The 230,686-nt window shown below is 50.9% G+C and carries 168 protein-coding genes and 4 pseudogenes (1 of these 172 running past the window's edge); 91 read left to right on the top strand and 81 right to left on the bottom strand.

All coding sequences use genetic code 11. The features are described 5' to 3' along the window. Window positions 1-304: 304 nt before the first annotated feature. The 3 genes from GK091_RS25160 to GK091_RS25150 form a co-directional block, all read right to left on the bottom strand. Complete coding sequence (locus GK091_RS25160; RefSeq protein ID WP_164043473.1) at window positions 305-898, bottom strand: hypothetical protein; 594 nt, start codon at window positions 896-898, stop codon at window positions 305-307. Between the two features lie 28 nt (window positions 899-926). After that, entirely contained in the window at window positions 927-2,573 is a 1,647-nt protein-coding gene (locus GK091_RS25155; protein ID WP_164043471.1) for a SusD/RagB family nutrient-binding outer membrane lipoprotein, read from the bottom strand. A gap of 69 nt (window positions 2,574-2,642) precedes the next feature. Next, window positions 2,643-5,867 (bottom strand): SusC/RagA family TonB-linked outer membrane protein, encoded by a 3,225-nt coding sequence (locus GK091_RS25150; protein ID WP_164043462.1) that lies wholly within the window; start codon window positions 5,865-5,867, stop codon window positions 2,643-2,645. Between the two features lie 405 nt (window positions 5,868-6,272). Here GK091_RS25150 and GK091_RS25145 point away from each other — a divergent pair, with 405 nt between their 5' ends. Then, a complete protein-coding gene (locus GK091_RS25145; protein ID WP_164043457.1) occupies window positions 6,273-7,517 on the top strand; it encodes a sensor histidine kinase in 1,245 nt (414 codons plus the stop codon). A gap of 114 nt (window positions 7,518-7,631) precedes the next feature. Here GK091_RS25145 and GK091_RS25140 read toward each other — a convergent pair whose 3' ends face one another. The 6 genes from GK091_RS25140 to GK091_RS25115 all read right to left on the bottom strand — a co-directional run bounded on the left by GK091_RS25140 (window position 7,632) and on the right by GK091_RS25115 (window position 13,053). Next, complete coding sequence (locus GK091_RS25140; protein WP_164043446.1) at window positions 7,632-8,066, bottom strand: response regulator; 435 nt, start codon at window positions 8,064-8,066, stop codon at window positions 7,632-7,634. Between the two features lie 31 nt (window positions 8,067-8,097). Next, window positions 8,098-8,331 (bottom strand): hypothetical protein, encoded by a 234-nt coding sequence (locus tag GK091_RS25135; RefSeq protein WP_164043445.1) that lies wholly within the window; start codon window positions 8,329-8,331, stop codon window positions 8,098-8,100. Further along, window positions 8,328-9,971 carry a capsule assembly Wzi family protein gene (locus tag GK091_RS25130; protein ID WP_246202405.1) on the bottom strand — a complete coding sequence of 548 codons (1,644 nt, stop codon included), beginning with the start codon at window positions 9,969-9,971 and terminating at the stop codon, window positions 8,328-8,330. The genes GK091_RS25135 and GK091_RS25130 overlap by 4 nt, the downstream gene beginning before the upstream one ends. 252 nt (window positions 9,972-10,223) lie before the next feature. Beyond that, window positions 10,224-10,493 carry a hypothetical protein gene (locus tag GK091_RS25125; RefSeq protein WP_164043443.1) on the bottom strand — a complete coding sequence of 90 codons (270 nt, stop codon included), beginning with the start codon at window positions 10,491-10,493 and terminating at the stop codon, window positions 10,224-10,226. A 186-nt stretch (window positions 10,494-10,679) separates the two neighbouring features. Then, entirely contained in the window at window positions 10,680-11,036 is a 357-nt protein-coding gene (locus GK091_RS25120; RefSeq protein WP_164043441.1) for a LytTR family DNA-binding domain-containing protein, read from the bottom strand. Between the two features lie 538 nt (window positions 11,037-11,574). Next, window positions 11,575-13,053, bottom strand: a complete 1,479-nt coding sequence (locus GK091_RS25115) for a M48 family metalloprotease (RefSeq protein ID WP_164043439.1) — start codon at window positions 13,051-13,053, stop codon at window positions 11,575-11,577. Between the two features lie 520 nt (window positions 13,054-13,573). Here GK091_RS25115 and GK091_RS25110 point away from each other — a divergent pair. The 18 genes from GK091_RS25110 to GK091_RS25025 all read left to right on the top strand — a co-directional run bounded on the left by GK091_RS25110 (window position 13,574) and on the right by GK091_RS25025 (window position 42,696). After that, complete coding sequence (locus GK091_RS25110; RefSeq protein WP_164043437.1) at window positions 13,574-14,149, top strand: RNA polymerase sigma factor; 576 nt, start codon at window positions 13,574-13,576, stop codon at window positions 14,147-14,149. Window positions 14,150-14,222: 73 nt separating this feature from the next. Then, entirely contained in the window at window positions 14,223-15,308 is a 1,086-nt protein-coding gene (locus GK091_RS25105) for a FecR family protein (RefSeq protein ID WP_164043435.1), read from the top strand. A 199-nt stretch (window positions 15,309-15,507) separates the two neighbouring features. After that, window positions 15,508-18,960: a TonB-dependent receptor gene (locus GK091_RS25100; RefSeq protein WP_164043433.1), complete on the top strand. Its 3,453-nt coding sequence runs from the start codon at window positions 15,508-15,510 to the stop codon at window positions 18,958-18,960. 12 nt (window positions 18,961-18,972) lie between these two features. Next, window positions 18,973-20,787: a RagB/SusD family nutrient uptake outer membrane protein gene (locus GK091_RS25095; RefSeq protein ID WP_164043430.1), complete on the top strand. Its 1,815-nt coding sequence runs from the start codon at window positions 18,973-18,975 to the stop codon at window positions 20,785-20,787. 188 nt (window positions 20,788-20,975) lie between these two features. Continuing rightward, complete coding sequence (locus GK091_RS25090) at window positions 20,976-22,658, top strand: glycoside hydrolase family 43 protein (RefSeq protein ID WP_164043428.1); 1,683 nt, start codon at window positions 20,976-20,978, stop codon at window positions 22,656-22,658. Window positions 22,659-22,753: 95 nt separating this feature from the next. Further along, a complete protein-coding gene (locus tag GK091_RS25085; RefSeq protein ID WP_164043426.1) occupies window positions 22,754-25,030 on the top strand; it encodes a glycoside hydrolase family 127 protein in 2,277 nt (758 codons plus the stop codon). Between the two features lie 18 nt (window positions 25,031-25,048). Continuing rightward, window positions 25,049-25,582, top strand: a complete 534-nt coding sequence (locus GK091_RS25080; protein WP_164043423.1) for a VOC family protein — start codon at window positions 25,049-25,051, stop codon at window positions 25,580-25,582. Window positions 25,583-25,651: 69 nt separating this feature from the next. After that, complete coding sequence (locus GK091_RS25075) at window positions 25,652-27,196, top strand: glycoside hydrolase family 43 protein (RefSeq protein WP_394351897.1); 1,545 nt, start codon at window positions 25,652-25,654, stop codon at window positions 27,194-27,196. Between the two features lie 41 nt (window positions 27,197-27,237). Continuing rightward, window positions 27,238-28,095 carry a sialate O-acetylesterase gene (locus tag GK091_RS25070; RefSeq protein WP_164043419.1) on the top strand — a complete coding sequence of 286 codons (858 nt, stop codon included), beginning with the start codon at window positions 27,238-27,240 and terminating at the stop codon, window positions 28,093-28,095. 151 nt (window positions 28,096-28,246) lie between these two features. After that, window positions 28,247-29,110, top strand: coding sequence for an alpha/beta hydrolase (locus GK091_RS25065; protein ID WP_246202414.1), 864 nt, complete (start codon window positions 28,247-28,249; stop codon window positions 29,108-29,110). A gap of 65 nt (window positions 29,111-29,175) precedes the next feature. Beyond that, entirely contained in the window at window positions 29,176-31,263 is a 2,088-nt protein-coding gene (locus GK091_RS25060; protein WP_246202404.1) for an alpha-L-fucosidase, read from the top strand. Window positions 31,264-31,458: 195 nt separating this feature from the next. Next, complete coding sequence (locus GK091_RS25055; protein ID WP_394351896.1) at window positions 31,459-32,604, top strand: alpha/beta hydrolase-fold protein; 1,146 nt, start codon at window positions 31,459-31,461, stop codon at window positions 32,602-32,604. A 13-nt stretch (window positions 32,605-32,617) separates the two neighbouring features. Further along, window positions 32,618-33,697, top strand: a complete 1,080-nt coding sequence (locus tag GK091_RS25050; RefSeq protein WP_164043415.1) for an alpha/beta hydrolase — start codon at window positions 32,618-32,620, stop codon at window positions 33,695-33,697. Between the two features lie 127 nt (window positions 33,698-33,824). After that, on the top strand, window positions 33,825-34,943 hold the full coding sequence (locus GK091_RS25045) for an alpha/beta hydrolase-fold protein (RefSeq protein WP_164043413.1): 1,119 nt from the start codon (window positions 33,825-33,827) through the stop codon (window positions 34,941-34,943). A gap of 152 nt (window positions 34,944-35,095) precedes the next feature. Beyond that, window positions 35,096-36,988: an alpha/beta hydrolase-fold protein gene (locus tag GK091_RS25040; RefSeq protein ID WP_394351895.1), complete on the top strand. Its 1,893-nt coding sequence runs from the start codon at window positions 35,096-35,098 to the stop codon at window positions 36,986-36,988. A 123-nt stretch (window positions 36,989-37,111) separates the two neighbouring features. Beyond that, entirely contained in the window at window positions 37,112-38,173 is a 1,062-nt protein-coding gene (locus GK091_RS25035; protein WP_164043406.1) for an endo-1,4-beta-xylanase, read from the top strand. Between the two features lie 55 nt (window positions 38,174-38,228). Beyond that, entirely contained in the window at window positions 38,229-40,736 is a 2,508-nt protein-coding gene (locus GK091_RS25030) for a glycosyl hydrolase 115 family protein (protein ID WP_164043596.1), read from the top strand. Window positions 40,737-40,740: 4 nt separating this feature from the next. After that, on the top strand, window positions 40,741-42,696 hold the full coding sequence (locus GK091_RS25025; protein ID WP_164043405.1) for a sialate O-acetylesterase: 1,956 nt from the start codon (window positions 40,741-40,743) through the stop codon (window positions 42,694-42,696). A 108-nt stretch (window positions 42,697-42,804) separates the two neighbouring features. Here GK091_RS25025 and GK091_RS25020 read toward each other — a convergent pair whose 3' ends face one another. Beyond that, on the bottom strand, window positions 42,805-44,382 hold the full coding sequence (locus tag GK091_RS25020; RefSeq protein WP_164043402.1) for a hypothetical protein: 1,578 nt from the start codon (window positions 44,380-44,382) through the stop codon (window positions 42,805-42,807). Window positions 44,383-45,311: 929 nt separating this feature from the next. Here GK091_RS25020 and GK091_RS25015 point away from each other — a divergent pair. Then, window positions 45,312-46,841: a SulP family inorganic anion transporter gene (locus GK091_RS25015; protein WP_164043399.1), complete on the top strand. Its 1,530-nt coding sequence runs from the start codon at window positions 45,312-45,314 to the stop codon at window positions 46,839-46,841. Window positions 46,842-46,980: 139 nt separating this feature from the next. On the opposite strand, the gene hpf is transcribed toward GK091_RS25015, so the two are convergent. Continuing rightward, on the bottom strand, window positions 46,981-47,352 hold the full coding sequence (gene hpf, locus GK091_RS25010; RefSeq protein ID WP_164043396.1) for a ribosome hibernation-promoting factor, HPF/YfiA family: 372 nt from the start codon (window positions 47,350-47,352) through the stop codon (window positions 46,981-46,983). Between the two features lie 55 nt (window positions 47,353-47,407). Further along, window positions 47,408-47,641, bottom strand: coding sequence for a hypothetical protein (locus tag GK091_RS25005; RefSeq protein ID WP_164043395.1), 234 nt, complete (start codon window positions 47,639-47,641; stop codon window positions 47,408-47,410). Window positions 47,642-48,075: 434 nt separating this feature from the next. Here GK091_RS25005 and GK091_RS30125 point away from each other — a divergent pair, with 434 nt between their 5' ends. The 7 genes from GK091_RS30125 (at window position 48,076) to GK091_RS24970 (ending at window position 56,464) form a co-directional block, all read left to right on the top strand. Beyond that, complete coding sequence (locus GK091_RS30125; RefSeq protein WP_164043393.1) at window positions 48,076-48,318, top strand: TraR/DksA family transcriptional regulator; 243 nt, start codon at window positions 48,076-48,078, stop codon at window positions 48,316-48,318. A gap of 264 nt (window positions 48,319-48,582) precedes the next feature. Continuing rightward, complete coding sequence (locus GK091_RS24995; RefSeq protein WP_164043391.1) at window positions 48,583-49,842, top strand: putative DNA modification/repair radical SAM protein; 1,260 nt, start codon at window positions 48,583-48,585, stop codon at window positions 49,840-49,842. 4 nt (window positions 49,843-49,846) lie between these two features. Next, window positions 49,847-50,611 (top strand): TIGR03915 family putative DNA repair protein, encoded by a 765-nt coding sequence (locus tag GK091_RS24990; protein WP_164043389.1) that lies wholly within the window; start codon window positions 49,847-49,849, stop codon window positions 50,609-50,611. 291 nt (window positions 50,612-50,902) lie between these two features. Then, window positions 50,903-51,604, top strand: coding sequence for a hypothetical protein (locus GK091_RS24985; RefSeq protein ID WP_164043386.1), 702 nt, complete (start codon window positions 50,903-50,905; stop codon window positions 51,602-51,604). Between the two features lie 405 nt (window positions 51,605-52,009). Continuing rightward, complete coding sequence (locus tag GK091_RS24980; protein WP_164043383.1) at window positions 52,010-52,873, top strand: SMP-30/gluconolactonase/LRE family protein; 864 nt, start codon at window positions 52,010-52,012, stop codon at window positions 52,871-52,873. A 167-nt stretch (window positions 52,874-53,040) separates the two neighbouring features. Next, window positions 53,041-54,162, top strand: a complete 1,122-nt coding sequence (glf, locus tag GK091_RS24975; protein ID WP_164043380.1) for a UDP-galactopyranose mutase — start codon at window positions 53,041-53,043, stop codon at window positions 54,160-54,162. 403 nt (window positions 54,163-54,565) lie between these two features. Then, window positions 54,566-56,464 (top strand): AAA domain-containing protein, encoded by a 1,899-nt coding sequence (locus tag GK091_RS24970; RefSeq protein ID WP_164043378.1) that lies wholly within the window; start codon window positions 54,566-54,568, stop codon window positions 56,462-56,464. A 61-nt stretch (window positions 56,465-56,525) separates the two neighbouring features. On the opposite strand, the gene GK091_RS24965 is transcribed toward GK091_RS24970, so the two are convergent. Next, complete coding sequence (locus GK091_RS24965; RefSeq protein WP_164043376.1) at window positions 56,526-57,122, bottom strand: Crp/Fnr family transcriptional regulator; 597 nt, start codon at window positions 57,120-57,122, stop codon at window positions 56,526-56,528. A gap of 177 nt (window positions 57,123-57,299) precedes the next feature. Here GK091_RS24965 and GK091_RS24960 point away from each other — a divergent pair, with 177 nt between their 5' ends. Further along, the gene (locus tag GK091_RS24960; protein WP_164043374.1) at window positions 57,300-57,716 is read left to right on the top strand and encodes an OsmC family protein; all 417 of its coding nucleotides are present in this window, start codon (window positions 57,300-57,302) and stop codon (window positions 57,714-57,716) included. 90 nt (window positions 57,717-57,806) lie between these two features. Here GK091_RS24960 and GK091_RS24955 read toward each other — a convergent pair whose 3' ends face one another. Both GK091_RS24955 and GK091_RS24950 read right to left on the bottom strand, forming a co-directional pair. Next, on the bottom strand, window positions 57,807-58,922 hold the full coding sequence (locus GK091_RS24955) for an alpha/beta hydrolase (RefSeq protein ID WP_164043373.1): 1,116 nt from the start codon (window positions 58,920-58,922) through the stop codon (window positions 57,807-57,809). Between the two features lie 117 nt (window positions 58,923-59,039). Continuing rightward, on the bottom strand, window positions 59,040-60,527 hold the full coding sequence (locus GK091_RS24950; RefSeq protein ID WP_164043371.1) for a capsule assembly Wzi family protein: 1,488 nt from the start codon (window positions 60,525-60,527) through the stop codon (window positions 59,040-59,042). A 374-nt stretch (window positions 60,528-60,901) separates the two neighbouring features. Here GK091_RS24950 and GK091_RS24945 point away from each other — a divergent pair, with 374 nt between their 5' ends. Next, window positions 60,902-61,888, top strand: a complete 987-nt coding sequence (locus GK091_RS24945) for a glycoside hydrolase family 43 protein (RefSeq protein ID WP_246202402.1) — start codon at window positions 60,902-60,904, stop codon at window positions 61,886-61,888. An 84-nt stretch (window positions 61,889-61,972) separates the two neighbouring features. Here GK091_RS24945 and GK091_RS24940 read toward each other — a convergent pair whose 3' ends face one another. From GK091_RS24940 to GK091_RS24910, 7 genes are all read right to left on the bottom strand, one after another. Beyond that, on the bottom strand, window positions 61,973-63,220 hold the full coding sequence (locus GK091_RS24940) for an exo-beta-N-acetylmuramidase NamZ family protein (RefSeq protein ID WP_164043366.1): 1,248 nt from the start codon (window positions 63,218-63,220) through the stop codon (window positions 61,973-61,975). 122 nt (window positions 63,221-63,342) lie between these two features. Then, window positions 63,343-64,236, bottom strand: coding sequence for an FHA domain-containing protein (locus tag GK091_RS24935; protein WP_164043363.1), 894 nt, complete (start codon window positions 64,234-64,236; stop codon window positions 63,343-63,345). 34 nt (window positions 64,237-64,270) lie between these two features. Next, on the bottom strand, window positions 64,271-68,251 hold the full coding sequence (locus tag GK091_RS24930; RefSeq protein ID WP_164043361.1) for an FtsW/RodA/SpoVE family cell cycle protein: 3,981 nt from the start codon (window positions 68,249-68,251) through the stop codon (window positions 64,271-64,273). 28 nt (window positions 68,252-68,279) lie between these two features. Continuing rightward, window positions 68,280-69,572, bottom strand: a complete 1,293-nt coding sequence (locus GK091_RS24925; RefSeq protein WP_164043359.1) for a serine/threonine-protein kinase — start codon at window positions 69,570-69,572, stop codon at window positions 68,280-68,282. Between the two features lie 7 nt (window positions 69,573-69,579). Continuing rightward, entirely contained in the window at window positions 69,580-71,142 is a 1,563-nt protein-coding gene (locus GK091_RS24920) for a serine/threonine protein kinase (RefSeq protein WP_164043357.1), read from the bottom strand. Then, window positions 71,142-72,596, bottom strand: a complete 1,455-nt coding sequence (locus tag GK091_RS24915; protein ID WP_164043355.1) for a PP2C family protein-serine/threonine phosphatase — start codon at window positions 72,594-72,596, stop codon at window positions 71,142-71,144. The genes GK091_RS24920 and GK091_RS24915 overlap by 1 nt, the downstream gene beginning before the upstream one ends. 162 nt (window positions 72,597-72,758) lie before the next feature. Next, entirely contained in the window at window positions 72,759-73,763 is a 1,005-nt protein-coding gene (locus GK091_RS24910; protein WP_164043352.1) for an FHA domain-containing protein, read from the bottom strand. A 1,101-nt stretch (window positions 73,764-74,864) separates the two neighbouring features. Between GK091_RS24910 and GK091_RS24905 the strand changes: the two genes are divergently transcribed. From GK091_RS24905 to GK091_RS24870, 8 genes are all read left to right on the top strand, one after another. Then, window positions 74,865-76,244 carry a replication initiation protein gene (locus GK091_RS24905; protein WP_164043349.1) on the top strand — a complete coding sequence of 460 codons (1,380 nt, stop codon included), beginning with the start codon at window positions 74,865-74,867 and terminating at the stop codon, window positions 76,242-76,244. 152 nt (window positions 76,245-76,396) lie between these two features. Beyond that, entirely contained in the window at window positions 76,397-77,341 is a 945-nt protein-coding gene (locus tag GK091_RS24900; RefSeq protein ID WP_164043347.1) for a ParA family protein, read from the top strand. 1 nt (window position 77,342) lies between these two features. Continuing rightward, complete coding sequence (locus GK091_RS24895) at window positions 77,343-78,212, top strand: ParB N-terminal domain-containing protein (protein ID WP_164043345.1); 870 nt, start codon at window positions 77,343-77,345, stop codon at window positions 78,210-78,212. 418 nt (window positions 78,213-78,630) lie between these two features. Beyond that, window positions 78,631-79,041, top strand: coding sequence for a type II RES/Xre toxin-antitoxin system antitoxin (gene parS, locus GK091_RS24890; protein ID WP_164043344.1), 411 nt, complete (start codon window positions 78,631-78,633; stop codon window positions 79,039-79,041). 15 nt (window positions 79,042-79,056) lie between these two features. Next, entirely contained in the window at window positions 79,057-79,578 is a 522-nt protein-coding gene (locus GK091_RS24885; protein ID WP_317166348.1) for an RES family NAD+ phosphorylase, read from the top strand. 139 nt (window positions 79,579-79,717) lie between these two features. Then, window positions 79,718-79,909 carry a hypothetical protein gene (locus GK091_RS24880; RefSeq protein ID WP_164043342.1) on the top strand — a complete coding sequence of 64 codons (192 nt, stop codon included), beginning with the start codon at window positions 79,718-79,720 and terminating at the stop codon, window positions 79,907-79,909. 209 nt (window positions 79,910-80,118) lie between these two features. Continuing rightward, on the top strand, window positions 80,119-82,203 hold the full coding sequence (locus GK091_RS24875) for a PAS domain-containing sensor histidine kinase (protein WP_164043339.1): 2,085 nt from the start codon (window positions 80,119-80,121) through the stop codon (window positions 82,201-82,203). Window positions 82,204-82,280: 77 nt separating this feature from the next. Continuing rightward, on the top strand, window positions 82,281-82,715 hold the full coding sequence (locus GK091_RS24870; RefSeq protein WP_164043337.1) for a response regulator: 435 nt from the start codon (window positions 82,281-82,283) through the stop codon (window positions 82,713-82,715). A gap of 430 nt (window positions 82,716-83,145) precedes the next feature. Here GK091_RS24870 and GK091_RS24865 read toward each other — a convergent pair whose 3' ends face one another. After that, the gene (locus GK091_RS24865) at window positions 83,146-84,069 is read right to left on the bottom strand and encodes a molybdopterin-dependent oxidoreductase (RefSeq protein WP_164043335.1); all 924 of its coding nucleotides are present in this window, start codon (window positions 84,067-84,069) and stop codon (window positions 83,146-83,148) included. A gap of 6 nt (window positions 84,070-84,075) precedes the next feature. Here GK091_RS24865 and GK091_RS24860 point away from each other — a divergent pair, with 6 nt between their 5' ends. Then, window positions 84,076-84,324 (top strand): hypothetical protein, encoded by a 249-nt coding sequence (locus GK091_RS24860; protein WP_164043333.1) that lies wholly within the window; start codon window positions 84,076-84,078, stop codon window positions 84,322-84,324. Window positions 84,325-84,862: 538 nt separating this feature from the next. Here the strand turns inward: GK091_RS24860 and GK091_RS24855 are convergent. Continuing rightward, on the bottom strand, window positions 84,863-86,437 hold the full coding sequence (locus GK091_RS24855) for a PAS domain-containing protein (protein WP_164043331.1): 1,575 nt from the start codon (window positions 86,435-86,437) through the stop codon (window positions 84,863-84,865). A gap of 430 nt (window positions 86,438-86,867) precedes the next feature. On the opposite strand from GK091_RS24855, the gene GK091_RS24850 reads away from it, so the two are divergent. Together GK091_RS24850 and GK091_RS24845 are read left to right on the top strand one after the other, a co-directional pair. Continuing rightward, window positions 86,868-91,022 (top strand): PAS domain S-box protein, encoded by a 4,155-nt coding sequence (locus tag GK091_RS24850; protein WP_164043329.1) that lies wholly within the window; start codon window positions 86,868-86,870, stop codon window positions 91,020-91,022. 138 nt (window positions 91,023-91,160) lie between these two features. Beyond that, window positions 91,161-91,904 carry a response regulator gene (locus GK091_RS24845; RefSeq protein ID WP_164043327.1) on the top strand — a complete coding sequence of 248 codons (744 nt, stop codon included), beginning with the start codon at window positions 91,161-91,163 and terminating at the stop codon, window positions 91,902-91,904. Between the two features lie 138 nt (window positions 91,905-92,042). On the opposite strand, the gene GK091_RS24840 is transcribed toward GK091_RS24845, so the two are convergent. Next, window positions 92,043-92,354: a hypothetical protein gene (locus GK091_RS24840; RefSeq protein ID WP_164043325.1), complete on the bottom strand. Its 312-nt coding sequence runs from the start codon at window positions 92,352-92,354 to the stop codon at window positions 92,043-92,045. A 604-nt stretch (window positions 92,355-92,958) separates the two neighbouring features. Between GK091_RS24840 and GK091_RS24835 the strand changes: the two genes are divergently transcribed. Together GK091_RS24835 and GK091_RS24830 are read left to right on the top strand one after the other, a co-directional pair. Next, window positions 92,959-93,834, top strand: a complete 876-nt coding sequence (locus GK091_RS24835) for a UbiA prenyltransferase family protein (RefSeq protein WP_164043323.1) — start codon at window positions 92,959-92,961, stop codon at window positions 93,832-93,834. A 226-nt stretch (window positions 93,835-94,060) separates the two neighbouring features. Beyond that, window positions 94,061-94,462: a GlcG/HbpS family heme-binding protein gene (locus GK091_RS24830; RefSeq protein WP_164043321.1), complete on the top strand. Its 402-nt coding sequence runs from the start codon at window positions 94,061-94,063 to the stop codon at window positions 94,460-94,462. A gap of 204 nt (window positions 94,463-94,666) precedes the next feature. Here GK091_RS24830 and GK091_RS24825 read toward each other — a convergent pair whose 3' ends face one another. After that, on the bottom strand, window positions 94,667-95,185 hold the full coding sequence (locus tag GK091_RS24825) for a hypothetical protein (RefSeq protein ID WP_164043319.1): 519 nt from the start codon (window positions 95,183-95,185) through the stop codon (window positions 94,667-94,669). Between the two features lie 435 nt (window positions 95,186-95,620). Between GK091_RS24825 and GK091_RS24820 the strand changes: the two genes are divergently transcribed. Further along, window positions 95,621-96,223: a chemotaxis protein CheB gene (locus GK091_RS24820; protein WP_164043317.1), complete on the top strand. Its 603-nt coding sequence runs from the start codon at window positions 95,621-95,623 to the stop codon at window positions 96,221-96,223. 232 nt (window positions 96,224-96,455) lie between these two features. Here the strand turns inward: GK091_RS24820 and GK091_RS24815 are convergent, their stop codons facing one another. Both GK091_RS24815 and GK091_RS24810 read right to left on the bottom strand, forming a co-directional pair. Then, window positions 96,456-97,394 (bottom strand): YsnF/AvaK domain-containing protein, encoded by a 939-nt coding sequence (locus tag GK091_RS24815; RefSeq protein WP_164043314.1) that lies wholly within the window; start codon window positions 97,392-97,394, stop codon window positions 96,456-96,458. Between the two features lie 348 nt (window positions 97,395-97,742). Next, a complete protein-coding gene (locus GK091_RS24810) occupies window positions 97,743-98,057 on the bottom strand; it encodes a hypothetical protein (RefSeq protein WP_164043047.1) in 315 nt (104 codons plus the stop codon). A gap of 308 nt (window positions 98,058-98,365) precedes the next feature. Here GK091_RS24810 and GK091_RS24805 point away from each other — a divergent pair, with 308 nt between their 5' ends. From GK091_RS24805 to GK091_RS24780, 6 genes are all read left to right on the top strand, one after another. After that, entirely contained in the window at window positions 98,366-98,929 is a 564-nt protein-coding gene (locus GK091_RS24805) for a YsnF/AvaK domain-containing protein (protein WP_164043311.1), read from the top strand. Window positions 98,930-99,291: 362 nt separating this feature from the next. After that, a complete protein-coding gene (locus tag GK091_RS24800) occupies window positions 99,292-100,329 on the top strand; it encodes a YihY/virulence factor BrkB family protein (RefSeq protein WP_164043309.1) in 1,038 nt (345 codons plus the stop codon). A 463-nt stretch (window positions 100,330-100,792) separates the two neighbouring features. Continuing rightward, window positions 100,793-101,917 (top strand): DUF3500 domain-containing protein, encoded by a 1,125-nt coding sequence (locus tag GK091_RS24795; RefSeq protein ID WP_164043306.1) that lies wholly within the window; start codon window positions 100,793-100,795, stop codon window positions 101,915-101,917. Window positions 101,918-102,051: 134 nt separating this feature from the next. Then, window positions 102,052-103,149 carry a DUF3500 domain-containing protein gene (locus tag GK091_RS24790; RefSeq protein WP_164043304.1) on the top strand — a complete coding sequence of 366 codons (1,098 nt, stop codon included), beginning with the start codon at window positions 102,052-102,054 and terminating at the stop codon, window positions 103,147-103,149. 18 nt (window positions 103,150-103,167) lie between these two features. Continuing rightward, window positions 103,168-104,544, top strand: a complete 1,377-nt coding sequence (locus GK091_RS24785) for a HupE/UreJ family protein (RefSeq protein WP_317166347.1) — start codon at window positions 103,168-103,170, stop codon at window positions 104,542-104,544. A gap of 94 nt (window positions 104,545-104,638) precedes the next feature. Further along, window positions 104,639-105,805 carry a dipeptidase gene (locus tag GK091_RS24780; protein WP_164043302.1) on the top strand — a complete coding sequence of 389 codons (1,167 nt, stop codon included), beginning with the start codon at window positions 104,639-104,641 and terminating at the stop codon, window positions 105,803-105,805. A gap of 42 nt (window positions 105,806-105,847) precedes the next feature. Here the strand turns inward: GK091_RS24780 and GK091_RS24775 are convergent, their stop codons facing one another. The 9 genes from GK091_RS24775 to GK091_RS24735 all read right to left on the bottom strand — a co-directional run bounded on the left by GK091_RS24775 (window position 105,848) and on the right by GK091_RS24735 (window position 124,099). After that, window positions 105,848-106,786: a helix-turn-helix domain-containing protein gene (locus GK091_RS24775; protein ID WP_164043300.1), complete on the bottom strand. Its 939-nt coding sequence runs from the start codon at window positions 106,784-106,786 to the stop codon at window positions 105,848-105,850. A gap of 411 nt (window positions 106,787-107,197) precedes the next feature. Next, complete coding sequence (locus GK091_RS24770) at window positions 107,198-107,905, bottom strand: RNA polymerase sigma factor (RefSeq protein ID WP_164043298.1); 708 nt, start codon at window positions 107,903-107,905, stop codon at window positions 107,198-107,200. A 173-nt stretch (window positions 107,906-108,078) separates the two neighbouring features. Next, entirely contained in the window at window positions 108,079-111,741 is a 3,663-nt protein-coding gene (locus tag GK091_RS24765; protein WP_246202401.1) for a SusC/RagA family TonB-linked outer membrane protein, read from the bottom strand. A 15-nt stretch (window positions 111,742-111,756) separates the two neighbouring features. Beyond that, window positions 111,757-112,758, bottom strand: a complete 1,002-nt coding sequence (locus tag GK091_RS24760) for a FecR family protein (protein WP_164043296.1) — start codon at window positions 112,756-112,758, stop codon at window positions 111,757-111,759. 142 nt (window positions 112,759-112,900) lie between these two features. Beyond that, complete coding sequence (locus GK091_RS24755; RefSeq protein WP_164043294.1) at window positions 112,901-116,371, bottom strand: ThuA domain-containing protein; 3,471 nt, start codon at window positions 116,369-116,371, stop codon at window positions 112,901-112,903. Between the two features lie 38 nt (window positions 116,372-116,409). Further along, on the bottom strand, window positions 116,410-117,180 hold the full coding sequence (locus GK091_RS24750; RefSeq protein WP_164043292.1) for a ThuA domain-containing protein: 771 nt from the start codon (window positions 117,178-117,180) through the stop codon (window positions 116,410-116,412). A gap of 87 nt (window positions 117,181-117,267) precedes the next feature. Further along, window positions 117,268-118,941 (bottom strand): carboxylesterase/lipase family protein, encoded by a 1,674-nt coding sequence (locus GK091_RS24745; RefSeq protein ID WP_164043291.1) that lies wholly within the window; start codon window positions 118,939-118,941, stop codon window positions 117,268-117,270. 111 nt (window positions 118,942-119,052) lie between these two features. After that, window positions 119,053-120,795: a RagB/SusD family nutrient uptake outer membrane protein gene (locus tag GK091_RS24740; RefSeq protein WP_164043289.1), complete on the bottom strand. Its 1,743-nt coding sequence runs from the start codon at window positions 120,793-120,795 to the stop codon at window positions 119,053-119,055. Between the two features lie 16 nt (window positions 120,796-120,811). Next, complete coding sequence (locus GK091_RS24735) at window positions 120,812-124,099, bottom strand: SusC/RagA family TonB-linked outer membrane protein (RefSeq protein WP_164043287.1); 3,288 nt, start codon at window positions 124,097-124,099, stop codon at window positions 120,812-120,814. Between the two features lie 698 nt (window positions 124,100-124,797). On the opposite strand from GK091_RS24735, the gene GK091_RS24730 reads away from it, so the two are divergent. Next, the gene (locus GK091_RS24730; RefSeq protein ID WP_164043285.1) at window positions 124,798-125,142 is read left to right on the top strand and encodes a carboxymuconolactone decarboxylase family protein; all 345 of its coding nucleotides are present in this window, start codon (window positions 124,798-124,800) and stop codon (window positions 125,140-125,142) included. 127 nt (window positions 125,143-125,269) lie between these two features. Here the strand turns inward: GK091_RS24730 and GK091_RS24725 are convergent, their stop codons facing one another. Further along, entirely contained in the window at window positions 125,270-125,788 is a 519-nt protein-coding gene (locus tag GK091_RS24725) for a DinB family protein (protein ID WP_164043283.1), read from the bottom strand. Window positions 125,789-126,467: 679 nt separating this feature from the next. Between GK091_RS24725 and GK091_RS30120 the strand changes: the two genes are divergently transcribed. Further along, the gene (locus GK091_RS30120) at window positions 126,468-126,584 is read left to right on the top strand and encodes a hypothetical protein (RefSeq protein ID WP_164043281.1); all 117 of its coding nucleotides are present in this window, start codon (window positions 126,468-126,470) and stop codon (window positions 126,582-126,584) included. A 393-nt stretch (window positions 126,585-126,977) separates the two neighbouring features. Beyond that, complete coding sequence (locus tag GK091_RS24715) at window positions 126,978-127,187, top strand: transposase (RefSeq protein ID WP_164043279.1); 210 nt, start codon at window positions 126,978-126,980, stop codon at window positions 127,185-127,187. 299 nt (window positions 127,188-127,486) lie between these two features. Here GK091_RS24715 and GK091_RS24710 read toward each other — a convergent pair whose 3' ends face one another. From GK091_RS24710 to GK091_RS24675, 8 genes and pseudogenes are all read right to left on the bottom strand, one after another. After that, complete coding sequence (locus GK091_RS24710) at window positions 127,487-128,254, bottom strand: SDR family NAD(P)-dependent oxidoreductase (RefSeq protein WP_164043277.1); 768 nt, start codon at window positions 128,252-128,254, stop codon at window positions 127,487-127,489. A 90-nt stretch (window positions 128,255-128,344) separates the two neighbouring features. Beyond that, window positions 128,345-129,652: pseudogene (locus GK091_RS24705) on the bottom strand (MFS transporter). Beyond that, window positions 129,637-130,314 (bottom strand): beta/alpha barrel domain-containing protein, encoded by a 678-nt coding sequence (locus GK091_RS24700; RefSeq protein ID WP_164043275.1) that lies wholly within the window; start codon window positions 130,312-130,314, stop codon window positions 129,637-129,639. Before GK091_RS24700 ends, GK091_RS24705 begins: the two are co-directional and overlap by 16 nt. 5 nt (window positions 130,315-130,319) lie before the next feature. Beyond that, the gene (locus GK091_RS24695; RefSeq protein ID WP_164043272.1) at window positions 130,320-131,348 is read right to left on the bottom strand and encodes a sugar kinase; all 1,029 of its coding nucleotides are present in this window, start codon (window positions 131,346-131,348) and stop codon (window positions 130,320-130,322) included. A gap of 14 nt (window positions 131,349-131,362) precedes the next feature. Then, window positions 131,363-132,487 (bottom strand): DUF4861 family protein, encoded by a 1,125-nt coding sequence (locus GK091_RS24690; RefSeq protein WP_164043270.1) that lies wholly within the window; start codon window positions 132,485-132,487, stop codon window positions 131,363-131,365. Between the two features lie 20 nt (window positions 132,488-132,507). Next, a complete protein-coding gene (locus GK091_RS24685; RefSeq protein ID WP_246202400.1) occupies window positions 132,508-133,464 on the bottom strand; it encodes an ROK family protein in 957 nt (318 codons plus the stop codon). A gap of 63 nt (window positions 133,465-133,527) precedes the next feature. After that, the gene (kduI, locus tag GK091_RS24680) at window positions 133,528-134,412 is read right to left on the bottom strand and encodes a 5-dehydro-4-deoxy-D-glucuronate isomerase (RefSeq protein ID WP_164043268.1); all 885 of its coding nucleotides are present in this window, start codon (window positions 134,410-134,412) and stop codon (window positions 133,528-133,530) included. Window positions 134,413-135,341: 929 nt separating this feature from the next. Beyond that, window positions 135,342-136,184 (bottom strand): hydroxypyruvate isomerase family protein, encoded by an 843-nt coding sequence (locus GK091_RS24675; protein WP_164043266.1) that lies wholly within the window; start codon window positions 136,182-136,184, stop codon window positions 135,342-135,344. A 406-nt stretch (window positions 136,185-136,590) separates the two neighbouring features. Here GK091_RS24675 and GK091_RS30215 point away from each other — a divergent pair, with 406 nt between their 5' ends. Beyond that, entirely contained in the window at window positions 136,591-136,851 is a 261-nt protein-coding gene (locus tag GK091_RS30215; RefSeq protein WP_246202399.1) for a hypothetical protein, read from the top strand. Here the strand turns inward: GK091_RS30215 and GK091_RS30110 are convergent. The 17 genes from GK091_RS30110 to GK091_RS24585 all read right to left on the bottom strand — a co-directional run bounded on the left by GK091_RS30110 (window position 136,755) and on the right by GK091_RS24585 (window position 168,416). Further along, window positions 136,755-136,967, bottom strand: coding sequence for a beta-xylosidase family glycoside hydrolase (locus GK091_RS30110; RefSeq protein WP_164043590.1), 213 nt, complete (start codon window positions 136,965-136,967; stop codon window positions 136,755-136,757). The two genes, GK091_RS30215 and GK091_RS30110, sit on opposite strands and share 97 nt — an antisense overlap. Window positions 136,968-137,581: 614 nt before the next feature. Further along, window positions 137,582-138,658: a serine hydrolase domain-containing protein gene (locus tag GK091_RS24660; RefSeq protein ID WP_164043265.1), complete on the bottom strand. Its 1,077-nt coding sequence runs from the start codon at window positions 138,656-138,658 to the stop codon at window positions 137,582-137,584. A gap of 112 nt (window positions 138,659-138,770) precedes the next feature. Continuing rightward, on the bottom strand, window positions 138,771-139,988 hold the full coding sequence (locus GK091_RS24655; protein ID WP_164043263.1) for a glycoside hydrolase family 88 protein: 1,218 nt from the start codon (window positions 139,986-139,988) through the stop codon (window positions 138,771-138,773). Between the two features lie 160 nt (window positions 139,989-140,148). Then, entirely contained in the window at window positions 140,149-141,420 is a 1,272-nt protein-coding gene (locus GK091_RS24650) for an alpha/beta fold hydrolase (protein WP_246202398.1), read from the bottom strand. Window positions 141,421-141,503: 83 nt separating this feature from the next. After that, window positions 141,504-143,423, bottom strand: coding sequence for a glycoside hydrolase family 97 protein (locus GK091_RS24645; protein WP_164043258.1), 1,920 nt, complete (start codon window positions 143,421-143,423; stop codon window positions 141,504-141,506). 24 nt (window positions 143,424-143,447) lie between these two features. Beyond that, on the bottom strand, window positions 143,448-145,799 hold the full coding sequence (locus GK091_RS24640) for a heparinase II/III domain-containing protein (protein ID WP_164043255.1): 2,352 nt from the start codon (window positions 145,797-145,799) through the stop codon (window positions 143,448-143,450). Between the two features lie 72 nt (window positions 145,800-145,871). Next, window positions 145,872-147,020: a glycoside hydrolase family 43 protein gene (locus tag GK091_RS24635; protein ID WP_164043253.1), complete on the bottom strand. Its 1,149-nt coding sequence runs from the start codon at window positions 147,018-147,020 to the stop codon at window positions 145,872-145,874. A gap of 31 nt (window positions 147,021-147,051) precedes the next feature. Further along, window positions 147,052-148,809, bottom strand: coding sequence for a family 43 glycosylhydrolase (locus GK091_RS24630; RefSeq protein WP_164043251.1), 1,758 nt, complete (start codon window positions 148,807-148,809; stop codon window positions 147,052-147,054). After that, complete coding sequence (locus tag GK091_RS24625) at window positions 148,806-150,395, bottom strand: hypothetical protein (RefSeq protein ID WP_246202397.1); 1,590 nt, start codon at window positions 150,393-150,395, stop codon at window positions 148,806-148,808. Before GK091_RS24625 ends, GK091_RS24630 begins: the two co-directional genes overlap by 4 nt. Window positions 150,396-150,546: 151 nt before the next feature. Further along, complete coding sequence (locus GK091_RS24620; protein ID WP_164043249.1) at window positions 150,547-151,956, bottom strand: glycosyl hydrolase family 28 protein; 1,410 nt, start codon at window positions 151,954-151,956, stop codon at window positions 150,547-150,549. Between the two features lie 11 nt (window positions 151,957-151,967). Next, the gene (locus tag GK091_RS24615; protein WP_164043247.1) at window positions 151,968-153,818 is read right to left on the bottom strand and encodes a glycoside hydrolase family 97 protein; all 1,851 of its coding nucleotides are present in this window, start codon (window positions 153,816-153,818) and stop codon (window positions 151,968-151,970) included. 26 nt (window positions 153,819-153,844) lie between these two features. Beyond that, window positions 153,845-155,836: a glycoside hydrolase family 127 protein gene (locus tag GK091_RS24610; protein ID WP_212593004.1), complete on the bottom strand. Its 1,992-nt coding sequence runs from the start codon at window positions 155,834-155,836 to the stop codon at window positions 153,845-153,847. A gap of 147 nt (window positions 155,837-155,983) precedes the next feature. Next, window positions 155,984-160,762 (bottom strand): putative Ig domain-containing protein, encoded by a 4,779-nt coding sequence (locus GK091_RS24605; RefSeq protein WP_164043245.1) that lies wholly within the window; start codon window positions 160,760-160,762, stop codon window positions 155,984-155,986. 113 nt (window positions 160,763-160,875) lie between these two features. Continuing rightward, complete coding sequence (locus tag GK091_RS24600; RefSeq protein WP_164043243.1) at window positions 160,876-162,624, bottom strand: RagB/SusD family nutrient uptake outer membrane protein; 1,749 nt, start codon at window positions 162,622-162,624, stop codon at window positions 160,876-160,878. Window positions 162,625-162,693: 69 nt separating this feature from the next. Continuing rightward, complete coding sequence (locus GK091_RS24595; protein WP_164043241.1) at window positions 162,694-166,200, bottom strand: TonB-dependent receptor; 3,507 nt, start codon at window positions 166,198-166,200, stop codon at window positions 162,694-162,696. 296 nt (window positions 166,201-166,496) lie between these two features. Next, complete coding sequence (locus tag GK091_RS24590; protein WP_164043238.1) at window positions 166,497-167,621, bottom strand: FecR family protein; 1,125 nt, start codon at window positions 167,619-167,621, stop codon at window positions 166,497-166,499. 201 nt (window positions 167,622-167,822) lie between these two features. Then, complete coding sequence (locus GK091_RS24585; protein WP_164043237.1) at window positions 167,823-168,416, bottom strand: RNA polymerase sigma factor; 594 nt, start codon at window positions 168,414-168,416, stop codon at window positions 167,823-167,825. A gap of 420 nt (window positions 168,417-168,836) precedes the next feature. On the opposite strand from GK091_RS24585, the gene GK091_RS29685 reads away from it, so the two are divergent. The 3 genes from GK091_RS29685 to GK091_RS29675 all read left to right on the top strand — a co-directional run bounded on the left by GK091_RS29685 (window position 168,837) and on the right by GK091_RS29675 (window position 169,837). Further along, complete coding sequence (locus tag GK091_RS29685; protein WP_164043234.1) at window positions 168,837-169,013, top strand: helix-turn-helix domain-containing protein; 177 nt, start codon at window positions 168,837-168,839, stop codon at window positions 169,011-169,013. Window positions 169,014-169,070: 57 nt separating this feature from the next. After that, a complete protein-coding gene (locus GK091_RS29680) occupies window positions 169,071-169,313 on the top strand; it encodes a LacI family DNA-binding transcriptional regulator (protein WP_164043232.1) in 243 nt (80 codons plus the stop codon). Between the two features lie 287 nt (window positions 169,314-169,600). Continuing rightward, on the top strand, window positions 169,601-169,837 hold the full coding sequence (locus GK091_RS29675) for a substrate-binding domain-containing protein (RefSeq protein WP_164043230.1): 237 nt from the start codon (window positions 169,601-169,603) through the stop codon (window positions 169,835-169,837). 551 nt (window positions 169,838-170,388) lie between these two features. Here GK091_RS29675 and GK091_RS24565 read toward each other — a convergent pair. Both GK091_RS24565 and GK091_RS24560 read right to left on the bottom strand, forming a co-directional pair. Then, window positions 170,389-171,141, bottom strand: a complete 753-nt coding sequence (locus tag GK091_RS24565) for a hypothetical protein (RefSeq protein WP_164043228.1) — start codon at window positions 171,139-171,141, stop codon at window positions 170,389-170,391. 540 nt (window positions 171,142-171,681) lie between these two features. After that, window positions 171,682-172,095 carry a curlin repeat-containing protein gene (locus GK091_RS24560; RefSeq protein WP_164043226.1) on the bottom strand — a complete coding sequence of 138 codons (414 nt, stop codon included), beginning with the start codon at window positions 172,093-172,095 and terminating at the stop codon, window positions 171,682-171,684. Between the two features lie 1,302 nt (window positions 172,096-173,397). Between GK091_RS24560 and GK091_RS24555 the strand changes: the two genes are divergently transcribed. The 6 genes from GK091_RS24555 to GK091_RS24530 all read left to right on the top strand — a co-directional run bounded on the left by GK091_RS24555 (window position 173,398) and on the right by GK091_RS24530 (window position 176,367). Next, window positions 173,398-173,967, top strand: a complete 570-nt coding sequence (locus tag GK091_RS24555; protein ID WP_164043223.1) for a TlpA family protein disulfide reductase — start codon at window positions 173,398-173,400, stop codon at window positions 173,965-173,967. Between the two features lie 50 nt (window positions 173,968-174,017). Continuing rightward, window positions 174,018-174,275: a DUF7660 family protein gene (locus GK091_RS24550; protein WP_164043221.1), complete on the top strand. Its 258-nt coding sequence runs from the start codon at window positions 174,018-174,020 to the stop codon at window positions 174,273-174,275. A gap of 102 nt (window positions 174,276-174,377) precedes the next feature. After that, complete coding sequence (locus GK091_RS24545) at window positions 174,378-174,809, top strand: hypothetical protein (protein ID WP_164043219.1); 432 nt, start codon at window positions 174,378-174,380, stop codon at window positions 174,807-174,809. 95 nt (window positions 174,810-174,904) lie between these two features. Then, window positions 174,905-175,402 (top strand): hypothetical protein, encoded by a 498-nt coding sequence (locus GK091_RS24540; RefSeq protein WP_246202396.1) that lies wholly within the window; start codon window positions 174,905-174,907, stop codon window positions 175,400-175,402. Between the two features lie 164 nt (window positions 175,403-175,566). Then, complete coding sequence (locus GK091_RS24535) at window positions 175,567-176,010, top strand: hypothetical protein (protein ID WP_164043216.1); 444 nt, start codon at window positions 175,567-175,569, stop codon at window positions 176,008-176,010. 96 nt (window positions 176,011-176,106) lie between these two features. Further along, window positions 176,107-176,367 carry a hypothetical protein gene (locus GK091_RS24530; protein ID WP_164043213.1) on the top strand — a complete coding sequence of 87 codons (261 nt, stop codon included), beginning with the start codon at window positions 176,107-176,109 and terminating at the stop codon, window positions 176,365-176,367. 133 nt (window positions 176,368-176,500) lie between these two features. On the opposite strand, the gene GK091_RS24525 is transcribed toward GK091_RS24530, so the two are convergent. The 3 genes from GK091_RS24525 to GK091_RS24515 all read right to left on the bottom strand — a co-directional run bounded on the left by GK091_RS24525 (window position 176,501) and on the right by GK091_RS24515 (window position 179,347). Beyond that, the gene (locus tag GK091_RS24525; RefSeq protein WP_164043212.1) at window positions 176,501-177,766 is read right to left on the bottom strand and encodes a TlpA family protein disulfide reductase; all 1,266 of its coding nucleotides are present in this window, start codon (window positions 177,764-177,766) and stop codon (window positions 176,501-176,503) included. Between the two features lie 336 nt (window positions 177,767-178,102). Then, on the bottom strand, window positions 178,103-178,513 hold the full coding sequence (locus GK091_RS24520; protein ID WP_164043209.1) for a hypothetical protein: 411 nt from the start codon (window positions 178,511-178,513) through the stop codon (window positions 178,103-178,105). Window positions 178,514-178,582: 69 nt separating this feature from the next. Next, on the bottom strand, window positions 178,583-179,347 hold the full coding sequence (locus GK091_RS24515; protein ID WP_164043207.1) for a beta propeller repeat protein: 765 nt from the start codon (window positions 179,345-179,347) through the stop codon (window positions 178,583-178,585). 605 nt (window positions 179,348-179,952) lie between these two features. On the opposite strand from GK091_RS24515, the gene GK091_RS24510 reads away from it, so the two are divergent. From GK091_RS24510 to GK091_RS24475, 8 genes and pseudogenes are all read left to right on the top strand, one after another. Next, complete coding sequence (locus GK091_RS24510) at window positions 179,953-180,759, top strand: alpha/beta fold hydrolase (RefSeq protein ID WP_164043205.1); 807 nt, start codon at window positions 179,953-179,955, stop codon at window positions 180,757-180,759. Between the two features lie 216 nt (window positions 180,760-180,975). Then, a pseudogene (locus GK091_RS29910) lies at window positions 180,976-181,152 on the top strand (VIT1/CCC1 transporter family protein); the annotation flags it as partial. Between the two features lie 12 nt (window positions 181,153-181,164). Next, window positions 181,165-181,563 (top strand): hypothetical protein, encoded by a 399-nt coding sequence (locus GK091_RS24500; RefSeq protein WP_164043203.1) that lies wholly within the window; start codon window positions 181,165-181,167, stop codon window positions 181,561-181,563. A 168-nt stretch (window positions 181,564-181,731) separates the two neighbouring features. After that, window positions 181,732-182,268 carry a Rieske 2Fe-2S domain-containing protein gene (locus GK091_RS24495; protein ID WP_164043201.1) on the top strand — a complete coding sequence of 179 codons (537 nt, stop codon included), beginning with the start codon at window positions 181,732-181,734 and terminating at the stop codon, window positions 182,266-182,268. Window positions 182,269-182,300: 32 nt separating this feature from the next. After that, window positions 182,301-182,744 (top strand): thioredoxin family protein, encoded by a 444-nt coding sequence (locus tag GK091_RS24490; protein ID WP_164043199.1) that lies wholly within the window; start codon window positions 182,301-182,303, stop codon window positions 182,742-182,744. Continuing rightward, window positions 182,741-183,694, top strand: coding sequence for an FAD:protein FMN transferase (locus GK091_RS24485; RefSeq protein ID WP_164043197.1), 954 nt, complete (start codon window positions 182,741-182,743; stop codon window positions 183,692-183,694). Before GK091_RS24490 ends, GK091_RS24485 begins: the two co-directional genes overlap by 4 nt. Before the next feature lie 27 nt (window positions 183,695-183,721). Further along, entirely contained in the window at window positions 183,722-183,946 is a 225-nt protein-coding gene (locus GK091_RS24480; protein ID WP_164043195.1) for a DUF4266 domain-containing protein, read from the top strand. A 12-nt stretch (window positions 183,947-183,958) separates the two neighbouring features. Beyond that, complete coding sequence (locus GK091_RS24475) at window positions 183,959-185,164, top strand: DUF3570 domain-containing protein (protein ID WP_164043192.1); 1,206 nt, start codon at window positions 183,959-183,961, stop codon at window positions 185,162-185,164. A gap of 291 nt (window positions 185,165-185,455) precedes the next feature. On the opposite strand, the pseudogene GK091_RS24470 reads toward GK091_RS24475, so the two are convergent. The 3 genes and pseudogenes from GK091_RS24470 to GK091_RS24460 form a co-directional block, all read right to left on the bottom strand. After that, window positions 185,456-186,004, bottom strand: a pseudogene (locus GK091_RS24470) (recombinase family protein). A 317-nt stretch (window positions 186,005-186,321) separates the two neighbouring features. Continuing rightward, on the bottom strand, window positions 186,322-186,786 hold the full coding sequence (locus GK091_RS24465; protein WP_164043190.1) for an RES family NAD+ phosphorylase: 465 nt from the start codon (window positions 186,784-186,786) through the stop codon (window positions 186,322-186,324). Window positions 186,787-186,794: 8 nt separating this feature from the next. Continuing rightward, window positions 186,795-187,208, bottom strand: coding sequence for an antitoxin Xre/MbcA/ParS toxin-binding domain-containing protein (locus GK091_RS24460; protein ID WP_164043188.1), 414 nt, complete (start codon window positions 187,206-187,208; stop codon window positions 186,795-186,797). A gap of 545 nt (window positions 187,209-187,753) precedes the next feature. Here GK091_RS24460 and GK091_RS24455 point away from each other — a divergent pair. Next, window positions 187,754-190,807: an FG-GAP-like repeat-containing protein gene (locus GK091_RS24455; RefSeq protein WP_164043186.1), complete on the top strand. Its 3,054-nt coding sequence runs from the start codon at window positions 187,754-187,756 to the stop codon at window positions 190,805-190,807. A 435-nt stretch (window positions 190,808-191,242) separates the two neighbouring features. On the opposite strand, the gene GK091_RS24450 is transcribed toward GK091_RS24455, so the two are convergent. Together GK091_RS24450 and GK091_RS24445 are read right to left on the bottom strand one after the other, a co-directional pair. Further along, window positions 191,243-193,168 (bottom strand): glycoside hydrolase family 97 protein, encoded by a 1,926-nt coding sequence (locus GK091_RS24450; RefSeq protein WP_164043184.1) that lies wholly within the window; start codon window positions 193,166-193,168, stop codon window positions 191,243-191,245. Between the two features lie 422 nt (window positions 193,169-193,590). Further along, a complete protein-coding gene (locus tag GK091_RS24445; protein WP_164043182.1) occupies window positions 193,591-193,980 on the bottom strand; it encodes a T9SS type A sorting domain-containing protein in 390 nt (129 codons plus the stop codon). Between the two features lie 778 nt (window positions 193,981-194,758). Here GK091_RS24445 and GK091_RS24440 point away from each other — a divergent pair. The 3 genes from GK091_RS24440 to GK091_RS24430 all read left to right on the top strand — a co-directional run bounded on the left by GK091_RS24440 (window position 194,759) and on the right by GK091_RS24430 (window position 201,134). After that, window positions 194,759-196,471 carry a glycoside hydrolase family 2 protein gene (locus GK091_RS24440; RefSeq protein ID WP_212593003.1) on the top strand — a complete coding sequence of 571 codons (1,713 nt, stop codon included), beginning with the start codon at window positions 194,759-194,761 and terminating at the stop codon, window positions 196,469-196,471. A 333-nt stretch (window positions 196,472-196,804) separates the two neighbouring features. Beyond that, the gene (locus GK091_RS24435; protein ID WP_164043178.1) at window positions 196,805-199,447 is read left to right on the top strand and encodes a T9SS type A sorting domain-containing protein; all 2,643 of its coding nucleotides are present in this window, start codon (window positions 196,805-196,807) and stop codon (window positions 199,445-199,447) included. A 331-nt stretch (window positions 199,448-199,778) separates the two neighbouring features. Then, window positions 199,779-201,134, top strand: a complete 1,356-nt coding sequence (locus GK091_RS24430; RefSeq protein ID WP_164043176.1) for a S41 family peptidase — start codon at window positions 199,779-199,781, stop codon at window positions 201,132-201,134. A 773-nt stretch (window positions 201,135-201,907) separates the two neighbouring features. On the opposite strand, the gene GK091_RS24425 is transcribed toward GK091_RS24430, so the two are convergent. The 4 genes from GK091_RS24425 to GK091_RS30095 form a co-directional block, all read right to left on the bottom strand. Next, window positions 201,908-202,735: an MIP/aquaporin family protein gene (locus GK091_RS24425; RefSeq protein ID WP_164043174.1), complete on the bottom strand. Its 828-nt coding sequence runs from the start codon at window positions 202,733-202,735 to the stop codon at window positions 201,908-201,910. A 657-nt stretch (window positions 202,736-203,392) separates the two neighbouring features. Next, a complete protein-coding gene (locus GK091_RS30105; RefSeq protein WP_394351891.1) occupies window positions 203,393-203,536 on the bottom strand; it encodes a helix-turn-helix domain-containing protein in 144 nt (47 codons plus the stop codon). 2 nt (window positions 203,537-203,538) lie between these two features. After that, window positions 203,539-204,027 carry a helix-turn-helix domain-containing protein gene (locus GK091_RS30100; RefSeq protein ID WP_394351890.1) on the bottom strand — a complete coding sequence of 163 codons (489 nt, stop codon included), beginning with the start codon at window positions 204,025-204,027 and terminating at the stop codon, window positions 203,539-203,541. Between the two features lie 9 nt (window positions 204,028-204,036). Further along, window positions 204,037-204,279, bottom strand: a complete 243-nt coding sequence (locus GK091_RS30095; protein ID WP_394351889.1) for a hypothetical protein — start codon at window positions 204,277-204,279, stop codon at window positions 204,037-204,039. 209 nt (window positions 204,280-204,488) lie between these two features. Here GK091_RS30095 and GK091_RS24415 point away from each other — a divergent pair, with 209 nt between their 5' ends. The 4 genes from GK091_RS24415 to GK091_RS24400 all read left to right on the top strand — a co-directional run bounded on the left by GK091_RS24415 (window position 204,489) and on the right by GK091_RS24400 (window position 208,704). Then, window positions 204,489-205,250, top strand: coding sequence for an SDR family NAD(P)-dependent oxidoreductase (locus GK091_RS24415; RefSeq protein WP_164043172.1), 762 nt, complete (start codon window positions 204,489-204,491; stop codon window positions 205,248-205,250). Window positions 205,251-205,291: 41 nt separating this feature from the next. After that, the gene (locus GK091_RS24410; protein ID WP_246202395.1) at window positions 205,292-205,693 is read left to right on the top strand and encodes a cupin domain-containing protein; all 402 of its coding nucleotides are present in this window, start codon (window positions 205,292-205,294) and stop codon (window positions 205,691-205,693) included. A gap of 138 nt (window positions 205,694-205,831) precedes the next feature. Next, window positions 205,832-207,751 carry a pyrroloquinoline quinone-dependent dehydrogenase gene (locus GK091_RS24405; RefSeq protein ID WP_164043170.1) on the top strand — a complete coding sequence of 640 codons (1,920 nt, stop codon included), beginning with the start codon at window positions 205,832-205,834 and terminating at the stop codon, window positions 207,749-207,751. 101 nt (window positions 207,752-207,852) lie between these two features. Further along, on the top strand, window positions 207,853-208,704 hold the full coding sequence (locus GK091_RS24400; protein ID WP_164043167.1) for an SMP-30/gluconolactonase/LRE family protein: 852 nt from the start codon (window positions 207,853-207,855) through the stop codon (window positions 208,702-208,704). 154 nt (window positions 208,705-208,858) lie between these two features. On the opposite strand, the gene GK091_RS24395 is transcribed toward GK091_RS24400, so the two are convergent. Further along, complete coding sequence (locus tag GK091_RS24395) at window positions 208,859-211,114, bottom strand: ATP-binding protein (RefSeq protein WP_164043165.1); 2,256 nt, start codon at window positions 211,112-211,114, stop codon at window positions 208,859-208,861. Window positions 211,115-211,933: 819 nt separating this feature from the next. Here GK091_RS24395 and GK091_RS24390 point away from each other — a divergent pair. Together GK091_RS24390 and GK091_RS29670 are read left to right on the top strand one after the other, a co-directional pair. Next, window positions 211,934-213,160: a glycosyltransferase gene (locus GK091_RS24390; protein ID WP_164043163.1), complete on the top strand. Its 1,227-nt coding sequence runs from the start codon at window positions 211,934-211,936 to the stop codon at window positions 213,158-213,160. A gap of 12 nt (window positions 213,161-213,172) precedes the next feature. Beyond that, window positions 213,173-213,736, top strand: a pseudogene (locus GK091_RS29670) (glycosyltransferase family 2 protein); the annotation flags it as partial. 406 nt (window positions 213,737-214,142) lie between these two features. On the opposite strand, the gene GK091_RS29665 reads toward GK091_RS29670, so the two are convergent. Then, window positions 214,143-215,186, bottom strand: a complete 1,044-nt coding sequence (locus GK091_RS29665; RefSeq protein ID WP_164043158.1) for a UbiA family prenyltransferase — start codon at window positions 215,184-215,186, stop codon at window positions 214,143-214,145. Between the two features lie 66 nt (window positions 215,187-215,252). Here GK091_RS29665 and GK091_RS24375 point away from each other — a divergent pair, with 66 nt between their 5' ends. From GK091_RS24375 to GK091_RS24360, 4 genes are all read left to right on the top strand, one after another. Next, entirely contained in the window at window positions 215,253-216,083 is an 831-nt protein-coding gene (locus tag GK091_RS24375; RefSeq protein ID WP_164043156.1) for an ABC transporter permease, read from the top strand. Window positions 216,084-216,146: 63 nt separating this feature from the next. Then, entirely contained in the window at window positions 216,147-217,409 is a 1,263-nt protein-coding gene (locus GK091_RS24370) for an ABC transporter ATP-binding protein (protein WP_164043154.1), read from the top strand. Next, window positions 217,391-218,524, top strand: coding sequence for a prenyltransferase/squalene oxidase repeat-containing protein (locus GK091_RS24365; RefSeq protein ID WP_164043152.1), 1,134 nt, complete (start codon window positions 217,391-217,393; stop codon window positions 218,522-218,524). Before GK091_RS24370 ends, GK091_RS24365 begins: the two co-directional genes overlap by 19 nt. Further along, window positions 218,508-219,590, top strand: a complete 1,083-nt coding sequence (locus GK091_RS24360) for a prenyltransferase/squalene oxidase repeat-containing protein (protein ID WP_164043150.1) — start codon at window positions 218,508-218,510, stop codon at window positions 219,588-219,590. Before GK091_RS24365 ends, GK091_RS24360 begins: the two co-directional genes overlap by 17 nt. Before the next feature lie 369 nt (window positions 219,591-219,959). Here GK091_RS24360 and GK091_RS24355 read toward each other — a convergent pair whose 3' ends face one another. Continuing rightward, a complete protein-coding gene (locus tag GK091_RS24355; RefSeq protein ID WP_164043147.1) occupies window positions 219,960-221,384 on the bottom strand; it encodes a carboxylesterase family protein in 1,425 nt (474 codons plus the stop codon). Window positions 221,385-221,948: 564 nt separating this feature from the next. Further along, entirely contained in the window at window positions 221,949-222,338 is a 390-nt protein-coding gene (locus GK091_RS24350) for a hypothetical protein (protein WP_164043145.1), read from the bottom strand. Window positions 222,339-222,916: 578 nt separating this feature from the next. Between GK091_RS24350 and GK091_RS24345 the strand changes: the two genes are divergently transcribed. The 7 genes from GK091_RS24345 to GK091_RS24320 form a co-directional block, all read left to right on the top strand. After that, the gene (locus tag GK091_RS24345; protein WP_164043143.1) at window positions 222,917-224,821 is read left to right on the top strand and encodes an ATP-binding protein; all 1,905 of its coding nucleotides are present in this window, start codon (window positions 222,917-222,919) and stop codon (window positions 224,819-224,821) included. A 305-nt stretch (window positions 224,822-225,126) separates the two neighbouring features. Beyond that, window positions 225,127-227,109: a 7TM-DISM domain-containing protein gene (locus GK091_RS24340; RefSeq protein ID WP_164043141.1), complete on the top strand. Its 1,983-nt coding sequence runs from the start codon at window positions 225,127-225,129 to the stop codon at window positions 227,107-227,109. After that, entirely contained in the window at window positions 227,084-227,701 is a 618-nt protein-coding gene (locus GK091_RS24335; protein WP_164043139.1) for a response regulator, read from the top strand. The genes GK091_RS24340 and GK091_RS24335 overlap by 26 nt, the downstream gene beginning before the upstream one ends. Window positions 227,702-227,707: 6 nt before the next feature. Continuing rightward, on the top strand, window positions 227,708-227,842 hold the full coding sequence (locus tag GK091_RS29905; RefSeq protein WP_262889222.1) for a hypothetical protein: 135 nt from the start codon (window positions 227,708-227,710) through the stop codon (window positions 227,840-227,842). Between the two features lie 423 nt (window positions 227,843-228,265). Next, a complete protein-coding gene (locus GK091_RS24330; protein ID WP_164043137.1) occupies window positions 228,266-228,784 on the top strand; it encodes a hypothetical protein in 519 nt (172 codons plus the stop codon). Between the two features lie 294 nt (window positions 228,785-229,078). Beyond that, window positions 229,079-230,206 (top strand): hypothetical protein, encoded by a 1,128-nt coding sequence (locus GK091_RS24325; protein WP_164043135.1) that lies wholly within the window; start codon window positions 229,079-229,081, stop codon window positions 230,204-230,206. Window positions 230,207-230,293: 87 nt separating this feature from the next. Then, window positions 230,294-230,686: the 5' portion of a hypothetical protein gene (locus GK091_RS24320; RefSeq protein WP_164043133.1), read on the top strand. The gene runs 390 nt beyond the window's last position; 393 of the gene's 783 nt are visible here — the first part of the coding sequence; the start codon lies at window positions 230,294-230,296; the stop codon falls past the right edge of the window.

Here is a 230,686-nt window from a genome sequence, read left to right as displayed (position 1 = left end):
AGACACTTGTACGTGACTAACCAGGTCGATCATCTGTCGGGGATCGACAGCCTTCCTCCGAGATCATTCAGAAGGAACCGTTGCGCTACTAATTTTCTTATCAATAAATGGCCGCTAGGGACTGGGCCCGACCAGTTTAATTTGAAACACGCCAGGTGCGTCGGAGCCGGTCCGGTACAATGGCCAATTAATTCTCAACAGGCAATGATAGGTTAGGAACAGACTGAAAAAACCGTGGCCGAGTGCTAGCAACGCTGGTACTCGGCTACGGTTTCACTGGGTTACTCTGACAACAGACTGGTTACTAATTCACGACGTTCAGCCGGTAAAAGAAGGGGGAACTGAAGAAGGCTCCTCCTGTAATGTTTGCTCCCGTGTTACTGGCTGCAAACGATTTTCCATCCGTCAACTTCATAACGGCATTAATTTCGAAACGATCGCCGGCCGTAATGTCAGCTGCCGTTAGTTTCGTCGCCGTCAGTGCTTCCGTACCCGTAACGGAGATGATTGCTCTTGGATAACCCGTGTTGGCATCTTTCGTAAATGCCGACGCAGCTATCGATTTTAACGCCACATCGGTCGTCGTTTTCGTGCCATTGGCGGGCGTGGTATCCACAAATTTGATGGTCAGATCATACGAAGCCAGCAATGCGCCCTGGTTGGGCGTAACTGCTTCGCCGACAAATTCCATTTTTGTACCGCTCATATTGGCTTTGCTCACACTGAAGGTTGTCGAGCCGACCGGGTAGGGGGAAACCGTTCGCACATACCCGCCGTTGGGAATTTCCGATTCAGTAAGCCGATTGATCATGTCGGTCTTACAGGCCAGTGTACACAAGCTCACGCACGCCAGAGCCAGATAAGTTAGGGTTCGTAACTGATTGTTGAAACAGGTCATTTATCTCGAAAGTCTAAGAAGTTAAACGTCATTTTAGCAGCCCGCTGGCGTTATTATCCCAGAAAATGGGCGTCGTCAGATTCGCCTTTTGCTTGGCACTGGCGTTCCGGGTAATGTAGGTCGATGGGTAGTAATACGACCGGGGGAACGCCCCCGGATTGGCATCGAGTGCTGGCTGCTGATTGGACGGTTTGCCCGTACGACGATATAGATTATACGACTCGATACCGTTTCCATGCAACGACAGCCAGTATTCGGTAGCGATAATGTTCAGCTTAGCGTCGCTGCTTGCGGCTGCGTCATAGTCAGCCAGCACTTTGGTCACGTACCGGGTTACCTGATCGGCCCAGACGATGTTGTTAGCCGCTTCGAACGTACTGATCTTACTGCCTTCGGTGGTGCCCAGAACAAACGTTCTGACATCAGCCATCGACTTTTCGATAGCCGATTTGAGTAAGTCTTTCGCCGTGCCCGTTGTTCCCAGCGTTAGCGCCGATTCGGCCAGCATGAAATCGACGAACGAACGCATAATAATGGGGTGAATGCCAGCCCCACCAGCCCCAGCGCCCAGCGATACGGGTACACTGGCATCGTTGTCGTACAAACCACCCGCCGGGTAAAGTCCCCAGGCTGTCCGCAGCAAGCCATCCGGTGGAATACCTTCGTTGCTCAGGTGATCGCGACCCCAGTAACCCACACCCGACGGCAGGCAATACACATCCGAGTCTGAATAATGCGACGGTTTGGTGTTGGTGATACAACGCAGCACGTTCACGTCCGTTGGGTTCCTGACGGTCTGCCGATAAAAGTAGAACCGCATCCGGGGGTCCGGAAACCCTTTCGATGAGTATAGCGTACCCATGTAGGAATTGGACTGATAATCGCCACCACCCGTTGGCGAATACTGATTTTGGTAGCGGGGGTGCCGCGTGTCGGGGTTGGTCAGGTTCGAGCCAAACTTAAACGAGAAGTTCTGCGCAGCCGTCGTAATAAGTTTCCCCCCCGAAATCAGGGCATTGATGGCTGAAGTCGATCCTGATTTATCGATAAGGCGTCGATTCAGGTATATTTTCAATTTCAGCGAGTTCGCTGTCCGTGTCCAGCTATCAACGTTGCCACCATAGATCAAATCGCTGGTTGGACCGGCTTTCGACGTAGCCGCAAAATTGGCAATGGCTTTGTCCAGTTCGGCCAGTGCTGCGGTATAAATGCTTTCGCCCGTGTCCGTACCCGGATTGAAGTTAGCGGCATCGATAGCCTGCGTGTAAGGAATATCGCCAAAAGCATCGACCATGTTGATCAGGGTGGAAGCGCGCAGGGTACGGGCAATACCCGCATGAACGAATAACTCGTTGGCTTCGGCCAGGGGAAGAATGGCTTTTACGTCGGTCATCAGGCCGGCATAGGCATTGTTCCACGCGTTGTCGAAGTTACCGGGCGAAACCGCATTGTCATAAATAGCGGAGCCCTGGTTCAGCATACGCGTCAGGCGCATACCCGGATCACTCAGTTGGTTGAAATGATCTTTGTAGCTCAGCTCAATGGAATTGAGCAGGTAATTTATGTCGGTGTTATTTGTCGTCACTGCATTCGGATTGTCCAGCAAATCCAGCTTACAGGAACTGACCACAACGACACACAAGGTCAGTAGAATTGTGCTTAGTATCTTGATCATCTTGAAAAAATTGATGTAACGAACAAAGAGTATACGCCTGTAAAACAGGCCATTGTCTTCGCCTTATGGTTAGAAAGTAATCTTCAGTGTTCCACCCAGTCGGCGCGTGCTGGGGCCTGTCAGAAACTCGAAGCCCAAGCCATTGCCAACGCCCAGTCCTAAATTGTCGGTATCGAAATTCAGGCCTTTGGGGAAGTGGATGGCCCGATACCAGAGGTTGTTGCCGGTCAGTGAGATCGATGCTCCCTTGATAGACAGTTTGCTCAGGAATTTCTTGGGCAGCTGATAGCCTAGCGACACTTCCTGAAGGCGAACCGTCGATCCGTCGTAGATACGACCTTCATCACCAAAGAAGTAGTAGTTGTTGAAATAGAAATCAGACGAGGTGATTTGAATATCGTTTGGCGTTCCATCCGAATTTTTGACACCCGGAATAATCATGGATTGCGACCGGTCAAAGCCTGCCGCCAGACTATTATCGGTCGTTAAGCCCCGACCCAGTAAGGCTCCGGCGGATGACGAATACATAGCACCCCCGTGGCGGTAAGCGATCATGAAGCTCAGCGATACGCCCTTGTAGTTGAACTCGTTGATCAGGCTCGAGGTGAATGCCGGGTTCGGATTGCCGAGTACAATCGGTGAGGTTGTTGCCAACAGGTAACCACCGCCGTCGATTAGGTATTGCCCCTGTTCATTGCGCCGGAATCCCGTGCCTTTGATGACATTAAACGGTTGCCCGACAACGGCGTAGTTACCCAACGAACCGCCAAAACCGGAAATCTGTACTTCCTGAAGCGTACCTCCTAAATCAAGTACTTTCGGTATGTTCCGGGAGAAGACGCCGGTAACACCCCACGAGAATGAACCGGTTTTGACGGGGGTACCCGACAGACTGATTTCAATCCCTTCGTTCCGTATTTTGCCGATGTTGATTGTTGTCGCCGTGTAACCGGTCGATGCATCCAGCGGTGTGTTCGTGATCAGGTCGCGGGTGGTGCGCTGATAGGCCGTAATGTCGAAGTTCAGTTTGTTGTTGAACAGGCGTCCTTCCAGACCAAGCTCTATTTCGGTGTGCAATTCAGGCTTCAGGTTCGGGTTACCCAGTACGTTATCGACCGAGTGCGTCTGAACCGTTGTTCCCGCTGAATTCAACCAGGCTCTGGCGTTTTGATTCAATACGCTTCGGGTGCTGTAGGGGTTTGGAAAACCAGCCGATGTACCAATGCCCGCTCTGACTTTCAGGAAATTCAGGACATTGCTCGTCTGCAAACCACCGAAGGCCGACGTCGGAACGAAGGAGAGACTGGCCGATGGATATAAAATCTCGCGGTTAGCGACCTCTACCGTAGATGTCCAGTCATTCCGGGCGGCCAGGTTCAGGAACAGATAATCATTGATATCAGCGGTCACTTCGCCGAAAACCCCGATCCGGGTCTGCTCAATTTCGCCGTTTATCGCGACGTTATCGATAAAGTTGTTGTGCCGGAACAGGTTTCTGGCCAACTGATTCTGACTCACGACATACTGGTAGTTCGTTTTGTCGTTACGCATGTTTCCGCCGAGCCGGGCCGATAGCGTGAAGCGCTGCGTCACGGGCTTGGTGTAGGATAAAATCATGCTGTTATCCCAGATCGTATTCCGAACGTCGTAGGTGTTGTAAAAACCGTTCACGAAGTCAACCCCGCCTTTGTTGAATTTATATTCCTGGTTTTCGGTGTACGTATCCAGACCAACTTTGTAAAGCAGCACAAGATTCTTGGCGATGTCGTACGTCAGGTTAGTGGTCGTGAAGAAGCGGTTTACCAAACCCGTCGTTTTATAATTCTTCAGGATCCAGCGTGGGTTAGGAATGTCGTTTCCCGACCGGAAGTAAACCGTACCACCATCTACCGGACTCTCGAAGGGCCAGCCCATCAGATCGACCTGACGAGGGGTGTACATAACGTTTGCTAATACCGACGGGAACCCGTTCAGTGTATTGTTACCGGTTCCGGCGCTGAGTGGAGGAGAGTATTGATCTGTGTTGGCGTAGTTGAAGGACGTGTTGATGCTCACTTTTTTGCTCAGCTGTGCCCGAATACCGGCTCCAATGTTCAACCGGGTCAACCCATTTTCCGGAATGTAACCCTGCTCTTTATTGTAGCCCACCGACAGATTGTACCCAACTTTTTCGCTGCCTCCCGATACATTCAGCGATGTATTGGAGATGATGCCCGTCCGGAAGAAATCCTTCACGTTGTCGGGGTAGATCTGCATTTGGTAAGGGCTTACCGATGCAACATAAGGAGCCATCGCCGATCGAAGCGCCGTGTTGGTAAAAAACGAGTACGGATGATTCGTCAGTGCTGTGTTTGTATTCTGGGATGGGTAAGCGGCCGCTTCGGCTAGTGTAGGGCCCCAGTTACTGAAGAAATAACCCAGGTTCTGCTGAAAACCACCAACGTAGTCGTTTTGGTACGTGGGTAAATTAGCCGTATTGGTAAAGATGGACTGAGACAGGGTAACTTCCGTTGGCCGCGCCTTCTGGCTGCCGTTCTTGGTCGTTACCAGAATTACGCCATTCCGGCCCTGGTCACCATACGTAACCGTTGCCGCCAGACCTTTGAGCACACTGATGTTTTCGATGTTATTGGGGTCCAGATCAAGAAACCGACTGGAAGCCGACTGGCCACCGCCCTGAAAACCACCTTGGCCGGCCAGTCCACCCCGCGAGTTCGTGTTTGAGTTGAAAGGAACGCCGTCAACCACGAAAAGCGGTTGCGTTGACCCCGTAATGGATGAAAATCCCCGAATGTTGATGCTCGTACCTGTTCCGGACACCCCTGATGTCGCGGTAATGTTGACACCCGGAATCTTGCCCTGTAATATACGGCCAACATCGGCCTGGGGGCGGTCTTCAATTAATTTGTTCGCGATCGTTGTAACGGCATAGCCCAGCGCTTTTTTCTCCCGGACAATCCCCTGCGCGGTCACGACAACTTCCTGCAAACTTTTGGCATCGGCCTTCAGGCTAACGTTTATCTGGGAACGATTACCAATTTCCAGTTCCTGCGTAGCCGTACCCACAAAACTAAAGATCAGGACACTATTTGAACCCGAGACAATAATTGAATACGCGCCGTTTGCATCTGTATTGGCCCCTCGGGTCGTGCCTTTCAACAGGACTGACGCTCCCGGGATCGGCGTGCCATCTTCGGCATCTGTCACCTTACCCGTGATCGTTCGTTCCTGCGCCCAACATGGAACCCAGAGTGAAGCTAACAATAGCAGAGTCAGTACAAGATTTTTCCTCATGGTTAAGATTAAAATTAGATTAAGCACTAAGTATTAACTGCAAATGTATAAAAACACACTAACAATTCAACTAGTACACCTAATTTCCATAAGCCATATTATATATCAGCTTATAACTTAAATATAAAATATTATTCTCTTTTATGTAAGATTTTGCCAGTATTAATTTTATGCTATTTTATATTAAAATTAGATTAACGAGAGTGAATGGCTAAGTAGTTGCCGCAGTTGTAAAACAGGACTATATCCCCTAGTAAGGTGCGATCGGACAACTTGTGTGCCACACGAAACGGCCACGCTCTCATTAACCGGTGAGTAAACCAACCGTTCGTGAAGCGGTGTACCATCCGTTTGTATAGTAACCCGATGGAATGCGTATCTTTGAACAGTAACAAAGCGAAGCAGATGAACTTTTTAGACGAGTCGTTGGCCAAGGATATTGAGCGAGTACAGCAAATTCCGATTATCGCCACTATACTGAATGTCATCTGCCAGACCACCGGAATGGGCTTTGCCGCCGTGGCTCGTGTTACGCAGGATCGCTGGATTGCTTGTAGCGTACGTGATGATATTCATTTCGGGTTGGTGGCGGGTAGCGAGTTAAAACTTGAAACGACCATTTGTAACGAGATTCGGTACGACCACAAACCCGTTGTTATCGATCACGTGCAGGAAAATGAAACCTTCCGCAACCACCCAACGCCTGCTTTGTATGGATTTCAAAGCTACGTTTCATATCCTATTTTCCTCAAAACGGGTGAATTCTTCGGTACCCTTTGTGCCATTGATCCCGATCCAGCCCAACTTGACAATGAGCGGATAAAGGGGATGTTCGGGTTGTTCACTGATTTGATCGCCTTCCATTTGCAGCAAATTGAGTTACTTGAACAGAGTGATCAGGCCGTTCGTAACCTGAGCCGACAACTTACTCATTCCAATGATGAAAATCGACAGTATCGCCACATCTCCAATCATAGTTTACAGGAACCCCTGCGTAAGCTCCAGCTCTTCAGCAGTATGCTCGTTGATGCGGCTCAGCGGAAAGATGTCGACAAAACCCAGGAGTTAGCCGCCAAGATCGTGTTGGGTGCCCAAAAGTTTTCGACGATGATTAAAGATTTGACCCACTTTTCGGGCTTAAGCCAGACGAACGAAGGGGTTGAAGTAATTGATCTGAACCAGTTAATGATGGGCGTATGGAATGAGTTGAACCTGCTGGTGCAAGCCAAGAAAGCCACGCTCCAGCTAACGCCTTTACCAGCCATTCGGGCAATTCGGCTGCACATAGAGGAGTTGTTTTACCACCTGCTTCACAATGCCCTTAAGTTTTCCCGAAAAGAGGTAGACCCTATAATTAGCATCGCCGGTCGGGAGTTAGCCGCTGGCGAGCTCATCCGGCAGGGAACAACCAACACGGCATCTACTTACCTACAGGTCCAGATTGCCGACAATGGAATTGGCATCGAAGCCTCGCAGCTGGAGAAAGTATTCGACATGTTTGCCCAGGTGCCTTATGATCAGGGACGACAAGGTGAGGGGTTTGGGTTGACCTATTGCCGTAAGATTGTTCGGCAACACGGTGGTTTGATCAACGCTCAATCCGTGTTTGGTCAGGGCACTACCGTTTTTGTCAGCTTGCCTATTTCGTGAGTAGATTAGACACAATCTGCCAACGCCGATCAAGCAAATTTACGCCAGGTTTGTCTACCTGATTCCTGCTCAGTAAGCAGAAGAAACTACTAAGCAGGAATCAGGTAGACACCTTTACTCTAATGAAGGCCAGGCCGCGATGCCGAACCAAAAACTCTCGATCTGCTGAAACAGGGCTTCCCAGGCGGGAAGTGTAGTTGGTTTAAGCAGCACGGAGTTTGCCCCCAGCCGATACGCCTGACGAACCTGCTCCACGTTCTCGAACGTATCAAGAACGATCAGGGGCAAATGAGGGTGTTGTTTTCGCAGCTCGGTCAGCAAAAAGTCACTTGGCTGGGGTAGGTTGCTACCCAACAGAACCAGATGGGGAAATTGCTTCCGATCATCAGTGCATTGCTTCAGATAGAGCAACGCTTCATCGGCAGTTTTACTGAAGATGGGCAATGCCTGAGGAATCTTTTCCCATAGGCAGTAAGCAATAATGAGTTGATGGTCCTCGTGGGCCTCAACCACCAAAATGGGTATTTTAAGTGGTTTGATTTTGTTCATCGATAAAGAGGAGTTGATAGGGAGAAGCGATTCACTTGTCCCGGATTAAATTAGGTCGATCACGCAGAAAATAAATAGCGGCTACAAGCCAGCTATACAGTACCAGGGACTTACTCCAGAAACGACCGCCTGAAAGCAGATCGCTGGTCAGACCGCCCCAGTCCTGGAAACAAGTCATAACCAGCGTGTAGCCCAGCCAGGCGGTTGTCAGACTGCCACCGAGTATACGCAACCAGAGCAGTTTGCGTCGCATAAAATAGGTCATAGCGGATGGCCCCACTGTTTACGCAATCCAACGTAGCCTCCAACCTGCTGCGGGCTGGCCAACAGCCGCCCCTGATCATACGCCAGCGAGACGATCACCTGAGTTCCTGTGGGTCCGGCGTGGATCAGTGAACCCAGCGCCGACCACTGATTGGTACCGGCTGGAAACGGAGCGGTGAACGTGCCGTAGTTGCGGCTGAAGGAAACTTTGGATTCAACCCGCCAGTGCGCCCCCAGTCTACCCGCCAATCCACCATACAAGGCCCAGACCCGGTTATTATTGATTCCATGAACGCCCTCGATGAGTTGGTTGGACGTTGTATACCCCGAAAACGGCAGCCGGGGCAACTCAGCCGATGCATCGCTGCTCTGGGTCATGAAAGGCGTACCAATCGTCCGGCCCCGGTAGGACCAGCTGGCCGGATACTGGCCATTCAAAAAATAGTTTTCCGGTTCTCCGCCCAGGCTGCGGCCAAACTGAAGCACGCCCTGATTACCCGAATTAAACAATTCAAGCACCACTTCCCGCAGGAATCCCCGTCGTTCATTCCGCACATACCGAAGGCCGTATAAGCCATCTTCGATGTTGCGCAAGTTGTAGAGTTTACGGCCCACATCATAAAAGTGCTGCTGGTAAAGGCGAATAGTTCCCTGAGCCAGTCTGACGTCAACGGCTACTTCGGCCGTGCCCCGGTGGTCGCCGACCCGGTTCTGATCGAAGGTAGTGAACTTGGTGCGGTCTTTCAGCGCATCGGTTTTCAGGGGTAGGAGCACATTGACAAAGGCGTCCCAGCTGGTAGCCAGTTGCCCCTTGAATGAACTGGTGGGGTCCTGTTCCAGAAAAGGCGCATACCCGCCCCATTGAGCAACGTGGGTGAACGCGCTGTAGAATTGGACCCGTGCCTGTGGTCGGCCCAGCCGGAGATAAATGGCTTTCTGATGGAGATAAGACCCTTGCACATACCCGTCATTGCCAAACCAGCCGTGGGCAATAAACCCTTTCAACGCGACCCATCCGTTAGTAAAGCCAATCGGTACGTAGTTGGGCAGCCCAATCTGGACCTGAGGCAAAGGCAGGGTATTACCCGACCAGATGTAGGAACCCGACGAGAGCGCACTCTCCGCCAGACCCACCCGCTGACGTCGTCGACCCGCGAATAACTCAACGACGCCCCACCTGGCTTTGAGGTAGGCCTCGACCACCAGCAGATGGTTTACCTGGCCGACCTGGCCAGCCAGCTCTACGCCGTAGCCAAGATCGGTTTTTCGTCGTTTCTCCAGCGAATCAATTCGGTATGTTCGACTGGCGTTTAGTCGGATGAGCCCCGTTGGCGTTTCTTTGGGGACGACCCCGTACTGATTGGTCTGTAGCCAAAAGGGCGTCAGACCGGATGAAGAGGCCAAACCGCCCAATTCAACGAATCCGGCCCATCTGGGGAATGTACGGGAATTGGCCACCGATGGAGTCGGGGAAGCAGGCCAGTGCCGATGTCGATTAACTGACAGAGGAAGGTTGCGGGACGATTTCAGGGAATCCGTTGGGGAGGCCCCTACCGGAAGTATGGTTACGCCAAGGAACATACTTAACAAAACGTGTCGGCGGTAGTCCGGCAAATGGTATTTAGTTCGATTAGGTGTCATAAGGCAAATGGTTAACTAAGTCACCCGTTGGATTAGCCAGTCATCACCCGGAATAGGCTATGATGTTGGCGGCCAGTCAGGAGCAAAGCCTACCGGTAGTCGTTGTGTGAGGATGGGGGGGAGTGATACACCTGCTGGTTGCCGTCAAAAAAAGGCATAGTCGTGATCGCCAAGTTAGTTTGGAGACAACGCAGTACCACCAAGGGGGCAGGCATGATTTGATCGAACAAAAGCGATCAAGGCACTAGCGGCTCAAATCTGCCAGACCGCGAGCAGCAGGTGCCGTCGTTGTCGTCCGGTAAAAGGAGAGGGGGCCGGAGTCGTATTAGCCAGCTTTGGGGCATATACGTAACCGGTAGTGAGGGGTAAAAACGAATAAGGCTCGACCAGTAGATCCGTGTTGGCTAGCAGGCAGGGCGCATGCGCGGACGGTCCGTGGAGAGGTTGGCTATGCAGATACGTATCGAACGTATCACCGAAGCTATCGCCCGTTTCTCCCGGATCAACTTCCAGAACGGCCATGGCATAGAACAAGCCAACCAGCAGGAGCAGAAGAAGTCGGATGAGCGACAGATGAATAGAACCCGTAGCGGAATGGACACGCTCCGCCGTTTGTCGGGAGACAGGCGATAATACCCTGTTGATCAGGCCGGAAAGGCAATTTGACGAACCGCAGAAATTGATTTTGTCGGATACGCTGGGTTCCAGCTAATGCGTACCGGGCGTAATTAACTGGGTACGGATGTGCTCGACCCGTCGCCGGGCAACCAGTACAGATGCCTGATTGTCAAGGGTTAACTCCAGCGTCCGACCGTCCTGGCGATCTAAAGCGGTAATGTGTAGGGGATTAACCAAATACGATTTACTGACCCGCAGGAAGCCGGGAAGTTGCAGTTCGAACAGTTTAAGCGTTTGGCTTGCTACGATGGGCCTCGTTTTTCCGACAAAAAACAACCGGGAATAGTTACCGAAGCCTTCAAAATGAGAAATTGACTCGACGGGGATAGGAGTAGCTATCCCCGGAATCTTGACAAACTGGGATAATGGATGGGAGGGTGCATTCATGGCCGCCTGGGATTTAAGGTAATTACTAAGAAACGAGCGAAGCAAATCAAGACCGGCAGAATCGTTACAGAGATAACAACTGTTGTTCTATGGCTAGCCTGCAAGCTAGCTCCAGTTTTTGTTGCCGGTCGAATTAGTAGGCAGTGCGCCGAGCCTCAAAACAGATAGTTTGTTTTTTGGCACAAATCAATTACCAAACCCTTTGAGAATAGTTCTAAATTAAAAAACAGCCGTTTCCTCTCTGTCCAGCAGGCTATCAGCAAAAAAGGGGACCTACGTTTATCGTAAGGTCCCCACAAAATAGGGTTGGTAATATAGTAAAATGTAGACTATTTTCTACACATATGTGCAGTTAATTCCACATGGTATTGTGTTGACAGCGTATGCGTCAGCTGCATGATAAGGTATTTTTTCATTCGAATGAACTTAAGACGATGAGGTACTTACCAAACATTACCCGAAAAAACTGTTCAGACTAGTGGAACGCCAGCTTGTTACCCGTCTGAACAGTTTCAGCTCATTAACAGGCATCAGGAGTTTATTTACTGATAATTTTGACCAGCGTACCCCTCGTTATACGATCATCCGCTTTAAACCCGTTCAATACCCCGGCTTCTTCTACCCGGTTAGCCGGCATTCCCAACGCGGTTACCACCTCCCGGAATGAACCATCACGGGGAGACGATTTAACGAGTACTCGCTCTGATTTTCGATTGAGTTTATCCGGATCGGAAAGCGAACGAAAGTTCTCGGCAACCTGCTTGAATGTGCCAAAGCTGGTCGTAAAATCGGCAGCAGCCGACAAGCCATGCAGCGCATAAACAGCATTGTTGTACTGAATCAGCCAGGTTCCAATCTGGAGTGCTGTTTTAGGGTCTTGCTGTTGTTGTTGCTGACCCTGCTGCTGTTGTTGCTGCTGCCGTGAAATGAGCACGTAGGCCGGATTGCCGTTAATGGTGGTTTTGCTGTTCTCCAGTACGTTCAGACTTAGCTCTTTCACCAGATTCTGGGCGGCCTCGTCCAGCGAATTTCCCTTCGCCAGCATCAGAATCATGGCGGACTTACCGTCTTTAGCGGCCATTTGAAACTGACTCGGAGAGTTCTGGGACTGCCAGCTGTTTGGAACCGGGAATTGAAAACGTAGCTCAGGATGATAAAAATAGCCGTTTTCAACAAAGCCTTGCTTGGGATCTTCGCCGTACGTGATGCCGTCGATTAGCCGCAGGTATTGGTCGCGATCCACCTGATACGAAGCTGGATTCTTGGCTTGGTAGTCTTTCGCCAGTTCATGGACGCGCGTGAAACGATTACCGGGATCGGGATGCGTCGACATAAATTGCGGCACGGCCTGTCCGGAGTTATCGGAAAGACGTTTCAGTGTTCCAAAGAAATCGGCCATCTGATGCGCATCATAGCCAATCTTACTCGAGTATTCTACGCCGAGCTTGTCAGACTCTGATTCGTGATCCCGGCTGTATTTTAGCGACAGAAGACCAATTCCCTGCTGAAGCGCTTCCATATTCTGACCAACGACCTGAGGAGCCAGTACCGCTCCGCCAATGAGCGCAATTGTACTGAGCAGCTGGCTTTTCTGCGAGCGAGCCGCGTGCTTGGCCGTGATATGACCGATTTCGTGACCCAGCACCCCGGCAAATTCGGCTTCGTTATTGAAGTGAGCCAAAATACCGCGCGTGAAATAAACATAGCCGCCTGGCACGGCAAAGGCATTGACAATCGGCGAATCAACGATGTAAAACTGGTAAGGAAGATCAGGCCGGTGGGAAACGCTGGCCATCGCTTTTCCTTTTTCGTTCATGAATGCCTGAATGTTTTTGTTTTCGTACAACCCCATCGTGGCAACAACCGAGGGGTGGGATTCTTTGCCCATCGCGATTTCCTGCTCGGTCGACATCAGGCTTATTTCACGTTTCCCGGTTACCGGATTGCGGGCGCAGGCAGAAACAGCTAACAGCGAAACGGCAATAATAACTTGTTTGTAGTACGTGCTTGTACACATGGTAGGAGAAATCAAGACGTGTAGTGTGTGAGTCGACCTAAAAATTATCTAGATCAGTACTAAATCCAGCTTAAACACGAAATCACCCGCTATTTGTTTAATGTATTTTTAATAAGGCATTTATTTCATTCACATTGAAAACCCCCGGAGCTCTGTAATTTCCAAGCTTTATCCACTGCTTCATCTGACTCAGCTTGTCGACGTATATAGGGAAAGGTTATCGCCTGTGATGCGAAAAACCGTGGATCGTCAGTTCATGGAATAAGACTCCATAAAGCACTCTCAATGCATCGAGTCGCGTATCCGTTTTAGACCGGACAAATGGCTTACCAGACGCTACCGTCGATGAGGTTCGATACTGAATACGGCATTCATCTGTACCATAGGAAAGGGGGTAGTGTCGTAATAATGGAACACGTATCTTACAGACGTACTTGCGGTTGTAGAAAACATATTGGATAATTTAGCAGATAATTATAATTTTTCATACCTTCGCTAATAGCATAGATACTTACGCTTCATGACCCATCAAGACCACCTACTATGGCGACTTTATCGTGAGGGCGATAAACAGGCACTGGGTCAATTGGCCGAGCGCTATTATCGCGCCCTAAAACATTATGGGTTAAAATTTATGGTGGACGAGGCTGTCGTTGAAGATTGCATACAGGAGCTGTTTTTACAACTCTGGCAAAATCGCTTGCAGATCAACGAAACTGAATCCGTGAAGCATTATCTAGTCAAAGGACTGCGCAATCACATTCTTCAGCACTTACGTTGTCAAAAAAGGGTAGCCATTGACGAGATCGATTGGGAAAATTCGGTGGCGGAACGGGAAGATGCCGAAACACTGCTAATTGAGCAGGAGTCGTTCGACGTGTTGACCCGTAACATCCAGACCCAACTGGCTGCTTTGCCCGCTCGGGAACGGGAAGCACTTTATCTGCGGTACTACGAAAATCTATCCGTTTCCGAGATTGCCGAAATCATGAATGTGAATCCGCAATCCGTTTCCAACTTCCTGCAAAAAGCGCTGAGTAAGCTTCGTAGCCGGTGGTTCACGCACGTACTGTGGGTGATTTGCATTTTTTTCTAAAAAAATTCGCTTTAAGTAGGGTATATAGGAGCAGGTTCTTCATACTATCAATAAAAATAGTGTAAAAGTGCCAATGCGTGTTCCTGCTGAAAATTTTTCGACCGTAGAAGATTTCCTGAACAGTGACGTTTTCCGGACCTGGATTCTGGAAAGACGCCCCGAGGATCAGGTTTACTGGCAGGAATGGCTGGCGCTCCATCCTGACAAGAGAGATCTCTATGAGCAGGCCGTTGCTACGCTCTTAGTCTTGCAGGGAAAGCGAGTTACGTTGTCGAACCAACAGGTTAAAAATAAAGCAGGAGCTATCGTTGATCGATTACCTGATTCGATGGTCGTTACCAGGCCCCTGCCGAGTTGGCAGTGGGGGCGGTGGGTGGCCGCAGCAACAGTAGTTGGCTTTCTCGTTTTGTGGCTGGTTAACAAACCCGCTATTCGCGAAGTAGCCTCTGCCATCATAGGCAACCAGCAGTCACAACCAACATCCACGCAGGCAGAAGACTGGAAAATTGTTAAAAACTATACCGGTGTGCCTTTGATCGTACTACTGCCGGATCAATCATCCGTGCTGCTCTCAACGAACAGTCAACTGCGTTATCGCAAACAAAATCAGGCTCCCCTCCGAGAGGTATTTCTTCAGGGAGAAGGCTTTTTTGAAGTGACAAAAAATCCGGCCAGACCTTTTATTGTTTACACTACCAATCTAACCACTAAAGTGCTGGGTACCAGCTTCCAGGTTCGTTCGTTTGCCAAGGAACTAGACGCTTCCGTAAAAGTAAAAACAGGCAAGGTTTCCGTTATTCCGGTCGATACACCCAGCGAACCAATCCTGCTAACCGTTAACCAACAACTCCGTATCGAGACAAAGACCGATAAAGTGGTGAAACAGGACAGAAAGGCGATAAGTGAGCAACCCTCTGCCTTGCTGGATCAACAATTTGCGTTTAGCTATACGCCCATCCCTGAGGTGTTCGATCAGCTGGAGGGAAGTTATCACATGCCCATCAAATACAACCGGGAATTGCTCAAACGCTGCACATTCACTGGTCAACTTATTGATGCCCCGTTTCTTGAAAAAATCAAGATTATCTGTCTGGCTATTGATTCTACTTATGAAATCGTTGATAATCAACTGATTATTCGTAGTCGCGGCTGTAGTTAATTATTCCGTCAATTTAAAACAAACCCGCACCCTATGCTGAAAACGTAGCCTTATCCTTTTAAACGTCCCGAAATGTGTCGAAAATACACATTCTCCTCATTAACAGGGGCGGGTCACTACTATCTTTTCTCCCAAAAACTAACAACCTACTAACCCTATGCAACACTGTTTAACAAACCGCAACGTTTGGATCAGGATCATGAAGATTTCAAGCCTGCAACTCCTGCTTGCGTTCGCCCTGGTCAACGTAAGCTTAGCCCTGGATGGTCACGCCCAGGAACTGTTGAGTCGCCGTGTCAGCATTTCCGCCCAAAATGAAGAGGTGGAAGTGACGATAAAGCGAATCGAGAAACAGACGAATGTTCAATTCCTGTACAGCCGGGAAATCATCCATTCGAAGCGAAAAGTGAATTATCAGGTCAAAAACGAACAACTCTCGCAGGTGCTGGATCAAATTCTGACGCCACTCAAACTGAGTTATGAGGTTGTTGGTCAGCAGATCGTCATCAAACGGGAAGACGCTCCGGCTGCAACTCCGCAGGAAAAGACCTCCGGCGAGATCAACGTAGAGCAGGGGCAGGAAATTCAGGTAGCCGGTCGGGTTACGGGCGAAAACGGCGAAGGATTGCCCGGTGTCAATATTCAGATTAAGTCAACCCAGCGCGGCACAACGACAGACGGCAACGGGGCCTACCGGATCAGCGTGCCTGATCGAAACGCCGTATTGGTTTTTTCGTTCATTGGTTACGTGACGCAGGAGGCCGCCGTTGGTTCACAATCGACCGTTAATGTTACGCTGGCTACGGACGACAAAACGCTCAATGAGGTAGTGGTTGTGGGATACGGCACCCAGCGTAAGCGCGACATTACCGGCTCTGTGGTTTCGGTTAATGAAACGGCGTTGAAAGAAGTGCCAGCCCCGAACCTGGTCAACCAGTTGAAAGGCCGGGCTGCCGGGGTTTCCATTGTCAGCAACGGCTCGACACCGGGCTCACAGGGGCAAATTCGTATTCGGGGAAACCGAACCCTCACCACCAACCAGCAAGGCAGTGATGGTCTGGACGGTCCGCTGGTCGTTGTGGACGGTATACCTTACGGTGGGCTGAATGACATCAATCCGGACGACATCGTTAACCTGGAAATCCTGAAAGATGCGTCGGCAACGGCCATCTATGGATCGCGGGGCTCGGGTGGTGTTATTCTGGTCACCACCAAACGGGGGAAAGTGGGCAAACCGGTATTCAGTTACGACGGCTATCATGGCGTAACCAGCATTATGGGTAAGTACAACGTCTTCAACGGACCGGAGTACGCTCAGTTCAAAGCCGATGCTACCAAATATAACCGGGCGTCCCCCGGTACAACGGCCTATCCGCTCACCCAGGCCGAACAGGCTGCTCTCGCGGCTGGGGTTTCGACCGACTGGCAGGATTTGATTTACAAATCCGGTTTCATGACCAACCACCAGTTGGGAATGACGGGGGGCGTCGAAAATACGCAGTATTCGCTGGGTCTGGGCTATTTCAATGAGACGGGTATCATTCCCGGCCAGAATTTTACCCGGGTGAACATCCGGGCAACCATCGATCAGCGCATTGGCAAACGGATTAAGGTTGGGCTCAACACGCTCAATACGTTAACCTACACCAATACGCCCGGCGGTGACGGCATTCCGGGTGGGCTGGTCAGTTTAACGCCATTGGCATCGCCCTACAATGACGATGGCTCGGTAAACCTGTTACCGGCCGTTGGTTCGATCGATGCCGCCCGGATCAGCCCGCTGACGATTATCACGAAAAAAGATTCGTATTTCAATCGGTCGCGTTCGTTGCGGACGTTCAATAGCTTGTACGCAGAGGTGAACCTGCTGCCCGGTTTGCGCTACCGATTCAATGCCGGTCTGAATTTCAGCCAATCGAACTTTAATGGCTATAACGGGCCATTGACTTATTTCAACAGCGCTACGGTTCAGTCGTCATCCAACGCCGAAATCAGCAACACGGAATATTGGGATGTCAATCTCCAGCATTTACTGTATTACGACAAAACGTTTGGCAAACATAAGCTGGGGGCTACCGCGCTGTATGAATATACCAAAAACCACTCGCTGGGTAGCAGGTTCACGATAACGGGGGTTCCCGCCGATTACATCAAAACGTCGAACTTCTCGCTGGCGTCCGGTACGCCAGTGGCCGCTTCCGACTACGGGAACTCGTTTTCGGAAACCGGCCTGCTTTCCTACATGGGTCGGGTCAACTATAGCTATAACGACCGCTACCTGCTGACCTTAACCCTGCGCCGGGATGGTTCGTCTACGCTCTCACCCGCAAACCGGTATTTTAACTACCCGGCCATTGGCACGGGCTGGAACATTATTGATGAACCGTTTATGAAAAGCGTTCCGGCCATCTCGAATCTGAAACTACGGGGTAGCTGGGGCTTGTCGGGCAACCGAAACGTCGGGGCGTATTCTACCCTCGGAGCCTTGTCGGCGGGGTACTATAATTTCGGGACCGGTACCGCCGGGCAACAGCTGGCTTATACTGTCACCAGCCTTCCGGCGACCAATTTAGGCTGGCAGTCGACGGCACAGCTGGATATTGGCCTTGACTTTGGTTTCCTGAATAACCGCATTACGGGTTCGGTGGATTACTACCACCAGAAAACGAAGGACATTCTGTTGTCGGTTCCTCTGCCAGCCAGTAACGGGGCCGGTTCGACGCTGAAAAACCTGGGAGCCACCGAAGGCAAGGGGTTGGAAACCACACTGACCGTTGACATCTTCAGAAAGCCGCAGGGATTCAACTGGAGTGTGGACGCCGTTTACTATTTCAACCGCGAAAAAATTACGCAGCTCACGACGCCCACCGAACTGTCCAATGTGGGCGCGGGCTGGTTCGTGGGGCAACCCCTTTCGGTTATCTACGATTACAAAAAGATTGGTATCTGGCAAACATCCGACAAGGAAAATGGTACGCTGGCTAAACAAACCTCACCGGTTCAGCAGCCTGGTCAAATCCGGGTAGAGGATGTCAACGGCGATGGCAAGATCGATCCGTCTGACCGGCAGATTCTGGGCAATTTTCAGCCCCAGTTTGAAGCAGGTCTGACCAACCGGTTCAACTTCAAAAACTTCGATCTGTCGATTGTTACGTTTGCCCGGATGGGCATGAAAGTGGTTGTGCCGTACCTCACCGGTAATTCGGGTGGCGGTGGCGGCTTTGCCTTCTTCAACCAGGCGCGCTCCAATCAGGTAAAAGTTGATTACTGGACCGAAACCAACCCAACCAATGCGTTTCCGGCACCCGACGCGGGGAATGCGGTCCAGTATTATGCCTCGACCCTAGGCTATTACGACGGCTCGTTCGTTAAAATCAGGAGCATCAATCTGGGGTATACGGTTTCGGGCCAGTTTCTCAAAAAGGTGGGCATGAGTTCGGCCCGGCTGTACCTAAACGTCACCAATCCGCTGATTCTGTATTCGCCCCTGGTGCGCGATAAACTGGCGGTTGATCCGGAAGGCAATGGCTACGCAGGTTCGACCGTAAGTGCTCAGGGAGCGGATACGGCCACACCGACGCGTCAGATTGCCATAAACCTCAACAATCCGCCCGTTCGGCAATTTACGTTCGGCGTCAATCTTAAATTCTAATTCGTAGGGAAGATGAAAAAACTGACTATATCGCTGGCTATCGCGTGTCTCGCTCTTTTTAATACCGGCTGCGAAAAAATATTGGACGAATACCCGCAATCCCAGGTTGTGCCATCGTACTTCAACAGCTCGTCTGGGGTGTTGGGCGGCATCGCCGGTGTATACAATGATATCCGCTCTCAATGGGGAACGGAGGGGTTTACTATTGAAATGCAGGTCGGTACGGATGAGTTTCTCCGGGGGGCCAGCGCCGGCAGTTCGACGTCGTATGACTACAACGGCCTGAATGGGAGCAACTTCGGCTCGGCCTGGGGAACGGCTTTTCAGGATATCAACACCCTGAATGGTGTACTGCAATACGGCCAGACGGTCGATCTACCCGATGCCACCCGGAAACAATACCTGGCCCAGGCCAAGTTTTTACGGGGGTTCTGGTATTTCTATCTGGTGCAGACCTGGGGCGATGTGCCGCTCAATACAACCTTTATTACAGTTCCCTCGCAGGCCGCTTCCCGTCAGCCGGTGGCGCAGGTGTATGAGCAGATTATCAAGGATCTGACCGAAGCCGCTGCTGATCTGCCGAACACACCAACGGCACCGTTTCTGGGAAAAGCCGCTACTAAACCCGTGGCTCAGCTGCTGTTGGCAAAAGCGTATCTGACCCGTGGCTGGCTGAACAATACGGCCGCTGATTTTACGCAGGCAGCCTCCATCTGTGCCGACATTATTGCCAATAAGTCCTCCTATGGCCTGGATCTATGGCAGGATTATGGCGATGCCTTTGTGCCCGCTAACGACTACGGCAAAGAAACCATGTTTGTCAGCGATCACGTGCTTGATCCCAAGTATGGTTACTATACGGTAGGTGGGGCCGCCGGTGGGGGTGCTGCCCAGAACCTGAGTCCCTGGTTTACCAACTGGAATTATCCCAATACCAGCGGCATCAATTCGTACAAAAACGCGTCAGGCGTACTGGTCAACAATGGCACATCGGGCATGATTCGGGACTCGCAATATGGACGGCCTTACGTTCGAATGCGGCCCAACAGCGACAAACTGAAAAGTGGCGATAACGCGGGTAAAAATTACTTTCTGGATCAGGCCTTTACCAAACGTGATGTCGACTCCCGGTTCATGAATTCGTTCTACACGGTGTATATCGCCAATACGTCGGTGACCAACACCGCCACAGCGGCCAATAACATGCGCGGCATTGGTTACACAACCGTAGTGGGTGCCGATACCGCCGTTTGGTTGCCGGATTACGAAGTAACGGGTGCGCCCCAGTTCGTTGGTACCCGTCCCTTCAAAGGGATTGTGGTGCCGCCCAGTCTGTGGAACAACGGTATTTTCCCAGCCCTGAAGAAATTCATGGACCCCAGCCGGGGCGCCAACTTCAACGACCCCTCGACTCGTCCCTGCGTTTTGTACCGCTTTGCCGATGTGTATATGACTGCCGCCGAAGCCAACTTCAAGGCTGGCGATGCCACGAAAGCAGCCGCGATGCTCAACGTTGTCCGGCAACGGGCGGCTTACCGGAAAACCAACACGGCGGCTCAGAACGCGGCTGCGGTGACGGCCATCACCATTCAGCCATCGGACGTTACGCTGGACTTTATTCTGGATGAACGCAGCCGGGAATTCTTCGGTGAGTGGCAGCGCTGGCACGATCTGGTACGGACCCGCTCACTGGTACGACGCGTAAAAGCCTGGAACCAGGAGGCTGCGCCCTATATTCAGGATTTCAACATGCTACGGCCTATTCCGCAATCACAAATTGACCGGGTGGTTGACGGACCTAAGTTTCCGCAGAATCCAGGCTATTAATAATCAACTGATTCATACACAGAAGCAGTAAGAGGATGAGAATTATTCCTCTTACTGCTTCTGCGTATGAATCAGTTCTACTCCGTTTCTTGTCATCCTAACAGTAAGACTGGGCCGTCGGGATGACAGAAAACGGATGGATGATAAAGACAGACGAAAAAAAGGAAAAGTATTTAGCACAAATATCTATGAAAAATCGCCTTTACTGGGCTTTATGGGCAGCACTCGGTCTTGTTGTGAGCCAGCCAATCGCTGCGCAAACCACTCTGGTCAACCCGATCCTGACCGGCTTTTATCCCGATCCGAGCATCGTGAAGGCTGGAACGGATTACTACTTGGTCAATTCCACGTTTTCGTACTTCCCCGGTCTTCCGATCATGCATAGCAAAGATCTGAAAAACTGGAAGCAGATCGGTAATGTGATTGATCGCCCCGAACAAATGGATTTTATGGGCGAGCGGTTGACCCGAGGATTGTTTGCTCCCGGCATCAGTTATCACAAGGGGACATTCTACGTTACCTGCACCGACATTGACCATGACGGTAATTTCGTCGTAACGGCCAAAAATCCGGCGGGGCCGTGGAGCAATCCGGTAAAGATTCCGCAGGTGAAAGGTATCGACCCATCCATCTATTTTGATGAAAGTACCGACAAAGCCTACATTATTTACAACAGCGACGCGCCCGACCGGAAGCCCCTGTATCCGGGCCACCGAACCATTCGGATGTACGAGTTTGACCCGATCAAACTAACCGTGATCGGCGAAGAAAAACAGCTGGTCAACGGGGGGGTGGATCTGTCTAAAAAACCAGTCTGGATTGAAGGTCCGCATATTCTGAAACGGAACGGCTGGTATTATCTCTACGCGGCTGAGGGTGGCACGTCGGTCAACCATTCCGAGGTGGTGCTACGTAGTAAAGATGTTTGGGGACCGTATGTACCGTTTGAGGGTAATCCGATTCTGACGCAGCGCGAGCTGCCAGCCGACCGCAAAAATGCTATTACGTCGGCGGGACATGCGCAATTTGTGGAAGGCCCGGACGGAAAATGGTATTCGATTTTTCTGGCGGTACGTCCTTACGAAGGCGATTACTACAACACGGGCCGCGAAACCTTTATTGCCCCCTTAACGTGGACAAACGACTGGCCGATGATCGAACATGGCGAAAAGGCTATTTCATTCAGCTATCCCGTTGATTATAAGGAAGTCAAGCAAAAAGGCGCGTTACCACAATCAGGTAATTTCGCCTACACCTTGACCTTCGACAAGGCCCTTGACCCGGCACTGCTGTTCATGCGTACTCACGATAAAAATTCGTATTCGCTGTCGAAGAAGGAGGGACTTACGCTGAAACTCAAACCCGAAACGGTGATGGATCTGGGTAATCCTGCCTTTGTCGGCAAACGTCAGCAACACCTCAATAGCACCGCTGAAACAGAATTGACGTTTTCGCCAAAATCGGACAAGGAAAAAGCCGGTTTGGTAATTTTACAGGACGAGGGTCATTTCTATTTCCTGTGTAAATCGAAAGCGCAGGATAAAGACGTGCTGCAGCTTTACAAAAGCGTTCCTAAAGAGAAAACAATGGAATTGCTGACCGAAGTGCCGCTGGAAGCCAACGCTGGCAAACTTGGCTTGCGAATTACATCGCAGGGAGATAGCTACGGATTTCAGTATTCCACCGATTCGAAAAACTGGGCATTACTGAAAGACAAGCTGGACGGTAAATTCCTGAGTACTAAAGTATCGGGTGGCTTTATCGGCTGCGTGTATGGCTTGTATGCTACGTCGTCAGGGGAAGCCAGTACGAATTCGGCTTCGTTCCAGTACCTGAAATACGCAGGTGATGATCCGATGTTGAAGAAATAGAACGTTTTTTTGTCATTCCGAAAATACCCGCACCGGCGGACTGGTCGTTCCTCGGGATGACAAAAAGATGAGAAAACTAAGCTTTTCCAGTGAAAATGAACGCACTCCGTATCATAACCCTACTCTTGCTCAGCGTCCCGGCGTTGGCTCAAATGCAGCCGTTTTCCTTGCAGGAGGTGAAGCTGACCGGTGGGCCGTTTAAGAACGCGCAGGATGTCGACCTCAAGTATATACTGGCGCTGAATCCGGATAAACTGCTGGCTCCGTACCTGATCGATGCCGGGTTGCCCCTAAAGGCTCCCCGCTACGGCAACTGGGAAAGCTCGGGTCTGGACGGGCATATCGGCGGGCATTACCTGTCGGCGCTGGCCATGATGTATGCCTCGACCGGAAATGCCGAACTGAAAAAACGGCTCGACTACATGGTCGATCAACTGGCCCGTTGTCAGGCCAAAAACGGCAATGGATACGTGGGCGGCATTCCGCAGGGTAAGGTGTTCTGGGACCGTATTCATAAAGGCGATATCGATGGCAGCAGTTTCGGGCTGAACAATACGTGGGTGCCGCTGTACAACATTCACAAACTGTTTGCCGGGTTGCGCGATGCGTACGACTATGCTGGTAACAAACAGGCTAAACAAGTGCTGGTTGGCTTAGGCGATTGGTTTGTTGAGTTGATTAAACCTCTGTCTGACGAACAGATTCAGCAGGTATTGCGCACCGAGCACGGCGGCATCAATGAGACGTTTGCCGATCTGTACATCCTGACCAAAGACAAAAAATACCTCGAAACGGCGCAGCGGATTTCGCACTGGGCGATTCTGAATCCGTTGATCGACAAACAGGATAAACTGACGGGATTACATGCCAACACGCAGATTCCGAAAGTGATTGGTTTTGAGAAAATCGCTACGTTAACGGGGAAAACCGATTGGTCGGAGGCCGCTCAGTATTTCTGGCAAAACGTATCGCAGACGCGCAGTGTCGCGTTTGGCGGCAACAGCGTTCGCGAGCATTTCAACCCGACAACTGATTTTAGTCAGGTAATCCAATCCAATCAGGGGCCGGAGACCTGTAATTCGTTCAACATGCTGCGCCTGAGCAAAGCCCTGTTTCTGGATAAGAACGACGTCAGTTATCTGGATTTCTACGAGCGGTCACTGTACAACCACATCCTGTCGAGCCAGCATCCCGAAAAAGGTGGATTTGTCTATTTTACCCCTATCCGACCCAACCACTACCGGGTGTACTCACAGCCGGAAACCAGCATGTGGTGCTGCGTGGGGTCGGGCCTGGAAAACCACACCAAATACGGCGAACTGATCTACAGCCATTCGGACAACGACCTGTTCGTCAACCTGTTCATCCCATCGACGGTCAACTGGACTGCTAAACAGATGAAGCTCACTCAGCGCACTGAATTCCCGTACCAAAATGAGTCTGAACTAGTTGTCGAGATAGCAAAACCACAGGCTTTTTCTGTACAGATCCGCTATCCGAAATGGGCTGAAAACTTCGACGTTTTAGTGAACGGAAAGGCTCAATCTGTCACGGGGAAGCCAGCCAGCTATGTAGCCATCCATCGCACATGGAAACGGGGTGATAAAATAACCGTTCGCTTTAAAACCTCAACGCAGCTGGAGTATCTGCCCGACGGTTCGAACTGGGCGGCCTTCGTCAACGGCCCCATCGTGCTGGCGGCCAAGACCTCGACGGAAGACATAGCTGGGCTTTTTGCCGACGATAGTCGGATGGGACACGAAACAAAAGGCAAGCTGTACCCAATTACGAACGCCTACGCACTCGTGGGTGACCCGGCAACGTACCTGAGTGGGCTTAAACCAGTTGATAAACTGCGATTTAGCCTGGACTCGCTGACGCTGCAACCGTTCTACGAAGTGCATGACGCCCGCTATCAGATGTACTTCCAGACTTTTTCCAAAGCAGCCTTCAACGAGCAGAAAGCCCGGTTGAAGCAGCAGGAAGCAGAAGCAGTGGCCCTTGACGCCAACACGGTCGATAAGGTGAATTGTGGTGAACAGCAGCCCGAAGTTGATCACGATTACAAAGGCGAAAAGAGCGATTCCGGCTACGATGATGAACAATTCTGGCGACGTACCCGCTCGTTTATCACTTACCAGTTACAAAACAAAAACCGGACGGGTAAGTACATCGATGTTCGCGCTTTAGATACTATCAAGCCGGACCAGGTGCGTTTCCTGATCAACGATCAACCGGCCGAGATTCTTTCTACCGATGAAAAAAGACTCCGGTTGAAAGCGGACGGTAACGAGGTGATAACGTTGAAAATCGTAGCCCAGGATGGAAAGAACAGCCCTCGCTTTAATCAGATCAGACTCATAACGCAATAACGACTAAATCCCCGTGGCATGAATAAGCAAATAATGGCTGTCTATAAATGTGTCAGCCTAACACTATTAATGGTTGGTTGCATGCTGAACGCGCGGGCCCAATCCAATTTTACTAGCAACGTTATCAGCGTTGGCGTTGTCGTCGCTGACCTCGAACGCTCACTGGATTTTTACGTGAAGGGCATCGGTATGGTCAAAACGGGCAGTTTTACGATCAATGAAGACTTTGGCAAACGCTCCGGTCTGACAAACGGAGTAGCCACCAACGTGACCATTCTGAAGCTCGAAAACAGCCCCAACGCCACCGACTGGAAGTTGATGAGCTTTGGCAAAAAAGCTGCTCATCCAAAGTCAACTGTTATTCAGGATGATACGGGTGTGCAGTATATCACTATTCAGGTAAAAGCTTTGCAGCCCATCATTAACCGGCTAACCCAGCTAAAGGTGCCGTTTCTGGGCAGCACGCCAACGCCACTGAATGCGAAAGATCATTTTGTGTTTGTGCAGGACCCCGATGGGACGTTTATTGAACTGATTGGCCCACTCCAATAACCGCAGAAAATCCGTCACGCATTGTCTACCATGAAAAAGACTATTTGTCAATCGGGTTTGATCGGGTTTATGTTCCTGCTGATGCAAGTCACGGCAATGGCACAAACCGCACACAACCCGATCATTTTTGCCGATGTGCCCGATATGGCCATGATCCGGGTGGGTACTACCTATTACATGAGCAGCACGACCATGCACATGAGTCCGGGTCTTCCCATTATGAAGTCGAAAGATCTGGTAAACTGGCAGTTGGTGGGATACGCCTACGATACGCTGGCCAATGTGGATGCATTGACCCTCAGCAATGGCAAAAGCACGTACGGCCGCGGTTCATGGGCCAGCAGTCTACGGTATCATAACGGCACCTACTACGTAACGACTTTTGCCCAGACAACCGGCAAAACGTATGTCTACACCACCAAAGACATCGAAAAAGGTCCCTGGAAAGTAGCCTCATTCAGCCCCTCCTACCATGATCACAGCCTGTTTTTTGACGACGATGGTCGGGTGTATATGGTTTACGGCGCGGGCAAACTTCGCCTGATCGAACTGACCGCCGATGCTTCGGGCGTGAAGCCCGGCACGACGGAACAGGTGTTAATCGAGAACGCCAGTACACCGTCGGGCACGGGTGGTGGATTACCCGCCGAAGGGTCACAACTGTTCAAGGTGAAGGGTAAATACTACCTCTTTAACATTACCTGGCCACGGGGAGGGATGCGGACGGTCGTGATTCACCGCGCCGATAAGATTACGGGTCCCTGGGAGGGCCGGATCGGCTTTCAGGATCTGGGTATAGCGCAGGGCGGTTTGATCGATACACCAGATGGGAAATGGTACGCCTATCTGTTCCGTGATTTTGGCGGAGTCGGGCGTACTCCGTATTTGGTGCCGGTCAACTGGGAGGATGGCTGGCCGGTGCTGGGTGTCAATGGAAAGGCACCCGAAACGCTCGATCTGCCTGCCAATAAAAGTCTGATTCCGGGCATCGTAGCCTCCGACGAATTTACCCGGAAGAAAGGCGAACCCGTGTTGCCGCTGGTCTGGCAGTGGAATCATAATCCAGATAACAAACTTTGGTCGGTCTCTGATCGAAAGGGCTACTTACGACTGAAAACCGGACGTACCGATACGTCGTTCGTCATGGCCCGGAACACCCTAACGCAGCGTACCATCGGTCCGGAATGTTCAGGCTCGACAGCGCTGGATGTATCGAACCTGAAGGATGGGGATTTTGCGGGACTGAGTCTTATTCAGAAAAACTACGGCCTGGTCGGCGTCAAGGTAGCGAATGGCAAACCGTTCATCGTTATGGTTAGCGCGGCATCGGGCAAACCAGTTGAGGTACAGCGTGTTCCACTTGCTCAAAAAACGGTTTACGTCAAAGCTGAATGCGATTTCAGGGATCGTAAAGATACGGCCCATTTCTACTACAGCCTCGACGGTAAAGCATGGCAGCCCATTGGTGAACCGCTGAAAATGCCGTATACCATCCCGCATTTCATGGGCTACCGATTCGGCCTGTTTACCTACGCCACCCAGCAAACGGGCGGTTTTGCTGACTTCGATTACTTTCGAATTACCAACACCCGTTCAGAATCAGCCAAAAATTAACGCCTAGATCAATAGTTTCGACACCCTATTCCTTACCCCTCATGAACAAGCGTTTTTCTACCGCTACGCTTCTTTTTGGCTTACTGCTTTGGAGTCTGAGCGCTTCGGCACAGGACAAGAACTTTTACATTTTCCTCTGTTTCGGGCAGTCCAACATGGAGGGAAACGCCAAAATTGAACCGCAGGATACGGTCAATGTGAACAGCCGGTTTCAGGTGATGGAAGCCGTAAACTGCCCGGACTTAGGCCGAACGATGGGTAAATGGTACACCGCCGTTCCGCCCTTGTGCCGCTGCCGGACGGGTCTGACGCCCGCCGATTATTTTGGCCGCGAATTGGTGGCAAATCTCCCCGAAAAGGTCCGGATCGGCGTCATTAACGTAGCTATTGGTGGCTGTAAAATTGAGTTGTTCGATAAAGACCATTACGAGTCGTACACCGCTACTGTACCGGGCTGGATGAAGAATTTCATCAAAGACTACGACGGAAATCCCTACGCCCGACTGGTCGAAATGGCGAAGCTGGCACAGAAAGACGGGGTTATCAAGGGTATTCTGTTGCATCAGGGCGAGTCGAATACCAACGATACGCTATGGACGAAAAAAGTGAAAGTCGTCTACGATAACCTGCTGCATGACCTGGATCTAAAACCCAAAAAAGTACCACTGCTGGCTGGTGAAACGGTCAACGCGGATCAGGGGGGCGTTTGTGCGAGCATGAACAACATCATTGCGACGCTCCCACAAACGATCAAAAATGCGCACGTCATTTCATCGGCGGGTTGTCCCGACGCGGCTGACAATCTGCACTTCAGTGCTGCCGGCTATCGGGAGTTAGGCAAACGATATGCCATTCAGATGCTATCGCTGTTAGGCTATAAACCAACCGCGACGGAGTGATGCGCCGGTCTTTTGTTTGTAAGCTGCCTATCGCCCACAAAAACTTAGTCAACAGGAGATGATGAACTTGCTTCAATCAATTAAAGGGGTCAATACCCATCTGGCAACATTCCGAAAGAACGTGAACGTGGCTGCGTTGTCTGGTTGGTTAATGGTTTCGCTGACTGCGAACGCGCAGGAAATCATTCCTTTGTATTCGGGTGTGGTTCCCAACGCAAAAGCGTCGGACATACGGGAATCGGGTGCCGAATCGGGCGTGTTGAAGGGCATTACCAAACCCACGCTGGCCTATTTCAAACCGGCCCCCGACAAAGCGTCCGGGGCGGCAGTGATCATTGTTCCCGGTGGCGGCTACGGCGTAGTCGTATACCAGGGCGAGGGCATCAATATAGCCAAAGCGCTGGCTGAAAAAGGTGTAGCCGCCTTCGTGCTGAAATACCGCCTGCCAAGCGATGCCATCATGGTCGATAAGAAAATAGGGCCGTTACAGGATGCCCAGCAAGCCCTAAAGCTAGTGCGCGACAATGCCACCAAATGGGGCATCGACGCCGGTAAAGTAGGGATTATGGGATTTTCGGCGGGTGGACACCTGGCCTCGACGGCAGCTACTCATTTTGAAAAAGCATACGTCGATAACGCCGGTAACACGAATCTGCGTCCTGATTTTCAGATCCTGATTTACCCAGTCATCAGTATGAGCGATAGCCTGGCGCATGGCGGTTCGCGGGATAATCTACTGGGTAAATCTCCATTGCGGCCCGACATCGAACTTTTTTCCAATGAGCTACAGGTGCGTGCCAACACGCCCCCAACGTACCTGACCCACGCAGCCGATGATAAACTAGTTGATGTTGACAACAGCATCGTCTATTTCGAAACCTTACGACGCCAAAAGGTGCCCGTCGAAATGCACATCTATCCCAAAGGTGACCACGGATTCATTTTCCGACACCCCGGCTGGATGGAGCCCCTGTTTGCGTGGATGAAGCAAAATACCTGGCTTAAAAACGAATGAGTTGTCCATCTGCTCCGGCAGGGTACATCGTGGACTGACCTGATGATTTCTAATTTCTGTAACTGATGCCTAAATTCTCGTTTTACAATCTGCTGCTTCTTTTGCTGACAGGTCTTTCCGGACTTTCTCAATCAACCCCTCCGCAACCCGTTGGCCCGCTTCCCAGCGCAAACCAACTGCGTTGGCAAAAAATGGAATACTATGCTTTCATCCACTTTTCGATAAACACCTATACCGATATGGCCTGGGGTTTGGGCAACGAAGATCCCAAGCTGTTTGATCCGACCAAACTGGATTGCCGGCAATGGGCTCGTATCTGTAAAGAAGCCGGTATGAAAGGCATCATTTTTACCGCCAAACACCACAGTGGTTTCTGCCTATGGCCCTCGAAATACACTGAATACTCTGTAAAAAATATACCCTGGCGGAATGGGAAAGCCGATATCGTGCGGGAAATGGCCGATGCCTGCAAAGAATATGGCCTGAAATTCGGCGTATACCTGTCGCCCTGGGACCGGAACCACGCCGATTATGGCAAGCCCGAATATATCACCTATTTCCGTAATCAATTGACGGAGTTGTTGACCAACTACGGCGATATTTTCGAAGTCTGGTTCGATGGAGCCAATGGTGGGTCAGGCTATTATGGCGGGGCCAACGAAACCCGCAAAATCGACGCCAAGACGTATTACGACTGGCCCAATACGTACAAACTCGTGCGTAAACTCCAGCCAAAGATTGTGATCTGGAATGACGGGGGTGATCGGGCCGACCTACGCTGGGTGGGTACCGAAGCCGGGTATGTGGGCGAAACGAACTGGAGTTTATTGAACGCCACCGGCGACGTGCCGGAGAAAATGCTGCGCTACGGCGTCAAGAATGGTAATGCCTGGGTGCCGGGTGAAGTAAACACCTCGATTCGGCCCGAATGGTTTTATCACGAGCGGGAAGACCGTAAAGTAAAAACGTTGCCCCAACTGATGGATATTTATTACAATTCCATTGGTCGAAACGCGACGCTGCTGCTCAATTTCCCGATCATGCCCAATGGGTTAATTCACGAGAAAGACGAAAAAGCGGTACAGGCCTTTGCCAAAGCGACCAAAGAAGCCTTTGCCGTGAATCTGGCCAAAAATGCCCGCGCTACAGCCTCGCAGGTACGAGGTAAAAGCTCGGCTTACGAGGCCAGCAAAGCCATTGATGCCGATAAAGAAAGCTACTGGGCTACGGATGACGCCGTGCGTAACGCATCGGTAACGCTTGATTTTAAAAAGTCTACGTCTTTCAATCGGTTTCTAGTGCAGGAACCCATCCGCTTGGGTCAGCGAGTCAAAGCGTTTACCGTGGAGGCTTTTGTCGACGGGAACTGGAAAGAAATTGCCAAAGAAACGACCATTGGATACAAACGTATTCTGCGGTTCCCGACCGTCGAAGCCACGCAACTGCGGCTGACGATTCTGGATGCCAAAGGCGCTCCCTTGATTTCAAATGTGGAAGTTTACAAAGCCCCGCTGATTCTGACGCCCCCGCTGATTACCCGCAATCAGGCTGGGGAGATTCACATCAAACCCGGCGATACCGAATCGGAAGTGTACTACACCCTCGACGGGCGTGCGCCAACCGCAACGACTAGCAAGTATACGGCTCCCGTGAGAACAAGTGCTGGCAAAGTGGACATAAAGGCGATCGCTTACAACCCATTCACGAAGCAGAGCAGCATCGTCAGCGAAGAGAAATTCGACATCGCCCGCACGAACTGGAAAATCGTGAATACGGACGCCAAGTCAGCGGATCAGGTTATCGATGGTAATCCGGCTACGTCATGGCATCAACCCAAAAGCCAAGCGATGCCCGCGGACTTGATCATTGATTTAGGAAAAGAGGAAAATCTGGTTGGGTTCCGGTATTTACCGGCTCAAAACTGGTGGGAAGAGGCCAGTATTATCACGCAGTATCAATTTGAAGTGTCGACGGATAACGTAACCTGGAAACGGGTCAGCGAAGGTGAGTTTTCAAACATCAAAAATAGCCCGGTCTGGCAAACCAAACCGTTTGAGCCTGCCAAAGCCCGGTACATCAAATTACGGGCTCTGAAAAATACGCAGGACGGTTCGGCATCGGGCTACGCTGAAGTTGACATTATTACCCAGTGAAAGCAGTAGATGTAGGCTGTTTGTCATCCCGAGGAACGACCGGGCCGCCGATGCGGGGATCTTCGGGTAAATGCGTTTTTTAGTATTCTCCGAAGATCCCCGCATCGGCGGCCCGGTCGTTCCTCGGGATGACAAAAACACCTAGTTGATAACTTAATTACTCCTAAACCTTAATGAACTATGAATCAGTACGTAATGAAGCGAATATGGCTTATGTGGGCCGTACTCTGTTTGTACCACGGTGCAGCAGGTCAGCCGCCACGTGGGCCGCTGGTGGTATCGCCCCAGGTGAACGCCGACAAATCTATCACGTTCCGGTATCTGGCTCCGGCTGCCAGCGACGTAAAGCTGAGCGCTCAGTTTGAAAAAGCGCCCCTGCCTATGACCAAAGAAGCACAGGGTATCTGGAGCGTGACGACAAAACCCGTCAAACCGGACATCTACCCCTACAGCTTTCAGGTCGATGGTATTACGGTGATGGACCCTGCCAACGTAGCGTTTTTTCCAAACGAGCGGTTCAAAGCCAGCCTGGTCGATGTGCCCGGTGAAACGCCGTTGGTTCATGCCATGAAAGACGTACCGCACGGCTCGGTCAACTACGAGTACTATCCATCGCTGGAAGGAACAACTGGTTCGCTGGTGGTTTATACGCCACCGGGTTACGATAAAAATCCGTCTCAGAATTACCCAGTTTATTACCTCATCAGCGGCACGACGGATACTGAAGAGACCTTCTTTAAAGTCGGCAAAACGAACCTGATTCTGGACAATTTGATTGCCGAAGGCAAGGCCAAATCCATGATCATTGTCATGCCCTATGGCAATATCGCAGCCCGCTTCGCCGAACAGAAAGGAGGACCTAAACCTGCCGACCCGACTGTCCGCGATGGGGACGATGCGGTCAAACGCGCCAATGATTTCGGGAATGACCTGATTAGCAAGGTTATCCCGTACGTGGAAAAGAACTACCGCGCCATCGCTAACAAAAACAACCGGGCTATCGGCGGGTTCTCGCGCGGAGGTGGGCAAACGCTCCGGGCGGCTTTTGGCAACCTGGACAAGTTTGCGTGGGTATGCAGCTACAGTTCATACCTGTCGCCCGCTGAAATGGATAAGAATTTTCCGCAAATAGGCAGTAATCCGGACAATACAAACAAGCAGCTTAAACTCCTGTGGGTGAGCGTGGGAAGCGACGATTTTCTCTACAAGGGGACGGTCGAATTTATGGATTACCTGAAGGCGAAAAAGGTGGCTTACAAAAGCCTGATTACCGACGGCGGTCATACTTGGATGAACGTCAAACAGTACGTTGCCGCCACTACGCCACTACTCTTCCGCTAACTCGCCTATCCCCATGAAACCTAGCTCATACCTGCTTTCGGCTCTTCTACTTTGTTCGATGACGGTGATCGCCCAGCAACGGCCACCGTCCATCAGCTCGCCCGAGGTACACCCCGACCATAGCATTACGTTCAAGTACTTTTCGCGCAAAGCCCAGAAAGTGACCCTGAACGGCGAGTTTCTGAAAGCCCCTGTTGCGTTGACGAAAGATACGTCCGGCATCTGGAGCGTGACAGTACCGCCCGTTAAGCCCGACATTTACCCGTACAGCTTTCGGGTGGATAGTGTGGAAGTTGCCGACCCGAACAATACGTACATTTTCGCCAACGAACGGTTTAAGCGGAGCATCGTCGATGTGCCGGGCGATCAGCCGCTGGTTCATTCGCTCCAGAACGTACCGCACGGAAAAATCAGCTATCGGTACTATAAATCCGCTACGTTAGGGGCGACCCGGCAGCTGTTGGTCTACACGCCACCCGGCTTTAATCCGAACGGCAAGACGAAGTACCCAGTGCTGTACCTGATCCACGGTGGCTCCGACACGGAAGAAACCTGGACCAAAGTAGGCCGCGCCAACCTAATTGCCGACAATTTGATCGCGCAGGGTAAGGCCAAACCTATGCTCATCGTCATGCCCTACGGCAACGTTCGTCCAGCACCGATGCCCGACTTTACCAAAGATATGGTAGCCGATATTGTGCCGTTTATCGAATCGAACTACCCGGTGATTACGGAAAGCAAAGGCCGGGCCGTAGCGGGTTTTTCGGTGGGGGGCGGACAAACGCTAAACATCGGCCTGACTAATCCCTCTACCTTCGCCTACATCTGTTCGTATGCGCCCTACACCGCTACCGAGGAGTTTCAGAAGAACTTTGCCAACTGGTCACCGGACGCGAACAAGATCAACAGTCAATTAAAATTATTCACGATCAGCGTAGGCACCGACGATTTTCTGTACGAACCGGTGAAAAAGAACATCGCTATGTTCGAAGATAAAAAGATCAAGCTGAAGAGCTACATCGTGCCGGGTGGACATACCTGGATGAACTGCAAACAGTATCTGGCAACTACGTTGCCGGAGCTATTTAGTTGATTGTCATTCCGACGAAGGAAGGATCTTCTCTAGCCGGAGGTATTCTCTGCCTCATCCGAAGATTCCTCCTGCGTCGGAATGACAAAAAAAGCTTTAAGATAATTTTCACTCCTAAACCAATAACCAGATGACACGTAAAACTTTAGTTGCATTCGTTGCAGCCGCTTTGACAAGCGCAACCTGTTTTTCGCAGGCAAGCCAACCCGCGATGCTGGAGGATTTTAAACCCTCTGCGTTGAACCAGCCGGGGCAGGAATACCCGCAGGTAAACTCACAGGGCTATGCTCGATTCCGGATCAAGGCACCTAAGGCCGATAGTGTCCGGGTGAGCCTAGGACTGGGCGGAAAAGGAGGTACCATTCTCACCAAAGGGGACGATGGCTTCTGGACCGGTACGACAGGAGGGCCCATGGATGAAGGCTTCCATTATTACAACGTAACGATTGACGGCGGCAAGTTCAACGATCCCGGCGCTCTGAATTACTACGGCTCCGTTCGCTGGGAAAGCGGCATCGAAATACCCGCTCACGATCAAGATTTCTACGCCTTGAAAGAGGTACCGCACGGCAACGTGCAGCAGGTGTTGTTCCCATCCAAAAGCACCGGCACATCCCGTCGGGCTTTTGTGTATACGCCAGCGGGCTACGAAAAAGATAAATCGAAAAAGTATCCGGTGCTATACCTGCAACACGGCTGGGGCGAAGACGAAACGGCCTGGAGTAACCAGGGGCACGCTAACCTGATTATGGACAACCTGATTGCGGAAGGCAAAACCAAGCCCTTCATCATTGTGATGACCTACGGCATGACTAATGAGGTAAAATTCGGTAAGATAAGAGAGTTCAAAATTGATCCGTTCCAGACTGTCCTCACGGATGAGCTGATTCCGTATGTGGATGCCAATTTTCGCACAATGGCCAACCGGGATAATCGGGCGATGGCGGGACTGTCGATGGGGGGCATGGAAACCAAAATGGTCACCCTCAATAAGCCGGATATGTTCGGCTACTACGGGCTGCTCAGCGGTGGTCTTTACACGCCGGACGATCTTAAGGACAAGTCGAAAGCAAAGCTCATTTTTATCAGCTGTGGCAGTAAGGAACGGCCTGATGGCGTAACGAAAGCGGTGGCCGACCTGAAAGGGGCCGGATACAACGCCGTCTCGTATGTGTCCGATAAAACAGGACACGAATTTCAGACCTGGCGTCGCAGTCTGCACGAGCTGGCTCCGTTGCTGTTCAAGTAGAAAACCGATTTTTCCGACGGGATGAACCGGCTTTTTGTACGCACAAAAAGCCGGTTTATCCCGTCGGAAAATAGACAATCCCGGTAACCCAAACCTTTACCTAACACAGGATGAAACGTTTAGTACTAAAAAGGTTGTATGTCGCTCTGGCCATGTTGGTAAGTGCAGCGGCTTATTCGCAACCCGTCGAAAAAGAAATGCCCAAAGGTTTTGAGCAGGTGCGCACGGGCATTGCAACGGGTAAACTGGATTCCGTCCAGTATGCATCCAAAACCGTGGGCACAACGCGCAAAGCATTGGTATACACGCCACCGGGCTATTCCAAAAAGAAAAAGTATCCGGTGCTGTATCTGCTGCATGGCATTGGTGGCGATGAAAAGGAATGGCTTCGGGGCGGCAGTCCGCAGGTGATTCTGGATAATCTGTACGCCGAGAAAAAACTGGAACCCATGATCGTGGTCATGCCGAATGGGCGGGCCATGAAAGACGACCGGGCCGTGGGCAATGTCTTTGACAAAGACAAAGTGGAAGCCTTTGCTACGTTCGAGAAAGATTTATTGACGGACCTGATCCCATTCATCGAGAAGAAATACTCGACCCTTACCGACCGCGAGCACCGCGCCATTGCGGGTCTGTCGATGGGGGGCGGTCAGTCGTTGAATTTTGGACTGGGCAATCTCGATAAATTCGCCTGGGTCGGTGGGTTTTCGTCGGCCCCCAATACCAAAAAGCCCGAAGAGTTGGTGCCGAATCCGGAAGACGCCAAAAAGAAGCTGAAACTGCTCTGGATCTCGTGTGGGGACAACGACGGGCTGATTACGTTCAGCAAGCGAACCCACGATTATCTGTATCAGCACAACGTACCGCACATCTATTACGTTGAGCCGGGCGTACACGATTTTAAAGTCTGGAAGAACGGCCTGTATATGTTCTCTCAGTTTCTGTTTAAGCCGGTTGACGTAGCGTCTCTGACCAAATACACGCTGTTGGGTTCACCAGCGGCTACCAACATACGTAATGCCAGATACCCGCAGATATTGCCGGACAATCGCGTGGTGTTTCGGGTGAAAGCGCCGGACGCGCAGAAAGTACAGATGGATCTGGGCAAGAAATACGATATGGTGAAAGATACCGCCGGATTCTGGACCGTAACGACCGATTCCATCAGCCGAGGCTTTCATTATTACTCCTTGCTAATCGATGGTGTAGCGGTTGCCGATCCCGCCAGCGAATCGTTTTACGGGATGAGTCGTATGGCCAGCGGTATTGAAATTCCGGATCGCGACGAAGGCTATTACGCGCTGAAAGACGTACCGCATGGCGACATTCGGATTAAACATTACCTATCGAAAGCGTCGAATACCTGGCGCGACATGTACGTCTACACACCACCCGGCTACGAGAAATCAACCGAAAAATACCCGGTGCTATACCTCCTGCATGGCGGGGGCGAAGATCAGCGCGGGTGGGCCACGCAGGGGCGTACCGACCTGATTCTGGACAATCTGATTGCCGACAAGAAAGCCAAACCCATGCTGGTAGTGATGCTCGATGGTAACATTGGCATGGGTGGCGGTGTGGCAGGTTTCAACGAAAACGCCCTACGCGCTTTTGAGAACGAGTTGAAGCAGGGAGCCATTCCGTTTGTAGAAAGTAACTTCCGGGTCGAGACCGACGCCAAAAATCGGGCACTCGCCGGTCTATCGATGGGCGGGTTACAGACGCTGCATGCTGGAGTGAAGAATACCAACCTATTCTCAGCGCTGGGTGTGTTCAGTTCGGGCTGGTGGGCCAACAATACCAAGCTGTCTGATCCGCAATATGCTTTTATGAAAGAGAACGCCAGTACGATCAACAGTAATCTCAAACAGTTCTGGATTTCGCAGGGCGGCAAGGAAGACATCGCGCACCAGAACTGCCAGATCATGATGAAGAAGTTCGATGAGATGGGCATCAAATACCAATACAGCGAGTACGCGGGTGGGCACAGCTGGCCGGTCTGGCGACACGACCTGTTCGGATTTTCACAGTTGCTGTTCAAGTGATTTATCTTGGATAGACAAGCCACTGGCGGCTGCTTTTTCAGTTGCCAAATACAGGTAGTGGATACCCACCATTTTGTTTTAACTACCCATTCGACGCTTAAATAAACTAAACTCTTTCTGATCATGCGTAAAATAAGTATCTGTGCCTTTATTGCCCTGTCGGTTGCCTTTATCGCACCCGAAAAAGGACTGAAAGACTACTACAAAAACTATTTTCCTATTGGCGTGGCCGTTAACCCACGGATGGTGCAGCCTGGCTCCGATGCCGACCTGATCAAGACCCAGTTCAACAGCATGACCCCCGAAAATGCGATGAAAATGGGCCCCATTCATCCGGAAGAGAATCGCTATAACTGGAAAGATGCCGATGCCATTGCCGATTTTGCGCAGCAGAATAGCATCAAGTTGCGGGGGCATACGCTTTGCTGGCACAACCAGACACCCCGCTGGTTATTTACTGACTCGACCGGTAAGACCGTGAGTCGGGACGTGTTGCTCGCTCGCATGAAACGCCATATTACCGACGTAGTGGGTCGGTACAAAGGGAAAGTTTACGCGTGGGACGTGGTGAACGAAGCGGTACCCGATACGGGGAACAGCCTGTATCGCAAATCAAAATTCTACGAAATCATTGGGGAAGACTACATCGAAAAGATGTTTCAGTATGCTCACGAAGCCGACCCGTCTGCCCAGCTGTTTTACAACGATTATAATACGGAAAATGCCTCAAAGCGGGAACGTATCTATCAGCTGTTGAAGAAGTTGAAAGAAAAGAAGGTGCCCATCAACGGCGTAGGGTTGCAGGCGCACTGGTCTATTTTCGAACCGTCCAGACAAGAGTTGGAGGAGTCCATTACCAAATTTGCCAGCCTGGGTCTGAAAATACAGTTTACGGAAGTCGACGTATCGGTGTATCCAAAAGAACACGAACGTCGGGAACGCCGGGATACGGACAAAAGCGAGTTTACACCGGAAATGGATAACAAGCAGGCCGCTCAGTACAACATGCTGTTCGACGTATTTCGTAAACACCGTGATAAAATTACCGGCGTAACCTTCTGGAACTTGAGTGACAAATACTCCTGGCTGGATAACTTCCCCGTTCCGGGCCGCAAGGACTATCCGCTGTTGTTCGACCAGAACGGTAAGCCCAAAAAAGCCTACGAAAGCGTCGTGAAGTTTTAAGTAACCTCCACCAATGAGTAAAGGAATAGTTGGCGGCTCAACGTCAATCGGAAAAATGAAATCCAACCTACTTGCTGTCTTTTTAACGCTCTGCTTATCCGGCACTGGTTGGGCGCAAGGCATCCTTGCCGATAAGTCTTCCTTTGCCATTACGTCGGCTGTGATTTACGTAGATACCAGTGAAACCGAACTCGTAAAGACCGCAGCAATGCTGTTGCAACAGGATATTGAACTGGTAATCGGCAAAAAAATACCCATCGTTACGGCTATCAGTCAGGTTCGAAAAAACGTCATTGCCATTGGGACCATACAGCAGTCGTCTTTTTTAAAACAACTGGTTTCGCAGAAGCGGCTAGACCCGAATGCCATCGACGGAAAATGGGAAGCCTCGCTGATTCAAACCCTCAATAAACCGGCGCCGGGTATTTCTCAGGCGTTGATCGTTGCGGGGAATGACCGGCGGGGAGCCGCTTATGGCGTATTCGACTTGTCGAAACAGTTCGGGGTTTCGCCCTGGTACTGGTGGGCTGACGTGCCTGTCGCGAAGCAAAACGAGATTTACATCAAAAGCGATGTTCGGATTGCCGATGCGCCGAAAGTGAAATACCGGGGTCTGTTTATCAACGACGAAGCACCGGCGCTATCCGGCTGGACCAAAGAAAAGTTCGGTGGTTTCAATCATAACTTCTACGAGAAATTTTTTGAGTTGGTGCTCCGGTTGAAAGGCAACTACATCTGGCCCGCCATGTGGGGGAACGCTTTTTACGCGGATGACTCCCTGAACATAAAAGCTGCCGACAAATACGGCATTGTCATCGGCACGTCGCACCACGAACCCCTGATGCGGGCGCACGACGAATGGCGACGGTACGGCAGCGGCCCCTGGAATTATGAAACAAATAAGAATAAGCTGCAACAATTCTGGCGGGATGGCATCAGGAGAGCGACCAACGAGAAAATCGTGAGCGTGGGCATGCGGGGCGACGGCGATGCGCCCATGTCCAGAGAAACGGCTACCGCGTTACTTGAACAAATTGTTGCTGATCAGCGCACCATTATCAGCGACGTAACGGGTAAACCAGCGGCTGAAACTCCGCAACTGTGGGCACTTTACAAAGAAGTACAGGATTATTACGATCAGGGAATACGAGTGCCGGATGACGTGACTCTGCTGCTGTCTGACGATAACTGGGGAAATCTCCGCAAACTGCCAGGGCTTAACGAAAAGCCACGGAAAGGAGGCTACGGCATCTATTATCATTTCGACTATGTCGGCGGTCCTCGTAATTACAAATGGCTGAACACCAATCCACTCCCTCGCATCTGGGAGCAGATGCACCTGGCCTGGGAGTATAAAGTACGGGACATCTGGATTGTCAACGTGGGCGATATCAAGCCGATGGAATTTCCGATTTCTTTCTTCCTGGACTATGCCTGGGATCCCGAAAAAATCGATGCTGATCAACTTCAGCACTATACTGAGAACTGGGCGGCTAACCAGTTTGGCAAACAGTATGCGAAGGAAATTGCCTTTTTACTCGCCAAATACGCTAAATACAATTCCAGACGAAAGCCTGAGCTGCTTGACGCCAATACCTACACCCTGCGCACGGGTGAGTGGAAAATGGTTGTTGACGAGTATACGGACCTGCTAAAAAAAGCAGAGAACATAAATAACGTACTGCCCGCTGCGTACAAAGACGCTTATTTTCAGTTGGTATTGCATCCGATCAAAGCCTGTGCGAATCTGAATGCCATGTATTACCATGTCGCGCTGAACAAAGATGCTTACCTGTCTGGACGGAAAGAAACGAATATGTACGCTGATCAGGTAAAAGAACTGTATGCCAACGACTCGCTGATCACACGACAATACCATCAACTGAATAGTGGCAAGTGGAATCATCTGATGAGTCAGACGCATATTGGCTACACGTATTGGCAACAGCCTAACCAGCAAAAAATGCCGGTGGTGCAGTATATTCCGTCAGATTCAATCCTCTCTACTACATCAACTCCCGTTCGGGATACCAAGCGAAGTGTGGCCATTTCTGCCGATCAGTATGCCCAAGCGATAAACAATAATGGCATCACCTGGAAAATTCTGCCTGATCATGGCAGAACCGGATCGGCCATTACGCCTTTTCCGGTTACGGCCAGCGAGCAGAAACCGGGTGGCAATTCACCTCGGCTACAATACGATATCGTTACCGACCAGGAGGGAACGTGCACGATCAATGCTTATTTTTCACCCACGTTGAATTTGTTCAGGGATGAAAACGGACTGCAATATGCCATTTCGGTAGACGATGAACTGCCACAAATCATCAGCCTGAACAAGGAGGATAAAACCAGCGACAAAGGCATCTGGAATAAATGGGTGGCGGAAAATATTATTATTAAATCCACTACGCACGAAATCGCCAAAGCGGGGAAACATACGGTAAAATTCTGGATGGTGAATCCCGGTGTGGTTCTCCAAAAACTGGTACTAGATTTTGGCGGATCGGAGCAACGTTATCTTGGTCCGGAAGAAACGGCCGCCAAAAACGCAAAGAACTAATCAAATGCAAGCTAGACTTATTTCCGCCCTTGGGTTGTTCGTTACCAGCCTGTTTCTATCGGTAGGCGTACAGGCTCAACTTCGCTTACCCAAATTGATCAGCGATGGCATGGTATTGCAACGGGACGCCACACTTAAGATTTGGGGGTGGGCCAGTTCGGGGGAGAAAATCACGGTACGGTTCAAGGGGAAGACCTACAAAACGGTGACCGAGGACAACGGGGAGTGGCTGGTGAAGTTGCCTCCTACGCCATCGGGAGGGCCGTTTACGATGGAAATTTCCGGCAAATCACGCATCGATCTAAACGACATTCTGATCGGTGATGTCTGGTTTTGCAGTGGGCAGAGCAACATGGTTCACCAGCTCAATATTCACGATGTTACGTACGCGAAAGAGATCGCAGAGGCCAATTACCCGCAAATCCGGCAATTCTGGGTGCCGACCCTGACGAATCTGCAAAAGCCCCAAAGCGATCTTCCGAATGGGCAATGGAGCGCGGCTGTTGGGGAGGCTGTTCGCCCATTTTCGGCGGTAGCGTATTTTTTCGCGAAGAAACTGTACGAAAAGTACCACGTACCGATCGGCATCATCAATGCTAGTGTTGGGGGAACGCCCATTGAGGCTTGGACGAGTGAAGCCGGCCTGACTGATTTTCCGACCCTGAAAGCCGTCATCGAAAAGAACAATGACACGTCTTATATCAACACCCTTACCCGCAGACAAGTCAGCGCGGCAGCCAGCCGACCGAACCCGCCTGTCGATTTAGGATTGACGGGAAGCACAAAGTGGTTCGACGCTTCGTATACGCCAAAGGGCTGGCGGTCAATTAACGTGCCGGGGTACTGGGAAGATCAGGGACTCAAAGAGCTGAACGGCGTGGTGTGGTATCGAAAAGAAATCAACATACCCACTTCCATGACGGGCAAGCCCGCAAAGGTTTTTCTGGGCCGAATCGTCGACGCCGATGAGCTTTATATCAACGGTAAATCGGTTGGCAAAACCACCTATCTGTATCCCCAACGGAGGTATTCGGTGCCTGCTGGTGTGCTGAGAGCGGGTAAAAACGTGATTGTCGTACGGGTTACCAACAACGGGGGCAAAGGTGGCTTTGTGCCCGATAAGCCGTATTGTTTATTCGCCGGAGCCGATACGGTCGATCTGAAAGGCACCTGGCAGTATAAAGTGGGAGTCGCCTATAAACCAGTTACAGGTTCTGGCGGTGGTAATTCAGCCGGGGGAATCAACCCCCAAAACCAGCCGACAGCACTGTACAATGCGATGGTAGCGCCAGCAATTAATTATGCGATCAGAGGCTTTTGCTGGTACCAGGGCGAAAGCAATGCCGGTGAGCCTCAGACCTACGAAAAGTTACAGCGGGTGTTGGTTGCTGACTGGCGAAATCGGTGGGGGCAGGGGCCGCTGCCGTTCCTGTATGTTCAGCTTCCCGGCTTCATGGACTACAATTACCAGCCATCGGAAAGTAACTGGGCCGTGTTGAGAGAAGCGCAACTGAAGGCATTATCGGTCCCCAATACGGCTATGGTCGTAGCCATTGACCTGGGCGAGTGGAACGATATTCATCCCGACAACAAAAAAGACGTGGGCGAACGATTGGCCTTGGCGGCAATGAAAACGGCTTACAACGAAGATCTGGTTTCGTCAGGTCCACTCTATCAGTCTGCTACAATTCAAGGTAATAAAGTCGTTCTCAGTTTTACCAATAGTGGCCGTGGTTTGATTACCAGAGATGGCGAAGAACCGGGTGAATTTGCCATTGCGGGTGCCGATAAAAAATTCAGCTGGGCAAAGGCTAAAATCGACGGAAACAACGTGATTGTGTGGAGCGATGATGTGCCCAATCCGCAGTACGTCCGGTACGCCTGGGCCGATAATCCGGTTAACCCAAACCTGTACAATAAGGATGGCTTACCTGCATCGCCATTCCGAACCGATCAATAACAAGGCGTTGAAACCCCCAACGGCCAGCTTCTCGTGAGGCCAGCCGTTGGGGGGATGTTTCCCGGACGTCAGAAATGGAGTGGGCGTACGGTCTACGCAGCAACTAAATTAGTCATTACTGTACGGGTAATCCGTCGAACACTCCCGGAAATACGGGCCAACGAGCTGGGTCCAGTTATTGCCACTCCCCCACAAACCTATAATGTATTTTTCAGACCCTTCTTTGGCACTCCCGGTCAAAATCGTAGCCGGAGGGATTGGCGGAGCGGGCGAACCATACGTTTTTCCGGAAAGCGACGTGAACTGGATGCTTCTAACACTTGGGTAGCCTTCCCGATCCATAGTCCAGCCTTGCATAGAAACCAGCAAGTCCTGCTCCATATTGACGCGTGTGTGATTACCTATCTGCTGCGCATAATCTCGGTTTAGCCGTTCTCTGGAACCAAACTGGTCGAAGGAAACCTTGAATCCCTGAAGGCCAACATCCGTGATAACGTCCATGTTGGCGAAGTACTTCACGTGTTCCATTTCATCACCGAAATGCGGCATACCTGAGCCCGCAAATCCGCAGGCGTCCCCTTTGCCCAGATCCTGGTAACCGAAAACCGGGGTATTCCGGCGAATCTTGTTGTAATTGTCTCTCACCTGCTTGTCCAGAACGAATACGGCTGTGGCAGCGGTATTGAACAGACGATTGCGCTCATCGATTAGCTTTGCTTTGAGTTCATGACTCTGGTCAATGAGTTCACTGACCCGCAGAATCGTCGGAAGCTTCAGGTCTCTTCTGGACCTCTGATACTGCGCGGCCAAGGTTTTACTGTCAACCACGTTTAGGAGCATGCCGTTAAGTTCATCAGCGATCGCCTGATTCTTATTCACCATCTCGCTGACGTCCGTGAACCCATCACCGAGGATTTTCAGATCACTACATTCGAATTCAAGCGTAGCCGGATTGGTCTTGAGCGAAGTGAGCCAGTCCTCAATGGCTGCCTGCACGGTTGCCGGATTAGTCAGCTTACCCGCGTTCAGATTTCCCCCCATCGACTTTGCATCGATCGAACAGGTAATCTCTTGATTGACCTCGCTTCGCAAGTGATTAAGCTGCGTATGAAAGTCTACCTCGCTGACAAAAATGTTGGTGTTCACATCCAGTATTGCCTTAATCTTCGTTGATTCTTCTTTAGATCGTGACGAGAACTTAGCGTACAAGACCACTTCCCCCCCGTTCGATATCTCGGTAATTACCTTGTTGCCCAGGTTTTTGTAGATCGTCTCCCGATCTGCTTTGTCCTTGCTATAGGCGGCTACCCGTTCGGAAAGCACAGCGTCCCTGAATGTGACCCGTTCCGTAATGCTACGCTGGTACCAGAACACGAATACGGACATTTCTTCCGAATCCAAGACGTCACTCATGTCCACCGATACATCGACGGTAGTAGCCCCCGTGTCAACATTCACGGTCGACTTGACACCGAACGTGCTCCGAATCTTTTTGTAATCGAATTCAACCAGGTAGTGGGTTTCTGAAGATCCGGCTGATACTAATTTGGTAAATGTCTTGTAGGCATCGAATGTCGTTTCCCTTTTGAGCGAATCATAACCTTTGCCCAGGTCGGAAGGCAATAGCCCATAATTTAGTAAATCATCTGCCTCCAGTACCGATTCGCTTCCATTGTCCGTGTTCATAAAAAAGTAAGAGTTAAGTGAAAAAATTGATTATTGTATTGACCTTCAATTGCTCGATGCCCTGACAGAGCGTTCCAATGAATTCGCTGGTGCCTGTCGATTTCGTCATCGTACCGGATTGATCCCATCTTTTACGCGTGACAAAACCTGTATGCACGTCTTGAACTTGACTTGTTTTACACGGGCAGAACTCCTGTGCCTACGTGTAGTACGGTGATCCAGTAATCGAGCGAACGCATCCGCCAATGTCAGGACTTTGGTTACTGAGTGGAAGTGACTACGGCGTACCGGTGCGTGTGACAGCCATAACCAGGAGCAAAGGAGCGAGTAAATTCTGTTAATAGTATAATATGTTATGTAGACAAAGTGTGTACACCTGATGTAAGTAATTGATTAATAGTATATATAATCTAATAATTAGTGTCTACAGTAAATTAGTTGCTACTTGTAAAAACGCGTATGCTGTTCAATAAGCGGACTATCATTAGTTAATTGTCGTCGATATGATTTAGGGGGAGAACGCAGTTAGAGCGCGCCCAGGTGGTTGACGTTGCCCCAACCCAATTTTTAGATCGTCCTATCGATCAGATATCCGCAAAATAGTGTTTGTTAGTGCTAGGGAATCTAAGCCAAAATGCGCTTCTTGCGGCCAATTATGACAGTCAACACCTGCCCATACGCTCCTGTCTTCCCTTCGTCTGTAGGGAGTCCGCCCTGACGAGGTACATCCGTCTTTTTTAAATTCTGTTAAAGAGACGTTCTCTTTCCAATCTGGCTTTACGCTAAGTTGATTCCTACTGTCCGAATGCCTGGCAGTACAATGGTTCCGTTGGGACCATCCAACCGATTCGTTAACAAGCCGAATAAGTTAACTTTTTAGGGCCGATAGAGGCCATCTTTCCGGCCCTGTCATCAATAATTGCATATCCATGAAGGGTTATATCAACCTATTTGATTTTACGCAGAAAGTAGATTATAAAACGGAGATTCTGGCTGGCCTCACCGTCGCCATGACAATGATGCCGGAATCTCTCTCATTTGCTATCCTGGCGGGTTTCCCTCCGCTGGTTGGCCTTTATGCCGCCTTTATTATGGGACTTGTTACCTCCATTTTTGGGGGTAGGCCCGCACTCATCTCCGGAGGAGCCGGTGCCACGGTCATTGTTCTGATTGCCTTAATGAAATCGCATGGCATTGACTACGTGTTTGCTGCAGTCGCCCTGGCGGGTGTGTTACAGATTCTGGTGGGCGTGTTTAAATTTGGTAAATTCATCCGGCTGGTGCCCCAACCCGTTATGTATGGCTTTGTCAACGGGCTGGCCGTTATCATCTTCATGGCCCAGCTCGAACAGTTCAAAACGGTAGTGAACGGGGAATCGACCTGGCTTAGCGGAACACCATTGGCAGTTATGGCCGGTTTGGTTTTGTTGACCATCGCCATTATTATCCTGTTACCAAAAGTCACCAAAGCAGTCCCGCCTTCGCTGGTTGCTATCGTCGTTGTGTTCCTGATTGTGCTGGGATTCAATATCGATACCAAAACAGTTCGCGACATAGCCTCAGTAAGCGGTGGTTTTCCGCCTTTTCACATTCCGCAGGTTCCGCTCGATCTGTCTACGCTGACGATTATTTTTCCCTATGCCCTGATCATGGCCAGCGTCGGGCTTACCGAAGGATTGTTAACGCTGAATTTGGTCGATGAGTTGACCGCGACCAAGGGAAATGGCGACAGAGAATGCATTGCTCAGGGCAGTGCGAACATCCTGAACGGGTTTTTCTTCGGCATGGGTGGTTGCCCGATGATTGCCCAAACGTTAGTGAATCTGTCGGCCGGTGCACGAGCCCGACTGTCCGGGATCATTGCCTCCCTGACCATTTTGCTGATCGTTCTGGTTGGCGCTCCCGTCATTGAACGGGTTCCGATGGCGGCCTTGACCGGCGTGATGATCATGGTCGCCATAGGCACCTTCGAGTGGGTGAGTTTCCGGATCATCAATAAAATGCCCAAGCAAGATGTGTTTGTCGGTATGCTGGTCGCGGTGATCACGATCTATCTACACAATCTTGCCTTGGCGGTGCTGATTGGCGTACTCATTTCCGCCCTGGTTTTTGCCTGGGAAAGTGCCAAGCGCATCCGTGTTCTGCCATCAATCGATGCGCAGGGAGTGAAGCAGTACAAGGTTTATGGTCCGCTATTCTTTGGCTCGGTAACCGCGTTCAACGACGCGTTTGACATCTTAACTGATCCTCATGAAGTGATCATCGATTTCTCTGAAAGCCGGGTGGCCGACATGTCAGGCATTGAGGCTCTTAACAAGCTTACGGAACGCTACCATAAAGGGGGTAAAAAGATACACTTAAAGTACCTCAGCCCGGATTGCCGGAAATTGCTGACTAAAGCAACTGATGTTATCGATGTCAATATCATCGACGACCCCACGTATCAGGTGGCTGTTTAGCCAACCTCCACCAGTGATGAAAATAGGCTGATTAAGGGTAGTCCAAAAATGGTTGGTCCACCTGTCTACGATCGCCCAGTACTGCAATCGCCCGGCCTTATCTACAAAGCCGGGCGATTGATTATATATTCACTTGAGTTTACGCTAAACTGGCAGGGTCGATCTCATCGATGTTAGCCCGGTTTGCGTTTGTGTGGTTACCGAAGCGCTTTTCCAACTGACGCTGTAACTTGGCTTCCACACTGTTGATCAATTCGTACCAATTGTCGCCCGAATCGTCAGCATATACATCATTGCCGGGTACACCATATTTGATGCCCACATGCTTGTCATTCGTGCGCTGGTTGGGTTCTACTTTTAAGTACACTTCAGCCGTAATGACGTCACCTTTATAAAAACGCTGGAGCTTGGAAAGCGTCTCCAATACGAATGCCCGAAGGCCATCGTCCAACGTGAATCCCACCGCTTCAATGTCGAGTCGTATCGTATCTAAATTCGGATCTTGCTGCATAACACGTTTAATTGACGTTGAGAACGTTATTGGTCAGGTACATCAGGTCAATGCCCTACTTTGTGTTCTTTTTGGCCTGTTTCTCTGCTCGTTTGGCTGCATCCAGCGTCTTATCGGCATCTTTCTTATCCGACGTACTACCTGTTTGCTTGGCCTCCTTCTGGAGTTGCTTGGCGTTTTTCTGGGCAATTTTAGTCGTTTTAATGGCCTCTTTCTTGGTAACCTCCTGTGCACAAACCGTACCCACTACCAGTAGGCAGAAAGCGGCTGTTTGAAGTAACTTTTTCATAAGGTGTTCATTCGTATATTGACTAAACACGACTACCCGGGAAAAGTTAATTCCGTTGGCAACCACAACCTGTTTCGGACGTGTTTCTGTCATAAAGGGCTGACGGGTTAGGCAAGTGGCTGATCGGGTTGCGTGGGCTGCCAGTCACGTATCGACGCGACCAGTTTGTAGTCAGAAACGCAAGTACAGCCAGCGTGAGCAGCCTTGCCAAACCGTGTTTTTGGGCAACGGCTCATATCCGCTTTTGGTCAAAATTCTGCTATAATCAACTGAACTGGACGATACTATCAATTTCTTTTGGATGCGTGCTTTATGTTAGATTAACTATCTGTAAATCAATAACTTATTCACTATAGGTGACCTGTCTTATTTCCCCATGTGGGGCACTATCTGGCCTGATTTTGGGTTATATTAGTAGCTAGATACTCAACCTTATGTATTGTAGTAAGTGTGGTCAATTGATTCCTGACGCCCGGTTAAAGGCGCTACCCACCGCCAAAACGTGTGTTTATTGTTCGCAAGCTCCGCGTGTTGCGGGCTTCCCACTTATTACCGGTAAAACTGAGTATTCAGCTCTTCAGATCATATCACAGGCTGACGCCCAACAGCTACATAAAATGGGAGCCAGACGAGGCACTGGGGCCTCTACTTATATGAAGCGTGAGAAGCGGAATTAGTATCGACCATCCCAGTGTAGGTACTTTTTCCTGACTTTTTTGCCGGCTAACTCCTGAACGGGTTGGCCTTTTTTATTGGGTATGAATCATCCGTCAGGCAATGGTCTCCTACACACTGGTTCTTTGCCCAGCAAAATCCGCTATTCTTTGTATAGAGAACGTACTGGCGAAATGGGACTATAATACAATTATATTATTATAGCTTTTACTTTTGATAGTACATCGATACTTAGTACTTTTATCATCAATCAACAAGGGAATTGGATGGTGAATGATCGAGTGATGGAGAAGCTGGAAATCCTTTCCGATGCGGCAAAATACGATGTGTCCTGTGCTTCCGGTCAGAGTAAACGAGCTAATAAAGACAAAGGACTGGGGGATTCGAAAGGCTACGGCATTTGTCATGCGTTCACTGAAGACGGGCGGTGCGTATCCCTGCTGAAAATTCTGCTGACCAATCATTGTATCTTCGATTGCGCCTATTGCGTGAGCCGCAGGAGCAACGATGTGAAACGGGCCGCCTTCACGGTCGACGAGGTCGTGGACCTGACCATCAATTTCTACCGCCGAAACTACATCGAGGGCTTATTTTTGAGTTCGGGGATTTTTGACAGCCCTGATTACACGATGGAGCGTTTGGTTCGAATTGCCAAAAAGTTGCGCATCGAACAAAATTTCAACGGCTACATCCATCTGAAGGCCATTCCTGGAGCCAGTGAAGAGCTGATGAAAGAAGCGGGTCTGTATGCGGACCGCTTAAGCGTCAATGTCGAAATGCCTACCGAACAAAGTCTGAAGCTGCTCGCGCCGGAAAAAAATCACCTGGATGTGATCCGGCCAATGACGTACCTGAAAACCGAGATTGCCGGTCACCGGGAAGAAAAACTGCGCAATAGCAAAGCGCCCGTCTTTGCTCCAGCCGGCCAGAGTACCCAAATGGTGATCGGTGCGACGAAAGAGAGCGATCTGGACATACTGGGCATGACCAATCATTTCTATAACCAGCTGAACCTGAAGCGGGTCTATTACTCGGGCTACGTTCCCATAAGTGATGATAACCGATTGCCATCCATGGGCACCCCCGTTCCGATCATTCGGGAAAACCGACTATACCAGGCCGATTGGCTGCTTCGATTCTATGGTTTTGCCTTCGATGAACTGGTCGGGGCCAATCAGCCTAATCTTGACCTGGATGTGGACCCCAAGCTGGGTTGGGCCTTACGCAACCTGGACCAATTTCCGGTAGACATCAATACCGCCGACATCGAACTCATCAAACGCATACCCGGCATCGGCTTTCAAAGCGCCCAGAAAATTGTCGCTGCGCGTCGGTTCAGGCGGCTCCAAGCGGAGCACCTGAAAAAGATGGGCATTGCCTACAATCGGGCCCAATACTTTCTGGCTTTCAGTCGCCCCTTTGCCAGGCAACACGATTACACGCCTTTGCAGCTCAAGCAACTGATTCTGACTTTGCAAAAAAGTAAGTACAAACCCAATTTTTCGGCCCAGTTAAGTTTATTCTGATCGGATGACGAGCGTAGTGTATGATGGAACGTATGAAGGCTGGTTAACGGCCATCTTTGACATATATGCCTACAAACTGGTCGACGTTGTGTTTACTCGAGACGAAGCGTGTACCGGGTGTTTGTTTGGCGAAACGCACACGGTTATCACCGATGAACGGAAATCGGAACGGGTGTTGATGGGCCTGCGAAAGCGATTATCCGCCGAAGGCTTGACGCGATTACACAAAACCTACCTTTCTGAGGTCGATAAGTCTGATGAGGTCATGTGGCATTTTGTGTGTCATGTCTTCAATAGTCCGCACAACGTGGAAGAAGACTATGGGCACCCGGCGGTCTGGGCCGTAAAGCAGGCGGCAAAACGGGTGAAGCGGGAAGCGCATCGTATGGAAGCCTTTGTTCGATTCAAGCTCACCACCGACCAGTTGTATTATGCCATCATTGAACCGGACTGCGACGTTTTGCCCCTCATTTCTTCTCACTTCGAAAGTCGGTATGCCGATCAGCGTTGGCTCATCTACGATGCTAAACGCCGGTATGGTATTTATTATGATCTGGAGACGGTGACTACCGTGGCAATCGAATTTCAGTATGGACGGGCTACTTCTCAGCTCATTGCCGAGATCAGTGATGAGAGCGAAGAATTCTACCAGGAGCTATGGCGTCGTTATTTCAAGAGCGTGACCATTGACGCTCGTAAAAACAAGCGGTTACAGCTACAACACATGCCTAAACGCTACTGGAAACATCTGACGGAAAAGAATGGATAAAGCAAGCAATCCAGGATTATCTACGTTAAAAAGTAGCGGGCCGGAGCGATGTGAACAGCGTGTCTTGCAAAAGAAAGGGTAGACCAGCCACAGTCGCAGGATTGCCAACCGCGATAGCTGCATGACTGTTAAGTGACCATTCGCTCATTGATGAATCTCTAAACGTGTGTTAATTGGCTACTATTAGCACGACTGAGTTGACTAAGGATCGCTGTGGAAACAGATAATGGCAGCCGTCATCGGGCTGCTCACTATTTCTCCAGACTGGTGGCTAATCAACTCGTTCGCCTAATGACTATTAAAAAGCTGGTAGAATCGATTACACAGGAAGTGAAGGCACTGCAAGGGGATCACACCAAAGACAAACGTTACGAAAGCAGTTACACATATCCCGATGAAATTGCGGCTCGTCAAGGGTTTGCGGAGGCTCGGCAGAAGCTCCTTGCCGTCAATACCTGGTCGGATCTGCCGGGTCTGACAGCTACGTTTACGGTGCATGACCCACAGGGCAAGCCTATCACCAATGCTCCGCTCGTCGTAGGTAACTATATCCGTATTGACTTACCGGGTCCATTACCCCACAACTGGGTCCGGGTGGTAAAACTGGATGAAGCCGATGAATCTGCCGAGTTTACCGTCGTACCCAGCGAGAAACCGCAGTCACAAGGAGTAGAGGAAGGGGCACCCGTTGAGCACTTTTTTACCGACGAAGCCAGCAGCACATTCCGGGTAGAACGGGTAGGTACTACGCTGCTAGCCGCTGAGATTGGCCGGAACGAACGCGTCAATAACGATGAAGCGACGGCTGGTCAGCGGTCGGTAGTCAACACATTGATGGCCGCGGGTGGCTGGGCTATGTTTCAGGAAACCCAGTGGAAAAAGCTCATGGATTATTTGGTACAACCTTATCGGATAGATTCCCTGAAACCGGTAATTACCCATTATTCTCTAAAAGCAAGTAGCCAAGCCAAGTCCTGGATACTGTTGCTGTAAACGACTGCTACCGGGAGACTAATCCGCCCGATGCCGAATCCCCACATAGGAGTATATCGCGTTATTTTTAACTGCCTGTCTGCTAGTATAGTAATGTACTGTCGTCTGGATGGTGATAAACTATATCCGTTTGCCAGTAGTTCGATGATACGTCGGGTTCTTCTGAAAAGACTCCAAAGCTATAGTTTTTCGGGCCTGTATTTTCGGCTTCACAGAATCGTTCGGTGGTTAGCCAATGGGCTTTGCTCAGCTAACGGCCGGGTTGTGTGTACCGAAAAACCCGATGAAATCCGTGGTTCAGTTTAGGTGTGCTGTAAGACACGTAATTGGTTAAGGTGCTATACATCAGCGGACAATCTTTTTAACGGGTAAAACTTAGTGTTCTAAGCTATGTCTGAAAACAACATGCAAATAAGCTGCTTTGTGGAAGCTCAGTGCTCTTTAGGAGAAGGGCCGATCTGGGATGCGAACCGAGATGGACTCTGGTGGGTAGATATTCTTGAGCAGCGGGTTTATTTTGCTCCCGCCAAGGGTAACCCGGTTCAACAATGGACCATGCCAGAACTGGTTGGGTTTGTTTTGCCACGGGCTGATGGCCGGCTATGGGCTGGTTTCAAATCAGGTCTACACCTGCTAGACATAACAGACCCCGCGTCGTTTTTCATCGAGCGACTGAATCGCATCGACACCGATCAACCCTCAATTCGCTTTAACGACGCTGCGACGGATGCAACAGGTGCTCTCTACGCAGCCACAATGGATATGGAGGAGCAACAACCCCTGGGCACGATTACACGCTATGAACTTACCAAAGATGGGGAGCTTTTACCGCCCGTCGTTCTGGCCAAGAACTTTATCATCGCGAATGGTCCCGCCGTATTTTCAGATCCTCATACGCTATATATGGTCGAAAGCATTGGTCATTCGGGACGCTCCAAAGGTGTCTGGCGCGTGTCAACTGGGTCGGATAATGCTGTGGAGGAGGAAACACTATGGCTTGACTGGCCATACGACGGTTCTCCGGACGGTAGTACAGTTGACTCGGCGAATAATGTCTGGCTAGGCCATTACGGAGGGAATACGATTCGCCAGTATTCAGCTAATGCTCAATTGCTACAGGCTATTGAACTTCCTGTCATTAACCCAACAAAGATAGCCATTCATCCGGATGGAAGCCTTTTCGTGACCAGCGCCCGAAAGGGAGCATCCGAGCAGCAATTGGCCGACTATCCCCTAACGGGCAGTATACTGAAAATAGAGTTTTTATGATAAGCAATAAGAAGACCAGTCCCTCAATTTATCGACGCTTTCGGCGGTTTGACTAGCCAGCAAGGCCGTTCCCTTACAAGTCAAGACTTCGCTAGGATGTTAGTCGATGAGATTGGTTGTATATTTACATCTTAACAGAAACGTATTTACGGTACAACTTACCATTTATGCAGTACGATTATGCAATTGTGGGCGCTGGCTTTGCCGGGAGCGTATTAGCCGAACGCTTAGCCAGTCAGGCCGGAAAAACAGTACTCATCATCGATAAACGCCCACACATTGGTGGCAATGCTTATGACTGTCTCAATGAAGACGGCATCTTGATACATCAATACGGACCGCATATTTTCCATACGAACTCCCCCGACGTATTTTCGTACCTGTCGCAGTTCACGGAGTGGCGTCCATACGAACACCGGGTTTTGGCGTCAGTAGATGAGAAGCTATTACCCATTCCGATCAATCTTGATACGGTTAATAAACTATACGGTCATTCCTTCAATTCGGAAGAATTAGCCGAATACTTTAAAAATGTCGGTGAGCAGGTAGATGAGATTCGTACGTCCGAAGACGTCGTGGTCAGTCAGGTGGGCCGTGATCTTTACGAAAAGTTCTTCCGTGGCTATACCCGTAAGCAGTGGGGCGTTGATCCGTCGGAACTCGATAAGATGGTAACATCACGCATACCGACACGAACCAATCAGGACGATCGTTATTTCACCGACGAGTTTCAGTACATGCCTTTACACGGCTATACGAAGATGTTCGAAAAGATGGTGGAGCATCCGAACATTCATCTTATGCTCGATACGGATTTCAGACAGGTTAAAGACCAGCTCTCATTCAATGAGCTGATTTATACTGGTCCTGTCGACGAATATTTTGATTGCTGCTTCGGCAAGCTACCTTACCGGTCGCTTCGATTTGACCATCAGACACTTGACGTAGCTGATTATCAGCCTGTTTCGGTTGTCAATTTTCCGAATGATCACGCTTATACGCGTATCACCGAGTATAAGAAGCTGACGGGTCAGGAGCATCCGAAAACCAGCCTTACCTTTGAATACCCCCAGGACGAAGGCGATCCGTATTACCCAATTCCTCGGCCAGAGAATGCTGAGTTATATCGGCGGTATAAGCAGTTGGCTGATGAACAAACGGGTGTTCACTTCGTCGGTCGACTAGGCACGTACCGGTACTACAACATGGATCAGGTGGTAGCACAGGCATTAACATTGTACAAAAAAATAGTTGGAGCAGAATCGCTTCACGAGGTTGCTCAAAGCTGAGTCGCACGTACAGTCAATTGATTGCGAAATACAGGGAGCAGCGATGATACCTTACAAAGCTAGCCGGTTGGCAAAAGACACGTTGTTGTGTTTTTTGCCAACCGGCTAGCTTTTGCCAATTTGATTCGAAGCCAAAAAGTGACTAGTCTTCTGATTGGTAGAGTTTTACTATATATGTATTTCGCTGAGCAATTGGAAAATAACCACAATTCACCAATTCTCGCAAAGCATTATTTACAAGATGGTGAACATATTGGATTGGCTGCGGATTGTTCCAGCGCTCTTGGTCAAATTTATAACGCCAATACGCTTGTAAGTTTTGGAGTTGTAAACAGAAATCAACTTGGGATGATTATAGAACCGTCGCACACCATACGGCCTTAATAATGGGCTACCTTTGTGAATGGATTATTTCAAACAGCTGCTTGATCTACTAAAAACTGAACGAGAAGAAGACCGTAATCAGTATCGTAAATTAACCGAAACAACATCAATCACCGAGCGTCGGGCCAACGGATTGACCTGGTATCCGATCGCCATCCGGGGGTCGGAAATGAGCCGGGGCGATTACTTGACCGTCGAGGTGGAACGCACTACGCATCAGGATATACCTCATCAGTTGCGATCGGGAACGCCCGCTTTATTTTTTAGCAACCACGACCCGAAAACAGATCGGGTAGAGGGCACTATTTCGTATCAAAACGGAAACCGACTTAAAATTACGTTGCAGGTCGATGAATTGCCCGACTGGTCGCGCGATGGCAAGCTAGGGGTCGAGTTATTGTTTGACGATAATAGCTACGATGAAGTGCAGGACGCCCTCAAACAGGCGAATGAACTTGGGGAGAAGCATCAGAATCGGCTGGTGAACATCCTGACCGGTCAGGCGTCTCCCACATTTCACCCCGACATTCCTGTCCCTACAATTTCCCGGTTGAATGAGAGTCAGCTTCGCGCAGTAAAAAACATACTGGCTGCCAACGAATTAGCCGTTGTTCATGGTCCTCCCGGAACCGGAAAAACGACGACGCTCGTTCAGGCGATCAAAGCCCTGATCAACCAGGATCATAAGAAGGTTCTGGTCGTGGCACCCAGTAATACCGCCGTTGATTTGCTGAGCGAGAAATTGCACGAAGAAGGCGTAAACGTACTTCGGGTGGGCAATCCGGCCCGTGTGTCCGAGCGACTTATGGCGCTTACGCTCGATCATAAAATGGCTGAGCACAGTCTGATGAAAGAAGCGAAGAAGCTGAAAAAGCAGGCGAATGAGTTCAAAAATATGGCTCATAAATACAAGCGTAATTTCGGTAAAGCCGAACGGGACCAGCGTAAAGCTCTCTTCGATGAGGCCCATCGGATCATGAAAGATGTGGCTAGCTCGGAGCAGTACATTATCGATGATCTGGTCAGCAAGGCGCAGGTGATTACGGCAACATTGGTCGGGTCGAACCAGTACATGATCCGGAACCTTACGTTCCATACGGTTATCATCGACGAGGCCGGTCAAGCCTTGGAACCTGCCTGCTGGATTCCCATTCTAAAAGCTCAAAAAGTAGTTCTGGCCGGTGACCATTGCCAGCTATCACCGACCATTAAATCGACTGAAGCGGCTCGGAAGGGGTTGAGTACTACCCTGCTCGAAAAATGCGTTAAGTTACATCCCGAAGCAGTAAGCCTGTTGCAGGAACAATACCGGATGCATGAGCAGATTATGGGTTATTCGTCACAGGTATTTTATGCAAATCAAGTAAAGGCGCACGCGTCGGTAGCCACCCATTCCTTATTTTCCGGTGACAGTCCGCTCGAATTTGTCGATACCGTCGGCTGTGGATTTGATGAGAAATTGGAAGGCACAAGTTCAACGAATCCAGAAGAAGCGGCTCTACTCATGAAGCATTTGGCCCAGCTTGCCACCGAACTGTCTTCGTTTTATACACCAGCGGATTTTCCGAGTGTTGCCATTATTTCGCCCTACAAACAGCAGCTCACTCTTCTGAAAGAACAGCTTCTGCATAGCCCTGATCTGCACCCTTACCTGTCAAAAATTTCGGTCAACACGATCGATAGTTTTCAGGGGCAGGAGCGCGACATTGTCTACATCTCCATGACCAGAAGCAACGCGCAGGGCGAAATTGGTTTTCTGTCGGATGTGCGTCGAATGAACGTAGCGATGACCAGAGCCCGGAAGAAGCTAGTCGTCGTTGGCGATAGCGCAACGCTGGCCAGTCTGCCATTTTACACGGATTTTGTCACATACGCCGAAGGACTTAACGCCTATCATAGTGCCTGGGAATGGCTGTAGAATTCACTATATAACCACCAAACCAATCGTAAGGTAAGTCCATTCTATCCTTTCGCGTTACCTAATGACTGTGTGTTAGCTGCGCTCGTATCCGGCTCAGTGAGGGCCCTTTTATGCCTAAATACGAAGAAATATGGCCCAGCGAAACCCGGTTCAGCAAGTTAGGATAGTTATTCAACAGATCGACGTAGCGCTGTTCGGCGGTCTGCGTCAGCAGGCTTTCCGAGCGGGTTTGATTAAACATAAAATACTGCTCGGCCAGTAGGCGACCAAACCGTTCCCAACCGTGTGAACGAGCGTAAAGCCGCTGTAACTGATCATGCTCAATGACCATTAATTCCGCATCTTCGAGGGCTTCGATAATGTAGGGGCAAGTCGTTTTGGTCAACAAACTTTTCAGGGATGTCAGAAAATTTGTTTCAGCGATGAAGTAAAGGTTATGCTCTTTCTCCGTGCCGGGATCAATGTAATAAACCCGAAAAATACCCTTTACGATAAAACCAACGTGTTTACAAACCGAATTCCGGAAGGTAAAGGTGTCGTGTTTGGCAATAGTTCTGTGTAACCAGAAATCAGTGGACAGGTTAATATCATCGTCGGAAAGTTGGGCAAATTGTTGTAAGTGGTGGTGTAGGACAGCACGTTGTGAAGAAATCATTCGCTACTTTGGTTATAACCTGACAGTTCTGCAATCGAATCGAATGGAGCTGTTTATTCGTAACAGAAAGCCGTTACATTCCATTCGGTCATTTTTTAACATAGGTGAAAAAACGGCAACTGTACACTGCATACCTTTGAGTCACCAAAACAAAGTAACAACACAAACCATACACAAATGAAAATCGCTCGTAATGCCTCAGCCCACTGGGCAGGAACAGGTAAAGATGGTAAAGGTACACTGACCACAGCCAGTACAACACTGAATGAAACACAGTATTCGTTCAACACCCGGTTTGCCGAAGGTGTAGGAACCAACCCGGAAGAACTGATAGCTGCTGCGCACGCGGGTTGCTTCGCCATGCAACTGGCTTTCAATATTCAGGGTGCTGGATTTGCCGCTGACACACTGGACGTGAAATGTACGGTTACGCTGGAAGACAGTGGTATCACGAGTTCGAAACTGGTGTTAACGGCCAGCGTACCTGGTATTGACAAAGCGAAGTTCGATGAACTGGTCGATCATGCCGAGCATAACTGCCCTATTTCCAAGCTGTTCAACACGACCATCAGTGTTGATGCTACCCTGGCTTAAGCTAAATTTCTGTTACGAAAAAGGCGAACGAGCATAAACTCGTTCGCCTTTTTTTGTTAGTAATCAGGGCGAGTCAAAAACCATGCTCGATTAGTTGAACGCATTCCGCAGTTGAATGGCAGCGAGCTCCTGAGCCTGTTGCGCTTTGGGAACAACTGCATACGTTCCAAAAAACTCGTGCGTTACGCCCGAATAAAGCTGGTATGTCACCGATACACCCTGCGACTGAAGCTTGTCGCGCAATAGTCGACCCTCTGCCTGTAATGGGTCAATTTCCGCACCAATGATAGTTGTCGGTGGTAAACCGCGCAGATCCGCAACATCCACTAACGAAATTTGTGGGCTGTCGCCATCGGCTAACGTACGGAAGTATTTATCAACAAACCATTCGATCAGGGGCCGGTTCAACGGCATGGCGTTTGCGAACAGGTTATACGAGTCAGTAAACAGATCGTTGTTTGCTACAGGATAGACCGACAGGATGTGGACAGGAAGTCCCAAGCCACGATCGCGGGCCATCATGCTTACGGATATGGCCATGTTACCCCCCGCACTCTCTCCCGCAATGGCTACTTTACTGGCATTTCCGCCAATGGTCGAGGCATTTTCTTTTACCCACTTATAGGCGGCATAAGAATCTTCGTGTGCGGTCGGGAATTTGTTTTCGGGAGCAAGCCGGTAATCAACCGATACAACAACGGCACCCGTGTTCTGAGCAAGGGCTAAGCTAGATGCTTCGTACACTTCAGGGCTGGCAATAACCCAACCACCCCCGTGTAGGTAAACGATGACAGGTGCTGAACTGGCAGCGCCCGCTGGCGTATAAACCACGATGCGAATCGGGGTGCCGCCGAATCCAGGAATAGTGCGCTGGCTGATGGCAACGTTGGCCTTTGGCGGGGTGATCTTGTTTTTGTCGAGCAACGAATTGACGGCATCTTTTACCGAAGGCTTCGTACGGGCTTCCTGTGGAGTCAGGGTGTACAGTGGAACCGGATTGAGACGCCCCAATTCTTCGATAACGGCCTGCATTTGCGGATCGATGCTCGGTGCGTAGGCTGGTTTGGGGCCGGTTGGCTGAATTCCCTGTCCGGGCAACGGAATCCGGTGATCCTGGCAGGATGATAAGGAGATGATCAGAGCCGCAATAACGACAAAGCTTACTTTAACGTAATCTGAGATGCTTTTTACGTGAATGTTTTTCATATGTGCTGAGTTTGAATCCGTAACTCAACGAGACGTATAGTGTTTAATAAACCGCCTTTTCGTAAAAAAAAAAATGAGAGAAAGGCCAGATAATTGTTGACGATGGATCACCGTTCACTACCAGACCTTGCGAATGCTGATGAAGCTGCCGAATGAATCAGGATACATATCGCCCCGATCGAGGGCCAGCGAAGTAGTCAGGGTTAGTCGGGCCCGTTGGCTGAGTGACCACTGGGCAGACGCCAGTGTTGAGAACTGATGGAGTACTTGCGGATATGGTTTGCTAAATGTACCGAAATTTCGACTGTAGGAAAGTTGCGTTTTTAAAACGGGTCCACGCCGAAATGTCCCTTCGGCGGCTGAGTACCATGCTACAACCCGATTGTTCGGATAAAAGCTTCCAGCCGTACTGGCAACATCGGGTGCCAGATCCGTGTAAGGCGCGATAAACGGTGTGCCCAACGTGCGCCCTTTATACGACCAGCCTTCTACATATTGACTATGGTTGAAGTAATTGTCGCCACCCTGCCACCGGGCCGTTTGGTCAAATGTGGGGCCGCTCTGATTGGTCGTACTCAGCCATTCGACGACCAGCCGGTTCAATCGAAAACGGCTGCCTGAACTACCTTTTCGATTCAGAAAACGCAACCCGGTCAGGCCATCGGGAACATTCTGCAACGCCAGTCCGGACGCATCTTCATAAATGTGCTGATGATACAATTGCCAATAGTTGTCAGCCCCGTTCCATTCCACCGCTACGTCGTAACTACCGATGTGGTTACCAACGCGGTTGGTTCCATCAAATTCGGTAAACCGGTCATTTTCAATGGCATCTGGATAATGGCCGATAACCAGCGACAGGTAATCCTGAAACGACGTAGGCAAGTGACCGTCGATGGCCAGGGGTTTGCCAATCAGATACGCAGCGTGTCCGCCCCACTGAACCTGGTGGTTTAAACCCGCAACAAAACGCACTTTCCAGCTCGGTTTGCCGAGTCGCACATAGAGGTATTTCTGGTGAAGATAACTGCCCTGGATGTATGTATTCGTGAACCAGCCGTGCGCATAACCAGCGCGGAAGGCCAGCAGGTGTTTCGTGAAGCCGAGCGAGACAAAATCGGGTGTGTGAAGCTGGATTTTAGGGAAAGGCAACGCGTTACCGGACCAGGCCACAAATCCCGATGTTAATACCGTATCGCCGAGACCATATACTTCACGTCGATTTCCGGCAAATAGTTCGACCTTTCCAAAACGGACTTTACCGTAGGCTTCCGGCAAAAGCAGTGTTGATTCGTTCTCGACCAGACGCGGACCAACATTGGCAACCGCGCTCACCCCAAACCCCCAGTCGAATCGGGATGTTCGCTTTGCCGTTGTGTCCGTTCGGGGCCGATAGTCGCTGTTCATGCTCAGGCGTAGTGTGCCGAGCGACCCCCGTATGGGTACGATTCCGTACTGATTAGCCCGTAGCCAATAGGGAATTTGTGCGTTGGGTGTCGCATAGCCGCCAAGCTCGGACGTGTACTGTATCCGTCTGGCTGATTGAGCCCAAAGCTGAGCGCTGGTAATCCAGAAAATACCTATGAAGAGGAAAAGTCTGGGCATAACGTAAGAGTAAGTTGCGGTGCTGGGCAAATTAATACCAACTGGTCAGGCAAGATAACGACTAAAACGGAATGCTCTGCAATTCGTGACCAACAAGCGAATAAGCGGGTATGCTACCGCCATGTGGGTCAATTTTTCGCTCCGAATTAATCTGTTAAAGCACGGGTCCGATTCGCGCTCTTCGTGTAACCAATGATCACAACGGCTTTTCTCAATGAATAATGACTAACAGTAGCGATAGTGGTGACTACGCTTTAGACAATACGATAGCTGGCGTTTCGGTAGTATCGCGATAAAAAGTTAACGATGAGGTGATGACTAGTTGGACTGGCGTTTTCGCAAAAAGAGCACACTACTGGGTAATGGGTAAACAAATGCTGGCAACCGTAGCCTTACTGATGGCTACATTGAGCCAGGTTTTTTCGCAACATCAACCGCCGGTAGTACGACAGGATATTCCTCTGGATTCCATCCGCCTGAGCGATCCGTTCATCCTGGCGGATAAAAAAACAGCCACCTACTACATGACGGGGACCGGTGGTATGCTGTGGAAAAGCAAAGACCTGAAAAAGTGGACCGGTCCTTTTGTCATCGCTAAAACAGACCCAGCATCCTGGATGGGACCGAATCCGATGAGCTGGGCCGCCGAACTGCACCACTACAAAGACAAGTATTACTACTTTGCCACCTTCACCAACAGGGCGGTAAAAATCGATACGGTTGGTGAGAACGTTATCGAACGTCGTGCCAGTCATGTTTTAGTCAGTGATAATGCCGACGGTCCTTATGTGCCCATGAGCGATCCGACCTATTTGCCCGCCAGCAAACCCACGTTGGATGGTACATTTTGGGTAGACAAAGACGGGAAGCCGTACATGGTCTACTGCTATGAGTGGCTGCAAAATCAGAACGGAACCATCGAGAAAATAGAGCTGAAGCCCGATTTAAGTGGATCGATCGGCGACGGAAAATTGCTTTTCCGAGCCAGCGAGAGCCCGTGGAGTCGTGAAAACGTCAAGGGCTCGACGGGCCCAAATAAGGTGACGGATGGCCCCTTTTTATTCAATACTGGAACCGGTAGGCTGGGTATGCTGTGGACTAGCTGGATCTACGATGTGTATACGCAAGGGGTTGCTTATTCAAAAAGTGGTACGCTGGATGGCCCCTGGATACAGGAAAAAGAACCGATAACGCCACCAAATTATGGCCATGGTATGCTGTTTCAGACCCTGAACGGAAAGTGGCTGATGTCCGTGCATAGTCACAGAAGTGTTGATGGGCGCACCATGCGGTATCCTCAGTTGTTCGAAGTAGACTTTTCGGGCAGTAAGTTGGTTGTTGGCAAACCTTACAAACCGTAATCCCTAATTTGAGTCTATCAAACACCGAATTCATCGCTTGAGCCACTTTCTTCATAGATCGGGGAAGCTAGTTACTTACTGGTTCTAGGGATAGAGCAGGTACTTTTTTCGGGTAGTTTTGAACGCCGACAGACCCGGCTCCCAACTCCGGCGAATTTCGTCCTCTGACGTACCCGCAATGATCTGACGTCTGAGATTTTCGGTACCCACCAGCTTGTCGAAACTGCCCATCGCTTTACTTTGTGATGCATCAAAAAAGCGATCTTTATCGGGATACGCTTTATACAACTCCATGAGCCAGCCCAAATTGATCCGCCCTGTTTTTCGTAGCTTGCTGGTATCGTACTTCCGTAAATCCAAGCCGTAGCAATCGGTGTCCTGGTGAAGCGGGGACTCACTCATTCCTTTCAGACTGACAGGCCGAAATGAGAAAGCATATTTGCCTTTGAGCGCCGGGGCACCGAGCACCGTAAACGGCATATACGTACCCCGTCCCTGACTGATTATGGTGCCTTCAAACATACAGATACTGGGATAGAGCAAAATTGATTGCTGCGTATTGAGGTTCGGGGAAGGCATAACGGGCAGCTCATAAGGCAGATCGTGGCTATAATTCGCTACTTTGAGGATGTGAAGCTTACAGATTGCTTTATTGGGCAGCCAGCCTTCGCCATTGATGAGTTGCGCGAATTCGGCAATGGTCATGCCGTGGGTGATGGGAATGCGATGCATTCCGATACCCGAATGCAGGTGATCCTCCAAAATGGGTCCGTCAACGCAATACCCATTCGGATTGGGTCGATCCAGAATGACGAGTTCTTTGTTGTTTTCCGCACACGCTTCCATCACGTGATCCAGCGTATTGATGTACGTGTAAAACCGGGCTCCCACGTCCTGAATATCGTAAATGAGCAGATCAATGTCGGCCAGTTGTTCGCGCGATGGTTTTTTGTTCTTGCCATACAATGAGATGACGGGAATCCCGGTTTTAGCATCAACCTCATCGGACACTTTCGCGCCGTTGCTGGCATTGCCCCGAAAGCCGTGTTCAGGACCAAAAATCTTCACGATCTGAACCCCCCGATTTAACAAACTGTCTACGCTGGGTTTCGAGCCGATGATGGATGTCTGGTTGACCACCATGCCAATCCGCTTTCCTTTCAGGTAAGGCAGATACTGGTCTGTCTGGTCAGCAGCTGTCCGGATGGGAGTAGCTCGCTCTTTGGGTAAATCCGGCGACAGCGGAATCCAGTGAGTTGGTAGCAACAGGCAAAGGAGGCAGACCGTACTGATCAGTGGGGAAGCGAACAATAGGGAGAAACGACGATTCATCAGCGTATTGGGTTGGTTCGAGGTTCGATGGCAGTTGTTGGCAAAAGACCAACCTAGCGCTCAAAAATAGCTGAAAAGCAGACCGATCCACAAACTTCCAGGCGCATTCTTCACGCAAGCAATCACTTCATTATTTCAAACAACAGCGTGACCTCGCCACCTAGCTCAACCTGGTCACCATCTACCAATGGGTAGCCCATGCCCGAAATGTCGGCCCGTTCGATGCTGTTATCGGGGTGTAAAATTTTAGTTTTGTTGCCGCTGGCCGGTAAGCCGCCCTGGTCGACGAGGAGTGTATACCGCTGCTGTGCTTCGTCGTACCGAATGGTCGCATGAGACCGGCTAACGGCCCCATTTCCCACTCCTCGTTGCGGATCGAAACCAGCGTCATCATCGTTCAGGAACACAATATCGTTGGTGCGGACGCGCCCCGACGAGGTTTGCGTCGAATGACCTCGGCCAATGCAGAAGCTGGTCTTTTGAGCGGGATCAAGGACATAATCCGCTTGCTCCGTCTGTCCGACCAGGGCGATTAGTTTAGCCCGGATCGGTGCACCCGCCGGTTTCGTTTGATCGATAACGGTTAGGCCCAGATTGCCGTCCCGATAGGTACAGTCAGTGGGTAGCTCATCTGCCAGGAGGCTGTATGTAAACTGCCAGTTTCGGGGTAAGTTGATGTAGTTATCAGCTAATTGACGATTCAGCTCGTCCTGAAATTTCTTTGGTTGACTGGCCCACAGGGCTACCCGATAGACTTCCTCTTCTTCGGCACTGGCGAAAACCACTGACAGCTGAAGCGTCACCGGCGTTGTTAGGGGCTCGTTTTGGTAAGCACGTAACTTTCCAACGATAAACCGCAGGATCTGATCACGTCGCTGCGCGGCTGGCGGTGGCCCCGCTGGCAACGGTTTCGGTGCAATGATCGATGAGTCCGTCTGTTCGGGTGATTTGATTGGTGCGTTGGGCTGGGCAGATGTAAAGCCAAACAGATTTTTTACTTGTTCCAGAATAGTCATTGGCTGAATCGGTTAACAATTGGTTTTACCGGAATCAAAAGCTTCCTAGATAACCTCGTTGTTGTAAAATTGGCGCGACGACCGTGTTGGCGAGTTGAACGGCATCGGCGGATGAATCGCCTAATTCGATACGGATGCAGGTTACGGTATGTGATCGTCCGTTGGCCGTAGGAGCAAAAAAGACGAACCAACCATCGTTACGCCGGTTTCCCAGTACCATTCGTTCGGGCGTACCCGTCTTTCCCGCCACCCGGGCGATACTGATTTTATTCCGTCCGCCCGATGGATTCGACTGGTCAATCATAAACTCCTGTAACTGCTCCGCATAGTCAGCCCGGCGTATGATCGGCTGACCCGTAGAAATGGCCTGTGGTTTACCCGCCTGACTAACAACGTAGCGCGACGGTTGCATAATGCCTTTGTTGGCAATCGCACCGGCCATTCTGGCCATCGAGGCCGGTGTCGAGGTGAGTTGTCCCTGCCCCCAGGCCAGCCCCGAAAACTCGCTGCGGTAACGCCTGGGGTATTGCGTACTCTGGTATAGGTTCCGGCGCACAACGAAGGACGAATCGCGCCAGTGGCGTAGAATCTTAGTCCGTTCGTCGTCGGTGTTTGTGTTCGAAAAGGAGTAGCCGCCAATCAAATCGACATTCATTCCCGTCGACAGATACAGGTCAGCCAGTTCAGTATCCAGCTTGTTATCGTTAGCCATTCGGATAAAATAGACGTTGCTCGACCGGACGATGGCTTTTCGCATGTCAACCGATTCGTTACAGGGCTCCGATTCGCGGGCACCCCGCCGGATGATTTCCTCACAGAAAATGGGGTAACTGACCCCCGACGCCGATGAGCCCAGTTTATTGAACGCAGCGGTGGCGGTCAGGATTTTAGCCGTCGAGCCGGGAGCCGTTGGGTACGTCATGCCTAAATCCCGCTCGGTCACCAAATAGGGTAATTTTATCCGGTCCCGATCAGCCAGCAGCATCGGTTCGGGCGTTTTTAGGTTTGGCAACGGATACATTGCTGAGGCCAGCACGTCGCCCGAGCCCGCATCCAGCACAACTACCGACAGCCGATGATCCGTGTAGTCCGAGGTCGCCAGTGCCTTTTGCAGCGCCACCTGAAGGTCGGCATTGACACTCAGGTGCAGGTCGCGGTTCTGTGCCTTGCGCTTTGCTACCTCGTCACTATCTAAGCCCGCCCGCAGGGCCGGAGCCAGTTCACTGTAGTCGTAAACCGACAGTGTGCGCGTCAGTTCGACGGATGGGCTGAACCGGTCGGCTCGATAATCAGTGGTTACAAGATCCGTCTTACGGGGGCGACTGTTGAAACCACGCAGTTCGCTGAAATGGGTAGCCTCGGCGAAATACCCGTTGCTCTGTCCCCAGAACAGTTGCGTATTCAGGTCGCCCACCCAGAAGAACAGGTGTTCGCCAAAGGGGTAATACCGTTGTAGCCGCTTTTGGGTAAGTGTACGCACCTGCTCCGATTTCAGGCCACTTTCGCGCAGCCGGGACAACTGCTGATCGACTAACTTCGGTGAGCTGGTGGCCAGTATCAATCCGTTTCGATCATAAATAGTACCGGACGCTAACGCTCTCGTCAGCCGCTCAATCCGGGGATTATAGCTGTAAACGGGATCGCCGTTGCGCGTAACCACGCGGGTCGGACGAACGATGTAGTCGCTGCCTCGCCAGCCGATAATCGGCAGCAAACGGCCAACTAAAATCAGAACGCCGATCAGGAAACCCGAAATGCCCGCCATCAATACCACGTCGTAATGCGTTTCGAGGTATTGTCGTTGCGTGACCTGACCGGGCCGACTCGCTACGCTAAATACCGCTCCCATCGCAATGAGGTTGATGATCAGGGAGATTTTACCGTAGCTCAAAAACGGTACGCTGATCCCCGTAAGGGGTAAAAGGCCAATTGAGCCGCCCGCAATAAGGAGAAACTGAACGCCGGTTGCCAGCGCAATACCGGCTATCAGAAAAAAGCTGAATGGCTGACCAGCCCGTCGGGCGTGCAGAAAGATTCGATGCAGTAAAATGCCAAAGAGCAGAAACACGGAAATGACACCGATTCCACCCAGTTCTTCACCGATACTCGGCAAGATCATGTCGGTATGAGCGGCAGGCATAGCATTCGCGGCTCCTTTACCCAACCCCTGCCCAAACCAGCCACCGGAGGCCAGTGTCCAGAAGGCGTGAGCCAGATGATCACCGCCATACACGTCGTTATTCCAGGGACTAAGCCACATCGCCTTCCGGTCAGCCAGACGGCTCCCCACGAAGGGTAATTGATCGCCAAAGGCAAACAGGGTCATAACCAGTAAGAGCAAAATTGGGGCCTCCGTTAGTAAGGCCGCCCAGCCAAGCCGGGTCATTGATCGGGCCTGACCGCGCCAGATCATGTAGCCAATCACCGCGACGATGCTGACCAGAGCCGCCAGCCAACCAGGTAGCAACCACAGTGCCAACCCATAACCAACGCCAGCAGACAAGGTTAGCGGTAGATTGCCACGGGCGATACTATAAAACAACAGGAACGTAAAACAGACGACCAGTGCCGGACCCATATCACCAAGCAGCAGGTAGAGAAACATCAACGAACCCGCGCCAGCCAGTGCGCCGAAGCTCACGGCAAAACGCCACCGTAAGTCGGGTAGCTGCCGGATCTGTTGCTCATTGGCCGCAAAAAATCCGGCAAAGAACAGCAGCAGCAGGTATTTGGTGATTTCGCTGGGCTGAACGCTCAGGCCAAAGAGCGATAGATTTACCCGTACTCCGCTCCCCTCCGGTCCCGAACCAACGAGTAACGTTAGCGTAGCCAATCCGACGGCGAGCACCAACCACGTCCAGCCCGATAAGCGGACGGATGTTCGATCACGAAAGGCAAACAACCAGTCATAGCGCCAGTCAGCGTAGAATCGGCCTATGTTCAGCTGGGATATTACGGTCATTCCAACAAGCCCAATCACGATGCCCTGTACCGTTTGCCAGGCATACAGTGTGTCCTGCAACGGGTCCTGAATGGCCAGCAGCGTGAGTACGGATATACCCGTTAACAGCATCAACACGGGTAACAGCAACGGATCGGGCTGGAAACGCCGGAGTGACCAGAATCCCTGCACGGCCCAGAAAGCAAGTAAGAAGAGGGCGATAATCGACCAGAATTGCCAGGTGAACTTTGTTGTCGAACGCACCGTCAGTGCGTGGTCCGTTTTGAGCTGACCATATACCACCGACCCGATCAACCGAAGCTGGTGCGGCCGTGCGGTAAACGTAAAATCCTGATCGCTGGTCAGCCGGTTTGTGCCCCGCCGACTCCCAAACTCGAAGCCGGGTTTGAGGGGTACCACGCTGTAGGCAGCCCCATCTGTCAGACCAGCAAAACTAAAATGACCATCGGCGTCGGTTCGGGCGTAGATGAAGCGGTCGCGCAGGGTATCCGGCTGGGCTGTCGGCAGATGGCGTTTGAGCTGAACCAATACACCGTCCATTGGGTGATCATCCCGCGTGACCCTACCTGATATCGCTACCCGTCCACTCCCTGCCTGTACTGTGGCTGAATAAGCTTTCGGATTATTGAGTTCACGCCCGTACAGCACGGAATCGAAGCCCATTTGCTGACGAGACAACTGGAGCCGGTTTTGAAAATCGGAACCCCCTATCCGGCTTCGCCACCCCAGGGGGGCAACGACCGAAATTTGCCGTTTGTTGATCGCGCCTAAATTATCCAGAGCGCTGTTCTGAGCAAGTTTGGCCGATAGGGAATCGCCGACAAGAGCCGCATCACGCGGGTCGGTGTAGTAGTTGCCATTGGTTAGAAGCCGCTGAATCGAGGTTGACGTAAGGCCCGTTTCCAGCGTTAGTGCCTGCCCGGAAGTAATGGCTTCTTTAGTTCGATCTAGTGCTGGTATCAAATTGATATACAGCTTTATAAAGAGCAGCAGCAACAGAGCCGATGCACCCAGCAGATAAATGCGTCCGGATGGAACAGGGGCTGGTTTCATTCAATAAAAATGATGGGTTGATGATGGGCTACGGATTGGTTTTGGCCGAATCCGTGGGCGTGGTGGTTGAATCCGGAATGGTCGGTGTGGTGTTGGTGGTGGAGGGCTCGACGGGCTGTGCGGGAGCCGTATACAATTCCGATGAGTCGATGGGAGTTTCTTCGGGTGGATAGTCCGCTGCTGCGGCTGTATCGTCGGTCATGGTGTTTAGATCCGAAGAGTCCGTGACCGTAATCGTAGAGTCCGGCGTTGACAGCGATTGATTCGGTTTTCGTTGATTCGTGTAGAAGATGGCCAGCCCAATCAAAATACCTACGATCAACACGCCCAACCCGATCATCCACCCGTTCGAACGTTCCTCGGGTTCTTCGTCAGGCAGTGAGGAATACGCTTCCACAGGTGGCGTGATGGGGACCGGTGCCGCTACGGTGCGTGGCATCACAGGCGCGCGCCGATCACCGGACCGGCTGGCCTGAAGCTGCTCCACGTTGGCCTGGCCGAGCAACAGCACCAGCTCATTCACGTCGCTGAGCCGTTCGGCGGGGTCCTTAGCCAGCGTCCAGCTCAGAATTGTGTCCAGACTTGATGGGAGATACTCCCCCGCCGGAAGCAGAATCGGGGATGGTCTCGTTTGCAGCACCTGATTCATGAAGGCCGCGATTCCGGCGCTGTCGGCCAGTGAAAACGGCACGTTCCCCGACAGGCACTCGTACAGAACGATACCCAGCGAATAGTAATCCGTCGCTACATCGACTCCTTTGGGATTATCGAACTGCTCCGGCGACGCGTATTCGTAGGTCATCAACGACTGCCCCGTCATGGTCTGCGATTGTTCACGAATCCGGGCAACGCCAAAATCGGTCAACAGAAAATGTAGCTCACCGCTGGACAGCAACCTGAACAAAATGTTTTCGGGTTTGATGTCCCGATGAACAATGCCGCGCGGATGAATGGCTTTGAAGGCTTCCGCCATTTGCTGAGCCAGCCGGATGGTTGTCTGAATCGTCAAATGGCCCTGTTCGGTGAGCAGCGTTCGCAGGTTCCCCCCCTCGATCCACTCCATCACGATGAAGGGCATGGGCATATCAAGCTGCACGTCCCGCACCCGCACCACGTTCGGATGGCGGATGTCAGTCATCAACTGCGACTCGAGCCGAAACCGTCGTAACGTTTCGGCATCGGTATTGAGCGCGAAGTGTTTAATAGCCACTAAATCACCCGTTTCCAGATGACGAGCTTTCAGCACACGGGCGTTTGACCGACCCAGTTCGCCAATTATTTCGTACCCCGGAAAATGTGTGTTAAGGCTTACTGTTGGCATCGAAAAATTAGTTTAAAGGGGCGATCGGCTCATTGACAAGCACCGAATCCGGGTTTATCAACGCCGGCGACTCATACCCCATAATCTTGTATTTTATGCTGACGCCCCGGTCGCTGTTGGGCGCATTGCGCACGGACGACGAGCCGGGTCCTACGTTCCGGAAAATCACGTTTTCCGATTTGTATAATCCGCCATTGTCTTTGTAATACGTCACCCGCACTGTAACCGATGTGAACTGAACCTCGCTCGGATTGCTTAGGGTGAGCTGCACGTTTTTTATGCCGCCAAACAAGCCTACCCGAAAATCATTAGCCTCTAAACTGAGGGTTTTGGCCGCTGTCAGAGCTTCCTGCCGGAGCATTTTCCTCCGTTGTGCCTCTTCCAGTTCGTGTTGCGCCATCGTATCGGCTTGTGTAGCGGCCTTTAATGGCGTCTCAGCGACTTTCTTATTACTAATCGATAGCTGGGTGCCCAAAGTAGATTTCGAGCCTGTAACGGCAAAATAAAGGGCTACTCCGCCAAAGACGATGAGCAGGACCAACGCCATCAACTTCCAGGACACTGCCGGACCAGTCCGGGAGCTGCTCTGACTGGCTGGCACAATAACCGCTGGGGCTTCTCTGGGAAGTTCAGGAACACGCGCAGTCGGTTCGGTCGTCCGGGCCTTCTGGGTTCTGGATACCGGGACATTTTTGGCTACAGCATGGCTGGCGCGGTTGGCCTGAAGATAGTTCATCTCGGCTTGCTTGAGCAGCCACGTCAACTCGTCAGGGTCACTGATGCGTTCGCTTGCTTTCTTTTTCAGCAAGCCCTGTAGCAATTCCACAAATGGCCCCGCGGCCTGATCGCTGGGCGTAACCGTCAGGGCTGGTGGTGTCTCGTTCAGCACTTTATTCATAAACGTGACAATGCCCGAGTGATCATCCAGCGCGAACGGAACATTTCCATGCAGACATTCGTACAGAACGACGCCCATCGAATAGTAATCCGTAGCGACGCTTATGCCTTTCGGATCGTTGAACTGTTCCGGCGACGCGTATTCGTAGGTCATTAGCGATTGCCCCGTCAGCGTGTTCGACTGTTCGTGCAACCGGGCGACGCCAAAGTCGGTCAGCAAAAAATGCAGCTCACCACTGGGCAATGGACGGTAAAGAATGTTTTCGGGTTTAATGTCCCGGTGAATGATGCCCTGCGGATGAATGGCTTTGAGCGCGCTGGCCATTTGCAGGCCAAGCCGAATTGTTGTCGGTACATCCAACCGCTCCTGCTGCCGGATGAGCTGGTGCAGATTCCCGCCTTCGATCAGTTCCATGACGATGTACGGCAGTTCGGCCTCTAATTGCACTTCCCGAACTTTTACGATGTTGGGATGGGCAATGCTCGTCATGATGGCTGACTCGCGCTGAAACCGACGGAGCGTTTCATCATCCGTGTTCAGCGCAAAATGCTTGATGGCCACTAGGTCACCTGTTTCGAGGTGACGTGCTTTGAGAATGCGGGCGTTGCTTCGGCCTAACTCACTCAGAACTTCATAGCCGGGAAACCGGGTGTCAAATCGAATGGTAGCCATTAGCGACGGGTTGGTTGACTGGGTGCAGGCGGATTCTGAATAGAAACCGCAACAACTGAATTTCGAAACGTGTCTTGCCGGATGGCCGTCAGAATGGGTTGGCCGACGCGTTTGAAGTACACATTGGACAAGCGCAGCGTTGCGTCACTGGTCGTTTCAATGCCCGTTTTGAAATTATGAATCACGATGTTTTCCAGATTGGCCGAACCGTGTCGGCTTATGCGTACTGCGGGTTGAGTCTGTGCCGTATCGACGGGCATGAGCACCGTCAGTTTGCCATTTCCCAGAATGGTTTGCAGCGAATCGGACAAAACAAGCGGCTGGCTAAGCCGGATCGTATCGTCCGCTAAAAGCAACTGGTGGTCTTTGCTGCGATACGCGGTCTGTAACAGCGAGTCCAGCTGGGATGCTCCCGGTGCTGCTAGCCGCGTTGAGTCGGACTGATTGCCTGCTTTGTCCAGACTGTCGGTGGCTATATCGGCCTGTTCGAAGGGCGGGTACTGATACCAGACAACAGCCGCAATCACGCCCGCGAGGATAAAGCCCAGCGCGAACCACAACGCACCTAAATTACTTTTTCGGGCTTGTGGCTTATCACTGAAATCGCCGTAGGCAAGAGGTTCCGTTGAGGTAAGTGGTTGGTTTGTCGTGGGCGCAGGATCAAGTTTGGCGGATGCTGCCGGAACCGGACGATTGGTAGCTGATGTGTTATTTTTCGCCAGTACGACGGTGATGTTATCATTGCCGCCCTGCTCATTGGCCAGGTGAATCAGGTCTTCCAGTTGTTTTTCCAACGGTTGCTGCTGGTTCAGAATCGCCACAATCTGGGCCTGTGTGATCATATCCGTCAGACCATCGCTGCACAACAGCAACTGGTCACCAGGTAAAAAATCGGTTTCGCCCGATTCCAGAAAGTCCGGATCATCAACCCGATGCACCGTAGAGCCGACTTCCCGCAGGATCTCATTCCGGCGCGGGTGACTCATGGCTTCGGCTTCGGTCAGTTCGTTCGCATCTTCCCGAACTCCAACCAGCGAGTGGTCGTAGGTGAGTTTGTCAAGTGTACCCTGTCGGTAGCGATACAGCCGCGTGTCACCAACGTGAACAAAGTAAAGTTTGCCCAGCTCAACGTCAGCCACTGCCGTTGTCAGTACGCAGCACATCTGCCCCAGACGACGATCCTGCTGGCGTTGTTCGTTGATCTGGTTATTGGCAAATACCACCGCTTCGCGTAGCATCGAAAGTGGATCGCCGGTTGGGGTGACCATGTAGCGTTCAATCGATTCTTTGGCGATAGCGGCCGCCCGGTCGCCCCCGGCATAACCACCTACGCCATCGATCACAGCCAGCAACGCACTGCTCGCTGACCAGATCGTTGAACAGACAAACGTATCCTGGTTATCCTTTCGTCGTTGGCCGACGTCGGTCTGACCGGAAATTGATAAAGAAGTCATCGGTTCGATTTATGGGTCCGGTTTTGGGTTTTGCATCCCGCTTAGGCAGTTAGCAAACCACCCCGCAACACTGTTTAACGGGGTAAATCCTGAAAATGCCTGATGACCAGCAGACCCACAAACAGAAACAAAAGTAGAACAAGCAGCGCGTCGATCATAAGCTTATGTGTTACGTTGAAACGACAGCGTCACCATACTGTTCAGAAGAATCTGAGCTTTGTCCGGCAATTCATGCCATTGCGGGTTGGCCGGTTCGCTGCGTGCAACGACCTGTTCATTCACACGGGTTTCGTTTCGACTGAACGAGGCAATCTGAAACGATTGGGTCGCTTCGTTGAACCGAATTCGTGCGTGTGGATTCGATACGTAAGCCGATTCGACCAGCAAATAATTCGGAAAGTGCAGATTATCAGGTTCTTTTCGGGCTACAACGATCTCCCGGTCACGCATTAAATACGAGGCTTCTCGGTTTAGCTCGGCGATGTAATAGTCAATCGTGGCCAGTCCCGCGCTCAAACTGCGGGGTAGTTCCGGTGTACCTGGGGTGATAGCGTTACCCATTGGGCTCCGCCTGGTAGCTGTGCTCGGTGAGTCAAACGTAAATTTTACAACAAATGCCCCCGGTTCGCGAAAATCGATGTGATGGAACGTGTTCAGATCGACATCCACCTTTTCGTACCGGTTCGTCTGCTTGACCCGACGCGTTACGTTCATCTTCTCCGACGACTGACCCTGACCATTGCCAGGAAGAATTCCCGTCAGCGTGCCAATTACGATCACGTCGGAGGGATTTACCGATTCCCCGCCCAATTCCCTACCTGCCCCGAACTTGAAAAACCAGCTCGATGCGACGGGCGATACCCGTTCGTATTGTCCTCTCTTCGAGTTGACGGTGAGCGTAAACGCGTTGACTGCTTCGTGAACGATCACGGGAAACGCGTTCAATCGATCTTCGTAGCTATCGGGATGAAGGATAATCAGGAAATGGGCATTGAAAAGCATACTCGTTCCCACAGATTCCCGATGAATTGAGTCAGTGAACGAAGCAACGAGTTCATCCAGAATGCGGTTGTTGGTAATTGTCGCTATAGGCGCATGTTCTGTCTGGCTTGACGGTACAATCAATTTGCTCAATCGAGTCAGCCAGCCTCCGGGCTGATTTTCCATGTGTGGGCGGTTCATTTTGTTCACCATTTGCTTAAACGACGAGTACACGCCGTTTCTTTTAAACGTATGCCAGCTATTTCACAAGCTATTGATTAGTGAAGCTAAGTCTAGGGCAGCTAGCGGAGTCTGTTAGCGCTTTCTAGTTGTTTTTAATTCTCTCCACAAATGGGAGAGAATTAAAAAAGGTATACGTGTATAAGTCAACACTCTTGAGGATAGTACGGTGGCAAAAAAAAAGGCAATTCAAGAAGGCTTATCCGTTCACAGGCTGCTACCCAATTATAACCTACATCACGCTCAACTATAACTTGATCCACGTCGAAGTATAACCCATAACACGTATTCCCGTCACAATTTCCTTTTTCTTCCAAAATTCGGTTCATGATGTAGTTCAGTAGATTAGTCTCTTTTTTTTAAAAAAAATAAGAATTTACACACACAAAATCTGTTGTGTGTTTTTCTTTTTATTTAGTTTTAACTGTTTCTTTTTAGGGCTCTGCAACTATCTGAAAAACAGTATGTTATAAGGTGAACTATAACCTATATCACGTCTAACTATAACCTATATCACGTTTATATATAACCTATATCACGTTTATGTATAACCTATATCACGTCTAACTATAACTCATAACACGTATATCTATAACCTATAACACGTATACTATAACCTACATCACGTATCGAAGATGCTCATTAGCTATGTATAACCTATATCACGCATGTATAACCTACATCACGTATCTATAACCTGGAACACGTATAACTATAACCTACATCACGTATAGGAACTAAGCAGGTTATCAATTGTACTTTACCCTATAAATATATGGTAATAGTATGTTCCAGCCCATTTGCCGACCACTCCGTACAGGTTTAGCGATCGGTTTCAACCGGGTAAAGCAAAAAGGTAATCGATTGCCACTACCCATCGCCCTTATGACATTGGCAAAATGAACTGTATTATAACCCCGAACACGTAAGTATAACCTCGAACACGTACAGAATTGACCAATCCGTAAGCCTAGGCTCGGGTTAAGACGTATTTTTTTGTTATGAGGCCGGGTTTTCGTAAGTTGAGCCTTATTGGGTTAAATTAGAATGGCAAAGGAGACTAAAGTTCGCAGACGCTCGGAGATTGGTGAACGAACGATTGCTCGCATGAAGGCGGGACGTAATGGTATTGTAGAAGCCACCTATCGAATGGACGTAGTCGAATTCCGGGTTTTCTTCACCATGCTCACCATGATTAGCCCCGATGACGTTACGTTTTGTGAGTACGAACTCCGGGTAGCCGATATAATCAGGTTGTTTAGTCTGAGCCGCGACGGACGTAGTTATGAAACGATTAAAGAAGCGGCTGAACGGCTGGTCAATAAGACCATGGTCATCTACCACACCAAAGAGGACGGCAATCGGTATCGAACGGTTATTCCCTTTCTTACCAGTGCCAGCTCTTTGATCGGCGATACTAAAATGGAGTCGATCCGGGTTACGTTCCACCCCGAACTAAAGCCTTTTCTGCTCCAGCTTCGCACAGAATACCTCGAATTTGATGTGCGCAATCTCGCTCGGGTACAGAGCCAGTATTCGATTCGGTTGTATATGATGCTGCGACATCAGATGAACTTGAAAAAAACATCGGTGCGCTACACCGTCGAGCGGTTGAGAGAAGTCTTTGAAATTGGTGATAAAGATTACCCGCTATATGGCAATTTCAAACAGAAAGTATTGGTCAGAGCCTGTACCGACCTAAATGCAACAACCAATATCCGGATCGATGAGATGGAGGAAGAGCGTACCAATCGGAAGGTAGTCGCGGTTGTTTTTCACATGTCGCCCCAGGATTTGCCACTCCTGATCCCCGAAACCAGAGCGGAGATCGCCGGCGAGACACCGCTGGTTTCGCCAGCAACTAAGAAACAAAAAGCAGTCGTCGAAATTGATGACCCGGAAACCAATCTGCTGGTCGATGAATTGCATGGTCTGATCGCTCAATACATTGGTCGCGACGCTGTGCGAACCTGGTTGCATCAGTCCTCGGAAGAACAGATTCGTAAGGCAATCGACTACACGCTCAAGCAAATTAAACAGGGAACCTCAATCAAAAATATTGGCGGATACCTGCAAAAGATGGTAAATACGTCGCTGCCCCTGTCGTTCGACGCACCCGAACCGGTACCGGAAAAAACAAGTCCGCCAACCGGCGACAAAAATAAAACCCGCCAGCAGCAACAGGCGCTTGAAGAGGCTCGGCTGGAAGCGCTGACCGGTAGAAAATACCAGGCGGCTTTGCAGGCACTGACGGAACATCCCGACTGGCACGAAGCGGTCTCACAGCATATGCAATCGGGTTTGTTCGGTAAGTTTTACAAGGAAAAGTTAAGCCTGTACGAAAACGTTAAGAACCCGGCCATGTACGGGCCTTTCTTCCAAATTATCGAGCGACTTAAGCCCGATGTGTTCAACCAGATTCAGTAGTGAGTCAGGTGATTGAGCAATTGGTTGATCGAGTACAGCCATTCTGCCTCCCTCCTACCCCGATCAACTGCCCGTATTTTTTAGTCATTATGGTTTTGGATAAAAGAAGTTCTTTATACTTTTACAAAAGATAATTTTTTATCCAAAAAACTATGATCACCCAGGAAAAACTAGTGCGGTTTCTGCGCGCTAAACCAGCCCTTAACCTGTCGCAGATCGAAAAAGAAGCTGGTATCCCCTCTAAAACGCTTCATAAAGCGCTATCTGACCAAAAGGATATTCCAGCCAAACACTTACCAGCTCTTGATGAAGCCGTCCGAAGGTATGGTTATTCGGAGGCCCTGTTCGATAAAGCGAAAGTTATTTCCGTTGTCAATCATAAAGGCGGGGTTGGGAAAACGACGACAACGATCAATGTCGGTAAAGCATTGAGTTTGCTGGGTAACCGGGTTCTGCTGGTCGATATGGATTCACAGGGCAATCTATCGCAGTGTTTTGGTATCCACGTACCCAGTGAACAGGTGATCGATGCGCTGCTGACGGGTTCTCCCCTACCCATGATCGAAATTTCCAGCAATCTGTTTCTGACGCCGTCTGATATTCGAATGGCATATCGGGAATCCGAACTGGCCAATTCCATCGGTGCTGATCGTAGACTATCGTTAAAACTGGAAGAAGCGCGGGATAAATTTGATTATATTCTCATCGACTGCCCCCCCAGCCTGGGTATTTGCACAACCTGTTCGCTGGTAGCGTCCAACTTTTGTGTCGTGCCTATTCAACCCGAGGCCAGTGCTTACCACGGTGTCGAAAGTCTGTTCAATCGGATTGCCGAGGTTCGGACGTACATCAATCCCACATTGACGGTGAAAGGTATTGTTTTCACGATGGTTCACAAAAACCAGAGTGTTCATAAAAGCATGATGGCGCATATCCGGGATACGTTCCAGAGTTTTCATATCTACGAATCGATCATCGAGGTATCAACGGTTATCAAGCAATCGCAGGTTGCGAAAGAAGATCTGTACACCTACTCCGCTAAATCACCATCCTGGCAGCAATACCATCACCTTGCTACCGAAATAATGTCGATCTGATATGAAAAAAGATTTCATGAGTTCGATGAAAGAAAAGACGTCAGCCCTACGTCCCTCGCTCCTATCGACGGAAGAAAACATCAAAAGCCAGATCCTGATCCTTGACAGCCTGCGCGACTTGATTCCGCCGTTGGCAGATGATGAATTCGAGCAATTACAGCAAAATGTCCTGAAACATGGCGTTAAAGATCCGCTTACGGTTTGGGAAACCACATCGACCGCAGCACAGATCGACGCCGAAGATCGACCAGTGTTTATCCTGATCGATGGCCACAACCGGTACCGAATCGGTTCGCAATACCGGTTGGATTATCGAATCAATCTGGTTCAGTTTACCACATTGGACGAGGTTAAGGCATACATGATCGATTACCAGTTGGGCCGTCGAAATCTAACCGCCGAACAGACCTCATACCTGCGCGGATTGCGGTATTTACAGCAGAAGTCGATGCGAGGAGGAAACAAAACCGGCGGTTCGCAACTGGATGTTTCGGCAGCACTGGGAAAGGAATACGGGGTCAGTAGCCGAACCATAAAACGGGATGGTGATTTCGCGGCTGGTCTGGAAAAGCTGGCGCCTGATGTAAAACAGGCTGTGTTGTCAGGAAAGAAAAAGCTTCCCAAAGCATCAATCAAAACTATTGGCAAAGCGGAGACAACCGAGCCATTTCAGAACATAGATGCGATTGAACGTGCAATATCTTCAGTCGAAACCGGAGCGAAACCAACCACAAAAAAGAGCAAAAAAGGGGAGATGGCAGCGCTGGAAACCGCGATAAGGGAACTAGCCGCCGGAACGCTTACCCGAGACCGATGCGAACAGCTGGTCCTAAAAACGAACGCGTTGATCGGTCTGCTGGGAGCAAAGTGACACGCTGTCACTTTGCTCTTAATTTGACAAAAGCCACGATAGAGAACGAAAAATAGCAAGGTGAAATTCCATTCTGGGGTCAACGTGACAACGTGTCACGTTGACCCCAAATTTTTTAAACTAATGCGAAGCGACTTTAAACATATAGATATAAACCATGATTCGAGGTCAAAGTGACACGCTGTCACTTTGACCGTCGGGTGAAACCAATACTGAGATATACTATTGATTACTAGCAAGATAGCATTTCTGATAGGGGTGAACCACGTAAATTAATTCGCGAAAACAGGGCTGACGCGATTAGTCATTTTTACGGCAGAAAGTAAATTTGCACCTGTCTCCCAGGTCGAACGTTTGCAAAGTCGAACGACTCTTGGCATATTGCCGTTGTAGTAGTGAAAAAAGGCACTGGTTTGACATGGTATACAAAACACTATCTCCGAAGTCGGCTCTTTATCCGCCTTACACCGTTATCGAAAAATCGAGGCAGGGGATACTGCGTTCCGAAGCTGATCAGGTAGCGGGCCTGGTTGGACTAACTGATATCGAGCTGGCGCGTATTCTAAGCATGTCGGTACGCAATCTGCACCGGCTCAAACCCGATGACAAACTCGCACGAGATGCGTCTGAACGGTTGCTTCTACTCACCAATCTTTTACGACACGGGCTCGATGTCTTCGATGAGGATGCCGAAACGTTGGCCGGATGGTTACGTTCGCCAATTCGGGAGCTTACCAGCCAATCGCCCCTGTACCTGTTGGATACGACGACCGGTTTTGGACTGGTCGATGATGTGCTGGGTCGAATCGAGCATGGCATTGTCGGCTAAAAAACAGCCCGAATCGTGACGCTGACTGTTTATCGAACCATAAAGGCAAAATATAGCCGTGACCCGTTGGCAACTGAAGGTGCACGGTTATTCGGCGGACGCTGGAATCCCAAAGGATACCCGTTGCTCTACACGACATCGTCACCCGCTCTGGCTCTGGTTGAATCGCTGGTTCACCAGCCACGTGTTAGCTACGAAAAATTACCGCAGCTCCTGCTGTTTACGCTGGACGTGCCGGGTCAGTATGCTGGTGTAGATGCCTCGCCGGACCTGATAAAAGTATACCCCTTTGATGATCTGCCAGCTTACTGGAACGACGAGAGCTACGAACATACTCAATGGATTCTGCGCGACTGGCTCAATGCGCCCACGACGCTGGTAGCGGCTGTTCCATCTGTGGTAGTGCCTATGTCTTACAACTACCTACTTCATCCGTCTCACCCGGATTTTAGCCAAATTCGGGTTATTAAACAGGAGCCGTTTCCTATCGAGCGTCGGCTCTGGCGGGAAAGGGACCCCCCCGCAGCGGCTGAGTAAAGATCATTCAACACCAGTATGCCGTTTCATCCGTAACGAAGTTAACTAATCCGGTTGAACGAGTCGACCGTATGTTGACAGAAAAACGTGTCGTTGATCCAGTCCAACTGTAGGAGTAATGGTTATAGAATGAACCCGCATGAAACGCCTGTTTGAGTTTGTTTGCTGGCTGCTAGTTGTTATCATTCCGCTGGTGGTCTATTTCAGCGTTGACATCACTGATCTGATGCTGACAAGTAGTCTATGGCGATGGGTGGTGTATTGCTATCCGATCATTTGTTTTGATGTGCTGGGTCTGTTTTATCTGTGGTTAAAAGGCCGGGGGCGCTGAGGCAATGACAATAGATCGGGTGGCGCTTAAAACCCATCCCCGCACAAACAACTGAATGCACTTGCCCCGAGAATCGCTTTCCGATAATTGGACTACCAGCGGGTGAATGACTGAACAGGGATTGCGGGGTTGACAGAACATTTTTCTTCTTCAGATAGTCTATCATATCTGGCAGTATGAATTATTCTCTTGTAATCTAGTTAAATTCAATGGCTGGCGAGCACAAGCCCTTTGACCAAAATACAAATGCCGAACTGGAGAGGCTACAAAATACCTTGCTTAATGCCGGTATTGGCACCTGGGAACTTGATTTCGATCAGTGGCTTATTAAATGGGATGATCAGTGTCAGGCACTTTTTGGTTTATCGGATAATAAAACGATCACCTACGAGCAGCTGCTGGTTCTTATACATCCAGATGACCGGCAGCAGGTAGACGAGTCTTTCCAACGGCTAACCGTAGCATCCTCCACGGCAAACTTAACCCTACGGTTCCGGACGAATGAAACCACCGGGGAGCAATGGATACGCATGATCGGTAAGGCAAAGGCCAATCCTGACAATGCGCCAATGCAACTTTCGGGTGTTGCGCTGGCGATCGTCGGAGAACACAGACGGCCCCAGCCAGCTGATAATCCGTTTTCGGAAGGCGAAGCGAAGCTACGAAGCCTGATCGAAAGTGCCCCTTTCCCCATTGGCGTTTATAGCGGCCCTGAGATGACGATTCAGTTTGCCAACCAGTCAATCCTGGATGTATGGGGAAAAGGCAACGACGTGATTGGAAAGAAATACTCGGACATACTGCCCGAGTTGTCAAACCAGTTGATCTACGACCAGCTTGATCGGGTATACAGGACCGGTATCGCCTTTCATGCCCGCAATCAACGCGTCGATATTGTCATTGCCGGGCGGCTACAGTCCTTTTACTTTAACTACAGCTTTACACCCCTTTACGACGCCGATGGGCAGGTCTACGGGGTCATGAACACAGCCGCAGAAATAACAGATCTGATCCGGGCCAAGCAGGACCTGGAGAAAAGTGAAAAAAATCTGCGGGGTGCTATCGAACTGGCGGAACTGGCCACCTGGAGCCTGGACATCCAAACAAACACATTTCATTATTCGGACCGGTTTATGGACTGGCTGGGATTCTCGAACGATACCGCGGATTTGGATGAAGCATATAATCCGCTGCCTATCGACTTTAGAGATGCAGTGGTCAGCGCCATTAACTTGGCAATACAGCCTGGATCATCGGGTCATTATGAGAACGAACATCCGATCATAAACCGGCTCACCAACCGGACACGAATCATCCATGCACAGGCTCAGGTATTTTATGATGCCAAAGGCCAGCCAGCCTTGCTCAGTGGCACAGCGCAGGACGTTACCATGCAACGGCACGTTCAGCTGGCCCTCGAACAACTGGTGCAGGAACGAACCGAAGAGCTGGAAGCGACTAATGAGGAATTATCCGCCACGAACGAAGAACTGGCAGCCAGTAATGAAGAACTAACGGCCAGCAGTGAGGAGATCGTAGCCGCGAATGAACAGCTTGAAGAATCTAACCAGAACCTGACTCGTTCCAACCAGAATCTGGAGCAGTTTGCTTACATCGCTTCGCATGATTTGCAGGAACCTCTCCGTAAAATTCAGCAGTTCTGTGATCTCCTGAAGACTCGCTTTGCTACGGGTGGCGAAGAGCTGATCTATATTGACCGAATGCAGATAGCCGCTGGTCGCATGTCGCTACTGATCCGCGACTTACTGACATTTTCTCGAATATCAATCCGGCAGGTGACAGCAACGCCCGTAGCGCTCGACCATCTTGTGAAGGACGTGCTGGAGAATCTATCGGTGGCAATTGATGAAAGTCAGGCTGTTGTTCAGGTTGGTATTTTACCGGTCGTACCGGGTGATGATCTTCAACTGAATCAACTCGTTCAGAACTTACTTTCCAACGCGCTCAAATTCCGGCGTACCGATCGAAATCCCCACATTCAGATCAATGCGACTGACGTACTGGCGTCTGAGTTGCCACCGGCTGTAAAACCAGCCCGGCAGGCCGATGCGTATTACCGAATCGACGTAACCGACAACGGAATTGGTTTTGAAGAAAAATACCTGGACCGAATTTTTCAGGTTTTCCAGCGACTGCATGGCCGAAACGAGTTTGCCGGAACGGGTGTTGGCTTGGCCATTTGTCAAAAAGTGGTGACCAATCATGGGGGCGCTATCACGGCCAGTAGCCGGCCTGGTCAGGGAACAACATTTAGCGTTTATTTGCCCATATAAAGCGAAAATAGTATAATTTAGCGTCTGGTTTAGACCAGAAAATGGTACGTCTGGTTGATGTATGCTCACCGCCTACCATGCCCACTAAATTTCCGATTTTACTGGTTGATGATGACCCTGCTATCGCTGATATCCTGAACCGAGCCGCACAAAACAGCTTTATCGAAGCGTCATTTATCCACGTGACCACGTTTGAAGAGGCCAAACAGTATATCGAAGATTTGAAGGGAAGAGGGCCAAAAATTGTGTTGCTGGACATTGATCTGAAAGGCAAGGCCGACGGGTTAGATTTTTTAGCCTTATTGCGGGCTCACCCCAAAGGCCGAACGTTGCCAACGGTAATCTTATCCGCTTCCAAAGCCCCCCGCTTGGTGGAGCGTGCTTACGCTTTTGGAGCATCCTCATTCACGAGTAAGCCCTTCAGTTTTCTTGAGTGGAGAGTGTATCTGAGTAATCTGAGAACGTACTGGTATGAGACGGTTACGCTACTCGATGTCAGACACGAAGAGTGACCAAAATGCGTCATGATCCTCATCGTAGCTACTTATCCGCTTTCCATCTCTTGGTAAAACCGGCTTAACCGGTAGTATAAAATTATCATCAGTTACAGGCATTGTCCCGATGCTGTACAAATTAATGAACTCATTTACGGGCTAGGTTGCCGGGTAGGGGATAAGCAGGAGTTCGGCTCTGGCTTAATTAGTAGGCCGAACCACCGGCATTCCTTTACGCTGTAGCGGTAATGGGTACGGCCGACGTACTGCCTTCCGGTAATAACTCCGCGATTGGATCTACCGTGACGATCACGAATTTAGACGTTGGCGTATTGCTTACACTGGCAACACAGGCCAGGGCAACCAGTGGATTGACTTCCTAAAAATAGACGGCTGTATTTCCCTCCGGAATGTTGTACGGAATGGCGACAAATTTCTCCAGTCTTCGCTATTGCCCCTCAAAATGGCTGGTGATCGTTACCAGCTGACGGCCTCTGATACCGCGTTCCTGCACGTTCGAGTGCCCGCGTACAGGACACGTACTCGAGCCGGGCTTGCCCATTGCGCCTTTCAGCAGATGCAGATTGACAATCTTCTGAATGGTCATCACCCCACTTTTTTGTTGGGTCAGCCCATGGCCCAACAGGTAATGATTTTCTGCTTGGGAGCAATCAGATTGGCCGCTCAGTTGCTCGATCGATTCCCAGCTGGTGTTTCGAATGGTAGCCAGAAAGGTATCGTAGTTAGCGGTGTACTCCTCGATGAACGCCTGATCGATTACCTCGCCGGGGTTTAATTCTTCAGCGCGGAGCAGATGTTTTATAATACCCCGCAATACTGCCATGTCGCCGTTGATTTTTACCTGTAGATGCAGGTCAGCGATGGGCGTACCATCACCAAGCAGTGTACCGACGGCTTTGAGCGGATTCATGAAATCCTGCGGGTTCTTGAAGTGACTCAACCCGGCTTTGTGCAGTGGATTAACGGCAATGATCTTGGCTCCGTCGCATTTGGCCATTTGCAGCGCGGTGAGCATACGCGGATGATTCACGCCGGGGTTCTGACCCATGATCAGGATAACCTCGGCTTTGTGTATATCGTTGAGGGTGACGGACCCTGAGCCCGGTCCCAGTGTTGGACTCAAAGCTGAACCGCTGCTTTCGTGGCACATATTTAAGCAGTCGGGCAAATTATTTGTCCCGAATTGCCGCACAAAAAGCTGGTACAAATAAGCGGGCTCATCAGGCACCTTCCCCGACATGTAAAATATGGCTTCGTTGGGTGAGGCCAGTGTGTTCAGCTCGTCAGCTACCAACTGAAAGGCGTCGGGCCAGGAAATAGGTGTATAGTGCGAAGCACCCGGACGAAGCACCAGCAGATGCGTCTGCCGACCGGCGTTGTTCAGGTCCCGGTCGGCAGACGCAAGCGGGCTACGATGCCGATACCCGTCGCACCGATCCGGCCAGGCGCAGGACGAACAGTCGAACCCGTCTTTCTGATTGAGGTTCAGCAGCGCTTTCGTACCCCGCCCGGTACCCGCTTTGCCCCACGAAAATCACATGGATTTGAGTACGGCTGTTATCCCGGCGGCTATCGTTTCCGGTTTGCCAAGATTTCAGGCCCGTAAGTGCCTCGGGTGGCTAGGCCAGCATAGGGTTCTTGTATTTAGCCCCCACGGTATCAAAGGCGGGAAACACGGGGTTGGATGGACTCTCAGGCTTTGACTCGGTAGCGGAGGAATTTCCAATGTGTAAAAACGGTCGTCAGACTGCAGGAGTAATAGGTAAGCGTACCAATAACCTCGCGAGTAAAGCGACTGAAATCAGAACCGTGTCAATGGCTTACCGCACAACTGCCAGCGATACTGATGCCGCTAAGACTAGTAGATCGACGACCGGATCATGGAAAGTTGGTCAGTATACGAATAACAAAAGAACCGGGGCTATGGACTATATCTAATCGATCTTTAACCCGAATCGGCAGTAGCTGCTCGGAACGGTTGCTTACTCACTACAACTTTCTGATGTACGCGTATTATTCAGATGCGTAGGATCTCCGACTTTTGTAACACTGTTTCTATTGACGCGACGAACCATTGAGTTTGTTCGCAGTCGGCTCTATGTATAGTTTATACAGAACCGTGGTTGATTCGAGTATACAGGCCGTTACGTCGATATGGGCTGAGGCAACTCAGTGGCCATGAGCATGATACCCGTTATGGCACCCGATGTATCGCGCAGGGGCGTGTAAACGAAATCAAAGTAAACGACTTCCGGCTTTTTCTTGCGCACTAGTTGAACGCTCATACTATGGCCGAAGTAGGGCTTCCCTGTATTGAACACATTGTCCATCAATTCCAGGAAACCCTGCTCTTCAATTTCGGGCAACGCTTCCCGAATCGGAAGGCCAAGAACCGCTTTTGTTTTTCCCCATGCCTCAAACAATTTGGCATTGCCTACTTCAACCAGCATTGCCCGGCCTTTAAGCAGACCAATGGCCATGGGGGCTTGTTCAATTATAGTTCGAAAGCGGGCATCGCTCACCTCCAGTCGTTTTTGGGCAATGAACTGGTCGCTGACATCGAGGGCCGTGGCCAGTATGGCGTAGAGGTTTCGGTAGGAGTCCCAGAGGGGGGTAAAGAAAAAGGTATAGTGCCGGTTGATGAGCTGACCCTGCTGCCAGAAGGAGACTAACTGATGACTGCTGGTGACCATTTCGCCGGAAGTATAGGCTCGCTGGAGCAACACGGCAAACGACTGATCACGTAAGGTGGGTAGAGCCGCCAGCAGAGGCTTGCCAATGATCTCACGGTCACATTCCAGGAGGCTGTACATGGCTTCGTTGGCGGTTTCAACAACCAGATTCTGCCCCTGAAAAACACCCATGGCTACCGGCGACGCACTGATCAGCGCCTTAAAGCCAAGTTCAGTGGTTGATAACGAAGCGGGGCTGATTGTGTACTGCGTAAGCTCTTCCACGAGCCCGACGATAAATAGGGGTTTACCCGTTTCATCGCGATGCATCACGCCAACGATTCTGGTATGATAAATTGTACCATCCGGCCAGATGAACCGGGGTTCGTACACGAGTACACCCGTGCGGGTTGCCTGCTCAAGAGCCGCCTGCCGCAATAGCTCATCCTGCGGATGGAGAGCAAGCAAGAATTCTATCCGACTCAGTTTGGCATTGGCATTGCCACATACCCTGTAGGCAAACGTTGAGGAATGAACCAGCTCATCGGTGAGCAAATCCAGCCGATAGACGCCCGTTCCGGACAGGGCTGTGGTCAGTTTATTTAATCCATCGGACTCGGCCAGTTGCTGGCGGGTCGGCTGTTCCTGGGTAACGTCCTGGGCAATACCCACAAACCGATACACCTCGCCCAAGGGGCTGAAATAGGCTCTCCCCTGGCAACGTATCCAGCGAAGCTGACCTGTATCGGCTGCAATCGTGCGGAAGCGAATATCATATTGACCGCCTGACCGTGTGTCTGACGCCCACTGTCGGGCCTGCTCGACCATCGATCGGTCGTCTGGATGAACACCGCCCAACGTGTGCTCGTAGAGAACGACATCCTGACTGGAAATGCCATATAATTCCTGACAGCGTTTATCCCAGCGCACGAGCTGGGTAACAGGGTCGAATTCCCAGGCTCCGATCCCCGCAGACTGTAGAGCGAATGAAGCAAACTCATTGGAGGATGCCACATTGTGAGCAGAGCGGTTTATGTTGTTTGACATGAGCCATCAAGTTGAAAGAAGGTGTAGAATGAACTAGTAAAAGTAACCTGTGCGCCAATTACCAAATTGATGACGAAATATATAACGAGTAGTTGGGGCGAAATAATAATACTAACTATTTTGTATGTGGTTGAAAGTTTATACTACCTTAGTTATACTGTTTCTGTACTATATAACTATGTATCCGGTCAACTTACACGGCAAATTCCTAATGCGGATACGAATTAACCGTAAAACAGCTTTTACTAACTAAATTACCAGTCTGAATAAACCCAATATAGGTAAATGTAGACGACAAGCCCTACGCTTGTTGATTGAAGAACCAAATAAGTTGCTATTTTTTTGTAACCGGTATAAGCGATTCGGTCTAAGAGTGATACCTTGTTGACTACTTCTTTATCGTATAGAAATAGATTACTACCGGTTATCTGTGAAAAAAAGAGAGAGTGATACGATGAAAGCCAATCTGGATATTGACTTGTTTCCGGACCTACCGGTTGGCATTGTCGTGTGTGCTTCGGCACAGACTGGAACCGGCTCTATGCTGAATTTTGACATTACGTACTGCAATCCTTTCGCGTGTTCGCTGCTTGCCATTCCCTGCGAACCTGGCGAGACGCTGCTGCTTACGGACATCCCTTTCCTGAAAACGTTACTCAAGCCCGTTCGTGATGTGCTTAAGACAGGCGTCTCGTACAGAAATGAGTCGTATGAACAGGTGATGGGCTATTGGATAGATAGTTCGATTTACCGAAATGAGACAGGATGCACGATCTACCTGCAAAACAATACACCCAATAAACGCTATAAAGATAATCTACAGCGCCGACTGGAACTGGAAAGTATCATTGCCGGCATATCGAATCAGTTCAGCAACATAGCCTCTCACGAACTGGATACGTGTGTTGTTGACTCACTGGCTCAGATCGGTAGGTTCAACATGGCTGATCGGGCTTATATTTTCAGCTACTCGGCAGACGAAATGTCGATGAGCTGTACGCATGAATGGTGCGCAGAGGGTATCGAAGCGACACAGGCACGTTTTCAGAACAGGCTGACGCATGGTTTCCCCTGGTGGCATCAGAAACTGGTCGACGAAGAAACCATTTTGGTGAGATCACTCGCTGATTTACCCGATGAGGCAGCCAGCGAACGGAAAAGCCTGGCGGCACAGGGTATTCAATCACTGCTGGTCGTCCCCATGATTTTCGATAAAAAGCTGGTCGGTTTCGTCGGTTTCGATGTTGTCCGGCAGCAGCGAAACTGGGATAAAAATGATATTGACCTATTGAACACGTTTGCTGGGCTGGTGATAACGGTCACTAGCCGGGTAAATCGCGAACTGGAACTGCAACGGGTCAATAAGCGGCTCGAAGGGGTAAACCGCATCAGCAACGTGCTGCTAAATAGTCACCTGTCGGATGAGCAAGCCGATCACGTAGCCTTAAAACACATTTATAACATGATTCCCTGTGAGGTCGGGGCGGTATTTCGCGTCGACCAGAAAGGGCAGTTAGCCTATACGCAAAATCCGATGCGCAGGGGTAAGCGGGAAACCTGGACAGATATTCAATTCTCGGCCGACTTCCTTTATAATCGAAAATTTACGCAGGGTCAGGAGATCTTGATCAACCAGTTACAGGCGGATACTTACGGCTTACCCACGGGTCTGAATCCCTACCAGTGGGGCCACCGTTCCTTTCTGGCCGTTCCGCTGTTTGCCCATCAGCACTATATTGGTCTGCTGGTTCTGCTCGACAAAGCGCCGGATTTTTTTACGCAGGAGCACGTACTGATCGCACATGAAGTCGCGGGGCAATTGTCGATACTATTGTTTCAGGAAGATGTTAATCAGCGGCTGGCCAGTCAGGCGGCCAAGCTCAACGAAAATAACCAGCTTTTACAGGCGGTTATTACGAACGTGTCTGTCGGTCTGGGTCTCTTGCAGCCAGTCCGACAGAATAGCCAAATCGTTGACTTTACTTACTTGCTGGCCAATCCCGAAAACGAACACATTACGGGGTATAAACACTCGGAAATGGCGGGTGAGCCGCTGACCAGCTTATTTCCGCATGTAGTGACCAACGGCTTTTTTGATAGAATCGTCCATGTATTGGAAACGGGCGAAACCGCGCACTTTCAACAACTGGTTAACTTTCCGAGCGGTGATTATTGGATCGATTACTCGCTGGTTCGGGTGGGGGACACCATTCTGTTGACCGCCAAGGATATTACACACCTCAAACAGATCGAAGACCAACTTCGGCAAACCAACGCTGACCTGGAAAAACGGGTGGCCGATCGTACGACCCAAATTCAGGAGCTTTCGGCCATGCAGCGGGCCATCCTGAAGCATGCGGGCTTGGGTATTTCGGCAACGGACACCGAAGGCATTATTCAGCTCGTGAATCCTGCGCTCGAAGCGATGTCAGGCTACAGCGCGGAGGAATTAGTGGGAAAAGTTACGCCCAGTTTCATTGGTCAGCCGGACGTTTTTCAGCCGAAACCTGATCTCCTGCACGCTGACACAGCGTTTGACTTGAGTGCGTCTAAGGCAAAATCTGGTTTTATTCAGCAGGAGTATACGATCCGCACTAAGCAGGAAACCTACATACCCGTTCTTACCACGATCAGCGGCCTTTACAACGAGGATGAGAAGCTGATCGGCTACGTAAATCTGGTAACCGATATTGCCTATCTGAAACGCATTGAAGAAGAGTTAAAACAGGCCAATCAGCGTATTCAGTTAGCGACAATAGCGGGTAAGCTCGGCGTTTGGGAGTGGGGTCTGGAGACGAATGAATTGGTAGTCGATGAGCATTTTTATACGCTGTTCGGTATACCCGACACCATTAAGATTCAGCGGATCGCTGAGCTGGCCAAACTGGTTCATCCCGCGGATCTTACCTTTTTCAATCAGAATGTGAAGCAAATTATTCGGGATCAACAGCCTTTCGAGGCTGAATTTCGCATAATCTTCCCGACGGATAAGTCCATTCATTTTATGAAGGCGGACGGGTTGGTGTTACAGAACGAGGCCGGTAAAAGTAGCCGCATGATTGGTGTGGTCAGTGACCAGACCGCTAAAAAACAGGCCGACTCAGCCCTGAAAGAAAGCGAACAGCGCTATCGGTCGCTGGTTGATCATTTGAACGATATCGTTTTTTACATTGATTACACGGGGGCCTGGGTCTATTTGAATCCGGTCTGGCAGTCGATAACAGGGTTCAGCGTTGACGAATCGATAGGAAAACCAGCGCTGGATTTTGTCTATCCCGACGATCGGGAACGGAACCGTCATCTGTGTGAACTGCTGATGAGTCGTCAGAAAGCGTACTGCCAGCACATCGTTCGCTACGTTCATAAGGGGGGAGGGTATCGATGGATCAGCGTATTTGCCCAGGTTACGGTCGATGAACACAATGAAGTCACGGGCATGACCGGTACGCTGACTGATGTTACGGAACGCAAAAAAGCCGAAGAAGCGGTGCTGGAAAGCGAGCAACGTTTTCGCGATATTGCCGAAAATGTAGATGAGATTTTTTGGATTCGTGACCTGGACGAACCGCGTTTTATCTACATGAACTCAGCCTATGAGCGCTTTAGCGGCCAGCCGGTTCAGAAACTTTACGAAAATCCCTATCTGTTTTTACACTTCATTCTGGAAGAAGATCGCCCAAAAGTAATGAATGCATTTATGCACAGAGATCCGGATCTGGGCTTTTCGTTTCGGGCTCGCCATCAGGATGGGAGCATTCGCTATCTGGATGTCCGGATATTCACCGTGAAAGATGAAGCTGGCTTGCTGAAACGTCGGATTGGTATGGCTACTGATAGCACGTCGTCTGTTGAAAAAGAATTAATTCTGGAAGAATCGTTGCAGAAAGAACGCAGTTTGAATTACCTCAAATCGCAGTTTATTTCGACCGCTTCCCATGAGTTTAGAACGCCACTGGCCACCATTAGCTCAAGCGTGGAATTATTGAAATATTATGTAAACGCTATACCCGAAGGCACCAAAACGGAGTCCATCAACCAACATATCGACAAAATATACCGCGAAGTTTTTTCATTAAACGACTTAATTTCGGATACGCTTACCATCAGCAAAATTGAAGAAGGGCAGGTAAAAGTTAATCGGGAGTATATCGATTTGAAGGCACTCAGTAAAGAAATAATAGAGACGACTTTTTGCGATCGGCAGGACAAGCGATCGATTAAATTCAACGTCACGGGTCGATCCCGAGCTGTTCTGACAGATAAAAAACTAATTAGTCATGTCCTGAAAAATATTCTGGCCAATGCCTTCAAATTTTCGACAAAAAATCCACGGCTAACCCTGACTTTCGACGAAAAAGCGGCTACTTTTTATATCATCGACGACGGAATCGGCATTCCCAAGGAAGACATTCCGAATTTGTACGGTAAGTTTTTTAGGGCACGTAACGCGGGCACAATTCAGGGAACCGGCCTTGGATTAGCGATCTGCCTGGAATACGTAACCCTGCTGAAAGGCTGTATTACTATCGATAGTAAGGAGGGGGTCGGCACGACTGTTCGAGTTATCCTGCCGATTATGGTTTGACGTATTTTGCTGCCATTGTTTGACTGGTTCTTATCGTGCCGCTTATCGACTTGATCAGTCATTCGCCGAGTCGTGACAACTCAGAAAAGGCTGTTATAGCGCGCTAATTATACCAAGCGTACCCAAAAACTTGACTATATGCTGCCAAAATTACTCTTGATTGAAGATGAGGACAATCTGCGGGAGAATATAGCTGAACTTCTCAGTATCAATGGTTACCATGTGATGTCAGCGCTGGATGGTCAGCAAGGATTAGCGCAGGCGGCACTTGAACCACCTGATTTGATCATATGCGATATCCTGATGCCTAATCAGAATGGTTATGAAGTACTGGAAATTGTCCGGTCAACACCTGCATTGACCAACACGCCATTTATCTTTCTGACGGCAAAATCAGACCGGCTGGATCTGCGGCATGGTATGAACCTGGGAGCCGATGATTATTTGACAAAACCGGTTGCGAGTGTCGATCTGATTAAGGCCATTGAAAGCCGGTTGCGGTATAAGAAGCAATGGATACCTCCGGAAAAACCATCAACGTCCTACCTGACGACGCTTAAAGTGTATAATGACAGAGGCAGCATGACCTTGCGAGCCGAAGAGTGCCTTTACTTTTTCACGAAAGAAAGGCGGTATTATGTCATACACCCACAACGAACGTATCAATTGAACAAGAGCTTAGAAGATTTGACCGCTCAATTGGATCCCCAACAATTTTTTCGGGTAAATCGTAAGGAGATCATTCATCGAAAAACGATCCAGCATTTTGCTTACTGGCAGGATGGAAAATATTGCCTGTTCCTGCAACTTGGCAATCAAACCCGTGAAGTTATTTTGTCGAAAGCACGTTATCGGGTCTTTATCAACTGGCTGCAATCGTAACGAACCTGCTAACTACTTTACTCGTAAACGATCTATAGTACCAACGTTGCGAAGATGGTACGCCCAGGAAACCAATTCGAATGTTGCGCACGACGTATGTACGCAGATGTCCTTATTTACTTTACTGACAGCAACGCATTACTGAAACCTATCCTGGTCCGCTTCGTAAACGTCGATCAGGTATTTGAATAAGGGCGCGTTGGTTACGACAAAGTGCCGGAATGGAATACTGCCGCGTTTTGAATTGAGGGTAGTCAATAGATGTTTGTCGCCTTTCTGTGAGTAAAAAACGGCCAGCGCTCGGGCTGTTTCCCAAAGGCGATTGTAAAATTTGTCAGACTCTTCCTGTGTGGCCAGAAACGGCGAATACTGTACTCGGGCAGCGCCAAATCCCATGCTAACGTAATCGTACAATTCATCCAATGCCTGCTGGCTAATTGATCTGTCCATTATGGGATTAGTCTCTGACTTTAGGCAAAAAATAAGTAATTGTCCGCTACACGTTAATCGATAAATGCATCGTCATCGATTTGTCTGGTTAAAGGAAAAGGGTTACATAAACGCACTTTTGTTTGCTATTTTTAAGTTTTGATAATTAATGAATTCGAGCCGCATTTTTCAGTAAGACAACTCTAAATCTATAGTCTACGATTGGAATTAACAAATAGGAGGGAGGCAATCGGTATACACAAAACTATAGCCTCAGCAAAAACACTGATTTTGCCGTACATTTATCGGTTTGGACGGTAGTTCTTTCTCGCACTTACCGTACTGCTCATGGACAATAAAGGGTGAGTTGCGGAAATTTTCTTGATGGTAGAGCGTAAATTGGGTGCTGATGACGTGAGCTCCATCAGTGCTGGGTTCACCCGATAGGATATGGCTGCTTAAGCCGAAACGCCTTACAGAATTTTTTTAGCTTGCTTTAGGAAACCAGCGCCGAACAACTCATCCAGCAAACCGGTAAATGAATATGCCTTCCGGAATTGAACCCGCTGGAACGTCTCACGCAGATCACGGTGGAGTAAATCGGCGTTCGCTTCTTCATAGCCTTATGTATCAAGTAATGCGTCGTTGCCTGGTCGCTGTTTTTCAGTTCGTCGTTTTTGGTAATTGCTTCATTGCCCTCTGCGCAGTGGTGATGTGTCTGACGACCGTGGCGTTGTTTCACCTACAGGTGCCGGACTTATTTTTGCCCTTCATTTTCGCTGGTACACTAGGCAGCTATTGCCTCCATGTGTACCTAACCGATATGTCATCCGCAGGGACTGACCGGGAACGTTGGATTGAGACGCATAAACAGTTGTTGCTGGGCTTGTTTATTGGCTCTTTATTGGTTGGCGGCTGGTTGCTGACTCAGCTGAACGCTTACCTGACCGATCTGCTACCGGTTATCCTGCTGACATTTTTATACACAGCACCCAAAATCAACTGGCGTCCTTTCCGCGCTCTGCGGCAGATTGCCGTCTTAAAAACCACGTATCTGTCTCTGGTCTGGGCCTATGTAACCGTAGCCCTCCCTATGCTTCTGGCTACGTCAACCGTACGTATCAACTGGGTATTCGCAGGGGCCTGGCTGCTGAATCGGTTCCTGCTGATTTACAGCATTGCGCTTTGCTTCGATTATCGTGACCGGGATATAGACCGGCAATCGAAATGGCTAACGATTGTGTCGCGGTTAACCGGGCGGCAGGTAAAGCTATTTTTCGGGATTCTCGCTTTCGGCTTCGGTCTGACGGTTGTTGGCCTGTACACGCTTGGCTGGGATACGCTGACGCTTCTGTGCGTATGCCTGCCCATGCTTATCCTGCTGGTTGTGGCGCGACGAATTGTGAGCAATGCATCCGAATACGGCTATTACGTCTATCTGGACGGCTTGTTGATGTTGACGGGTGTGCTGCTTGAACTTCTGCATGTAGGGACTTTCTGACACGATTGGTGGTTGTCCGGCTTTATGGTCTAATTATCAGTCGAATAGGAGCTGACTTACTTAGGATCTACGCTACTCATAAAACTTCTTGCTGAGCTGGCCGACGCTGAGTTCAGCATTCCTTCGACTACCCGGTTCCGGTGGACCTGTTGCTTACTATTTGGAGAGTATCCCAACACTCCGACTAATCCCGTGTTCTCCTAACTCAACTTATCATCTCGTATCTATGTCTATTACCCTTCAACAGGCTCAGCAAGCTATCGAGGCAGCCATCCGGCAAGCCACCCAGATCAGCACTCCTATGAATATTGCCATTGTTGATGGTGGGGCAAACCTGACCGCTTTCGTACGGATGGATGGAGCCTGGTTAGGCTCGGTTGACATCGCTCAGCGTAAAGCCCGCACCGCCCGCTATTTTGACATGCCCAGTGGTGAACTGGGGAAACTTTCCCAGCCCGGCGGATCGCTTTATAACATTGAGCACTCAAATGGAGGCTTGATTACATTTCCGGGTGGTCTGCCCATAAAAAATGAACAGGGTGAAATCATTGGCGCTATCGGCGTATCTGGTGGTAGTGTGGATCAGGATGAAGCCGTTGCTCAGGCTGGTGTCGATGCATTGACGTAGGCCAATCGGCACCCCCTAACTTTTATAACTGGTAGCCATACCTCGCAAGGTGTGGCTATTTTTTTTCGTAATCGGCGCAACTGACCAGACGCTTGGTCAACACCTCGCCACGATCAAAACCGTCATTAAAAAGGTCCAGCGCTGATCTGCTCTCTTTTTGCCTCATCAACCAGCGTTTGTAATTTCCAGAAAAAGTAAGTTGCGTTAAGCCAGAAGATGACTCAATCGATTCACGATCAACTGAGATCTACACCGTGCACGGCGTAACTGCTGTTTATGAAAGTCAATCATGGACTCATAACGGAGAATAAGACGGGTCTTTCTGGAATCAGATAAGTACGAGGTTTGAGTGCGCTGGAGCCATCTCATGGAGCAGGCAATCATTCGTTCGTGTGCCGAAATGGCGACCTCAATCTGATCGATGCGCAGGCGAGTTAAGCGGATCAATTCTTGATGGCGCGAAGAGTCCGTCTGGCAGGGTTGACGTAAAGTGGTCAGCCATTCCTGATGCAATTCCTCCATGAAGGTAGAAAAAGGAAGGCCGTCGAAAGCCGCCAGAGGAAGGTCCGTGCGGTCACTGCCATCCAGTAACTGAACGGTTAATAAGGTATGTCCTTTCGCTACCAGGCTACTCAAAAAATCGAATTCGGCTTCGATTGAGCTCAAGGCATAAGCAAATTCAGTGCTTCCGCCTTCTTTGTCCAACGCAGTAAATACGATCATATAGCCTTTTCTTAAATGCGCATATGGGTAAACTGAATGAGTAAGCGAATAGTTACGGTCGACATCAAATACCAGCCAGGTAAGCGAGAACTGTCTTCATTTTTTGTCTTTATTTCGAGGAGAAATAATGCTTTGGCTAGTCAATAAAATAATCGGCCTTGTGCTATGCGGTGTTTCGCTTTGCGCTACCCCGTTTCCTCATCAGTTTGCCTCAAGCAGGTATACGCTTGTTTGGTCTACAGTAATGTAAAGTGAATGGTGAGTACTAAAACAGAAGCCTGGCAACTGCTGGGCTTCTGTTTTAGTGAATGGGTGCAGCGACAATGTCCCTCTTGACCCATGAAAGTCAGCTGCAAATAAATATGCCGGAAACAAGTAGCGTGTTACTGATCAGGAAGCTATATTACAACTCTACCCCCATTTTACTAATTAAGCATGGAAAATTCTGACTCTTTCTACATCGTAGCGATCGGCGTATCAGCCGGTGGCCACGAACCTTTGTGGGACTTCTTCAGCCAGATTCCCGTTGACTCGGGGATTGCTTTCATCGTGATTCAACACCTGAACCGGGATTACGCCAGTATCGCCGATAAGCTCTTGGCCAAATATACGGACATGCCTATCTACTGGGCCACTGATCAACAGCAAGTCAGGCCAAACTGTGTATACATGTTGCCTGTCAATAAAATGATGACGATTGAGGAGGGGCTGCTTCAGCTACAGGACCGGGAAGTTCTGGAAAGAAGCAACTGGGCGGTTGATATCTTCTTTCGCTCACTGGCTAACGGCCAGAAAGCCAAGGCGATTGGCATTGTGCTGTCGGGGGCGGGCACGGATGGCACGCTGGGCGCGATTCAAATTCATAATCAGCAGGGTACGGTTATGGTGCAGGATCCTCGGACAGCGCAGTTTTCCAGTATGCCTCGTTCGGCCATAATAAAAGACCACCCCACCGAGATCTTAGCACCCAAACGGCTGGCGAGGGCCTTACTGGATTTTGTAGTTAACCACGATTATTCACTGACCGAGTCCAAATAAGTTGTCTCGCCGATTCGCCACCGTACGAACGTATGGGGTCATAAACGAACCCCTCCGTAATCGGTAAGTCACGTGAACTGGTTACAACGGCCAGAAAAATTAACGATTTTGTTGTTTATTATCGGGTTCAGCCGGGCGGATAAACAGCCAACTCCCCGACCAGCGAATTGACTACGAATAGCCAATTGCTTGATCGGGGAGTTGATCCTGTAGAACCAGGTGTATCGACTATCTATTTAGCCGGGTAGGTGACCGTATTGTCATCGTCCAGCAACGTGCCAGCCGGACGAACCGTTTGCGCGGTCGTGCCTACATTCTCTACATCGACTTCGGTGTTACGCACCGTTTCATGGATAACTTCGTCGCGTTCGGTAACGTCTTTACCGACCGAAATTTCTTCCACCACATTCGCCGTTTTAGAAACAACCGGTACTTCAGCGTGCTCCGTCAGCGAAATCTCGCCTTCCTGAAAGGCGTTCAGATCAGCCGCCGTAGCTGGGCGATTGACCGGATTGCGTTGAACGACAACGCGCTCTTCCCGCAACCGGATACTTTCTTCAATGGGCCGCTCCACAATACGACTCCGCACCCGGACACCGCCCGTTTCAACCGTACGCTTGCCTACTTCCAGGTCTTCCTTAATTACCTTGATGGTCTGATCGCCATCAGCTAACTGACTCGGCTCCGTCGTTGTTGTATTTGCCAGGCCTGTACTTGTCGTAGCACCATAGCCATATTCTTTACCCGCCGTAGTGCCGTAACCATATTCCGTTGCCCGCTCATCAACATCGACCGCTCCGGCCTCGTCCAGAATGTCAGCCGCCCGTTCCGCTTCATCGGCTGAACTCGCGTGTACCGTTACGATCGAACCCCGTTCGGCGACAGTTGAGTACCGGTTCGTGTCATCGTCATCATCACCACCAAACAACGAACGGAAAAAACCGCCAATGCCACTGCCCGTGTCTTTAGCATCATCGATCAACTCTTCGCTACGCGTGCCCGATGAATTCACGTTCCGATCCGGAAAGGCGTCGCCGGTGCTGGTTGTATCGGTGCTACGGCCAGCTGAAATGTCAATGTTATTTTGGCTAAATCCTTCACTAACCAATGTGCTAACGGCCTGTTGTGCCTGGGTGGGCTCGTCAAAAATTCCGATTACTGTAAGTGCCATGACTTGTACTGGTTTGGTTGAGTAAAAGATGAATTGATCTATAACGAAGGCTATCGAACCAAGCCGGACGTTCATTGAATGGGAAATTGCGCTTTAGGCTGATGGCTTCCCGGCGCAGGGTAAATGGTGTCACCAGTTCTGAGTGACTGATACCCTGCTTTCTTACAAAACCATGCCATCAAGGGAAATCAGCAAATGCACCATGTGGTCTATTTATTTGATCGATCAACTAGGTCTTTATGTGATAGGGGAATGGGGCAATCCGGCCCCATACTGTAGAATTCTGTGACTCATCACGAACCCAGGCGGAAAATGCGCGTTAGGGCCAGCCTACAGAACCTGGTTTCGTCACTGATTACTGCTTAAATAGGTCTTATTGCCATTCCTGTTGATGTAGAACTTGCCACCTCGTTCGCCATCGTGAACCACTTCACCGTTGGGCCCTTTAAGCACCTTGTCGATTGGCGCTTTATAATCAGCCGGGGATGCTTTTTCTGGGTTACCCACCGGCGGGTTGATTTTTTTTTCGGCCTTAGCCGCTCGGGCCTTGGCCATGCGATCCGTTACCGACATCTTCTCCTTAAGGGCGGGTGTTTGGGCCAGCGTATCGGTCGAATAAAACAAACCCAGCGAAATACTTAGAGCGATTAGTACTGTTTTCATTGATTCAATAGGTGTCATCCGGTCAATCGCCAGCCATTAAGCCAGACTTTGTTTCTGCAACCGAGGGACCAGGTGAAAGTTAGGAAGCTCATGCTGTCGATTCCCCAGGCACGGGGCACTTTTTCCTCAGCTTGTGCCTCGTTTCTCATCGCGTGTTGCTACCCGTTCGATTGACAAGGCGCTGGAAGCTACTATTTTCCTTGATGGCACCATTTTTACAGGATGTGTCCTTAGTCAACCGGCGCATCATAACTGGATGCCCCGTTTTTTTACTAGAATTAGCTAACGGGGCGCTGCACCCTTACGTAATGATACCTCAGGAATCCTTTACTACGTCCAGTACTTCTGCTCAATCACCTCAACCAGATGGAGACGCGTCCGATCAGCCCGTTGTCACGAACCAACCCGTTGAGCGTATACCCGTTATTGAGGAAACGATCACAATCGGCAAGCGATTGGTGGAAACCGGGCAGGTTCGGCTGGTGAAAACGGTGCATCAGGATCAACAGGAGGTTCAGATTCCGCTGACTGCCGATCAGATCATGGTTGAGCGGGTACTGATCAATGAGCTGGTCGATGAGGCTCCGGTCACGCGTCAGGAGGGCGATACGATCATCTATCCAGTCCTCAAGGAAGAATATGTCCTGGTTAAACGGATCCGGCTGGTGGAAGAAATTCGGGTGACGACGCGGCAGGTACAAACGATTGAAAACCAGACCATCAATTTGCGACGAGAAGAGATAGCCATTGAACGTACCTCGATCGAAAGCCGCCATGAACGTTCCGATTCGACGGGTGCGTCCACCACAGCGGCTGGTATCGGAATGGGCGGGCATACTGAACCCTACCGGCCTGACGAGTCGTCCTTGTAGATTGCTCAACGAATCATTATGCACCTGTCCCGGCAGCATACGTGAGGGTGCCGTCAGTCCTACGCTGCCGATCGAACCTGGAAGTTGAGCAGGTGATTCGCCACACCAGTAAGGTCGTCCCTAAACCACAACTCAACCGGGCAGGTGTGGTTGCTCGTGCTGCGTGGCATTGCCTCTACTGCCTGCACACGCGCTAATCACTCTATATACGCAGCTAACGGTCATTTACCTGGATTTCGGCTCTGTTCTGTAACAACTCGGTTTTGGTGAGGTTCTGCCAGCGAGAGAATGGCACACTGATCCCGGAAAAGGACGCCGACCTGACCCGTTTTTTGGATATCCGATTGTTACCCCAATGGCCCATGAGCAACTTATTGACCCGTTTCTACAAACAACTGTTCGCTGATTCTATACCCATGACCACGACAACTGCCCAACCTACTCAGGCTACGAAAGGATTTTGGGCCAGTGCCTGGAATATACTGCGCGATGCGGCAAACGGTTTTCTGGACGATCGCTGTCTGAAGCTCAGTGCTGCCTTAGCCTACTATACTATTTTTTCGCTGGCTCCCTTACTGGTGCTGATGATCGCTCTGGCGGGTATTTTTCTGGGGGAAGAAGCCATCCGAGGACAGATTTTCGGACAGATCAATGGATTGGTCGGTAATCAGGCGGCCAAGCAAATTCAGGATATGATCAAGAGTGTCGGGTTATCGGGTAAAAGCAGTACGGCCCTGGTTATCGGTATTGTTACCTTACTAATCGGTGCCACCAGCATTTTTGTTGAAATTCAGGATTCAGTCAACTTGATCTGGCGTGTCAAAGCCAAACCAAAACAAGGATGGCTCAAGTTGCTCAAAGATCGACTCTTATCTTCGTCTTTAGTAGTGAGCCTGGGGTTTCTGCTGTTGGTATCGCTGGTCGTCAATGGCGTCGTGCTGGCGCTGAGCGATCAGCTGACCCGTTTCCTGCCGGGTTTAGGTGTCTATGTGATCAGCGCACTCAACTTTGCCATCAGCACCGCCGTTGTGACGATACTGTTCGGTGTCATTTTTAAAGTGCTGCCCGATGCGAAAATCAGCTGGAAAGACGTGCGGTGGGGGGCCATCTTCACGGCTTTGTTATTCATGCTGGGCCGGTACCTGATCGGGTTATACATTGAAACAACCGGTACCGAATCGACATACGGAGCCGCAGGTTCGCTGATCGTTATCCTGACGTGGATTTACTATACGGCGGCCATCTTGTATTTCGGAGCCGAGTTTACGCAGGCGTACGCTAATCAGCTCGGCATCAAGATTGAACCCGCCGACAATGCGGTATACATCGAGCAGACGGAACGGGAGCGTGAAGTAAGTGCCATTCCCATCCAACAGAAAGTGGCCCAGACCCGGAAATAAGGGTACTTCGGCTTTATTTTTCGGGTATGTACCAGAACGGGATGGTGACGATTTCTTCCGTTTTGGTCTAGAAATCAGCTACAACCAAAATTTGTAGTGTGTGCCGGCCCGTTCTCAGCGTAGTCGGCAGCAATACCGTTTGCCAGCCGTGGTGCTGCACAAACGACTGACCTGGCCGTAGGGCAAACGCAGCAGGTGAGCGGGAAAGCCAACCAGCTAGGTTCTGAAAGTATCCACTTGTGTTGGGTTTGTATCCGCTATTCAGGCAACACAAGTGTAGTTAGCAGCGTACTAGATAGGTAAAGATAACTGGCTATTTTGAGATGCATTTTTGAGATCAGTTTTAACGGCGTCAGATAGTAACCCGCCTGTTAAGCGTCATCTCAAGGATGGAGGGCGACCGTCGTCCCTGTATCTCTACATTGCCAAATTAATCTGATCACGCTATTTCGTACGTCGATTTATGAACATCTTCACCAGAACGGGCAGTAAGCTGCTGATTGCAGCAGCCCTGCTAGCGGGTTGTAAGTCCAGCGGAGACACAACCGTAACCCCAGGAACCTCAGGCACGTCGGGTACATCATCGAGCATCACGGGAGATCTGGCCACAACGACTTCAACCAACATGACCTGTGCTTCATCAACGGGGGTCGCGAAAGTGGTTTGTTTGGCCGAAGCCTTCAAAGCCACCCTTAGCAGTACCCAGGTGTCGACCATGCAGTTGACCTACAGCAAAACCAACGCCCAAAAGTGGTCGAATTTGCCTGCGGCCCTCTCGTCGCGGATCGGGATTAAATTGGGCTCTCTCAGCAGCACCCAACTGGCTGCTTTCCGGGATCTGATGGTGGCGGTATTGGCGCTCACGACGACCGAAGAAGGCTACGACGAGATGCTGGGAAATCTGGTCGCCGACGACTATTTAGCGACTATTGGGGGTGGTTCGGATTATGGGGCCGGCAACTTTTATCTGTCATTCCTGGGTACGCCCAGCACTACGGGCCTGTGGGAGATTCTGTTCACGGGACATCACTACACCCAGCCCTATACCTTCAACGCCGGTCAAATAACGGGAGTTACGCCGGCATTTCGGGGTGTCGAGCCAGCGGCTGCCGTAAGTGCCAATAATCGTACCTACCAGCCCATTGAACAGGAGCGGCAGGTATTTGCCAGTATGCTGACGGGGTTAAGCAGCAGCGAGCAGACTACCGCCAAGCTGTCCGCTACGTTTACAGATCTGGTGCTGGGTCCCGGTAAGGACGGACAGTTCCCCGCTACCAAGTCTGGCTTGCTTGTGAGTACGCTGAGTGCGGCTAAACAAGCACTGGTGCTGAATGCCATTAAGCTCTACGTCAATGATCTGGACGCCACTACGGCGGCCACAATTCTAACGAAATACACCTCGGAGTTAGCCAACACGTACATTGCTTATTCGGGTACGACGGCGGTATCGGCGCAGAACGACTATGTGCGTATCGACGGGCCGAGCGTCTGGATCGAGTTTTCGTATCAGGGTGGTGTTATTGTCCGGAATACGCCCCACCCGCACTCCGTCTGGCGAGATCATACCGGCGATTATGGGGGGAACTAACGGAACTTTTTTTTCTTCGAGCGGCAACTGTCTCGCATCATCAGCTGTCCGAACCGATAGTATTTTGCTATGCGGATCGCATCGAAGAACCCTGATTATTTTTATTAATTAACGCATACAGCGAGATTAGCACCATGAAGCCTTTAATGTTTTTATCGGGTATCGGATTGGTTATCTTCCCGGCTCTGTTGGCCATCCAACGGCCGGTTTACACGCCTGCGCCAGTCCAGATGGCGAATCCGCTACCGATGGCCGTACCCACCGACTGTGCATCCGTTGAAGGGTTAGCCCAGGTGGTTTGTTTGGCGGATGCGTTCAAAGCTACGCTCAACCGTGAGCAGGTAGCCGCCCTACAATTACCTTATTCAAAGACTGACGCCGTTAAGTGGTCGAATTTCCCCGAATTTGGTGGTCGGCCCCGGCGGGTTGGTATCCGCTTAGGTCTACTGAATCCTGTCCAGCTCAAAGCCGCTAAAGCCTTGATGGGCGCCGTGATGGCCCAGCATGTTCCCAACGAGGGCTTCGATGAACTGGATGGTAATTTAGCTGCCGACGAATACTTTGGAAAAACGACTGGCAAAACGGATACCTTCTCACCGGGTAATTACTTTTTGGCTTATCTGGGTACGCCTAGTACCACTGGGCTTTGGGAGTTGCAGTTTGGTGGACACCATTATGCGTTTGCCAATACGTACAATTACGGGAAAGTAACGGGTGTCACGCCCTCATTCCGGGGTGTGGAACCGATGGCCGCCATAACCGTCAACGGCCGATCCTATCAGCCCGTTGAGCAGGAGCGGCAGGCTTTTGCGATGGTGCTGTCGGGGCTAACCAACACCGAACAGACGAAGGCTAAACTAGCGTCCACGTTCAGGGATGTCCTGCTCGGTCCGGATCGGGACGGACAGTTTCCCGTGACCAAGCAGGGCCTTCGCGTGGGTGATTTACCGGCTGCCAAGCAAACCTTGGTCCTGAACGCTATCAGGTTGTACGTTAACGATCTGGACCCGGCTACAGCCGCAACTGTACTGGCCCGGTACACCGCCGGGTTACCCGAAACCTACCTCGGGTATTCAGGCAGTGAAACGCTCAGCCAATCGGGTGATTATGTAAGACTCGACGGGCCGGGCATCTGGCTCGAATATTCCGCGCAGCCCAGCCGTGATTTTCCGGGTACGGTGCATCCGCACTCGGTCTGGCGTGACCGCACCAGTGATTATGGGGGCAACTAAGGTAAACGTCTCTCGTTCGTGAAAAAACAACGCTGTTTTATCGACCTGCTATCCGGTTGGCCGGTGGTTTTTCTGCTAGGCCTGATGGCTACCCTATGGCCAAACGGATCGACGGCTCACCCCATGCCCAACTCGGTGGTGTTGCTTACCATACATGGGGATCGGATTGACGCAGAGGTGCAGATTCCGCTCAGTGAACTGCAAGCTGCCTGGGGGCATGCGGTCAATGATTCGGCGAATGGATTAGTGGCGCGGGTCGGTCCGCAATTGCGGGATTATCTGATGAAACACATTCGTCCACAAAGCCCCGACGGCCGGGATTGGACTGTTTCGGTGGGCGCCCTTTCGGTCCTTGAAACCCAGAACCCGATAAATGGCATGTATCGGGAGCTGGTGGCACAAATTCGACTGGTTCCCCCCGTTGGCGCTTCTTCGCCGGAGGAGGCCGTCCGGCGATTCATCTTTCGGTATGATGTCGTTCTGCACCAGGTGGTGACGCATAAAATTTTGGTGTCGGTTCGTCAGGACTGGGCACGTGGGCAGGTCTCCGACGAACCACCGATGCAGGTGGGCGTTATTGAACTGGATATTATTAACAACCGGATACCGCCCTTAGTCGTCAGCCTGGAAGCGGGTAGTACCTGGGATGGGTTTCGGGCGATGGTGCAGCTGGGTATCCGGCACATTTCGGAAGGCACGGATCATCTGCTTTTTCTGCTGGTGCTCCTGTTACCGGCCCCGTTGCTGGTCACTGGCGGGCCTGACCGAAGACTGTCCTGGGGTGAGTTTGGTGGGATTCGCTATAGTTTCAGGCGTATACTTATGATCGTCAGCGCCTTTACGCTTGGTCATTCGCTTACCCTGCTGTTGGGTGCCCTGGGCTGGATTCGGTTGCCCGGCCAACCCGTTGAGGTGCTCATTGCGCTATCTATCCTCGTATCAGCGGTTCATGCGTTTCGTCCCCTGTTTTCGGGCCGGACTGCGGTCAGTCGGGAAGCCTGGGTTGCGGCTGGCTTCGGTCTGGTGCACGGCCTGGCCTTTGCGGGTACACTGATTAATCTGCATCTCGATGCCGGTCCAATGGCCCTGAGTATTCTGGGTTTTAATCTCGGTATTGAACTGATGCAGGTCGGTATCATCACCCTTATCATTCCGTGGTTACTACTGCTGAGTCAGACGCCCTATTACGGCGGTTTACGGCGTACAGGAGCCGTATTGGCCGGAGTAGCAGCCATTGCGTGGGTCATTGAACGCCTGTCCGGTGAGCCAAACGCCGTAACTTGGGTTGTCGAGCAGATGGCCCGGCAAGCCTGGTGGTTGCTGGGAGGGCTGGCCCTGCTCACGCTGATTGGCTGGTGGCGACTTCAACAGGTCAAGCAACTTCCCTTCTCCTGACGGCCTGTTAGTCGAAGGTATTAAATACCCTGTAAAACAACCCGTTGGTAGGGCCGTTACGCCCTACCCGTCAATCGATTAATTTTAACTCGTAATGAAACATCAACGTCAATGGTCACGACGGAACTTCCTTTCTTCTGTCGCGGGGGCGAGTGTGGTCATGAGGACAAACGCGCTGGCGTCGTGGGCTACCGACCGGGTCCGGATCGACCCACGGGTGGCGGCCATCGTTGCCAAAACGATTTGCATTGATACCCACAACCATGTCGATGTTCCCTTCATCGCAGCTGAGGTCCCTGGTCCTCAACTCGACCTGGCTGGTGCGATGAACCGATCGGGCTTATCAGCCATCTGCATGACCATCTCCGTCGACCGGCCCGCGCTGGTCAACCCCGGAGACGCCTACGAGCGGTACAAGAATGCATTGGCGTCGATGGACAGCGTGCTAACCCAAAACGGTGTGAAGCGCGCTCTGAACCTGGCTGACCTACGCACGGCACACACGGCGCACCAGCCGACGGTCATTCAATCGATCGAGGGCGGTCATTTTCTGGAAGGGCATTTGGATCGGCTGGACGAAGCCTATACCCGGGGCTTGCGACATCTCGGGCTGCTCCACGACAATGATGCGTCTGTGCCATTGGGCGACGTTTACACGAGCCCTCCTCAGTGGGGCGGGCTGACCGCCTTTGGGGCCGATGTTATCCGGGCGTGCAACCGGCTGGGAATTCTGGTTGACCTGACACACGCCAGTAATGAAACGGTGAATGCGGCTCTCAAGGTGGCGACCAAACCCATAGTCATCTCCCACACGGGCCTTAATACCCAGTTGGGTCAGAATGAGCGCATGGCCGCTATGATGAAACCAAGACTCATCAGTAAAGAGCAGGCTCAACGTATCGCCAGGGCGGGTGGTGTTATTGGTGTATGGACACACTTAGCCGACACACCACTGGCATATGCCCAGAACATTAGGGCGTTGGTGGATGTCGTTGGGATCGACCATGTTTGTCTCGGCACCGATACCAAGCTAACCCCGTCTTATAGATCCCCATGTGCCCAGAAAGGTCCCGGCGGTGGTCAACAGGGCGAACGGATCGGTGAACGCACGAATGGGGCCTGGGCCGACCAGACAGTCGGGTTTTACTACGCTGTCGTTGATGCTCTGTTGACGGTTGGCTTTTCCGGCGATGAAATTGGTCGGGTAGGAGGGGGTAACTTCTGCCGCGTGTTCGATGCGGCCACGGCGGGTCATCACTGAGAGTCGACCAGTAGCCCCTCTTATGTTGTGAGTTGTCATAAATTAAGTAGCGCGTTGACCCTCCCGAAATTGGGTGGGTGACACGCCCATGTGCTTTCGGAAAAACCGGGCAAAGTAGTTCGGGTACTCGAAATGCAGCAGATACGCAATCTCCGACACAGAATAGGTGGTATAGGTCAGGTACTTGCGGGCTTCGTCCAGAATATGCATCTGCACAAATTGGCTGGCCGACTTTCCGGCCACGGCTTGACAGATCCGGTTCAGATGAACGGGCGTGATGGCCAGATCGTCGGCATACTGGGTGATCGTATGAGTCGTTCCAACCTGCCTGACTCGTTGCTGAAACTGCCGGAAATAGTGTTGCGGTAGGTTATTGGGACTGTTCTGCATGGTTTGGTTTTGCTGCCATAACCGGTACAGGATAACAAAGAGCCGTTGCAGACTCAGATGCAGCATGGTACGCTTTTCGGGCTGGTCGCCGAATAATTCCTCGTCAATCTGGGCAATCAGTTGCCCCACTACCGGCGCCGAGTAAGGCTCTTCGAACACCTGAATGCACTGTACCGATCCCAGCATAGGCTTCAGGGGCGAGGTATCCGGGAACAGGCTATCCAGTAAGCTGTCGGATAAGGTCAGAATACGGCCTCTGGTGTCCGGCGTGTAAATGAGCCCGTGCAGCGCTGTAGGCGGAATCAGCAGTACCACCGGCCCCGTTAGCTGGCGTTTTTGGGTAGCCTCCGAAAAATCGACACGACCCATTTCGACAAAAAATAGTTGACATAAGCGGGGGTGAACGTGTGGTTGAATCACCCAATCGAACAGATGGCTACGCGTTTCGAGCAGTTCAGAGAACAAGTACTCGCTATCCGGCTGATGGCCCGGCACCCCGACAACAGCCTGTGGTGGACAAAACCGGTCTGACGAACCGGTTTGATCGCTGACCTCGCCGTATAGTCCGTCAAACTGGGGAATGCGTTTCATACGTGCAAAGCTACGGTTCGGGCACTAAAAGTTGTAGCTTATGTTCGATTTAAAGCCGTCAAAGACCCTTTTGTTGCGGATGTACCCAGAAAGAAGCACCTACCATTTGTTGTCGTGGTCCTTTTGTACCAATGGCTATTGCCTGTTCAATCCTGGTGATCTCGCCTGCGGCACAGTAAACTGGATTCGGTAACAAACCATTTATCCTGGGCTTGTCGAGGAGTTGAGAACGGTTGCCTGGTTGCCTGTAGCCGATGCGTATCGCGCCGATGAAAACACGGGTTTTCACTATTAATTACGGTTGACCCTAATTCGTAGCACACCTATACATACGAGGATACGATTCCTGTCGCTTATCCATTCGAAGGCTTCACGTACCTGATTCGATCAGTAACTTATGGTACAGTAGTATTAGTTGATAAGCTCAGAAAATAGAGCGGAAAACGTGAGACAGCAGAATGCCCAGACGGCTTCCCAACCTGCGCATAACTGCCGGAGATTGTCCAGTGCTTTGTAGAGTAGCTTGTAGACAGATGGCGAAGTCAACTCCATCACGTCAGCGATTTCGTCAGTTGCCAGAGAACTGTAATACTTCAGGAAAATAATTTCGCGCTGACGGGGTGGCAATTGATTGATGAAACGGGCTAAGCGATCTGTAATCGAGTCGTCGGTTTGCGTGGCAATGAGTTGTTCCTCAGCGGAAAGCTCCTTGTCTTCGTCGGGTGTGGCGTCCGAGAATTGACGTTGCTTCGTAATACGTCGGATCAATTCCCGACGTAACGCCACGATGAAATACGCTTTGGGTGACGTAATGGCTGGCAATTTTGTCGCTTTGCCCCAGACCTGAACAAATAAATCCTGGACTGTGTCTTTGACCAGTTCCTTATCGGGAGCCAGCCGGTAGCCGTAGTTGAGCAGCATTTTGCCATACCGCTGGTAGAACCAGGACAACGCATCCGCACTGCCCTCCTGTAATGCTGCCCACTGTTGTTGTTCGGTGGTATTTGTATCGGGTGCTACAGTCGATTGACCACTATTTGAAGGAATAGTACTTGGCGTATCAATAGGAAAACCAGCCTTATCCCCGGATGGGTCAGGTGGATGCGTATAACGTTCCATAGTAACGAAAACCATCTAGTCGAAACGATGGACAGTGGTCTTGTTGATCCGACTATATTGCACTAAAGTACGGATTTATTGCATAATATTTTAGTAAAACGAGCCAAAGCTGTTTTGGGATTAAGTACTCAATAACAGTCCCATTGTCGGGATGACAAAAACGAAAAATAGCGCTAGAATCCAACACTCACACCCAGGTTATAGCCTTGAGTCACTGGATAGTTGCCCACATCGATCCCGAACGTAGCATCAGCCAGACCACCAACGGCGGGGTCTAAGCCGCTGTATTTGGTGATCGTAAACAAGTTCGTCGCCGACACTGACACCCGTAATCGGCTCATTTTTAGGTGACTTAACAGGGCGTTCGAAAAACTGTAGCCCAGGTTTAAATACTGCATCCGCCCGTACGATCCGTTTTCGACGTAGTAGGAATTAGGCTGCGTGTTGGTGCTGAAATTAGTTGCGCTCTCAAAAATCGGCACCGTGGTGTCGGTATGGGTAGGCAACCACGAATCCTTCACCCGTGTACTGACCGCAGCCCCGGTGAACGAGGGGTAGAAATCCGTAAACCAACGCTGGTTGTTAAAAATCTGACTGCCCAGTGAAGCATATAGGTTGGTGTTCAGATCGAACCCTTTGTATTTCAAACCCAACGTAATGCTGCCTGTGAATTTAGGAATCGGGCTACCCAGATACGTCCGGTCATTGTCGTCGATTTTACGGTCGCCATTGAGGTCTGCAAAACGGAATCGGCCCGGCGCAGCGCCCGTTTGCGTCGCAGCCGATGCCACGTCTTCTTTGCTGTTGAACAGGCCAACGACCTGATAACCATAGAAAGAGGACAACGTATGGCCTGGCTCATTACGTACCACCGGCCCACCAATGCGGGTGCCGCCACTGGAAAAATACGGTACCGATGGCGCAATAGCGGTAATCCGGTTACTCAGAAAACTCCCAATTCCAGTTACTTCGTAACTCAGCTCGCCGACGAGTTTTCCCCGCGTGGTCAGCAGCAGATCGATGCCCTGATTGCGCATGCTCGCTACGTTCAGGAAGGGCGCATTGGCCCGGACCCCCACGACGCTCGGCAAAGCCAATTGGTAAAGCAGGTCTTTGTTGTCTTTCCGCCAAAAGTCGATCATTACCTCCAGTCTGTTGTTGAAAAACGAGCCATCAATACCAACGTTGGATGTCGTGCTGGTTTCCCATTTCGCATCTGGATTACCATATTGACTGGGATAGTAACCTGATTCGACGGACTTATTCGTTGCGCCGAGGTCATAGCCATTGGCCGCATTGGTGGCAAACAGGTTGAACTGGTTGGTGGAACTGAGGTAGTTGGAATTGCCCATCAGGCCGTAGCCACCGCGAATTTTGAGGTCCGAAATCCAGGGCAGACTCCTCATAAACTCCTCGGATGAGATGCGCCAGGCCGCCGAGAAAGCGGGAAACACGCCGAATCGGTTGCTGGGCCCGAACTGGGACGATCCATCCCGACGGACCACCGCCGTAGCTATATACTTATCGTTAAATGTGTATTTGGCCTGGCCGAAGACGGAGTAGAAGTTATTGCCTTTGCTGTAGGTACTGGAAACCTGCCGCGTAGCGCCGGGCGTGGTGGTGCTCAGCGTGACGTAGTCCGGATCGGTGGAGAAGGGATTGATCCCTGACCCAACGATGCCCCGCCCGCTCCCGGTGTTGAGGGCTTCCAGACCGGCCAGTAGGCTCAGATCGTGTTTTCCGAACGTCTGTTTGTACTGGGTGGTGTTGGTAAAGGTCCAGGCGAGTCCTGCGTTGGATGCTTCTGAATAGGTATAGTTGGCAATATTTTCCGAGTTTTCGTAGGTAGACCGAGTGTGTGAAGTAGCGTAGTTCGTATAGTACGTTCCGCCCAGACTACTCGTCAGTGTTACAGCCGGAATGGGATCGTACGCCAGATAGGCATTCCCAAAAATACTCACCATATGAGTCAAATTGTTAGCCTGTCCATCCCGACTGGCCACTGGATTTCGGGGATTGCTGAACCCCGGAGCGGCTGTGCCCGCATACTCTCCGAACGAATTATACACTGGAATTATGGGAGCCATTCGAAACGCCGACAGAATATCGTTCTCATCCGAAGCAACGCTCGAATTATTGTTGGTGCTGTTGCCCAGTGCATTTCCCGTTGTGCCCTGCAAACCCGTCGCCGATACGTAGGCGACCTGTACGTTCTCGCCAAACCGGAGCTTTTTTGTCAGGTCAAATTCGGTATTGGTGCGAAAGGTATAGCGCGAAAAATCATTGTTACGAACGATCCCCGCTTGTCGCTGCATACTCAGACTCAGGTAGTACCGGCTGGTCTCGGTGCCGCCCGAAAAGCCCAGCGTGTGTCGTGTCATGGGAGCCACCCTGGTAATGGCTTTGTACCAATCAGTGCCTTGTTTATTGGCGGGAATGACGTTGTAGATCGCCCCATTGGCTGGATTGATGTTGTAATGAGCCTGTTCAGCCGCTAAGTCAACGGAGCCGACAACACCCGCATTTCGGCCAACCAGTAGATAATCCGGCAACACCGGCGTTTGCCCCGATCCATACTGTCCATTGGCAATACCGGCAAAACTGTTCGACCCAACGGCTGTTCCCGTTTGAAAAAGATCATTCTTACGCGCCTGCCAGGTCCAGTCGGCCTGCTCCTGCGGAGTCAGAATCGGGAGCCCTTTGCCCGGATCGGTCACGCCGTATAAACCATCGTAACTAACGCTGAGCTTTTGCACCCGGCGCTGCCCTTTTTTCGTCGTCAGCACGATTACTCCAGCGGCCGACCGAGCCCCATAAATCGAAGCCGAAGCGGCATCTTTCAGGACGGTCGTGGTCTCAATGTCATTGGGATTGATGAACTGAATACTTTGGGTAGGCACGCCGTCCACCACATAAAGCGGCTGGTTACCCCCGAACGAACCAAAGCCCCGCACCCGAATCTGGCTGGATGTACCGGGCTGTCCGTTGGTGATGACCGTAACGCCCGCCACGCGCCCCTGCAACTGCTGTTCGACATTAGCCGATGGTACAATCTGAAGCTGAGTAGGTTTAACCGTCGAAACAGCGCCCGTCAACTCACGCCGATTTTCGACGGAATACCCCGTGACGACGATTTCGTTCAATAGCTTCGTATCCTCCGCCAATTGCACGTTGATCGTCGTGTTTTCGGCAAAAGGATACTCCTGTGTAGCGTAGCCGATGTACGAAAAAATTAGTGTTCCGGTACGTTCTGGAACGGATAAATTATACGTACCATCGAGGGAAGTAGTCGTTCCCGCCGAGGTATTTTTGAGTACGATGGTAACGCCGGGCAAGGCCTCTCCGGTTGTGGTCACTACGTTGCCGGTGAGTTGATACGTGGGTTGTTTTTCGTCAGAAAAGGCTGATTTGATGGGGGAGAGACCGGTCGGATAGTGCTGGGCGGAAGCCGTTGCGCGAATGGGCTCCTGATAAAGAACGTAGGTGTTTTTTGTCCGCTGAAACGTTATGTTGTAGGGTGCCAGTAATCGGGTTAGCATCCGATCTAAATGTCTGGGCAAACTGGCCAGCACGTCCGACGAAACAAGTTTATTCGCCAGTAGATCAGTATCATAATTGAAAATAACGTGGTGGCGAAGTGCCAGTTCATTCAGTAGCTGAGCCAGATCGGTTTTACTGGCGATCGGTCGTCCAGATGACCCAATGGGGGAGATTTTGCCTGATGGCGACTGCTGGCCGTATACGTCAATCGATTGACTGCCTACCAGCCCAAGCAATAGCAATCCCGCAAAAAAATGCGGTTTCAGTCTATTCTTTTTGTGGGTAGATGGGCGCATGCTCAACCTAAGTCGTTAGTCGATCAGATAGCCTTCTTTTGTTGCTTTTGCGCGCACATTATAGATCGTTTGAAGCTGATTATAGAAGGTTGGAATCGAATCTGTGCCCACCGAGCCGGTAAACCGTTTCCGAAGCAGTTCCGGGCGGCTAACCGTTGTGCGAATGCCGTAACTATCCTCTAATTTCTGAAAGACGTTATTTAGCGTTTCTCCGTTAAAAATTAACGTATTGTGTAGCCAGGCGGTGTAGATATGCGGGTCCGCTTTTTCTTTCGTTAGGGCATTGGTTGCGGGCAACAGGGTGGCTTTATCCCCGGGTACCAGAACCATGTTCTGACTGGCATGACTACGTTCGTTGATATGCACTATCCCTTCGGCCAGCATCACTTCCGTTTTGCCCCGCCGGTCGTTCACATTAAAAACAGTACCCACTACGTTGATGTCCAACCGGGCTGTTTTGACCGTAAACTTCACGAGTTCGTTTCGTTGTCGTTTTTTTCTGACCTGAAAATAAGCTTCACCCGTCAGCGTCACTTCCCGATTGGACCAGCTCCGTTGGTATTCCATCTTCGAATTGCCGTTCAGCGTAACCAGTGAGCTATCGGGTAAGACGACCGTACGCATTTCGCCAAAAGCAGTCGTATAGTACACAGGTTGTTGATACCACCAGAAGCCTACACCAACCAGTAGCAATACAGTTACGGTGGCAGCAACGGCATACCAGCGTCGCCAGAGCGGAATCACAATACCAGCAGGCTCCTCCCGAAGATCGGGGGCAATTTGCTGCTGAATACTTTTCCAGCTTTGCTGAACCTCCTCTTCCGAAAAAACGTCGGGTTGTGACGATAACTGCCTGACAATCTTGATGGCTTCTTCTACCTCTGCCCGTTTGTAAGGGTGTTTCTGCACCCACTCAAGCCAGAAAGAATTAGAGGTTTGCGTAGGATAGGTCACCCAGGCGATAAAGGCATCGTCGGCAATAAAGTCCTGTATGGAAAATAGCTCGTACGAGCGCATATGCGGTACTAATTATGTCTGTTGGTAAAGTATAGAGCCGTCCGGAAATTACCCCTTTATTATGAAATTTTATGAACTGCCATACGAGATAAACTCGGTTTCATAAACAGACACGGGTGAATATCCACGCCAGAAAAAATGCTCATTCCTCAAACCGGATATTAGTCAATTTGAGAATTTCGTCGTTCGGTTTGGCGCGTTTGATGGCGAAAAAATATACATCATGCCGACCAGGAACTGGTTTGTTGAGTTGACCCCTAACCGTTTTCAACGTATCCCAGCTGCCCGTTGGCCCATAGCTTGTTGTACTAATCACCGGGCCCGCCTGCGAGTCGATACGTACCTCAATTTCTCCCGTCTGGTTTGCCGATCCGTATTCGTACTGAAACGCTTTGATGCCTGACAGGTCGATGTTTTTCAGCAGAATATACGACTTGTGGCCACCCGGCGACAGGTTATCCCGGAACCGAGAAAAGCCAACGTGGGCATCGGCGTAGGCAGGTTTTACGTTGGCATTGCGTAGCGTCACTACGTCCGTTCCCGTAAGTGGACCCACTGCTTTGTTGCCCTTATCCGTGTAGGAAGCCACAACTGTGTACTGCCCTTTCACGTCACCTTTGGGATTGTCTTTCAGTGCCAGCGAACCTTGGAGTGGCAAGACCGTCTGGCTTTTCTGCTTGTCGGTCAGGGAAAAAATATAACGTACCATTTCCTGCGCGTCCTGCGGTGAAAGCTGCGGATGCGCACTCATGACATGCTCCGTCCCCCAGGCGCCACCACCTCCGTTTATAATTTTAGTGCCCAGTTGTTCAATGGACCCAGCCTGCTCCTTGTACTTATGCGCAATCGCCAGAAACGATGGACCAACCGACACCTTATCGACCGTATGACAGGCTTTACAGTCACTACCCGCCATGAGCGTTTTGCCTAGCGAATTCGTTTCGGCAGCGAGCATTGGCGTATTGGGCGACGTGGTGCCCGATGCAGTTGGCTGGGAATTGTAGGCGTAAACGACTTTAATTCGTTTGGGATCAACCACTACGTCCTCCTTATCCTTCACCCTGACGGCATAGGTAAACGGTTTGTTATCCCAGAAAAAGGATTTATTGCCCACACTCGTAATCGTCACGTCTGGCCGGGTATTGCCAACGTTGACAACAACGGTATCCCGCCCCACAAGCCCGGCCTGATCGGTCACGTTCAGAATGGCTTTATAGACGCCCGGCTTTTTGTAGGTGTACGTCGCCGTCGGGGTCGTGGCTCCCACCGTTTTGCCATCGAACAGCCATTGGTACGTCATCTGATCATCGTCGTCAAGGTCGCGGGAGCCCTGGCTTTTGAACGTAACACGCAAGGGAGCCTGCCCGTCAGCTTCGCGAAGAATGGGATAGTTTCTACGCTCGGACGTCAGAAAGACCCGTTTATCGACTCGCGCTTCGGCCGCTGAATCCGCGATGCTGGCCTGGGCAAGGGGTGCCCGATTGCCTGTATTGTATTCGATTTTCACTAGACGGGCATCCTCATTATCAGCCCCGTAGACCGATCCGTATTCCAGCATATACATCACACCATCGGGCCCAAACGCCAGGTCAATGGGTCGCCGGAAATCACCATTAGTGGCCATGAACGGTTCGCTACGTACATAATTCTCTTTATCGTCGAACCGGAGTGCCATCACCCAATTGCGCATCCAGTCGAACACAAACAGGGCACCGTCGTAATAATCCGGGAATTTGTTCGGTGACGCAGCGTTTTTATCGAAGGTATAAAACTCGCCCGCCATCGCGCTACGTCCACCTACACCCAATTCGGGAAACTCGTCCGAAGCCGCGTAGGGATACCAGATCATGGCGGGCTGGGCGGGTGGCAATTGATTCAGGCCGGTGTTATTCGGTGAGTTGTTGATGGGTGCTGCCGGGTCGAATTTTGGACCGGCGGTCTTCGTTGCAAAATCCCATTTCGCGTAAGCATAATTGTTACCCAAAAAATAGGGCCAGCCGAAATTGCCGGCCTTTCTGGCCTGATTAAACTCATCGTAACCACGTGGCCCCTGAACGCCATCTTTCCCCGCATCCGGCCCAATCTCGCCCCAATACAGTACAGACGTTTTCGGATTCACGGCAATTCGGTACGGGTTTCGGCAACCCATAATGTAAATTTCGGGCCGTGTTTTTTCTTCTCCTTTTGCGAATAAATTCCCATCGGGAATGGTGTAGGTTCCGTCAGCTTCAGCAACATCCGTTGTGGGATGAATTCGCAGAATTTTTCCCTTAAAGTCATTCGTGCTACCCGCCGAGCGTTGCGAATCCAGACTATAAAATTCCTTGCCCGGCCGTTCGTCGAGCGGTGAATACCCATCCGATGGAAACGGCGCGGAACTGTCGCCGGTGGACAGGAACAGATTGCCGTCTTTGTCCCAGGCCAGCGAACCGCCGTGGTGCGACCCGCTAATTTTCTGGACCGGCACTTTCAGCATCACTTTCTCGGAACCCAAATCCAGGGTATTATCGGAGTTCATGGTAAAGCGGGATAACTGAAAAGCCAGCGTTTCTTCGGTCAGGCCAGCAGGCGCGTAGTACACGTAGAGATGACGATTTTGCGTAAACTTCGGATCGAGCGCCAGGCCAATGACGCCCGTGCCGCCCATATTCGTGATCGGGAATTTGTGGATCAACGTATTCTTCCCGGTACGTGGATCATAGACTGAGAGGTTGCCAAATAATTCCGTAAAAAACACCCGACCATCCGGTGCAATCGCCAGCTCCATCGGTGAATTCAGATCATTGACCAGTACCGTTTTCACGAAGCGGTTTTGCTCGGGCGTTACTTTGGCATAAGCTTTTCGGTAGTCCAGCGGTTTGCCATCGCCCATCGCATACTTGATGCCGCCAAGCAAATGGCTCAGAAACAAAGGCTCGCCGAAGCTCTCATCGGTGTGGCCGCCACCGGTATAAAAGGCTCGTCCGCCATCGAACTCGTGATACCAGCTGATGGGATGGTTCGCGCCGTTGGTGCCGCCTTCGTAGGTATTCTCGTCCAGATTGGCCAGCACGTTTATGCCTGAATAGAATGATCGGTAGTTGTACCATTCGTCGGTACGTTCCCAACGATCGGGCAGCATCGTCGTGGCTGGATGGGTTTTGTTAGTCACGTCAACTGTGGCTTTGCGCACATTGGGATTGTGCGGGTGACTGGAAAAATGAGCGCCCATCAGCTTGCCATACCAGGGCCAGTCATATTCTGTATCAGCTGCGGCATGGATACCGACATAGCCGCCACCCGCCTGAATGTAGCGCTCAAAAGCCGCCTGTTGTTCGCCATTCAATACGTTACCTGTCGTGCAGTTGAAGATCACCGCTGCGTATTGTTTCAGGTTTTCGTCGGTGAACAGAGCCGCATTTTTCGTCGTATCGACTAGAAAGCCATTGGCATTTCCCAGCTTCTGAATCGCGGCAATCGCGAACGGAATGGAGGTGTGTTTCCAGCCTTTAGTTTTTGAAAAGATCAAAACGCGGGGCGGATTAGCAGGTTGCCTGACCATCATGCCCGAATAGAGCAGGAACGTAATACCGAGCAACCCAATGGCATAGAGCCTTGCTTTTACTGATGTCATCTTGAAAGAAGTTGGAATCGTTTGGCCCGATCGTTCGCTTAAGGCACCTGGACTGTTTTGGCCTTGGTATAATCCAGTGGTTCGTTTTTGCCGATGCTGTACTGAATCCCGGCCAGAATATGTTGTTGAAATAGGGGATCTTGATAGGCTTCGCCGAGGTGACCTAGTGCAGTATAAAATGACCGGCCACCATCGAATTGGTGCTTCCACGCCAGCGGGTGATAGGCGCCTTCGGTACCGCCCTGGTACGTACGTTCATCGGCGGTCAGCAGTACGTGTACATCGGTCATGCGTTTTTTGAAATTATACCATTCGTCCTTTCGCTTCCACCGCTTGGGCAACTGGCGCGTCGATGGGTCTTTCGCATCGGCAACCCGCACAACACCCTCCACCGGATCGGGTGGGTGATTCACGAAAACGGCCCCGGTCAACTGGCCGAACCATTCCCAATCCTTCTCCGAGGCAGAGGCCGAGTGAATGCCCACGTAGCCACCACCCGCCTGAATGTAACGTTCAAAAGCCGCTTGCTGCGCGGGATTCAGTACGTCGCCAGTAGTGCTAAGCCAGATGATAGCCGCGTACTTTTTCAGGGTATTGTCGGTAAAGAAATCCGCATTTTTTGTCGTGTCTACATCGAACCCATGCTGTTGACCCATATGCGTAATGGCCGCGATACCATCGGGAATGGACTCATGATAATACCGTAGTGTTTTACTGAAAATCAGGACTTTGGGCTTGCTGGATTGGGCAACACTCAGCCCCGAAACACCCAGTAAAAAGGCCAAAAGAAGCGATACTATTTTTTTCATGCTTAATTCGTTTTCAAGGTCATTGCACGATACCCCCAATCCCCTAGAGGTTTTAGCTCCCTTCTGGGGGCTGGGGGTGTTTCACCCCTACACACTTCGCTTATAGTACAGTGATTCCAGTACTTTCCGGGCTTCGCCGTCGGGATCGTTGCGTACGTCGCTGGTTTTGTTGAAAACCATCATCGCGCCGTTGTCGGGCATAAAGGCGGGCCAGTTGGGAAGTCCTTTATGATTTGGATTGCCAGTGCGGGCGAAATTGACCCAGGCCTGACTCATTTTGGTAGCCAATTCCCGAGCTTCGTTTCCTCCGCCTGTCATCGTTTCGCACCGGTCGGTATTGGCAAAGACAAACGGAATTTCGCTGCAATGAAACGAGCGGGGTCGGCCATCCAAAACGGGCGTCTGCCAGGCAAACAGGTAGAGATAAACGGGGGCAGCATCCTGAGCCGCTTTCCGCTCGGCTTGTAGATAAGCCATTGGATTATAAGGGGCTACGTATGAGATGAGTTCAACAGGCTTCGCTTTTGGATGCACTTTACGCAACACATCATACAGCTGGCCACCCTTGTCGCCAAAGCGTTCGGCCAGTTTCTTTTTCGCCCCATCGTCGTCGATTGATTCCATACCGGGGTTGTTGATACTGGCCGACGCTTCGTTACGGTTCGTACCAATAATCATCGGGATATTCGCTGAATAGGCTGGAACGGCAGGCTCAAACGGATGAGCGGGTAATACGGTGCCATCCACGACCGGTTGCCACCCCGCCCGACCAACGCCCGGCGGTATCGTGGCTCCCATTTTCTTCTCGGCAGCTATGCCCGCTTCCGTAATGCGCGCAAAAGAGAGTTTATGAATATCGCTGATAGTTGACCGGTTGAGTTTCAAATCCGCCAGCACATGCTCAGCGAGTTGGGCCGCGTAGGTATGCGTAGCCACCTGAACGGTCGAGCTACTTTCCGAAATGCCTTTATGAAAAAGCCCCTTTGCCGATGGCATGGCCATAAGCGTTGTGACTTTTGCCGCGCCACCCGACTGTCCGAAAATCGTTACGTTGCTAGCGTCGCCCCCAAACTGAGCAATGTTATCACGTACCCATTCGAGAGCCGCTACCAAATCCAGCATGCCTACGTTTCCCGACTGAGCGTACTGACTGCCGTAATCCGACAAATCGAGAAAGCCAAAAACGTTGAGCCGGTGGTTGATCGAGACAACGACGACATCGCCGAATCGGCTCAGGTTTTCGCCATCGTAGGACGGGTGTTCCTGGCTGGAACCGGAGAAAAAAGCCCCCCCATGTATCCAGAACATAACCGGTCGTTTTTTACCATCGTTCACCCCCGGCGACCAGACATTTAGTCGAAGGCAGTCCTCTCCCTGCGAACCATCGTTCCATTGATACAGAAACGCGTATTCTTCCGAACTCCACCCGGCATTTGGCTTCTGGGGACAGACCGGCCCGTAGATAAGCGAGTTACGCACACCAGTCCAGGGGGTGAGTTTGGCCGGTGGCATAAATCGGGCCTCTCCGGCGGTCGTTGCTGCGTAGGGAATTCCTTTAAAATTGACGATACCGTTGTGTGTATAGCCGCGCACTTTCCCCGCCGATGTTTCCACCACCGCATTCGACTCAGCAGCCACTACACTGTCTTTTCGATTCGGTGCGGTGGGTTTTGCTGTTACGTCTGACGTAATTGGCGAAACGCCCAGGGCCGTTGCCCCAAAGCCAAGTTTTTGAAGGAATTCTCTACGGTTATTGCTCATGATTTTGTTCGTTTTGAGTAGCGTGGACTTCCAGTCCGCGTAGCCGTAGGCTAGTAATGTCCAGCTGCAACTTAGCCCACAGCTACGCGGACTGGAAGTCCACGCTACATATCAATACCCCGGATTTTGTGTCAACACACTTTTGCCCTGATAATCAATCTGGGTCTGTGGGATGGGGATGTATTCGTCCCGACCCGCCGTGAATTTGCCACCACTATAAGCTACCGGTAATTTTTTGGATTCGTAGGCCAGGAATGCGTTCAAAACGGTGGAAGCCGTTCCCCAACGGACCAGATCGAAGAAGCGATGCCCTTCGCCCGAGAGTTCGAGTTTGCGCTCAAATTGTACCGCCGTTCGGGCTGCCACTTTATCGGTCCAGGGCATGGTGTAGTTGGCGATTACGTAGTTGGCAGCATTCTTTCCATCCGACGCTTTTACCCACGTATCGGCATTCGCGGCCCGGGTCCGAATCATGTTGACATACTTGCGCGCCGTTTCCAGACTTCCTACTTCAATCTCGCATTCAGCCGCCATCAGCAGTACGTCGGCAAAGCGGATGATGTTGTAATTGATCGCCGAATACGCATCGGTTGATGTACTGGCATCGGTCAGCGTTTTAGCCTGCGATTTGTAATAGATAAACTTCTTGGGCGAATAAGGTCCGGCAAAGCTCTGGTCGCGAATCCAGGCAAAACCGGGGTGGATCGACCAGTCGAGATAGGGAATGCCCCGACGACCCACCGACCAGTCCAGACGCGGATCAACCGGACCCGTATCTGGTGTGAATGCCTGATTTGACAGGATACCCTGATCTGTTTTCAACTGGTTTGCATCCGAATTGTAGGAGCCGTCCAGCAAAGGAAGTCCGTTGCCATCCACCCGAAACGAGTTCGCCAACTCGAAACTGGGCGGAAAATAGCCGCAGCAACCCGCCGGACCGCTTGAACCGGTGTTGTACGGAAAGTTGTTGGCCAGATCTGTTGCGGCATTATCTGAACTACCGGTATTGGCCGCATTCTGGATCGCAAAAATCGACTCGGCGTTGGTTTCTTTGGCCGCGTTGAAAATGTCGGTGTAGTTGGCGACCAGCCCGTATTTTGTGCCACCCGACGTAACACCATTGGTAATCACCTGATCGAACAGCGTTTTAGCCTCGGTGTATTTCTTCTGATACAGGTACGTTTTCGCCAGATACGCCATAGCCGCCCATTTGTTCGCCCGACCCACCAGCGTCTGCGTTTCAGGCAGGTTGTCGACAGCGTATTTGAAATCGGCTTCAATTTTAGGCCATATATCCACGTTGTTCGGCACCTTTTCGGCACCCGTTCCGTAGCCCACCGATTCGTCTACGTAGGGAACCAGATTGAAGCCCCGTTTCAGATCAAAGTAGTAATGTGCGCGCAGGAAACGGGCTTCGGCGGATATCCGCTGTTTGTCAGCCGCCGTTACGTCGACACTGGCCGATGGAAGCGCCCGTAGCACCGCATTTGCCCGGCTGATGCCTTCAAACATGGCACTCCATTTCTGACCGATGTCGAACAGACTGGGGTAAAGCTGATACGTCATCCAGGGGATGAGATCACCATAATCGCCTGAATTAGAGCCTTTGTTTGCTTCCCCACCCGATATGCTTCCCCGCAGCCAGTTAAACGAACTGCTCACCCGCCGGAAGCCCCGCCCGTTCAACTGGGCATACGACGACACCAGAATTCCCTCAATTCCGGCCTTGGACGTCAATTGGTCGCTAGACAACTGGCCGGTGGGCGGCACCTCCAGAAATTTTTCTTTACAGGCGGAGGTCGACAGCACGAGTGTTGCTGTCACTATGATTAATTTATTGGTAAGATTTTTCATGTTGCCGATTAGTCGATTAGAAGCCAAAACTCACCCCTACATTGTAGCCCCGAGTTACTGGATAGTTGCCCACATCAATCCCGAATGTAGCATCCGAACCGCCACCAACCGCCGGATCTAAGCCGCTGTATTTGGTGATCGTAAACAAGTTCGTCGCCGACACCGATACCCGCAACCGGCTGAGATTGGCCCGACTTAACAGTACAGTAGGAAAGGTATATCCCAGATTCAAATACTGCATCCGCCCGTACGATCCGTTTTCGACGTAGTAGGAATTAGGCTGCGTGTTGGTGCTGAAATTAGCCGCGCTCTCAAAAATCGGTACCATGGTGTCGGTATGGGTAGGCAGCCACGAATCTTTCACCCGTGTACTGACCGCAGCCCCGGTGAACGAGGGGTAGAAATCCGTAAACCACCGCTGGTTGTTGAAAATCTGACTACCCAGTGAAGCATATAGGTTGGTGTTCAAATCGAACCCTTTGTATTTCAAACCCAACGTAATGCTGCCTGTGAATTTAGGAATCGGGCTACCCAGATACGTCCGGTCATTATCGTCGATTTTACGGTCGCCATTGAGGTCCGCAAAACGGAATCGGCCCGGCGCAGCGCCCGTTTGCGTCGCAGCTGATGCCACGTCTTCTTTGCTATTGAACAGGCCAACGACCTGATAACCATAGAACGAGGACAACGTGTGGCCCGCTTCGTTACGGACCACCGGCCCGCCAATCCGGGTGCCACCGCCCGTGAAATACGGCACCAACGGCGCAATGGCGGTGATCCGGTTGCTCAGAAAACTCCCGATTCCAGTCACCTCGTAACTCAGCTCGCCGACGAGTTTTCCCCGCGTGGTCAGCAGCAGATCGATGCCCTGATTGCGCATGCTCGCTACGTTCAGGAAGGGCGCATTGGCCCGAACCCCCACGACGCTCGGCAAAGCCAATTGGTAAAGCAGGTCTTTGGTATCCTTCCGCCAGAAATCGACAACCACTTCCAGCCGGTTATTAAAAAATGAACCGTCAATACCGATGTTAGACGTAATGCTGGTCTCCCATTTGGCATCGGCATTGCCGATCTGACTTGGGTAGTAGCCCGTTGCAATCGAGTTGTTCGTTGCGCCGAGGTCATAGCCATTGGCCGCATTGGTGGCAAACAGGTTGAACTGGTTGGTGGAACTGAGGTAGTTGGAATTGCCCATCAGGCCGTAGCCACCGCGAATTTTGAGGTCCGAAATCCAGGGCAGACTCCTCATAAACTCCTCGGATGAGATGCGCCAGGCCGCCGAGAAAGCGGGAAACACGCCGAATCGGTTGCTGGGCCCGAACTGGGACGATCCATCCCGACGGACCACCGCCGTAGCTATATACTTATCGTTAAATGTGTATTTGGCCTGGCCGAAGACGGAGTAGAAGTTATTGCCTTTGCTGTAGGTACTGGAAACCTGCCGCGTAGCGCCGGGCGTGGTGGTGCTCAGCGTGACGTAGTCCGGATCGGTGGAGAAGGGATTGATCCCTGACCCAATGATCCCCCGCCCGCTCCCGGTGTTGAGGGCTTCCAGACCGGCCAGTAGGCTCAGGTCGTGTTTTCCGAACGTCTGTTTGTACTGGGCGGTGTTGGTAAAGGTCCAGGCGAGTCCTGCGTTGGATGCTTCTGAGTAGGTGTAGTTGGCGATGTTCTCGGAGTTTTCGTAGGTGGACCGGGCGTATGAGTTAGAATAATTTGTGTAATACGTTCCACCCAGGCTGCTCCGTAACGTGAGGCCTGGAATTACATCATACTCCAGATAAGCATTGCCCGAACCGAAGACCGTGTAGTTGGTATTATTGGCCACACTCTCGCGATTCGCTACGGGATTTCGGGGATTGTTGAACCCCGGAGCAGCCGTACCCGCGTATCCTCCGAATGCATTGTAGATCGGAATAATGGGAGCCATCCGAAACGCGGTCAACACGTCGTTCTCATCGCCCGATACGCTGGAGTTGTTATTGGTGCTGTTACCGAGCGAGTTTCCCGTACTCCCCTGCAAACCCGTTGCCGATACGTAGGCGACCTGTACGTTCTCGCCAAACCGGAGCTTTTTCGTCAGGTCAAATTCGGTGTTAGCGCGCAGGGTATAGCGCGAAAAATTATTGTTTGTAATAATGCCCGCTTGCTGCTGCATGCCCAGACTCAGGTAATATCGGCTGGTTTCGGTGCCACCCGAAAAGCCCAGCGTATGGCGTGTCATGGGAGCAACTCGGGTGATGGCCTTGTACCAATCGGTGCCTTGTTTATTGGCCGCAATCACCGTATAGATTGCTCCATTGGCCGGATTGACATTGTACTTAGCCGCTTCTGCCGTCAAATCGACCGATCCGACAACACCTGCATTTCGACCAACCAGTAAATAATCCGGTAATACCGGCGTTTGACCCGATCCGTATTGACCATTAGCAATACCGGCAAAACTGGTCGACCCAACGGCTGTTCCCGTTTGAAAAAGATCATTCTTACGCGCCTGCCAGGTCCAGTCGGCCTGCTCCTGCGGAGTCAGAATCGGGAGCCCTTTGCCCGGATCGGTCACGCCGTATAAGCCATCGTAGCTAACGCTCAATTTCTGGGCCTTCCGCTGCCCCTTCTTTGTCGTTAAAACAACAACGCCGGCGGCTGCTCTGGCTCCGTAAATCGAAGCCGAAGCGGCATCTTTCAGGACGGTCGTGGTCTCAATGTCGTTGGGATTGATGAACTGAATGCTTTGGGTAGGCACGCCGTCCACCACATAAAGCGGTTGATTACCCCCGAACGAACCAAAGCCCCGCACCCGAATCTGGCTGGATGTACCGGGCTGGCCGTTGGTGATGACCGTAACGCCCGCCACGCGCCCCTGCAACTGCTGTTCGACATTAGCCGATGGTACAATCTGAAGCTGAGTGGGTTTAACCGTCGAAACAGCGCCCGTTACGTCCCGGCGGTTTTCCGTCGAGTAACCCGTTACCACCACTTCATTCAGCGCATTGGTTTCATCGTCGAGTTTCACGTCAATTGATGAGCGATTACCAATCACCACTTCCTGCGTTTTTGATCCGATGGAGGAAATAATCAGCACCGGATTTTCACCACGGATGGCTAGGATAAAATTGCCATTGGCATCAGACGACGTACCGGTTTGCGTTCCTTTCAACACAATGTTGGCCCCTGGGATTGCGCCTTCGCTGCCCGTAATTTTACCCGTTATCCGGCGATCCTGAGCAAATGCAGTAAGGCTCCATAGCAGTAGCGTTGCCCCTAGAAAAGTAGCCTGCAAAGCTCTGTAGAACGATTTTTTCATAAATATTGACTTGGTTTAGCGCATGAATCAAACTAGTTGTGCGAACCGCTTATGAAGGAATGAAATCCAGGCAGGCCTACATGGATTACACTCCTTCTTCAACTGTTTTATAGGCTAGTACAGGACATGGCTGGAATTATCCCTTTTCAAGTCAAAATTTTTATAAATTCTTTTTGCGTATTCGACAGATTGAATTGAACTGAGAGCAGCAAACGTTAGCAAATAAAGCTAAGGAGGACAGTGAAAATGCCTTGGTGGGATGCTATAAACTACTTATAGTCAATTGCTTAATGTATTCAGTGTACTATAAAGGAGGAGCAAAGCCTGTGATTTTCAGCTTCAACTAGGTTGTCGGCGAAAAAGCATCCGCTCTTCAGGCTTGGTACTACGTCTGAAATCACTTTCATTGACATGAGATACAACAAGCGGGGCGGATATCTCACAAAACCTGGTCCACATACAGGTCTTGTGATCTTATTTGATTAGGGGCTAGGCCCGCTTATAACTTCTTGTTTTGGCTGATTGGTAGCCCCGTTCATAAACGCGATAAAATACCGGTTCAGAATCACTAAAACAGGCAGCTGTCACTCCACCAAGACGCTGACAAAAGACTTACCAACAGGTATACAGTAATAAAGACACTCTGCTGTCTCTCGTTCATAGTAACACTGATTATCAACCTATTTTTATCTACCCTTATGGCCGAATATCAAACACCCAAGGATCGAGCCTATACCAATACTCTGTTAAATGCGGCTCCTCAGGAGGCAGCCGCCTTTATGAATCTCAAGCACACCGCCGAACGAACCGATGGGGTCATTCCCATCAAATACCGGGAATTGATGTCGGTAGCGGTGGCGTTGACGACCCAGTGCGCTTACTGTATTGAATCGCACATTAACAACGCTGTACAGGCGGGGGCTACCCGAGAAGAGATTGCCGAAACGGTCTTCATTGCGGCTGCACTCCGGGCGGGTGGGGCAGTAGGGACGGGCCTGATGGCGATGCGTCTGTTTGAGGAAGCCAATGCAGAACGTAAGTAAGGGGCACTTTCTGTTTCGAACTGGTCTGCTGGCGCGTCGCCAGCACGATACGTAAAAGCCTTTGCCACGATACCGATTGGCAAAGACTTTTGTAACCCGACTAACTCTTTTTGGGCTTACCCGCAGACTATACTTGAGGGCGATCCCAGAAAGCAGGCGGTTCTACGCCCAGTGTGCGCAGATAGACATAAGCCTGACCCCGGTGATGAATCTCATTATCGATCAGGTAGAGAAGAAACCAGTAGATAGGTCCTTCATACAGACCAAAGGCCTTGTCGACTTCCTGAAAGCGGGCGGGTGGAATCTGCGGCCAATGAGCATTAATCGTCTCGGTCACCCGATCCCAATGGGCCAGTACCTGCTCCTTCGTCGTTGCGTTGGGGGACGTCTCCGAACCCTCGTCAAAGGAAGGCCACTGACCCGAAACAACGCCCTGCATGCTCTGGTCGGCCATTTGCAGTACTTCATCAATCAGCGCTGAGCAAGGGCGCATGCCGCCCAGGGAATACGAAAAGAAGTGTTCGTCGGGGTAGGCTTCGATCAACCGGCGGGTGAGTCCCCGGTGTCCCTGCCAATGGGCAAGAAGTTGCTCGGGTGAGAGGACGATCTGATCCTTCGTTTGGCTAAACTGGGCTGTGTTTTCCATGGCTGGTAATTGGTTAATGTTGTCGATTGATTGACAACACAAAGAAAAGCCTAGGGAGTGACAGCGGTATGTCAGTAGTAAATCCGGTCGCCCATACCTAATCAAGTTCAGGCATACTAGTTCGGGTACTAGCTGGCCCAGGCGATCGTAGCCCACCAACGCGCGGCTACAACAGTGACGAATCTCGTGCTGCTATTACGTTCCAATCAACGAAATTCACCGCATTGCAAATCACCAGACTCAGCGGCCAAACGCCCTATTTATCGATACCTAAACTAAGTCAGTTGACCGTATGATGAGAACGCCTTAGTGGAGCCTACGCAACTTCACCTTTTCACCCGGTCATCTTATCGCTTATCCATCAGGTTCCTTTCAACTCAGTCTGTTGCCTACGGATCTCAACCGATTCCCTCAACGCAATCATCTTGTGAAACGCCCGTGGTTGTTGCACAACTCTACCTATAGATTTAAGTATCCTTTTCTGTATCTTGAAGTAGGCAAGGCAGAAAAGAATATACCGAAAATCACTTGTTTTCAGCTGTCCAGCCGCGTCCCTAAGCACAATTTCTACCGTTTGTTAAAAGAAACGCTCGACCTGACCTTTATCTATGAGGGTACTAAGTAGCTCTATGGCAATACAGGCAACCCTTCCACTGACCCAGTCATTTTCTTCAAGTTCATGCTCATCGGTTGCCTAGAGAATATCACCTCTGACCGTAAGCTGATTGAGCACTGCTCCATGCGGCCGCGACGGCGTACCGTTGGATATCCTGTATTTCCTGGGCTACAACATTGATGAGCCATTACCATGGCACCCCACATTGAGCCGTACCCGCCAACTCTACCCGGAAGCACTGTCACAACCCTAAAGGCCGCTGCGGTTGGATACCTGTCTTCGGTCACTACAAATCCCAAATCGAAGGCTTTCCCTATGATCCTCCAGCAAATCACTTTACCTGCTCGGTGGGCAAGCATTTGGTGTTTAAGACGTCTGACAAGACCGCGGATGGGGGCTGGCTGAAAGTCTATCGAGCGGATTACCAAGACTGCAAACAGTGTCCCCTCAAACCCAGTTGCGTTCCCAAGAGGTGGTCCGCCACCGCGGCAATGCCGCCAAATTATTCGGACGGCCTATGATCCGTTCTATCGCCGAGCCTTGGCTCGCCAGCAAAGTCGGCGAGGTTAGCGTATGAAACGGCTTCGCCACCAAACAGTAGAACCGGTTTTAGGCATTCGGGTAGAGTACTATGGCCTTCGAAAAGTGAATGTACGGGGAAAACCAGGGGCTCACGAGATGATGCTGATGGCAGCCGTTACCTTCAACCTGAAGAAGTATATGAAATTTACTACTAAGTCCGCCATCAGCCAGGCCATAGCGCTGAAAGTGGAGCGGCCTTAGGCATCACAAGATACTTTTCGAGGTTTTGAGCTGCTTTTTTTAACTGAGATAGGAAACCGAAGGTAGAAAATCCGATCGGGCTGGTTAGACAATCAAAAGTCAAGTTAGAAAGCGGAGTTGTGCAACACCCACGAGCATTTTGCGAGACAAAAACTTTTCAATCTCTGTCCAACTCAAGCCGTCGCATACGAAGTTTCGTTTTTATAAAGACTTAGTCAAATACACATAATCAAGCAGCCTCAGATCGCTACGTTGTGCTCCTCTAAAACTGCTTGATTCCGTGGGCAGGTACACTATTTTTATCGAGCCATCCAGCCGCCATCCACTGTTAGAATCGTACCGTTGACGTAGGACCCGGCTTCGGAGGTTAGAAAAACGACGGGACCTTTGAAATCGCTGGGTTCGCCCCAACGGTTGGCAGGAATGCGGTCGAGAATCGCTTTCGAGCGGTCGGGGTCAGCCCGCAACGCTTCCGTATTGTTGGTCGCAATGTAGCCGGGCGCGATGCCATTTACGTTGACGCCTTTGGAGGCCCACTCGTTGGCAAATGCCTTGACCAGACCAGCCACGGCGCTTTTGCTGGCGGTGTAGCCAGGTACGTTGATGCCGCCCTGGAAACTTAGTAATGAACAGGTAAACACAATTTTTCCGCTTCCCCGGGCAATCATATCCTTCCCAAACTCACGGGTTAGCAGAAACTGCGCATCGAGGTTTACAGAGATTACTTTGTCCCACCAGTCATCGGGGTGTTCAGCGACGGGTTTGCGCAGAATCATACCGGCGTTATTGATCAGGATATCGATGGTGTGCGCGGCTTTGACGTCGGTTACGAACTGATACAGGTTGTCGCGGTCCGACAGATCGACAACGTATCCCGTAAAATGACGACCCAAACCCGCGATGGCCTGCTGGGTAGCTCCGCCCAGAATCGCGTCGGAGTTGGACGCGCCAATAATGTCCGCCCCGGCTTCAGCGAGTGCAATGGCCATAGCTTGCCCCAATCCGGTGTCGCTGCCGGTTACCAGGGCCGTTTTGCCGGCCAGACTAAATTGATCTAAAACACGCATTGTTGTAGGATTAAAAACGTCTTGATGAATGGTAGTATCTAGTGTTCGTTAGTCAATGTCGCACGCTTCTAGGGCCAGACAGAGCCTACGTTATTCTTTTGCCGCTACCGAATCCAGTTGAACCGGCTTCATAGTGGGCGTGAGTATGTGCATGACGAGCCAGGCCAGCAGGTAAGCGGAGCCACACATGAGAAAGATGATGCCGTAGCCGCTCTGCACGTCGCCCGCCTGTTTATAACTTTGCAGGATGCGCCCGACGATTTCGGGAAAAATGATGCCGCCTACCGACCCAGCCATGCTACCGATGCCGACCACGGTACTGACCGCCCGCTTGGGAAACATATCCGAGGCTGTCGTAAAAATATTGGCGCTCCAAGCCTGGTGGGCCGCCCCGGCCAGACCAATCAGAGCCACCGCGCCCCAAATGCCCGGTTCGTAACGAACGGCGATGACGGGCACCACCAACAGGGCAAAGATGAACATGGCCGTCTTTCGGGCTTTCCAGACACTCCAACCCCGTCGAATTAGCGCCGACGACAGATAGCCCCCACCAATACTCCCGATGCTGACCAGCGTGTAGAGGACGGCCAGATACAGGTTCGGTTTCTTGGTATCGAGGTGGAAGGTCGTGGCGAAATAATCCTGTAGCCAGAACAGAAAAAACCACCAGATTGGGTCGGTCAGCATCTTGCCAACTACGAAGGCCCAGGTCTGCCGTTTACCCAGCAGTTATCCCCAGCCAACCGATGGCTCCTGAGTGGCAGTTGTTTCCGGCTCGTTATCGCTATGAATGTAGTCGTATTCGGCCTTCGACAGTCGGGGTTGCTGCGCAGGTGATTGGTAACTAAGGTGCCAGAAAATTAACCAGATGAACCCAACAGCACCGGTAGCAATAAACGCCATCTGCCAACCATACACACCCAGCAACCAGGGAACGACGATAGGCGCAATCACCGCGCCGATGTTAGCCCCGGAGTTGAATATCCCCGTCGCCAGTGCCCGCTCTTTCTTGGGAAACCACTCGGCCACCGTTTTTATAGCCGCCGGAAAATTGCCGGCTTCGCCTAATCCCAAGCCCACGCGAGCCATGATAAAACCAACCGTACTGGTCGCCATAGCATGGGCCATAGCCGCCAGACTCCAGAAAATAATAGCGAGTGAGTAGCCCCGTTTAGTGCCGATGTAATCGATGAAACGACCGAACAACAGCAGACCCAGGGCGTAAGCCGCTGAAAAAAACTGCACGATCCGGCTGTAATCGATCTCCGACCAGTTGAATTCTTTTTCAAGCGTCGGTTTCAGCAGGCCCACTACTTGCCGGTCGAGGTAATTGATAGTGGTGGCGAAAAACAGCAGCGCCACAACGGTCCAGCGAAAATTCCCTACAGATTTATGCATACGGTCGTGGGCAGGTAAGGGGTTAGTTGAGCCAACAGATCGGTAATACGCAGGCGCAACTGGTCAGGCTGTAGCGAATCGCCGGCGAACAATTGGGATCCCAGTCCGAGGGCCGTAGCCCCCGCTGCCAACCAGGGCCTTACGCTCTCAACCGTCGGTTCGACACCACCTGTCACCATTAGTTTTAAACCAGGCATTGGTCCGCGAATGGCCTTGATAAAATCCGGGCCAACGACGTTGGCCGGAAACACCTTTAGCAACTGAGCCCCCAATCCCGTAGCCTGATACAGTTCGTTCAGGGTGGTTCCTGCTGGTATCCAGGGGATGTTTCGTGCGTGACAGCGATCGCCCACCGTCGGGGTTATCACGGGTTGTACCACAAAATCGGCTCCTGCGTCCATAAAAGCATCGGCTTCGTCAGGGGTCAGAATGGTCCCGATCCCCAGCGCCATCTCTGGGCACTGTTGCCGGACGAACGGTACGACCTGCGTAAAGGTAGCCAGCGCATCTGCTCCCCGGTTCGTAAACTCAAAGACACGCAGCCTACCCTCGTAGCAGGCTTGTATGGTTTGCCGGGTGCGGTCGGGGTCGGCATGGTAGAACACGGGTACCAGGGGGGCTGCCCTTAAAATGGTCAGCAAGTGAGTAATCGAAAAAGACATAGCGTCTAGGAATAAGAAAGCGAACCAGTTGATCGGGCCTGAATTTGTTTTACCGTTTGGCGGGTGGCATCGCCGGATTCCTGCAACTTGCCGAAAGCGGCCTGTGTAGCAAAGTCGACGATTTGCTGGGGAGAGAGCTGATGACGAAACCCGTAAATCAGCCCGGCCATGTAGCAATCGCCACTACCCACCCGGTCGACCACCGTACTGGTATAAAGCTCATGGGATACGTGTTGCTGCCCTCCGCTGTAGAGCGTTGTATAATAGCGCAAACCAGTCGGCGGAACGTCAAACCGAAACGTATTGGCGACGGCTTTGCAGCGTGGGAACCGCTCCTGGATAGTCTGCGACGTTGTCATCGCATGAGCCAGAAAATCGGACTGCGTACTTTCCTCGTGAATGGAATCGGCCAGCGGAATGCCCAACAGCGCGTTGGCGGCCCAGATATTTCCCATCACGATATCGCAATACTCGACCAGGCCGGGAATAACTATCAGCGGAGAAACGCCGTATTGCCAGAGCTTAGCCCGGTAGTTAAGATCGATCGAGATAGTGATCCCTTTTGCCGAAGCCGTTTTCACCAGTTCAAGGCAAACAGCAGCGGCATTGGCGGTCAGTGCCGGACTGATGGCACTCATGTGCAGCCAGTCGGCATCGCCCAGTAGCGTGTCCCAGTCGATTTGACTGGGCATTAGGCGGGCAAATCCCGACTCAGCCCGGTCGTAGATAACGCCGGCACTTTTGAGATCGGCTCCCTGCGGCAAATAGTACGTACCGATTCGGTCATTCGACCGCAGCATTCGAGTCGTATCGACTCCTTGCTGCTGGACAAACGTCACTACTTCATCACCCAGTACGGTGGCTGGAACGACCGAACTGTAGCCGACTGGTATGTTCCAATGGGCCAGGGCGCGGGCTACGTTTAACTCAGCACCACCGACATGAACGGGCATCATACCGGTTTGCAACCAATCGCCGTTCAGCGCAGGCGAAAACCGGAGCAACAATTCGCCAAAACAGACAACGCGGGACATCGTTTTAAAGCGGCTTATTTTCCGATGGTGATACGGGGGGTATGTTTACTTTGCTGAGCGAACTGGCGCAGATACGCAAACCAGTCCTGGCTTGAGGTGATCCGGTCCGCTTTATCCCAGGCCCCACCCGTGTAGTAGATCAGGTCACCGGCTGGGGGCGCATCGAGCCGGGCCAGCAGATGATCGTATTTGGTCAGCATTCGAACAGGCGTAACCGGAAATACGCAGCCGATACCCAGCGTACCATCATTGCCGTGTGTCGGCTCCCAATAGCCCAGTACGCCCGCTTTTTCGTCCAGCAAGACCGGACTGGGCTCTTTGCGCTGGCTGATGCCAACCACCATCGGCAGGGTTTTTCCCGACGTTTGCTCAATGTGGACCTGTATTTTATTGAGCTGCGATCCAGCATCCAGCGATACCGTCCGTACTTCCTGCACTGTAATACCGTTGAAGGTGTAGGGATCGAACCGGACGCGGAACGTGGTGCGCAGGGGGCCGTTGTCCAGCACTTCCCAGCTCTTGTAGTTATGGATGAAGTGGAGCGAGTCGTTCAGGAAAACGGCGATGTCGCCTGCACCGAGTGTCAGCCCCACGTGGTAGTAATCCAGCCCCTCACCGTGATCGTTGTGGTAATCGTTTTCTTTGTACCACTTGTTCAGGATCAGTTGACTGGTTCGTTTAGCCCAGATGTCGGTGCCGTAGGCATTATCCGACCGTCCATTCAGGGCCGCGCCGTAAATCCGAAACGCCACCCGGTCGTTCTCCCAAGCGAAATCATCGAAGCGTTCGGGAACGTAACGACCATATGTTTTAGAAACTATCGGTGCTGTTTTCCCCGGCTGTAGTATAAGGCTAATCGACTGTTTGGAGTTAATCGCCACCTGCACCAGCAAATTCTGGACTTCTTTTTTGCCCCGGCGTTCCAGTTGATACGCCACCGGCTGCTGACTTCCCGCCAGCAGTACCTGCAAATTGGTAGTATCGATTTTGGGATAGGCCTTTTTCACCGTGGCCCAGGGAATCTCGATGACCTGCTCATTCAGGGGCACGTCAGCCGGATTGTTGATCCGAATCGGCGATTGAGCCCCGACGTAATGATTAAGCAGAAAAAGCGAAATAAAAGCGGTAAACAGCTTCATGGTTTTGTTGTTGAGTCGATTTACAGTAAGGCTGCCCCAAACACACCGGCACTATCGCCCAGTTTGGGTTTCAGGAAGAGTGTTTCCAGCCGATTGTCGTTGAATACGTATTTTCGGGCCCGTTCGACGCCCTCCGTGTAGAGCAAATCGACGTTACCAACGCCCCCGCCCAGAATGATCGCATCCGGGTCGAGCATATTGACAATGGCCGAGACGGCCCGGCCAAAATAGGTCAGCAGCCGCTCGACGGTGGCATTGGCAACGGGGTCGATGCCTTGTTGATAGCGCTCCAGAATTTCTTTCAGGTTGCGGATTTCTCCGCTCTGTTCGAGGTAAAACCGTTGCAGGGCCGGGCCTGAAATAACCTGTTCGTTACAGCCCCGCTTGCCACAGTAACAGGCATACCCGTTTTCTTCCAGAATGTTATGGCCCCACTCGCCACCGATTCCCTGACGGCCCGCCTGTACGAGTGCCTGCCCATCCAGCCCCCGAAAGACGACGCCACCCCCGACGCCCGTTCCCAGAATTACCCCGAAAACAGTCCGGTAGTCGGGAACGACATCCTGCACAACACCCATCGTGGCTTCCGAGAGCGCAAAGCAGTTGGCATCGTTCGTAATGGCAACGGGTACACCAAGTGCCTTCGACAAATCGTCCCGAAACGGTTGCCCGTTGATGCAGGTCATGTTCGAGTTCTTCATGGTGTTGGTCGCCGGATCGATTGTGCCGGGTGTACAAAAACCAATTCGCTCGGGTTGTAGTCCCGTTTCGGTTTTCAACAGGTTGATGAGCCGGACGATCTGGCTGATGATGTGGTCGTAGCCGTAATGCGATTCGGTGTCGATTCGCCGACGGGTCAGTACGGCATTGGGTGAGGGGGCAGACAGAATAACTCCTTCAATCTTGGTGCCGCCTAAATCGACACCCCAGTAGGTACGCCCGGACGATGGGTACAGGCATTCAGATAAATCGTTCAAGTTATTGGCTATCAGCAGTACAGTTGACGGAATAAGAACTAAGCGAGCCCGGCTTGGCTCGGCTTACCGTAGTTCAGTAATCGGGCAGAAATCCATATCGCCGTAGTCGAGGTTTTCGCCGGCCATTCCCCAGATGAAGGTGTAATTGGACGTACCGGCCCCGGAGTGAATCGACCAGTTGGGAGAAATGACTGCCTGTTCGTTCTGCATCCAGACCGGGCGCGTTTCCTGCGGCTGGCCCATGAAATGACAAACACTTTGCCCCTTCGGCACTTCGAAATAGAAGTAGACTTCCATACGCCGGTCGTGGGTATGGGCGGGCATGGTATTCCAGACGCTGCCGGGTTTTAGTTCGGTCATTCCCATTTGTAGCTGACAGGTCGGCAACACGCTATTGACCAGCAACTTGTTGATCGTGCGATGGTTGGCCGTCTCGGGGCTACCTAATTCGACTACGTCGGCGTCAGCCTTTGCTACTTTGCGGGTGGGGTAGGCACGACTCGCCGGGGTCGAGTTCAGGTAAAACTTTGCCGGATTGGCCACGTCGAGCGAAGTAAATAGTACCTGTTGCGTACCCTGGCCGATGTAAAGGGCTTCCTTGAAGTTGAGATCGTACGCAACACCGTCGGCAATCACCTGACCGGGGCCACCCACATTGATCATGCCCAGTTCCCGACGTTCCAGAAAAAAGGATGCTTTGAGTTGGGTCGGTGCTTCCAGCGTTATAGGTTCCGTTCCAGGCATGACGCCACCGGTCAAGTAGCGGTCGAAGAAGGAAAGCACCCAGCTGAACTGATCAGCCACAAACAGGTTCTCGATGAGAAAATGCTGCCGAATCTGTTCAGTGTTCATTGTCCTCACCTCGGTCGGCGACGTCGCATATCGACTCTCAAACGCAATAGGCTGTCCTGCTTTACCAATGGCAACGGCATCGTGTTCTGTTTGCATACAATGAAGGATAGTAAGGTCTGCGTCTGCCCACCAATTTTAGCCTGGAGGTAGCCGTCTTTGGCTCTCTCTTTCTAGTAAATAGACAACTCTTCGGCCTTCATACCCCTTTCTTAGCCCAATTGTGGGCTTTGTCTACAAAAAGCGGTTCGTTATTGCAAACCTCGCTCGTTCTTAAGATTACGTTCATGCTGAAGCGGTACCTGGAAGAGACCGATGAGTTTACTGTAGATACAAACACACTTTGTATATCTGTCAAGGGTAGGGGAGGCTCATCCGTCGGACTAAGCCATTGACCACCTACCAGAACCCTGCCGAATGGCCGAATGAATTCGAGATTTCAGCCCAACTTTTCGGCCTACGATGTCGTGATCGGTAATTTTGGCTGATATGCCGCTCCCTAGCCTAATACAACATAGGCTGATTTCGAGCGATTTATTGAAGAGGAGGGCCGCCTAGTAGTTGTGCGCTACAAGAAAAATTCGTTTCCCCCGTGCCCTGCTTGCAACAAGATGGTTGGCCGGCTAGGGTAATCGCACGGGAAAAGAAGAGCTCTGTGTCTACTACGATCAGCCAGGCAAGCTAAGCCCTATCACCTGATCACTACAGGGATGCTCCCACGCTGGCTGCGCAGTCAGAGCGAGCTGTCTGATCACCTACTACGTGGCCCTTTCGACCAGATAAAAATGCCAGGAACAGCTTTTTTGCGCAGCAACAACAAAGACTGCCATGAACCCATGCTGATGGCTGTTCGCTATGACAAGGACCGTATCTTCTACATAGATGGGCTATGCTGATTACTCGGTCGAATGCTTACACTCCTTTATCTGACTATGCGTCTAGCCCCTTGCAGGTCGTATGAAAACTATCAATCAATCCGTTTTTCCGAAAGCCTGTATCAATACCTCAGTCTTCTGTCGTTTTCTGGCTTATTGTATATCAATAGTCCGGTAAGCGTTTAAAGCCGCTTGTGCTCCCTCTCGGCCGGGTTTGCTCAGCCCGTGCTCCAACCCGACAAATCCTTTGTACCCTTTGTCGTGCAGATGTTTGATTATATTCGGATAGTTCATTTCGCCGGTTGTTGGTTCGAACCGACCAGGCGAGTCACCGATCTGGATGTAGGCGATTTCGTCCCAGGCGTAATCCAGCGTAGTTAGCAAATGGCCTTCCTGAACCTGTACGTGATAAAAATCGAACAGCACTTTCACGCTCGGCCGACCAACCGCTTTGGCCAGCGCATAAGCCTGAGGGATGGTATGCAGAAACATAGTAGGATGATCAACCCGGTGATTCATCGATTCCATGACCATAACCAGGCCGTGTGGTTCGTAGATATCGGCAATGCGTTTGAGGAGATCAATAGCATTGGCCATCTGGAAGTCCCACGGTAGTTTCGGGTCCGACACCCCCAGCACGTTATGAATAATGCGGGTGTTCATGCGTTTGGCAATCTCAACTGAAGCCCGCACATCGGCCAGAACGCTCTCACGCAGACGGGCATCGCGTCCGGCAAAAGTTACATCGGTAAACGTCAGCGTACCCACAAACTGCCCGAAAGCCATGTTCAATTTTTGCACAGTTTTGCTGATACGTTCCTGCTCGGCGACAGGCCGATTTTTGAGGAAGGTGTTTTCCCACGCCCGGAATCCCTGATCGTAACCCCACTTGATTTCATCAATCGGATCAGGGGGTGCCAACCCCTTGAAAATACCAAACTCCGGCGAAAAAAGGGTTTTGAATGGACGGGGATTATCCAGAGTAAGTGCACTCAAATCGAGATTTGTACCTAGTAAACTTATGCCAGCCAGAGAACTGTTTTTAACAAACTGACGACGTTTTATACTTGACGACATTCTGATTACGTACGCGTGTGGGAATGGGTTGCGCGTTGCAATCTACCATTTTATCTCTCCCATAAAGGCAGCAAGCCGACCTAAAAGCACAAAAAATAATTTAATCATGTCGCATAGCGTATTTGCGAAACAGTTCGTCCGCTGATCGTGCCCGGTTAGCCCCATGATCATACTCCAGTAAGTAAAGAGGTTCCCAACTGTATAACACCGAGGAGAATGAGCCAATTTATCGATCAGTACTTATCCGGAACACCGTTGAGAGTCTGGCTAGTCTCAATGGTTGAAAATGATCGGTTTGTTGTTAAATGATTCAGGATCACCTTCGATGATGGTGGCAATAACGCTATCGATTGGCGGGCTGTTCGATCTGAAACCAGTCGATGTCGGCGTAGCTGCCCGTTCGGATGCCCCGCTGGCTGGTGCAGAACAGGCCGACCTTGGCACTCGTCCATTTCTCCAGCTACAGTCTGAACTGACGCATGGTATCGATCACCCGAACCCGGAGTTAGGCCATACATGTCGGCAGGGTTGCTCGGCCATGAACTGCTCGGGGCTTTGGTTCGTCGCGTCTTTACAGAAGACCTGACGGAGTTTGTAGCCCGTGCAATCCCGATTAATCGACATATAGCCGTAGTCGTTACCCATAACCACCAGGCCCGCACTCTTGCCAGGGGTATCCCCCTCGACAGTTAGTTTAACCAGGGCAGTAGCATAAAATCAGGGGTATGCTACGGTTTCCGAGGTGGCTAGTCCGTATGCGAGGATAAAGAAGACCAGCCGAAAAAATCCGAACGATTCGGCGTTGGCCGCCGGCACGAACAAGTAGGCCGCCACAGCATACAGTCCAAGCAGAACACCTTTCTTGTAGCTGCACCGTTTTGTAAAACGATCCAGCCGGAATTTCCATGATGGCGTAAACCCCAAAAATCAAAACTGAACCAGTCCCGACTCTGCCTTGAATACGTGCAGCACATTCAGAAAATGCCGGTTAAGCACATCACCCATCGTAATGCCTCAAAGCATAAATAGGGATGTGATGAAGATACACGTAATAATGTACTTTTTCTCGGTGAGCGAAGCCGATGGTACGAGGGCGAGTATGGAACTCGATTGCATAGATGAAGGATTAATAGCGCTGTAAAGCCTTTCGTCAGGAAATAGTCAGCCAATCGTCCTCCGTATCTAATTACCAACGAAATACAAACATCTCCGATAGCATCAGAGACGTTTACTAAACCAACTTATGATATGTGTTTTGTGGCTACAGTTAGACATGATTCATAGCCCATACTTGCGGTGTATAAAGACAGAACATGTCAATGTCTGCGTGATTTGTTTACGATTTGCCGCACCAGTCCGGGCAGAACAGGACTAGCGTAAAAGGCGCTGAAGTGATCCGTTCGGGCGGGGCCGTTCACGTCGACGTGGGTCAGGAAAAAGCCGTACAGATTCGCCGTTCGGTCGATCCACGGGTAGGCACCGGCCCAGCTGGGGCTGGTGAGCAGCGTTGGATTCCCGCGATTATCCACTTCGGCACGCCACTCGCCCAAGCCGTACAGATCAGGATGCGGCTGGTACGCCGTTCGGATGTAGGCATCATCACTTTTATCGGCCTTCCCGACCTGATCGGCCTGCATAGCGGTAAACGCAGCCGTCGAGAGAATACGATTGCCTTTGTAGCGCCCACCGTGGAAAATCATGTCCAGAAAACGGATGTATTCGTGGAGTGTACTCCGGGCACCCCCGCCCAGCATCGGGCTGTGTCCACCCGCTGAATCGACGGGCGTAAACCGGGTAGCCGTCATGCCCAGCGGTCGGGCAATTTTTGCCTGAAATAAGGTTTCCCAGTCGTTACCCGTGGCCAGTTCAGCCATTCGGCCCGCCACCTGCATCGCTAGTCCTCCGTAGTGGAATTTAGTGCCGGGTACCGTATCGAGGGGCAGCGGTTTTATGTGCGCGACGGATTCGGTCAGCGTCTGATACCGATCGATCGGATTTTCGTTGGGCTGATAATCCGGGTAACCGGCGGTATGGGAGAGCAACTGCCGTAGGGTGGCCTGTCCCTTCGCGTCAGTCCAGTCGGGTAGCCACTTGACGACTTTATCGTCCCAGGACAGTTTGCCCTCATCGACAACGGCGGCAATGGTAGCCGCAGCCAGCCACTTTCCCGCCGAAGCGATGTACACCTGCGTTCGCGGGGTATAAGAGCCAAAATACTGTTCGTAAACCGGCTTATCGCCCTTAATTACCAGCATCGACGCACCAGGGTAATACCCTTTATCCACCCATTGCTGAATTTGGGCGGTCAGGGGCGCGAAGTCATAAGCAAGCTGAGCGTGTGCCCAACCCGAAAGAAGCGTAATCAAAAACGCAATAACGGCCTGCTTTTTCATGTCGCTTAAATAAAAACCAGCATCAGTTTTTTGTCATTCCTCACAGGTTTGGGATGACAAAAAAATAGTTACAAATCAGTTATTTAAACCAGTATTCACGGTCTGATCGGGTTTACAAGTTTGCCAGAACCGGTTTACCTGCCTGTAGCTTTTTCAGGCGTAACAGGGCTTCGATGTAGTAATAATCGGCGTAGTTGATGGACGCATCGACCTCGCTGTTGTTGGGTTTATGTCCCGTACTATGCAGCAAAAAGGCGTCGTTGACCTGACGGCTCTGGTAGTTTGCCGACGATAGCGTTTCCAGCATCTGCTCGGCTTTGGCGCGGTAAGTGGCCGCTTTGGCTTTGTCGTTAACCAGCGTCGAGAGTTCCAGCAGGGCCGACGCGGTAACGGCAGCGGCCGACGCATCTTTGGGCGCGTTCGGAATGTCTGGGGCACTGAAATCCCAGTAGGGAATCAGGTCTTTTGGCAGGTGCTTCAGGTACACGTCCGACACGTTTTGGGCAAAGGCCAGAAACTGGGAGTCTTTCGTTTCCCGGTAGGTCATCGTGTAGCCATAAATCGCCCAGCTCTGCCCCCGCGCCCACATCGAATTATCGGCGTAACCCTGGTGCGTAACCCCCTTGATCTTCTTTCCCGTTTCGCGGTCATACACGACTACGTGGTACGAGGTGTAGTCGGGCCGAAAATGGTTTTTCATGGTCGTTGTCGCGTGCGATACGGCCATGTCGTACAGCCGCTTGCCGCCCCCGTTTTTCGAAGCCCAGAACAACAGTTCCAGGTTGATCATGTTGTCCATGATGGTATTGTGCTGGGGCCATTCCATATTCGGTACCGAGCGCGGCCACGACAGAATGGTTCCAACTTTCGGATTGAACAGCGTAGCCAGCGTATCGGCGGCAGCCAGCAGAATCTTTTTATAATCGGGATTACCCGTCAGCCGCAGCCCGTTACCGAAACTGCAATACATCTGAAAGCCCAGATCGTGGTCGATGGCTTTCTGGTAGGCGAGTGGTGTCAGCTCCCGCGTAAAGGAATCGGCTTTGGCCTTCCAGGCGGGGTCTTTGGTGTATTCGTAGATGTACCAGAGCGTACCGGGCCAGAAGCCGCTGGTCCAGTCTTTATAGGTGATGTAATTCCAGTTCTTCTTGCCGTTCAGAATGTTACGGGGTAAATTCGGCGGTGTAGCGGGGAGCGAGGTAGCGGTTTTGGTTGCCTGCTGCACGCAATACGTCAGGGCCGGATCGACCGGTAGGCGATCCTGAGTGAGCGTGAAACTGCAAAGGACGACAAGCAGGACGAGGACAAAACTGAATCCAGAGGACGACATGATAGGAATACGATTCGGTTAGCTATAAATAGACCCCCATAGCTGAATCGTACTCTTTTTGCCCAACTCATTTTCGGGTGTCATCAGTAGTATTCATCAAGCACAATAGTATCGGGGCTTTAGACACTCCTTTGACCAGTCACCCGAAGCAAAAAACGGATCACTTTTTTTTAAAATGCGTATCCAAAAATTGCAGAAAATAGTGCCAGTCCAGGTTTGTCACGTCGTGGCCACCCGTTCGCATGTGATAGCCGATGGTACCCTGCACGGAGGTGTTGAGGGGCGGTAACGTCGTCGTAGGTAGCCCGTCTCGCCCAAATAGCTGGTATAGGGCACTGGCCGCTTTGGCCGATTCAAACTCGCCAATCGGGTCGGCTCCCTTGTCCTGCTCGGCGCTGGCGATGTAGACGGGTCGTGGGGCCAGCAGCGCAAGGACTTCGTGTTGATCGAACGGCAGTAGGGTATCCCTGTCCATATACTGCCGGAAGTTGGTACTGTACCAGTGCGGAAAAACGGTGCAGAGCCGCCGGATGGATTCGCCCTGACCCCGCCGGAACAGCTTGGCACCCCCAGAGCCCGATTCGTTACTGAGCATAGCCGCAAACCTCTCGTCGGTAGCCCCCGCCCACAGAGCCGCTTTGCCCAGCCGCGACCAGCCAAATACCGCCACCCGTTTCCCGTCGATAGCGCGGTCGATTTGCAGGTAGTCCATAATCCGGCTTAGTCCCCACGCCCAGGCGGCAATCGTCCCAAAATTATCGGGCCGGTTTTGCCAGTCGGGATAGACCGTGTGGACACCCGTAGAAAAGCGGGTAGCCGGTACGTCGGAGGCAATGTCTTCCCGGTAGGCCGTTACCAGCGCGTAGCCACGATTCAGGATACTGTCCAGCGGCCATTGACGGGCGTTGATGCCTCGACAGGCTTCCGTTGCCCGGTTATCGGTCACACAACCCAGATCGACGTACGGATTATTTTTGCCCGTTTCCAGGTAGCTGGTGGTAATGCGAATACCGGGGTCGGCACTGATGCTGTGATTCCCCCAGAAATTCAGGCCCACGATGGCGGGAACGGGTCTGCGCACACGATTCGGGATGTACAGCAACACATCGATGCGGGGGCCGTCTGGCTTACCGTTGATGTAGATGGCGACCTGTTTACGGGTTGCTTTGCCGCCCAACGCCGTAGCGTCCGTATCAAAAACGCGGAACGTCATACTGGCAGGCTTTCCCGGCGAACGACCATACATCTGGCTGGTAAATACCTCAATCAGTTCCGGCCGGCGCTCCCGTTGCCACTCCGAAACGGTAGTAATATGTGCACCATTATTACTCCGTAACGGATCAGGCAGGCCCGGCGTAGATTGAGCCAGCACGTGGCTCGCCATTCCGAAGAAGCTGAGCCCACTAATCATCACAAAGCGGCCAATTGACATATGGTTTTGAATATTGAATGACGCTATTTGACCAGCTTTTTTTGTCATTCCGAGGAACGACCGGGATAACAAAAATAGAACGCTTACTTCGCTGGGGTTAGCCATACGGCCTGACCGCCACGCGGTAACAGCTTCATCTCCAGTGACTGACCAGCCTTCACAGTTTTGGTCGATACGCGGACCTGCGTTTTGGTCGGAACCGTCGGGTCGTCGGTGTAGCGGTGCGCGATGTAGCTTTTGCCTTTGGACAGAAAATCGAGTGGCAGCGACAACGTGCGGCCATCGTTGTTGGTGATCGTGCCGACAAACCAGTCATCTCCGCTCCGGCGGGCGATGGTGACGTACTCCCCGATAGCATCGTGAATTACTTTCGTATCGTCCCAAACGGTGGGTACCTTGTCGAAAAACTCAATTTCGGGTTCGCCACCGTACTGCGCCGGTTTGTCGTACCAAAACACCGATTGCAACGGACTGTAGGAAATAACGTTCATCGCCAGCTGGTGCGCGTGGGTGTTTTTAAGCCGCTTGTCATAATAACAAATGGTATAATCACCCGCCCCGGCCAGGTAGCGCGTAAAGGGCAGCAACGTATTGTGAGTGGCATCAGGAAATTCCTCGTTGCCCCGGATACCTTCCTGGGTCATCACGTTGGGATACGTTCGGCTGGTGCCCGTCGGGCGGTATTCGTCGTGGATGTTGACCATCAGGCCATTTTCCAGGGCTTTTCGTTTGGCTTCGGTGAGCCAGGTCATCCAGCGGTGCGATCCCACTTCCACAAACCCGAATTTGACCCCTTTGACACCCCACTTCTTGTACAGCGGAAAAATCTCGTCCATCTGCTTATACAGCGCCTGCAAGTTCACGTACAGAATGACGCCCACATTTTTCGATTTTCCGTAGGCAATCACCTGCGGCATATCGACGGGGGCCACGACCTGCCGGGCGTCCGAATTGAAGGTAAACGCCGGGCCGTACCATTTCCAGTCGAACAGAATGTATTGCAGGTTGTGAGCAGCCGCAAAGTCGATGCAAGACAGGGCCCCATGCGTGGTAAGCGTCACCTCCCGCATCATCTTACCCGGCTTGATCCAATCGGTGTTGGTGACCGTAGCAGGCGGGTTTAGGTTCAGCATGATGTCGTTGTTTTCCAATAGCTTACCCAACCGGTTCGCCACCATTACTACCCGCCAGGGCGTACCCACATCCGACATTAGATCAACGCTTTCGTACAGCGATGTAACCACTGTGTTCGGCTTGCCGGGGGCGAGTTTAAATTTGGTCATGGCGAAATCGGTCAGTTGCGCTTCGGCCAGCGAGGCATAGATACCATTGGGCAGCGACAGGGTCAGCGGGCGTTCCGAATTCTCGGGCCATCCTGCTAATGGTAACGCCTGATAGGCTCCCTGCGCCCAAGCCGTGTACCAGGCTTTGGTGTCGGCGGGCAAGGCAAACTCGCTGTTTTCGGCCATCACGCGGTAGTACAGGCCGTTGGGCTGCTCAGGGAAAAAATACCGGAACGCGATACCCGAATCATACGCCCGAAAAATAACGTGCAGTGAATAGTCTGGTGCGTCGGGTTTCTGAAGCTGAACTTCCAACTGGTTGTAATGATCCCGAATCAGGCTGCGTTCGCCGTAGACCGGTTTCCAGGTTGTGTCTTTCGCCGTTTTGATGACGTTTTTGATCACCAGATTGTCGCACCAGTTGGTACCCAGCGTACCGGGGGGCGTGGTTACTTTGTGGGCCATGGCGTGCTCGAACACATGGTTGTCGATCTGCACACCCAGCCCCGACTCCAGGATAACGGGTTTCCCGTCGTAGTTGACGAAGTAGGTCATCTGCTTCCGGCCGGGAGTAATTTCTTTTTGAGCAAAAACGACCTCCAGCTTTCCATCGGGCGACTGCAAACGGGTTTCGGGTGTCTGGGCCGCCACAAATTGACAGGTCAGAACCCAGGCGAGTAAAAAACTGAGTTGGATGAATCGGCGACGTAGTAGGCGCATGAAAGCGAAAGGATAATAGAGAAATTACTTTTTTTCGTCTGTGGTGACGAGCAACAACTTACCCGAATCGTAGATGGGCGAAACGGCTTTGTTATTTACATTGAGTTTAGTTACTTTTTCGAACCCCAGCGATGCTTCAATCAGAGGTTGTCCCTGAAGCTGCACATTGAGTTGAGAACCTGTGCGGGCCGCGTGCAGAAACACTTTAGACAGCGAACTCAGGAGCGGCTTTCCGTTTTTGCGGAGGTAGCTACCATTGCCGGTAAAGAAGGAAGACAACTGAGTCAGATCCTGCCGGTTAGCGCCTTCGGGAAAAGTAATGGCCGACAGGTATGCATCGGTTTGCCAGTCGCCGATGGTCAGGTTGGCGTTGCGGTGCATCAGCCGACCGTCGGCTAGCAAGTTGACGTACACCTCCGTTACCTGCCCGTTCTGGGTGATGCGCAGGCCCAGGTAATTGGTACCCTCAAACTTTTCGATGGTCGGTAGGTTGCTTCGCCCGGCAGAACCTGAAGCGCCCGACGAACCCGTGGCCGTCTGAATCGACTGGTTTGTCTCATCAAGCAACAGAATTGCGTTGATTAGCTTGGTGCGGTCCGTTTTCTCGGGGGGCGATAACACGTAGTACGGAATCTTGACGTTCGTGGTGCGGTCCTGTAAACCGTATTCGGTGCGGTATTTTAGTTTTTCGGGGAAATCGTGCGGGTAACCCAGCGGCAAGGTTTCGGGGTATAGGGGCCGGAATAGAACCCCCGCTTTACCGCTGGTAATTTCCAGATCGGGACCGCGCTTTATGGCTTTATCGGCGTAGTGCAGCAGAAAATCGAATTGACCACTGTCGTACGTTTTTAGGTCGTCAATGACCAGAATCACGTTGCCGATCCAGAGGAAATTCCGGTAGTTCCGCAGAAAGTTGCGGGACGTGGGGCCGGTCGCATCGGCTAGTATGTATTTCAGCGATCCGCCATCGAGCAGGTTATAGAGGTGACCTGGATTCTTTACCGCATTGTACTGATCGCGGGCGTCCTGCGCTTCGCCATTAAACGTCACGACGTTATGCGCCTGACTCTTCACGAAATAGCTGCTGTATTCGGGATTACCGTACCCCACATCGCCCCCGTCGATCAACAGGTATTCACCCTTATGGTATAGCACGAACGACCCCGCATCAGCGTGGGCGTGGTTCCAGGTGTAGCCGCTTTTTACGCCCAGCAACGTCGCATCGGGCTTCCACGACGACCGCAGCGTTCCCCAACCCATCGAGCTATAAATCGCCGAAGGAGACAAGGTTGGCGTTTCGGGAACGCGTTTGCTTTCGGGCTGGTACAAGAGGCCCATCGGTGTGCCGACGTTCAGATCTTCCCGAAACGGGTTCTGATCCGTGTGCCGAATGTACCAGTAATAATCGTCGTTGCCCAGGCCCAGCGCCAGCATCAGTTTGGCTGGCCGTTCGCCGTTGGCAAAGTCGTTGCTGTCGCCGAAGTTCAGCGACAGTACGGGCTTATCGCCACTTCGTGGGTAGGCCGAGTGCATAAACCAGTCGACGGTTTTTTGCAGCAGGTTATCGTAGGGCATCGTCAGTTTGCCCAGCGCATTGGTGTACGCTACCCGGAACAACAGGTATTCGCCCACGCCGTAGTTGGCGTAGTTGATGCTTTCGTAGAAGCCCCCCGCCGGGTCGAAGTTGGCCGGTTTGTTTTCCAGCAAACTACCTGCAAAAGCAAACCACTGGCGGCTATCCTGCATGATATCGGCGGCCCACTGACGGGCCTGTGGCTGCTCGTTCATGACCGCCAGCGAGGCAATACCCGCTTCGAACACGATGGCCGCCCACCAGTTGTGGCCCATGTTGTCGAGCGACTGAATGCGTTTGTCTTTTGATACCCAGTCGGCAATCGACGGTTCGACACCCAGCTTAACAATCCGGTCGGCAATGGCCCGTCGCTCGCCGTTGGTCAGGGCATTGTAAATAGCATCGAACGTAACAGAGGCCATCCAGTTGTTGTGACTGGTACCCAGCCCGGCATTCCAGCGGGGTGTGCGGTCGTCCATACCATCCCAGAAAGACCGGCCCGTCAACTCGTTCAGGAGCGTTTTGGCCCGGTCGGCGTAGCGCTTGTCGCCGGTCATGGTGTAAGCCAACGCCAGCTGTTCCATGTTGCCGCCTTGCGGTTCCGAAAGCCATTTGTCGCAGCGCTGCCGCAGGGCATTCCAGCGATTGGCCAGCAGCGTATCCGTTTTGATATGCTCTTTCAGCCGGTCGGTCCGCTGAGGGGTGTAGAACAGGTACGGGTGTGCTTTAGCGGGTTGGGCCTGCCCGGCAAGGGCGGTACAGACAGCACTGAGCGACAGGAACCAAAAAGCTAACATGCGCATAATCAATATATTGTTTAGCCAAAGTTAGGGTTTGTGCATCGACCTGACAGGTATTGTCAACGCGGGCCGTGCCTAAAAATTCATGGTCAGGCTGTACCGTTCGGCCAGTGACTGGGCTTCTTTCCGGGTCAGGTGAATAACGACTCCGTGTTTGGGCGAGGTAAAATTGGTCGTTTTCATCACGCCTTCGTTAAAGTGGCCCAGGTTGGTAAAGTGGACAAAGTCGGTGGTTTCGCTGAAGCCGAAATTGTGCGGACTGATGCCGTAACAATCGTACATTAGCACCCATTTTTTCTGACCGATGCGCTTCCAGACGTTGGGCGCTTCGCAGGCTTTCGGCTCCGGATCGTAAAACTTCTCGTCGTAGACGTACCCAGTGGTCAGTTTGTCGGAAACGGCCTGTTTGATACCCGCTTTGCCGTCGTGGGAAACATAGAACAGGTGGTATTTGTCGCCCACTTTCGTAATGTCGCCGTCGATGTACGATTTGTTATACTTCGGGTACTGAAACAATAGCTTTGGCTCCGTGGCCAGCGCCGTAAACGCCGAATTGAGGTACGCGTAATACAACTGACTCAGGCCATTACCAAAACGGAGGGTAAAATACATCATCATTTTCCCGTTGGTCGGGTCGTAGATCAGTTCGGGTGCCCAGGCACAGCCAATTTTGTCCCACTCTGGAAAGGCTTTATCCACGCGCAGAACCGTGTGCGACCAGTTGACAAGGTCTTTCGATTTCATCAACACGATACCCCGGTTGTTGCCCCAGCCGTATTCCTTGCCATCCCGCTCCCATTGCGTCGACCGAAACCCGGCTTCTTTGGCGTAAATGTGTAGGTCGGTCATGGCCATGTAGAAAAACCCGTCGTTACCCCGCATAATGTGCGGATCGCGAATACCTTTCTGCTCGGCCAGCGTGTCGCCCGCCAGCACCGGCTTCCCCTGGTTAATGTCGGTAAACGAATAGCCGTCGTTACTCAGCGCCATGTGCAGGCTGTGATCTTCGTCCTTGAAATACACTAGCAGATAAGCGGCCACGTCTTTCTCCGACGGAACGGCGTTGACTGGTTTGCGTTTCTTATGCCCGCCGGTTGTGATCGGATGGCTGGATGCGGAGTTGGTTTCGACGGCCGGGAGACGTATCCAACCCGACGAGAGGAACGTGGCTAGCCCGATGGTCAGATACAGCAACAGGTGGCCGGGGCGATGCAGAGAAAACATAACGTAAATGGGTGATTGACTTATCTGATTATCAGGGAATGGGTTGTGGTTTGGGGCCCGGTGTTACGCCCCGACCATTGAAACTGTCGATGGTGAAATAGTAGCTTTCATCCTTGTTTAGGCTACGAATCACCAGCGTGTTCTTCCCGAAAACCTGGTAAGTATGCTGCAATTGATGGGGGGCCGTACCGTACCGAACGTTGTAGCCAGTGCTTCCCATGCTTTCGGGCCAATTCAACGTAACGATGCAGGGATCCGTTTTGTCGCGTATTACCGACAGCTCGCTCACCGGCGCGGGTAGTTTCTCCGAACTTTTACCAAATACCCGGAAGTCGGAAAGGGCAAACTGACCACTCGGTGTATGCCCATTCGTCACGCGCAGGTAACGAGCTTGAACCGGCTTGGCAAACGTCAGGTAGTCATGGGGGGCGTCCTGCTGATTGGTTGATTTATCAGCCAGCACTTTCCAGGTACGGTTATCATCCGAATAGGCAAGCTTGTAGCGGTAAGCAATGTCGGCAGTCCGCCCCAGCAAGGTGGCCCCTTCTTCGGCAAAATTGAGCTGCACGGCATTGATCTGACACGGCTGCTGCAAGTCGATCTGCATCCACTCATTCGGTCCGCCGGTAGCCGCACTCCAGTACGTCCGAATATCTTCGTCGACTCCCTGCCGGGCGGGGTGGTTGGGCAGCGCCGAAGACACCTGCACGGGTTTATCGTACGACAGCAGCATCCAGCCGGGGAAGAGTTCGCTGGGGGAGGTGATTTGCTTTTTAGGAATAATAAACGGGAAATCACCGAACTGGGTATTGGTATACGAGCTGCCAGCCGAGCCGAAAAAAGCGGGAAAAAGCCCCAATCGCCGTTCCCAGCGGTGTTTTACCGAGATGGACATAGTCGAGATCCGCCAGAAATTGCCGTATCGATCCTGAAACGTGCTGCTGTGACCCGCGCCCGCGATGAAGCCTTCGGGCCGGGCCGAGAAGGGGTTATTGGCCGCGAGTTTGAACGGCCCCGTCGGTTTGTTCGATGTATACAGCCCATCTGAATAACTCTTAAACTCCGTTCCGGGGCTGGCGTATTGCAGGTAATACGTACCCTTGTATTTGGTCATCCAGGCCCCTTCCAGCCAGGGCTTTTCGGGGCGTTCGTTGTAGTCGCCGAAGCGTTCCCAGCCGTACGTTTTCGGATTCCCTGCAAACAAGCCCGTCGATTTACCCATCGGCATGAGCGTTTTCCGATCCAGCTCGACTACGTAGATCGGCTGCACATTGGAACAGCCGTAATAGAGATACAACCGGCCATCATCGTCCAGAAACAAGTCCGGGTCGGTCAGGGCAAACGGAAAATCCGAATTGGCTACGGTCCATTTGCCGCTTTTAGGGTCGGCACTTTTATAAATTTTTCCGCCCGGCTTCGTGGTAGAGGCCATGAAGTAAACCGTGTCGCCGACGGTGACCGCCGTTGGCGCGTAATCTTCCAGCGGCAGGTCATCAGTTTTGATCAACTCCCAATGGTTGAGGTCCGTCGAGTGCCAATAGCCCCCCGACCGGGAAGCAAACAGGTAATACTCGCTTTTGAACGTGATGGCGGTGGGGTCGGCAGCTTCCCGCCGGGATGGACCGTCGAGCGTGAAGCGGTAATCCAGATTCATCGGATTACAGACCGTCGTTACGTTGCCTGTGGGTAATGTCTGAGCAGCACAGGGATTGACTGAACAAATAACGCCAGCTGTAAAAAGTAAGGCCGGCAAGAAAGACGTTAACGGATTGACTATCTGTTTGCTCATTTGCGCGATTGAATCAGAAAGGTTTGCTCGACGGGCGTGGCCGATTGGACTTTGTCGCCCACGCTGGTACCATACTGCCAGGCTACCACCGTGACCGCCACGGGTTGGCGGCTGCGCGGAGGAATGGGCGTAAGCACCAGCCGGTTGCCTTCCACGATGGCCGGCCCCGCCTTGACGTAATAGTGAACCGGCAAGCCCGCGCTTGACACCGCCCCAAGCCGCAGCGACTTCGTGGCTGGTTGCTGGTCGGGTATAGCCGGAAACGTAATGGTCTGTGGCTTCCCGTCTTTGTTCGTTATCGGAAACCGCAGATCGGCTTGTTGCACAATGCTCTTGTAATTGGCATCACCGTCATTGGACGCTAGCAGCCAGATGTCGTTCGAGCGTTTGGGGTTGTTGAACCCCATGCGGTAAAAGCTCAGCTGAAAGGTCGTATCGTTGAGTTTGCGGACGGGGCCACAGATGCGGTCGATGCGGATGGGCGTGCGGGCGTGTGCGGCCCTAGCCCGAACGCGGGAGGTATCGGTAAAGACACTACTCAGATGAAACGTAATCCCATCAGCGTCGGGCAAAAACGGCAGTTGGTAGTTGGCGTGCCCTTTCGTTGGTTTGAGGAACTGCCCGTTCTGCCGGAAACCCAGGTACTGCGGCTTTTTGGCCCGCGCCTGTCGGTAAATAGCTTCAGTCGCCCGGGCCATTTCCCCATCGAAACACCAGCTGGCTACCCGCTTATCGCCTTTGTAGCTTTGGTACGGAGCCGGTGCCGCCGTGGGCAGACTATCCTTGCGCCAGCGGTCCATTAGCCAGCCCTTTTGCGGATCGATGGGCGTCAGGATCACCGTATCGGCCTGATTCGTTTGTTTAGGCAGGCGGTACTGAGCGGCTTTTTGAATGTATAACGCCAGGTAGCGAACCATCGCGTCGGAATAATCGAAATGACCCCGACCAGCATCCGCTAGTAGACTGAACGGTGTTTTGGGATGGTTAGCCACGTAATCAAAGGCGGGTTTCAGCCGGTCTTCCCACCATTCGTATTCACCCATCACCATTAGGCCCGGTACACCGTCGATGGTTCGTCCGGTCCAGTCGGGATTCGGGCGACCGCTGCCGGTGAGGTTCGTTTGCGGGGCATCGCCGTGTACTGATACAATGGCCAGGGTACGACCGGGGTTCCAGGCGGCAAAATTCCACGGATAACTCGCCAGCGCCGAATGACCCAACGGAACAACGGGCGCAATGGCCAGTTCCGAATAACCCGATACGTCGGCCAGCCGTTTCATCATGTCCTGAAACTCCACCCCCGCGCCTTTGGCGGTCGCAGTCGGGTTCCAGTCGAACGTCTGATTGAACATGGGTGTGACCCATACGATGGCAAACCCCAACTGACTCATAGTTTTGCGGAAGTCGGGGTGTTCGAAGATGCCCTCTTCGAGCATATTGTGCTGACCCACTACTACGCCCCGCACGTAGCGGCACTGGTCAGGAATCCACATAAAGGCCTGCGGATGGTCGCCGGTTTCGGGCGACACAACGGTCGGAACCGGCGTTGCCCACTGCCAGACTTGGGCGTGGGCAGGCCACGCCATGCAAAGTATCCCTAGTAACCAACTTATTCTGAGCGCACGGCTATGCATACGAAAATTTTCCCGATGAATCTGGTTCACCGTCTACCCGTAAATAGACCGTGGCTAGTTGCTCATACCCTGCCATTTATCAGAAATGTATGATGAGCTGAAATCAGTTTACCTTAAACTGAATATTCTGCGTAAATGCACCGACGCGGATGTCGTCGGATTGGTTGGTCCGAAGAAGTTTGCCGTTGATCCGAACGTTGTCGAATGTTACTCCGCGAACCATGCCCTGATCGCTAAGCCCTTCGATGATCGACGAATTAGCCATTGATCCCGAATACGTTATATTTCGGAGTGTAATGTTTTCGACCGTTCGCCCGGGGCCCGTGTTGTACTTTTTGTTATAGATTACGCGGAAGCTCAGCAGCTTGCCCTCCTCAAAATCCTCAATCCGAATGTTCTCGTAGGTTACGTTACGAATCAGATTCAGGTCTCCGCAGCTAATGGCCAGACAACCCTGATAATCGGGGTCGTCCTCATCATGTTCCAGAATATCTATGTTGCTGAACGTAATATTTTCCAGCGTATCGCCCACGGACCGGGTGTCTCCGTGCAGGCCAATATTCGTTGGGTGCGCTACGTCGGCCCAGAGCGTCGAATTTTTGACCACTACGTTACGCGACCCACCGTAATAATCCCAGCGATGTCCGTAGAGAGCAATGCAGTCATCGGAATTGCGCATAAACACATCGTCGACCAGCACGTCCGAACAACTCATCAGGTCGATGCCATCGCTCCAGCCTTTGCAGCTAAACGATTTCAGATTGCGGATCGTAATGCCCTTCGACTGCCCGCCGTATACGGTGTAATGCTGCGGATTTTTGACGATGATCCCGTCGACCAGTACGTTTTCAGAATGGGTTATTTCAATGCCCCGTTGCGGCTGATCGATAATGCCCCGACCGATAATCCGCACGTTTTTGACATTGTCGCAAACGAGTTTACCCCGGATAACCGCCCCCCCGTCGATGTACACTGTTTTGTTGCTGGGAATTTTAAACACGTCACCGGGCTTGTCATCCGGCGAGTGAATCCCCGGACCAAAGTACATCACGTTGGGGTCTTTCGGGTCGGGTTTGCTGGTTTCGAGCGGGTTGGCGAACAGGTGCAAATTCTGAAGCTTATCGCCGTTAAATTCAATCGACAGCTTGCGGGGCTGCGTGAGGGTGAAATATAGCGTGTTGCCCTCCTGTTTCGATTGGATCTGGTACGATAACGGGCGGATTCGGGCGTTCTGAACGGAGCCATTGTTTTTGCGCACAGCTACCTCTACCGTACCCGAAAAGTCGAAGAACACCATCGAGGCATCCCGTACTTTGTCCAGATCGACCTGTACGTTGTATTCAAACAGGTCCTGCCACGGTCCGCCCGGCTTGCGTACCCTCACCGTGTAGTCGTCGTTGTGCTGACTATACAATATACCCGTCGGTACGGGATAAATCACCAGTTCCTGGGCGTAGAGTCTGACCGATAGCACCCACAATAAAAGACCTAATCCTAATTTTATATGATTCATTGTCAATAGTCTTACGGCTTCTCTTCGATGATCATGGCTTGCCCGCCTTTGGCTTTCAGGCTGATCGGGAACGAAGCATCGGCCCCCATATCGGCCACTCGCTTCTGAATGCTACCCGCCCCGTCGTCTTCGTAAATCGTTGCCTGATACCGCTTGTCAGGCGCCAGAAACGAAAGTGGTAAGTTACCAGCCCAGTCCGTTAAGCCCGCTGCTGAACCAACGTACCATACATTTCCCTGCCGACGTGCCACGCTGATGAACTGACCAATTTCACCCGCCAGATAATGGCTTTCGTTCCAGACCGTTGGTACTCGTTTGAAAAATTCGATCTCTCCTTCGTCGTTGTAATCGGTTGGGTTACCGTACCAGAAAATAGCCTGCAAGGGGCTGAAATACACCACCGACAGCGCCAGTTGCTGCCCTTTACTCACCTGCAATTTGCTTTTATAGAGGTTGTCGGTAAAGTACCGATTCGTGTTGGGATAGCAGAACGTATAATCAGCCGCACCGGCCAGAAAGCGGGTGAAGGGCAGCACCGTATTGTGAAAGGCATCGGGGTTGTTTTCGTTGCCCCGGATTCCCTCCTGCGTCAGCAGGTTGGGGTACGTGCGGCTCAGACCAGTCGGTTTATAATTATCGTGAATGTCCAGGATGAAACCATAGTCGTAGGCTTTTTTGATTGCGCCGGGTAGCCAGCTAATTCCTTCCTGCGTCAGCCCGTCCACGAAGCCAAATTTCAGGCCCACAACGCCCCACTTTTTGTAGAGCGGTAGTATCTCATCCAGCCGGGTTCGTAATGCAACCCGGTTGACGTACAGAATGACGCCCACGTTTTTCGACTTCCCATAAGCAATCACTTTCGGCAGATCAATGGCCGGAATGGGTTGCATAGGGTCGGAGGTGGTCCGGAACTCCGCCCCGTACCAGCCCGCATCGAACAGGATATACTGGAGATTATGACTGGCCGCAAAGTCGATGCAGTTCAACCCGCCCTGCGTCGTCAGCGACGAGCGAATCAGCTTACCCGGCTTGATCCAGTCGGGAACAGCCTGGGTGGATGGGGGACAAAATCGCAGCGGCAGGTCACTGAACGCGTGCAGCCCAATGGCCGACGTTGCCACGCTAACGGTTCGCCAGGGGGTTTGAAAATCACCCGCCGTTCGGACGGAGTCTTTACGAAAAGCAACCGCCAGCGCAGTCGGTGTCGCACCTTTGGCCAGTACGGCTTTGGTGTAACCGGTATTATCGGCTTCGCCAATTGAGAGGAAAAGCTTGCCGTTGGTAAGTGTAGCCGGGAAGTCGCAGGTTTTTTGCAGGTCCGAAACGGGGGTCGGGGTGAATACCGTTTCTTCGTTGTACTGGTAAATCGTGAACGCACCGGGTAGGGCAAACGTCGTATGCTCCTGCCGAATCAACCCCGCACTGGTGCCGGTCTGTTTCGGCAACATATAGCGAAACGCCACACTACCATCGAATACCCGAGTCACAAGCTGGTACGTCACCGACCCGGACACACAATCGAGCGTCAACTCATTGTAATTATTGTGAATGACATCGTTTTCGCCCAACCGCCACGCCAACGATTCGGTGTGCTTGCTGGCGTGCTGCTTTTTGACCACGGTATTCTGTCCGACAGCTACCCCATTCAGGTCAAGCCCCAACGACGACCAGTTTAGTACCGGTTCATTGGCAAGCCACATTCGGTACGTGAGGGCTTTTTGCTCGTTAACGGTAATCTCTATACGCGTATTTTTGTTCGGGGAAACAGCCTGATAAATAGTCGGTTTGGGGGCGGAAAATCCGGCCAGCGAGATAAACCACAAACTTATCAGACAGGAATATAACAAAGATCGGTTAAGCATATTTTTGATCGCTACTAAGCGAGCGTTTAGTCCAGGTCCCAATACACGACGTAGCGCTGCCGATGCAGGTTATAGTACGGTCGCAATTCGACGGCTTGATTACCCATTCCGGCTACGGTCTGGAACGTCAACGGCTTTCCGTCAACGGGTTTCAGCCAATCTGTCACTGGCTTACCGCCCATGTGGATCGTGTGATCGATTGAGTCGGGAATGGTGTAATCGTAGCCATAATACTGATACGGGTCGGCGGGGTCGTGAAACGGGGCCGTTCCCTTCATATTGGCATGGCCCTTTTCGCCAGCCAGCACGATCGGGCCGTACGCGATGGCCGCCACGCGCGGATCGTCATTAGTGGGAACTAACCGGAGCGTCATCGGATAGGTAAGCTCCACCTTGTCGCCAGTTTTCCAGGTGCGATTGACGGTGATGTAGCTGCCGGGCAATTGCTTGACGGCAACGACTTTCCCGTTCACTTTCAGCGTAGCGCCAGCCGTAGCCCAGCCCGGATACCGCAGGTAGAGCGGCATTTGTGTCGGTGCGTTGGCCTGGATGGTCAAGCGAGTTGTTGCCTCTTCGGGATAGGCCGTTTCCTGCACGAGCGTAACGCCCTTCTCCCGCCAGTTCAGTTCTGAAGGAATAAACAGATTGACGTAGATGCCTTTGTCGTCGTGGTAGTAAATCGCTTCGCCGTATTTAGACTGGCTTTCGAACCCCGAACCGACGCAGCACCAGAACGATTGATCGGGCGTACTGTAGAGCCGGTACGCCCCCGCTTTCATGGGCGTAAAATAGCAGACCATGCCCGACTCGGGGTCCTGCTGGCCCAGAATGTGGTTGTACAACGCCTGTTCGTAATAATCAGCGTATTTCTCGGCGGCCGACCAGGTAAACAGGTGCCGGGTCAGCTTGAGCATATTGTAGGTATTACAGGTTTCGCTGGTGTTACCGGTGAGGTGTTTAGAGAGTTTATCGGGTTCGAAAAAATGCTCCTTGTCACTGTTCCCCCCGTGTGCGTAGGTGTGGTGCTGCACGACCGTGTTCCAGAAGAACGTAGCAGCCGTTTTAGCTTTCTCGTTGCCGGTCAGTTCATAATCCCGCGCTTCGCCAACCAGCTTCGGAATAAACGTATTGGCGTGGGCCTTGTTGAGGTTATCCTGACCGTTTTCCAGCGGTTCCAGAGCCGCTTTGTGGTAGAAAAACTGGGCCAGTTTGAGGTGTTCAGGATTTCCCGTCAGAGCATACAGGTTGAAAAAAGCGTCGTTCATGCCGCCAAACTCATTCCGCAGCATTTTCTGGCGTTGCTCAGGTGTTAAGGGCGACAGTTTTTTGCTGGCCCACGCAGCCATTTTAGTCGCAATAGCAAGTGCCTGCTGGTTACAGGCGTACGTGAACTGATCGGTTAAACCGGCGAAGAGTTTATGAAGCGTGTACCAAGGTGCCCAAACGGCCGTTCCGGCAATATTCCGGTCGATGTACTGCTGTGGGTACGCGCTCAGGTAACCATCCTGGTTCAGTACGCGCTGTACATCGGCCAATGCTGTTACCAGACTATCGCCTTTTTTACGAAACGCTTCGTTATTGGTCGATGCGTATTGAAGCGACAAACCCGACAGCAAATGCCCGATGCTGTGGCCACGCAGTTCCATATCCAGCCCTTCCCAGCCGCCCAAGGGCCTGGGCATTTTGGTCGGACTACCCGGTTTAGGCGTATTCATGCCCGCATTGACCCGAAAGCTATGCATCAGCCGGTCAACGGGTAGCGACAGTAGCCACTTACCTTCTCGTTCTGCGTTATCCCGAAACAGGCCATGCGTGATCCGCACATCCTGAAGGTCGAAGCTTTTCGCTTTCATGGGTACGCTAACAGGCACCTTCATTTTATCGGACGCCTGACCGGGGTACTGCGCCAGCCCCAGCACCGATTGGCCGACCAGACCGAACGTCAGGATACCCCGCAATAGGCCGGACGTTGGGATTACGTTAAATGTATTGAACCGCATTGATGTGAGTGACTGCATTATGAACCTCTAGTACGAAATAGACAAGGCCCGGCCCCGGATACCCTTTGCCGTACCGAAGAAGAGTCTTTATTATGGTGTGAAAAAAGAGCGGGGAAGTCCCTGGACTTCCCCGCTCTTTTTTTCAGCGATGCGGCTCGGTTTGCCCTATGGCTTCACCAGCTTGATCGTTGTCCGCTCGGTGTCGGAGGTAGCCCGGAGCAGGTAGACACCCGCCCGATGGTTCATCGGAATCACCTGCTGCTGACCAGAGGTGACCGATTCGATCAGCTGCTCAAAAAGTGGTTTGCCATTCAGGTCCGTCAGCGTCAGTTTAACGCGTTGGCCATCCGCTCCATGAATTTCAACCCGAGCCTGATCGCCCGCAACCGGGTTGCCTAGCGCGGTCAGGGTAAGTGGGCTGTCCGTATGAACACCTACCCGGCTTGATCCTGAGCAGACCGTTTTCCAGTTGTAGGCGTAATTCGCCGTGACGCCTGACTGGGTAGCTTTCAGATTGATAACCGGATTGTCTATGTACAGCTTCAGAGAGACAGGTTGTGCTGTTACACTGGTCGTTGGTAGCGTTTCGTTGACGACCTGAAAGGTAATCGCCTGTCCGTTGACACCAGTGTACTGCGGAGTAAACGTCAATTGCCGCTCGTTGGTGCTAAGAATCTGGCAATTGGCTCCCGTAACACCCGCGAAGGCAAAACTTCCTGTCGGGGCTGGGTTGACCGCCAGCGTAAAAATGCTCGACGCGCTCAGTCCTTTACCATCGCCCGCCGTTACCGTCACTGAGTACACCCCTTGTGCCGTAGGCGTACCACTGATCACGTTTGTCATCAACGACAAGGTTGCGGGTAGGCCTGTAGCTGTCAACGTGAGCTGATCGCCATCGGGGTCGGAAAAGGTATTCGCCGGAATCAGGTAATTGAACGAAGTCCCCTGCGTAGCTTCCAGGTTTGGGATGGGCGTAATCAGACTCGGTGGCTGATTCGCCGTGACGCTTCCGGGCTGACAGACGGACTGCCAGCTATACGCATAGGTTGCGTTGACGCCCGACTGACTGGCCTTCAGATTGATGACCGGGTTATCCGTGTAGAGCTTCAAGGTAACAGGCTGCGCCGATACGCTGGTTGTCGGTAGGGTTTCGTTGGTAATCTGGAACGTAATCGGATGACCGTTCGTACCGCTGTACTGGGGCGTAAAGGTCAGTTGGCGCTCATTGGCACTGAGAGTCAGGCAACTGGTTCCCGTAACGCCTGCGATAGAAAAACTACCCGTCGAACTTGGGTTAACGGTCAGTGTGAAACTACCGGTCGCGGAGAGTGAACCTGGATCCGTCGCTTTGATAGTAATCACGAAAGGAGAACCCGTTGCGCTACCCGGCGTCCCGGAAATGGTGGTGCCGTTCACAGACAAGCCAGCTGGTAGTCCCGTAACCGAATACGTTAGCAGGTCGTTGTCGGGGTCCGTAAACGCTCCCGATGGCATCGTGTAGGTGAATAGAGCACCGACGGTGGCACTCTGGTTGGTCAGTAATCCGTTATAGACCGGTTGACGATTTGCCGTCTGCGTCGTTACGGTCAACGTCTGACTGACCGAAGCCGCAGCCGCAAACGTGGCATCACCCGACTGAAATGCGGTAATGGTCGTTGAACCCGGCCCTACTATGTGAACATTACCGTTGATAATCGTAGCGACGGCTGTGTTTGAGCTGGTGTAGCTCACCGATAGGCCCGAACTTGCCGTAGCGCCCGGATTGAAGTCAGCATCGCCGACCTGCTTGGTTGGCAGTGCATTGAAGGTGATCGTCTGAGACTGCGTCGATATTACCAGCGCAACATCGTTTCCGGTTCCGCCCAGATAGGTGATCTGAAAGCGAATCGAGCCAACCGTTACGACACTTCCTTCGGCTAGTCCAGCAAAGGTCCCCATTACGGCATTACTCGATGTGTTGTCGATGATGATGTAGCTGGTTCCGGCGGGCAGGCTGGTCGCGTTTCCGAGGTCAGTGATAACCAGATTCGCATTGTTAAGCGACACGCCATTGGCCACAAGTTTGTCAGCCGTGCTGGCGCTACTGTTTAACTCCAGTTGGTACGTTGCACCGCCGGTCAGGCTTAGGGCCGATGTCGTCGTAAACGTACCTACCGAGTTGCCGGGAGCAATAAATCCATTTGTACCAATCGTTACCGAACCACTGGTGCTACCCGTTCCGGCCAGTGTGCCGCCGGTTACCGAAACAGGACTGGCCAGCGAGCCATTGACAACCAGTACACCACCATTTACGGTAGTCGTACCCTGGTATTCGTTGGCTCCATTCAGCACCAGCTTTCCGTTGTTTACAGCAACTGTCGAGTAATACGGAACATTGCTAATTGTCGTCGTTCCGTTCTTGATCGAACCCGTGATGGTCTGCGTACCGGTACCGATTTTTTCCAGATTGACCCGTCCTTTGTCTACTGCGGCAGTCGTTGGACCTGATCCTATGGTCCCTTCAAACGTTCCATCTTGATTGTCAGCACCTACAACCAGGGTAGGTATTCCGTTCGTAACATTCGTTCGCGATGCGATGTAGGCATCTGAGGTACCATCCAGCGCACCAATCGTCTGCTTGCTGGCGTTCGACGCACCGTTGAACAGGAGTAAAGCTGTCGCTTCTGTACCCATGGTCGTTCGGGTTGGCGGAAGCAGTACGTTATCCACATCGGTGGTGACGGTGGTTGTCGGCGTGTGCAGTTCGATCGTACCCTGTGCCAGATTAATACCGCCCTGCAAGCCACTCCAATCCATGGCGGCCTGTATACGAAGACCAGCGTACGAGCCGCTGCTTCCGTAAATGGGTGTCGTAATTTTTAGCCCCTGCGTGCCGGAAATTTTCAACGGTATCCGCGAATTGTTTGTAGCATTGCCCATAAACAACTTCCGGGCACCGCTGTTAATCATCGTCAGTAAAGGTGTACCCGATTGGGTCTGGAAGTTCAGGGTACCGCCGTTGAGCCCGCTGGCTAACGTCAATTCCGACGTACCGTTTGCCGCATACGTCAGCGTACCGATAGTAACGACACCGTCGAGCTGAACGCCCGGGATATTAGCAAACGTAGTAGCTCCGAACGTAGCATTGGACCCAATACCTGACGGACTAACCGAGTTCGTCCAGTTGGTCGCTGTCGACCATTTCAGAAAACGGGCCCCGGTACCATTTGTGATCGACGTGGTGGCTACGATGGCTGTGCCGCCTGGCCGTAGCGAAAGCTGGATTTGCGATCCGTTTGCTGCCACGACGGTATAGAGTACATTCGCCGTAAAGCCACCGGGTACAGTGCCTGTCAGCCGTACGTGGTCACCAACGGCAAACGTCTGGCCCGGCCAGGTCAAATCGGCACTACCCGCTGTGGCTATAATGCCCGTTGCCAGAATACCCGCTGTGTTCGACCAGGTGCCGTCTGTAATGCCCGCGATCTGGTTCACGGTCAGAACCTGGGTTACGATTGGGGCCAGGCTGTACTGGCTGTCGCCCATTTGCTGCGCGACGATGGTTGTTGTGCCCGGTTTCGCTACGTGAATAGTGCCATCTGCATTGACCGAAGCCACCGCTGGATTGGTGCTTGAATATACCACAGGTAGGCCTGAGCTAGCGGTTGCCCCCGGTGAAAAATCAGCCGATCCAACCTCTTTTGCCGAAATAGCCGGGAAGCTGATCGTCTGGCTGTTCGGCTTTACCGGCTCCTCCAGCGACGCGGTCAGTGTACCAAAGCCTAACTGATCGTATCCACCACTGTTGGGCCCAAAATTACCGCCACCACCTTCGGGCCGGACAATCTGCGCAAAGCGAGCTATGTACGGAGCCGATAGTCCTTTCCGGTTGACGTAGTGGTTGTACACCAGTTCCCAAACCGGACGAATGTTGCCCCGTCCGTCTTCCGAAACAATCGTCTGCACAACACCGATACAATTGCTGTATTTCGTAAAGGGAACGTCGTAACCTAAGTTGTATTTAGCGATGTACTCGAAGCCTTTCAGGAGCCGGTTGTCGTCATAGCCATACAAGTCGTCGCCCTGATTCCAGGCCATTTCGGCAAAAGAGCCGGCCAGCGTTACGCCTAGCACGGTATGGCCCTGATCACGACCGGCTTCCTGCCATTGGCCCAGATCGCCAACTACGTACGGTACAACATTTTTGATCGAGCCCATGCCCGCCCCGTTCTTGAAGTAATCGACGGCTTCGTTGTAGATGTCCCGGCGGTCGCAGAGTACGCCGATACTGAGCATAGATGCCATATTGCACAAATCCCAGTTGGCCCAGTAGTTACTGATACAGGCTCCATTGTGGTTGACCAGAAAATCGTGATTTATCGGGTACCAGACCGTCAGCATCCAGTTCTGAAACTTGGTAAAGTCGGCCGCTGCCCAGCCGTTGTAAGAACGCATTATTTCGGCGGCATTGGCCAGTTGATACCCTTGAATACCCGCCAGCAGAAACCGGTCAGCCGTACCGCTGAGGGCTGTTGTACCTGCTGCCCAGGCATTCAGGATAGCAATCGATTTGGCAGCATAGGCATCGTCGCCCGACACTTTCCAGCGAATCGCGGTCTGATAGGCGGCTGCGGCATCCCGAAACAACGATGCGTAGTTTTCCGTGTTCGTACCATCAAAACCCCGATACACCGTAGCCGGAATGGGGTTCGTAAAATTGCGAGTCAGCGACGAGTTTGAGTTGGCGACCAGTACGTCCCAGCCCGCTTTCCAGGGTTGAGCACCAGCGTCTACTTTGGCTTTCATCCGATCGAAGTCGGCTTGTTTATGGAGTAGTCCCGGATGCACAAATGATTGTGCCTGAGTGAACTGCGCTACGGACAGCAGCAGCAAAACAAGCCAGGCGATTTGTCGGTAGGCAATAGTGCCCCTACCCCGGCCGATGGGGAATAAAGGTAGATTCATGATTGATTTAGGAAATGAATTATTGGTTGTTTAGAAAGAAGGCCACCCGATGCTATAATAAACTGATCTGGGTGGCCTTGACGTAGTTAATCAAGCACGGTGGGAAATTACTATTACCAGCCTGGGTTCTGCGTAAGCTGGGGATTCAGCTGAATCTGCTGGGTGGGAATGGGCAACAGATAGTTCTTATCGCTAAAGGAACGGCTACCGTCGATAATGATGTTTCCATCAGCATCTTTAGGCGTGGAGGCCATCGCCGGCCACAACGCCTGGTATTCAGTACCCGTCCATTTGATACCAATCAATGGTTTCTGTAACTCACTGGCAGCGGCCCACCGTTTCAGATCGTCGACCCGGAAGCCTTCGTAAAACAGTTCTACGTTACGTTCCCGGCGTATTTCGGTTCGCATGTCCAGCCCGTTGGTCTGTGCGAAAGCGTTGCTCAGCTTCGGCATCGTCTTGTTCACCCGATTGCGAACCAGGTTGAGCGACTTGTCCAGATCGGCGTCGCTGATTGTTCCATTCCGTTCAAACACCGCTTCCGCATAATTAAGCAGAACTTCAGCGTACCGAATTACCGGATAATCATAAGCTTCTTCGTTATCGGCCACGGCCCGCTCCGTAATCCATTTCTGGTGTCCGTAGCCACCGAGTCCACCTGTGTACATTTTAAAAGGTGATGCGTAGGCGGTGGCGCGGTCAGCCGCCCCGCTGGTCCAGTCGACCCGGGCATTGTTGATGCCAAACCAATAGTACCCACCCGGCACTTTCAACGTGTATCTCATTCGGTTCTCCCGGTTCTGAAATTCGGAAAGCATCGTTGCATACCCTTTGAAGAGCGGTGACTTCTCGATGGGTAACCCATCCTGACACAAGATCAGATTAACAAAATTCTTGGTCGGTGACATTACCTGCGCCTGCCGCGATACGTTCTGGCGAATCTGCCGGAGTGTCCAGTCATAGCGGTTAGCCAGAATGTATTCGTTGTTAGCGCTCTTGGTGAGGTTGGCCGGATTCGATTTCTGGTTCTCCAGGATGAACAGATATTTCTGGGCCGAATCACCCAGGGCTGCCGGGGCAAACAACTGGTATTGTGCCCCCGTAATGACGGCTCCGCTGGCGGCTACGGAAGCGTCGAGCAGCGTATTGGCGCGGCCGGTATTGTTGCGAAATTTCTGCCAGGTTCCTTCGTAGAGCGTCACCCGACCCAGAAACGATTGAGCGACCTCTTTATTGATTCGCCCCTGCTCCGCTGATACGTTCTGCGCTGTCTTGGCGGGTAGTGCGGCAATGGCTTCAGTCAAATCTTTGACAATGAAATCGATCACCTCATCCCGCGTGTTCCGGGGTGCCTGTAGTTCGGGCGCATCGGTTGCCAGCGGTGTCGTGATGATGGGTACACCCCCGAAAATCTGAAGTAAATCAAAGTACACGTATGCCCGGAAAAACTTGGCTTCAGCAACATATTTGGCGATATCAGCCTGGTTGCTGTATGCGCTGGCTTTGCCGAGCATATAGTTGATCGTGCGAATCCGGCTGTAGTTGTTGTTGTAATTGGCATCTGTTGTCGGGACCGTGTTCAGCCCCCGGCTGTAGGCATTTTGACCCGAAGCAAAGTCGCTTTTGAAATCAGAATGGTAGTTCTGCGTGGAGCCATTTACGTCGTAGAGTACGTCGATGAATGACCGCTCATAGGTGTAGAATGTGTTGGCTGCCAGCAAGAAGTCATTGGCGGACTGCCAGTAAGCAGCGTCCGAGAGTTGATCGAGCGGGTCTAAATCCAGGGCTTTATTGCAGCCGTTCTGGGTTAGTGTTAGCGTGCCCGCCAGCAAAATAAGATATAGTTTCCGTAGGGGTTTCATAGTTTATATTTTTTGGTTCGGGATGGACCGACAACGCCAAAGCGTATCGGCCATCCGGAGGCCAGGTAATTAGAAAGTAAGGTTTACGCCTACGGTGTGCAACCGGAAGAAGGGATAACGGGTAAACGTGTTTTCACTGTTGGCCCGTCCCACGCTGCGGGTTGCTTCAGGGTCCCAGCCGTCGCGAATGTGCGAGATTTCCCAAAGGTCATTTCCCGAGTAATAGATTCGTAGGCGGTCGACTTTGATGCGCTGCGTAATCTTGACCGGCAGCGTATAGCCAACGACCAGATTTTTCAGCCGTACATAGGCCCCGTTTTCCACCGACCAGTCCGAAATCTGGTAGTTGTACGTATTGTATGACGTAGCATTCTGACCTGTTGACAGAATAGGATAGTAGGCATCGGTGTTGGTTGGCGTCCAGGTTTTACCGATCCAGAAATCGGTCTGCCCCTGGAAGATCGAACCGAACGGTACGCGCCAGTTACCTTCCCGGAAGATCGTCCGTTGCCCAACGCCCTGGAAAACAGCCTGGAAGTCAAACCCTTTCCAGTCGGCGCCTAGGTTCAGCGCAAAGCTGTAGCGCGGATCGTCCCGGCCCAGGTATTTCAGATCGCCCGGTACGGTCAGCTTGCCATCGCCATTAAGATCCGTAAACATATTATCGCCAATCCGGACGCCAGGTAGGGTCGATGTCGTGATCGGCATACTGATGTTGTTACCGGCAGCGAGTGCCCGGGCGGCCGCTAGTTGTTCCTGGGTCTGGATACGGCCCGCGTATTCAAGCCCGAAGTAAGAACCCAGCGCGTACCCTTCCACGGCCCCATTGAAGCCCTGGTTGATGACATTAGCCCCGCCATAACTTAACAGTATATTCTGGTTATCGGTCAGGCTACCGCCAATCCGGTAACCGAACTGCCCGATCCGGTCATTCCAGTTCAAGGCCGCTTCCCATCCCCAGGTTTTCAGGTGACCGATATTGGCAAAGGGTGCTGTTGCTCCCAACGTTGCCGGAAAGGTTTGGCCCAGCAGCATGTTCCGGTTATGTTTCACAAAATAATCGATGCTACCCGACAAACGACGATTCAGGAACGAAAAGTCTAAGCCAAAATTTGTCGTCTCAACCCGTTCCCAGGTACGGTTCAAACTGACCAAGCTGGTCGTTGGGGCTACGGTTACCACCGGGCTTGCACCGATGATGGGGAAACCCGCGCTGGTTGCGCCCCCGGTTGCCGCTACATTGAGTAGTTGAACGTAATCATACAGACCAATATTACTTTGGTTACCAACCGTTCCATAGGAGGCCCGAAGTTTCAGGTCGTTCAGGAACGTCAGATTTTTCATGAAAGTCTCCTGTGAAATACGCCAGCCGCCCGATACCCCGTAGAAGAACTTCCAGCGGTTTGCCGCATCGAACTTCGACGAACCATCGTAACGGGTATTCACTTCAAGCAGGTATTTTTGTTGGTAGGCGTAGTTGAAGCGCCCGAAATAAGAGCCGATGGCGTAGTGATTCTGCCGCTCATCAACGCTTTTAGTCGTCGCATCGCCAATGCCCAGGTTCAGCGAAGGCACGTTATCATTAGCTACGTAGCTGGTACGGGCCTGATACCAGTTGTACTCATCCCGCTCGTAGTTTGTGCCGACGGTTACGCTGAGATCATGATCTTGTCCAAACGTTTTGGCGTAGTTCAGATAGGCATTGAGTGTCGTATAGGCGTCCTTATCCAACCGGCGCCGGTAGGCCGAGTTTTGCCGGGTTGGGTTATCAGCCGCCTGGATAGTGCCCAGGTAGTTGTACCAGGAAATCACTTTTTGCTGTTCTTTAACATCCGTTGCCGTCCAGTTATAACCGGCCTGACCAACCAGGCTCAGGTTCTTGCTCAACTGATAGCTAAGTCGGAAGTTAGTAAACACCCGGTTGTTGTATTCCTTGTTCTCTCCCCCGAGTTCGGCCTGCCAGTTTGGGCTATACTGCGTTCCCCAGGCGTAGGGCTTCCCATCGATGGTCGACACGGGAAAACCGGGTTGCTGGTATTGCCCCATCACGGAGCTGATCAGCGTAGGCTGAATAATGTCGTTTTTTTCGAGCGAAATGTTCGTTTCCAGCTTCAATTTGTTGGTAAACTGGTAGTCGTGGGTCAGGCGGATGTTGTACCGGCTATTGGAGTTTTGCCCCCATTGCAGCATACTGCCGTCATTCAGATAACCGAGCGATACCCGGTAGCCAGACCGTTCGTTACGCCCCGATATGCTTAGGCTGTGTTGCGTCGAGGTCGCCTTGCCCCACAGAATGTCGACCCAGTTGGTATTGAAAAACGTCTGGTCTTTCACGTCGCCAAAACCGGGGTTGAGCGGATTGTTGGCGGGTGAAACCGTTCCGTTATTTGTGTAGTCGATGTAACCCGAGGCCGGTGGATTGAGCATCATCTGACCAAATTTATACCAGAGAAACGTTGTCGGTGGTGTGCCGTAGAAATCATTCGTTGTCCCATCCACAAGGCCCTGTCCAAACTGTTGACCGTTAATCAGATGAGGCTGTAAACCCAGTACCTTCTGCGACACAGAGCCGTCGTACTGAATGGTTGTTTTGCCGGCTTTGGCTCGTTTGGTGGTTACCAACACGACACCTCCTGCCGCTCGGGCTCCGTAGATAGCGGCCGAGGCATCTTTCAGAAACGACATATTCTCAATATCGTTCGGATTTATCGAGTTCAGGGCTGCCTGACTACTGACCGCCATGCCATCGATCAGAATCAGCGGTTCAGTGCTGTTGGTTGAGGTCGCCCCCCGAATCTGAAAGTTCCAGCTGGCCCGGCCCGGAGCGGCCGAGGTGCGTGTTACGACAACACCCGGCACCTGACCCTGCAACGCCGATAGTGGGTTATCGACAACCCCTCTGTCCTGAAATACTTTGTTATCGATGGTAGCAATCGAGCCGCTCAGCGTGGCCCGTTTCTGAGTACCGTAGCCAACAACGACCACTTCGTCCAGTCCACGCGCTTCACCTTTCAATTGAACATTCAGAGCGGTCAATTTGCCGACGACAATCTCCTGCCGTTCGTAGCCGACGAATGAGAAAACCAATACGGCATTGTCGTCTGGAATGGAGATCGAGTATTTCCCGGCGGCATCGGTGGTTGTGCCGCGCGTCGTACTTTTGATCGCTACGGTAACGCCGGGCAGGGGCTGATTCTTTTCATCGGTTACGGTTCCCGAGATGGTCTGATCGGCAGCCGCTGCCACTGTAGCTCTCTCCGGTAATAGCGTCGTGGTCTGGCTAGTGCTGTTGTTTCGCAGAATGATCTGTGAGCCAACCACTTCATAACTAAGCTGAAGCGGAGTCAGCAGCGAATTCAGGACGGACGACAGCGGCTGGTTCTGTACCGACAGATTCACCTTCCGCTCCGAACGGATAACCTGCGGGCTGTAGATAAACCGTACCGAGGCTTGTTTGGCAATCTGTTTGATAGCCTGTTCAATCCGCTGATTTTCAATTGTAACGGAGATAGGCCGATTCAGCAATTCCTGGCCTTTCCCGTCCAGAGCCAGGACCAGACTGGAGAGCCAGGTCATTAGAAGGATCTGGTAACAGGCTATTCGCATGATTTTAGTGAAAATCACTCGTGGTTTCGTATTGATTCGCATAGATATAAATAAAGAAACTCGTTTACGTTTGGCACAAAAAATTCCCTTACCCAATAACCTTGGGTGACTAGCAGAGTACGTAGTTGGGGGGGAGTCGCGTTCAGGCACTTATGGCCTTACGGTTTCGAAAAACTGACTACATGGACTGTAGCCGAAGGTTGGGTGGGTTCATACGCATTATGCAAGTTTAGGTTAGAAAAAACCAGGCTACTGGACGGGACGCTTCATCGACATCCTTTGCTGTGAATAACGATCTGGGCATCGATCACCTCGTACGTTGAATTGGTAGCTCGGCAAATCAGGTCGAGTTTCTCGAACAACGACTCTGCACCAAACTCCGCCGTCAGTTCACAACCGGTCAGCAGGTCAACATCATAATTGATGACAATTCCGTAGGCAGTTTCCAGCTTTTTAAAAACCGATACGACCGGGGTGTGTTCGAAAGCAAGCACTTGAGGCTCTCCTGCCGGACTGGTTATTGGTTCGGGTAACGCGACCAGCGAACGCTCTAACAAACGGTCGTTGGCCTGAAAGGTAGCCTGCTGATTGGGCGTGAGAATAATGGCCGGTTCGCTACCCCCCAGATCCCCGAGCTCTCCACCGGGCGGGGTCTTAAAAACCGACACTTTCCCCGTCCGAACAATGACCTTTGCTTCTTTGTCATCCGGATAAGCGCGAACGGTGAAACTGGTACCCAAAACCTGGGTAGTCAGTTGGCTGGTATAGACCATAAATGGTTGTTTAGGCCGACGGACTACGTCAAAGAAAGCTTCACCAACCAGAAAAACCTCGCGTTGGCGAGCAGTGAACGTTCGCGGAAAGCTGACCCGACTTCCTTTGTAGAGCGTAACCCTACTTCCATCGGGTAGGCGAACCAACTGGCTGGCATTGGTCGTATTCTGTATTTCCTGTAAGGTTCCGGCTTGCTGCTCAACCTTGTGTTGATAAACGGCGAGGGGCGTAGTAGGCGTGCGCCAATAGAAAAAAGCCAGTGTACCTAGCCCAACAACCAGCGTGATGGCCGCTGCGATCCGTGCCCAACTCATAAAATGAGCCGGTGGTTGGTGCTGTTGCAACGGTTGTAATTCATTCAGATCCTGTGCTTTCTGCCGGTTTACACGGATACGGGCGACCTCACTGGCTAACTCCTCGTCCGATAACTCTTCCTGCGCCTGCTGCATCTGACTCACAAACTGGCGGGCAGCCAGCACCAGATCCACTTTATCGGGATTTATCTGAAGCCACTCATTCCAGAAGACCTGATCGGCAGGCGCGTTTTTCAGCACCCATTGCTGAAACCGGTCGTCCAAAACAAAGTCGTCGAATGTATACGTGGTATAGTCGGGCATAGAAGCGATTGGCAATTTCCCTGTTTACAAGGAAGTAGACCACCTCGTTCCGGTCATACTCTGTTTTTATAAATTTTTTTTTGATTTTTTGAAGCAAAGCTTGATTGCTGTACGTACCCGCAAACGAATAATTCCAACCCTCCCCAACTTAGGCACAATAGGTTGGGGAGGGTTGGAATTATTCGTTCAGGGCGTATCGAATCAGGAAAATAGGCGAACAGGCAGGATGGTTCGCAATTGTGTCATGGCTCGATAGAGGAAATTAGCGACCGTTTGTTTTTCGATAGCCATCACCTGGGCAATATCGTCATTGGTCAAGCCTTCGTAGAATTTCAGGAATACCACTTCCTGTTGCCGTTTGGGTAACCGATCGACGGCCTGCCGAAGACTTTGTTCGGTCGATACCAGCCTTTCATCGGCAATCCACTTATGGTCAGCCGTTAACTCCTCCGTGGCAATCGTTTCCCACTCCAACGTTTCATCAGAGACAAATGGGCGGGCCATTTCACGACGTATCCGACGAAATAGGTTGTTTCGGAATGCTTTGATTAGGTAAATCGTCACGTAGGGCGTTTCGACAATAACGGCCCGCCGGTTCCAAAGCTCTAAAAACAAGTCCTGAAGACAGTCTTTGATTAGATCACGATCGTTGGTAAACCGCGTCGCGTAGTTGAACAGCACCCGATACCGGGCCTGTACTAACTGATCAAAAGCCTTCTCGTCATCCGCTTTAAATCGAATCCAGAGCTGGGCCATTCGTTGTTCATCCGCAGGAGCTGACTGTGAACTCGTCATAGCTATTGGTATAAAGTAGTAGACAGTGCTGATGTCTTTAGAGCACTCGTTAAACAAGTGAGCAGGAAAAAACTGTTCAATTCACCACCATGTAAATTCTTTTTCGTGGTAAAATACAATTTACATGGTAGTACAGGTAAACGTAATCATCCTATAAGATTACCCTCACTATTTTACTAAACTGAATATATTCTACTAAAATACTCCATAAGTACAAGATGTCAAGCAAGATCAAGCATCAAACCATCCTAAATGAATTATTATTTTATGCAAACGTTTCCGCAAACGTTTGCATAAAAGCATTGAGCCCGAAAAGTAGTAGATTTTTTAGTTAAAATTGCCTGGTGTAGCAATCAGGTAATTACGGAAGTTATCGATCTGCTTATTAAAAATATTCTATTCACTACTCACCGATCCTGCATGAAAAACACACCGGTTACTACCAGGGACATTGCCCGTAAACTGGATGTGTCGATTTCAACCGTTTCATGGGCGCTCCGTGATATGCCGGTAATTCATCCGGATACGCGTAAGGCTATTGTACGATTGGCGGAGGAACTGGATTGCCAGCCGAACCAGTTGGCTAAAATCTGGTGAAAAGCCGCACCAAAACGATCGGTGTTATCTTTCCTAACCTATCACTTTTTCTCGGCTATGCTCAACAATCTGGAAGAAGCTGTTAGGCAGGCGGGGTACAGTATCCAGTTAGCCCAGACCAATGAGTCGTGCACACGCAAAACCATCAGTATTCAAAGTCTCCTGCGTAGCCAGGTCGAAGGCCTTATTTTATCACTCTCCCAGGATACCGCCGATGTTGAGCATGTTGAACGGTTAGTTAGAAAAGGACTACCGATCGTACTGGTTGACGGTACTGCCGATATTGCGTCGGTGTCTTAAGTAATGGTCGGCAATCGGGCAGTTGTTTTTAAAACCAATGAGCATTTAATTGAGCAAGGCTGTCGGCGGGTTGGCTTTCTGGTGGGTTCACCCCAGTTATCGTTGAGTAGCCACCGAATAGAGGGGTATTTAGCAGCCGCTGCCCAATATAACGTCACGGCTGGCGATCAATCCCTTCGTCACTGCGATTACACCAATGAAAACACGATCCTGCAAACGTTAGCGCTGATGAGTTTGCCCATCCCCCAATGGTATCGTTGCCATAAGTGATCCCAGCGTTGTACGCCATGCCGCAAAAAGGGCTGGTCATTCCCATGGACGTAGCAGTTGTCAGTTTCAACAATGAACCTGTTTCGGCTTACTTTTCACCGACGCTAAGCAGCATCAATCAACCCATTACGGCAATGACAACGGTCCGACTGTTATTACGTCAGATTGAAAGCCCTGAAGCATTGCGTGGTGAGACTAGGGTATTTGATACCCAACTTATCATTCATGAAGCTTCTTTACGTAACAAATTGTAAGTGAACAAAGGCATTTTCCTGACCAGCACAACAGTGTATCATCCGGAAAATATACGGAGGTTTTCGTGGGCGATTTAGAGTGAGGAAGCTGCCTATGTAAGCTAGTCACCTATAGGATAATAGGTAGTTTTCTGTATTCCCTTATAAAGGGAAAATCTCAATAATCCAAAACGCGATAATTCACTTTTTGCAATAGCATTACAAAAAGACATCCCAGGAATGGAGCCTTTTATGAAACGATTGTTATTTGAAACGCTAAACTTTAGTTTGTAGTCTACAGATCATTATCCTCGTATCCGCTTCTAAATCATTAATTCGTTCGACCAAAAATCGTTTGAAGTCAGAATTCTGCTCTTGCTCTTGCTCAACGAGTGGCTTATATGTCAAGTCGTAATGTCGGATCAAGCCTTGTAAAGCGTTTGATCTCATATTGAAGGGTAGGGTTGACTACTGAAATACTCTACTTTGTAAAGAGAACAGCAACAAGCCGCCCTGCTGAGGACGGCTCGTTAGTACCATTGTAGGCTTGATCCGCCCAGGCCAACCAATTATTAGTTGCCCTGCTGGATAGTACCCATGTTTCCTGTGCCACTCTGACCAACCGAAGCCGTGTTAAAATTACTGTTCTGGCTAATCGTGAGGCTGTTAGACAGACCGTTCTGAATAGCCACGTCGCCACCCAGCCCTTTGATTACGTTGTTGTTGCCAACTTGAGAGAGGTCAGCCACATTCAGAATGCCTGACTGCTCCAGCTTAGCTGTATTCAAATTGCCTTTCTGCGTAATGGTAGCCGTGTTTCCGTCGCCAGTCGTCGCATCACCTTGCTTAATGGAGGCTACGTTTTTGTCACCGGTTTGTGTAAATGTAGCATACGTGCCCCCCTGACCGCTAACGTTGTCGGCCTGACTGAGTGTTGCCTCGTTGCTCGTACCGCTTTGGGTGAAGGTAGCCGTAGCCGCCGACCCGCTATAGCTCGCCTGCTCAGAGGTGATCTTGTTTGAGGTTCCCGTTTGCGTCGAGTAGGCGTACGAACTTCCCTGTAATTTCTGAGTAAAACTGGCCGAGTTCGTCGTTCCGGACTGCGTAGACTGCAGGTAATTGCCGAATCCTGCCTGGCTAGAGGTCAGGCTATTACTACCCGTTCCAGTCGAACCGTTTTTTTGTGTAACTAAGGCCTGGTTTTGGCCAGCTTGTTTTATGGTGGCCTGTTGGCTAGTTCCAGATTGATCGAGGGTAGCTTGGTTTTGAGCAAAAGCAGTGGTGATGGCACAGGCAGCAGCCAGAGAAAGAAATACTTTTTTCATGATTTGGGGTAGTAAAAACTAAAAAGATGACTTGAACCATAAGGTCTTTTGGCGTTCGATGCGCCTTTCTGTATCGTAAGAGCATTTTCGTCGGGTGATCAGCTCCTGGCCAGCGAGCGTTGTCACTTTGTTGTCGGTGCGTTACCCAGCGTTGCCTGGTGAGCAGCGGTGGGCAGATTCGGCTAAATCGGCCTGAACCACACGGGGTGGGTCGGGCCTACGAATCGTCGTTCGGGAACCAATGGATTCCCTATGGGCGTCGTCGAATTGACAGCCCGCGGCTTCGGTGAGTTACTCATGTACTTGAGTCGATAGCGAGTAAGACAGGCTGCTCAACTAAACGCCCCTAGCCAGAAGAAACCGTATCACTGCTGCTCCGTCTCAGACCGGCGTTGTTTCCGCTGCTGCCGTCAGGTGACTGATCGGCATGGGTCGTTGGGTGAGTAGCGATAAGACGGTTTCGATGCTATCTTATCGCTCGGTAAGGAGTACATTTTTCACTGGGTTAGTTCATCGAACTACGTGGTTATTAGCACTGCGTTACTGCCGATTCCGTTTTTTTGACGGCTGTGCTTTTCCTCGATGGTCGGAGAGGACGGGGAGCATGTGAATGGCGTTCTCACCCGTTTCCGACGATTGGGTGATGGTCGCCGTCGCCTGACCCTCCTGGGAAATCTCGACCGAGTTCGGGCCAAACGGTCCGTCGCCACGGTTGTGCTGGCTGATCGTGGTTTGGGTACCTTTGGACACCCGCAGACTCACCCGGTTGCCGGGCTTAGGGCCATCCGTCGTCGCACCGCCACTCTGGCTAATGTTGACACTATTGCCTTCCCCCAACTGGGTGACGGATGCCGAGTTGGCCGCTGTGCCGTTTTGGGTAATGCTGACGCTGTTTTGCCCGAACGCGGTGGTGGCCACCAGCATGGTGAGCGCGGTTAACAGGAATTGATTCATTGGGGTCGTAGTCTACGGATTATAATTGACAGTTATACCCAAGCCGTCCAACTGAACGCTCTGCTTAAGCAGCAACTGTAAGATCGCCGTTTCATCTCCGGCAGGCGTTATTTTAGGGGCATAATGCTGGTGCAAGTTCAGCGGAAGGCTGTCACAAGCAGGTGCATATTTCGCTCAAGTAAGGTGTATCGCTCACCCGTTTCTAATTATAAGACTACGAACTAATTTATTTGTCATATTCAGTGCCGACTCACAGCAGGGTCATGTGGTGTAGTGTCGACTGGTACTACGCACGGTGAACACTGATGGGAAGTCAAGCCCCAGCCAGTCGAACATGGCCTAATCAAGGCTAAATTCTCCCTCGCTTTAGTTGGGGTGGTTGCCTTGCTGCCCATTTAGACGAAAGCGCCCCGGTTGGCGACTTATAGAACACAGTTTAAAAGGAAATTATACGTCATGGTTAGCCAAAGCCTGTTCGATGATAAGCCCCATAAAGGTAAAGGGTTAGGCTGCTTTATGTGAAGGAATGTATGTCAATGGGTTCATTTGGTAGTTGAATAACACCGTTTGGTAGGTAAGCGTTGTCAGGGGGTGATTAGATTGATGATTCCTGGGTTGGCGACATTCGTGAAGGGAAGCGGTTGCCCCGTTTTAGCATCAATAACCCGTCCAGATACACTACCCATTTGCGCGTATATAGCAAAGGGGCAATAGAAGAGACAAACTAGTAGTAGACGATAATTCATTCAGCTCGTAGGTCGGTGGACAATCCTATTGTCGGGTTTGACAATCGAAGCGAGTTGCAGTGCTCATTACTGGATCACTGAAGTCTACACAAGATGGTAACTTTTAATAGAAAACACCCCTCAGCGTTCTATTTTACCTTTTGGATTTGGAGGTTCATTCTTGAAAAATCGATTAATTAAACAACCAGGGTTTACTTGCTTTAGAAAGTAAACCCTGGTTGTTTAATTAATTCTCAAATAAGGCTCCATTTTCTGAGATGACGAGGGGTTGATTTTTTCTATTTTTATCCACCTAGAGGTATGTCTGTAGACGAATTGAATGAAGCAACTGTCTTTATGATAGTTGCATTATTCTCAGTCAGGCTGTATAAGCAACGTTATGTTAAGAAACTATTCCAAGATCACATGCCCTATACAAGCCTTAGAAATAGGTCTAATTGTCCTTTGGAAAGGTAAGAAGGCAGCCTTTTAGTATGTTAAGGGAATATCATTAGATTTATCCAGATAAACGGCTTCTCAATCTAATTTATCAATCTAGGCAGGTAAACCTTACTCTATGAAAACACTATGCACCGTAGTTGCTGTACTGGCTGTTGCTGGCTTTGTCATCTTGAAATACTTTCACATTGACCTTAAGGTAGGCACCAATGATACACGCCGTATTGCCCGCAGCCCATTCGTAGAAAAACATTTGGAAAAGCCCTTGCCTGAGTTTACCCTCAAAGACATGACGGGCAAAACAATTCGAAGCCAGGATTTGGTGGGGAAACGTGTTCACTTGAACTTTTGGAGTACCTCCTGTAAACCCTGTATCGAAGAGTTTGTAGAACTCAACCGACTCAAAGCACAGTATGCTTCTGATTATGTCTTTTTGGCTTTGGCTCCCGACGACTCAAGTCGGGTGAGTCGCACGTTGCGAACCCATGCGTTGAGGTATCAAGTCATTCCCAATGCAGGGGCCTATCTGCATGAACTAGGCGTTGATGCTTACCCAAAAAACTTTTTTGTTGACAGTCACGGACTGATTCGTCGCATAACCGGAGGGTCCCAAAAAGAGCTTGACGGTCTGACCTTAGTCAATAGCAATTACAGATCTTACAAAAAGATTTTAGATGCTATAGAATAGATAGCAGTATTTGCTAGCTTATCATAACATTAATTATACAACCGTTTTGAATGAGAGATTTTAAAACCCAAGTCGATAGTATATCTTCAAAAGAAGACTTTACTAAGTTCTTAGGTACTCTACTTGAAGATCTCCAATCAGACCGATCTGCTTGGGAGAATAACACTTTAGATGAGTACCTAGATGGAATCAAAAGTTGGACTGAAGATATGGATGGTTACTATATCAATATGGGTGAGCCGATTCCAGAAAATGTTAATTGGCGTGTATTTGCCGAAATTCTAACGGCTGCAACTCTATACGAATAGCTTTCAGACTAACATAATGCCACTTATACAACAGAAAAAATCTAGTTACTACAACCCGAATGAGTTACCAGGGGTCATGTTAGTTGTATAAATTCGGCTGTTATGAAAAGCTTTCTAATTGATAGTATTCATAGAATCATAGCTATCGTTCTACTCCTTTCACTGATCAGTTGCAAACAAGATTCGATTGCAACAGAAAAAGCAACCGCTGACAAGAAAGCAACAGGCCATTGGCGTATGGTTTCGATCACATCAGGATGGACAGGGAAAACTGATTCATCTACTGAGAAGATAGAAATGAGTATAAATGATCAACAGCAGGCTATCATTTATAAAAATGATACGGAAGTGTCCCGCCATCAGTACGTGTTAGAGGAAACAGGCTCAGGCATACTTCGCTATAAAATCACTCAGCGAAGTGGTAGTTTCTCCTTCGACTGGCCAGAAGAAGGGTACTTTAAGGTGAGTAGCAAGCAATTAATACTGGACTCAACACCTACTGATGGTCCTGCATATACTTTTGAACGAAACTAATAGATGGTCTTGATCAGCCTTGAGAGGTATCATTAGAATATTTCATTAACATAAGAATTATTATATAACTGGCTAATCGATAATCTATACCTCACTTGATCAAAAAACTAGTTATCGTCTTTTCCCTTCTGGGGCTGCTTTCTTGTCAACCTGATGATAAATTTATGGGGGTGGCTGCTGGGGCTGCTGGCCGCTATATTGTGACAGCCTACATTGACGCTGGTGACACCTTATTTTCATTACAGCCAGGCTCAACTGGCTATAAACTTGGTATCAACAAGATTGACATTCGCAACTTCACCGTGGAGCTTACCGCAAGAGATTCAGATCAACTTGCCATGAAAATCACTTATTGGCAAAATGGCATCCAATCTATTTTTAACAAGCAGGTCAGCGTTCAGCTAACCAACTCTGTTTATCAATTTTCGTTATCAAAGAACACCACGGTTACTGCTTATGACGGCAGTGTAGGTAGATTTTCAGGTTTTTTTTATGAGCGCACGATAGGTGGCGAATTTCGCATTCCTGGGTCAGGTGCTTCTGCAACATCCACTTCAAACGATATTATTATTGTAGCGCAGCCAGGACGATAAGCAGGCCCCATCTACTTTCATAAATAGGCTGGCCCAGACTTGCTAGCTCCTTTGATGATAAAACAAAACAGGCTAATATAATGCCGCTTATATAACAACATTTTCAACTGTTGAGCCATATTTAGAATCAAGTGTGATATCAACCCTTACTTAACCCTGTTTTTATGCTTATTAATCGAAATGTTCTACTACCCGTACTGGTTGGTATTAGTTGGTTGACCAGTTGTAAACAGGATGATGACTCAATGGCTTGTAAACCTGTTGATAACATAAGTGCTCCAGGCACCTGTTATGAACCTAGCCGTGGCTTAACTTTAGTAGCATCGGGTCGAACCAGTTCAGCGGATAGAAGTCAATTCACTTGGTCGGTTTTTCCTCAGAGCGATACTACGCTGACTAACGATATTTCAGCTTCTCGAGAAAAGATACTAGTAGGCAATGGGACCATCAACATACCCGATTCACTACTAAAAAATGCTCCCAAATTCATTGTTAAAGTGAAAACAACAGGATGCGGAGCTACAGAATTACATTCCATTCATTATGCTTTTATCAAACGTCAAGCAGCAGGATCAACCTGCGCAGTTTGGCAAAGAAGATCAATATAAATTGTGCTTTTCTAAGCTGGACCTCTTGTCAAACTTATACCATCATCTTAATTTAATCACATTACGTAAGCCTAGTTATAAAACTCTTCTTGAAAAATGAAAAATATCAGGATTGAAAAGGTTGGTGATATAAATTGTACTTATCCGTACTTGGAAATATTTCAAGAGGGCGAATCAAGTCCTTTTTTAGAAATAAGTGTAATAGATAGTAAAGAGCTTAATTTCACGTTATGGCCTGTTTTAACAGAGGTTAAGTTGACATTAGACCAATATGAGAAGATACTAACAACGGCTAAAGAATTTATGCCCGAAGTGATAAAAGACGAAGAAGATTTTCAAAAGACTTTCCCTATTTAAAATGCAAAATCGTTGATAATCAATTTATTGCATCCTGTTTAGAAGAGTTGTATAACTAAGATTATGTTATTCGATAAAAAGAAGAAAACCAACAGGTAGAACAAATTGTGTATTCCTTAATTTGTTTAACAAATTACTGTTTTAAAAGAGCAGCTATTTCTGCCTTTGCGTTGCCACTTGGACGGCTACAATTGTTCTTCACAATTTTACCTTCCTGATCAATCAAGACGTAATGAGGATAAGCTTTCACATTGTACTTGCTGATTAATGTGCTCTCCCAAGCCTTATTCGCGTACAGATTCACCGTTTGCAAGTTATAGAGCTTACTTACCTTCGCCCAATCAGCTTGTGAGCTTCGTACACAGATGTTGACGATTCTCACTGGTTTGCCCTCAAAATACTTGACCAACTCGTTTTCGAGTGGCATCTCTTGCCGACAAGGCGCGCAACCCGTGAACCAAAAACTAAGATAGATTACCTGACCACGAAAATCTTTTAAGTAAGCTAACGAATCTAGATGATCTTCTAGCGCAAAGTTAGGAGCTAGCTCTCCTGGCTTAAGCGTGTAAGCATCTCTATAGTAGTCTCTCAACTGGTTGATCCACCGTTTGTCGGTGAACTTAGGATAATATTTGGCTAGCATCTGTTCACCACTGGTCGGAAGTCCTGCTAAATATTCACTCAGCAGCCGAGCCATAAAGATATCCCAGGATAACCCTGACACATAAGTGGAGGCTAGAATTGGCAGGTAGTTGGCGGCCTCTTTTACCCGTTTCTGCTGAAAGTACAGATGAAAGAAATAATCAGTAAGAAAGTGCTGATAATCGACTAGATGAGCTGCCGAAGGATCATTAAGTAAACTGGGTGAAACAAAATGATAGTAGTTTTTAGGTACTGCGTTGGCGCTATCCATTTTGATGAATCTTCGATACGTAACCGCATTCGTTCTATAAGCTGCATCACTGTACCGGATCTGTTGTTTCTCTTTTTGGACAAACCAAAGGGGAAGGCTATGCTTGGTAAGGTAGGATTCAAAGTAAGCTAGCTCTACCTTCAATAACGAATCCATTTTTTGCTGATAGATAGCCAGTGTTGGCATCTGGTTCGCTAACTGAGCTCGCGTGTGCATGGGTAGACTTTTTAAGGCACGAGCTTGGTCAAAATAGTATTGATTGATACGGGCATAGGTTCCTTTAAATTGATATTTCTGCCAAGGATTATCTTGACTAAGATCAATAGTAAGAACCAAAGTATCACTGGGCACTAGGTAGATTGTTGCACCCAGATGATCTAGGGCCAGGTAGCCATTTTGAGGACTAGCTATTTCGTAATGTATGTACTTGTCGTTGGTACCGATGGGTAGTGAATCTTCCCGTCTAAAGTCACCTAAGTAAGGCAATACATTATTTGAATAAGTAAATAGCTGTCTTACTTTTATATTGTGGCGATAGCTTATCTGTAAGACCGCTTTGCTGTTTGGTTTAATGGTAAAGCTAGGCTTCGTTTGAGCGCAGCAAACGGAAAAGAGCAACCAGCAGCCGATGCAAAGCAGTGATTTCGTCTTGATTTTGTATCTTGATAAAGCTTAAACTAAGTATTTAGTTATAAGCAAAGTGTACCAAAGCTTTACTGCATTCTTTTTAGAAAAATGTTGTATAAGTGGCACTATGTTAACCTTAGAATGATCTACAGCCTTGGCGACATAACCATTGCTGTAGATCGTTCTAACTACGTTCTATCTGGACTTAGCCGGTAGCGCTCCGATTGCTGAATAACGGTAATTCATTTTGTAATCTTCACCCGGCATTCTAATCAGATGCTTTTCGTTTCCAGTCAGCGTTTTCACGACTACCGTCGAATAAGCACTAGCACCCGTCTCTTTGTCCCGGACAAAAACAATGTATTCCGCTTCTTGAGCCGGAACCAGCAAGACTTCTGAGGCATCATTTGGCGGTACGGCACCTGGCGTGGTCAGACCCCAGGCGTAACTGTACTTACCAGATCCACCCGTCGCTTTGGCCTGAATAAGCTGCTTACCAGTAGCAGCATCACCACTTACCTCGGTAGTAACCTTGACCTGAGCCAGTAAAGTAGTTGAGCTGATCAAGCCCATCAGCATTAGCAGGGTACGCATTGAGTATTTCATTGTGCAACGAGTTTAGAAATGTAAAACTGTAAACGAGAAATTCTGCTGTATAATCTGAATTATGTTAAGCTAAGGTAATGGATACTTGGAAATGTAGACTACGCCCCGGCCCTGTTTACTGTTGCAAAAGGAGAAAGGCTCACCCGTTTTGCCACCGCGACCGCAAACAGCATCGGTACCGGCCATATATAGCCGTTGCTTGCTATCCAGGTATAGGCTATTTAACTGATGAAGCAGAGGGAGATCAACTCGACGCCCATCTGAAGTAATCACGCCAGGTGTTTCAAAATGACCAGTCGTAGCAGTTGGATCCACGAAGACCCGATTAATTCTGTACGTAGTTCCTGTAGACGTCGTTACAGGATTAATCAATAGTCTTTTATCGATTGGTTGACCTGATCGAGGCTCATCGAGCAAAGGATTCCGTTTGGTGTACCGTTGCCACGTTTGGCCATCGTCTAAACTATAGTTATCAGCATGAATTAAGATTTGTTGATAGTAGTCTTTTAGCGTTTGATTGGTCAGTCCAGTCATGGTGAATAGGGTATCCTGATTCTGGACGATACCGAACATACCAGTTGACTGCTGATAAACCTGCTGCCAGTGCTTGCCTTTATCCGTTGACCGGAAGACCGCATATCCTGTTGTTATGAGTAAGGTTTTATCCCAGTCTCCCCACACCCCTTGAATTTCTTTATCCACTGGAGCTTTGAGCGTATACCAGTTTGGGTATTCGGTTAGTACGGTGTCGTGCTCAGGATCGACGATGTCAGATGGAGTCTTTTTACAAGATAAGGCTAGTAGAAGCAGGCTAGAGTAGAGCAACGTTTTCATAGTTGTTGAGTCTAATTTTACTGCTTATAAAAGGCGGTGACAGTAGCTTTTACTCGTTAACTTAACTGACATACATGCTGTCAATCTACAGATATGTCATTAACATAACATCAGCCTTTCTTTTGCCCTTTCCAATGTACAGTTGGGTCTGTTTTGAGGGCTTGTATAAGATGGGTGATCTTAGAACAGTTTCTCAACATAAGATACGTGGCTGTTGCAAAAAGTCCGTCAGCCACTTCGTTAAGTGATTTGGCTTGCCAATTCAGACCCGAAAATAATCTGTTGTCAGGCGAAAAAGCGGCTCAAGCAAGTAGTCTAAATACTTTTGCAACAGCCGCATACCTCATACAACTTGATTGAGAATAATGCAACTATCATAAAGCCATTTGCTTCCTTCAATTCGTCTATAGACACGCCTTTAGCTGGATAAAAATAGAAAAAACGAACCCCTTGTCATCTCAGAAAATGGAGCGTTTTCTTGAGGCAAGGCGGAAAGTCAATCACTTGAGAATAAACAGTTTATTTAATACATTCATTGTGAGATGGAATTTTGTTCGGTAGTAAGTATATAAATTTAAGCGTCTAATTAAGCCCTACAGTACTGAATGAAGTATTTCTTACAAATCGCTTTCATCGGGCTATCCCTCCTGAGGAGTGTCAACGGTTATGCTCAACTCCTTGACACAATCGTTTACGCTTCTCCTTATTGGCTTCATTTTAGACTCGTAAAAGGTGAGAAGCCTCCTATCCTTTTTGAATCAGGGGGCGGACAGGATGCTTCCCAGTGGGAATCCATTGCTACAGTCGTGCACCAGCGTCTGCAAGCAACCGTCATTACCTATGATCGGGCGGGCTTTGGCAAAAGTAGTTTTGATACGGCAGGCTACACAATTCTCCAGGAAATCAGAAGTTTAGAGTCGGCTTTGCACCAGTTGGGGTACAATAACACCAATCTGTTGCTGGTTGGTCAGTCACTAGGCGCTTTTTACAATCAAATCTATGCCGCTCGGCATCCGTCACAAGTGAAAGGCATTATTCTTGTCGATCCTAGAATACCTTCCTACGCTGACATGCGATTCGCCAGAGCCTATTTTCAGGGGCTGAATCGGAAAGAGTATGAAGCTGACTATATGAGCTTGTACTATTTGCTGGCCCGAATGGAGCGCACTAGTGATTATGTCAGGCAGGTGCCCTTACCGTCTAGTATTCCTTTGCTCGATATTATGGCGGAACGGGGTCCTTTCTCGGACGCCAAGGAGAACGAACGATTTAAAGCGGACCAACGCAGCTTGGTTAAGGGACATCGAAATCGGCGTTTACTTTATGTGGAAGGCACCTCCCACAACATTCCTCATGATAAGCCAACGTTGATGATTGAGCAGATTATGAACTTCTACAAGCAACACCTTTAATTTATCGGGTAGAAAGGAGTTCGGAAATTCAGCATTAGTTGTACAGTAGCTAACCCATTTTATCAGACGGCGTATAAAGCCTGCCTGATTTCGTGCTGGGGAGCATTTGATAAGACACTAAATTTTTAATATCTGTCAATGACTATCTGTCGCCTACGATTTGCGGAAATGGGTTTGCCGTTGTCGCTTCAGGTCGTCATTGCCGATGAACTGGTCAGTCCGCATGAGGCCCTGCTGGATTCGTGCGGACTGATCCTGATCTGATTGTTCGTCTTCGGCTATTTCAAGAGCAAAGTCACTGGACAGCCGCCCATTAGTGGAGCGTTTAAGGTGATGGTGATTGGTGCACTGGCAGCCGCAGCTGCCTTTGCCGTTGCTCGTTTAATCCAATAAATCCCGAATCACATGCAGCCAATTCGCTATATCAATCACCAAAATACAGTCTGGTACAGCGTAACAGATTATGTCCGGCTGTTACTGGACACGCGCACGATCGCGCGTGTAAGACCGTCCATTCTTCGTAAACGACATCGTTCCTCAAAAGACCCCGAGGAGTTAGTGCTGGCCAAACTGAATCAGTTAAACGCTGCGTATCAACTTCGAATCAATCAGGACCTGTTTGCCGACTGGGTTGTTTTTGAGCACCTCCATCGGGTACTTAAGCCCTTTCTGATCCGGCCAGCCGATTGGACAAATCCAAATAGTCTGTTTCACAAAACTCGGGTTTACATCGACCGGCCTAAACAATCGCCCAAGCCTGATGTTGGTGATGACTATTTCGAGGAAATAGAGATTCAAGTGTGATTTACAGCAAGATATGAGTTACTACCCTTCTGCCTTTAACTTCTTGACTGCTACTTTGGCAAAGACTTATCTATACTCATTATATATAGCTTGCTAGTTGCCACGATCTGAAATTACTCAACGTAATGATGTATAACTACTCAATCGTTTATTACTCCCTGTACTTGTATGACTCGCTATGAGTTTCTAAAATCAATGGGCTTTACGGGAGCTGCGCTGATGGCGGCCTTAACGTCCTGCGTTCGACCAGAAGATACTGTCGTTGATGCCCTAACGATCCCGGGCACCACTACGCCTGTCGCCAGCACTACATCACCGACAACCAGCACGGCCACATCGGGCACCACAACATCACCGTCCACGACCACCACCGCGAGTGGCGTCGACCTGAGCAGCATTACAAACCGTCTACTGACCATTGATCTGGCGTCTTCGGCAGCGTCGGCGCTAAAAACAGTTGGTGGTTATCTGGTGCAGAGTGGTATTGTTGTGGCTCAGACGAGTTCGGGCGTCTACGTAGCCGTAACACAAACGTGCAGCCATGAGCCTAAAAAGGCCATTATTTTCAACAAGACAGAGTTTTACTGCACCGTACACGGCGCCCGGTATGACCTGACGGGCAAAGGCAAAAACAGCTTTGGTAGTAGAGGAATCGCCGTGTACAAGATTGCTACCGACGGCAAAACGCTCGTCGTTTACAGTTAAAAATTACTTATATTCAACGAATCAGACGTATCATGAAATTGCTGTTCATCTCCTTTTTCTTCAGTCTGTTAACCATCGCGCCCACCTGGGAGCTAAATTTCGATCAGGCAAAAGCCGAAGCCGCCCAGACGCACAAATTTATTTTGCTGAATTTTTCCGGATCAGATTGGTGTGGCCCCTGCATAAAACTCAAAAAAGATGTATTCGAGTCAGCTGAGTTTGGGCAATTCGCCACCGATCGCCTGGTGCTGGTACGGGCGGATTTTCCGCGCAAGTCAAGAAATCAGCTGGATGCCAGCCAGACGGCTCATAATGAGGCTTTAGCGGAGAAGTACAACCAGCAGGGGAAGTTTCCGTTCACGGTTTTGCTCGATGCCAACGGTCGCGTGCTGAAATCCTGGGACGGCTATCCCCAATCGCTTACAGTCGCGTCGATGGTCGAGGATATTAAGACAATAACAGCAGGGACTAAATGAACCAGACTCCTCGCATCCACCAGCGGATGCAGCGGCTCATGGGCAACCGGTTCGAGCTAAGCGTTGTCAGCCCGAATGCCGACTGGGCAAATGACTGCATCAGTGACGCTATTGATGAAATCAGCCGGATCGAGCGACTGCTCACTACGTATAGCGACGATAGTCAGACCAACCAGATTAATGCCCAGGCGGGGATTAGACCCGTGCCGGTTGATGAGGAAGTGTTTGCGCTGATTGCGCGGTCACTGCGGTTATCGGCGTTGACACAGGGCGCGTTTGACATTACGTATGGTTCGATGGATAAACGACTCTGGAATTTTGATACGACGCTCACCGAATTGCCCGATCCAAAAACCGCCCGGCAACTGGTGCGGCTGATCAATTACCGAAACGTAGTGCTCGATGCCGAGCAACGGACTGTTTTTCTGAAAGAAAAGGGGATGCGCATTGGGTTTGGCGGAATAGGAAAGGGATATGCCGCCGAGCAGGCCAAACGCATCCTGCGCGAGCGGGGGGTAGTAAGCGGGATTGTCAACGCAGCTGGCGACCTGACCACCTGGGGGACGCAACCCAACGGCCAACCCTGGACCATTGGCATCGCCGATCCCGATCAGGCAAAACACCAGGCATTTTCGTATCTGGCCATCAGTGATATGGCCGTGGCAACGTCGGGTAGTTACGAAAAATACGCCCTGATTAACGGCAAACGATACGCCCACACGATTGATCCTAAAACGGGTTATCCGGTATCGGGTATTAAAAGCGTAACCATCCTGGCCCCGAACGCCGAACTGGCCGACGCCCTGGCGACGCCTGTCATGGTCATGGGTGTTCGGGTAGGCATGGATTTAATCAACCAGATGCGGCACATTGCCTGCATTATAATTGATGATAACGACGCGCTTTACACGTCAACCAACATTCGAATTACGGCACCTGCCGAAGCCTGACTACTATTTTTAACCTAAGTGATCATCATGAACGTACCAATCACCCAAAGGGCTCTCCTGATGGGCCTGATCGTACTCGGCCTTTCGGGTTGTGTAACGGTGAAAGAATACCAGAAAAACCGCATCAACGATGCCGAAATGGAACTCTCGGCCCGGAAGTCGGAGAAGTTTGAGCAGAATTTTTATCTCTATCGGGAAGGCGCTGCCGGAGCCAATGGCGGTAAAAGTGGGGGAGGCTGCGGCTGTAATTAAGGAACCTGACGAATGAGAAAAATCTGTATATCCGTGGGTGTGTTGCTCAGTTTGCTGCGGGCAGGCTATGGGCAATCGGTGACCCAGCCTGCCTATGAGTCCCGTAAACTCAAGGTCGAGGAGATAAATATAGTATCGAGTTATTACCAGCAGGATGGTAACAATTCCGCCGTGACCGGGGGCATCGGTTCCGAGCATCTAACCGATTTTGCGCAATCGATTGATCTGGTTCTCAAAACCACCAATCGTCGGAATCGTGAACATACGCTCGCGTTTGATCTGAACATCGACCACTATACATCGGCCTCATCGGACCAGATTGACCCCCTGACGGTTTCGTCGGCTTCACGGAGCGATACGCATATTTACCCGTCGGTTTCCTGGACTGTGCATAACCCGGATCGACGTACCACACACGGGATTGCCGTATCCTATTCGACCGAATATGATTACAAGTCGTATGGGCTTAACCTGAATTTCGCCAAAGCGTCGGCCGATAATAACCGGGAAATAAGCCTGAAGGCGGGGGCCTTCTTCGATACGTGGAAAGTGATTTTACCCGCCGAACTCCGGCCTGAAGGCTACGGATCCGGTGCCCACGGCGACCGAGATCCGGTTGATTATAAGCCGCGTAATTCCTATAACGTCGGCCTGTCGATATCGCAGGTGATCAATAAGCGCTTACAGGCGTTTCTGACGATAGAGCCCGCTTTTCAGCAGGGATTGCTGAGTACGCCTTTCCACCGAATATATTTTCAGGATGGGGCCGAAACAGTGGAGCGCTTGCCGGGGAATCGGCTGAAATTGCCCATTGGGTTTCGGTTGCACTACTTCATGGGCGACCGGGTTATTGTTCGGGCGTTTTATCGCTATTACATTGACGACTGGGGGATGCAGGCGCACACAATCAATCTGGAAACGCCCATTAAACTAACCTCCTTTGTATCGGTGAGTCCGTTCTATCGCTTTAGTCACCAGACGGCCGTCCGGTATTTTGCCGCCTATGGTCAGCATCGCTCGACCGACCAATACTACACGAGCGATTACGACATTTCGGGGTTCAATAGCCAGTTTATAGGAACGGGTCTTCGGCTGGCACCACCCGGTGGATTACTGGGCATTGGGCCCTGGCAGAGCATCGAACTGCGCTATGGGCACTACGTCCGCAGTACGGGTATGGTCGCTAATAGTATAACGTTATTAGCCAAGCTAAAATAAATAGATTACGTAATGGATCGCTTACTTAGGGTCGGAAATAATTATTAATCTCAAGGTCCTACATTACTTCTCCGGAGATACCCAATTAATTTTTCGGATACAAACGGTCGCGCTGCATCGTATCGCCCATGGTGACTCTCCCCGGCCGGGCCGCAGCCGGGAACGGTCGCTGAAGCGGTCGAAAATTTGTCGACAGAGGCCAGCCGCTTCTTTGTTTAGTTATGCCAATATTTGGCCCAGAATATCTGTTAGGAAAGCATCTCTTCAAACGCCCATTTCTTGAAGCAACCGTTATTTTACTTCTTGCCAAGCTAAGTAGCGGTAAACCGTTGCTCGACTTAATTGAAGTAACCGACCAATTTCTAAAATCGTATGGGTTTTAAGAACATATATAGACTTCACGGCCCGTGCTTTCGCTTGAGCTTCGGGCGTGAGTCCTTTTGGTCGCCCGCCGATGCGGCCTCTGGCTCGCGCTGCAGCTAAACCGGCCTTGGTCCGTTCCCGAATTAAATCTCTTTCAAATTCAGCTAATGATGCAAATAGATTAAACACCAAGCGACCTTAAGCAGTGGTGGTATCGATCGCCACCGTGGCGCGGCATCATTCAGACTGCGGAACCCAATCGATCCGGCGATCCGGTTCCCAGGCTTGAAAGTCATTGATCAACGTGAAAAGCTCTTTCAGAGACCTGCCTAACCGATCTAGCTTCCAAACAATGATCGTGTCTCCTTCTCGCAGAACCTCCAGCATCTTCTGAAGTTGTGGTCGCACCTTAGCCGAAGACACCTTTTCCTGAAAGATCTTTTGACGACCTGCTTTTTTTAGGTTATCTAGTTGCAAGTTCAGGTTTTGATCTTGACCGGGCCGCCGACGGTCGGCCGCTGCCGTGCGGTAGAAACGCGGGCGTAGCCGAATAACATACTAGTATCTCAATACGTAAAAGAGAGTAAGTCTGAACCAGTAACGACAACCATGGGCTATACAAGAGAATCAGTAGGGCTCATTGATAAGCCATGGTTTTAGCTATAGTTATTTGAGCAAATACAATAAGTAGTCAGTCGGTTGCGTCTGTTTGGAAAACTATCACAGAGTTGCTACAGATGTGGACTTATTTATTGCCAACAGTTCGCTACAACGTATACGGGTTACCTAACCGACTAAGAACGCCAAAGGCGACGGTCCACAGGCTGGGTCTCTTGACTGATTACTTTTATTTGACTGAATGACGGATGAGCTGGATGTAACAGCACGTTGTACGATAAGGGAACCAGCACTGAGGGGATGGCTATCCCAAGCTGATCCGGGGCGGCTAACCAGTCCTTGAGCCACCCCTGAGTGCGCTCGTAGGTTTGATCCTGCCAGTATGCAGGTAGCTCATTCCGGCTAACGTAGCGGATATCATCGGGGACCTCCAGCGAAAACACCCAATAAATAGGTAAATCTTCATAGCGAACCGAGGGAGCATGAGCCAGCGTTTCGACTAAGCCTAGCTCTGGGGTTGAGGTTACATATAGTACACCAACCCCTTTCGGGTTCCAGCGTCCCCCAAACAAGCGGCTTCCTTCTATAGACAGGGGTGTGTGCCGATACTTATCCCGAATAATGCGGTACAGTAGACTCATCAGAAAAGCTAGGCGGGTAAGCCGTAATCCAGCCGTCCCAAAACATCATCGGCCAGCCCGAAGCCCGTCACCGTATCCAATAATTGAAGCGGAGACTGCTCGGCCAGTTCCCGGATGGGGGTTCGTAGCCAATGTAAGACGGTGTTTTTTCGTCCTTCGAAAGTATCCAAGGCATGCATCAGCAGGTTCTTGAGCAACAGGAGCCGCTCAGAGGCATCTACACTAATACGCTGCTCATCCTTGAGCCGATGTAGATTACGTGGAGTCATATTGAGGGCATAAGCCATTTCCCGATCGGTTAGGCCAACTAGGGCCGCTACCTCATCGACTTGCGCACGCAACATGCCCTGCCGAGATGAGTTAACTACTCCAAACGGTGAGGATCGGGTCAAGATGATAGGTTGATGAGTTGAAGTAGCCATGCAAAAGGAGAACTATGTCACAAACATAAGTGAAACATGTCATCTTGTCAAGCCGTTCAACTTGACAACTATATTTATCAGAGAAGAGGGGGAAAGACTGATTCTGGCTTCAGCAGTTATAAGACTCCACACTATGACTTTTAATTAACGATATGCGCTTATGTCATCGAAACAGCTTACGTCTCAAGTAGGAGCGTTTTAAGAGACGAGCACTCGTTGACAGCCTTTCCTGAAAAATCACGAAGCCCGACCTCAAGGTTGGGCTTCGTGATTAAATACATTAACCGTCCTCGAAACCAGCACTGCTACTGGTAGTCCTACTCTCTCCAGCATCACACGCTGACCGGTTGACCATCGTCAGTCTACTACTTATTGGATTGGCTTATATATAATGAAAAAGTTACCAGTGTATTATTAAAATAAATTATAGGTTTAGTAAAATTGCATATTTGTGTATATTGAGATAAGCTAATTGATCCAATTTAGTGCTCCCTACAATGAAACATCTCTTCACATCCTTAATGGGCAGGTGCCTAGTGTTTGCAATGGTGCTTCTAAGGTGTACCTCACCGGTCTGGGGCCAGTGTTTTAATCCGCCGGTCAGTATACCCATTACGACGGGCAATGGGCTCTCCACTGACAGGGGCGACTTTAATGGCGATGGAAAACTGGATTTGGTCAATACTGATTTTTTTTCCTTCAATGTCTATTTCTCTACTGAATCCGGTAACTTTTCGCCCCGAATCTCTTTAGAAGGGTTAGATTACATGCAGGCTGTGGTCATTGCTGATTTTAACCGGGATGGTAATCTGGACATTGCGGGCACTAATTATCTCTTCAGCTTGGTAATTGAATATCTGGGCGATGGAAAGGGGGGGTTCAGTGATAAGATTATCATTGAGAATGGATTATTGGATGGAATCTGGCCTCGGTTTGCCTTTAATTCGCTCACCGCAACGGATTACAATCAGGATGGTAAGCCGGATTTAGTGCTAGCCGATAACAATGGGAACGTGGTGTTGTTACCAGGTGATGGCACAGGTGGCTTTGGCTTGCCAACCTTACTCAACGTGTATGACCCAGTGGCTCGAGTGCGTTCAGTGGCTGTTGGTGACTACAATGCCGATGGCCAGATGGATCTGGCACTCGTTTTTTACAATTCTGTATATGTATCAATCAGGCTGGGAGACAAGACGGGGGGCTTTGGAACAAGCACTACCTATTTTGCCGGCTCTACGCCAACCTCCATTGTAACCAGTGATTTCAACCTTGACGGCAAGCTCGATTTAGCAGTTAGTCTGTATACGGCCAATGCAGTATCGCTCCTGGTGGGGAATGGGACCGGTAGTTTCAAAACGCCTATAATTATCCCGGCAACCGTGACACAAATGAGCGGGTTGGCGGTCCGGGATTTGAATGCGGATAATAAACCGGATCTGGTTGTTAGCGGATCATCACCTAAAGTCAGTGAATTGATCAATTGTAGTGGTTTATCCAATACAGCCCCTCAGGTAACCACTAACGAAATACAAGTCGCCACCGTAAGGGCACCTTTTTCCTACGTGGTGAATGCTTTTAAGGATCGGGAAACGCCCAATGGCCTCACATATACGGCTACGCTTCAACCCGCCAATGGGCTGAGCTTTGAGCCCGCCACCCGACTCCTGAGTGGTACCCCCACCTCTCCCGGCATCACCAGTGTCACTATCACGGCTACCGATCCAGGCGGACTCTCGGCATCCACCAGCTTTAGCATCTCCGCTTGCAGCCGTACGCCCGATTACTCGACTTTAGTCGATTTGTTTAACGCCACCAAAGGCTATAGCTGGGTGAACCGGACCAATTGGCTGGTAGGCTGTGATCCCTGTCAATGGTATGGGGTGGGCTGCAATGAGCAGGGGCGGGTAACCATCCTTAATCTTCCTGATAACAACCTGATCGGTACGCTTCCCGCCAGTTTGAGTGCACTCAGCAGCTTGAAAGAATTAAACGTTAGTGGCAATGGGCTGAGTGGTGAGATACCACCCGGTTTAGGCAAATTGACTGACCTAACAATATTATATATGCCGGTGAACAGTTTGACCGGCACCATTCCTGCCGAGTTGGGAAACTTGACCAAACTTCAAGAGCTGTATCTGGGCGGTAACCGACTGACGGGAGTCATCCCCAGCAATTTACGAAAACTGTCCAGTTTAGGTATTCTGTTTCTGGACTATAACCAACTTAGTGGGGGTATACCAGCCTGGCTGAGTGAGTTATCGAATCTAACGGCCCTCGATTTGTCGGGCAATCCCCTGGGTGGCTCGATCCCGGCAAGCCTAGCTGCCCTGCCCAAGCTCAACTATGTGAATCTATCTGCCGCTAACCTGAGTGGTTGCTTGCCAACCAGCTTAACGGCCTGGTGTGGGCGCCGGATTAACATTACTGAAAACCCAGGTCTGCCTGCTTATTTTCAGTATTTCTGTACGAGCGGAATGGGGAGCTGTGCTGCTGACAACACGCCACCAATAGCCACATCCCTAGTTAATCAGACGGCCACCATTGGTACAGTTTTCTCGCTGACCATCCCCGCCTTTGCCGATGCCCAAACCCCCAACAGCCTCATCTACGCTGCTACACTATTACCTACCAATGGGCTGAGCTTTGAGCCCGCCACCCGACTCCTGAGTGGTACCCCCACCTCTCCCGGCATCATCAGTGTCACTGTCACGGCTACCGATCTAGGCGGACTCTCGGCATCCACTACGTTCGCCATCACCGTCGACCCGGCCACTGCCTCCAACTTTACCCTCACCGGGGTCACCGACGTCAGCTGCCTGAGTTTGACGGCTAATCAGTATCAGCTTGACTTGACCCCCACCTACAGCGGACAAACCAGCCAGCCGATCACCTTCTGGGTAGTCAATGAACTGGTGCCTACTGCCGAAGCGGGTTCTCATCGGCTGAACCTCTACACTGACAACCCTACCATAGTGTTGAAGGCCCAGCAGGGCAGTGCCACCACGCAGTTTGTCTACAACTGGCTGGCAGCCTGTGCTACCTCCCCAGCTGCGGGGTTGAATATTGTGGGGGTCAACACGCTGATTTGTCAGCAGTTAAGTGCTCAGGAACGGCTGGTGCGCTTTATTCCCCTGTATACTGGGCAGACGACTGAGCCCATCACCTTCCGGGTAGTCAATGAAACCCTGCCGACCATCGAGCCGGCCCCTTACAGCCTGCGGCTGTATGTAGACAATCCGGTAGTGACCTTATCCGCTCAGCAGGGTTCCCGGCAGGCTACTTACCAGTATAAATGGCTGGCCCAGTGTCTAAGCGGAGCCCGGCTGGGAACAGTGGAGGGGGACACTGGATTGCACGTGAAGGTACTGGGTAACCCGGTGGAAGCTGAAACGGTAGAGGTAGAGATTAAAGGCCTAATGGGACAGAGCGTCGAGCTGACACTGATCGATCTGCAGGGCAAAGTGGTGCAGCAGCAGCGAGTGGAGCAAGCTGGATCGGTGGAACGGGTGAGCCTGCCTGTGGGCCAATCACGAGGTATGCTCTTACTGGATGTACGGTCAGGTCAGCAGCGGCAACACGTGAAAGTGCTCCGGCCTTAAGTTAGATCATCAGAATGCAAACGTCTGGGCTGTTTTGGTTTAGCATTATTGACAGATTCCTTCTTTTTTAACGCCCATTGAAGCGATGGGTACAGTAATTGTCACGGCAACATCATTTTGTATGAGCTTCAGTCCGCCCGGCGACCCGGTCAAATTCTCATCTCACAAATCAACATCAAAATCCCACATTTTAGCTGCGTTTGTGACCGGGCAGCCGGAGCAGCCTGATTTTTCTCTCACATGACCGCAGCCGCGGACGGTGTAGTATCCTCCTTTTCGCAGAATTACCCGTATGTAGAAAATGGCTGCTGTTTTAGATTGTTATCCGCACCTCTTAGTCGCCTACCAATCGCTGAGGTTGGTGAATCGAATCATTCGTTGTTCCTACTGCACGCTACGCATAGCGTGCGGGGCAAGGGTCCAGCTCAACCCGGCTTACTCCTTGATAAACTGGATAATGAAGCCCCCCCTGGGCGCAAACGTGTGCTGCCAGCTGGAACGAATGGGATAGGTCTCCGTTTTGAAGCGCATCAACGGATCGTCGCCTTCCGTAATGACCCTGAATTGAGAAAAACCCTTCGCGTACGGAGCCAGATTGAGCCTGACCGGTACGGCTTGATCCGTACCATTGATCCCCACCAGGTAGGAAAGACCCCCCTGCCGACGCGCGAGGATGAGCTGCTCGCCCGGCTGGGCCACGATACTTTCCGTTTTGTCCCAGCTCGCAGGCATCTCTTTGAGTAACTGCCGAACCGGCACTGGCAGGGAGTCAAACACCTCTTTGGAATCCGCAAAGTTAATCACGCCCGAGGTGTAGATCATGGCCGTCGCCAGCTCGTGAACCGCCGTGTTCAACCGGGGGTACTTGCGGATGGTGAGCGCAAAGGGCGTGTAGTCGGTCGGACCGGCTACATTGCGGGTGAAGGGCAGAATGGTGTTCTGCTGGGCGGCTAACGCCGGATAGCGGGCTTCATAAAAATAATGTTCCGTGCCCAGAACCGCTTCGGCGGTCATGAAGTTGGGCCAGGTGCGATGCCAGCCCCGGGGAACGGTCGTGCCGTGTAGGTTGACCAGTAAATGCTCCCGGGCGGCATCCGCAAAAAGGGACTGGAAGCAGGCCATTACTTCCTGCCGGTCGGAGCACCAGAAATCGATTTTAACCCCTTTGACGCCCATGGCTGCCAATTCCTTAAAGCGCTTTCGACGCTGGTCAGCGTCGAAGTAGGCGGCCGAATAGGCCCACACCATAGGTTTGATCCCTTTCGCGGTAGCCTTGGCAATGATCCCCCCCGCTTTGTCGGCTTTCTCCCAGCCCGCATCAAACAGGGTATAGCCGAAACCCAGTGAAGCGGCCAAATCCGTGAAGGCGTTATAAGTTTGCGGGGATTGATCCTCGGGATGGGACCACCAGGACCAGGTGGCCTTGCCCGGTTCGATCCAGGACGTATCGTCGAGTTTGGAGGCCGGGGCCAAATCGGTAATCAGGCTGGATAGTAAGATCTCGCCGGCCTGCTCCCCAATGATGAGCACCCGCCAGGGCATCGTCCAGGGGAGCGTGGACACCGGATGATTGTCGTTGCCCAGGGGCAGGGTATATTTTTCGTCTGGTTCGGCAAAGGCAATGGTGTAGAGCCCGTCCCTGGAGTCGGGTTGCAGGTGACAACCGGGAAAGGAGCCATCCGTTGCGGACTCGGCCAGCAGGACCCAGTGTTTGCCCCCGTTGACCTGAAACAGGGCCGGCATGCACCAGCCCACCGACGGATTCCGGGGGTTATGAATGGAATCGCCGGGGTGTACGTTGAGGTAAAAATCTTCGTAGCCTGGGGTGACCTTGCCCGCTTTATTGTAGGGCTGTAACCAGCCCCTAGCCTTTTTTTCGATCCGGAAGCCGGTGCGCTCGGTGTTGATTACCCGTCGTTGGTTGGTCTGGTCGGGAAAGCGGTAGCGGAACGCGACGCCCTCTTGTCCGCTCACCAGATCGATGATCAGCCGCGCACCCGCCTTATTTTTGAGGGTGATACTCCGGTGGTTCAGCACCTGATCGATCGATTTGACGTGGCTCACTTTTAGGGTGTAGGTTTCCCGTCGGCGGTCGATGGGAGAAACGCTAACCAGGGAGAGGCCAGCGGTAAAATTCTGATCGTCACAGTCCAGGCCCAGGGGCGAATCGGCCACAATGAGTTGACCCCGGTGGGTTACCCGGTACTGCAATTGGCCCGTTTTGGTCAACGACAGGGCAATTGTGTTGGCGCCTTGCGTGGAGCTCAGTGCCATCGACTGGCTGGCTGCGCTAAAGCCGCTGAAGAGAACCAGTGCGCCCATGACACCGGGCAGGGTTTTGTGTAGCCATCCATTTCTCATTCGACTGATTGATTGGGTTGGTGTTCCTGGTGAGCCGGGTTAAGCCGGAGCGAACGCAAAGACATTGAACTCGTTGGTCCTACCGCCTTAAGCGACTTTACGCCGTATTAGGGATCAAAGGGTCCAGCGACGGCGATTTACTAGTCCACCGCGTTGGTTTATTGCTTGCTTACCCGGCCCGTATAGGCAAGCCGATTGTCTGATGAGGACAACGACACCCGCGTATACATCCTACCTGACGTACTTGCTCAAAGTAAAAGTGAGTTAACTCTTTCTCTGGAAATTAGGGTCGAATTTAGGGCTATAGTGGGGTCACTATATCAAGCCCTTCGCTTTTACTGCATAGTACTTTTCTCCGTCAAGTTATATACTACTTGTTCCGTTAAAGGATCGATCGAAGATCCACACCGCCTAAGACGGTCTTACTTGGCGGCAATCGGACGGCTAGTGACCTGGAGCGAATTGAGCTGCACCTGGTGCGTGGTGAGCTGCGCTCCATCAGAAACTTCCACCGTATAAGTCCCATCGGGCAGATCGCTCACATCAAACCGGACCTGGGCGCTGGTTTGCCGTTTAGTTACCTGTTGGGTAAACAGGGTAATCCCATTCGCCTGGTTCAGTCGAATCGAAACCGGCTGACTGACGCCTTTCGTCAGCGATAATACTAGTCTGCCATCAATGGCCGTATAGAAGCTGGTAGCGTAGGTAGCCGCTGGTTTACCGGGCCGTCCGATTGGATTAGCCTGGCTGAAGCTAGTCAGTGAAGTGAGGAGGGTGAAGGCAATCAGGATGGCGTTAAAGATGGTTTTCATGATCTGATGAAAAAAGATGATTTTGGTCGGCGTTGTTGCCTGTTGGTGAGTCAAAAGTAGGGGGGCGGTAGGAGCCTGCCCAGCTTTTTAGATGAAGCAGTGAAAAGTGACGATGAACCCTTCATTTTCTTCGGTGAACGTGTATCACCCCCCGAAAAAGGCCCTGTACAAGATGTACAGGGCCTTTTTCGTTTAGGAATTTTCAAGATTCAAACCCCAAAAATGGAGCGTAAAACAGGGGGAATAGAAGCCCTGAAATGGATAGAGTTATCATTCAACAGATCCGGCATAAAGTGGTAGGTTCTAGAGCTAGAAGTCCGTATACTACGGATAGTAGTTTACAATCATTAAAACAAGCCGTTTCATGAAACGTCCATTTTAAGGAACAGATAGATAATGGTTCTGTCGTCTCAAGCAGGATAGACGCGTGAGACGAACAAGTAAAGGGGAGATTTTAGAGAAGTTGACAACCTGTCCTCTATTTTAGAGACATTGTGAATTGGTGGACGACTCGTCGGCACTCCCTCGGTCATCGCTGTGCGACGACAAGATGTGGGCGATGAGTACCGCTCGAATCACTTGTTACCTTGTCTGTTTGTAGCGTTGTGTGTCTATTTTTGGCTAAAAATGTAACCCTATTCGCCTTGTGCCAAGTCCTATTATGTTAAAACACCAGCCCTTCGTTGCTATCTTATTATTCTTAACCTGCTTTAGTTGCTCCACTCAATGTGTGCAGGCCCAGGGGGCCGAGTTACCAACCCGGTGGACGAAAACAGCCTTGGCAGACCCAATACCACTGGCTGAATATCCACGCCCACAATTGCAGCGTAGCCAGTGGCTTTGCCTGAACGGTACCTGGAATTACCAGGGTGGCAAAGCGGTCACCTCGGCCAACAACCCCACCACTGCATTACCCTTTCCCACTACGACCCAGAAAATACGGGTGCCCTATTGTCCTGAATCGGTGCTGTCAGGTATTCAGCGAAAGCAGGAAATCAACATGTGGTATCAGCGTTCGTTTACTCTGCCCACTTCCTGGAAGGGCAAGCAGATCCTGTTGCACTTTGAGGCCGTCGATCACCAGTCTACCGTTTTTGTCAATGGCCAGAAAGTGGGCAGCCATGCTGGCGGTTATGATGCCTTTTCGTTCGACATTACCGCTTTGCTGGCCCCTGGTGCCAACAGCCTGGTGGTGGCCGCTTATGATGCGAATGACGGGCGTACACCTTCGGGAAAAAACGGCCCCCGGGGTGATTATACCTTCTCGTCCGGTATCTGGCAGACAGTATGGCTGGAACCAGTCAACAAAGAATACATCCAAAGCTTGCGGCTCCTGCCGGACCTAGCAGGCAAGCGGCTCAAACTTGACGTTAAGGCCAATGTAGGCACCCGAGTTACGGCCGTCGTGCTGGAAGGGAAAAAAGAAGTGGCCCGGGCCGAAGGAAGGCCTGGAACAGCTTTCTCCGTGCCCATTGCCAACCCCAAACCCTGGTCGCCGGATTCTCCGTTCCTGTATGATGTAAAACTTACCTTGACCGCAGCCAACGGGCAAGTATTGGATGAGGTGATGAGCTACGCTGGTATGCGGGATGTTAACCTGGGGAAGGTCAATGGCGTCGTTCGACCCTTGCTGAATGGGCAGTTTGTCATGCAGCTTGGGCTACTCGACCAGGGCTACTGGCCCGATGGTATTTTGACCGCGCCAACGGAAGAGGCCCTCAAATTCGACATTGAGTATACCAAACGAGCGGGCTATAACCTCATCCGTAAGCACATGAAAACCGAACCCCAGCGGTTCTATTACTGGGCCGATAAGCTGGGGTTACTGGTGTGGCAGGATATGCCCGCTATCTGGTATCCCAACGAAGACACCCTGTCCACCCGGGCCGCATTTCGTAGCGAGTTGAAAGCCATGATGGATGACCACTATAATTCACCGTCGATTATTTGTTGGGTGCCCTTCAATGAAAACTGGGGCGCTTTCGATGTGGCCACGATCACGGACGGGGTCAAGCAATATGATCCGTCCCGACTGGTCAATGGCAATTCGGGTTTTAATAACAATCCGTCTTACCAAAAAGCGTACGGCGACCCCAAGAACGGTGATTTTGTGGATACGCACATTTATGTGGGCCCTTACAAAGCCTCGGAACCTGACGAAAATCGGGCGGCTTCGCTGGGCGAATTTGGGGGTGTGGGTTTGTTTGTACGGGGGCACATGTGGCCCGTTGAAAATAATGCCTATGCCTATGAACCAACTAAACTGGCCCTAACCGACCGCTACGTTATGCTGCTTGACCAGGTCGAACAACTGATGCGCTACCGGGGGCTAAGCGTAGCGATTTACACCCAAACCACGGATGTTGAGCACGAAGTAAACGGAGTACTGACCTATGATCGGGAAGTAGAAAAAATGGACACGGACCGAATTCGAGCCGTTAATCAGGCCGTCATCCAGGCGGGTTTGAGGCTGGTCGTTAAAAAAGAGTAGCCTGAGTAGATACCCTTCCCCTAAAGATTAAAGCGTTTAGTAGAGACAGCTCAGCCCGAGGCTCATCTTAGTTATAGGGATACGGATTACGCTTAGTTAAAAATGGCTAAGCGTAATCCCCTTTTTTATCATATACGACTTCTAAAAAGCCCTTTAAAGAACTACGTATCTAGAGACGTTCTATACCGCAAATTGGAGCGTTTCAGGAGACGGTTATTTTTTAATATCTTTCAACCGCCATCCGTCGCATACGGAATCAGAACCTACCTGCTGACGAGTTGTAGCTAGTTCTAAACCATCACTATTTGTTGCACTTTTCTACTTTAAATCTTTATGAAAAATCAGTACTGGATTTCCATTAAACAATGGTGTGTAGTAGCCCTGTGGGTAATGAGTCTAAGCATTTCAGCCCGGGCCCAAACGGGGCAACCTCCAGCCATTCAGTGGCAGCGGGTCATTGAAAATAGTTCGTTAAGTACTTTTTCAACAGGACGTATCGCGAAGGCTAACGACGGGGATTTCTGTGTAGTATCAGGTACTCAACTTACCCGGCTTTCAGCGGCCGGCACTATTGTTTGGAGTAGCGTCATTACGGGTTATTACGCAGCCAGTTCTGGTTATTTCCCTAAGGTAGGTTCTGTACCCAGCTTAGCCGCGACTTCAGATGGTGGATTTGTCGTGTTGGTTAATGATGAGCTTTTTTGGTCTATCTCCAAATTCGATGCGAATGGACAACTTGCCTGGAAAAAACTGTTAGCGTATAAATACAGTGGAGACAAATACGAGTCCGGTATAACCGAGAAAGACCTGATAGCGACCCCCGATGGTGGGTACCTGATCGTTGGCGATATCATACCCGGTAATCTGCGTTTCGTCATTGCCACCAAGCTTGACCGGGACGGTAATCAGATATGGCAACGGCCTGTATCTTACCTAGCCGATGATGCCAACGTAACGATCAATGTTAGCCGGGTTGTCAACTCTCCCGATGGGGGCTACGTATTAGTCGGCCAGTCACCGACCAGAAGCAGTGCATGGGCCTCGAAACTGGACGATCAGGGCAATATAATTTGGCAAAAGCTATACCCAGAACGGAAACTGCTCGATGATGTCATTCCCAGTCCCTATTTCAATGGCTTATTCGTTGCTTCGGGCGTTAATAATCTCAATGACAATGTGAGCAATACGCTCAATCTTGGTGCAGATGGCAGCCCGGGTGGAGGCTTCTACCAGCCCGGCCGACTGAGTTTCAGCCGTTCCTCGCTGGTCGCCGTGCCAGCGAGGAACGGGAAACCGGCTTATCAGACGGTGCTGGATGAAGCAAGCCAACAGGCGGGTGATTTTCGGTTGACCAACCTAGCCCAGTCTGACCAGTTAGTCTGGACCAAAACATTCGGCGGTTCGGGTATTGATGTGCCTCAGGGTCTTATTGTCACCGATGATGGCAGCTATGTTGTTGTGGGTACCACTACTTCTACGGATGGTGATGTTCAGGGTAAAGTCGGCACACAGGTCGCCACCTGGATCGTTAAAGTAGGAAAAGCAGCGCCTGCAAACCCCCTCACGTTGATTAAACCTACGTATGACTGTGCCACCGGATCCATCACGTTCAACATCACCGGAGGAGACGAATCACCCATCACCTACAATGCGCCGGGTATTACCCGTGCCCGTGCCACGGATAACGTCGGCGTTGTTGAGCAAGGCTTGCGTAACGATCCCAAGCCCATTACCATCACCGCTACCCAGAGCGGCCAGACAGCGAGCTACACTTTTGATCTGATTGGCGCTTGCACCAATCAGTTTAAGCCCCCCGTTTTAGTAAGGTCCATTCCCGATATGGTCTTCACCGTTGGACAAGTCCTTAAGCAGGAAGACTTCAACCTGGGCAATTACATTGTTGACCCCACGTCAAGTCAGCCCCGCTATTTCCCAGAGTGGACAGCGTCAATGAAGGGGTTACCGGCGGGTATCCGTCAAAATACCTTCGGCGATTTACGGTATAATCTTAGCGTTTCGCTGGTAGGTGCGCCTACGGTGAGTGGTGTTTACACGGTGACGGCAACGGCGGCTACCCAGTACTTTGTCTCCCAGCCCGTTATCACGACCTTCAAAATCACCGTCACTGACGCATCCGTTGTCAACCCACCAACGGTGGGAACACTAGCGTTGCTAATTCCTACCTATGATTGCACTACTGGTGCCATTACGTTCAATACGACGGGCGGCAATGGCTCGCCCATCACGTATTCGGCACCAGGTATCACCCGCTCCTCGCTCGCCAGCAATACGGGCGTTGTTGAGCAAGGCTTGCGTAACGATCCCAAGCCCATTACCATCACCGCTACCCAGAGCGGACAAACGGCCAGCTACACGTTCGATTTTGGGGCGTTTTGCAGCGGGAATCAACCACCTCAGCCACCCATCACTCCGCCCACAACCGGCGCACTAACCCTCCTGTCTCCCGTTTATGACTGTGCCAGCGGAGCTTTCACGTTTAAATCCAGCGGGGGTGATAACTCACCCATCGAGTATCAGGCAGCCGGTATTACTGGCTGGACGACCAACCCGAATCAGTTCGTCGACAAAGACTCCCGGACCGCCAGCGATGTCAAGCCCTTCACCCTGATGGCCCGCCAGAGTGGACAAACCGTCACCTACACCTGGGATCTGAAAGTCGCCTGCGGACGGTCGGCGCGGGTAGCGGCTGCGGAAGCAGGTCAAGGGCTTAGACTGACGGTCAAGGGTAACCCGGTGGATAACACGGCTATCGTTGTCATCAGTGGTGTGGAAGGACAAGCGGTTCAACTCGATCTGCTGAATGCCAACGGACACCTGCTGGAACAGCGGCACATTGAGCAGGTCGGTGCTGTCGATGAGCAGCGGTTCGACGTGCAGCGGCAACCGACGGGAATGCTGTTTCTGCGGGCGCAGAGCGGTCAGCAAAAACAAACGATTAAGCTGATCAAGCAGTAAGGATTTTTTTTCGTAATCAGGTCGATACCTAGCCTAATCACCCTGTGATGGATACGCACAAGACATCGGCCCGGTATATGCTTTACCATCGGAGCGGAGTGTACACTACTCTTCGCACTGGCATCTATCTGCACCTATAAGCTTCCCCTGGTGGGGATTCAGTGAAAAAAAAGAGGATTCTAACTACCTCTTCACTGGCTTCCCATCTGGGGAAGCCAGTGTTTTTACCACATGATAAATGCCCATTATAAGCGCTCTCACAAACGAGCGTTTGAAGAGACCGTTGCTTTTCCTAGATTGAAACTCCATTCTGCTCCTATTCCCCACTCGTATGAAACACCTTTTCGTGATCCTTTCCCTTGTTGTCATCTCTACTTGGGGACATGCCCAACAAATCGATAGTTGTAGCTGCCAAGCCAATCTGAATGCCTTAATCCAAGTGGCCAAAAGTCGGTACGCGGGCTTTGAGGATAAGACGGCCAGTAAAGCCCTCAACCAATACAATCAACTACGCCAAAACCTAGAGCAGCAATCTCGACTTACTTCACCCAGCGCTTGCCTGACGATACTGGAAAAATATGTGGCCTTTTTCAAAGATGACCACTTTACCATTCACTACACTGACCAGGCAGCCGCTTCCCGAAGACCAGTTAAGGCCAAGGAGTCACCTGATCAGATCAACCGCTATTTGTTGGCCAACCAAGCGCGTTTAAGCCCAATCGAAGGCACCTGGCGCGATATTGATGATCTGTATTCAGTGACCATTTGCCGTGACCAGAAAGACCCGAATCACTATACCGGTAGTATTGCCAGCACGAAGGTGACCAACTGGCAAGCCGGGTTGGTCAAGTTTAGCTTAAAACAGATGCCATCAAAACGATTTGAGGCTGTCTACTACTTCCGGGATTTTACCCCCGCCAACTATACTGCTTCTGTACAGGGGGACATTATTAAGTTTTCCGGCTTTGGTGGACATTGGATCCGAACAGTTGCCAAGTTTGACGAGTCGGCTCAACTAGCCCGAACCGTTAATTTATTGACCCAACAAAGGCAGCTTCCTAACTTGAGTTTCAAGTTCATTGACGCCAATTTTTGTTATCTGAAACTAAACTCGTTTCAAGTGGCTGATTCAGCCTTCAACACGGTATTGCTTCAACACCAGCAGGCCATTAGTCGGACGCCCCATTTGATCATTGATTTACGGGGTAATGCAGGTGGGTGTTGTAGCCTAGATTCCTGGGGGGAATTCATCCGGTTGATCTACACGCAACCCATTATTGATGCAGGTGTTACCGAGAAGGTAGATGGCAAACTCATCAGCTATCCCGGACGCACCGTTCGACGAGATAGTGTAGCCAAGATGCCTCAGCAGATCGCTTTACTGATTGATAGTGGTGGGGCTAGTAGTGCGGAATTACTGCTCGAATATGCCCGGCAAAGCCAGAAGGTAACCTTGTTTGGCAGTCCGACGAGTGGCACAATGGACTACGGGACTGTACGCCCCTATCGTCTAGGTTGTGGTCTTTACGAAGGGTATGTGGCCACCGTGCGATCAGACTGGACGTTGCACGGCAAGATTGATGAAACGGGATACCAGCCTGATGTGGTGATTGGTGATGATCAATTCGACTGGGTACGGGTAGTCATCGATTATTATGCGGGGAAACCTGTCCTCAAGAACCGGTAGTATTCAAAGTCTTCACAATAGTAAGCTTTGTAAAGCGACTTGACTGTTTCAGCAGTCACATTGAACAGGCCCGTCTCGTCAAACGCCCCATTTAAGAAGCAGACATATGAACGCTCGTTCGTCTCCATCTAGGGAGGTTCTCTAACTCACCGTGGCTGTTGCACAACTCAAAACGATTACCTTTTAAACCATTCCTTAATGGTTTTGGGCCGCGTTGCCAAGTAGCTATAACCGATCCCCAGTAGCACAAGCAGAATAAGACCAATGAACCAGCCTGCTCGTCGACCATGAGCGTGGGTGGCAAAGGTTCCCATTAAGATGGTCCATCCCCAAGCCAAGACCATACTGATGGTTAGCAGTATTTTAATGAGTTTAGCCATCTACCTGGTTGGGTTTACTTGTTGGGCGTTCTGGAGTCCTTACTAAGTTGAAAACGGAATTAACTAAATCTTACTCGTCCAGGTTGTCTTTTTTTACTCCAGTCGGAAAAGCCTATGAGCCAATAGCGTTGTGCAACAGCCAGGCCCATTTCTTGAAGCAGATGTATGAAGACTCTGTCGTCTCAAGCAGGAGCGTTTTTATAATACGATTCTTGTTGAAGAACTGTTAACTTCAGGCCATAGTATACGAAGTCCCGTCTTGGTAATATCCTTCGTTACCGGGCAGGAACCTCTGGCATAATCGTGCCGGAGAACTGCCTATAATCGGCCTGCTTTCCCACTTGGGCGTGCCGTAGAAGCTATAGATCATCTTCGTTGGTCAAACAGCGCGAACTAATCAGGAGAAACAATTGGAAAATTCGGGGGAATTTTATCGGTTCTAAACCAGCCTTTTTTACTGCCAGAGCGAACAGGATGGTTAGGCTTCCATATTCGTTGAAAAACAAACGTGGTCAAGAGCATCGCACTAAAGGGGGCCACCATATAAATCCAATAATAGTGAAAATTTAAGGCGCCAGCCGCTGTTCCCAAGGAACGGGCTGGATTCGTACTCATGCCCGAAAAAGGTGCTTCAAAAATGATGTAAAGCATAATCAAGCCCACACCAAATGAACTGCTGAGCTTGTGAAATTTTTTAGAATGCAGCGATAGTAGCGAGACGAATATTAGTAGACTCGATATACTAAATTCGGCTAGGAAGGCAACGGGCCAACCGCCCATTTCAGGCCTTGGCGCACTTAGATTATAATTGACATCAGGATGGGAATACCACTTCTCCAGCAACTGGTAAAAAATGAACCCCCAACTAATGGCGCCGGTACATTGAAATAAAATGTACCATATCGTGTCAACAGTGGAAATTTTACCCAAATAGCGATATGATAGCGTAATGGCTGGATTAATAAGTGAGCCCGATTTTTTGCCAGCCGGGTTATAGTTGATGATTAGCAGCACAAGCCCCATAATAACGGCCTGAACGGTTCGACGCACTAGTTTCGATTCACCCAAAAATTGACGAACCGGCGAATCGGGATGGTGCAACAAAACGGCTGTACAACACGAGCCGATCATAAATAATGAGACCCCCATTGCTTCCGCCATATAATTTGGCCAATGCTGTACAAAGGCCCGACGCAGATTGGTGGTGAACGAATCGGACATAGGCTACTTTATATTTACCACTTAACCAGAGAGCAAAGCAAATGAACCGCTACTGGCCTGGCTAGCAAATTACGTTAAAGGGGTTTACGCTGGTCGCAATGAGTTCGTTGCCTTTTTCATCCTTAATTTGTATCTAGTAAACACCTTTCCGTTTAGCAAGTTGCTTAATCGCCCTCTGTACCTCCCTTTTTCTGAATGGAAGTGAGCTTACGTTGACTCATCGTGTAATTGCCGCCAGCCATCGAATCCAGCCATTCTTTCACCCAATGAATTTTGGTAGTTTTCCTAGCTTATCGGATACGTCAGTTCGTTAAATGGATTAATCGTTTAACGGAATGTGCTGGAGAATGTTAGTTTGTCCAGTTTCAATTTTTTTACTTTAACAATTATTGTCTCTTCCTTAGCTGAAGCATGAGAGATTTTTGCTTCGAGAGGTTTTTGTTGACAACTCGGAGTCGCCAGTGCGGGCAAAATTCTATGGCATCAAACCGCTCCAGGGGTCTGGCCTATTGGCAGACCGAGAGATGTCTGGTTTGAATATCTACTAATTCAATTTCACTATAAAGAGCGTTTTAAGAGAACCTATAGGATCTATAAACCAGAAGCAACCTTTGTAACTTCATCACTCCACTGGTGAATTGTCTGTCCTATTCGGTCTTAATGGAGCGAGTTCCGATAGTCTTTCGGTGTGTACCCAACATGCTGCTTAAAAAGTCGGGGGTATTTAAAGCCCAGTTCATACGCAATTTCACTAACGGAAGCCGGCTCGCTTAGCAATTTTTCTTTCGCCAGATCAATCACTTTTAGCTGAATATATTCCAGCGTAGTTTTCCCGTTTCCCTTTTGACCAAGTCACCAAAATAGTTAGGTGATAAATGCAGTTGATCGGCACAATAACTCACCGTCGGTAAGCCGTCGGTTTGCGGTTTGTCCGAACTAAAGTAGGTTGTTAGCAACGCTTCGAATCGTTCCAGTGTGTCATGGTTGGCATCCCCAAGCGATATAAACTGACGATCATAAAAACGCCGACAATAGTTCAAAAACAACTCGATGTTGGCCGCTATCAACAGTTTGCTATGCTTGTCTACGCCTTGTTCCAATTCGTACTGGATCTTGGCAAAACAATCCAACACAAGCCGTCTTTCTTTTTCGGACAGGTGCAAGGCTTCCCTAGTTTGGTAGGAGAAGAACGTGTACTCATCGATATGTTTACCCAGTGATGTCCCTCTAATCAGGTCAGGGTGAAATAATAAAGCGTAGCCCTGTGGCTTGTAATCGGCATTAATGTCCACGTTGATCACCTACCCTGGAGCCACGAAGACCAGTGTCCGGTCCTGATAATCATACGTATGCCGCCCATATTTCATATCCCCGCATTTCACGTCTTTTAAGTACACTGCATAAAAGCCGAAGTTCATTCGAGACGCATAAATTCCGGGTACCCGACCGCTAAAGTCGATTACGCTTACCAGTGGATGCAAATTTTCCTGCTGATAAAAGGCATCATGTTCACTGACGGTGTCAATTCTCAAGATAGTATCCATCGACTTGTGGGGTTAAAACGGCTACAAAATTACTCGTTCTCTCACCTCAGCCATATCCTCTAGCGGTAATCAGTGAAATTGGTAGGTATATCCGTAACCTGTATAAAAATGGATGCTTGGCAGGGTAAGACCTTTGTTATGTAAAAACGAGGAAGCGAAGACACACTTAGTTCATCTCGTCGCTTTACCATGTAAACAAGGATTCAGATATGGAAAACTGGAAAAATAAAGTCGCCCTGGTGACAGGCGCAGCTTCCGATATTGGGCTGGTAACCGCCGAAGCATTTGCCGAGGCCGGTGCTTCAGTCGCCTTAGCCGATTGGGATGAACCAGCGGTTCAGGCTGCGGCTGGCAAACTGGCGGCTGAAGGGTATAACACAGTAGCCATCGTTTGTGACGTGTCGGACGATCAGCAGGTCGAAGTGATGATTCAAAAAACGGTAACCGCGTTCGGACGGTTGGATGCGGCCTTCAATAACGCAGGGGTACAAAACGAATTAGCTGGAGCTGCCGACCAGACACGAGAAGACTTTGACCGAGTGACAGGAGTCAACCTAAGGGGCGTCTTGAGCTGTATGAAATTCGAGTTGCAGCAGATGCGTCAGCAGGGGAATGGTGCGATTGTCAATTGCTCGTCCATTGGGGGCATATTAGGCGGTGCCCAGCGGGGAACCTATCATGCGGCCAAACATGGTGTCATCGGTCTAACGAAAAGCGCAGCTTTGGAATATGCTCCACAGGGTATTCGGATTAACTCCGTTTGCCCAGGGCTCATTCAAACGGCCATGGCCGATAACATGATTGCTGGTGGTCAAAAAGAAGCCCTGGATGCTATGTTGCAAGCCGTACCGGTCGGTCGGCTGGGTCGTCCGGAAGAAATTTCGTTGGCCGTTGTCTTTCTATGTAGTGATGCGGCCAGCCTAATCGTCGGGCATACGTTGGTTATCGATGGTGGCTATAGTATTCAATGAGCAGCAGGCTTCGCTACACGCCTATCAACTCGTACAACGATATGAAATTGATCATCTTACTCAGCGCCTTATTACTCCTGGGAAACCTACGCGCTCATGCCCAATCAACGGAGAAAACCTCAGCCGTTCAAACGGCTATTTTTCCAAAAGGCGATAAAGCCCCATCGGAAAACTTCACGGGAACGATATGGGTCAGATCATTAGTGCCGGATGAGGCCACGTATAACTGCGTGGTGAGCAGCGTTACATTTGAAGACGGTGCCCGAAGCAACCGCTCGGCGGTCCGATGGCATACCCATCCAGCCGGACAACTCCTGCTGATCACCGACGGTACAGGCTATTATCAGGAACGAGGAAAACCCATTCAGCTCATGCACAAGGGGGATGGGTTTAAATGCCCACCGAACACCGAGCATTGGCATGGGCGTCGCTTGGCAGCATGATGAGCCACCTATCAATCATTCCCAACTCGGAAAAAGGCATTGCCGTATGGCTCAAATCAATAACCGATCAGGAATATAACAAGCTCAAATGATCGCTTAATGAAGCTGTCTAGACGATTGTACCAATTTATAAGCCCAATGAAAAAACAGCGACGATTTGGCAGCCTGACTCAAGTGGTTTTAGCAGCCGTTTCCATCTGGCTCATCACGAGTCGATCTCTACCGGCGCAGAATGACCGGAGCTGGTCGGTCTACAAAGGAGACGAGAAGAGCGTAAACTACTCGCCCCTAACCCAACTGACTGTTGATAATGTGAGCAGTTTGAAACCCGCCTGGACATTTGCCATGCATGACAGGCCCGCCGGTTCGCCCCCCGGCACCAGTGAGTGCAATCCCATTGTGGTTGATGGGGTCATGTACGCCACCTCCGCCCAGCAGGGAGCCTATGCCATCGATGCGGCCAGCGGCAAAGAAGTCTGGTCGTTTGATCCGATCCAGGGCAAGACTACCGGCGAAGTCAACCGGGGACTGACCTATTGGGAAAATGGTGATGACAAGCGCATCCTGACCTCGGCTAATAATTTCCTCTATGCGCTGGATGCCAAAACGGGCAAGCCCATTGCCAGCTTTGGTAACAACGGGAAAGTGGACTTGAAAGTGGGACTTCGCGATGATCCAAAGGAAGGTTTTTATGTCTCTCTGACCACACCCGGTGGCATTTACAAGAATTTGATCATTATTGGTTGCCGAACGCCGGATACGTACGGTTCACAGCCTGGCTTTATCCGGGCCTACGACTGCACGAGCGGTCAATTAGTCTGGACGTTCCATACGGTTCCCTATCCCGGCGAGCTGGGTTATGACACCTGGCCTAAAGACGCTTACAAAGTAGCTGGTGGGGCCAATAACTGGGCTGGGTTGAGCATTGACAGCCAGCGGGGGATGGCGTTTGTGGCCTTGGGCTCAGCGTCCTACGACTTCTGGGGGGCAGAACGAAAAGGCAATAACCTATACGCCAATTGTGTGGTGGCGCTCAACGCGGCCACCGGCAAACACATCTGGCATTTTCAAACGGTGCATCATGACCTGTGGGACTACGATCTGCCAGCCCCGCCTGCTCTGGTAACAATCACTAAGAATGGGAAACCGATTGACGCGGTAGCCCAAATTACCAAACAAGGCTTCGTGTTTGTTTTTAATCGGGAAACGGGTGAATCCTTATTTCCCATTGAAGAACGAAACGTGCCCCAATCGCAGCTACCGGGCGAAGTGTCCTCGCCCACCCAACCGTTTCCCCTGAAGCCCAAACCCTTTGCGAAACAGTTGATTACGGAAGCGGACTTGTCTACTTATTCGGCGGCTGATCATGATTCCTTGGTGAAGCAATTCCGGTCGATGCGCTATACAGGGCTGTATTCACCACCTGATCTAACCGGAACGATCCAGTTTCCTGGTACGAGAGGGGGCGTGGAATGGGGCGGAGCTGCCTTTGATGCGGCCAGTAACCTACTCTATGTAAAGTCGAATAATGCCCCGGATCTGATCACGATTAAGAAAGGGACTATGCATGGGGCCGTTGAACAAGTTCAGCTGTCCGCTAGCCAGTTGGCAACCCCCAGCCGAAGCGCCAGAGATGACCAGTATGTCAACAGTACGGGTTACAAAACGTGGAAAGACCCCAGCGGCAACCCGGCCATCACGCCCCCCTGGGGCACCTTGAGCGCGATTGACTTGGCCACCGGGGAGTACGCCTGGCAGATGCCCTTGGGCAACGATCCGACCCACCAAAAGCCCGGCGCACCGGAAACGGGGCAAGAAGGTAAAGCCGGGCCGGTGGTTACGGCGGGCGGCCTGCTGTTCATTAGCGGTGCGGCTGACAATCAACTGCGAGCTATCGATAAAAAGACGGGCAAGCTGCTCTGGAAGACGACCTTACCGGCGTTAGCCAATGCCACCGTCTGCACCTATCAGGCTAAAGGCAGGCAATACGTGGCCCTATCCGTCGGCGGAGATACCGCCAATCCGGCTGGCTACATTATGGCCTTTGCGTTACCTTAACAGCATCCTGTCAGTAGCCATTCAGCGATGAACAGGAAGTTAATCCTTCACCGAATGGCTATTCGCTTTAGTAACTAGTCGGCGATGAAACCCCTTCAGGTATGCACAAAACAAGATTTGTACCCCTATTCTTGACTCTTATTTTACCGATTTTTGCTGGGGCTCAGTCCATCGAGCTTCAGCTTGTTTGGGAAACGGATACAACGCTACGCACAGCTGAAAGCGTTTTGTTTCACCCAAGCCAACAGGTGTTGTATGTATCCTGCATCAATGGGTCGGCAAGCCGGGAAAATAAGAACAGCTATATCGCCAAAGTAGGCCTGGATGGAAAGGTGGTACAGTTAAAGTTTGTCGATAAGCTAAACGTCACCAAAGGTATGGCTCTCCTAGGGGATAAACTGTACGTGACGGAGATAACGCAGGTTACCGAAATTGATCTAATTACGGGCAACGTCCTGAATCGATATCCGGTTCCGAATGCTACGTTCCTCAATGACATTGCCGTTGATTCAACCAAGCAGGTGCTCTACGTTACTGACTCGAAGGAAAGTAAAATGTGGTCACTAGCCAATGGAAAGGTTCAGCTTATTTCAGCCGGTGGTCTGCTCAAGGGCACCAATGGTCTTTTGGTTGATGGTCATCAAGTCCTGATTGGTCATGGTGATGGGGCGTTACTAGGGCTGAATCCGGCGACAAAGGAAATCCATACGATGGCTAACGTGATGGGCACATCGAGTAATGATGGGATTGTGGCGTTGGGGAACGGAACCTACCTGATTAACGAGGTAGCCGGGAAAGTATGGTACGTTGGGGCAACTGGGACCACTGATTTAAAGCTGGATCTCACTAGTCAGCAAATCAAAACGGCTGATACCGATTATAATCCAGGAACCCGTATGCTGTTTATTCCTACTCTGTTTCATAATACCGTGAGAGCGTACTCGGTGAGATAGATGACTGTAAAATCAGGACGATACAAACGGTTAGTGTTCTTCAGGACGGATCACTATAATTCGGCTCCATAAAACGCCAATTTTTAGCGCGTTTTATGGAGCCGAATTTGTTTCAACAAATGTTGATTTCAGTCCATAAACGTCAACAAGATTCTTATCCAGGCAGATAGACGATGAATGTTGTCCCCTGGCCAGGTTGACTGGTAGCCGTGATGGCACCTCCGTGATTCCTCACTACTTTTTCGCAGATCGCTAGCCCAATGCCCGTGCCCGTAAACTCGTTCTTGCTGTGCAGCCGCTGAAAGACCTGAAAGATACGATCCAGATACTTCTCCTCGAAGCCTACGCCATTATCCATTACGTCAATTCGGTGATACTGAGCCGTTAGACGATCCGGCTTTACGCCAAGTGGTAAGTCGGTAGCATTGATCAAGGTTGCTCGTATAGCAATCAGGGGGGGCGTATCCACCCGGCGAAACTTCAAGGCATTGCTCAGCAGGTTCTGAAAGAGCTGCTCAAGTTGAGTTTCGTCACCCGACACGGTCGGTAAGCTACCCACCTGAATCTGAGCCGCTACATCCTGAATGGTCCAGTCTAGCGTTATGAGCACTTCAGCAACAACCCGCTGAAGCGAGACCGGTCCGGAGCCATCCCGCTGGGTAGCGATGCGCGAAAACGTCAGCAAGTCACGAATTAAGGTAGACATGCGAGCCGCTGCCGTCTGCATTCGCTCCAAGTACTTCATTCCTTCGCCTAATTGGTCTCCGTGCTGACTTTGTAACAGATCGCCAAACTGTTGTATCTTGCGCAAAGGCTCCTGAAGGTCGTGACTAGCGATATAGGCGAATTGTTCCAGGTTGTCGTTGGAGCGGCTAAGATTTAAATTTGATTCGCTCAACGCCGAGTTAACGGCGGTAGTGTTCTCATTGCTGGCCATCAGCTCTTCGTTGCTGGCCGCCAGTTCTTCATTGACAGCTGCCAGCTCCTGGGTCCGCTGCTGGACCTGCTCTTCCAGATGAGCCGACAAAAGACGGTAGCGCCCCTCACTTTCTTCCAGCGACTGCCGGGCTAGCTCTAACTCCGTTACCTCGGCGGCCGTATTCATCACCCCATACACCTGCCCGCTGGCATCGAAGAGCGGGGTAAAGTTGTAATTAAAATAGTAAGGCACTAAAGCGCCCTCATGTTCAATCATCACCCGCTGCGTGCCACTGGCAAAGGGCACTCCCGAATCATAGACGCCAAGGAGCTGCTTAAAGATTTGCTGGTCTGCCAGTTCGGGCAAGAGCTCCAGGTAGGATTTGCCAATGACATCGGGGCCTTTCCCAAAGACGTCAATGATGGCCTGATTGGCAAAGCGAATCAACATCTGCCGACCCGTATAGACCCCAATGGGGAAGGGCGCGCTTTCCACCATACTGCGCAATTGATTGGTGGCTTCTTCCAGTTGTTGACGAGCCATAAACTGTTCGGTGACATCAATGGCCACGCTGAGAATACCGTACGGCTCGCCGGCTGAATTGCGCAGGGGTTTATAGGTGAAGTCAAAATAATGCTGGCTTCGCTCCCCGTTTATGTCTAATTCCCCGGGCATGGCCCGGGCCTGGTGAGTAAGGCCGGAAGCAAACACTTGATTAAGTACTTGTAAATACGGTTGAGCGCCCAATTCAGGTACCGCCTGCACGGCCGGTTGACCCACAATGGTAGCCCCCTTACCCAGCATGTCAATCATAGCCTGGTTAGCAAGGGCAATGATGTGATCGGGGCCAACCAGCAGCATAGTCGCCACGGGTGCTTCCTCAATCAGCGCCCGGAAACGGGCTTCGCTCTCGGCTGAAGCCAGTCGTAATTGACTCTGAGTCTGCGCTTCGGCACGGCTCTGCTGTTCACTGTGTAGGAGGGCTTTCAAGTCTTGATTGGCTTTGCGTAGTACCAGTAGGTTGACTACCTGCCGGGCTAGGATGGCCAGCGCGTCAATTTGCTCGGTAGTGAGCTGACGGGGTCGTTGATCCAATACACAAAGGGAACCTAAGGCAAAACCGTCTGGATCAACTAAGGGGAGGCCCGCATAAAACACAATGTGGGGCTGCTGGTTCACGGATGGATTGTGGGCAAAGCGATCATCAAGCCGGGCATCCTCGACAATCAAGGGGTTGAGTGGATCTAGAATCGTGTGGGCACAAAAGGATTCTTCGATCGGCGAATTGCCCAGGCTCAACCCCAAATTAGCTTTGACCCACTGGCGCGTCTCATCCACGAAATTGATCTGAGCGATGGGTGTCTGACAGATTTGAGCCGCTAACTGGATGATGCCGTCATAGTCGGCTTCGGTATCTGAATCCAGGATGTGGTAACTATGTAATACGTCAATTCGATTCCTACCGAGCGGTTGGGCCGGACTGTCATTCATGAGGATACAGATAAAAAGAGACTAACGGTACTATCTAGCCAGAAGCCACTTATCGGGTACCGAGTGAGATACTTTTTGGTATCATAACAGTCAGGGTCGAGTGGTTGGTTGTAAAATTAGTTAAGAATTCCTCTATTTACAGCTCGGTCGGGACTTGATTGCTTTGCTGCTCATTTCGGCAGAACTGGATGTATTAAAAAAAAGTACTGCAGCAGCGGCCACCGTGGCGCGGCCGCACAAACCCTCGTAGCCCGAAAACTATCATCTCAAATAAACGCCCCTTTTTTGAAAATTCTTTACCACATCTATAGCGCAGTATACGCTTTAAGTCAACTGTATGGGGCCTGCCGAAGCAGTAGGGTAGCTCACAGTTGTGAGTGATCGAAGGTAGCTAGAACAAGAAAGCTAATCTTGGAATAATATCATGGACAAACCTAAAGGCATACGAAGACTAGGAAGCAACAAATCGTTTTCCTGACCTGCTCACAATCCCAAAGGGCGGACTGGCCCAATCAAATGCATCAACGTAAGCGAAACTCCAAACTTCGTTGGTCATCGGGCGCTGGCACCCGTATGAAAAATTTTATGTATATTAACATAAAATATGATAATTTATTTCTCTAATTTTAATCTCTATTTAGCTCAATCAGTAGAATATGACTGCTGGTTATTTATGGTAGCAGCTTGATTACGTTCATATTCGTCCTTGCATGCCTCATACCTACCTTTACGTTAACAACGAGTTTTCTTGATTACCAGCTTCGCTTGTGGATAAGCAACTTAACGACTGACTTCTAACTACCCTAAGCCTCTATTGCGTTGATACTACCGGTACAGAAGCCAGTGAAACCCGTTGATTCGACCAGTCGATTCTATACGCTATTTTTCGTTAGCTCCTGCCCCGAAGACTGGGGAGGAAGCGAGGAGCTGTGGGCGCAGGCAGCCATACTCCTGGCTCAAGCTGGCCATTGCGTGCATGTTTTTAAGACCAACGTTAAGCGTCAACATCCCCGTATTCAAGCCCTACTGGCTGCAAACTGTACTGTAACCGACTTGTATCAAGTACCGTCCTTGAGGATTCGGCTTCGAAATCGGCTACTGCCTATTCGGTGGCAGCACACTACGGCTCAGCGGGGACAACAGATTTTACGGCAGGCGCTACTGGCGCAACAACCGCATTTAACCTTGGTTGCCCAGGGCAATAATTACGACGGTGCCGCTTTCGCAGATGTTTGCCGTCGATATGAACATCCTTTTGCGCTGGTTGCCCAGAAGGCCGTTCATTTTTTATTTCCGTACGACCACGAAAGGGCTGTTATTCAAGCCGCTTACCAGTCGGCACTAAAATGCTTTTTTGTGTCTCAACATAACCTGGAGTTGACTCGTCGGCAACTGAGCATGAGATTACCTCAGGCTGAAGTCGTCTTCAACCCAGTGAATCCGTTTGTGCAGGAGGCTTTTGTGAGTCCGATTGTGCCGCAAATCGCTCAAGATGGAGTGATTCGACTGGCATGTGTCGCTCGGCTCGACGTGCTAGATAAGGGTCAGGATTTACTGCTAACCGTACTGGCTCAACCCAAATGGCGATCGCGTCCCATAACAGTTACGATGTATGGAGCAGGTCCACACCGGAAGGCCATCGAAGAACTGGTTCTCTTTCTCAATTTGGACGGTAAAGTCAGCCTGGGGGGCCACGTACCAAATCCTGCCGTCATCTGGCAAACACACCACGCGTTAGTATTACCATCCCGTAGTGAAGGACTGCCTCTGGCCCTGGTGGAAGCGATGCTCTGCAGCCGACCAGCTATAGCAACCGATGCTGGTGGTATTGCTGAACTGCTGATCAATAATCAAACAGGTTTCCTGGCGTCAACGCCTTCAGTCGAAGCCATTGACGAAGCCCTGGAGCGAGCCTGGCACCGACGTGACGAATGGCAACAGATGGGTGTGGTTGCTGCTCAGCACGCCCGTGCTACGGTATCATCCGATGCCGCTCAATCATTTAGTAAGCACCTTCTCCGATTGACAGCGTCTCTCGGCCAATAACCAAATGACCGTATGAAACAACCTCTAATCTCCATTATTATTCCAACCTACAATAGAGGGCATCTGATTGATGTAGCCATTCGAAGCGTACAGGCTCAACAATACACAAATTGGCAGTTAATTGTCATCGACGATGGATCGACTGACGACACGAAAGAACGGCTATCTCGCTACAGTACCATTCAATATCACAGGCAAGAAAACCGAGGCCAGGCCGCTGCGCGAAATGCGGGGCTACAGTACTGCCAGGGCGAATACATTGCGTCTTTAGATTCGGATGATGAATGGCATCCTAACTTCCTGTTCGATGGGATGACGATGCTCCAAAAGCACCAGTTAGATTTTGTGTTCATGAATTGGCAGACGAGCAAAGGGACTGATGGATACGCATCGTATTTTATGTTACCCAAGCATCGTAAACAGTTCTGTTCGCAAGGCGATAATGGCTGGTGGATACTAGATCCAAAGCAGAACCGATGTTTAATGGTCGAAACATGCCCCTCTCCGTCATCCTCGCTAATCATACGACGAGCAGCGTTCCCCGGGGCCTGGAACGAGCGGATGCGGATTGCCGATGACTGGTGCATGATTCTCGATATGGTAATTAATCGTGCTTGCCGCTCGGCTTTCTCGCCAGTTCCTCACTGGACTAAACATATTCACGGGGACAACATCTGGGATTGCCAGGATAATACGGTTATTATTCCAGAGGTTGGGTTTCATGATGAGCAAGTGCTGATCGAGCGATTTGGTCATCAGCTAACGGCTCAGGAGAAACGAGTTTTTCGGCGACGGTTAGCCCTCCACCATTTCAATTTCGCTTATTTCAGCTGGAAGCAAGCTGTTGCGTCTTCTTCTGTCGTGCTACGCCATCTGACGACTGCCTTTCGCCTGTCACCTTCTGCCATCAGTCGAATCGTGGTTACCTGGGGGCAGGAGCATGTTCAAAAGCGCTTAGTAAAACGCCGTGTCAAAAGCCTTCCTAACGAGCTAGGCGACGCAGTAGTTGGCCTACAAGCTGAAAGGCATTCCGAGCTGACACCGATACGTGACCCCCAAACAGCAGCAGGTGCAACAGAACTACGCTATAATCTAACGGATAACGGCCTGCCTGACTCAGCAGCAATGCCAGCGGGTAGAACGTGATGTAGTATTCGTTCAGCACGATTCGCTGGTTGGGTGCTAATACGAGTGGACGTTGCTCCCAAAGTTTCCAGCGCATCGCTTCCAGACTTGCATAAACGAGTAAAGCGGCCAGCGTAAGCGGACGAGCCAGGATAAAAAGTACAAATCCGAATGCGAGCACTTCCAGTGGGAAGACCACCCATTGCCCAAGCCGTTGGGCAGGTCGTTCGCCAAAACGGGTTACAAAAGTAGTAATACCTGCCTGTCGATCCGCTGCTACATCGCTTAATTGATGCCAGAGAATATTCCGTATACCGCAGGTTATTGCCCAGACGCCTGTGGCCCACCACCAGCCCGTTGAAACGGTATAATCAAACCAGTTACTAATTAAGGCAACGGTAAACAATTGCGGGAAGAAATGGGCCCCGGCCGCATCCGCTAGTATGCCCCAAAAAACCCGAGTTTTTAACCGACAGGGCGGCAGTGAATACAGTGTGTAAGCGAGCCAGGCACCAAGGTACCAAAGGCTGACAGCAGGAGACAGGGTATAGAAGTATAGCCCGAAAGCAAAGCCAATGGATACACAAAAACCTAAGATCAGACTAGTGAAAGTAGGCGATTTCCCAGCTAGTCGGTTTGCTTTTCCAGCCGCTTCGTCAATGGACCGATCGGTCCAGTCATTGAGCAGGCTTACATATATGGCTCCTACTGTCAGCGCCAACAGCAGGAGCAACAGGCAGGGCAATAGCGACCAGATTGATGTGTTTGTCAAACTTGCGGTGGCATAGGCAGTAGCGAGTAAAGGCGAAAACTTATAGCCCCACCATTCACTGGCCCGAACGAATGTTTTGACTTGCCGGCCGACGTGACGAAGGTGGGATGAAGGTACCGATTGAAGCATCCGTGGGTGTTAGAGGAAGAAAGTTGTAATGCGAAAAGTAAGAAACGAGCTGGAATTTACAAGCTAATGAATGAAACTATTTATACGGCCCATTCGCCCCTGCAAGCTCCTCGCCGGTTTTTGCGCGAGATACAGGATGACCTCCGCGTCGTTTATCGTGTCGGCTGGCAGTTGTTTGTCCGAAACCTAAAAGTGCAGGCGCGTCAGAACTTGCTCGGTTACGTCTGGATGTTGCTTCCTCCGCTAGTTACGGGACTAGTCTGGATCTATTTAGGACAAGCTAAAGTGCTTAAAGGATTAACGTCATCGGTGCCGTATCCCGTGTTTGTGTTGACGGGCCTGTTTCTCTGGCAGGGCTTTGTTGATGCCCTTAATTGTCCGCTACAACAACTTCAGATGGCCCGTTCAACGATCAGTAAAGTACGAGTGCCGCATGAAGCGTTCGTTGTCGCGGGACTAGGGACGGTACTATTCAACAGCTTAATCCGAATACTAATTCTGATTGTTGTATTGGTAGGTTTTCAGATGCCTTGGCACACAACCATGCTGCTGGCACCTTTTGGACTGGCTTTATTAATTATTTTTGGTTTGGGACTAGGGTATCTGCTGGCTCCAGTGGGTATGCTCTACGCCGATATTGCTAATGCCTTGCCTGTAGTTATTAACTTGTGGTTTTTAATTACCCCCGTTGTATATAGCCCCCCGGCATCAATGGCTTCTATTATTAGCTGGAATCCGGTGACTCCGCTGCTCAGTACTACCCGAGACTGGCTATTATCCGGAAATAGTCAGCCGACGCTGGGCTTTGGCGCGGTATCGTTAATCGCTTGTTTACTACTGCTTGGTAGTTGGTTATTGTACCGATTGGCCCGTCCGCACTTAATCGTCCGTTTATAAACCGTATATTTAAGTAAGCGCTCGTTAATCAATGCATCGACTACCAGTGCCTACCTTTATTGAATGAATACTAACTCCATACTCACCGTCGACAAGCTTTCGAAAAAATTTAGTACATCATTTCGCCGGTCGCTTTGGTATGGTGTACAGGATATAGCTAAAGACCTTAATCCCTACCAACGCCAGGCTACAAATCAGACCGGTCATCTTCGTAAAACAGAATTTTGGGGTTTACAGAATATTTCTTTTAGCCTACACCGGGGCGAATCACTGGCTATTATTGGAGACAATGGAGCGGGAAAGAGTACGTTACTGAAACTCCTGAACGGCCTCATCAAACCAGACGGTGGCCAAATACGAATCCGGGGTCAGGTGGGTGCTTTAATTGAATTAGGAATTGGCCTCGATCCCGTATTGTCGGGCCGGGAGAATATTTACGTACGCGCTGCTCTGTTGGGTTTATCCCGACGGCAGGTGGACGCGTTGATTGAGCAGATTATAGATTTTACCGGTTTAGGTGACGCGATTCATATGCCTGTACAGTTCTACAGCTCGGGCATGACAGCACGCTTAGCCTACGCCGTAGCCGCTCACCTAAATCCGGATATTTTATTGGTCGATGAGGTCCTAGCGGTTGGCGATCTGGACTTTCAACGGAAGTGCCTCAAGCACATGCAAAGCTATCTCACAGCAGGTGGTTCTATTGTGCTGGTGTCCCATGTACCCTACCATATTCAGGCTGTTTGCCAACGCGGGCTCCTCCTTGAAAAAGGCACGATTAAGTTTGCGGGTACAGCCTCCGAAACCTTGGATCGGTACTTCGCTCAACAATATCAGCAAGCGATGACCATTGAGCAGCGGGATCAAGCCTCACTAAGCCCAGATCGGCCAATGGTGATTCGCCACCTTACGATACAACCTACACAATCAGCAGCGTTGGTTGCTATTCAGTCTGGTAGCGATGTACGGGTGAGGCTATCCTACGAATCAATGACCGTACATGACAACATGGGTTGGGCGTTTTTCATCTGGACCGGGGACGGAGCAACTTGCATTACGGGAGGTATCTCCACGGCACCCGTTACCTTGAAAGCCGGTGAGCACTCACTAACCTGCCGACTGCCCCGGCTGCCGTTGACCGCCGGGGCATACCAAGTGAAAGCCGCCGTTTTCGGCTTCGACTCGCTGCAAGTGCTGGCTCATCTAGGCTGGGAAAATGCTCCTGTGCGATTGTTGGTAGAGGAGGATGTCAGTACCTTGAAAAATTTACAATCAATGGCGCAGCAACTGATTACTATCGATGTAGAATGGACGCACGAAGCATAAACGAGACGGGTGCAATACCAGTCATTCAGATTGAGCAGGCCATTAATCGTGGAGTCGATTATCTGTACAAGCACCAATATCCCAACGGGGAATTTTGCTGCTATACATCTCCTGATTTGCGTATGCAGAAAGCGTGCGTACCAGACAGTGCTGTCTTTCCAGCGGCTGTTATTGCCAGTACGTTACTAGGATTAGCCGGGCATCCAAAAGTAGATGCTTTGCTCAAGAAAACCGTTCCTTTTTTCCAGTATCAAATGATGCGTGGAGGGATTTGTAATTATTACACGCTTAGAAGCCCGCTCTTCAAGTTAAATCCGCCTGACATCGACACGACAGCTTATGTTGGGACGCTCTTTGATGTATGGCGAATAGAATACCCTCGAGAAAGTACCCGAACACTGATGCTGATTAATCAACGCAGCAAAGGAGGAATTTACACCTGGTTTATCCTACGGTTTCGTCCGACTGTAAATCGAATAGCTTGGCGCACTGGACTGCGCGGACTAAAAAGTCCTCTCGCTAGTCTTCGCTTTTGGCTAAAACATGAATACAAACGTAATGACGTTGGCGGTGTCGTTAACGCCAATGCCCTGTATTATTTGGGCGTTACTGAAGCTACGCGATCTACTTTAGATTACCTGATCCAGATTGTTAAGAAGGGGGAGGAAGTCCATTGTGACAGCTGGTATCGAAGCCCGATTAATTTCTATTACGCGCTCGGCCGTAATTACTATAAGGGCGTTTGGGAGTTAGAATCCGTTCGGTCCATTGTACTGGAACGCTTAATGAACCATCAACAGCCCGACGGATCGTTTGGTGATAACTTGTTAGAAACAGCTCAGGCACTAAGCACGCTGATCTATTGGCAAGGACACCCCGCGGTTGCTGAGCGAACGGCTCGTGTATTACTTGCTCACCAAGGTAAGTATGGAGAGTGGCCCCGCGCTATATTCTTCTATCGGGGACCGGGTAAAACAGTTGGTTGGGGATCCGAGGAGATAACAACCGGATTCTGTGTAGAAGCGCTGAACGCCTATCAGAACTGGGCAAAAAAAATGGATACAGATAACCGTATTAACAATACTGCCTTAAAAGACTATGAAGCAAGTAAATAAGCTCGATGAGTCCATAACTAAAGGAGTACTGTACCTGGAGGAGCATCAATACCCGAGCGGTGAGTTTTGCTGCTACATCGCTGCGGATGATCCCATGCTGGGTTGGTGCATTCCAGAAAGCACCGTTTTTGCAACTATGGTAGTAGCCTCCTGCCTATTGTCTTTGGCTGAACGCCCGGAAGTAGACACGATGGTAACCAAAGCTACTGATTACATTGCTGGTCAGATGCACGAAGGAGGAGTGTGGCCGGTATTTTCCGAGCGCCATCCCTGGCATCATATAGTACCCTATGACACCGACAGTTTGGTGTATGCTTCCGCTTTGATGAAGGCAAGGCAAGTTCAATGTCCTCAGGAAAGCAACGTACCACTTCTGCTAACTAATCGGAATCGACAGGGTTTATTTTATACCTGGTTTGTCTTAAGACCTCGCTGGATTACTAACCGTATGCACTGGCGATTGGCCTTTAAAGAAATAAAACAGCCCATCACCAGTTTCTTCTTCTGGCGAGTCAACGAATGTACACGAGTTGACATCGACCTGGGTATCAACACCAACGTCTTATACCATCTAGGCGACACAGAGTATACGCAGCCAATTATCGCAGCGTTGATTCAAGTCATTGCCGAAAGGCGAGAGGATAATTGTGATAAATGGTATCGTAATCCGTATACCATTTACTACTTATTATCACGAGCTTATAAGCGGGGCGTGACTAGTCTTGAACCGATTGTTAAACCCATTGTCGAACGAATTCAGGCTGGCGCCCACCCAAGTGGACAAATGGGCAAATCCATTTTAGATACTGCATTTGCCGTCACGACATTACTCAACTTTGGGGTTGATATTGCTCTTACAGCCAGTGCAGTAGACTTTTTGGTGGAACAGCAGGAGGAAACAGGCGAATGGCCTCGTTGGTTATTTTACTATGGAGGACCTAAACTCCTACAGGGTTGGGGATCAGAAGAGTTAACGACTGGCTTTTGCTTGGAAGCGCTGAATACCTATCAGAGTTGGATGAAAACACATACTACCACTTGTATTGGCAATTCTACTTTGCCCTAAGTTCTGGTTTATCAATCCCAAGTCATAAAGGGGGGCAAACTTAGCTCATTGACGACCAAAACAACGTTAATCGACAAGCTCGCTACGGTACCGACTTCCACGGGTGGCGACTTTGTTCGCCGGGCTATTACGGACGCACGGGTGCGAGTATCATCAAACATGGCCATATATTATGTGCGTGGCAATGGCGTCTTCGGCAGACCCAGAGATGGTAGCGGTATTCGTCCAGCCTTATGGCTACGGCTGGAGGATTAATGCTTGTGATGGTGTGCAATACAAATCCTTTTAATTAACTCACAAGACGTCGAATAAATGAAGGGGCCACAAGATTACTCCTTTGTCTTAGGTGGGAGCGTTTTACGAGAAGACTTAACTTTTAGTGGCTTTAGAATGGTCCGTTTGTTTTTGAGAAAATAACCAGTCTAGTAAGCCCGGGGTCTTGATGACTTCCTCCCAAACACTGTGAGCCAGATGGGCATATTCCGTGTAACGGGGAGCACTGCCCGCTTTTTTGAGCGCAGTAACCATCTCCCGAGAACCACTCACCGGTACATTCATGTCTTTGGCCCCGTGAAAAGCCCAGACCGAGATTCCTGCCATACCAGGGGCCTGGCTGGGATCGCCTTCTCCGCATACGGGTATAGCGGCTGCAAATAACTCCGGGTGGGTGCCAATCAGATGCCAGGAGCCATACCCTCCCCGCGATACGCCCGACACGTAACGCCTTTGGGTATCAATCGAAAACGCCTTATCTAGAGAAACAAGGGCCTCAATGGCTAGGGGAGCTACCGAAGGCGTATTAGCTACACCACCCCAGCCAGAATAGGGTGGACAGCGAGGCACAAACACAAAACAGGGATACTTACGCCTGTTTTCATCCGTCGCTAACCATTTGGCTATAGGGCAGGCATCGATCTGACGGATATTGTCTAAGCGGCAGGAGAAAGGTAGACCAACCACCAGTGGATATCGTTTCTTGGCATCGTAATGAAGGGGCTTTAAGAGTCGGTACAGCAACGTATCACCTTGGCGGCTGACATAGCTTCCTTCCTCAAAAGGCTGTGCCAAGGCCGTTTCTCGGGCAGATATATGGGTATGGTTGTAGTTGTCTCCAATGAGCTGAATCGCAAGTACCGTTGTCGAGATGGCAAGAATCACAACCATTCCTTTGGCAAGTAGCAATCCGGCTGGTAGGTCAACTGGCTCCTTACCGTCAGGGGTGTTCTTTAACTCATCAACAAAATTAAACAGGAGTAGAACTGGAACGATCCGGTCAGCTAAAGACAGCCATTGCTGGATTACATCGAGCTTGAGGCTTGGGGGATAAGGGGGGATATCTATAAACCACATCAGGGCTGCCAACTGAGCTCCATAAAGTAATGCCATCCCAATACCTGCCCCCTTTAGCCAGGGTCTGCTCCCGGAGTGAGAAGCAGCCAGTGTAGTGCCATAAACCAGATCGGCTAAAACGCCCAGCAATACAGCCACTCTGTAATATTGACCCAGCAAGGGGTAGAGTGTGGCCAGGATTAGATAGAGTAGGGTTACAAATGAAATTAGGGTGGCTACCAATCCAGCCCAGAATGTCGCCCTATAGTTTTTGCGGTAATAGTAGGTTAGAAGCAAACTAGCCGTTATGAGCGAAATGAAGTCGAAAACTAGAAACCAGCTTCGAAAGGAGGCTAGCCTGTATAGATCAACACCCCGTTGAAAATGAAGCCAACTTTGAAATAAGCCAGCCGCCAAGGATAGCCCTAAGCTGGCGCAAATTGTCTGGTGAACTTGTTTAGTCATAAAGCCAAGTGTTGAACTAGAAAGGCTTTATGCTAAAAGCTTTACTAGGGATGCATCGACAATACGGCATGGCTCGGGCTGCCCTAGGGGCTTCGTCTCAGGTGGGAGCGTTTAAATGAGAACATGTCCTTGGTAAAATTATGCTTATATTTTAATACTGTTCAACGCAATCCGTCGCATACGCAATGGGCTCTCCTGTAAGATAGGGTACTGGTTTTGAGGAGCTGATGCGCCATCAGATATAGGAGCTTAACGTGGTCCGATCGGGGATGGGTGGCCGGGGGACGCAGCGTTTAGTAGTGGCGAGCCAGGATTGGGGTAGTAGACGTCTAAAACAAAAAAGCCGTATCCAAGATGAACACGGCTTTCCATCAATATAACTAATCCAAACTACGTTGGTGCGGTAGACTCCTAGTCTAAATCTTTACTCAATTGGTTCATCATGTTCACCATCAGGCGATGTTGTCCCACAACAGCCTAGACTTGACGATCTGGGCTGTTGTGGGACAACATCGTGCTAATTGGTTCGAAGCAGTTTGACCTGCTGGCGCTGGGTAGGGGTACTTATTTGCAGGAGTAATACCCCGTTGCCAAAGTCACCACTACTTCCTCCGGCGCGCCGGACCCACTGGAGCACCCCCGCTGGGTCGTACTTGGCCACATGTCATTGCCCCCCGCACTCACCAGCAGTGTGCAGCCGTAGTAGGGGGCACTTGAGAACATCCCCGTCACACAGACATTACTGCTTGCATCGGTCACCGTTGCCCGTCCCTGATCATTCCCGATCCTCCCGCCCCCCGCGCCGGTCACATAGTCGAGGGTCTGGGCCGTACCCATTTGGGTAAACAACAGCAGAGCGGCAACGCTCAGGAAAAGGTCCAGCATCAACCGGCGGAGCAGATTGCTGGCCGTGCCAGTCAGCAACAAAGTACAGAGCAATAGATATTTTTTCATAGGTAGGCGAAACGGGAAGTAATTAGCTCGTTGAACAGGAGGTAATTGTTTATTAAGGATGCGTTGTCTGAAAAACCGGTCGGGTTAAGTAGTACCACTTGAGTAACCGGCTAAAAAGGCGGATCAAATGTATGGATCTCCACCGGTCCTATCCATGCGGGTAGTCTTATGGTTACTCGACCATTTTTTCGTAAAAAAAACAGGCCATCGCATTCGTACAGTTGAAATAATAACAGGTGAGGTTACCACCGTGAATGACCCTGATAATACCTAAACCCGATACGCCAGAACGACTATTCCTTTTTTTTAGGCTGGATCCATACCGACAAAGTCTGAAAAAAAGAGTCGGCCAGCAGGCCCCTTGGGTGGTAGGTAATCGGTTACAAAGCAACCGAGCGGTAGCGCAGAAAAAAATACCTCGTGCGAGGTATTTTTTAGCCATTTCGGGCAATTTCTTCCGTGTCCTGATTGGTATTTTCCCTACACTTGTAAAGCGAATCAGGCTGACTATCTTTTCCCTACGTGCTGCCGGACCGTTGCAAGTGCCTATTTTTGTCGATGCTCCATTGTCCAGCTATATGCCCAGGTTTAGTCTGACTGTAGTTCTTACCCTGTATGGGCTGGTACTGATTGCGTTAACGCTACTGGACGTTTTTTTCGCTTCACCCTCCGTAAACCCGGATGGATTTGGTTACCGCCTGACTGATTCGTTCCGACAAACACCGCTCAACAACCGGGTGTTGTGCACAACGACGTTTCGGCTGGTGCCGGGCGAATCGCTCACCCAGTTGAACAGGCGCATCAGGCAGACCTTCGCGCAGAATCGAAACGTACAGGCTATAGCGTACGGACATTCGTCCGTTGTGCCCCAAGGCTGGGTCTACTTCCCGCTCACCAACACAGCCAAAACGCCAACGGAGGTTGTGTTGTCAATGCCGCAGCACCGCTGCTCGCGGGCAACCCTGTTTCTGGAACGGTACAACCGGCTCGATTCGATCGCCACGCTGCTGAACGATACGCCCTTGGCCGATCGGTTTTTTCTCAGTTATCGGCACGCCTTCCCCATCACGCTGTCGCCAGGCCAGCGGGTAGGCGTACTGCTCCGCACGACGGCTTACGTGGGCTTCCACGAGTTCGACCTGACCCTGAGTAGCCGGCGCATGTTTCTGGAATATACGCTGGACGACACCATTCGGGAGTGGCTGGTCATCTTTTCCTGCGTGATCATCGGGATCATCTCGCTGCTCATTGGCTTCACAACGCCCAGCCCCCTGATGAGTACGTTCGGCTTTATGATGATCATGATCACGCTACAGGTCGCTTTTTTCTACGGCTACCTGAGTCCACTGCCCTATCCCAGATCGACGTCTTTTTCCAGCATTACGATTGGAACGAATATCAAACTGGTATTGGACAGTGCCGTTCAACTGTTCATGTATCAGGCCATTAAACCTGCCATCCGGGATATTCGCTGGTACAGACCGGTTATGTGGACGCTGATCGGCATTTGTGGTATCTGCGTTCTGCTGCATCTGTTGCCGCCCCAGGCCCACCCCTACTTTAACCTCCCCGTCAACCGGATCATGACCAGTATGAGTCTTGTCAACCTGATCTGGATCGGCTATTTCAGTCTTGTTGCCTACCGCCGGGCGGGTATTGCGTATATCGGTCTGTTTTTTCTGCTGCTGATTGGCGATGTGGTGGTAAAGCAGTTGAGTGAACTGATCCGGGGCAATGAGCTGTCGCTGCTGAAGTATCCTGCCCAAAACCCGCTGCTGCTGATTGCCATGCTCACCTACCTGATCGCGTCGCAGTTTCGGCGGGAACTGGTGACCAAGCAACGCTTGCAGAAACAGGTGTCTACCACCCGGGAGCAGATGGACACCCTGCGACGCAACGACATTGAACGGATTGGCCGCGACCTGCACGATCAGGTGGGCAACACGCTGGCGTCGGCGCTGGGCTACATCACCAGCCCGCAGGCCCAGGCGGATAAACCGCGGGAACTCATCCGCGACGCCATTTCGGAACTGCGTTTTCTGAGCCATAATCTCGTCAAGGACGATGAACGGCCCCTGACCGAGAAGGTGGAAACACTGGTGAGCCGGTTCAATGATTTCTCGCCCGTCCGGTTCGTTTTCCAGGACTACACCGAAAAAAAGGCCGACTCCCTGCCCCCGATCCAGCAGCAGAGCATCTATAGCATACTGCAGGAACTTCTTACCAATACTGTCCGGCATTCGGGCGCGAGCGTGGTCGATGTGCAATTCTTCTGCGACGAGCAGACTGTTGACATAACCGTGGAAGACGATGGTGTTGGCCTCGACCTGCCCACGGCCCAAAAGACCGGTATTGGTCTGCAAAACATGTACAAACGGGCCGAACTGGCCCGCATTGCCCTCCGCTTCGACTCGGTGCCCACAGGTACGAGCGTTTTTCTGAGTATTCCCCGTAACCCACCGATAACGAACAGTGCTGATTGATATTCACCCGCTCCCCGGCAACGGGTTACGCCAGATTTTAGGGCTCTTTTGTGTCGGTAGGCGGAGCGTATCCATACGGACCACGGCTTGTTCAAAAAGTCAGGCAGCAGGTATTTTGGGAAACAGGTGACAAACCAATTAGCCATAGTGCCAAAAGCCTACCTCGTACGAGGTATTTTTAGCCGGTTTATGCCCTGTTTTACATGGCCTGACGAGTATTTTCTTTACACTTGCAGCGCAAAGTAAAACGGGATGACTGACCGCTTAAATGGTGGCAGGTAGTCCGCGAGCGGTGGTAACAATGTATGAGCAACTACGAAAATCATACGACAGGCAGCCTGATTGTACTGGTGGGTATTGGCTTGGTAGCCGTACTAATGGGGCTACCCAGTCATACGTTTTTATCGGGCGGCTCTTCCTATTCCGGCGGGCCATTTTACACGCCTGGCCCGTCGTTCGAGACGCAGTCCCTCAATGACCGGATGTTGATCAGTCAAACGTTTCAGCTCGATACGGGCCGGGCTACGAATGGTCGGGCCACGGTTAGCCAGCCCCTCGCCCAGATGATTCCGGTTATCCGGCGATCGTTTCGTCGTAACCCGCACCCGGAGGCCGTGCTCTACGGCGACGCAGCCAACGTCCCGGTTGGCTGGGCCTACCTGGAGTTTCGTAACCCGACCCGCCAACCCAGGCACCTCGTGCTGTCGATGCCCCAGTATCGCAGCGATCAGGTCACACTCTGGCGGGGAAAAGGCGGCCGCTTCGTACGGCTAGGTACGTTGGGCAACAATACCCCGCTGGGCGAACGATTCTATCCGTTCTTCAACTACGCGTTTCCCTTCACCATCCCGCCCCAAGCGACGGTCCCCCTATTGTTACGTAGCCAACGATACGCCGGCTACCACGAACTAGACGTGCAACTCACCGAGCAACGTACCCGGAATGGAGGTTCCTACGCCCAACAGGCCTTTGTAAGCAGCATCCGCGACGGTATAACAGTCATTGTATTTTTGCTGCTGGCGGTGGTGGCCCTGCTGGTGGGGTGGCTGTCGGCGAGTAGGCTGCTGCGCTGGTTTGGGGTCTATCTGGTATCGCTAACCCTATGGAGTGCCTACTTCGTGGGGTATCTGAGCCTGGCCCCATACCCCGCCGGGCTATCGCTCAACGCCGATACGGTAGGGCTGTTTATCCGCATCCTGATCAACATCACGGTGCACCCGTTCTTCTACTACATGATTAAACCCGCTATTCGGCAACCTCGTCTCTACAAACAAGTCGTAGCGAGCTACTGTGTAGTATGTACCGGGCTGATGAGCACGTTCCTGCTGCCGCCTGTCTATTTCGACAGCCTCAGGCACGGTGTAACACTGGGTATGATGAGCGTGTCGAATCTAAACATCGGCTGGCTGTTTGTGTGGGCCGTACTGGCGTATGTTCGGGTGCGTGTCTGGTCACCGCTGGCAATCTGTCTACTGGGGCTGAGTCCGATGGTCATCAGTCAACTTGCCTCCTTTTTGCGGGCCGCCGGGCAGGATACATACCGGCATGCGCCCTCAGAGCCGCTTTACATTCTGTTCGTACTGAGCTATTTAACCTTCGATCAGTTTCGGAGAGAGTTAGTGACGCGCCAACGGATGCAGACGCAGATGCAAGAGGTAGACGAGTATAATAACGTCCTGCGCCGACAGGAAATCGAGGGCATTGGCCGCGAGTTGCACGATCAGGTAGGTAACACCCTAGCCACCGCCCTGAGCTACCTGGGCCGCATACCGCTCAACCCCGACAAGCTACGCAGCATTTTGCTAACGGCGATCAGCGAATTACGCTTTCTGAGCCACAATCTCGTTAAGGACGACAACCGCCCACTCACCGAAAAGATCGAAACGCTGGTGAGTCGGTTCAACGATTTTACGCCCATCCACCTAATATTTGCCGACTACACCCGTCAGCAGATCAACCAGTTGCCAATGCTGAAGCAGCAGAATCTCTACCGAATTATTCAGGAACTGCTAACGAATGTAATCCGACATTCGGGCGCGACGCAGGCTAGCGTTGAGTTTTTTTGTGAGGGTACAACCGTCGATGTCAGCGTCGAAGATGATGGTGGTGGCTTCGACCTATCGGCAAGCCAGACCAGAGGCATCGGCATTCAAACGATCTACAAACGGGCGGCCCTGTCGGGTATTACCGTTCAGTTCGACCCCACCCCAACGGGAACCGGCATCCTGTTACAAACAACCCTCGACACCCCCGTACCCAGCCATGCCAACCCGAACTATTCTTATTGATGATCACCGGCTCTTTAACGACGGCCTGAGCCTGGTGCTGCGCGAGTCGCCTGATTTTTTGGTAGTGGAACAGGTCTATGACAGCCGCCTGGCGTTGGAGGCCTGCCGTCGTCATGCCCCGGAACTGGTACTGGTCGATTTCAGCATGCCCCATCTCGACGGCCTGGCCGTGGTGGAGCAGTTGCAGCAGTTGCCCGGTTCGTGCCGAATTGTAATCATCAGCATGTATGCCGAAAAACGGGAAATTGACCGATTTAGGGCGCTGAATGTGGACGGCTACATCGCCAAAACCGTAGCGGCCGACCAGTTACTCCTGTTGTTAGGGCAGGTGATGCAGGGCGAGCAGGTGATCCAGACCGATACCGGACTCCAGTCTGCCCCGCCCCCCGACGATCGGCTCCGAACAACCCACGGGCTGACCAAGCGTGAAGTGGAAATCCTGAAGCGGGTTAAACAGGGCATGACGACCGAGCAGATTGCCGAAACGCTATGCTTAAGTTACTTCACCGTGCAGACGCACCGGAAGAACATCAGCCAGAAGCTGCCCTTTATGACCAAAAAAGCGTTTTATGACTTTCTGGAAACCCTGTAGTAAGGGATGTCAACGCGGAACCCGGTGTCCGGACGGCCGGATCGGCATGAACCGTTGATGCGTTTGCCGCTTCGGGCTGTTCGGCCCGGTTGTTTTGTGATGATGGATAGTAAGGCTAGCCAACGGATGATCAATGCCTGAGTGAAGCCGGTATTGTGTACGATATTCGGGTAATTCTACTCAGACAATTCCTCTATCGAACAGTCGGCTTAGATCGCCCTTCTAGAGCGGGAATCAGCGAAACTATTTACGGCAAAACATCCATAAATACCTCGCCCGAGGTATTTTTTCTCTCTTCAATACCTGGTTGTTTTGCACCGTAGCCGGCCTCTCCGGGGTGGCAGCCGTTTTCCGCTTTTTTACTCAATCAAACCCGCGTGTCGCTTAGGGTACATGCCCGCTACTTCGTACAAAAAATGCCCGACCGAAAACTGCCCACCACGGATGGCCATGCATTCACCAAGGAGTAGCAGACAAACCGGCGTATGTTGATTTTGTGCCTTAGCTCATTACCTGTTCTTACTTTTTTCAATTTGACCCTAACACAAACCAGCATCTTTATCTATGTGGAAGAAAACACGTTTTGTAACCCTTGTGAGCCTTCTTTTTGTGGGCGGAGTCATCAATGCCCACGCGCAGATGGGCCAAATAGAACCTCAACATAATGAGGGGCCAAGGACGGTCACTAGTAACCCCACAGGTAGCCAACCCAATTTGGATGACCTTATGAATTCACATGCCCCTGCAGTTGTCATGAATGCTACACCGGCAAAATTGACAGACTTTTCAACGGTATCAAGCAAACCTTCGGCAGCTCAAAAATTCAGCCTTGATGGTGCTATAGCCAATGCCGTATTAACCGCTCCGCAGGGTTTTGAACTAAGTCTGCGGGAAGCAGATGGCTATGCACCCTCTCTGAAGATAGAACAGTTTCCTGCCACCATTTGGGTACGGCTGACGGGGAGTAAACCCGATGCTGCAAAAAATAGTGTTGCCGGCGACATCACTATAAGTGCCTCCAACGGGCAGACACCTCCTTCTGTTACCACGAGCAAAACGTATGTGGAAGGGATCGTCAGGTAAATTCGAGGTGAACGTCCTGAGTTAAACAAGACCCATTACCAGTACACCGCCGGTGAGAAAGTTACAGCGTTTTCAGCAGTGTTCAGCCAGTCGCGTCCTGCCCTAGAAGCTGGATGAGCTGACAAGCTATTACCCATTTTTTTTGATAAATCCCTATTGATGGCGAGCAGTCAGGCTCGTTTAGCGGGCCCTGTCGATCACCGGTTCATCGTATTGAGTCACCATCTCACCGGTCTGCAACAGAGGTCCCTACTTTCTCTAACAAAGACAATCCAATCTAACCCACATATCATCATGTACAAATATCTGACGGGGTTCGCCCTGTTTGTCAGCAGTATGGCCAGTGCCCAGGTAAAAGACTGGCAGACCGGCGTTATAATGGACAACATGCTTTTCCCATCCTACATCTTGGCCCACGCGGGCTGGGACGATAATGAGGATGATACGCTTCAGGTAGATGGTCAGCCATTTTACCTCATCAACCAGGACGGCACCTCGCAGATCGCCGTTGAACTAGACCTTGACCGGCGGGCCGATATAAAGATTGAGTTGCTACCCTCCGAAATCAACACCTACAGCGTGTATCAGGGAAAGCTGGAAAAAGGCAGCTACGGCGTTTATCCCAAGATCAACTACAAATACGACTTTATGCGCAGCCGGACGCAGCCGGGGCCAGTCAACCTGGTTTTCGTTTTGTCGGTCAATGGCCAGAAAGTGGGCCAGAAAACTCAGACGATCAGCCTGCGCTCTGTCTCGGAATGTCCGTTCTACGTAGCCGATGAAGAAAACGAGCAGGAAGAAGACCTAGGGTATATGTTCGCGGCCTACGTTAACGAAGACGACCCGCGCATCGACGAGTTCCTGAAGGAGGCCCTCAAAACAGGTATTGTCAGCAGTTTTGCCGGCTATCAGGGCACCGAGGCCGAGGTTATCAGTCAGGTGGCCGCCATATGGGCCGCTATGGGCCACCGGGGTATCCGGTATAGCAGCATCACCAACACCAGTAGCAGCAGCCAGTCGGTGCTTTCGCAACGGGTCCGGAGCCTGAATGATGTGCTTAAGAATAGCCAGGCCAACTGCGTCGATGGGTCCGTGTTTTTATGTTCCGTGCTGAAAGCAATTGATCTGCATACGTTTCTGGTTAAAGTACCCGGCCACTGCTACATGGGCCTTTACCTGGACGACAAAAAAACGAAGCCTTACTACATCGAGACAACAGCTATCGGCGATGCCGGCCTGGCGAGTTTGAAGGCCGGTTCGGAACAGGCCCGGAAACAGGCAATGACCAGTCTGCGCGAGGCAGGAGCCGTAGCTAAAAAGGATTACCTGGCCCACGCCAAAGAATTCAATAAAGATGATTCGGAATACATCCGTATTGATATTGACGAAGCCCGCGAGATCGTAAAACCCATTGGTCACTAAGGTATTGCCCCGGTCAATCGGTCTCGCTTTTCACCGAACCGAATACACGTACCTGACTGATTTTACGGATATTGAACACCCCCTGTTATGCTGAAATTTACGTATCTGCTTGCCCTGGCCATCGGACTGACCGCCTGCTCCACCAAGAAAGAAACGGCTGCGTCCACAGCCGACACCACCGTTGTGGTGGGTACCGATCAGGAGGAACACGGCTGCAACCGGTCGGCGGGCTATCAATGGTCAGCGGTGCAGAAAAGATGCATCCGGCTGTCTGACGCGGGTATTAAACTGGCTCCCGCAAAGACGAGGGCAGGCGCAGCAGCTTACCTGGTGTTTGCATCACCGGACGAGGACGCACAGGCTGAGATTTTTCTGCCCGGTGAGTCAGCCGGCCGGTTACTAACCAGATCACCCGGCGACGATGCGGGTATCTGGCTACTCGATACGTTGACACTACGCCAGTGGAAAGGCATGTATATG

It is taken from the genome of Spirosoma agri (genome assembly GCF_010747415.1).
Taxonomy (GTDB): domain Bacteria; phylum Bacteroidota; class Bacteroidia; order Cytophagales; family Spirosomataceae; genus Spirosoma; species Spirosoma agri.
The sequence above is the reverse complement of the archived record's forward strand: the minus strand, read 5'-3'. Positions and strand labels throughout refer to the sequence as shown.

Excerpts from the sequence above, each read along its gene's own strand:
- GK091_RS25160 (WP_164043473.1), bottom strand. The coding sequence starts at position 898 with ATGACCTGTTTCAACAATCAGTTACGAACCCTAACTTATCTGGCTCTG.
- GK091_RS25155 (WP_164043471.1), bottom strand. The coding sequence starts at position 2,573 with ATGATCAAGATACTAAGCACAATTCTACTGACCTTGTGTGTCGTTGTG.
- GK091_RS25150 (WP_164043462.1), bottom strand. The coding sequence starts at position 5,867 with ATGAGGAAAAATCTTGTACTGACTCTGCTATTGTTAGCTTCACTCTGG.
- GK091_RS25145 (WP_164043457.1), top strand. The coding sequence starts at position 6,273 with ATGAACTTTTTAGACGAGTCGTTGGCCAAGGATATTGAGCGAGTACAG.
- GK091_RS25140 (WP_164043446.1), bottom strand. The coding sequence starts at position 8,066 with ATGAACAAAATCAAACCACTTAAAATACCCATTTTGGTGGTTGAGGCC.
- GK091_RS25135 (WP_164043445.1), bottom strand. The coding sequence starts at position 8,331 with ATGACCTATTTTATGCGACGCAAACTGCTCTGGTTGCGTATACTCGGT.
- GK091_RS25130 (WP_246202405.1), bottom strand. The coding sequence starts at position 9,971 with ATGACACCTAATCGAACTAAATACCATTTGCCGGACTACCGCCGACAC.
- GK091_RS25125 (WP_164043443.1), bottom strand. The coding sequence starts at position 10,493 with ATGGCCGTTCTGGAAGTTGATCCGGGAGAAACGGGCGATAGCTTCGGT.
- GK091_RS25120 (WP_164043441.1), bottom strand. The coding sequence starts at position 11,036 with ATGAATGCACCCTCCCATCCATTATCCCAGTTTGTCAAGATTCCGGGG.
- GK091_RS25115 (WP_164043439.1), bottom strand. The coding sequence starts at position 13,053 with ATGTGTACAAGCACGTACTACAAACAAGTTATTATTGCCGTTTCGCTG.
- GK091_RS25110 (WP_164043437.1), top strand. The coding sequence starts at position 13,574 with ATGACCCATCAAGACCACCTACTATGGCGACTTTATCGTGAGGGCGAT.
- GK091_RS25105 (WP_164043435.1), top strand. The coding sequence starts at position 14,223 with ATGCGTGTTCCTGCTGAAAATTTTTCGACCGTAGAAGATTTCCTGAAC.
- GK091_RS25100 (WP_164043433.1), top strand. The coding sequence starts at position 15,508 with ATGAAGATTTCAAGCCTGCAACTCCTGCTTGCGTTCGCCCTGGTCAAC.
- GK091_RS25095 (WP_164043430.1), top strand. The coding sequence starts at position 18,973 with ATGAAAAAACTGACTATATCGCTGGCTATCGCGTGTCTCGCTCTTTTT.
- GK091_RS25090 (WP_164043428.1), top strand. The coding sequence starts at position 20,976 with ATGAAAAATCGCCTTTACTGGGCTTTATGGGCAGCACTCGGTCTTGTT.
- GK091_RS25085 (WP_164043426.1), top strand. The coding sequence starts at position 22,754 with ATGAACGCACTCCGTATCATAACCCTACTCTTGCTCAGCGTCCCGGCG.
- GK091_RS25080 (WP_164043423.1), top strand. The coding sequence starts at position 25,049 with ATGAATAAGCAAATAATGGCTGTCTATAAATGTGTCAGCCTAACACTA.
- GK091_RS25075 (WP_394351897.1), top strand. The coding sequence starts at position 25,652 with ATGTTCCTGCTGATGCAAGTCACGGCAATGGCACAAACCGCACACAAC.
- GK091_RS25070 (WP_164043419.1), top strand. The coding sequence starts at position 27,238 with ATGAACAAGCGTTTTTCTACCGCTACGCTTCTTTTTGGCTTACTGCTT.
- GK091_RS25065 (WP_246202414.1), top strand. The coding sequence starts at position 28,247 with ATGGTTTCGCTGACTGCGAACGCGCAGGAAATCATTCCTTTGTATTCG.
- GK091_RS25060 (WP_246202404.1), top strand. The coding sequence starts at position 29,176 with ATGCCTAAATTCTCGTTTTACAATCTGCTGCTTCTTTTGCTGACAGGT.
- GK091_RS25055 (WP_394351896.1), top strand. The coding sequence starts at position 31,459 with ATGAAGCGAATATGGCTTATGTGGGCCGTACTCTGTTTGTACCACGGT.
- GK091_RS25050 (WP_164043415.1), top strand. The coding sequence starts at position 32,618 with ATGAAACCTAGCTCATACCTGCTTTCGGCTCTTCTACTTTGTTCGATG.
- GK091_RS25045 (WP_164043413.1), top strand. The coding sequence starts at position 33,825 with ATGACACGTAAAACTTTAGTTGCATTCGTTGCAGCCGCTTTGACAAGC.
- GK091_RS25040 (WP_394351895.1), top strand. The coding sequence starts at position 35,096 with ATGTTGGTAAGTGCAGCGGCTTATTCGCAACCCGTCGAAAAAGAAATG.
- GK091_RS25035 (WP_164043406.1), top strand. The coding sequence starts at position 37,112 with ATGCGTAAAATAAGTATCTGTGCCTTTATTGCCCTGTCGGTTGCCTTT.
- GK091_RS25030 (WP_164043596.1), top strand. The coding sequence starts at position 38,229 with ATGAAATCCAACCTACTTGCTGTCTTTTTAACGCTCTGCTTATCCGGC.
- GK091_RS25025 (WP_164043405.1), top strand. The coding sequence starts at position 40,741 with ATGCAAGCTAGACTTATTTCCGCCCTTGGGTTGTTCGTTACCAGCCTG.
- GK091_RS25020 (WP_164043402.1), bottom strand. The coding sequence starts at position 44,382 with ATGAACACGGACAATGGAAGCGAATCGGTACTGGAGGCAGATGATTTA.
- GK091_RS25015 (WP_164043399.1), top strand. The coding sequence starts at position 45,312 with ATGAAGGGTTATATCAACCTATTTGATTTTACGCAGAAAGTAGATTAT.
- hpf (WP_164043396.1), bottom strand. The coding sequence starts at position 47,352 with ATGCAGCAAGATCCGAATTTAGATACGATACGACTCGACATTGAAGCG.
- GK091_RS25005 (WP_164043395.1), bottom strand. The coding sequence starts at position 47,641 with ATGAAAAAGTTACTTCAAACAGCCGCTTTCTGCCTACTGGTAGTGGGT.
- GK091_RS30125 (WP_164043393.1), top strand. The coding sequence starts at position 48,076 with ATGTATTGTAGTAAGTGTGGTCAATTGATTCCTGACGCCCGGTTAAAG.
- GK091_RS24995 (WP_164043391.1), top strand. The coding sequence starts at position 48,583 with ATGGTGAATGATCGAGTGATGGAGAAGCTGGAAATCCTTTCCGATGCG.
- GK091_RS24990 (WP_164043389.1), top strand. The coding sequence starts at position 49,847 with ATGACGAGCGTAGTGTATGATGGAACGTATGAAGGCTGGTTAACGGCC.
- GK091_RS24985 (WP_164043386.1), top strand. The coding sequence starts at position 50,903 with ATGACTATTAAAAAGCTGGTAGAATCGATTACACAGGAAGTGAAGGCA.
- GK091_RS24980 (WP_164043383.1), top strand. The coding sequence starts at position 52,010 with ATGCAAATAAGCTGCTTTGTGGAAGCTCAGTGCTCTTTAGGAGAAGGG.
- glf (WP_164043380.1), top strand. The coding sequence starts at position 53,041 with ATGCAGTACGATTATGCAATTGTGGGCGCTGGCTTTGCCGGGAGCGTA.
- GK091_RS24970 (WP_164043378.1), top strand. The coding sequence starts at position 54,566 with ATGGATTATTTCAAACAGCTGCTTGATCTACTAAAAACTGAACGAGAA.
- GK091_RS24965 (WP_164043376.1), bottom strand. The coding sequence starts at position 57,122 with ATGATTTCTTCACAACGTGCTGTCCTACACCACCACTTACAACAATTT.
- GK091_RS24960 (WP_164043374.1), top strand. The coding sequence starts at position 57,300 with ATGAAAATCGCTCGTAATGCCTCAGCCCACTGGGCAGGAACAGGTAAA.
- GK091_RS24955 (WP_164043373.1), bottom strand. The coding sequence starts at position 58,922 with ATGAAAAACATTCACGTAAAAAGCATCTCAGATTACGTTAAAGTAAGC.
- GK091_RS24950 (WP_164043371.1), bottom strand. The coding sequence starts at position 60,527 with ATGCCCAGACTTTTCCTCTTCATAGGTATTTTCTGGATTACCAGCGCT.
- GK091_RS24945 (WP_246202402.1), top strand. The coding sequence starts at position 60,902 with ATGCTGGCAACCGTAGCCTTACTGATGGCTACATTGAGCCAGGTTTTT.
- GK091_RS24940 (WP_164043366.1), bottom strand. The coding sequence starts at position 63,220 with ATGAATCGTCGTTTCTCCCTATTGTTCGCTTCCCCACTGATCAGTACG.
- GK091_RS24935 (WP_164043363.1), bottom strand. The coding sequence starts at position 64,236 with ATGACTATTCTGGAACAAGTAAAAAATCTGTTTGGCTTTACATCTGCC.
- GK091_RS24930 (WP_164043361.1), bottom strand. The coding sequence starts at position 68,251 with ATGAAACCAGCCCCTGTTCCATCCGGACGCATTTATCTGCTGGGTGCA.
- GK091_RS24925 (WP_164043359.1), bottom strand. The coding sequence starts at position 69,572 with ATGCCAACAGTAAGCCTTAACACACATTTTCCGGGGTACGAAATAATT.
- GK091_RS24920 (WP_164043357.1), bottom strand. The coding sequence starts at position 71,142 with ATGGCTACCATTCGATTTGACACCCGGTTTCCCGGCTATGAAGTTCTG.
- GK091_RS24915 (WP_164043355.1), bottom strand. The coding sequence starts at position 72,596 with ATGACTTCTTTATCAATTTCCGGTCAGACCGACGTCGGCCAACGACGA.
- GK091_RS24910 (WP_164043352.1), bottom strand. The coding sequence starts at position 73,763 with ATGGAAAATCAGCCCGGAGGCTGGCTGACTCGATTGAGCAAATTGATT.
- GK091_RS24905 (WP_164043349.1), top strand. The coding sequence starts at position 74,865 with ATGGCAAAGGAGACTAAAGTTCGCAGACGCTCGGAGATTGGTGAACGA.
- GK091_RS24900 (WP_164043347.1), top strand. The coding sequence starts at position 76,397 with ATGATCACCCAGGAAAAACTAGTGCGGTTTCTGCGCGCTAAACCAGCC.
- GK091_RS24895 (WP_164043345.1), top strand. The coding sequence starts at position 77,343 with ATGAAAAAAGATTTCATGAGTTCGATGAAAGAAAAGACGTCAGCCCTA.
- parS (WP_164043344.1), top strand. The coding sequence starts at position 78,631 with ATGGTATACAAAACACTATCTCCGAAGTCGGCTCTTTATCCGCCTTAC.
- GK091_RS24880 (WP_164043342.1), top strand. The coding sequence starts at position 79,718 with ATGAAACGCCTGTTTGAGTTTGTTTGCTGGCTGCTAGTTGTTATCATT.
- GK091_RS24875 (WP_164043339.1), top strand. The coding sequence starts at position 80,119 with ATGGCTGGCGAGCACAAGCCCTTTGACCAAAATACAAATGCCGAACTG.
- GK091_RS24870 (WP_164043337.1), top strand. The coding sequence starts at position 82,281 with ATGCCCACTAAATTTCCGATTTTACTGGTTGATGATGACCCTGCTATC.
- GK091_RS24860 (WP_164043333.1), top strand. The coding sequence starts at position 84,076 with ATGCGTCTGCCGACCGGCGTTGTTCAGGTCCCGGTCGGCAGACGCAAG.
- GK091_RS24855 (WP_164043331.1), bottom strand. The coding sequence starts at position 86,437 with ATGTCAAACAACATAAACCGCTCTGCTCACAATGTGGCATCCTCCAAT.
- GK091_RS24845 (WP_164043327.1), top strand. The coding sequence starts at position 91,161 with ATGCTGCCAAAATTACTCTTGATTGAAGATGAGGACAATCTGCGGGAG.
- GK091_RS24840 (WP_164043325.1), bottom strand. The coding sequence starts at position 92,354 with ATGGACAGATCAATTAGCCAGCAGGCATTGGATGAATTGTACGATTAC.
- GK091_RS24835 (WP_164043323.1), top strand. The coding sequence starts at position 92,959 with ATGTATCAAGTAATGCGTCGTTGCCTGGTCGCTGTTTTTCAGTTCGTC.
- GK091_RS24830 (WP_164043321.1), top strand. The coding sequence starts at position 94,061 with ATGTCTATTACCCTTCAACAGGCTCAGCAAGCTATCGAGGCAGCCATC.
- GK091_RS24825 (WP_164043319.1), bottom strand. The coding sequence starts at position 95,185 with ATGATCGTATTTACTGCGTTGGACAAAGAAGGCGGAAGCACTGAATTT.
- GK091_RS24820 (WP_164043317.1), top strand. The coding sequence starts at position 95,621 with ATGGAAAATTCTGACTCTTTCTACATCGTAGCGATCGGCGTATCAGCC.
- GK091_RS24815 (WP_164043314.1), bottom strand. The coding sequence starts at position 97,394 with ATGGCACTTACAGTAATCGGAATTTTTGACGAGCCCACCCAGGCACAA.
- GK091_RS24810 (WP_164043047.1), bottom strand. The coding sequence starts at position 98,057 with ATGAAAACAGTACTAATCGCTCTAAGTATTTCGCTGGGTTTGTTTTAT.
- GK091_RS24805 (WP_164043311.1), top strand. The coding sequence starts at position 98,366 with ATGATACCTCAGGAATCCTTTACTACGTCCAGTACTTCTGCTCAATCA.
- GK091_RS24800 (WP_164043309.1), top strand. The coding sequence starts at position 99,292 with ATGAGCAACTTATTGACCCGTTTCTACAAACAACTGTTCGCTGATTCT.
- GK091_RS24795 (WP_164043306.1), top strand. The coding sequence starts at position 100,793 with ATGAACATCTTCACCAGAACGGGCAGTAAGCTGCTGATTGCAGCAGCC.
- GK091_RS24790 (WP_164043304.1), top strand. The coding sequence starts at position 102,052 with ATGAAGCCTTTAATGTTTTTATCGGGTATCGGATTGGTTATCTTCCCG.
- GK091_RS24780 (WP_164043302.1), top strand. The coding sequence starts at position 104,639 with ATGAAACATCAACGTCAATGGTCACGACGGAACTTCCTTTCTTCTGTC.
- GK091_RS24775 (WP_164043300.1), bottom strand. The coding sequence starts at position 106,786 with ATGAAACGCATTCCCCAGTTTGACGGACTATACGGCGAGGTCAGCGAT.
- GK091_RS24770 (WP_164043298.1), bottom strand. The coding sequence starts at position 107,905 with ATGGAACGTTATACGCATCCACCTGACCCATCCGGGGATAAGGCTGGT.
- GK091_RS24765 (WP_246202401.1), bottom strand. The coding sequence starts at position 111,741 with ATGCGCCCATCTACCCACAAAAAGAATAGACTGAAACCGCATTTTTTT.
- GK091_RS24760 (WP_164043296.1), bottom strand. The coding sequence starts at position 112,758 with ATGCGCTCGTACGAGCTATTTTCCATACAGGACTTTATTGCCGACGAT.
- GK091_RS24755 (WP_164043294.1), bottom strand. The coding sequence starts at position 116,371 with ATGACATCAGTAAAAGCAAGGCTCTATGCCATTGGGTTGCTCGGTATT.
- GK091_RS24750 (WP_164043292.1), bottom strand. The coding sequence starts at position 117,180 with ATGAAAAAAATAGTATCGCTTCTTTTGGCCTTTTTACTGGGTGTTTCG.
- GK091_RS24745 (WP_164043291.1), bottom strand. The coding sequence starts at position 118,941 with ATGAGCAATAACCGTAGAGAATTCCTTCAAAAACTTGGCTTTGGGGCA.
- GK091_RS24740 (WP_164043289.1), bottom strand. The coding sequence starts at position 120,795 with ATGAAAAATCTTACCAATAAATTAATCATAGTGACAGCAACACTCGTG.
- GK091_RS24735 (WP_164043287.1), bottom strand. The coding sequence starts at position 124,099 with ATGAAAAAATCGTTCTACAGAGCTTTGCAGGCTACTTTTCTAGGGGCA.
- GK091_RS24730 (WP_164043285.1), top strand. The coding sequence starts at position 124,798 with ATGGCCGAATATCAAACACCCAAGGATCGAGCCTATACCAATACTCTG.
- GK091_RS24725 (WP_164043283.1), bottom strand. The coding sequence starts at position 125,788 with ATGGAAAACACAGCCCAGTTTAGCCAAACGAAGGATCAGATCGTCCTC.
- GK091_RS30120 (WP_164043281.1), top strand. The coding sequence starts at position 126,468 with ATGCTCATCGGTTGCCTAGAGAATATCACCTCTGACCGTAAGCTGATT.
- GK091_RS24715 (WP_164043279.1), top strand. The coding sequence starts at position 126,978 with ATGAAACGGCTTCGCCACCAAACAGTAGAACCGGTTTTAGGCATTCGG.
- GK091_RS24710 (WP_164043277.1), bottom strand. The coding sequence starts at position 128,254 with ATGCGTGTTTTAGATCAATTTAGTCTGGCCGGCAAAACGGCCCTGGTA.
- GK091_RS24700 (WP_164043275.1), bottom strand. The coding sequence starts at position 130,314 with ATGTCTTTTTCGATTACTCACTTGCTGACCATTTTAAGGGCAGCCCCC.
- GK091_RS24695 (WP_164043272.1), bottom strand. The coding sequence starts at position 131,348 with ATGTCCCGCGTTGTCTGTTTTGGCGAATTGTTGCTCCGGTTTTCGCCT.
- GK091_RS24690 (WP_164043270.1), bottom strand. The coding sequence starts at position 132,487 with ATGAAGCTGTTTACCGCTTTTATTTCGCTTTTTCTGCTTAATCATTAC.
- kduI (WP_164043268.1), bottom strand. The coding sequence starts at position 134,412 with ATGCAAACAGAACACGATGCCGTTGCCATTGGTAAAGCAGGACAGCCT.
- GK091_RS30215 (WP_246202399.1), top strand. The coding sequence starts at position 136,591 with ATGATGGTGGCAATAACGCTATCGATTGGCGGGCTGTTCGATCTGAAA.
- GK091_RS24660 (WP_164043265.1), bottom strand. The coding sequence starts at position 138,658 with ATGAAAAAGCAGGCCGTTATTGCGTTTTTGATTACGCTTCTTTCGGGT.
- GK091_RS24655 (WP_164043263.1), bottom strand. The coding sequence starts at position 139,988 with ATGTCGTCCTCTGGATTCAGTTTTGTCCTCGTCCTGCTTGTCGTCCTT.
- GK091_RS24650 (WP_246202398.1), bottom strand. The coding sequence starts at position 141,420 with ATGTCAATTGGCCGCTTTGTGATGATTAGTGGGCTCAGCTTCTTCGGA.
- GK091_RS24645 (WP_164043258.1), bottom strand. The coding sequence starts at position 143,423 with ATGCGCCTACTACGTCGCCGATTCATCCAACTCAGTTTTTTACTCGCC.
- GK091_RS24640 (WP_164043255.1), bottom strand. The coding sequence starts at position 145,799 with ATGCGCATGTTAGCTTTTTGGTTCCTGTCGCTCAGTGCTGTCTGTACC.
- GK091_RS24635 (WP_164043253.1), bottom strand. The coding sequence starts at position 147,020 with ATGTTTTCTCTGCATCGCCCCGGCCACCTGTTGCTGTATCTGACCATC.
- GK091_RS24630 (WP_164043251.1), bottom strand. The coding sequence starts at position 148,809 with ATGAGCAAACAGATAGTCAATCCGTTAACGTCTTTCTTGCCGGCCTTA.
- GK091_RS24625 (WP_246202397.1), bottom strand. The coding sequence starts at position 150,395 with ATGGCGTGGCCTGCCCACGCCCAAGTCTGGCAGTGGGCAACGCCGGTT.
- GK091_RS24620 (WP_164043249.1), bottom strand. The coding sequence starts at position 151,956 with ATGAATCATATAAAATTAGGATTAGGTCTTTTATTGTGGGTGCTATCG.
- GK091_RS24615 (WP_164043247.1), bottom strand. The coding sequence starts at position 153,818 with ATGCTTAACCGATCTTTGTTATATTCCTGTCTGATAAGTTTGTGGTTT.
- GK091_RS24610 (WP_212593004.1), bottom strand. The coding sequence starts at position 155,836 with ATGCAGTCACTCACATCAATGCGGTTCAATACATTTAACGTAATCCCA.
- GK091_RS24605 (WP_164043245.1), bottom strand. The coding sequence starts at position 160,762 with ATGAATCTACCTTTATTCCCCATCGGCCGGGGTAGGGGCACTATTGCC.
- GK091_RS24600 (WP_164043243.1), bottom strand. The coding sequence starts at position 162,624 with ATGAAACCCCTACGGAAACTATATCTTATTTTGCTGGCGGGCACGCTA.
- GK091_RS24595 (WP_164043241.1), bottom strand. The coding sequence starts at position 166,200 with ATGACCTGGCTCTCCAGTCTGGTCCTGGCTCTGGACGGGAAAGGCCAG.
- GK091_RS24590 (WP_164043238.1), bottom strand. The coding sequence starts at position 167,621 with ATGCCCGACTATACCACGTATACATTCGACGACTTTGTTTTGGACGAC.
- GK091_RS24585 (WP_164043237.1), bottom strand. The coding sequence starts at position 168,416 with ATGACGAGTTCACAGTCAGCTCCTGCGGATGAACAACGAATGGCCCAG.
- GK091_RS29685 (WP_164043234.1), top strand. The coding sequence starts at position 168,837 with ATGAAAAACACACCGGTTACTACCAGGGACATTGCCCGTAAACTGGAT.
- GK091_RS29680 (WP_164043232.1), top strand. The coding sequence starts at position 169,071 with ATGCTCAACAATCTGGAAGAAGCTGTTAGGCAGGCGGGGTACAGTATC.
- GK091_RS29675 (WP_164043230.1), top strand. The coding sequence starts at position 169,601 with ATGCCGCAAAAAGGGCTGGTCATTCCCATGGACGTAGCAGTTGTCAGT.
- GK091_RS24565 (WP_164043228.1), bottom strand. The coding sequence starts at position 171,141 with ATGAAAAAAGTATTTCTTTCTCTGGCTGCTGCCTGTGCCATCACCACT.
- GK091_RS24560 (WP_164043226.1), bottom strand. The coding sequence starts at position 172,095 with ATGAATCAATTCCTGTTAACCGCGCTCACCATGCTGGTGGCCACCACC.
- GK091_RS24555 (WP_164043223.1), top strand. The coding sequence starts at position 173,398 with ATGAAAACACTATGCACCGTAGTTGCTGTACTGGCTGTTGCTGGCTTT.
- GK091_RS24550 (WP_164043221.1), top strand. The coding sequence starts at position 174,018 with ATGAGAGATTTTAAAACCCAAGTCGATAGTATATCTTCAAAAGAAGAC.
- GK091_RS24545 (WP_164043219.1), top strand. The coding sequence starts at position 174,378 with ATGAAAAGCTTTCTAATTGATAGTATTCATAGAATCATAGCTATCGTT.
- GK091_RS24535 (WP_164043216.1), top strand. The coding sequence starts at position 175,567 with ATGCTTATTAATCGAAATGTTCTACTACCCGTACTGGTTGGTATTAGT.
- GK091_RS24530 (WP_164043213.1), top strand. The coding sequence starts at position 176,107 with ATGAAAAATATCAGGATTGAAAAGGTTGGTGATATAAATTGTACTTAT.
- GK091_RS24520 (WP_164043209.1), bottom strand. The coding sequence starts at position 178,513 with ATGAAATACTCAATGCGTACCCTGCTAATGCTGATGGGCTTGATCAGC.
- GK091_RS24515 (WP_164043207.1), bottom strand. The coding sequence starts at position 179,347 with ATGAAAACGTTGCTCTACTCTAGCCTGCTTCTACTAGCCTTATCTTGT.
- GK091_RS24510 (WP_164043205.1), top strand. The coding sequence starts at position 179,953 with ATGAAGTATTTCTTACAAATCGCTTTCATCGGGCTATCCCTCCTGAGG.
- GK091_RS24500 (WP_164043203.1), top strand. The coding sequence starts at position 181,165 with ATGCAGCCAATTCGCTATATCAATCACCAAAATACAGTCTGGTACAGC.
- GK091_RS24495 (WP_164043201.1), top strand. The coding sequence starts at position 181,732 with ATGACTCGCTATGAGTTTCTAAAATCAATGGGCTTTACGGGAGCTGCG.
- GK091_RS24490 (WP_164043199.1), top strand. The coding sequence starts at position 182,301 with ATGAAATTGCTGTTCATCTCCTTTTTCTTCAGTCTGTTAACCATCGCG.
- GK091_RS24485 (WP_164043197.1), top strand. The coding sequence starts at position 182,741 with ATGAACCAGACTCCTCGCATCCACCAGCGGATGCAGCGGCTCATGGGC.
- GK091_RS24480 (WP_164043195.1), top strand. The coding sequence starts at position 183,722 with ATGAACGTACCAATCACCCAAAGGGCTCTCCTGATGGGCCTGATCGTA.
- GK091_RS24475 (WP_164043192.1), top strand. The coding sequence starts at position 183,959 with ATGAGAAAAATCTGTATATCCGTGGGTGTGTTGCTCAGTTTGCTGCGG.
- GK091_RS24465 (WP_164043190.1), bottom strand. The coding sequence starts at position 186,786 with ATGAGTCTACTGTACCGCATTATTCGGGATAAGTATCGGCACACACCC.
- GK091_RS24460 (WP_164043188.1), bottom strand. The coding sequence starts at position 187,208 with ATGGCTACTTCAACTCATCAACCTATCATCTTGACCCGATCCTCACCG.
- GK091_RS24455 (WP_164043186.1), top strand. The coding sequence starts at position 187,754 with ATGGTGCTTCTAAGGTGTACCTCACCGGTCTGGGGCCAGTGTTTTAAT.
- GK091_RS24450 (WP_164043184.1), bottom strand. The coding sequence starts at position 193,168 with ATGAGAAATGGATGGCTACACAAAACCCTGCCCGGTGTCATGGGCGCA.
- GK091_RS24445 (WP_164043182.1), bottom strand. The coding sequence starts at position 193,980 with ATGAAAACCATCTTTAACGCCATCCTGATTGCCTTCACCCTCCTCACT.
- GK091_RS24435 (WP_164043178.1), top strand. The coding sequence starts at position 196,805 with ATGAAAAATCAGTACTGGATTTCCATTAAACAATGGTGTGTAGTAGCC.
- GK091_RS24430 (WP_164043176.1), top strand. The coding sequence starts at position 199,779 with ATGAAACACCTTTTCGTGATCCTTTCCCTTGTTGTCATCTCTACTTGG.
- GK091_RS24425 (WP_164043174.1), bottom strand. The coding sequence starts at position 202,735 with ATGTCCGATTCGTTCACCACCAATCTGCGTCGGGCCTTTGTACAGCAT.
- GK091_RS30095 (WP_394351889.1), bottom strand. The coding sequence starts at position 204,279 with ATGGATACTATCTTGAGAATTGACACCGTCAGTGAACATGATGCCTTT.
- GK091_RS24415 (WP_164043172.1), top strand. The coding sequence starts at position 204,489 with ATGGAAAACTGGAAAAATAAAGTCGCCCTGGTGACAGGCGCAGCTTCC.
- GK091_RS24410 (WP_246202395.1), top strand. The coding sequence starts at position 205,292 with ATGAAATTGATCATCTTACTCAGCGCCTTATTACTCCTGGGAAACCTA.
- GK091_RS24405 (WP_164043170.1), top strand. The coding sequence starts at position 205,832 with ATGAAAAAACAGCGACGATTTGGCAGCCTGACTCAAGTGGTTTTAGCA.
- GK091_RS24400 (WP_164043167.1), top strand. The coding sequence starts at position 207,853 with ATGCACAAAACAAGATTTGTACCCCTATTCTTGACTCTTATTTTACCG.
- GK091_RS24395 (WP_164043165.1), bottom strand. The coding sequence starts at position 211,114 with ATGAATGACAGTCCGGCCCAACCGCTCGGTAGGAATCGAATTGACGTA.
- GK091_RS29665 (WP_164043158.1), bottom strand. The coding sequence starts at position 215,186 with ATGCTTCAATCGGTACCTTCATCCCACCTTCGTCACGTCGGCCGGCAA.
- GK091_RS24375 (WP_164043156.1), top strand. The coding sequence starts at position 215,253 with ATGAATGAAACTATTTATACGGCCCATTCGCCCCTGCAAGCTCCTCGC.
- GK091_RS24370 (WP_164043154.1), top strand. The coding sequence starts at position 216,147 with ATGAATACTAACTCCATACTCACCGTCGACAAGCTTTCGAAAAAATTT.
- GK091_RS24365 (WP_164043152.1), top strand. The coding sequence starts at position 217,391 with ATGGACGCACGAAGCATAAACGAGACGGGTGCAATACCAGTCATTCAG.
- GK091_RS24360 (WP_164043150.1), top strand. The coding sequence starts at position 218,508 with ATGAAGCAAGTAAATAAGCTCGATGAGTCCATAACTAAAGGAGTACTG.
- GK091_RS24355 (WP_164043147.1), bottom strand. The coding sequence starts at position 221,384 with ATGACTAAACAAGTTCACCAGACAATTTGCGCCAGCTTAGGGCTATCC.
- GK091_RS24350 (WP_164043145.1), bottom strand. The coding sequence starts at position 222,338 with ATGAAAAAATATCTATTGCTCTGTACTTTGTTGCTGACTGGCACGGCC.
- GK091_RS24345 (WP_164043143.1), top strand. The coding sequence starts at position 222,917 with ATGCCCAGGTTTAGTCTGACTGTAGTTCTTACCCTGTATGGGCTGGTA.
- GK091_RS24340 (WP_164043141.1), top strand. The coding sequence starts at position 225,127 with ATGAGCAACTACGAAAATCATACGACAGGCAGCCTGATTGTACTGGTG.
- GK091_RS24335 (WP_164043139.1), top strand. The coding sequence starts at position 227,084 with ATGCCAACCCGAACTATTCTTATTGATGATCACCGGCTCTTTAACGAC.
- GK091_RS29905 (WP_262889222.1), top strand. The coding sequence starts at position 227,708 with ATGTCAACGCGGAACCCGGTGTCCGGACGGCCGGATCGGCATGAACCG.
- GK091_RS24330 (WP_164043137.1), top strand. The coding sequence starts at position 228,266 with ATGTGGAAGAAAACACGTTTTGTAACCCTTGTGAGCCTTCTTTTTGTG.
- GK091_RS24325 (WP_164043135.1), top strand. The coding sequence starts at position 229,079 with ATGTACAAATATCTGACGGGGTTCGCCCTGTTTGTCAGCAGTATGGCC.